Genomic DNA, 230686 nt, shown 5'->3' on the forward strand with positions numbered 1-230686 from the left:
AAAATTGTAAACCATTGTTGACGATCTAAATTAACTTTTGTAGCAAGGGCGGCTGTTTTAACACGATCTAATTTACCAGATCCAACGATTGGCATCATGTTAGCTGGATGAGCAAGCAGCCATGCATACATAACTGTATCGATGCTAGTAACATCTAGTTCAGTAGCAACCTTCTGTAAAGTTTCACGTAAACGTACAGCACGTTCTGATTGACCAGTAAAGATTTCTCCGCCAGCAAGAGGCGACCAAATCATAGGATTGATTCGCTTTTCTTGGCATAAATCAATTGTTCCTTTTTCGAAATGTTCAAGCTGCATCGCAGATACTTCAATTTGATTTGTAATGAGCGGGAAATCTAAATAAGAACTTAACATATTAAACTGTGAAGGTAAAAAGTTAGATACACCGAAGTGACGGACTTTTCCTTCTTGCTTTAAGCGTGAGAACGCTTCTGCTACTTCATTTGGATCCATAAATGGATCAGGGCGATGAATGAGCAGTACATCAATATAATCTGTATGTAAGTTTTGTAGTGAGTCTTCCGCGCTTTTTATTATATGTTCAGCACTCGTATTGTAGTGCGCAACATATCGCTCTGGAAATTTTGGTGATGGGGGAGCGATTCCACATTTTGTGATAATTTGCATGTCTTCGCGTAAGGAAGGTTTGAGTTGTAACGCTTCTCCAAATAATCCTTCACACGTATATCCGCCATAAATATCAGCATGATCGAAAGTAGTAATTCCCATATCCATACAAGCTTCCATAAAAGAAAGTAGCTCTTGCTTTGGCATATTCCATTCTGCTAAACGCCAAAAACCTTGAATAATACGAGAAAATTCTAGTGTTTCGGCCATTTTAACTCGTTCCATTATAAGTACCTCCTTGATGAATGAATCATTTTTTGAAAAGGCTTTCTTGCTACATATTATTATATAGTTACAGTGTCGTACATACAATAAATATGTTTTGCTACAAAAACGATTTTCTCTATATGCTATAATGTAAAAACATATAGCTATAAGGAGATGTACGAAATGATTCCAGTAACAATATTAACTGGTTTTCTTGGATCAGGGAAAACGACATTATTAAATCGCATTTTATCAGAAAATCACGGTCATAAATTAGCAGTGATTGTAAATGAAATAGGACAAATTGGTATTGATAATCAGCTGATTATGAATGTCGAAGAAGAGATTATGGAGATGACGAATGGATGTTTATGTTGTACTGTACGTGAAGATTTACTAGTCGCTTTAAAACAATTACTGGACGTAAAAGCAGAAGGTAAAATGGAATTTGATGGATTAGTAATTGAAACGACTGGTCTTGCAAATCCAGGTCCGATTATTCAAACATTCTTTTTAGATCCTGTGATTCAATCTGCATACCAAATTAACGGCGTTGTAACAGTAGTAGATAGTTATCATATACATAAACATTTTGAAAAAGGACTAGAAGCAAAGGAACAAATTGCATTTGCTGATGTCGTTTTAGTAAATAAATTAGATTTAGTGGATGAAAGTGAAAAGGAAAATCTATTGCAGGAACTGCAAGGTATTAATCCAACTGCAAAGTTAATCGAGGCGACTAACTGTGATGTAGATATTCCATCGTTACTACAAATTCAAACGTTTAAAACGAAAGATACGTTACAAATTTATCCTCATACAGAGCATAATCATTTAGAAGGGGTAAAGTCGTTTGTACTACGCGAGGAGCGACCGTTAGATTTACAAAAATTAAATGAGTGGATGTCAGCTGTCGTTCAAGAGCTAGGGGAGTATTTATATCGTTACAAAGGAATTTTATCGATTGATGGAGTAGATAAACGTATCGTTTTCCAAGGTGTGCATACACTGTTTGCTGCATCATATGATAGAGAGTGGCAAGAGGGCGAAGAACGAGTAAGTGAAGTTGTGTTTATCGGAAAAGATATTAATAAGGAATGGTTCCAAGAACATTTCGGGGAGTGTGTGAAATAAGTCTGCATATATTGCAGGCTTATTTTTTTAACTTAACTAAGTATTTTATAGAAAAATGCTAGATTGCAAAAAACGAAGGATAATAAAAAGCCTGTTTTCACAGGCTTGTATGTTGATCTAATAGTAACTCCATTACAACACCTACAACTGGACCATCGTCATCAATATCACCATTTAAACGGAAACCAAATGACTCGTATAATCCCATTGCGAGTTTGTTGTCTGGATGTAAACTTAAATAAATTATTTTACATTCATATTTATCTTGTAAGAATTGAATGAGTATGCGAAGGAAACGTTTTGCGTATCCTTTTCCTTGATATTGCTCGTCAATCATAAAGCGATCTAACCATACGCTTTTGCGTTTTTCAAAATACCATCCATACATTGCATACCCTACAAGTGTTTCTCCATCATATAAACCTACTGACGTTCCGTTTCCTTCAAATAATGATTCTGCTAGAGAAAACGAATTGCTTTCAATAAATTGCTGCTGGTCTTTTGCGACGTTTAAAGCAGCTAATGAACGCCAATTTTTTTCTGTTACTTCACGAATGTGAAGAGTCATAATTCCAACTCACCTTCTAAATTAATATAGCTTAAAAGCTAATATGGATAATTTTACTTGTTATTTTGGTCAAGTCAAGTAAGAACAAATAAAAAAGAAGCTGAATGACATATTCAGCTTCTTTTAAAAATTTGATTAGTTAGTAGCTTCTTTCAATGTGTTTACGTTTTCTTCCATTAAAGTGAAATAATCTTTATTGCTCTTCGCATCATCTTCAGAAATAGTAGCAAGATGATTTAAGCGTAAAATTTTTGTACCCGTTTCTTTTTGAATTACAGATGCTACTTTTGGAGTAGAAAAAGTTTCAAATAAAATATATTGTAGATTATGTTCTTTTACTGTTTTTGTAATGTCAGCAAGCTGTTTTTGAGATGGTTCATCAGAAGCTGAAATACCAGCGATAGCAATTTGTTTCAGGCCATAGCGTTGTTCCCAGTATCCATAAGCCGCATGAGAAACTAAAATGTCTTTCGTTTTTGCATTCGCAACAGCTGCTTTAAATTGATCATCTAAATCAGTAAATTTTGTTTGAAGTGCTGCGAAGTTTTTTTCGAACTCTTGTTTATGATCAGGTTGTAATTCTACAAGTGCATTTTTAATTTTTTCTGCCTGTTTCATTGCTAAAGTAGGGTCTAACCAAATGTGCGGGTCTTTATCGTGATGATGTTCATCCTCTTTATGGCCGTCTCCGTGATCATGATGCTCTTCTTCAGTAGAAGTACGCAGTTCAATACCTTTTGATGCATTTACAATTTTAACATTTTCCTTTTGCAATGCTTTTTCCATTTTTTCAGCAAATGGTTCTAATTCAGCGCCGTTATAAACGAATAAATCGGCTTTTGCAACTTGTACTGTTTGTTTTTGACTTGGTTCAAATGTATGTGAATCTGCACCAGGTGGGTAGATCGCTTCAACAGTTACATAGTCGCCACCAATTTTTTTTGCAAAATCTGCAAGAGGAAAAATAGTAGTATAAACAGTTAGCTTTCCGTCTTTCTTGGCATTACCTTCTTTTTTATTTGAGCAGCCAGTAAAAATTAAAGTGAAAATAAGTAAAAATGAAAATATAGTCAATCTTTTAGGCATGAAGTTCTCCTCTTTTCTTTTTTTACGGATATATTTTCCCCAATTATAGAAGAAAAATATCATTTTAATACAAAACGGAATAATTACGTTTTAGTTTGCGAACTTAGTATAATACATCTTTTATAAAGTTGCAATAAATAATAATCATTCCGATTTGTTTTTGTTATAAAGTTGTCAAATTTGGATGTATTATTTTTAGGAATGCATGCATATGTGACAACGCTACGTTCATATATTTGAAAGGAGGGTGTAGAGGGGGATGAGTGTTTGGGTTACTTAATGGAAGCTATTTTATTGATATTAGCGGTAGTATTCCCATTAGCCTTAGTCTTAATTTTTTTAAGAAGATTAATAAGTAATTTAGGAGATGCATCAACAGTAACAAAATTGCGAGAGAAAGATGAGAAAAAAGAGTGAGTAAAGCACTATGCGTACGCATAGTGCTTTACTTGTGGTAAAATGAGAGAAGGAAACTCCTAAAAGTTGTATTTTACTGAAGGAGAGAAAAGTAAAATAAGAGGTATATGCATATATGAATAAGCGAACAGCGTTAGTACTTGGTGCAAGTGGTTTAGTTGGACAAGAGATAACGCGTCTATTACTTGAATCAGATTACTACGATTCGGTTACTATTTTTGTAAGGGAACCAATGCAATGGCAACATGAAAAGTTACAGCAAAAGCAAATAGATTTTTCGACGTTAGAGGAATATAAAGAGTTTTTTGCTGTAGATGACGTATTTAGTTGTCTAGGAACGACAATCAAAAAAGCAAAAACAAAGGCAAATTTCAAAAAGGTAGATTATGAATATACGTTACGAGCTGCTTGTTTAGCTGAAAAACAAGGGGTACAAAATTTCCTTGTTGTGTCTTCAATGGGAGCAAATCCTAAATCGTTTTTCTTTTATTCGCAAGTTAAAGGGAGAATGGAAGAGGAATTACAAAAGTTAGTTATTGGTGGTATTCACATTTTTAGGCCATCTTTATTAGTAGGAAATCGACAAGAATTTCGTTTCGGTGAACGAATGGCTGAAAAGTTATCTCGTATCATTCCTTTTATATTTAAAGGGGCTTTCAAAAAGTATAAACCAATTTCAGCGAAAGATGTAGCGAAAGGGATGTATATAACTGCATTGAGAGAAGAAACGGGTATTTATATTTATAACTCAAATGAAATTACAACGATAGAATAAAAATTGTGAAAAATGGCATGTATTAAAAATCAAGTTTGAATCTTGAATGAATAGTAAATACATGTAGTTTAGCAATTATAAGAAAGTAAAAAAGGAGTGGGAAGCCCACTCCTTTTTTACGATAATTTATTATGCAAATCGCATTCTTATCCCGCTATTTGTGGACAGCAAAACCCCCGCGGATTAAAGTTTCACTTTATACGTCTCCAACTCTAGTACGACAAGTGACCTCATTTATTGCAATGCTATTTTTAGAGTCGTATTATACTAACGGATGATTTCGTCTTATAAGAATGTTTCACTTCATTTGAAAATATACTACTATCATATATCCATTGTTTGTAATGCCAATAAATCAAATAGAATATACTTTCTATTTGGAAATAATCTGTTTTTATATCTGTTTGAGTAAAATCTGAAGGGAATTGGGTTCCGAAGATATAAAAGTCCTATATGTACTACTCCGTATTTTTGGGAGATTTGCAAAAGGAGGATATACGAATGAATAAAAAAGAAATGTTGCAAAATGGAATTAAGCAAGTGTTTTACGAAGAAGAATGGTATCCACCTTTATCAGACGCGTTAAAGCATCTTACTGTTGCACAAGCATGTTGGCAACCAGAAGGAGAGGCTAGTAATACGATTTGGGAAAATGTAAACCATATGAAAAAACAATTTCTCACTTAATCTGAGGAATTGTTTTTTTTCGTAATCATGATTGTGGAATTCGATTTTTAACCCTGTCACATATTCAGAAAGGGAGATAAATACATAAAAAAATAGGTGTATCAAGCAAAATGTTGATCCACCTTAAAACGATATTATGAAATAACATACGTTATCTTATAGTATACTTTTTATTCCTCTAGATTCAGTAGTACATATTATTCTCGGTTTTATTTATTTGTATGGATTTTCCCCGGTGCTCGTTTGTATTGATACGGTTCTTCTAACTCAAAGCTAAGTTCATTGGCGGCTATTCTTGGAAAGTAAGGATTGCGAAGTAACTCACGTCCGATAAAAATTAAATCTGCTTCGTTATTATTTAAAATTTGTTCTGCCTGTACTCCAGTCGTAATCAAACCAACAGCCCCAGTTGCAATGTTAGCATGTTCTTTAATATGTTTAGCATATTGCACTTGATACCCGGGATATACATCGATGTGTGCCGGAACAACAGCTCCAGAACTACAATCAATTAAATCTACTCCTTGTTCTTTCATCCAGTTTGTATATGGAACGTAATCTTGAACCGTTAAACCGTCAGGATGATAATCGTTTGCTGAAATGCGAACAAATAACGGTCCGTTCCAAACTTCATTTATTGAGTCAATGATTTCACGTAAGAAACGATAGCGATTTTCAGGTGAACCTCCATATTCATCAGTCCGTTTATTAGAAAGTGGAGAAAGAAATTCATTAATAAGATAACCGTGAGCGCCGTGTATTTCAATAACGTCAAATCCAGCTTGTTTGGATCGTATTGCAGCCTCTTGAAAAGCTAATATGGTCTTTTTTATTTGCTGTATATTCATTTCTACTGGGATTTTCATAGTTTCATTAAACGGAATTGCGGATGGAGCGAGAGCATCCGTTTCTAATTCAGCTTTTCTTCCGGCGTGAGCAAGTTGAATGGCGGCTTTTGCGCCGTTATCATGTATAAAAGTTGTTGTTTTATGTAAGCCTTCAATTAGGCTATCATCCCATATACCTAGGTCTTTATTAGAAATTCTTCCCTCAGGTAACACGGCTGTTGCTTCAATCATAACTAAACCAACTTGACCAGCAGCTCTTGTTCCGTAATGAACGTGATGGAAATTAGTTACTTGGCCATCCTCGTTTTCTGATGAATACATGCACATAGGTGACATAACGATACGGTTTTTTAATGTAACGTCCTTAATTGTATAAGGTGAAAAAAGTTCAGAATTCATCCAATAGCCTCCTAGATTGAATTTTCTTATATTGTATCATTCTTGTTTTTGTTTCCCTAATAAAACGCTTATACGAAAAATTTTGTCTATTCGTGTTACAATAATTAATATGAATTGAATTGGAGGATGACATATGTACCAGGCTTATTATGAAAGTGAATTAGGCTTGCTGGAAATTACAGCGAACGATAAAGGAATTACGTCTGTTATATTTGTTGATGAGAGACAAGAAGAACATAAAAATGAAATGATAGATCAATGTATAAATGAGCTAGATGAATATTTTAAGGGGAAAAGAAGAGAGTTTACGGTCCCGCTGTCTGCTGAGGGAACAGCATTTCAAAAAAATGTATGGGATGCGCTTTATACTATCCCTTATGGCGTAAGTGCTTCATATTTAGATATTGCAGAGAAGGTCGGAAATACGAAAGCTGTACGAGCGATAGGAGGAGCAAATAGTCGTAATCCAATTTCAATTATCGTTCCATGTCATCGTGTAATAGGAAAGAGCGGGAAGCTTGTTGGGTATGCGGGCGGTTTATGGAGGAAAGAGTGGTTATTAAAACACGAAGGTATTTTGAAATGACGTATGGATGGGAAGAGGGATTGTTTTGAAATGTATAAATTGTGGGCGACTTTGCGAGGGAGATCAGTTGAATTGTGAAAGTTGCCAGCGGACTTCGCATACTGAACAAGGTGAAGGATGCTCGTTAATAGACAAGGAATTAGAAGTATATGTAGGTAGACAATATCGGTATTACAAAAGGAAATGGGAACTTGAGGATAAGCGGATTGCTAGATGGAGCTGGAATGGTTGGGCTGCAATTTTCAATGTGGGTTGGCTTGGATATCGTAAGTATTATGTACCTGCAGCATTATTTTTACTGTTATTAGTAGCATGTGATGCGTTTTCTTATTATATGGGTTTTAATGTAGCATTGCCAATCATTAATATGGTGCCTCTTACGTTTTTATTACTCATTTTTATTCTGTTTGGAATGGGGATTTTTGCAAATGGATTATACTATCAATTTGCGGAAAGACGTATATACCGAATAAAAGCAAGAGAAATAAAAGATAAATCAGTTGAAAACTATCTTATCCATGATAGCGGCGGAACGAGCAAAATGGGAGCGACAATTGTTACTATTTTAGCAGTTGCTAGCATATTTTTTAGTCATTTCTTTTTTCCGACTGATCGAGACGTTATACAAAAGGTTCGTACAAGCTCGCTTTATGAATATCCTTTCTTTTCAATAGGTGAATCTTTCGAAAATTATTTTCAAAATTCAGGTTGGATATATTATCGTGGAACGGAAGGGTTAGAATTAGTAGAATTCCAAGGATATAACGCGGGAGCACCAAGACAAAAGGTGACGATTCAATTTGTTGTCGATTATAAATTGGGTGAAGTGGAACCGTATTCGCTTACGGTTAATGGTGAATCTAAAAATGAAGAAGAGTTTTTGAAGATGATGGACGAAATATTTAAGGTTCAAAATCCATTTGATATAGAGGATGGATTACAAGTAAATGCGATTCAACAAAGCGGCTGGAAAGAAACTTCCGACCGCTTTTTTCTATGTTTGTTAAAATAAATATTTAAAATAATCAGAATCTTTTGTATAATGAAATATATTATGCAAGATTTAACTTATACATATAGATTGGGGGAAGGAAGAATGAAGAGAAAGACAACAACAATTGCTGCACTTGCGTTAACGACGAGTGTATTGGTTGCAGGATGTGGGAATGGTGAGAAGGCTTCGACAACGAAGAAAGAATCGAATAAGGAAATGGCAGATAAACAAGTTTTAAATTTGCTAGAAACAGCTGAAATTCCTTCAATGGATACATCTAAATCAACGGATTCTGTATCATTCCGTGCCTTTGTAAATGCAATGGAAGGTTTATATCGTCTAGATAAAGATAATAAACCAACACCAGGCATGGCAAAAGATGTGAAGATTAGTGAAGATAAAAAGACATATACATTTGAATTACGTGATGCGAAATGGTCAAATGGTGATCCAGTTCGAGCACAAGATTTTGTATATGCATGGCAACGTACATTAGATAAAGCAATAGCGGCAGAATATGCATTCATTTTATTTGATGTGAAAAATGCACAGAAAGTAAATAAAGGAGAATTACCATCAGATCAATTGGGTGTTAAAGCGAAGGATGATAAAACGTTGGTAGTAGAATTAGAGCAACCAGCACCTTATTTTCTTGAGCTTACGTCGTTCCCTACATTTTTCCCATTAAATGAAAAATATGTGAAAGAGCAAGGAGATAAATACGGATTAGAAGCAGATAAATTACTATATAATGGACCATTTACAATGAGTCAATGGAAACATGAACAAAATTATCAGTTAAAGAAAAATCCTAATTATTGGGATAAAGATACTGTAAAGTTAGACGAAATTAATGTAAGTATTGTGAAGGAAACAAGCACTGGAGTAAATTTATATGATAGTGATCAAGCAGATCGAGTTATTTTAACTTCTGAATTTGTTGATAAATATAAAAAGAATAAGCCAGATGAATTTAAAACGAAGTTAGATCCACGTATGTATTTCTTGCGTTTTAACCAAAAAAATGCAACATTTAAAAACCAAAAAGTACGTGAAGCGATTGATTTAGCATACGATAAAAAAGGAATTGCTGATGTCATTTTAAATGACGGTTCTTTGCCAGCATATTTCTTAGTACCTGAAAAATTCACGACAGGTCCGGATGGAAAAGACTTCCGCTCTGTAAATAAAAACTTCCGTGATAGTAAAGATAACGCAGCGAAAGCAAAAAAATTATGGGAAGAAGCGAAGAAAGAGCTTGGTCAAGATACAATTACGGTTGAATTACTAAATGATGATAATGGTAGCCGTAAAAAAGTAGGCGACTTTATTAAAGAAGAGTTAGAGAAAAACTTACCTGGTATTAAAGTGAATTTGAAACAGCAACCATACAAGCAAAAGCTAGATTTAGAAAAGAAATTCGAATATGAATTCTCATTATCTGCATGGAGCCCTGACTATCCAGATCCAATGACTTATATTGATATGTTTGTGACTGGAAGCTCATTTAATGAAATGGATTATTCTAATCCGAAGTATGATGATTTAGTAGCAAAATCAAAAGGAGAGCTATTAAAAGATGATAAAGCACGCTGGAATGCCCTTGCGGAAGCTGAAAAAATCTTAATTGGTCAAGATGCAGCAATTTCTCCTACGTATCAACAAAGCACAGCTTATTTAGAGAAGCCGTTTGTAAAAGGTATTGCTAATCATACGTTTGGGGGGGACTTCAGTTATAAATGGGCATATATTACAAAAAAATAGTACAATAAAAGGTGAGTGAATTTTCGCTCATCTTTTTTTGGATAAGGAGGAATTATAGTTGTTAAGGGGAATCAATCATATTTGTTTTTCGGTATCTAATTTAGAAAACTCTATTATGTTTTATGAAAAAGTATTAGGGGGAGAATTATTAGTTAAAGGGAGAAAATTGGCGTATTTTAACATATGTGGAGTATGGATAGCACTTAATGAAGAAACACATATTCCGAGAAATGAGATTCATCAATCTTATACGCATATTGCGTTTTCTGTTGAACAGAAAGACTTTGAACGTCTACTGCAACGATTAGAAGAAAACGATGTTCATATTTTACAAGGAAGAGAACGGGATGTAAGAGATTGTGAGTCTATATATTTTGTTGATCCTGATGGACATAAGTTTGAGTTTCATTCAGGGACATTGCAAGACCGAATTAATTATTATAGGGAAGATAAACCTCATATGACATTTTACTAAGGGGGGAAGAAGTTGCATGCGTTAGTAATTGGTGGAACGGGAATGCTAAAGAGGGTATCTATGTGGCTTTGTGAGCAAGGGTTTCATGTTTCTATTATTGGAAGAGATGAAGCGAAATTAGAAAATGTTAAGCGAGAGAGTGCTATACCAGAAAATATCACATGTCTTCCATTAGATTATCATAATGACGACGATGTAAAGCTAGCTATTAAAAGCACAATTGAGTGGAATGGACCCATAACATTAGTTGTCGCATGGGTACACGCAAGTGCGAAGGATACGTTGTCATTCATTTGTAGAGAAGTGGATTTGTCGTCTGAAACATACAACGTTTTTCATATTTTAGGTAGTAAAGCGTCGCGTATACCCGCACAAAAAATAGGTGGTACGCGATGTAGCTACCATAGAATAATATTAGGTTTTATATTAGAAGATACATACGGGAGATGGCTTACCCATGAAGAAATATCGGATGGAGTAATAAAAGGAATTGAAAGTAAATGTGAAGAATGGATTGTAGGACGAGTAGAACCGTGGGAATTGCGGCCGACATGGTAAGGGGGAATTGAAGTGAAGACAACGGTATATGTAACAAGGCATGGTGAAACGGAATGGAATGTAGAGAAACGAATGCAAGGCAGGAAAAATTCTGCTTTAACTGAAAATGGTATGTTACAAGCTAAGCAATTAGGAGATCGAATGAAAGATTTACCTATCGATGCGATCTATAGTAGTCCGAGTGAAAGAACCCTTCATACTGCAGAGTTAATAAAGGGCGAACGTGATGTACCGATAATCGCGGATGAGCATTTCTATGAAATTAACATGGGTATATGGGAAGGACAGACAGTCGATGATATAGAAAGGCAGTACCCAGACGAAATACAGTTATTTTGGTATGAGCCACATCTTTTTCAGTCAACATCAGGAGAAAATTTTGAGTCTGTTTATAAAAGAGTAATTGAGGGGATACAGATTCTTTTAGAAAAGCATAAAGGAGAAAGTATATTAATTGTTTCTCATGCGGCAGCGGCAAAGCTACTTGTAGGACATTTTGCGGGTATTAAAATAGAAAATGTATGGGGTGATCCATTTATGCATAGTGCTAGTCTAAGTGTAATAGAATTTGAAGAAGGGAAAGGTGAAGTGAAGCAATTTGCAGATATAAGTCATTTTCAATAAAGTGAAACTTTAATCAGTAGGGGTTTTCTTCATTCCCTACTGATTATTAGTTGAACCAATCGGACTTTTATGGGCAGTTGGTCCCCCACCTAACGTCTTTGCTTTCGCTGAATTTTGAGGTGGGGATCTTACTGCCCATTAAAGCGGGATAAACGTAAAAAAGGCCGCAAAACGGCCTTTTTTTGTAGGCATAAAAACTAGCAATTACGTTTTTTATACCAGAAGTGATCGAATTTCTTGTTTTTGCAAGATGGGAATTTATGTCCACCATCTTTGCAATCGTTCCATTTCTTTCCGTCATCACACGAATCGTCGCAAGAGTGACCGTGTCTGTTAGGGAAGAATTCGCATTTTTTACAGAAACTTCGTTTTGTCCAGAAAAATTTCTTTTCAAAGCGTATACATTTTGTAACGAAAGTACAATGTTTTCTGCGAGTACGTTTTGTAACTAAAACGCATTCTTTTCTACGCGTTACTTTCGTAACAAATGTCCATTTTTGAACACGTACACGAGTACATTTCGTAACAAATGTCCATTTTTTTACATGCGTACATTTTGTAATGAAAGTACAATGTTTCACGCGAGTACATCTTGTTCTTGGACATTTACCCCCAGTTGTACATTTACATCCAGTTGTACAATTATGATGAGTGAATTTATCATCATCGCATTCAAAAGTACTTGGATCTTGGTGTAAGAAATCCTCCATCCCAGCACTTTTGATTTCTTCAACCGCTTTTCTAATATCACGTTTCATAGAAATCCTCCTTATCATGTATTAAGTTGAAAAGGTATTCTTTTTCCTTAACATGATATGAGATATGACGTCTTTCTGAACAGGACAAGAGTGTAATTTTATATAAATAGATGATAGCGGATGTATGGACAAGGCAAGGTGCATACATTGAATGAAGAGAACTGAGAAGGGATGGGGAAATATGCTACCTTCATATGATTTTTTTATTCATCCAATGAACTTAGTGGAATTGAAAAAAGAAATTTGGTCAGATAGTCCAGTGCCAGCAAAATTAACTTATGGAAAAAAGAAGTATGACATTGATATCGTATACCGAGGCGCTCATATTCGTGAATTTGAGAAAAAGTCTTATCATGTTATGTTTTATAAACCGAAAAAATTTCAAGGTGCGAAAGAGATTCATTTAAATTCTGAGTTTATGGATCCGTCTCTCATACGAAATAAATTATCTTTAGATTTTTTTCATGATATTGGTGTACTTTCACCAAAATCACAACATGTATTTATAAAAATTAATGGTCAAATTCAAGGTGTATATTTACAGTTAGAATCAGTTGATGAAAACTTTTTGAAAAATAGAGGATTACCGAGTGGTTCTATTTATTATGCGATAGATGATGATGCGAATTTTTCTTTAATGAGTGAGAGAGATAAAGATGTTAAGACTGAGCTCTTTGCGGGTTATGAATTTAAATATTCGAATAAAAATAGTGAAGAACAGCTGAGTGAATTTGTATTTCAAGCGAATGCTTTGTCGAGGGAAGCTTATGAAAAAGAAATTGGAAAGTTTTTGCATGTTGATAAATATTTACGATGGTTAGCTGGCGTTATTTTTACACAAAACTTTGATGGTTTCGTTCATAACTATGCACTATATCATAACGATGAAACAAATTTATTTGAAGTGATACCGTGGGATTATGATGCGACTTGGGGGCGAGATGTACAAGGGAGACCACTTAATCATGAGTATATTCGTATCCAAGGTTATAACACGTTAAGTGCAAGATTGTTAGATATACCTGTATTTAGAAAACAATACCGAAGCATTTTGGAAGAAATATTAGAAGAACAATTTACCGTTTCATTTATGATGCCGAAAGTAGAAGGTTTGTGTGAATCGATTCGCCCATATTTACTACAAGATCCATATATGAAAGAAAAATTAGAAACATTTGATCAAGAAGCTGATATGATTGATGAATATATAAATAAAAGAAGAAAGTATATACAAGACCACTTACATGAATTGGATTAATTTTGAAAGAGATTGGAACATTATCAATCTCTTTTTTTGTATAATAAAGATGTATCAATTGAATTGAAGTAATATTTACTTAATAAAGAATGGAGATGTGGAAACATGACAGTTAAGTGGGTTGATTGGGTAAAACAAATACAATCTATAGCTCAAGCGGGTTTAACGTATTCTAAAGATGTGTATGATATAGAGCGTTTCCAACAATTACGGGATATTTCCATTTCAATGATGTCACATTATACAAAGACAGATTGGGAAATAGTAGAGAAGTTATTTGCAAGTGAGACAGGCTATCAAACACCTAAAGTTGATATAAGGGCAGTCATTTTTCAAAATGAAAAACTATTATTTGTGAAAGAAAAAAGTGATGGGAAATGGGCATTGCCAGGTGGATGGGCTGATATCGGTTATACGCCGACAGAAGTAGCAGCAAAAGAAGTTTTAGAGGAGACGGGTTATGAAGTAGATGATTTTAAGCTACTCGCTATATTTGATAAAGAAAAACATCAACCATCGCCTTCAGCAACACATGTATATAAAATTTTTATTGGCTGTAAGATTGTTGGTGGTGAAAAGAAAATTAGTATTGAAACAGAAGATGTGGAGTTTTTTGGTGAGAATGAATTGCCTAATTTATCGATTGCTAGAAATACAGAAGCGCAAATTAAAGAAATGTTTGCCTACATGAAAGAACCTCAAAAAGAAACATTAATAGATTAATAATGCTTATGCCGATGCTATTGTTGAAATGAAGATATTGGCAAAATGCAACCTTTATGTAATAATGGGATGGTATGTGAAGAAAAAAGGAGATAGAAAATAAAATGTTAGCAAGCATAATAGATCAGTTATTGCAATTTTTTGCAAGCTTAGGTTACTTTGGAGTAGCACTAGCTTTAATGATTGAAATTATCCCGAGTGAAATTGTACTTTCGTATGCTGGATTTTTAGTAGCGGATGGTAAAATTAGTTTTGTCGGTGCAGTTATCGCCGGAACTATTGGTGGTACTTTAGCCCAAATCTTTTTATACTGGCTTGGATATTACGGAGGGCGTCCGGTTGTAGAGAAATATGGGAAATATCTACTTATTAATAAACACCATTTAGACATAGCGGAAGGTTGGTTTAAGCGTTACGGAGCAGGAGTAATCTTTTCTGCACGCTTTATCCCAGTCGTACGTCATGCAATCTCTATTCCAGCAGGATTAGCTAAAATGCCGTTAAAACTATTTACACTATATACAGTAGTTGCGATTATTCCATGGTCAATACTATTTATATACTTAGGTGAAAAGCTTGGTGGAAATTGGCGACACATTAAAGAGTATGCATCTGATTACACACATTACATAATTATAGGAGCTGTTCTCTTTGTTGCTCTATACTTCGGTTTAAAGTATTTAAAAAAGAAAAAAGCAGCGCGTTAAAGTCAATGATTTTTCATTGGCTTTTTTATTTGTTTCGGTTCTAAAAAAAAGGAGTTGTCCATAATGTGTAATAATAAAGCGTAGCGGAGGAATGTGATGAAAGGGTCACCGTTTATACGTGGAACGATATTTTTAACGATGGCAACGATGATATCTAAAATGTTAGGATTTATATATGTTATACCATTTACAGCAATGGTTGGTACGAGTGGTTACGTTTTATACACATATGCATATCGTCCTTATACGATTATGCTCAGCATTGCGACGATGGGACTACCACTTGCTGTTTCAAAAATGGTATCAAAATATGATCAACTGAATGATTATCATACGGTTAAGAGAGTGCTAAAGAGCGGTATCTTTTTTATGTTAATAATGGGAGTAATCTCATGTTTTACGCTATATATATTAGCTCCACATTTAGCTAAACTTGTAATCGATGGAAATGATCAAACAGGGAATAGTGTAGCAGCGGTCACTACTAATATCCAAATTGTAAGTTTTGCGTTAATACTTGTACCGGTAATGAGTTTATTAAGGGGATTCTTTCAAGGGTTTCAATCGATGGGGCCTTCTGCTTTAAGTGTAGTTGTTGAGCAGTTCTTTCGGGTCTTAACCATTTTAATAGGAAGCTTTGTCGTTTTATATATTTTAAAATCTTCTATCTCGCTAGCAGTTGGTATTTCAACGTTCGGTGCCTTTATGGGAGCGATAGGTGGATTAACTGTTTTAAGTGCGTATTACATAAGAAGGAGAAAGCACTTAAAGAAAAAAGAAATGGCGAGTATTCCGCAAACAACGAAATCTTTCTTCTCACTGTATAAGGAGCTCTTTACATATTCAATACCGTTTGTTGTAGTTGGTTTAGCAATCCCGTTGTATCAGACGATTGATACATTTACAATTAATAAACTACTTATACAAATAGGGTATATGCAAGGAGAAGCGGAGAAGATAAATGCAATAATTGGTCTTGTTCAGATGGTTGTACTCATCCCAGTTTCCGTTGCGACTGCTTTTAGTATGTCTCTCGTACCTGAGATGACAAAAGCTTATACAGCAGGGAATATGAAGTTACTGTACAAACATTTTACGAGAACGAATGTATTAGTAGTAGGTATTACGGTACCAGCGGCGATTGGAATGATGTTGTTAGCAAAACCAGTATATACTCTTTTATTTGGTGCCGGAAATGATCCGGAGATGGGGAGAGTTATTTTACAGTATTATGCTCCTGCCTGTATACTATTTTCGCTTTTTACAGTAACAGCTGCGATGTTACAAGGAATTAACCAACAACAGAAAACAGTGCTAGGATTAGTAATTGGCATTATTGTAAAGATAGTTTTAAATATCGTATTGCTTCCGCATTTCGATTATGTAAGTTTTATTATTTCAACATACGCTGGTTATACGATTTCAGTTGGCTTTAACTTGTGGATGCTTTCTAAATATGTTATAAAGGCAACATAAGCTTTTTAAGGCAGAGAGCACTCTGTCTTTTTCTTTTTTTAGAATATTTTTCTTATAAAAACGTTTTCAAAATAATTTTTCTATTGAAATTTAAACGTATGTTTCATATGCTGAGAATGGCGGTTCAAAAACTGTTATGTAAGAGAGGTAGATTCCTACATGTAAAAAGAATCGGGGTGATAGTATGTTAAATATTTATTTAACAGACCGAAACGGAAAACTACAAGAGGTTGAGGAAATGCAAAAGGGTTGCTGGATTAATGTACTTCATCCAACGGAAGAAGAAATTCAATATCTAGTACAAACTTTAAATGTAGACTTAGATTTTATTAAAGACCCTTTAGATGATGAAGAACGCTCTCGTATTGAAAAGGAAGACAATAATACCTTAATAATCGTGGATATTCCAACAGTTAGACATGATGAAGAAGGAAATTCGATTTATGACACGATTCCAATAGGTATGATTGTAATGCCAGATTGCTTTGTGACAATTTGTTTAGAAGAAAACCCAATTTTCGAACGCTTTATTAATCAACGTATTAAAGAATTTTATACGTTTAAAAAGACGCGCTTTGCACTTCAGCTCTTATATACGATTTCTACTTATTATTTAAGATACTTAAAGCAAATTAACAGAAAAACAATCGATTTAGAGCATCAATTAAATAAGTCGATGAAAAATAAAGAGATTTTCACATTGCTAGGCCTTGAAAAAAGTTTAGTTTACTTTACAACATCATTAAAGGCGAATAAAATTGTAATTCAAAAATTAATGCGTAACAGTACATTTTTAAAAATGTATGAAGACGATCAAGATTTATTAGAAGATGTATTAATTGAAAATAAACAGGCTATTGAAATGGCGGAAATATATAGTCACATTTTAAGTGGAATGATGAATACTTTTAGCTCCGTTATATCAAATAATTTAAATAGTGTTATGAAACTGTTAACGTCTATTACAATCATTTTATCGTTACCAACGATGGTTTCTAGTTTCTTTGGAATGAACGTAAAGGTTCCGTTTGAAGGGGAAGCACATGGTTTTGTAATTGTACTCATAATATGTGTAACACTATCTTTCACATTAGCGTTTGTTTTTTGGAAGAAACGTTACTTTTAACGAGAAGAAAGCTGCTCTAGCATAGTTATATAACTGCGCTAGAGCAGCTTTTTTGCTATGAAATCAAAAGTTTTGAATAGAATATAACTTATAAAATGTAATGTATATGAAGGAAGTGAATTCCGTATAAGTCTTGTCCAATTAATAAAATGGGGTTAAAATTACATATTGTTAATGAAAAGTTGGAGGAAATACATCATGGAATTGTTTCAATTACCGAAAGCATTCCTGCAAATGAATACAATCTTTATCTCCATATTGATCGAAGCACTTCCTTTTGTGCTGATAGGTGTATTTATTTCAGGATTCATTCAAATGTTTGTGACAGAAGATATGGTAGCGAAATGGATGCCGAAAAACCGATTTCTGTCTGTTTTAATGGCTACTTTTTTAGGTATGATGTTTCCAGGTTGTGAATGTGGAATCGTTCCGATTGTAAGGCGATTAATCGGAAAAGGGGTTCCGCCATATGCCGGGATTGCATTTATGTTAACTGGGCCAATTATTAATCCGGTCGTATTATTTGCAACATACGTTGCCTTTGGAAGTAGTATGCACATGGTATGGTATCGTTCTATCGTAGCGATTATCGTAGCAATTATCGTTGGAATTATATTATCATTTATGTTTAAAGAACATCAATTAAGAGATGATCACTTTCCAGAAGTGAATCATAAGCGTCCATTACGTAAGAAAATGTGGGATGTTTGTACACATGCTGTTGAGGAATTTTTCTCGATGGGAAAATACTTAGTATTAGGTGCGTTAATTGCAGCGGCAGTTCAAACGTTCGTACAAACTTCAACACTTCTTGCTATAGGACAAGGGCCGTTCTCTTCACCAGCTGTTATGATGGGACTAGCTTACATTTTATCACTTTGTTCAGAAGCGGATGCGTTTATTGCTTCGTCATTCCAAAGTACATTTTCAACAGCGTCACTTGTCGCGTTCCTCGTATATGGACCGATGGTGGATATTAAAAATATGTTTATGATGCTTGCGACGTTTAAAACGAAATTTGTAATTGTCGTTACAGTTACAGTTACACTTGTTGTTTATGCAAGCTCACTACTCATTTATGCGATGGGGTGGTAGGTTATGTTTCGAGCATATATATTATTAGGTTTTACAATCTTAATCGCGCAGCTTCATATTTCCGGTAATATTACGAAGTATATCAATATGAAGTATGCTTATTTATCAACAACAGCAGCTATTATTTTAGGGTTTTTAACGGTCGTTCAAATTATTATCGTATTCCAAAAAGAACATCAGAAAGAACAAGAAAAACAAGATTGTAGTTGTGATCATAGCCATTGCGGGCATGATCATTCAAAAGATGAGAATACATGGTGGAAAAAAGCATTTTCGTACTCATTGTTTTGTTTTCCGATTGTCTCAGGGCTGTTTTTCCCGATTGCAACGTTAGATTCAGATATCGTTAAGGCGAAAGGATTTCATTTTCCTGTTGCACAAGCAGAAAGTACAGATCCATTTATGACAAGGCAATTTCTAAGACCTGATACGAGCATTTATTACGGGAAAGAAGGATACCGTGGTGTAATGGAAAAGGGGAAAAAAGAGTTTGTTACGAAAGATAATATTACTTTAAAAGATGAAGATTTTCTAAAAGGGATGGAAACAATTTATAATTATCCTGGCGAGTTTACTGGGAAAAAATTATCTTTTAAAGGGTTTGTTTTCAAAGATGACTCTTCTCAAAAAGAACAATATTTCTTATTCCGTTTCGGGATTATACATTGTGTAGCGGATTCTGGTGTATATGGTATGTTAGTGAAAAAACCAGAAGGGGTAGAATGGAAAAATGATGATTGGATTCAAGTTGAAGGAGAAATATCAACGGAATTTTATCAGCCATTCCATGCAAATATCCCTGTATTAGAAGTAACGAAATGGAATAAGGTTGAACCGCCAAAAGAACAATATGTATTTAGAGGGGCCGACTGATAACATCGGTTCTTTTTTGTGGACTAAGAGTTCTGAATGTTGTTAATATTAAGCGTGTAGTGATAGTAAGCTCATACCGTTCTAGTGTTAATGGGAAATGGGACTCTTACCGAACTTCTTTGCTCCAGCCAAATTTTGTGGTGGGAGTCTTAATGTCTGCAAATAGCGGGTTAAATAATCAAAGAGGTGATAACAATGACTGAAGTAAAAGGGAAAACAGCTAATGAGTCTAGAGTGTTTAAAACGAGCCGAGTATTTCCAACAGATTTAAACGATCATAATACGCTATTTGGTGGGAAGATATTAGCCGAGATGGATATGGTTGCTTCTATTTCAGCAACGAGGCATGCAAGAAAAGAATGTGTCACAGCATCTATGGATTGGGTAGATTTCTTACATCCTGTTCGCTCTTCAGATTGTGTTAGTTATGAATCTTTTGTAATTTGGACGGGTAGAACTTCTATGGAAGTATTTGTGAAGGTAGTAGCAGAAGATTTAATTTCGGGTGAGAAACGTATAGCAGCAACGTCATTTGTTACTTTTGTTGCACTTAGTAAGGAAAATAATCCGGTTCCTGTGCCGCGAGTTATCCCTGAAACAGAAGAAGAGAAAGAATTACATCGCATTGCAGTGTTACGTGCAGAACAACGCCATATACGTAAGGCGGAGAGTAAGAAAGTAGCTACATTATTAACTTTTTGAGTTGAATATGTAGTCGTTAAAGGTACAATAACAAACGGAAATGTTTTTCATATGAAAAGCGGACACCTAAAAATAGGTGTCCGCTTTTATAGTTTTTTCATCCACATATCATATGACGATAACTACTTAGCAGAAGCAAGCAGCACCGACGATGATTAAGAGGATAAATAATACGACTAATAGCGCGAATCCATTACCATGTGCGAAGCCCATTGTTATTTCCTCCTTTTATTTTAAGATACAACATACAATATGCAAATGAGCTATCGTTTGATATGGACATATATCATGTAATGACATATTTTCTTGAATGATATTGTATTAAAAAAGGGAAGATATAGAAATAACAGTAAGTGGAGGAAGGGAAATATCCATGAAACACTTTTTCGTTGTAATCCTTTGTTTAATAGGTGTATTCATTTGGATGAACATCGATGTGGAAATGGGGAAAAAAATGGCTAGTGAATATGAATTAGGGCAAGTTCGATTAGGTGAATTTCAACTATATACGAACGGTGAAGAGTTATATACGAAATTATTTGAGGATATACGTAATGCAGAAAAGTACATATATATCCATTTTTATATTGTAGGTAAGGATGAAATAAGCAAAGAGTTTTTGCAGTTGCTCGAGAAAAAGGCATCGAGTGGAGCAGAAGTAAAATTGTCAGTTGATCGAATAGGTGGATATAAGCTGAAGAAAAAGATAATTCGTCAACTAAAAAGCAATGGTGTCCAGTTTACGTTTAGTAAAAAACCTAAATTGAAACATTTATTTTATTCGTTGCATCAACGAAACCATAGACGCATTGTTACGATAGATGGAAAAATATCATATATCGGCGGCTTTAACATTGGAAAGGAGTACCTTGGACAAGATCCGAAATTTGGTCCGTGGCGTGATTATCATGTGCGAGTCAACGGGAATGGTGCTAAAGATATGGAAAGAAAATTTGCTGCTGACTGGAAAGAAGATACGGGAGAAAAAATGCCTATACATAAAAGTCTACCTGCAATTGGGCATGTGAAATATCAATATTTATTTTCAGATGGAAAAGGGTTATGGGAAAAATATGGAGCGCTTTTAAAGCAGGCTAAAAAGTCTTTAATTATTGCTACGCCATATTTTGTACCAAGTAAAGAAATGATGAAAGAGTTAAAAGGTGCATTAAACCGAGGTGTCAATGTGAAAATTCTCGTACCATTTAAAAGCGACGCAGTATTGTTAAAACAAGCTGCCTATCCGTATTTGAGAGAGATGAACCATGCTGGAGCGGAGATCTATCAATATCGGAATGGTTTTTTTCATGGGAAAGTAACAATCATTGATGGAGAAATTGTTGATATAGGTACAGCGAATTTTGATAATAGAAGTTTTTATTTAAATTGTGAATCTAACTGTATCATATATGATACAACAGTTGTTGCTGACGTATGGAACCGATTAAAAGAAGACTTTCATAAATCAAAAAGATTTTCAGAAGAAGATTTTGAGAAAATTAGTAAGTGGGATTGGTTTTTAGCAAGAATAGCAAATGTTATAGCATCATATTTATAACATATAGACAAAAGAGAAGGGAGGTATTTTCATGGATTGTATGAAAGAATTAATGAGGTATAGTTATATGCTTATTTATAAGGTTGGGGAGTATACAGGGGAGGTAAGAGACGAAGAATTAAAAGAGCTATTACAGCATCATTTACCATATATGTTGCAAGCGTATAATGAACAAGTGAATTTTCAAGAAGGAGAGAATGTACAGCATATAACTTGTGAACCAATTTCATTTCATTTTCATGAAATGGAAAAGGAAACTGATAGTAAATATACAGGGGATATCCATATTGCAACTTGTTATATTTCGCATTTAAAACGGTTAGCACTAAAGTTCGCTCAAGTGGCAGTTGAAGTTGCGAATCCAGAATTCCGCTCGTTTTTAGAAAATTGCTTCCTGAAAATGAATCGTTATGCCTATAGTGTATGGCAATATGTTGTGAAGAAAGAGTATAAGATTAAACATGTTTATGAAAATGAGAAGTTTGCATAAGAAACTAAGGCGGAAAGATAGGCGCCTTAATTTTTTACTTTTCATGGAGAAAAAAAGACTAGGTGTACATATCTATTATTAGAAAATTTACAAATATTTACCGTTTATTTACTATTTTTCAATCTTTTCTTTAAAAATAGAGAGTAATATGGGGGTTGTACATATTCTATCTAAAGGAGGAAACGCAAATGAACAAATGGGTTAAATCATTAACTGCTATGGCACTTGCAAGTTCTTTATTAATGGTAGGTTGTAGTAAAGGTGAGGACAAGAAGAAAGAAGACGATACAACAACACAACAAGAGGACAAAAAGGATAAAGAAACAAGTGGAACTGAGAAGTCTACAGATTCTAAAGAAAAGAAATAAAGTGAAACTTTAATCAGTGGGGCATCCCCCACTGATTATTAGTTGAACCAATCGGGCTTTTACGGGCAGTTGATCCCCATCTAACTTCTTTGTTTTTACTGAATTTTGAGGTGGGGTCTTACTGCCCGTTAAAGCGGGGTAAAATAATAATAGAGCTTCCTCTTATATAGGAGGAAGCTTTTTTGTTGTAAATTGATTGAGATTATTGAAAAATAGAGGGAGAATGAAATAGGGGGAAAACAAATGAAAGTATGTATATTAGGAGCAACAGGTCGAGTAGGTTCAAATATAATAAAATTAGCATTAAAGGATGCAGCTGAAGTAACTGCATTAGCACGTGATTTAAATAGAATAGAAATACAACATGAAAGGTTACGAGTAATAGAAGGTAATGTACTAAATGAAAATGATATAAAGAAAGCGATAGAAGGAAACGATATAGTAATAAGTGCACTTGGTACGGATCGAAATGGAACGTTAGCGAAGAGTATGCCACAAATTATAAAGCAAATGGAAGAAGAAGGGGTACATAAAATCATTACAATAGGAACAGCAGGTATTTTACAAGCAAGAACAAATCTAAATTTATATCGTTTTCAATCAGCTGAATCAAAAAGGAAAATGACAACAGCAGCAGAAGATCATTTAGCTGCATATAAGATACTTAGTAGTAGTAATTTATGTTGGACGGTCGTTTGTCCGACGCATTTAATAGACGGTGATGTGACAGGAGTGTATCGAACTGAAAAAGATGTATTACCAGAAGGGGGAGTGAAAATAACAGTTGGTGATACAGCGCAATTTACGTGGAATCTGTGTAGTGAAAACAAATATGAGAATAGTCGAGTAGGTATTTCATATTAAAAAAACCATCCCGAAATTGGGATGGTTAAAAGATGATATAACATACAAATATGAGAATCATAATGATTTGGAGAATAGCTTTCGCTACTGTGCTGCTTAAAAAACCAACTACAGTAGCAACTCCTACTAGAAAGGCGTCTTTTGGCGCTTTTTTATGCATTAGTTCTGTAATAAATACCGATAAGAACGGTATGATAATTAAACCGAATGGTGGGAAGAAGAAAGATCCGACAATAATAGAAATCATACCGACACGCTCTCCCCATTTAGAACTCCCATATTTCTTTAAGAAATATCCATTTGCAATAAAATCAGCAATGAAAATAAATAGTGTGAAAATGACTTGAATAATCCAAAAGGAAGTTGTTAGTTCTCCGCCATTTATACCAAAATGGTAAATTAAATACCCAGCCCAGACAGCAAGGATGCCTGGAATGATAGGATAAATAAAGGCGAGAAATGAAACAATGAAACAGGCAATAATACAGATTGTTAATAATACTGTCACTTTATAACTCCTTCTTCGTGTCTAATTTATGTACCGCAATTTTTTTCACTTGATGTCCATCAAGTTCTAGTGTTTTAAATTGAAAACCGGCAAATTCAATGGAATAACCAGCTTCAATATTTAAATCAACTGCTTGAGAGAGGAGCCAGCCTCCAATTGTATCTAAATCGCTATCATCAATATGCAGGCCAAACATATCATTTACTTCAGAAATGAGCACCTTCCCATCTAAAACAGTAAGCTTCGGCGTACGTTTTTCAATCATAGGTGATTCATCCGCATCAAACTCATCTTGAATTTCTCCAATGATTTCTTCAAGAATATCTTCCATTGTTAAAAGTCCAGCAGTACCACCATATTCATCCATAATGATTGCCATCTGAACGCGATTCTTTTGTAGATGTACTAATGTTTTGCGAATTGGAACAGTTTCAAATACAGTTAGTACTGGATGTATGTAAGATTCAAGTGGTTTATGAATGCCTTTCGTTTGATCGTGAAATACTTCTTTCGTATTGATCATACCGATGATATCATCTTTATCTTTTTCGATGATCGGATAGCGTGTATACTTTTCAGTTGCGACGATATCCATATTCTCTTCTAACGTATTTTCAGTAGATAAGCAAATCATTTCTGTACGAGGGACCATAATTTCTTTCGCGACCCGGTCGTCAAATTCAAAAATATTATTTACATATTTATATTCGGTTTGGTTTATTTCGCCGCTTTTGAAACTTTCACCTAAAATGAGTCGTAGTTCCTCTTCAGAATGGGCAAGTTCATTTTCTTTCGCAGGCTCTAAACCGAGTAGTTTTGTGAAAAAGATTGCCGTACTATTAAGTAGCCAAATGAAAGGATACATAATTTTATCAAATAAAATAAGTGGTCGTGCAAACTTAAGTGTGATTGCTTCAGCTTTTTGAATGGCGAAAGACTTTGGAACTAATTCACCTAATACAACATGGAAAAATGTAATAACACTAAAAGCAATAATAAAGGATAAAGTATTCGCCATTGTTCCAGTAATATTAATCTTTTCAAAGAGCGGTCGTAGTAAATGTTCCACAGTCGGTTCACCAAGCCAACCAAGCCCTAAAGAAGTAATCGTAATCCCGAGCTGACAAGCTGATAAATAAACATCTAAATTAGATAGGACACTTCTTGCAGCTAAAGCTTGTTTATTGCCTTCATTTGCAAGTTGGTCAATGCGACTTTTTCGTACTTTTACAACAGCGAATTCTGATGCAACGAAAAAGCCGGAAATAAGGATGAGCACAAAGATGAGAAAAATATTTAATATGTCCAAGTGTGTTCTCTATTCCGTAGTTTGGAATAAAGATGTCACCTCCTGCGATTATGTTATGCTTTTATAATAAATCCAAACGAAAAGAATAGTCAAAGAAAAAGGGTAAATATTGGTATGTTTCTGCAATAGTTTTTGAATTTGCTGTTATTTTGTCCGCTATACAAAAGGAATAACCCCCTACTTTCAGATTATAGAGGGTTATTTCAAATTAAGGTTTTGGAATACTTCTCGTTAAAGCGTATGATTGTTGTGTAACGTGATTTGTCGTCCATAGTGTTTGAAGGAAAGAGAGTATGCAATACGGGATATACAAAAGTAATAAGCTAATTGTAACAATAACAGGTGCATTTCCACCGAATTGAACGACAAATTGCAATAGTCCGCTTGCATGAAAAACGCATTCCATAATAACGAATGAAAGAATAATGGAACCTAGAATAGATTTGTGATTCGAAGTAAGCGCTAAAAACAATGTATCTACAAGGAAAGAAGATTGTTTTATTTCATATTCATTGGTGTTACTTAAGAAAGGAACCCACTTTTTTATTGCTTGCATAACGATAATCATAGAAGTACTACAAACGATGATAAAAGATGAGTAGTAAGGAAGCTTTATCAATTTTGCGATGTATAGGAGTAGTAATAAGACTGAGCATTGTAATAATACAGTACAAAAAGAGTACGGTATCCATTTTAATAAAGAAGTGAACTTCTTAACCGATTGAGGTGCTTTAAAAAATAAATGGCCGATCCCTAAGCTGATAAAGAATCCGATTGCAAGAGTAAAGGTAAAACGAACAATCGATAAAAAATATATTTCCCATATGTAAGGGAATAACGGTGTTGAATGATTAGAAGTGTTAACCATTTGATTTGCTGAGAAAAAGATAGATTCGTGCATCCAATCAATCTTTGGAATTGTCATAGAAGAAAGTTGTGCGAAGTTATGAAAAATGCTTATAAAGCCAGTTATGTATGAGTATTTATGTGTAATGAATAATGCAGGAATAGGACTAATGATAAATATAATGAGAACACCAACGATAAATTTACATATATGTGAGCGCAATAAAGACATGTAATCACCTACTCTTAGAATATTCAGAAAATTCTTATTCTTATTTTAGCTTTTTTCGGCGTAAGTTACAATATATTTTTCTTAAAGAAATTTAGTATTGTAGGGGATATAAGTGAATGAAACGTGAATAAATTATGACAAGAAAATGAATAATTTTCAGAAAAGTAAAATAAATTATTTATTTTTTTTTGAAAATATAATATAGTTATGGCACAGAAAGTATTTTAACATAAGGAGGCTGTTTATGAGGATTAAAGGGAATTATGTGCCGAAAAGGGAAGTTTTATTTTGCTCAAGTTCAATTACGATAGGAGAAGCACTGGAGCATTTAAATAAAACTGGGTATCGTTGTGTACCCGTTTTAGATGAAAAAAAAGAGAAATATTTAGGGAATGTATACAAAGTAGATATTTTAGAATATAAAGGTTCGCTTGAAGAGAGTGTAGTACAATTATTAAACGATAAAGAAGGTTATGTTAGAGAAGATTCTTCGTTCTTTAAAGTATTTTTTACAATAAAAAAATTACCTTATTTATCAGTAGTTGATGAAAATGGAGTCTTTCTTGGAATTTTAACGCATAAAAAGGTTTTCGAGTTATTAGAAGATGCTTGGGGCGTTCATTCTAGTAAATATTCTGTCATGATTGGGACACAAGATTATAATGGGGCCATTCAAAAATTATCGACAGTATTAAAGAAATATACAGGTATCCAAAGTTTAATGACTTTTGATAATGACGCCTTATTAGTTCGGAGAATTATGTTTACATTAGGAGAAGAGTTTAACGACGGTGAATTAGAGACGTTACTGAAAGATTTAGAAGATCACGGATTTAGAGTTGTGTATGTGGAAGAGATGAAAAATCCACGCGAAGTTGAAACGATAGAGTAACATGCAAAAGCCATCTAATTATGTTGGATGGTTTTTGTTATGTTACTTGAATAAAGTTATTTAAAAATAATGATAGGATAAAAGTCGAGATTGTAACAATATTTGTGTAAAAGAATAAAAAATGTAGATAATTTTGATTTTCAAAAAAATCAATTTGAAAATATGTTTTTATTTTTCAACTAAATATGTTACTATATGTGTGATAAAAACAAAGAGGTCTGACAACTATACTCCACGCAATACCACTCTAATGAGTTAAATATTCAAAAAAATCAAAAATCAAAAATTAATAATTAGAGTAAAAATAAGGGGAATGGAGAAATTATGGAGAAAGACACTGCTTTGTAAGGGGCATATTTTATCAGCTTGAGCAGAGAGGAGGATGCATAGCATATTGTGAAAATAGAGATAAACAATGAAAAAGTGCTATGCAAATGAAAAGTATGAAGGGACGTTTAAGGCCAGGTGATACGGTAGCAATCGGTTTAATGTTATTTGCACTATTTTTAGGAGCAGGAAATTTAATTTTCCCACCAGTTTTAGGGCAACAAGCTGGAGAGAATGTTTGGATTGCTACAATTGGATTCCTTGTGACGGGAGTCGGATTACCCCTATTAGCTGTAACAGCTGTCGCGTTTGTAGAGGGGGACTTGAAAGCGCTATCTTCTAGAGTTCACCCAATATTCGCGTTTATTTTCCCATTGATTAGTTATTTAGCAATTGGACCATTTTTCGCGATTCCGCGTACTGGAGCCGTTTCATTTGAAATGGGTATGAAGCCATTTTTATCAGAGGCATTGGTTTCCGAATGGTACATGCTATTTCTTTTCACGATAGTTTTCTTCGGAATAACTTGGTATTTATCATTAAATCCATCTAAATTAGTGGATTGGTTCGGAAAATTTCTTACCCCATTGTTAGTATTGATTGTTGCTGTTATTGTTGGAAAGGCAATTATTGATCCAATTGGAGAACCAGTTGCGCCGCTAGCAGCATACAAAGAAAATGCTTTCTTTGGTGGATTTATACAAGGATATTTAACGATGGATGCAATTAGTGCGCTTGTATTTGGAATTGTCGTTGTACAAGTTATCCGTTCTAAAGGAATAAAAGAAAGTAGTCAAGTTGCAAAAATAACAGTAGTATCAGGTATTATTGCAGTACTTGGTTTAACGTTAATTTATTTATCACTTGCTTATCTTGGTTCAACAAGTACATCACTTGGTGTATCAGAGAATGGTGGACTTATTTTAACGAATGTTGTAAATGAGTTATATGGAACAAGTGGTAAAATTTTATTAGGACTTGTTATTATACTTGCTTGTTTAACAACTTCTGTTGGATTAACATCAGCTTGTGCTGGCTTTTTTACAAACTTATTCCCTAAACTTTCGCATAAAGCGATTGTAACGATGGTATGTGTGTTTAGTTTAATTGTATCTAACCTAGGTTTAACACAATTAATCACAGTTACTTTACCAGTGTTAATGATCATTTATCCAGTTGCAATCGTATTAATCGTACTTTCTTACTTCCATAAATGGATTGGGAAGCGTAATACCATTTATATTGGAGCTATTTTAGGCGCATTGTTAATTAGTTTCTTTAACGGTTTAGAAAGTGCGAACATTAAAATTGACGCGATTTCTAACGTACTACAAATGTTACCATTATATAATGAAGGAATAGGATGGTTAATCCCATCATGTATTGGCGGGATTCTTGGTTTCTTCTTCTATAAATCAAATGAATCAAGTGAACTACAAAAGAAAGGTGCTTAGGCGCCTTTCTTTTTTTAAAGGGGATTTTATTGTTTTGTCTAAGTAATAAATGGGAGGAATGATAAAATGGCTAATTTTGAAGATTTTTTAGCTTTGGATTTACGAATTGGAACTGTAACACATGCAGAGGAATTTAAAGAAGCAAGAGTTCCAGCGATTAAACTAGAAATTGATTTTGGAGAGCTTGGAATTAAGCAGTCAAGTGCTCAAATTACGAAGAGATATACCCCAGAAGATTTAATCGGTCAGCAAATCGTTGCTGTTGTAAATTTTCCGCCAAAACGTGTAGCTGGATTTAAATCAGAAGTGCTTGTTTTAGGGGGAGTACCTGAAGCCGATGATGTCGTATTACTTCAGCCCAATATGGAATTACCAAATGGAACGAAAATTAGTTAGTGTAAAGGCGGGGGAACATGGATATTGGACGAGAATATTTACAATGTGCCATTTCGAATTTTGAAGCAACAAAGAAACAAGGGGAACGGGTGCTTTCTCAATTATCATATGAACAGATTGAATGGTCTTCTCATGAAGCAACAAATAGTATAGCGGTTATTATAAAGCATCTGCAAGGTAATATGCGTTCTAGATGGACGGATTTTTTAACATCTGATGGTGAAAAAATAGATCGTAACCGAGACGCTGAATTTGAAGATGGTTATCATTCTAAGGAAGAGGTTCTCGCAGCATGGAATGAAGGATGGGAATATGTTTTGAAAACGATGCATGTGCTAACGCCAGAAGATTTATTACAGACGGTATATATTCGTGGTGAAGCACATACTGTCATGCAAGCAATTGAAAGACAAATTTCTCATTATGCTTTGCATATTGGACAGATTATTTACATTGGGAAGATGTTAAAAGAAAATGAGTGGGAATGTCTAAGTATTCCTAGAGGACAGTCTGCACGTTATGTAGAGAAAAAACGTTCAACATAATAATAGGAAAGAAACCGATATAAAATGGGAAATAAGAAAATCACCCAAATAATAGATGGTTCTGTAATCATAAGCATGCTGCCAAAAATAAGTCCGTATATAATAAGAAAGAAATTAAAAAGCGTATTTACAGGGATAAATCGTGAGATGAACACTTGCTGTCGTTTAAAGCAATCACTGTGAAATAAATAAAAGCGGAAGTACGATGTGGCAATAATAAGATCTTTCTTTCGCACAATTCTTTTTTTGCATGTATGACAGATGAATGGTGGTTGCATTTTATTACGCTCCATTTTTTATTTTCGTAATAACGTAAGACAAGATTAAGTGCAAGGTATATATCCCTATATATGCTCCTGATATAAGAAAAAATGGATTTAGTAAAATTCCATGAATGCTTGTCATGAAAACTAAATCTTGTATTAAAACATCATATATATTAATAGAAATAATTGTACCGAGTACATAAAGTGCTAAGTACGCTGAAATATGTAAAGCAACACGGATTGTAGGATGCTTAGCAAGCCAATAAAAAATAAATGATAGTACAATGGGTAATGTTCCTATTAGTAGCTTCAATTCATTTCACCTCATTAACAATATAGCCGGAATTTAGACGGTCTATTCTCTAGAGCTTGTACATAACTTGAAATAGAGAGGGTGATAGTATGAATCGAGGCTTTTTTTATGTGAAGTTCACAAGTGTACGTAAGTTAGTTTTATTTATTATTACTACAGTACTAGCGACTTTTTTTCTTATTAGTATGATGGTAACCTCTATGAAAGAGACAAAGTCAACGTATTTATATAATTGGTTAAATGAGTTATCGATGAATGGTTACATGTACGTTCTTGGGAAAGAGAATCATTATTTTACACAGGAGTATCGAAATTTAAATCAAGATTTTTCAATTTCTTCGTTTCTCTTTTCTATGGCTACGAATATTCGTTTTAATGATGTACGCAGTTTTGTCGGAAAAGAGCTACCTGGTTTTGGAAAGTACGATACAGAAATTGTTATTGCGGGTGAAGGGACAAATTACTCTAACTTACCGATAGAGTCGAGTGTTCCGCTTGAAGAAGTGGTAAAAGAACGAACTGGTGAAGGTGGACAGGCTCAAAAGCCGAATACGAACAAAGAGAAAAAGCAACCGGCTCAAACAACAGGAAAAAGACAAGTTGCGCTTATTTATCATTCGCATAGTTGGGAATCTTATTTGCCGTTACTAAATTTAGCAAACGATCCAAATCCGAATAAAGCAACAAGTTCCGTCACTAATATTTCAATAGTGGGCGATCGATTTCGTGAACAATTAGAAAGTGAAGGGATAGGAGCTACTAACGACAAGACTGATGTCGGCCAAAAGTTGATTAGTAAAGGGTTAAATAGTAATAGTTCTTACAAAGTGTCACGGGAAATTGTACAAGAAGCAATGACAGGTAATAAAGAACTGCAGTACTTCTTTGACTTGCATCGTGATAGTGCTCGGAAAAATGTCACGACAAAAGCAATTGGAGATAAATCATATGCAAAGCTTGCTTTCGTAATAGGGAAAGGCAATAAAAATTATGAAAAGAACTTACAATTAGCAACAGCTCTTCATGAGGAAATTAATAAGAAATATCCAGGAGTGAGTCGTGGTGTCATTCAAAAAGGATTCCAAACAGGAAATGGTGTCTACAATCAAGACTTATCAGGACAAGCGATATTAATTGAAGTTGGTGGCGTAGATAATACGGAGGAAGAACTAAATCGATCAATTGATGTACTTGCTAAAGCGTTTGGTGAATATTTCTGGCAGGCGGAAAAGGTGAATGGATAAAATGAAACATAAATTAGTGGGAGAGTCTGAAAAAACGTGAGTGTAAAGCTTGCGTTTTTTCTTTGTAATGATGAGGTGTCACAGAATAGACATAATTTGCCGTTGTTATGATAATATCGAAATTTGTCAAATTATACTGGGAGATTTACAAAGGGATTTTCGGAAAATTAGAGAAAATCTTTTTACAAGGAAAACTTTTTATTATAAAACTGGTAGGGTGATAAAAGTGATTAGGGAGATCAAAATAGAAGATGCAGCACCATTTTTACAATTAAGTAAGCAACTAGATGAAGAAACGAAATTTATGCTATATGAACCAGGAGAAAGAAAATTTACAGCCGAGCAACAAGAACAAATGATTCATCGCTTTATAGAAAATGAATATGCAACAATATTCGTAGCAGTTGAAGAAGAAAGTATAGTAGGGTTTATTTTAGTGAATGGAAATAATATTCAAAGAAAGAGACATGTAGCAAGTATTGTAATTGGTATTTTGCAAGAGTATAGTGGGCGAGGTATTGGGACGAGATTGTTTAAAGAGGCTGAGAAGTGGGCAAGATTACATGATGTATGGCGTTTAGAATTAACGGTAATGGCCCACAATACAAGAGCTCAGGCACTATATAAAAAAGTTGGATTTGAGAAAGAAGGTGTCAAAAGAGCAGCTCTTATTATCGGTGGAGAGAACATCGATGAGTATGAAATGGCCAAATTATTAAAATAAGAGGTCGTTATATGAAAAAAAGATGGATACTACTTGGTATCGTAGCGATGATACTCATTGTTGGAGTAGCAGGAATCAATTATAAAATGTATAAGGATAAGCAGGCGCGCGAGGTAAATGTGAATAACATATTTCCGAAAGCGAAAGAAACGATTGCCAATATGGATGGTGATATTGCGGTAATTAGTAATCCGAATTCGATGCTTGTGCTTGTGAATAAAAGTAGACGTTTACCAGATGGATACAGACCGCCAGATTTAGTTATTCCGAAAGTGCGCTACTCAAGTGAAGGTGATCAAGAAAAGAAAAAAATGAGGAAAGAAGCAGCTGGGGCGCTAGAGGAAATGTTTCAGCAAGCTGATAAGGAGCATATTTTCTTATTTGCAGTATCGGGATTTAGATCTTTTGATCGACAAAAAGCATTAAATACGATGTATAAAAAGCAAGATGGAGAAGTAAAAACAGCGATGTCGAGTGCGGTTCCTGGTACGAGTGAACATCAAACAGGGCTTGCTATGGATATTACATCTCAAGCTGCTAAGTTTCAGTTAGAGACAGTTTTTGGTGAAACGAAAGAAGGGCAGTGGCTTTCTGAAAATGCTCATAAATTTGGGTTTGTCATTCGATATACAAAAGAGAAAGAATCGCTTACGGGCTATCGATATGAACCATGGCACGTAAGGTATGTGGGTAACCCACAAGCTACATATTTATATGAAAATCAACTGACGCTTGAAGAAGTAACGCAGTGAACAATTGAGGGGAGAGAAGGATTATGACGGTGTTATATAAGAAAAAAGTACACGCATATGTGACAAGAGAAAAAGAAGGAGTTATGCAACTGCTTGTTTTTAAACATCGTGATATACCTGAAGCTGGTATACAAGTACCAGGGGGAACAGTTGACGAAGGGGAAACGTTAGAAGCAGCAATTTTACGTGAAGTACAGGAAGAGTCTGGATTACGTCATTTATGCATAGAAAGATTCCTAGCCGATTACATCATACTTGTGAAAGAGAAAAAGGAATATCAAAAGCGGCATTTTTTTCACGTAACTTTACTAACGGATGTAAAAGATGATTGGGAACATATTGTAAGTGCCGGTGAGGAAGATCAAGGATTAGTATTTTGCTACGAATGGATGGATATTGCAAAATGCCCTGCATTAGCTGGGAAACAAGGTGAGTTTTTACATTTGTTAGATGAGGTATATGTAAAGTAATAAAAGAGTCTGAAGCGGAAATTTAATCGTTTCAGACTTTTTTTATTTTTCAGGAAATAAAAGGTTTTTACATTGGTAAGTTGAATTCTTTGAAAGGGATTGTAGTTATATATGCGAGGAGCGGAGAAAATGAAAAAGTAATAGATACACGTTATCAATGAAAGCTTTTAAAGAAGGAGAATGAAGATGAAGATGGAGATTCAGTTCAATGCTCGATTACAAAAAGAATTAACAATTCATGATATACAAGTAGCGATGGAAGCTGGGCAATTAACTTCAAAAGAATTAGTTATGTATTATCTTCATAGAATCGCGAAATATGATCAAGAAGGACCAAAAATCAATTCTATTTTAGAAATCAATCCAGACGCTATTTTTATTGCAGAAGCGTTAGATTATGAAAGAAAGACAAAAGGTGGACGGGGACCATTACATGGTATACCTGTTTTACTTAAGGACAATATTGAAACGAATGACTCTATGCATACAAGTGCAGGTACGATTGCCCTGGAACAAAATATAAGTAGTGAAGATGCATTTCTCGTTACGAAACTTCGAGAAGCAGGAGCAGTAATAATAGGAAAAACAAATATGACAGAATTAGCAAATGCAATGTCTTTTGACATGTGGGCTGGATATAGTGCAAGAGGTGGACAAACAATCAATCCATATGGGACGGGCGAGGCTGATATGTTTGTTGGTGGCTCTAGTACGGGGTCTGCGATTGCAGTTGCTGCTAACTTTACAGTAGTATCTGTTGGAACGGAAACGGATGCTTCTATTTTAAGCCCAGCTGTTCAAAATTCTGTAGTCGGTATTAAACCGACTGTTGGTCTAATTAGTCGTAGAGGCATTATTCCGTTCACGTATTCGCAAGATACAGCTGGTCCATTTGCTAGAACGGTTACAGACGCTACTATTTTGCTAGGGAGTTTAACTGGGGTAGACGAGAAGGATGTAGCTACTCATAAAAGTGAAGGTATAGCAGAACATGATTATACAAAATATCTTGATGTTAATGGCTTACATGGAGCGAAGATTGGTGTATTTAGCAATGCACCAAAAGATTATTATGAAACTGGTGAATATGATGAGAAATTGTTTAAGGAAACGATTGAAGTATTGCGTAGTGAGGGAGCAACAGTAGTAGAAAATATTGATATCCCTTCTTTTCATAGAGAATGGAGCTGGGGAGTTCCGCTTTATGAATTGAAGCATAGCTTAGATAACTATCTTTCTAAATTACCTTCTACTATGCCAGTACATTCTATTTCAGAGTTAATGGCGTTTAATGAAAACATAGCTGAAAGAGCTTTAAAATATGGACAAACTAAGTTAGAAAGAAGAAAAGATTTTCCTAATACGTTAAGAAATCCAGAATATTTAAATGCAAGATTAGAAGATATATATTTTTCGCAAGAACAAGGTATTGATTTTGCACTGAAAAAATATAATCTCGATGCGATTCTATTCCCTTCCTATATCGGCTCGACTATATGTGCGAAAGCAGGTTATCCGTCTATAGCGATACCTGCGGGATATATGGATAACGGGAGACCATTTGGAATCACGTTTGCAAGCAGTGCTTTTTCTGAGGGGACTTTGATTAAACTCGCATACGCTTTTGAACAAGCGACAAAGCATCGGAAAATCCCTAACTTATCATAAATAAAATAAATAGGGCAGGAAATCCTGTCCTATTTATTTTGTTCATTAAAGTGAAATGTTTTTTTGCTTTGTCTTATCATATTTTAATAAGTTAAATGATAAACAAGCAGAGCACAATATAAGGATTGAAGCGAGAATATAAATAGTACGAACACCAAACAAATCGGTAATAATGCCAACACTAAGCATAGAAAGACCAGAAGCTGTTGAAAGAAGTGCGCCGTGTGCTGTATACATTTTGGATAATAAAGAAGGAGCGACGCTGGATTGTAAAACCGTCGTTTGAGAAATATCTCTAATTTGATAACATGGCCCCATTAGAACACATAGAAAAAGCGCAATAAACCCGCTACTTGTCATACCATATAAAAATGTAAGAATACTAAACATAAGAGAGCCTATCGCCATGGAGCGTATTAAATTGTTTTGAATGTATGTACTCATTTTCCAAGCTAATATCCCGCCAATTAACGTCCCCACATAATAACTTGTGTTAATATATCCCCACCATTCTTCTCCTTTATGAAGGACAGTTGTTACATAAGCCATCGTAATAGCACCGATCCATATCGTCCCTGCGAAAGTCTCAATTAAGTCCATACATGTAACGGTACGGAGAGAAGGGTTCTGAAATAAGAGTTTCCAACCTTCTAGTAAAGCAGCGCCTTTTGAAGAAGAAGGTTCAATTACTCGTTCAGTATGTATGGAACGTAATGAAACGTGTAGTGCAACACACCCAAAAATCATCAAAATGTTATTCATCATGAGTGTAGAAGTAGCACCGATAAGAAGAACTATAACACTTGTAAATGAATAAGCAGCGGCTTGCGCAATTTGTGTGGAAAAGGAAAAAATACTATTTACTTTTACTAATTGTTCTTTTCGTGTAAGGCGAGGAAGGATACCGTATAATAACGGTGCGCTCCAGCCGCTACATAAAGAAATGAAAAAAATGAAAATGAATAGTGTTACAACGTTTGAGGAAAGGGCTGGGAATAATATCATTAATAAAAATAATAGAACAGTTTTTGTCCATTGTAGTGTGAAAAGTAAGGAATAAGATGAAAAACGATTCATGATAAGTGGTGCAGATGTATTTGCTATAAGATTAGTTATGACTTGTACTAATGGAAAAAGCGCGGTTAATGTAGCTGATTTCGTTGTGGTATACATATGAGTTGTAATAATCATGATGTATACGATGTCAGCAAGAGTAATGCATATTTTAGAGCCTAAATAGTAAATTAGTGAACGATTTTGCAATAAGTACACAACCTTCCTGAGGAAAAACATTCCAATAGTTAGAATAATTATAATTTGAAAGTTGGATTTGTGAAAGAATTTAATTTTTTGTCATTTTTTGAAAGGAAATGTCATGTATAATGAAGAATATATTAATATAGTATTTTATTAATGCTTTTTATAACAGTGAATATGTACAATAGCTTGTAGTAAATGCCCCGGTATAAGAAAGGGCGGATAAACCATTCTTTTCTTCATATACATATAGAAAATGAGAAAGAAAGCGAGGGTTGCATATGGCTGCTTGGGTAATTTGGTTTATAATAGCTGGTATTTTATTTATTGCGGAACTGTTGTCGATTACGTTTTATATGCTTTGGCTTGGAATTGGAGCTGTTGTCGGAGGTCTAATTGCTTTGTTTGCCCCTGAAGCACTACTGTTACAAGTTGTTGCTGGTGCGATTGTAAGTTTAACATTGACTTTCTTTACGAAAAGAATTTCAAAAAACTTTCGAGAAGCAAAAGGTTTTACTGATACAGTAGATTTGCTTGTCGGTAAAAAAGGCATTGTTATGCAAGCGATTACAAATGAAGCGAATGGTATTGTGAAGGTGGATGGAGATACTTGGACAGCTATTGCAGATGATCCAATTGATGTTGGAGAAAAAGTTATTGTTATAAAGAGGCATAGTACTATATTACAAGTTAAAAAGGAGAGTGAATAAATATGGCAGTAGCATTAACATTAACGATTATTTTAGCACTAATTGTTGTTACATTTATCGCATTAACAATTAAAATTATTCCACAGCAAAAAGTTGGAGTCGTTGAAAGATTTGGTAAGTTTCAGCGTATTATGGAGCCAGGGTTAAATTTATTAATACCAATTGTAGACCGCGTTCGTGTATATCATGACTTACGTATTCAACAAACGAATGTACCACCGCAGAAAGTAATTACGAAAGATAATGTACAAGTAGAAATTGATACAATCATTTTCTATCAAATTGTGGAACCAGAACTTGCGACATATGGTATTTCGAACTATGAATATGGTGTTCGTAACATTACTTCTGCAACGATGCGCCAAATTATCGGTAAAATGGAACTGGATGAAACGTTATCTGGTCGTGAAAAAATTTCAACAGAAATTCGCTTAGCACTTGATGAAGCAACAGAAAAATGGGGCGTTCGCATTGAGCGTGTTGAAGTTGTTGATATTAATCCGCCAAAAGATGTGCAAGCATCGATGGAAAAACAAATGAAAGCAGAACGTAATAAACGTGCGATCATTTTAGAAGCTGAAGCTGCAAAACAAGATAAAGTTCTTCGTGCTGAAGGTGAAAAGCAAAGTAAAATCTTAATGGCTGAAGGTGATAAAGAAGCACGTATTCGAGAAGCTGAAGGTATAAAGGAAGCAAAAGAACTAGAAGCGCAAGGGGAAGCAAGAGCGATTGAGGAAATTGCAAAAGCAGAACAAAATCGAATTGAATTACTTCGTGCAGCAGATTTAGATGAACGCGTACTTGCTTATAAATCATTTGAATCATTGATTGAGGTTGCAAAAGGGCCAGCAAATAAAGTCTTTATTCCGTCTAATGCAATTGAAACACTTGGTACTCTTGGGGCAATTGGAGAAATCTTTAAAGAAAAACAAGCGAAGAAATTGCCTTCTTCAGATACACCAAAAGAACAATAAGAGTGAAAAAGAGAAATGGGATTCCATTTCTCTTTTTATTTTTGAGTAGGATAAAAAATATTAGTCCTTTGCCATTATGGATAGGGCTTTTTTGTTTGTCACTTTTCAAAGAATTATAAGTTTAGAGTGTTTGGAATTGTTAAGTGAAATAACACGTTACTAGACGGTTAAAAAACTGTCAAAGTAATATATTTTTGTTAAATAAAATTTAAAATATGATATAATGGAATTTTGTGGATATTAAACAAAGGAGTGGGAAACAAGTGCAAATATTATTAATACGCCACGGAGAATCAGAAGCTGATATCTTAAACGTACATGAAGGACGAGCTGACTTTGAATTAACAGAAAAAGGAAGACAGCAAGTGCAAAGGCTTGTACAGAAAGTGAAAGCAGATTTTCCACCAGATTTCATTTGGGCAAGTACATTAAAGCGTGCTCGTGAAACTGGTGAAACGTTAGCTGAAGGAATTGGATGCCCAATTCAACTAGAAGAGGAATTAATGGAGTTTAATAATGGAGTGCAAGCAGGCTTATCTTTTGAAGAAGCAAAGAAATATCCAGAGCCAAAGTTTCTTCATGACCGTTTTGAAAATGGGGAATCATTTATTGAATTTAGAATGAGAATAGAAGGAATCTTTTCTAAAATCGTGACAGAGAATACTTATGAACGGATAGCAATCGTTGCACACGGTGGTGTAATAAATAGTCTATTACGTGCGTTTTTCAAAATGCCCATTTCAATGGACTATTATTTTAAAATGGGAGATACGGGAATAAGCTTAATTGAAATTGATGGCGAACAAAAAACGGTGCATTTCATAAATGATACGAATCATTTGGACGGGATGTAAAGAACCGTGTACAAAGTAGTGTTTTTTGATGTTGACGGTACGCTTTTAAGTGAGATTGATAGAGGTATGCACGAAAGTACAAAAGAAGCGATACAAAGATTAATAGATAAAGGAATTCACGTAGTTGTTACAACAGGGAGACCATATAGTTTATGTTCGCAATTTAAAGAGCTGGGCATACATACAATTATTTCTGCAAATGGTGCACATATTAAATGTGGGGAAACAGTTCTACATAAATCGGTACTTTCAAGTGAAATCGTTCATGATATCTCAGAGTTTGCAGAATTACATGGTCACGGCGTTTCTTATTTTACTGAGGGTTTTACAACGAACGGAATAGCCTCAGATAATGAGCGTGTAATGCAAGCGCTTAGCGAGACGTTAAATTTAGGGGAGTACCCTGAAAAAAGCAAGGATTTGTCTGAAGAGATCTATTGTTTATGTTTGTATGCGGATGAAATAGAATCTCAAAAATTTATTGAAAAATACCCAATGCTTACATTCGACCGTTTTCATGGTTATGTCATAAATGTATTGGAAGATAATAAAGTATCGAAGCTCACCGCAATTCAAAAAGTATTGGATCACTTTAACATTTGTAAATCAGAAGCAATTGCTTTTGGTGACGGTGGAAACGATATTGAGATGTTGCAGTATGTAGGATTAGGTATTGCGATGGGGAATGGCGGAGAAGTACTAAAAACAAAAGCTGATTTCGTTACAAAGAAGGCGAGTGAAGGTGGTATTTTATTTGCTTTAGAGAAGTTTCATGTCGTCTAACATACCTTTATTGGAATAAAGGTATGTTAGGATCTTTAATGTGCTCGCACAATAAAATATGAATTTGCCCACGATGATGATAAAAGTGTGCAACAATTTCAAGCAACCATTCAAAACGGGAATAAGAAATACCCCAATAAGCAGTCTTAATTTCCGCTAATTCTTCATTGGAATAGGATAAAAAAGTTTTAGAAAGTACATCGTAGCCCTGTAGCATCGTTTTTTGCATTTGCGTAATTGTTTCGGGTGTTTGTTCTTTATAGAAAGTGTGTAGTTGTTTTTCAGTACTACCATTTAAAATGAGTAAATCCGCATGGCAAATAAGAGAAAGATGTGCACACATTTCAAATAGAGATCGCTTCGAGTGAATTGGTTGTATTTTTAAACTATCTTCATTATATTGGTTAAGCATTTGAATAGAAGTATCAACAGCAACTTGTAGTTGATGCAATGCAGATTGTACAAACATTGTAATTCTCCTCTTCTCCGTATATAATAGTTTCTTAAGAGTATTATATCATGCTCAAAATTCCGAAAATTCTAGTAGTTTGACTAGCATATTGAAAAGTATTATATTGTAAAAGGTCATATGAAACGTGAAATAGAATGGAATGCAATTATTGAGTTAGGAGTTAGACCAATGAGTTTGAAATATGGAAGAGATACAATTATTGAAGTTGACTTAAATGCAGTAAAACATAATGTAAAAGAATTTAAAAAGCGTGTGAATGATGAAAATATTGCAATGATGGCTGCTGTAAAAGCAAATGGGTATGGTCACGGGGCGGTTGAAGTTGCGAAAGCTGCTATTGAAGTAGGAATAGATCAGCTTGCAGTTGCATTTGTAGATGAAGCGATAGAGTTAAGAGAAGCAGGAATTAAAGTGCCGATTTTAATTTTAGGTTATACATCAGTAGCAGCTGCGGAAGAGGCAATTCAATATGACGTTATGATGACTGTTTATAGAAGTGAAGATTTACAAGGTATAAATGAAATCGCAAACCGTCTTCAAAAGAAAGCGCAAATTCAAGTGAAAATTGATACAGGAATGAGTCGTATCGGTTTACAAGAAGAAGAGGTTAAACCATTTTTAGAAGAATTAAACCGTATGGAGTATGTAGAGGTAGTAGGAATGTTTACACATTACTCTACGGCAGATGAAATTGATAAATCATATACGAATATGCAAACAAGTTTATTTGAGAAAGCTGTCAATGCAGCAAAAGAATTAGGAATTCATATTCCATATATTCATAGTTCAAATAGTGCAGGTTCAATGGAGCTTAGCAATACATTTCAAAATATGGTTCGTGTAGGTATTGGAATATATGGAATGTATCCTTCAAAAGAGGTAGATCATGCAGTCGTTTCTTTACAGCCTGCGTTGTCGTTAAAATCAAAAGTAGCTCATATTAAACATGCGAAGAAGAATCGCGGTGTAAGTTATGGGAATACGTATGTAACGACTGGTGAAGAATGGATTGCAACTGTACCGATTGGCTATGCTGATGGATATAATCGTCAGTTATCTAATAAAGGGCATGCATTAATAAATGGAGTTCGAGTACCTGTTATTGGCCGTGTTTGTATGGATCAACTTATGTTAGACGTTTCAAAAGCAATGCCAGTACAAGTTGGGGATGAAGTAGTATTCTACGGTAAACAAGGTGAAGAAGAAATTGCGGTAGAAGAAGTAGCGGATATGTTAGGTACAATTAACTATGAAGTTACATGTATGTTAGACAGAAGAATTCCGCGAGTTTATAAAGAAAATAATGAAACGGCTGCTGTCGTAAATATACTAAGAAAAAACTGAATCGTTATGATTCAGTTTTTTTATTTTTGACAAATGAAAAATGTTCTATTTGTACCGTGTAATTGAATGTTCTTAAAACCTACAGATTCCAATGAAGAAATTATTTCTTCATTGGAATAACAAGCTTCCTCAAAAGAAAAGTCACTTCTTTTCCAATTATTATCTATGTCATGTTGAAATAGTATAAAGTTCATTTCTGCTTTTTTATTTTCGTTATCATATGTAGAATCAATTGTACATACATATTCTTCCGCTGAAATATGAAATGAAGCAATCCAATTTTCAAGAAAACCTTTCTCCATATTCATATCAAATACGAATGTACCTTCGCTATGTAATACGGAGTAAACATTATGAAAAACATTTTTTAATTCATCTAATTTTAAAATATGGTTTAAGCTATCGCCAGTAGAGATAACATAGTGAAATTGCTCATTTATATTGAAATAACGAGCATCATCGACGATAAAGGTTGCGTCTGGCGCGTTTTGACGTGCGTATTCAATCATTTGGGCAGAACCATCTATACCAGTTACTAAAAAAGTATTATCAATTAATTTCTTAGTAAGGTGACCAGTCCCGCAGCAAAGATCTAAAATATGAGAATGTGGTGGTGCATATTTTAGAACGAGTTTTTCCAAAAGTAGATAGGAGTGTTCAGCATAATGCCCCCAATGTTTATTATAAATGGATGCGAAAATATCATAATCAGAATAAATTAGTTTTTTACACATATGTATTCACCTCAAGATTCATTACATTATAATAGTCATGCTTCTTTTTCATTTCAAAACCACATTGTGTATATAGTTTTAAAGCGTGGTTATTTTTCGTTTCGACGTCTAATTCAATTGTTGAAATTCCTTTTGTAATAAGGGTATGTACCATATAACTAAGAATATCTTTTCCGTATCCTTTACCTTGATAAGAAGGATGAACGGCGAATCCTGATAGTGTAGTAGATTGTTCTTGCTCAGAAACTGTAATCGTTCCTATCACTTTTTCGCCGATTAGAGCACAGTAAACTTGATAGGAAGGGGAATTCATCATTTTTTGTAACCATGTAGCGGTATTTTCTGCTGAATCTCCAAAAGCTTTACTGGAAATTTCAATAAGATCAAGAAGTGACCCTGAAGATGCAAGAGTAAGCTGTATAGAATTCTTTGTTGTTTTTTGAACTTCTTTTGCATTGAACTCCATACTATATTCACTATATAAATAAGGTAACTTCATATGTCTTGCAAATTCTTTCCCAGAAGCAGAATCCCCATTCATAATAAGAAGAGCTTCATCTGCCTTTCGTATTCGTATTTCTTTCATTGCGGTTTGTAAAAGAGTAGTGCCTATATGTTGTTTCCTATAGTTCGGATGAACAAACCCTATTAACTCCAGTTTTGTCGGTCTTTCAAAATCATACATACTTAATGCACCGATTAATTGAGTATTATCATAAAATAGGAAATCATTTATCTCTTCATTAGTACGAGCAGTTAAAAAGTTTATATGTAAATCTGATGAGTAATCAATTTGATCGTGTTGCCCACAAATATGAGCCAAATCTTTCATTCGCTGAATTTCGTTCGCTGTTAAAGATTTCTTGTGTTCAATATTCATTTCATAACCCCTCTCATTCGTATTTAAAAATAGGATGGATGACTAAGCCACTTTTTTAACTCCACGCTGCCCTGAACAGATAATAACCGGTACAAATATCGATAGGGAGGTCTACATTCTGCAAGATGAGGAAGGGGCATAATGGTTTCGTAACCTTGTTTAAAAGCATGTGCTTCTTTTTCTGTAAACACATATTCTAAGCCGATAAAATCAAACTCCCGGGGAGCAACGGCATAGGCTTCTGTATCTACTAATCCCGTAATAGTTGTACCATCTGATAAAAACTGAGTAGGGTCCATATCAATTAAAACGAGCGTTGATTCCTTTGGTGCTGGTAAGGAAGAAAGTTGTGATTCAAAAGTAGGAAATGCATTTTGTATGCTTGCATTATCGGAATAAAACATATTCACAAGCTCTTTACTCACATTTAAAATGTGTGATTGGAATTCATCTAGTGTAATTTGGAAGGAACCTGACACATTTCCTATGTAATCGGCTTTAAATGTATGTATTTCTGCAAGCCCTTTTCCTAGACTGAATAAAATAGAATCTGGTTGCCCGATAAAAGATTGAACTGTGTTACCTACTAACTTTTCGGCTACAACGAATTCACGGCCATTTAAAATATGTTTTTCTAATATTGCTGGGATAGGAAGATTAGTATATTCTTGCAGCAATGTATGTACAGCTTTTAAATGATGTACGTTCCTTGGATTAATTCCAAATAGGTTTTTACATCCCCACCAAAAATCATTATTTGCCTCTTCATTCATTTTAGAAGAACGAACGATGACTTCTGCATCTTCTGTTCGGACGAGAAACACATCGCTTGCATGGTCTTCATAACCTGGGTGTAAAGCTTGAATAGATAAAATAGGTGAAGTGAATAGTTGTTGTAGCATGAAGTTGCTCCTTTTTCTGTAAATTCTATAAATTCATTATATAACAGAATATGTTTCAAATGGATAAAGATAAGGACAACATAGAACTTAAATAAATTTATAGTGAGAAATCAGTGTGGAAATTATATTTTTCTAGTTTTGTATGAATTATCAAAATAATGTTTCTGATGATAAATCTGTAAAAATGCCTGAATGTAAATCCCGTATTTTTCAATAAATGAAAGGTTAAGCATACTTTTATAAGAGTTATAATGTAGGTTATGAAAAATATTTCTCAATAATAAAATGAAGTGAAAAATATGAAGAAGTAGAATAGATTCCTTTATAATAGTTTTAAATTAATCAATATAATTAACTATTAATATTGTTAGATAGGAGAGAATATGATGGCAAATGTACTCGTAATAAATTTTCCTGGAGAAGGTCATATAAATCCGACTTTAGCTATTGTAAGTGAGTTAATTCGGCGAGGGGAGACAGTTGTTTCGTATTGTATTGAAGATTATAGAAAGAAGATTGAAGCAACAGGTGCAGAATTCCGAGTGTTTGAGAATTTCCTCTCTCAAATTAATATTATGGAACGAGTAAATGAAGGTGGGAGTCCTTTGACGATGCTATCTCATATGATTGAGGCATCAGAGCGTATTGTGACTCAAATTGTAGAAGAAACAAAAGGGGAAAAGTACGATTACTTAATATACGATAATCATTTTCCCGTAGGACGTATTATAGCCAATGTTTTAAAATTACCTAGCGTTTCTTCTTGTACAACATTTGCTTTTAATCAGTACATTACTTTTAATGATGAACAAGAATCCAGACAAGTAGATGAAACGAATCCATTATATCAATCTTGTTTAGCGGGAATGGAAAAATGGAATAGGCAGTATGGAATGAAATGTAATAGTATGTATGATATTATGAATCATCCTGGTGATATTACTATTGTATATACTTCAAAAGAATACCAGCCGCGTTCAGATGTATTCGATGAATCGTATAAGTTTGTCGGCCCATCAATTGCTACTCGAAAAGAAGTAGACAGCTTTTCTATGGAAGATTTAAAAGATGAAAAATTGATCTTCATTTCTATGGGAACAGTTTTTAATGAACAACCTGAACTATATGAAAAATGTTTTGAAGCGTTTAAAGATGTAGAAGCGACAGTCGTATTAGTTGTTGGTAAGAAAATAAATATAAATCAATTTGAAAACATTCCGAATAATTTTAAGTTGTATAATTATGTGCCGCAATTAGAAGTATTACAGTATGCTGATGTATTCGTGACACATGGTGGTATGAATAGTTCGAGTGAAGCGTTATATTATGGTGTCCCGTTAGTTGTAATTCCGGTAACAGGAGATCAGCCTTTAGTTGCGAAACGAGTGACCGAAGTAGGGGCTGGAATAAGGCTTAATCGTAAAGAATTAACTTCTGAATTGTTACGTGAGACTGTAGAAAAAGTTATAGATGATGTGACGTTTAAGGAAAATAGTCGTAAAGTTGGAGAGTCACTTCGAAATGCTGGTGGGTATAATAGGGCAGTTGATGAAATATTTAAAATGAAGATGAATTCATACTTAAAACTTAAATAAATGTTTGGAGCACACTTACTGTAATATGTAAGTGTGTTTCTATAAATAAATTACATAAAAAATCACTGTAAAGGTGAAACTTTTGTGTATATAAACTCATATCTTTGAATTAGTAGTAAAATTACGTTAAAATAATACTAAGAAAATATATAAGTTTTGGGGGTAATGAATGAAGAAAGTATTTGAATACGTACTATTAACAATTGGCTCAATTATTGTAGCGGGTTCATTAGAACTTATTTTAGCACCTAATGGATTAGTAGATGGCGGGGTAACAGCCATTGCTATTATGGCGAATAAAGTTGCAGGATTGCCGCTTTATGGAGTGTTCTTAGGAATTAATATCCCGATTTTATTATTTACTGCAAAAGTAATGGGAAAGAAGTTCTTTATCCGTACATCCTATGCAAATGTTGTTACAACACTCGGATTGATTTATTTAAAACCGTTTCCAGCAATTACAACTTCTGAATTGTTAATTGTTCTTTATGGAGGAGTTCTATTCGGTGTGGGAGTAGGGATTGTAGTAAAAATGGGCGGAGCAATTGATGGATCAGAAATGTTAGCTGTTTGGATGAATAAACATTTTAAAGTGCCGATTAGTACATTTTTACTTGCTGTAAATGCGGTTATTTTCATTTTTGTTGCCATTTTATTTTCAATTGAACAAGCGATGTTCTCATTAGCAATTTTCTATATTGTTACGAAGATGATTGATTTCATATTAGATGGTATTAACCAAGGAAAGAGCGTTATGATTATTTCTGGTAAAAATAAAGAAATAGGCGATCTACTTATGAAAGAATTGCAATTATCCGTTACGTATCTACATGGAGAAGGTGGTTTTTTAGGAGAACATAAGAGAATCATTTATTGTATTACAAACCGTTTCATTTATCCGAAAATGAAAGATCTCGTTCTCTCTGTAGATCCAACTGCTATCATTGAAGCTTCCTATTCAACAGAAACAACTGGTGTTAAGCGTCCGGGAAGGACTGCGAGATCAGAAAAATAGTGAATGAAAATAGCTCCACGTAAGTATAACTTGCGTGGAGCTATTTTTATTTAGCGAACCAGGCCTTTTTCAGTAATTGGACAACGGTTTCGATACGATCCTCTGGAATACTGCCAAAACCGAGCAATACATACGACTCATCCATTACATTATGAACAGAATCGTATGTGGAGAGAGGGTATAACTTAATACGTTCTTTTGCGGCTGCATGAATAAGTTCTTGTTCATTCATCCCGTTATGAACGTGAAGTACAATATGAAGTCCGGATTGTTCACCGAGTATATGAACGTTATTTCCCATCTCGTTTGTAATAGATTTAATTAAAGAAATATGTTTTCTTTTATATAACGTCCGACTTCGGTTAATATGACGTTCCCAATCACCATTTTGAATAAAGGTGGCAAAGGTAAGTTGTTGCAGCGTAGAAACTGTTTGTTTAAACATACCACCAAGCTCTTCATAGGCTCTTAACAGATGAGGTGGTAAAACAATATATCCCATTCGTAAAGAAGGTAAAAAAGATTTCGAGAAAGTTCCCATATAAATAACGCGTTCATTTGCATCTAGTCCTTGTAAAGAAGGAATAGGTTTTCCTATATAACGGAATTCCCCGTCGTAATCATCTTCAATAATATAGCCCTTACAATCATTCGCCCATTTTAATAACTCGAGTCTTCTAGATAACGGCATAATGATTCCAAGTGGAAATTGGTGAGATGGAGTGACATACGCTACATTGCAACCCGATTCACGTAAAGCGGAAATATGAATTCCTTTATCATCTAAAGGGATGGGGTGAACGGTAAGACCAGAACTTTGAATCATAGCAGGAATACGGTGAAATCCAGGGGTTTCGATTCCGAATTCCTTTTTTGAACCAAGTAGTTGAAGTAGTAGCCAAAGAAGAGGCTGCGTACCTGCTCCAATAATAATTTGATCAGGTGAAGAATGTACCCCGCGAGCATGATATAAATACTTTGAAATATGTTCTCGTAAAACGAGCTCACCTTGTGGATCTTCTTTAGCAAATAATTCATTTTCATACTGAAATAAAGTTTCGTGTATTGCTCTTTTCCAGTTTGTTATCGGAAAAGCTTTTTGATCAATAAGTCCTTGACTACAATCATAATCATATTGTTCGTTTTCTTTATTGTTAGCACTGTTTGACGCAATTTGCTGTTTCTTTTGAATGACATCCATATCAACTTCTGCAACAAAAATCCCACGTTTCGGTTTGCTTTCTACATACCCTTCAGCTAGTAATTGTTGATAAGCGGATTCCACTGTAATACGGCTCACATTAAGTTGCATAGCTAAATTTCTGTGAGAAGGAAGGCGTGTACCGGCACATAGTGACCCATGAGAGATTTCTCGTTTCATATATTCATAAATTTGTAAGTAAAGGGGTGTTTTACTTTGTAATACTAATGGGATAGTCAGATCCATTCGTAGACGCTCCTTTTCATGCTGGCATTATAAAAAAGAATAAAACTGTCACTTAAGCTAAAGGCAGTGGCTTTCTATAATGATGATATAACATTTAGAAAATTTTATAAATAGTAAGGGGAGAATCAAAATGAATATTAGAGAAGTAGTAACAGAAGCGGATTTACATGATGTATTTCCCGTATTACAGCAGTTACGAACGAAACTTTCAAGGGAAGAAGCAAGTTCTTTGTTTCAAAAAATGAAAGAAGAGAATTATAAACTATTTTCGCTACGTAATGAAGAGGATGAAGCAGTTAGTCTAGCTGGTGTAGCGATTTGTACGAATTTTTATAATGAGAAACATGTTTTCGTATATGATCTTGTAACTGCGGAAGCACACAGATCAAAAGGATATGGTAAAGTTCTGCTGTCATATGTAGAAAAATGGGGGGAAGAAAAAGGGTGCAGCTCTATCGTTCTTACATCTGCGTTTCCAAGAATGGATGCACATCGTTTTTATGAAAGAGAGGGCTATGATAAGGTAAGCTATTCTTTTTATAAAGAGCTATAATATTAAGTAGGTTCCATGTTTAAAAATATATGGAACCTATTTTCTTTTCTGGATTTGAGCTAGCAACAGGTCCAGTAATATAATTTGTCGAATATTAGAAAATAACAAGGGAATATTGAATTTGGAGAATGTTAGGAGCGTTTATACTTGGAAAAAATAAAGAAATTATCTATACCAAATGATGGAAGAGTCATCATTATTTCTGATATTCATGGAGAATTAAATCTTTTTAATGAACTACTACATAAAGTTAATTTTAAAGATGAGGATTATTTAATTATTAATGGTGATCTTTGTGAGAAAGGAAGAAATAGCATTGGCGTCGTAAACTATGTGATGGATCTAGTAGTTAGCAAGCCAAACGTTTATGTAATTGAAGGGAATTGTGAAGTTGTAGTTGAAGCACTTGTGAATGAAAATCCCGCGCTAATAAATTATTTATGTACGCGAAAGAATACAATTTTTAATGAGTGGCTAGCGGAATTGAGTGTTACCGTTAATGAAGAAAGTGATATTTGTGAAGTGAAAAACATATTGATGGGGCATTTTTCAAAAGAAATAAAGTGGCTAACAGAATTACCAACAGCGATTGAAACAGAAGATTATATTTTTGTACATGCTGGCCTTGATGATAAAGAAGATTGGAAAGAAACAGTGCGCAAAAATGCGATAGCAATGCCAGAGTTTTTCAATAAATCACATAGAGCAAATAAGTATGTAGTTGTCGGTCATTGGCCTGTTGTAAACTATTCAGACAAGGCACCGTCTAACAATCCAGTTATTGATGAGGAGAAAAAGATTATTGCAATTGACGGTGGAAATGCGATTAAAGAAGCAGGACAATTAAACGCATTTATCATTCAAAGGACAAGAGCAGGTGATACGTTTTCTTATACATATGTAGACTATTTTCCAGAGTTTGAAGTGATAGCGGATTTTAATGCGAACACATCAATGCAGGGCGGGGTGACATATCCGTATTATTACATAGATCCTATAGAGAAGATGAAAGATTATACGGTATGTAAGCAAAGAGAAACGAATAAATTACTCTCTGTGAAAAATGAATATATTAGGCAACTTGATTCAGGTGAATACACAGTGAAAACCGATATTTCTTGTGCACAAATAAGTGTAAGAAAAGGGGACATTGTGTCTCTCATTGATAATAGCTGCTCAGGATATGATTTAATTAAAAGAGATGGAGTAGAAGGCTGGATAGAGAAAGGTATTTTAGTTGAGATAGAAAAGATGAAATAGGAGGTATGGAGCCTCCTATTTTTTTATTACCTTTTTAAATGAGTAGATTGCTTGCTGTCTTTCATAAGTAAGTAAATCGTACTCGGTAAAATGGCAAGCGTCATTCCTAAAATAATTGCGATTATAGCATAACCTCTATACGGAACAGGAACGATAAATGGAAGCCCGGCTAGGAAAATACCTGCTATTATCATTGAAATACTACTAATATTTGAAGCTCTTTTTTCAAGGTGTTTATCATTCCATTCCAATGAAACCGTTGATTTACTCGTATCAATTTTGGAACTGAAATAGCCTATTACTATAAATAAAAGCCCTAATGCTAAAGATATTAAATGATCAAGAGGAAGAGTGAAGCCAAGAGCGATGAGAGCAATGACAATATCGACAAAAAATAAAAATAGTAAAATTGTGTTGCCAATCCAAAGGAGAAATTTCTGGTTACTCGCTGCTTTAGATAAAGCTAAAAATAAAAAGAATAAGAAGGTACATATAATTATATTTACGATAACAAAAGTGCTTTTATCCATTGTTGATGTAGGCGTTCCATTGAAGTCCCATTTCGTAACAATACGTAATGGTAAGAAGAAATAGAGAATAATATTTGTTGTAATAATAGTGAGAAATAAAGTAATACTAAATCGATTATTCATTGAATCACCAGCTTTCCACATGAATAATTGGTATCTTATAACAAAATTATACAATATAATAAACGATATTTGTTTTGATTTTTCTGAAAAAATATTATAATTATATATGAAATAAAGAGGAGTGTAGGAGGAAATTATGCAAAACGTAAGAGTAAAAGGGGATAAAGTTACAATTCGTGCAATTGAAGAATCAGATATAAAAAGATTATGGGATCTCGTATTTAAAGAAGAAAATCCAGAATGGAAAAAATGGGATGCACCGTATTTTCCGTTTTCAATGCAAGAATACCCGTCTTATAAAGAAAAGATGCAAACTCGTTTAAAAGAAGAACCTCTATCTAAATTAATTATAGAAAATAACGGTCAAATTATAGGGACAATCGGGTTTTATTGGGAATATAAACCGACGCGTTGGTTAGAGATGGGGCTTGTTATTTATAATCCAAATTACTGGAATGGTGGTTATGGTACAGAGGCGTTAACATTATATCGAGATTTACTATTTGAAGAGATGGAGATTGGTAGAGTAGGAATCACGACTTGGTCTGGTAATGAACGAATGATGAAAGTAGCTGAGAAAATAGGAATGAGTTTAGAAGGTAGAATGCGCAAATGCCGTTATTATAACGGAACGTACTATGATTCTATTCGAATGGGAATGATTCGTGAAGAATGGGAAGCGTTATATGTAACGAAGGGGTGAGGAAGTATGTACGCTATTATTGCTACATTTGATCGTGTGTTTACTAATAAAATTATAGAATTGCAAAATGAAATAACAAATATCATTGGCACAAATCAATTAGCAGGAGTAGAACCTCATATTACATTAGCTGATTACAATGAGGTAGATGTTAACTTATATACTAAGAAACTAGAGGAGTTTGTAGCTGTTCAAGAAAATATGGCTGCAATAAATTTTCCTTCTGTTGGAGTTTTTCCTACTAATGGAACGATCTTTTTAGCACCGACCATTACAGATGAATTGTTAAAACTTCATCATTCTTATCATGATAATTTTAAAACTTTTCATGATAATTTAAATTCATATTATGTGGCAGGAAAATGGGTTCCGCATTGTACGATTGCAAATAAGTTACATGCAAATCAGTTTTTAATTGCAATGGAATATATTTATGAAAAATTTGATTATGCAACAGCTTCAATTGAGAAATTAAAATTAATTAAGGTGAATTATGAAAAAGGTTTTGCCATTTCTTCTAGTATATTAGCAGAATATAATTTTAAGAGAATGGAGACAACGAGATGACATATGTAATTAGAGAAATGAAACAAGAAGATATCCATGCGGTACAATCAGTAGCGAAAGTTGCTTGGCATGATACATACGAAAGCATTATTCCGAGAGAGATTCAAGACAGATTTTTAGACGAGGCCTATTCTGATGAAAAAATGAAATATCGTCTTGAAAATACACATTTATTCGTTGCGGAAGAAGAGGGAGAAGTAATTGGCTTTGCGAATTTTTCACCTGTTAGATTGCAAAACGAAGCAGAATTAGGAGCGATTTATTTGTTACCAGATCAGCAAGGGAAAGGGGTAGGAAGTGCTTTATTACAAAAAGGGTTAACGGAATTAAAAGGAATTCGGAAACTATACATTCATGTAGAAGCAGCGAATGAAAAAGGAAAACGTTTTTATGAAGCGAAAGGTTTTGCACAATTAGAGGAATTTGAAGAAGATTTTGAAGGACATATGATGCAGACAGTAAGGATGGTTTTATACGTATAGGGAGGATTAGTAATGAAAATTTTTGATTTTAGTGAAAAAGTGGGAAAGAAAATCTCAGCATTTCAATCTAATTTCATAATGTCAAAAATATTAAACTATAAAGGAAATGTACATATCGGTGCTATGCATTTACGAGAGAATGGAATAATTGGATATCATGAAGCAGTTGTATCACAGCTGCTTCTTATTGTGGACGGAGAAGGATATGTATGCGGAGCAGATAAAGAAAAAGTGAAGGTGGAAGCGGGACAAGCTGTGTTTTGGGAGAAGGACGAATCTCATGAAACGAGTACGGAAAAGGGATTGATGGCAATTGTAATTGAGTCGGAGGAACTTGAACGAGCGATAGTAATGCCTATTAAAGAGGAGAGTTGTGAAAAATGATAGAAAAGGCGAATCGAGAAGAAACGAATGAAATCTTACAGTATGCAGCTCAATCACTTTTTGAAGGCACGAGGGGAAATTGTCAGTTAAGTACAGAGAAAGCAATTGAAATTACAATGCCGATTGTAGAAAGGGGAGCATATTATTTAGTCGTTAAAGAAGAAAACAATGTAATGGGGTGGATATTAATAGGGGAAAATACGGACTATTTTTCTCTTGAAAAACTAGGGTTTATATACGAATTGTATGTTTTTCCAGAGTACCGCGGGAAAGGGTTGTCAAGAAAGTTAATGGGGGCTGGTATTAAGGAATTACAAAAGAATTATTCAGAAATTCGTTTGAATGTATTTGCTGGGAATTTTGCGAAAGAGATGTACGAAGAGTTTGGTTTTGTTGAAAGACAGGTAATTATGACTTTGAAGTGAGAAAAATAAAAAGAGAAAGAGAATATGTTGCGTATTTGTAAATGGTGTATCCGGCATTACAAATAGAATCAACTTACATAAATGAGATAGGACAAAATAATGATTTAGTGAACACTTTATTGCTGAAATTAAAAATGGATAAGTCCTTAAAGATATATAGAATAAAAGGTTTTCTTTAAATTTATAGAGTATGCTTAAAAACAAATAAATTAGTATTATATAATATAATGTTATTATAGTAAAAGATAAAATTTGGAAAAATATCATTTTTTTGTTTAGAAATTTTTAAATTATTGATATAATCAATTTGTAGAATTGATTTTTGGTTAATTTTACTATTTTTAAATTTTAAGGGGGATTTATTCATGGCAGGACAAATTCGCATGTCACCAGAGGAGCTTAAATCGAAAGCGACTCGATATGGACAAGGTGCAAATCAAATTGAGGACATTTTACGTCAACTACAAAACTTACAAAATGAATTAAGAGGAGAATGGGAAGGTCGTGCTTTCGAAGGTTTTGATCAACAGTTCAATCAATTAAAGCCAAAAGTACAAAACTTCGCAGAGTTATTACAAGAAATTAATATGCAGCTTAATAAAACTGCAGAAGCTGTTGCAAGACATGACGAAGATCTTTCTCGTAATTTCGGTCTACAATAAGACAGATAAAAAGAACTATATAATTTAGCCATGCAACCATACGTTGTATGGCTAAATTACTTTAAAACTAGAGTAAGATACGAAGTCTTTAACTTAATAGACTCGCAGTCGCAGGAGTGATAGGTAGTGAAAAAGTTCAAGTGGAGCATCTTGTTGTTTATTATTTTAGCTCTTGTGTTATCAACAGGGGTCTCCTATTTAGCGTTAAATCAAAATGTTAAGAAAGCAAATGAGAATACTACGAAAAAAATGACAGTTGCATTGGTAAATGAAGATCAAGGTACTGTATTTGAAGGTAATAAAATAGCGTTTGGAGATCAATTTGTTAAAAATGTAAATAAAAATACGAAACAAGAATGGTACGTAGTAAGTCGTGGTGTAGCAGAAAGTGGTTTGAAAAATAATAATTACAATATGATGATTGTAATACCTAATGATTTTTCTAGAAAGGCTGTTGCAATTGATTCAGAACTTCCAGAGAAATTAACTTTAAATTATAAAGTAAATGCAACTGGGAATAAAGATTTGAAAGCTGAGGCAGAAAATACAGCTTCTGCTATTTTAGAAGATTTTAATAAGCAAATTATCGATGTTTATTTTGCAAGTGTTATCGGTAAGTTGCAAGGTGCACAAGATAATATAGGTAAAATAATTGAAAAAGGGACCAATCAAACGACTATGTATAAAAAAGATGTACATAGCCCGTTGGCAAATTACACAAACCAATTTAAAACGGTACAAGATTACACTGGTATTTCTGTTAATAGTTTTAAAGGATTCCAAGATGTTTTAAAAGGGTTTGGACAAGCTTTAGATGAAGGGAATAAATCTAATAATACGTATTTAGAAGGATTTAATAACTTTCAAAAAATACAAACGGATAATAATCTGTTAGCGAATAATTTTACAAATCAATTTAATCAGTATATGAGTGATATGAATTCAGGCGATGTTTTAAAACAGTTAAGTGCATTAGAATCTGCGAATAAAATTATCGCAAATCAGTTTACGCTTTCAGAGAAAGATCCTAATATTTTAGCTGATGCTTCAACAATTCAAAAGTATTTAACAGATGTAAAAAAACAAGTGTCAGAATATGATACAGAACTTGCAGGAAAGTTAGAAAGTGATATTCAAGAGACGGTAATTAAAAAGTTAAAGCAATCTATGTCGAATGATGGAAAGCAAGAAATCTTTATAAATACATTAATGAAACAACCAGATGTTCGAATAAAGAAACAAATCGAAAATTTAATTGCGAAATTACCGAGTTTAAACATGGAAGAAATCGGTCAAAGTGATTTGCCAGATACAACGAAATTACAACTGCAAAATGTAATTCAATTTACAAAAAAATATAATAAAGAAAATAATTTTTATTATGATTCTGTAAATAAAATATCTTTAGGAAGCGCTATTAAAGAAGTAAAGGATAAACTTTATACAGAGGGAATTACATTTAGTGATACTGCGAAAGTAATTAAAATGGAATCTTCACAAACTTTGAAGATAAATATTCCAGAAGAATTTAAACTAGATGGAAGTACAGAAGCGTTACATATTGATGGTGTGGATCGTACAAGTGACTTTCTTCAAAGCGAAGCAGGAGAAATTACAATAGCTCCTCGTAATGAAGGGGATATAAAGATTAGCTTGCATGTAAAGTTAAAAGATCCAAACATCAATATAGATGTTTTCTCTCCTGTAACGTGGCAGTGGGAATTGAGCGGGACTCATAAAAAAGAAACTAGTTCTGAAAAAGAAGAACCTAATAAAGAGGATAAAGGAACACAAACGGAAAATAGCAAGGTGGAAAATGTGGTTCATAAATCACAGTATGGCATAATGCCGTTAGTACACAGTGCTAAAAACCCTATTATTAAAAAAATGGAAAACACAACAGGGAAAGATAACGGAACCGGAGGAAGCCCAGGAGGCGGAACGGGAACAGACAACGGAACCGGAGGAAGCCCAGGAGGCGGAACGGGAACAGACAACGGAACGGGAACAGATAACGGAACTGGAGGAAACCCAGGAGGCGGAACGGGAACAGATAACGGAACCGGAGGAAACCCAGGAGGCGGAACGGGAACAGACAACGGAACTGGAGGAAACCCAGGAGGCGGAACGGGAACAGACAACGGAACCGGAGGAAACCCAGGAGGCGGAACGGGAACAGATAACGGAACCGGAGGAAATCCAGGAGGCGGAACGGGAACAGACAACGGAACTGGAGGAAACCCAGGAGGCGGAACGGGAACAGATAACGGAACTGGAGGAAATCCAGGAGGCGAAACAGGAACAGATAAAGGTAAAGTTATTGAAAGTACAACGAATCAAGTTGTACATCAAAAAAAAGAAGTATTAACAAAAAATATATCTAATGTATTAATAAAAGAAGCAGTAGATACAGTTGAAAGTTATCAAGGTTTAATGAGCCTTTACGAAATGTATTATGGGATTGATTTAAGAACGAAAGATGTAGGTCCTAAGCTAGAAGAGGGAAGTTTAGATGCAATTGCAACTGAACAATCTTTGTATTACGTATTAAATAAACAAAGCTTAATTGACTTAATTTCAAATCTTGTTTCAGCTAGTATTACTAGTGAAGTAAAGCAAGATATGACAGGTTTAAAACAAAAAATAGACTCTTACCAACAGCTCATTACTAGTGCAGATCAAAATTCAATGCTACTAGCGGAGAAATTAAATGAAACGATGCAGCAAGCAACTAGTATGAATCAAAATTTAGGAGAGTATGTAAAAGGTTTAGCGAAATGGCGTGAGAGTAGCTTAAAGTTAGCTGAAGAACAACAAGTATTAACAACTAATAATGCAGGTGAGCAAACAGCTGTACTATCGTTAGACTCTGGTATTAAATCTTTAACGATGCAAACTCAGTCATTAGTAGAGAGTTCAAAGCATAGTTTAGCGACATCAGATGATGTGTATAAAACATTTGACCAAATTAATGGACAAGCAAAAGAAATTCAAGACAGCGGAACGACAATTGTTTCGAAAGCAGATTCCTTATTAAATGATTTTACGAAGAAAATGGAAGATGATAAAGCATTCTCGAAAAACTTTACGAAGATTTTGGCGAATAGTCGTATTGGAGACCGTCAAAATGAGATGCTATATGAGTTTTTATCTAGTCCAGTTCAGAAACAAAATGATGGGGTAATTGTAGCTGGTAATGCTTTTACACCATACTTAATAGTATTAACTTGTTTCATTGTTGCGTTATTTACAGCATATGCAATTGCGAATCAAGAAAAGAAACGAACGCAATCAGATCATTTTGAAGAGAGATTCTCTTTAATTGATATGAATGTACCAACTACAGTAGTAGCATTTGGAATATCGATTGTGGAAGGAATCAGTATAGGAGTCATCTCAGGCCGTCTTTTAAAATTCGGTCAGGATCAAAGTTTACTATGGATTGCGTTTATCACAATCATTATGATGGCGTTCGTATTAGTTTCAACATACTTACTACGACAAATAAAAATGGTAGGAATGTTTATCTTATTAGTATTTTTAAGTATGTATCTATTTTTAACTGAAGCAGTTGGAAGTAAAGTAGACCAAATGTCTTCTGTAGGCAAATTGCGTCAATTTTCACCGCTTCAATATATAGAGGGTTTTCTAAATGATTTTATTAGCGGTAAAGATACAGGAAAAGTTATTTTTATCGTATTGTTTGTAATTGCCATTATAGGATTAGTTAGTAATCTATTTGTATGGCATAAGAAATGGGAGGAAAAAGAAGTAAATGATCAAACAATGGAGCATAGTGGCTAAGTTATCATTTCTCTCTATCCTTTTACTGTTTGTCGCGCTACCGATAAGGAGCGCGGCTGACAGTTATCTTGGTGATGATGGGAAGATTAAGTTTAAAGTGGATCGACTTGAAGAAAGCGACCAAGAAAAAAATAAAAAGGAACATAAGGAAACAGAATTAGATAAAGCATCAATTGAGTTATTTAACCAAGATATAGAAGAAGAAATTGAGAAAAAGAAAAAGAAAGAACAAAAAGATATGGAAGCTCTGCGAGATTCTCTTTTTATAAAACAAAAAGAGAATAATAGTGTTAAAGATACGAAAAATAGTTTGTTTAGCAGTGAATACATTGTCAGAAAAAGTGCAGATGAAATAGCGAGTAATGAAACAATGAATGAAGAGCCAATTAGTATAACAATAATATTATTATTTGGCGGCGGCATTCTATTTATTTGCATCGGTATTTATACGGTTCTTCGTAAAAGTTGGAGGTAAAGCGATGGCAATACAAACACATATTAATGTAACAGTAGATTTTAATAAATGGAATGGAAATACATACGATTTGCGTATTCCGAATCATCAATCTATTAAATATTTATTGAAAAACTTATTAGATACGCTAAAGATTGATAATCATGAAGGTTCACATTTTGTAATTAAAGTGAAAAATAAGTCAATTGTTTTAACAGATAATGATCGTTTAATTGATCACCAAATAACAGATGGAGATATTTTGCAAGTTTTATAAAGAATATTTTTTACTTTTAGTTATTTGTAAATAAGTTATTAGGGGTTATAAAGAAAAGGAGAAGAGGATAAACATGACGGAAAAAACAATTCAAATTGATGCAATGAACTATCAATTTCAAATAGAAAAAGAAAATTGGAAATTGGAGATGACCAAATCTCAAACACGTATAAAAGACTTCCGTCAATTCGATATAATTACGGGCGTATCATCTGAATTTGTACCATTAACAATAGAAGAAACGGATGATATGTTTACGTTTCTATATCAAGTAGATAAAAAATTATATAAGTGGGACGATCTTAGCCGTTTTGGAAGAAATGAGAAATTAAGACTACTTCGGAATGTTGCGCAGTTTCGTAAATATTTAAATAAACGAATCACGTTCTTTTTACATCCAGACAATATAGTTTTTAATGAGAATTTAATACCAAGCATTATACATAGAGGAATTCGAGATATTGTTCCACCAACCCCGTTATTAGAAGAGCAATTTTTAACGCAATATAAGTGTCTAATTATTGCTTTATTCTCCCAAAAACATAACTTTGATGATTTGTATGCTGGGTTACTAAAAGATGCAAAAGAAACAACATTTGAACAGACAGTTGCTCAAATGGAAAGCTTAGATGCATTACTGCAGTTTCTTGATGACAGCTTTGAGAAGGAACAAACAAAAACAGAAAAAAATATGCAGTTAGTACCTAAAAAAAGCTATAAATCGTTTAAATACTTAGCTTTTTCCTTCATAGCGGCGACAGTTATTTTAGCTGCTCCTTTAATATATTTCACTTTTATAAAATTTCCTTATCAAAATAAATTATTAGAAGCAAATGCGAGTTTCATAGCAACTGATTATGACAAAGTCATTACGCAATTGAATGAAGAGGAGTTTGAATCATTACCGATTGCATCTAAATATGAGTTAGCATTTGCATACATTACAGCTGAAAAACTAGGTGAAGCTCAAAAGAAATCGATTATGAAAAACATTAGTTTGAAAAGTGATGAAAAGTATTTGCTGTATTGGATGTATAACGGAAAAGGTGATTTTGATAAATCATTAGATCTAGCTAAGACACTTGATGATCCTCAGCTTATTATGTACGGCCTTGTTAAACAAATTGAATCACTGAAAAATAATCCGGATTTATCAGGAGAAGAACGTGATAAAAAGTTAAAAACATATGAGCAACAATTAGATGAATATAAAAAGAAATATGGCAATTCATCAAGCGATAAAAATTTGTCGGACACAGAGAAAAAAGAGTAAGCACTTGATGAGACAGTTGAAAAGGAGCAGTGAACACGGATGGAGCAACTATTAGTATTGACTTATGGAGACAAAATATATAAGTGCACATTACATCCAAATGAGCAATCAATAGTGTCGATTGGAAAAGAGTGGACAAATGATATTACGAATCCAAGTTTAGAACAAGAAATAGAGTTAAAGTGGAATAATGAAGTAAATGCTTGGATGGTACAAGATCAATTAATAGAATTCAATAAGGAAATTGAGATTGGGAAAACAAGAGATGTGAGCTTGAAAATCTTTATATCTATTGTTGGCACAACTAAAGTGTTTGATATCGGAACGAAACATTCTCTTACAGTGAGTCAAAACGATTACGATGATATTTCTATTACTGGGACTAGTGTAGATTTAATGCTATCTCGCGAAACGTTGTACGATTCTTTTAAAGTGAACGTGTATGGCGGGGATGTATTTCATAATTATACGAAGTTAAAAGATAGCGTTATGTTGGAATCAGGAGACGTATTATATTTTGATGGTATTTTATTGGAGATTGGTAGTGAAGACATTCAAGTACTTTCTTCAGAAGATAAAATGAAATCTGCGTTACCTATTTTAGTAGAATCAGAAACGAATTATCAAAGTGGTTATCCAGACTATCATCGTTCACCACGTATTATTTACCGTGAACCAGAAGAGAAAATGACAATTGCAAAGCCTTCAAGTATGCCATCAAAACCAACGGAGCATTTAGCAAGAATCATTGCACCTTCACTTGTCATGATTGTCGTAACCGTATTACTTGCTATTTTCATGAAATATGGAATGTTTATTATCGCATCGATTGCGATGACATTAGTAACGATTATTGTTTCTGTCACATCTTATATAAAAAATTTAAAGCAATATAAAATTGACATTGTGGAACGAGATAAAAGTTATAGAGAGTATATAAAACAAAAAACGAAAGATTTACATGCAGAAAGTGAAAAGCAACGTCACGCATTACATTATCACAATCCAAATGTAGAAGTAATACGTAATATGGCAGTTCAAGTAAATCCTAGAATTTATGAAAAAACAATGCTACATCATGATTTCTTAACATTTAGCGTTGGAACAGGACAAGCTAATACGAGTTTTGAAATCCAATTTAATGAAGAAGAATTTAGTCAAACGAAAGATGAATTAATTGATATAGCACGTGAACTAAGACAGCGTTATCTATCATTGGAAGATGTACCAGTTGTAACAGATTTAATGAATGGACCAGTCGGTTATATTGGACAACGCTCTTTAGTGTTAGAGCAATTACAATTATTAGTTGTACAAACCGCATTATTCCATAGTTATTATGACTTGCAGTTTATTACTATTTTTCCTGAAGAAGAAAAAGAAAAATGGGATTGGATGCGCTGGTTACCTCATGGAAGTGTTCGCGATATAAATGTACGTGGATTTGTGTACCATGATCGTAGCCGTGATCAAGTGTTAAATAGTTTGTATCAAATATTGAAAGAACGAAAATTAAAACTAGATGAAAAAAGTTCAACGAATGAAAAAATGTACTTTGCACCGCACTATGTCGTTCTCATTACAGATGAAAAATTAATACTAGACCATGTTGTTATGGAATTCTTTAATGATGATCCGAGTCAATTAGGTGTATCACTTGTATTTGTACAAGATGTTATGCAAAGTTTACCGGAGCACGTGAAAACGGTAATTGATATAAGAGATGCAAAACAAGGGAACATCATCTTAGAACAAGGAGAGCTTGTTAACCGTCAATTTAAACTCAATCACGTACCGAAAGGGTTTAATTTAGAAGATGTTTCACGAGCATTAGCACCGTTAAATCATTTGCAAAACTTAAAAAATAGTATCCCAGAAAGTGTAACATTTTTAGAAATGTACGGTGTTGAGAAAGTAAAAGAACTGAATATCACAAGTCGCTGGGAGAAAAATGCAGCGCATAAATCTTTAGCTGTACCACTTGGATTACGTGGTAAAGAAGATATCGTAAACTTAAACTTACACGAAAAAGCACACGGACCACACGGGTTAATAGCAGGTACAACAGGTTCAGGTAAGTCGGAAATTATACAATCGTATATTTTATCTCTAGCAGTCAATTTCCATCCTTACGAAGTAGCCTTTCTACTAATTGACTATAAAGGCGGCGGTATGGCGAATTTATTCAAAAACTTACCGCATTTATTAGGAACAATTACGAACTTAGATGGAGCACAAAGTATGAGAGCGCTCGCATCAATTAAAGCTGAATTACAAAAAAGACAACGATTATTTGGGGAAAATGATGTAAACCATATTAATCAGTATCAAAAATTGTATAAAGAAGGCTTAGTAAGTGAACCGATGCCACATCTATTTTTAATTAGTGATGAATTCGCAGAACTGAAGTCAGAACAACCAGAATTTATGAAAGAGTTAGTTTCAACGGCGCGTATCGGTCGTTCACTCGGAATCCATTTAATATTAGCTACGCAAAAACCGAGTGGTGTTGTAGATGATCAAATTTGGAGTAACTCGAAATTCAAACTAGCATTAAAAGTTCAAAATACATCAGATAGTAATGAAATTTTAAAAACACCAGATGCTGCTGAAATTACATTACCAGGACGTGCTTACTTACAAGTTGGGAATAATGAAATTTATGAACTATTCCAATCAGCTTGGAGCGGAGCAGACTATGTAGAAAACAAAGAGGATAAAGAACATTTAGACGCAACAATCTATGCAATAAATGATCTAGGACAATATGAAATATTAAGTGAAGACTTAAGTGGACTTGGTAGCAGTAAAGAAGTAATAAGCGTACCATCTGAACTGGATGCTGTTATTGACTACATTCACGATTACGCAGAAGTAAATGAAATTGAAGCGTTAGCTAGACCATGGTTACCACCACTTCCAGAAAGCGTATATTTACAAGACTTACACGCTATTCAGTTCAAAGAAGCATGGACGAAAGAAAAGAAACCATTACAAGCAACAGTTGGTCTACTAGATCAGCCTGAATTACAATCACAAACACCATTAACACTAGATATTAGTAAAGACGGACACGTAGCGGTCTTCTCAAGTCCAGGCTACGGAAAATCAACATTCTTACAATCAGTCATTATGGATGTAGCTCGTCAGCATAGTCCGGAGCATTTGCATGTGTATTTAGTGGACCTTGGAACAAATGGTCTTCTACCTTTGAAAGGATTACCTCATGTAGCGGATACGATTACGATTGATGAATCTGAAAAATGTTTAAAGTTTGTTGAAAGATTAACTCAAGAAATGAAAAATCGTAAACGATTATTAAGTGAATATGACGTTGCAAATATTGAAATGTATGAAAAGGCAAGCGGGAAAGAAATACCACATATTATTATTGCAATCGACAATTATGATGCAGTAAAAGAAGCGAAGTTCTATGAAAGCTTTGAAATGCTAATTATGCAAATTGTCCGAGATGGTGCAAGTTTAGGAATTCATACCTTAATTAGTGCAGGGCGACAAAATGCACTGAGAATTCAATTGTACAATAATATTAAAATCCAAACTTGCCTATATATGATTGATCAAAGTGAAGTAGCTAGTATTGTAGGGAGATCTGATATAAAAGTGGAAGAAACAGCAGGAAGAGCGTTAATAAAACTAGAATCTCCTACATTATTCCAGGTTGCATTATCTACGAAAGCAGAAGATGAATTACAGCAAATTCAATTATTACAACAAGAAGCAAATGATATGGATCGAGAATGGGATGGAGAACGTCCGAAGGTAATTCCAATGATGCCAGAAGTGATTGATATTGCTACTTATCGTAAAAATAAAGACGTTACAAAAGCTCTACAAGCAGCAAGAATTCCAATGGGGCTTGATTTTGCAAACGTAGAAGTTGTAGCTCATGATATTGCGATGAATGATCATTTAATGATTTATAGTGTAGATGATAGTATGAGAAAACAAATTGTATCTAGCATCCTATCTCAATTGAATAAAGATTATTTTGAAAGTGTGACGTTAGTGGATACAGCAGAGTATAGTTTCGTTCAATATAAAGATAATGTGACGCATTATATTGTAGACGAAAATGAAATAAATATGCATGCGAAGTATTGGATGGAAGTAATTCGCGAACGAGCTTTTGAATTAGCACAAGCAAGACAAGAAGGTAGAGAAATTCCTACATTCACAAAACAACTCATTATCATGACAAATGTTGAAGAATTTAGTAAATTTGTTTATTTAGAAATGGAGGATGCAGCGACTTTAATTGATCTATCTCGTACAGTAGGTATTTACTTTGTATTAGCAGGTCACCATGACTACATGGACCGAAATCGTGAAGCTCTACCTATGAAAATGAGAAGTAAACTAACAGCAGCAATTATCGCAATGCCATTAAATGATCAAAGTATCTTTAACATAAAATATATAAGCAACGAAGTGCCATTAGGTAAAGATGAAGTGTATTACTATCAAAAAGGGAACATAATGAAACTAAAAATGCCTAGAGTAACTAACGAGGTGACAGTATGAAATTAAAGAAGAAAGCTAAGGTGATGATAGTCGTGTCAATAGTGGCAAGTTTATTGAGTGGGTGTGGTTTTGGAGAGACAAAGATAGAGTATGAGAGATTTGTTAAGGCATTAGAAGAAGAGGATATGAGTACGGTAATGTCTGCAAGTGATGATGGGTATGCGTATGTGGCTCAACGAGGTATATATAGTACATTTGAACAAAAGGAAGATGGAGAGCATAGTAAAACAATTCGTCAAACTACGGAAGGTGTATATAATACAAAAGATAAAATTTTATATGGTGACACGATACAAACAATTGCTACGGATATAGAAGATAATAAGCAAAAAAGGACAAATGAAAATTATAAAAAGGAAACTATTTATAGTACTAATGTTAAGTATGAAAATGGCCAGGTGAAAAGTCCAAATTCAAACCTGGATGTTTCATATGTGAACGTAATTGTAGATCGTTTAAAAGGGATAGGGAAACTAAATATGAAACCGGGTGATAATATAAAGAAATTTGATCAGCCTAATACTGTTGGGTATAGACTAACTGAATCAGAATTTCAAAGTATTTTAAATGACAAACTAAAAATACAATATGATGAATATGAGGGAGCAACAATTGTAATTCATCTTGATTCAGCAAAAAAACCTAAACAAATATTACAAATAAGTATTGATATAGATTATAAGAAAAAGAATGATGAGGGGCATTTATTAGAAAATATGGTTCAAATAAAAACGTATTTTAACAAAAAAGGAGATAATGAACAAGACGCAAAAAAAGAATATTCGGACTATAAAGTGAGTTACGGAAATATAAAGTGATTAAGAAACAGGGGGAACTGGAATGAAAAACAATGAGGAGCAAGATAAGGATTTAAAGATAGCTTCTGATTGGGGTAAATTAGAACTGTCTGGAACTGATATTTATTCTTTTAGGGAAGGAAGATATCCTTATGATAAATCAGACGAAAAAAATATAAAGAGATTACAAGAAAACTTTAACGCAAAGTATATAGATCATAAAGTGGATGAAAATACTGGATTTGCAGCGTATGCTTTTGAAGATAAAACAACAGGGGAAATTATAATAACGTACGTAGGAACAGAAGATCTAACGGATGCGATAACAGATGGTGAAATTGGGGGACATAATATAACGGGTGCAAATAAAATAGTGTTAGGTAATTGGGAACACGATTTTACAGTCAAACAGTATGATCAAGGAGAAGAATTTTATTTGAAGGTTAAACATGATAACCCTGCTGCCAAAATTAGTGTAACAGGGCATTCGCATGGCATTCTTATGTTTTTTCTAAGAAAGATTATGATAATCATGGCAAGTTAATATGGTTTGATAAATTAACCAGTACTAATGATACTGGAGGGGATATAATTCCAGGTTTTGTAGAGTTTACCCAATCGGCAGGTGCTTTTTATACAGGAATTATAAATAAAAAATTTGGAAGAAAAGTTTCTTTAGCGGAAGAGCAAGTCGCAGGTATAGGAATAAACTTTATCATACAAGGAACACCGATTTCATCGATTTTATGGGCGGTACTTACCTATTCAGATGCTGTACAAGCTGGGAGAGAATATAGAAAAATAAAGGGTCAAGTGACAGAAAGTATTTATAACCTCAATAAAAAGTATGAAGGACTAAAGTCTCAAATTACAGCAGAAGCAATCCAATTTAGTATAATGGCTACAGTTGAAATTAAAGGAGCGGTAGATATCGCTGTAGAATGGATTGAAACAACTTTAGCGAAATGTAAGGAAAAAGTTTTAGAAGTATTAGAGTCTGTATTTAATACTGCTATAAATTTTTTAGCTGGAAGTGTTGTAGTATATTTAGCTACAAGTGAAATTTTAGAAATTGCAAAAGAAGTAGCAGCTTCTTACGTACAAGATTTACTAGATTTGTTTAAAGGAGATTTTGTAGTTGATACAAATGTAGCTGCAATTGTATCTGAACATATATTAAGTCATCGTCACTCATTGTTAAATCTCTTTATGAATGATAACAGCAGGGGGATAAACCGTTCTTTATTAGGTGAAATTGCTAAAGATGTGAAGGAGTTATCAAAAGATTTAAAGCAATTAAACGACGATGTTTCAGAAGCGGTATTTTCTATGTTTGCAAAAGACGAAGAATTAGGAGCAGTTTCATATTATTAAAATTCCAAGTTTATAAATTTAAAAGAGAGGGGTATGAAGGTGGATTTACATACGATAATGTCAAGGGTTCATAGTACATTTCCAGCTAGTGGTGGACGAGAACAAATTATAAACGTTGTAGTGCAATTGGAAAAAGCAGCTGCATCTTTAACAGGGGAAATTAGAAGGTTAGAGAGTAGTATTGATAGTACATTACAAGGAAAAACACGTGAGGCATTTATTGACCGGATTCGTCAATTAGAGAAAAAAAGACAAAAAATAGAAGAGAAAATTAGCGTACTAAAAGGGACAGTGAATTAATATGAAAGACTATATGGATAAAGTATTACCTTTAGGCAGTGTTGTGAGATTGGGTCTTAAAGAAGAAGATGTGGAGTATGTAATCACTACGAGAGGTTTATTACTTGATGAAAATACATTCTATGATTATGGCGGAGTGTTGCATCCAGTGGGTTTAACCGGAGAGACATATAAATTATTTAATCACGCGGATATTGCAGAGGTTAAATTTGAAGGGTATCGAAATAAAATTGAAGGTCAATTTGCAGCTAAATTTAAAATGTGGCGGAATGAGTTTGTTGAAAAAGTAATTGAAAAAAATAAAAAGCAACAACAAGCACAAGAGTTAGAAATAAAGGAAAAAAAATAAACTTAAAAGGAAATAAGCTTTCCTCTTCCAAAATGGAAAGAGGAAAGCTTATTTTGATTGAATAAGGGTGTCAGTATGAAGTTAAAGAAGAAAGCTAAGATGATGATAGTTCTGTCAATAGTAGCAAGTTTATTAAGTGGATGTGGTTTAGGGGAGACGAAGATAGAGTATGAGAGATTAGTAAAGGCATTGGATGAAGGTGATATGAAGACGGTTATGTCTGCGGGTGATGAAGGGTATGCGTATGGGAAAGAAGAGGTGAGGGATAGTACTTTTATTGAGGATAATAATAAGCAAATAGGAGTAGTTTATCAAACAACGCAAGGTATTTATAGCATTAAAGATAATATTCTTTTTGGTGAGACACAAAAGAAAGTCAATACTCCAGTTGAGGATGAAAAACATATTGACAACCCACAATATAAAGAAGAATTTGTATTCAAGTCAGATATAAGATACGAAAATGGACAGCTAGAAGCTTCAAATCGAGGGAAAGATATGTCTAATATAAAATTAATGCTCAATAGAGTGCAAGGAATAAAAGAATTGAAACCAAATGTGAATAAAAAAAGCTTCAGCCAACCAGCTACGATAAGCTATAATTTATCAGAAACTCAATTTAAAGAGATATTTAATGGGAATTTAGGATTAGAGTATGAGAAGTTTAGTTATGCAACACTACTAATTGAATTTAATTCTGCTAAGGATACAAAGGAAAATCCGATGGAAATAACAGATATAACAATTTCGATAGGCTATAAACAAAGAAATAAAGAAAATAATATGATTAGGCATGATCAAGAAATAACAACATATTTACATAAGAAAGAAGAAAATAATCGGAAATCAAAAAAAGATTACTTACAATATGAAAAGAAATTTAAAGAAAGCCATTAATATATATAAGGAGGAGAATATGGTGAACGAGGAAGATTATAAATTAAGTAGTGATTTAGGAAAATTAAGATTATCGGCAAAAGATATTTATGATTATAATGCACAAGAAAAAATATAATAATTCTGATCCAATAATAAATAAACAGAAGTTACAAGACAACTTTAATGCGAATCTTATAGCTTCTAATGATATTCATTCAGAAACTGGATTTGGGGCATATGCTTTGGAGGATAGAAACACGCATGAAATTTTCATTGTATACGTTGGAACCCAACCGAGCCAAATAGGCGATTTAGCAACCGATGGAGCAATTTGGCTGCATAATTTAACTAATTCACCTATATTGGGGTCATTAGCGGAATTTCAGTATAGTCAAGCAGAAAAAATTTATGAAAAAGTCAAGGCGGGTAATAAAGGAAAGAAGATAACTTTATTAGGGCACTTTGAATCTGAATTTAAAAATATTATTAATAATAAATTAAAGATACAATGCGATGAATTTGATGGAGCAACAATCGTATTGCACCTGGGTGTCCAAAAAATCCAAAACAAATTTTGCAAATGAGGATAGATATAGACTTTAAAGAAAAGTTAGTTTAATAATAAATATCAAAAATATTTATTTACTCTCAGTTTATCTACAAAAATAGAGTTATTATATGATTTTAGAAAAGATGGTGTAATTATATGTGGAATATAAAAGAAAAAGATTTAGATGAATTTAAAATAACATGTAGAAATCGCTTAAGCCCAGAATATTCTATGGGGTTTATGTTTGGAGGAATAGTTTATAGTTCATTATTCATGCTTTTTATTTTGGGAGCATTATTTAAATTTGGCTGGGGTTATTATCCAAATCTCTTTGACAAAATAATTGTTAGTATTGAATTAGTGTTATATGGTTTGCAAGTAATCTTTTTCATTCTATATCTAATTCCAAAAGCTCGTTTCAAATATCAAAAGTTGCAAGCATTTGTGATATTATTATTTGCATTTCAGCTAGGAACTATAGGATTCACATTATTTATACTTCCAGCAATTTCGAATTATTCAATTGATCAAATTACATTATTGTATGTGGGTTTATTGTTTCTAGGAGCAGTTGTTGTTCATATTGTGACAACGATTGATACGTTTAAACAAGCAGAGAGTGGAGCATTTAGTATGGATGAAAGAGCAACTTCATTTTTTAGTAAAACAAAAGGCAATGCAATGATTGGTGTTACGATATATGTACTAACCCTTCTTATTTTAATTTATTTTCATAATAATTATGAAACAGGGGTTTTAGTGGGGTATATGGCAGGAACCCTTGTAATGTACGCGGTAGCCATAGGTGCAGCAGAGTTCCAATTATTAGCCTATTGCAGATTTAAATTTCCATCATTTTATATTTCGTGGGAGGAACACGAAATGGAACGTCAGAAAAGACTAAAGCTTTATGAAGAGAAGGAAAAAAAGAAAACTAAAGAAATAAAATAAGTTTTGGTTTCTGAAAATTCGAATAGAATATATGAGCAATTAAGGATTGTATATAAATCGATGCTATTGAAAATTAAAGAATATTCAATTTAATCTGCATAAGTGAATAAATAGCAGTAAGTAAAGGTGAAGTGTATTACTTTCCAAAAGGGAACATAATGAACCTAAAAATGCCTATAGTAACTAACGGGGTGTCAGTATGAAGTTAAAGAAAAAATCTAAGATGATGATAGTTCTGTCAATAGTAGCAAGTTTATTAAGTGGATGTGGTTTTGGGGAGACGAAGATAGAGTATGAGAGATTAGTAAAGGCGTTGGATGAAGGTGATATGAAGACGGTTATGTCTGCGAGTGATGGCGGGTATGCTTATGTAAAAGAAGAGATTAGGGATAGCACGTTTTGGGCGGAAAATGATAATCGCATTAGCGTTGTATATCAAACAACAGGAGGAGTATACAATATTAAAGAAAAAAAGTTCTATGGAACAACTTTGCAAGAAATTGCTAGTTCATTAAATAGTGAGCAAAAAAAAGAAGAGATTGTATATAGAACTAGTATTAAATATGAAGATAATCAATCAAAAAGTCCAGATCAAAATTTGGACGTTTCGAATGTTCGATTTATATTTAATAGATTAAAGGGAATAGATAGTTTAAGACCCAAAAAAGATAAAAAAAGATTTAGTGAGTCATCCAAGGTAACATATTACTTAACTGAATCGCAATTTCAAGAAATAATTAATAATAAGTTAAAGGTGGACTACGATAAATTTGATGAAGCAATATTATTAATGGAATTTAGTTCGGCGAAAGATTCAAAAGAAAATCCAATGGAATTCACTACAATAAGCATCACAATGGGATATGAAAAAAAGAATAAAAAAGGCCGATTAATAAGGCATGATCAAAAAATAGCAATCTATTTAAATAGTAAAGAAGATAACGATAAAGCTTCTAAAACCCGATATGAGAAGTATGAAAAACAATATTCGAATAGCAAGTAATGTATAAAATAAGGGGAAAGGTGTAGTTATGGTATGAGTAAAAGGTTAGTTAAAAAAATAGTTATTGTAATGACTGTAATGTTTTTACTAAGCGCGTGCAGTTTCGGGGAAACAAAAATAGAGTATGAGAGATTAGTAAAGGCATTGGATGAAGGTGATATGAAGACGGTAATGTCTGCGAGTGATGATGGATATGCATATGTGAAAGAAGAGACTAGCGACAGTACTTATGAAGAAAAAGAAGATGGTGAACATAGCAGGATAATATATCAAACAACCCATGGAATATATAATGTGAAAGATAACGACTTATATGGGAAAACAACTCAAAAGATTGCTACTGATATAAAAAATGATAAAAACGTTGGTAGTAATCAAAATTACAAAAAAGAAACGGTCTATAGTACAAATTTAAAAAATGAAAAATCCCGTTCAATAGCCCAGGATCAAGCTATGAATGTTTCATATGTAAAATTAATGTTTAGAGGATTAAATGAACTTAGTAAATTGAAACCGAGTGAAGATACAAAAAGATTTAGTGAACCGAGCATAATAAGCTATGATTTAACTGAATTACAGTTTAAAAGCATAATAAATGACAAGTTAAATTTAAAATATGATAAATTTGATTCTGCAATATTGATGATTGAATTTAATACGCCTAATGATACAAAAGAAAATCAAATGAGAATAATACAAATAACAATATCGGTAAATTATGAAGAAAGAAAAGAAGATAAGCTTATAAAACGCAATCAAGAAATTTTAACATATTATCATACCAGAGAAGAGAATAATCAAAGTTCCAAAAAAGAATATGTAAATTATGAAAAAGAGTATATAAATCAAAAATAACATATTTTGATTGAATTTTGAGAATGATAAATGTTGTGAAGATATGAGTAAAGGGGTAGTAAAAAATAGTTACTGTGATGACAGTTATGTTTTGCTGAGCGCGTATAGTTTTGGGAAATCAAAATAGAGTATGAGAGCCTAATAAAGGCATTGAATGAAGGTGACAAGAAGACGGTTATACTTAATTGAAAGAAGAATATTTGGAACTTTTGAGGAGAAAGGATACTATTTGATTTATCAAAAAGCATTCTGAGTATATGATTATGGTAATTAATGTGGTAATGGTATACTTAAAAGATTTTCTGAATTTAGTTTTACAAAGATCTATGTACTTAAAAATATTAAGAATGTAATAGAATTTTAGTGCAAGAAAATTATTTAAACTGTATAGAAGGTGAAATGTCAGGGTGTGGAATATAAAAGAAGAAGATTTATATAAGTTTCGAATGACATGTAAAGGGCGTTTAAGTCCTGAAGGTGCTGCGGGTTTTATGCTCGGAACGATATTTTATACTTCATTATTTATGGTTATTATTTTTGTGGGAGGAATGGATTATTATACTACCTTGTTTGATAAGGTAATTGTTAGGATTGAATTAGTGTTATATGGTTTGCAAGTAATGTTTTTAATTCTATATTTATTCCCTAAAGCACGTTATAAATTTCAAAAATTACAAACGCTCGTTATATTATTATATGCATTTCAACTTGGAACTATCGGATGCACTTTATTTGTACTTTCTGGGATGATAGAGCATTCAATTGATCTCCATACACGTGTTTATGTAGGTCTATTAGTATTAGGTGGAATTATTGTTCATATTGTGACAACAGTTGATATATTTAAACAAGCAAGCGAAGGTGCATTTAGTAGTGAGGACAAATCAGCTTCGTTTTTTAGTAAAACAAAGGGACATGTTATACAAGGTGCTGTAATTTATGTGATAATTCTTCTTGTTTTAATTTATATAAATAATAATTATTCATTAAACACAATGTTTGGTTATGTTATGTGTAATGTTATTATGTATGCAGTAGCAATAGGAGCGGCAGAGTTCCAGCTCTTAGTGTATTGTAGATTCAAATTCAAGTCATTTCATATGACGTGGGAAGAGAATGAGAGAATGCGTGGGAGAATTCGAAAGCGAGATACAAAATCCAAAACGAAAAGTAAGTAAGAGTGAAATGCAATTTAAGTATATGAGAATTATTTAAACCTTATAGAGGGTGAAGAGTCAGGATGTGGGATATAAAAGAAGAAGATTTAGATAAGTTTAGGATGACATGTAAAGGGCGTTTAAGTCCTGAGGGTGCTACGGGATTTATGCTTGGAACAATATTTTATATTTCGATATTTATGTTTGTTATTTTTGTAGGGGATTTGAATTACTACAACAATTTTTTTGATAGAACTATTGTTAAAACTGAAATTGTGTTATTTAGTATTCAAATTATATTTTTAATTATATATCTATTTCCGAAAGCATGTTATAAATTTCAAAAGTTACAAACGCTAATCGTATTACTATATGCGTTTCAACTTGGAACGATATTATTTGTAGTTTCGATTGTTTCTGAAATGGCTGACAATTCAATTGGTAGGATGTATACCGGGCTACTAGTTGTAGGAGCAGTTATTATCCATATTGTAGCAACGCTAGATACATTTAAACAAGCAAGTGAAGGTGCATTTAGTAGTGATGAAAGATCCACCTCTTTTTTTAGTAAGACAAAAGGAGCTATGATAAAGGGGGGCTATAATATATATATTAATACTACTTATTTTAATGTATTTTCAAAATGATTATTCAATTGATTTTTTTGTTATGTATGGAGTGGGAACTGTATTAATGTATGCGGTTGCAATCGGAGCGGCAGAATTCCAACTATTGGCGTACTGTAGATTCAAATTTAAGTCATTTCATATGACGTGGGAAGAGAATGAGAGAATGCGTGGGAGAGTCGAAAATAAAATAAGAAATTCAAAACGAAAAATAAAGTGAAACTTTAATCAGTGGGGGTTTTCTTCATCCCCCACTGATTATTAGTTGAACCAATCGGACTTTTATGGGCAGTTGATCCCCCACCAAAATTCTTTGCTTTCGCTGAATTTTGAGCTGGGGGTCTTACTGCCCATTAAAGCGGGATAAATAATATATTAATAGAATTTTAGTACTCGAAAAATAATTGAAACGTATAGAAGGTGAAGAGCCAGGATGTGGAATATAAAAGAAGAAGATTTAGATAAGTTTAGGATGACATGTGAATATCGTTTAGACCCTCAAGGTGCTACAGGGTTTATGTTTGGAGGAATACTATTTAGTTCAATAACAATTTTTTCTATTGTTTTATCAGCTGGGTGGGATTACTGCATGCTTCTCTTTAATATAGGAATTGTTAAGTTAGAAGTATTTTTATATATTATACAAATAATTCTTTTCGTTATTTATTCATTTCCGATAGCTCAATTTAAATTTCAAAAACTACAAACCCTTGTCGTATTATTATGTTCATTCCAATTGGCAACAATAGCTCCTATTGCTTTGACTGTTACTAAAATGGCTAATAATTCAATTGACTGGATTACAATAATGTATGTGGGTTTATTACTTTTAGGAGCAGTTGTTGTTCATATTGTGACAACGATTGATACGTTTAAACAAGCGAGTGAAGGTGCGTTTAGTATGGATGAAAGGTCTGCCTCTTTCTTTAGTAAAACAAAAGGGGATATGATGAAGGGTGCTACACTATACGCAGCAACTATTCTTATTTTGCTATATTTTCATAACGATTATGGGTTTGATGATTTATTTATGTATGTAGTAGGGACCTTTTTAATGTATACGATAGCAATCGGTGCAGCTGAATTTCAGCTATTAGCATATTGCAGATTTAAATTTCCATCATTTAATAAAACGTGGGAGCAACATAAAAGAGAGACTCCAAGATATCGAAAGAAAAATAAAAAAGGTAAATCGAAACGTAAGGCATAAAGAAAGTGTGTATTGTAAGTTTTGATGGTGAAAAGAGTAGTGGTTTAAATGAGAGTATTTTAACTACTGAAAAAAATCAAATTATGTAATGTGATTAAAAGATTATCTGGTTGAAAATGTAGAGAGTAGTGTGATGATGAAATGAATAAAAAAAGGGTTTCTAAAATAATTCCGATCATAATAGCAATCAGCCTATTACAAGCATGTAGTTTTTTTGAAGAAAAGATAGAGTATGAGCCATTTGTTAAGGCATTGGATGAAGGTGACATGAAAAAGGTTATGTCTGCGAGTGATGATGGGTATGCTTTTGTGGAACAAAGAGGAATATATAGTACATATGAACAAAAAGAAGATGGAGAGCATAGTAAAACAATCTACCAAACTTCGACAGGCGTATATAATATAAAAGATAAAAGTTTATATGGGAATACAACACAAGAAATTACCTCGGAAGTAGATGATAAAAATTATAAAGAAAAAGTTAATTATAGTACAAATATTATGTATAAAAATGAAAAGGTGCAAAGTCCGGATTCAAATCTAGATGTTTCATACGTGAACTTAATTGTAGATCGTTTAAAAGGGATAGGGAAACTAAAGATGAAGCCCGGGGATGATATAAAAAAGTTTGATCAACCTAGTACCGTTGGGTATAAGCTAACTGAATTAGAGTTTCAGAGTATCATTAATGATAATCTGAAAATACAATATGATGAATATGGTGGTGGATCAATCGCATTGCATATTGATTCTAAAAATGGTTCAAAGCAGATATTGGAAGTAAGTATTGTAGTGGATTATAAGAAGAGAAATGATGAAGGTAAGTTAGTAAAATATATATCACAAATACATACATCTTTTGATAGTCACCAAGGCAATAATCAGGATGCGAGACAGGAATATATTGATTTTAAAGCACAGTATAATAAGAAGCAGTAATATTAAGGAGAGCATTTGCACGTAATGATAATAGCGACATAAGTGGAATAAATGTTTCATAAATATAGTGGGAAGAATTTGAGGGTAAACGCCCCAATTGCTGGAGTAGATGCAACAATTGGGGCGTTTATCTATCTAAATTTAGCTTGAATACATAACATGTTTTAGTTAGAGTATTGCTCCGCAAGTAGCTTCTTTATCTTCATAATAACAGTATGAAATTGTGTATAATCTGCTTTTATTGTTAAGTTATAACTATTTCTGCTTATAAAGTACCCCTTATTATCGATACATCGTCCACATTCCAATGTCTTTAAATCCTAGACGTTTATAAATTCGTCCAGCAGCTGGATTGTTATAAAATAAGCAAAGTGTTCGGCCTTCTTTCGTAAAGTCTTGAATCATTTTTTGTAATATGAGTGAAGCGTAGCCATTTCCGCGATAATTCGGGTGTGTACATACGCCAACAACCATAGCGGATAATGAATTTTCAGCGGAAGTAGAGGCGGATGCGATGATTACGCCGTCTTTTTCAATATAATAAGTACGTCCCGTATTTGTTTCGAGAGCTTGTCTTAATATTTTCTCTGATTCATTAGCAGTCGGGAATTCATCGATGCTACTTCTTAATTGCATAATTCGATCTACATCATCTATTGATGCAAGCTTAATCGTTTCATGAATAGGCGTGTCAGGTAAGCTGTTGCCATTTAGACATTCACAAAAATACATATCACTTTTGGCACCTAGTTGAATAGCAGGAGAAGTTTCAAATTTTTCTACGATAGTTGACTTGCCAGATAGTTTAAGCGGCATATATGAGGAAAGAAGCGTCTCATAATCAGATGTAACAAATGCTTCTTTACTATATGGTATGAATGCATCATGGAAGCGGAGTAAAATCGATTGTAATGTTCTATCCTCCTTAAATACTCCCCATAGTTCTTGGAAATCTGTATCATAACCGAAAGCCTCAATATCCCCAATAATAAACAAGTTAAGGGCTGCCTCTTCTTTTAGAAAGGAAAATACTTGTTTATGATCTTTCTTTGTTAATTTTCGCATCATAACGAATCTACCTCTTTTTTATTTTTCTGAATATTACAACTTAAGTTTTTTGAAATCAATATAAAATTTTATGTTTAGTTCACAAACTTTCGGAAAAACTAGGAAAGATATGACAAAGGAGGTTATGAACGGTGGATCATCCAATTCAAGGGTTAATGAAAGCGGCAATGGAAAATTTAAAAGAAATGGTCGATGTGAATACGATTGTTGGGGAGCCTGTTCAAACGGCTGACGGTGGTGTGGTGTTAACGGTTTCTAAAGTAGCGTTCGGGTTTGGAGCAGGAGGTTCTGATTTCCAAACGAATGATGGACAAAGAGCGAACGGTAACCCTGCATTTGGTGGCGGTAGCGCGGGTGGTGTTTCTATTACACCAGTAGCATTTCTTGTAGTGAATAAAGATGGAGTAAATATTCTGCATCTACAAAATGCGACACATTTAGCAGAAAAAATGATTGAATTAGCTCCACAAACAATTGATAAAATTCAATCGATGTTCCAAAAAGATGAAAAGAAAGAGGGAAATCATCATCCTCAAAACCCAGATGAAATCCTTTAAAAACGCCTGCTCACGAGCAGGTGTTTTTTCTTGTAATCACTATGTAATAAAACACATGAAATTGTAAATAGTTTTTGAATTTTTTTCTATGTTTCTAAAATTTTTCATGTTAAAATATGCTATAGAATTGAAACATATAAAACGAAGGTGGCTAGGTGCTTTGTCTGGAGGATCTGACCAAGTAAAAAATATGATATATATTAATGGTAATCGTCGGGGTCATTGTTTTATTACATCAGGAATTACGTTTAAAGAGTTTGCAAGTAACATCCCTTCACCGCTTCATCAAGTGTTGCTTTTGAAGCATAACTTTGAATGGACAGATTTTCATTATCATACTTTATTTGAATATGTTGAGGAAGAAAATATACATAAGCTAATTCAAGCAGAGATTGATGAATTTGATGAATTTTGTTGGGTAGATTTTGATGATGCAAGCGATTTAGATGAATTAGAGCCAAAAGAAATTGCAGAGCTTTTATATTTGGCTCACAAAAAAGAACCACTTGCAAGAACATTCTTTCCGCTATTGAAAAATAGATTTGTTTATTTTTCACATGATGACGGATGGTACAACAAAGTGTATTATCGTAGAATTGCTGACTTTGTAGGGATGTTAAGTAAAGTCATTCCTTATAAACTCGGTGCTTTCGGTAAGAAACGTTTTTCTTTGTTCCAAAAATCAAAAATTTTCCCAGCAATTTCGAAAGAAGTGATCATGGGGCTTCTTCCATTAATGGAGGACGGTCTTTATATTGATCTAGCAGGGAAAATTGAGTCAAGAAGAGGTCTTGAAATTCCGGTATATGTAGTTGGTTCGTATGAAAGTACGGATGAGGTGCTAGATAATATCGATGAATTGAAAGAAGAAGCAACAGAGACGGGCTGGCTTATTTTTGATAAGAAAGAACAAGAATGGCAATGGGTTGTGGACTAAGAAAACTTGGCGCATGAAGTCAAGTTTTCTTGTCATTTGAAAGGAGTACAAATGAAGAAATATTATACAATTGTGGGTATTGTAAGTATTATTCTCGTAGCGATTTTACTTATTACTTGTCCGAAAGAATCGGATTTTAAAGTATATGTAGAGGATAAGTATGCATTGAAATGTGATGAGAGTAGTTTTGAATGCACACAAAATGTAGATGGTAAAAAAGAAAAATTACAATTTGAAAGTACAGATGCACGAAATGGTGTATTCTTTATGACTGCAAAGCAAACATTTAAAACAGAAGCTGGTGTTACGAAAGAATATAGCGGAGTAGGAATGTTTGGTACATTTCTTTTTGTTTCAGAGAAGACTTTCTAGTAATAGAAGGTCTTTTTCTTATGCTTATGTTCATATAGATGAAGTAAGACAAGCATAGGAGGGATAGTAATGAAGAATACATGTATCGTTTGCGGTGGTGAGGAGTTTTTTTCCTCAACTTTGTATGCACGTACGAAACAAGATTGGGCATATGCGCCAAACATGTACCGTTTTGAAAAGGTGTTTATTGAACATAGGGATGAAGAAAATTATCCAGTGTTTCAAGAAATTACAGCGAAACATTGCTGTGGATGCGGTCATATTATGTTGTATCACGAATGAACACACCAAGTATAACTTGGTGTGTTTTTTTAAAACGCTGACAAAGAAAGCGGATAGAGTAAAGTAAATAAAACAGAAAAACTACCAAAACCAATTGCTGTATATCCAAGTGTTCTCGCTCCGAAATTGACAGCTAATAAGCCGACTAAAATCGCAAGAGAGCCGAGTGTAACTGGATAAAATGCAATTGAGAAAAGCGAAAGAAATAAAGCGACATAGCCTATCATTGCACCGGTGTTTGTACCTTCTATTTCATTTGCAATTTCTTTACGCTTATGTCTAATTGGTATGCCAGCTGGTGATATTTCAGCTGCATACTCTTCGTGTTTTTCACCACTTTTAAAATGATGATTTCTCTTTCTTCGCATGTACATCCCTCTCTTTCAATTGGGTGTACCTATAGTATCTTACACAAAGAGAAGAACATGAGTATGAGTTAAACCCAAGTAAAGCAAAAATTGGAGAATAAAGATTCCATTATTAGCTTGTACATCTCCTAATGAAGATAAACAGGAATTTTGGAAAATGATGTAGAATGAAATGAGTGATAAAACGTGAAGGCAGGGGAATGTATGACGAAATTTAATTGGCATGAATCAGCAGAGAAAAAATGGGATAGTAGTGCAGAATTTTGGAATCAAAATAGTCAAGAGATGTGGGACAGCGGGAGTAGGAGTACAATTATTCCATTTTTTGAACAGTATGTGAAGAAAGAAGCTCAGGTGCTCGATGTTGGTTGTGGGGATGGATATGGTACATATAAATTAAGTCGCGCGGGCTATAAAGCAGTTGGAGTAGATTTATCAGAAGTGATGATTCAAAAAGGGAAGGAGCGTGGAGAAGGACCGAATTTATCTTTTATAAAAGGGGATCTTTCTTCCTTACCATTTGAAAATGAGCAATTCGAATCAATTATGGCAATAAATTCTTTAGAATGGACCGAGGAGCCATTACGAGCATTAAATGAGATAAAGCGCGTTTTAAAAAGAGATGGGTATGCATGTATTGCAATTTTAGGACCGACAGCAAAGCCTCGAGAGAACAGTTATCCTCGTTTATATGGCAAAGACGTTGTTTGTAATACGATGATGCCTTGGGAGTTTGAACAGTTAGCGAAAGAACAAGGTTTTGAAGTTGTAGATGGCATCGGTGTATATAAGCGCGGAGTAAATGAGAAGATGCTAGGTCAACTACCTATTGAGTTACAACAATCGTTAACCTTCTTATGGGTATTTATGTTAAAAAACGCATAAAGAAATGAAAGAATTTTTAGGAGGTAAATAAGTGCAGAAAATACAAAAAACTGATACAATATCATCAGAACCAATTAAAGGGGGACTAGGGTATATGACAACTACTACAACAGTTAAATCCGACATTGAAATCGCACAAGAAGCGAGTATGAAGAAGATTCAAGAAATTGCAGCTGAATTAAATATTTTAGAAGATGAATTAGAGCCATACGGGCATTATAAAGGTAAGTTATCTCTTGACATTTTTAAGCGCTTACAGAACGAGAAAGACGGTAAAGTTGTTTTAGTAACAGCGATTAACCCAACTCCAGCTGGAGAAGGTAAATCAACAGTAACAGTTGGTTTAGGTCAAGCTTTTAATAAAATTGGTAAGAAAACAGTAATTGCACTTCGCGAACCATCTCTTGGACCAACAATGGGACTAAAAGGCGGAGCAGCAGGTGGTGGTTTTTCACAGGTTGTACCTATGGAAGACATTAACCTTCACTTTACTGGAGATATCCATGCGATCACAACTGCTAATAACGCGTTAGCGGCGTTTATTGATAATCATATCCAACAAGGAAACACACTTGGAATTGATACACGTAAAATCGTTTGGAAACGCTGTGTTGACTTAAATGATCGTGCCCTTCGTAACGTAGTAATTGGTCTTGGTGGACCAGTTCAAGGTGTACCACGTGAAGACGGTTTTGATATTACAGTAGCATCTGAAATTATGGCGGTATTCTGCCTTGCAACAGATATTCAAGATTTAAAAGCGCGTCTATCTCGCATCGTAGTTGCTTATAACTTTGCAAATCAACCTGTAACGGTTAAAGATTTAGGTGTAGAAGGTGCGTTAACATTATTATTAAAAGATGCATTAAAACCAAACTTAGTACAAACGTTAGAAAATACACCAGCTATCATTCACGGCGGACCATTTGCGAATATCGCTCACGGTTGTAACAGTGTTATCGCTACAACAATGGCAGCAAAATTAGGTGATTATGTTATTACAGAAGCTGGATTCGGTGCTGATTTAGGTGCAGAGAAGTTTTTAGATATTAAAGCTCGTGCAGCTGGCATTAAACCAGAAGCAGTTGTTATTGTTGCGACTATTCGTGCGCTTAAAATGCATGGTGGCGTAGCAAAAGATCAATTAAAAGAAGAAAATGTAGACGCATTAGCAAAAGGTATGGAAAACTTACAGAAGCATGTTGAAACAATTCAAAGCTTCGGTGTGCCTTTCGTAATTGCAATTAATAAATTTATTACAGATACAGATGCAGAAGTTGCATACTTACAAGAGTGGTGCAATGAGCGTGGCTATGCAGTATCCTTAACGGAAGTTTGGGAGAAAGGTGGCCAAGGCGGAGTTGACCTTGCTGAAAAAGTGTTAAAAGAAATCGAAAAAGGTGAGAACAACTACGCACCACTTTATGAATTAGAATTACCATTAGAAGAAAAAATCCGTACAATTGCTCAAAAAGTGTACGGTGCAAAAGATATTGAATTTGCTCCGAAAGCACGTAAGCAATTAGCTCAATATGAAGGAGAAGGATGGAGTAACCTACCAATTTGTATGGCGAAAACACAATACTCTCTTTCTGACGATGCAACAAAATTAGGTCGTCCATCAGACTTTATCGTTACAATTCGTGAGCTGAAACCATCAATTGGTGCAGGATTTATCGTTGCGTTAACAGGAACAATGTTAACAATGCCAGGCCTTCCAAAACAGCCAGCAGCACTACAAATGGACGTAAATGAAGATGGAAAAGCAGTAGGTTTATTCTAAAAGGTTGTAATTCATCTCGTTTATCTGTAAACTATATATACATCAAGTGGCGCCTTTCCATCGAAAGGCGCCTGTTTTTTGGAGGAAATTATGTTTGATCCAACTGCTTTTGATAATTTAAAAGTAATCGTAGAAGGTGCTGTTTATGATTTTGATTTACATGGAGATATTCTTGTAACAGATCGAAAAGATATGATGGACCTTGCCTCATTAAGTCGTATATACAATATTTCATTTCAATTAACAGAGCCGTTCGAACAGTTAGTAGAAGCAACATTTTCACTATCTGTAGATGCAAAGAACTTATCTGGTGAAATATTGGAAGTCCCACAATTTACACCAGGTTGTGAAATGAAGTTAGCATTTTCATTCCCGATAGAAAAGCCAGAGGTAGTGTGTGAAGAAATTGAAAATTTCATGCATTCTATATGGGGAAAAGAAAGAATGATTACGCAGAAAATTTCATACGAATATAATAAGCAAGCGATTTCATATCATAATAAGGTAGAGGTTATATTTCAAAAAGCGATTACAGAAGACCATGTTGATGATTTAATAGCTGTTATTTCACACATGATAGAAACGGTGCGAACAATACAACATTTTCTTCAAAAATAGAGATAAAGGAGAAAAACAAATGATAAAAGATATGCAACCATTTTTACAACAAGCTTGGGAGAAGGCTGGTTTTAAAGAATTAACTGAAATTCAAAAACAAGCGATTCCAACTATTTTAGAAGGACAAGACGTTATAGCTGAATCTCCAACTGGAACAGGAAAAACATTAGCGTACTTATTACCCCTTTTACATAAAATTAATCCTGAAGTAAAACAACCACAAGTTGTTGTTTTAGCGCCAACACGTGAGCTTGTCATGCAAATTCACGAAGAGGTTCAAAAGTTTACAGCAGGGACTGAAATTTCAGGGGCATCTTTAATTGGTGGTGCAGATATTAAGCGCCAAGTTGAAAAATTAAAGAAACACCCGAGAGTAATTGTCGGTTCACCAGGACGTATTTTAGAATTAATTCGAATGAAAAAGCTAAAGATGCATGAAGTGAAAACGATTGTATTTGATGAGTTTGATCAAATTGTAAAACAAAAGATGATGGGCGCAGTACAAGATGTAATTAAATCTACAATGCGGGATCGTCAATTAGTATTCTTCTCGGCGACAATTACAAAAGTGGCAGAAGATGCTGCACGTGATTTAGCAGTTGAACCACAATTAGTACGTATAACACGTGCAGAGTCAAAAAGCTTAGTTGAGCATACGTATATCATTTGTGAGCGACGCGAAAAAAATGATTACGTAAGAAGAATTATGCATATGGGCGATGTAAAAGCAGTTGCTTTCTTAAATGACCCATTCCGTTTAGATGAAATTACTCAGAAATTGCAATTCCGTAAAATGAAAGCAGCAGCTCTTCATTCAGAGGCAAGTAAGCAAGAGCGTGAAGCAACGATGCGTGCTTTCCGCAGCGGGAAATTAGAAATTTTACTTGCTACTGATATTGCAGCACGTGGAATAGATATCGATGATTTAACACATGTAATCCACTTAGAGTTACCAGACACAGTAGACCAATATATTCACCGCTCAGGACGTACAGGACGTATGGGTAAAGAAGGAACTGTCGTTTCTCTTGTAACACAACAAGAAGAGCGTAAACTACTTCAATTTGCAAAAAAATTAGGTATCGTGTTTACGAAGCAAGAAATGTTCAACGGATCATTTGTAGAAACGAAACCGAAAGCACCAAAGAAAAAGAAACCAGCATTTACTGGGAAGAAAAAACCTAGATAAATAATGGAGAAGGCGTAACTACTTGTAGTTGCGTCTTTTATGTTTGTAATTGAATGAAAAAGGAATAATAATAACATCTGTAGAAACCTACATAGAATATAAAAACCATTAGGGGGAAAAACAATGATTCATAAAGTCGGACAAATTATGTTATATGTAAATAATCAAGATGAGGCAGTAAATTTTTGGACGGAAAAGGTAGGGTTTCATGTAGTTGCAGAGGAAGATAATAAGCAAGGAATGAGATGGATTGAAATCGCTCCGAAAAGCGGTGCAGAAACGAGCATTATATTACATAATAAAGAAGTGATTTCTAAGATGAGCCCAGAATTAAATCTTGGTACACCATCTTTAATGTTCTTCTCAGAAAATCTTGATCAATTATATACAGATTTAAAAAATAAAAATGTTACTGTTGGTGAAATGGTCACTATGCCTTCTGGTAAAGTGTTTAACTTTGCTGATAGTGAAAGCAATTATTTTGCGGTTATGGAAAAGAACCAATAATAATATTGTTATGTGAAAATCCCCCTCAAATATATTGAGGGGGATTAAATCTTTGAAATGAATTTTTCATGAGAGAGTTGTTTAATAAAAAATGCCCCTTTTTCAATAGCTGTTTCAATATAACCAACGATTTGATCGAACGTAAATACTTGCAAGTTTTCATGTAAATGTTGCTCTGGATACAACATATCTTCAAAAAGATACTTTCGAAAAGCTAAAACGTTTTCTTTAGAAACCTCTTCAATATCTATAATGTGAGCCTCTTGATTGAGAAGAGAGAAGAGCCGTTGTTCTTTATCGTAATGATAAAGTAATTTTGCGTTCAATAATTTAAAGTCGTTGTAGTACATAGGCGCGATAGTTTCGTCATTTTCGATTCTATTTTTAAGCCAAGGTAGAAAAAAGCCGCTTAGCCAATTATCATCGGCAATGAGGTGGGTGCAATAGCCTAGGAGAAAAGGGGACTCCATATAATCTTTATATTTATGAATAAATGATCCATAATCAATTCGTCTCGTATAGTCTTTTGTTGAGCCAGCGTAAAAATGTGAGGTGACTTTTTCTATCTTTGAATGCACAGCATCAGGGGCCACACCTCCAAGTATAAAAGAAGTTTTATCTTGAATAGATAATTTCTCGGCAATCCTGTTAGCGATAATAGCATGCATAATTCGTGATCCCATGAATGACACCTCGGTTTCAAGTATTCATTTCAGGAAGAGGACTGGACAGTTAGTATTACTTTCCCTGTACTTTTTCTACTTTCGACCCATTCATGTGCTTTCCCTGCATCTTGAAGTGGAAAAGATTTCGTAGCCTTAATTTGCAAACTTCCGTCACTTAAATAACGGAAAACTTCATTTGCAGTTTCTTGGAGTAGTTCAGGACGTTTTTTTCGTGTAGTACCAAAGCTAAAACCGAGTATAGAGCGGCAACTTGCGTGTAAATCTTTCGTTTGGAAGTTACCAATTTCACCGCTTGCATTTCCGAAATGAACGAGGCGACCATAATAAGCAAGACATTTTAAACTTCTTTCCGAAACCGTTCCAGAAATAGAATCTAAAATTACATCAACGCCTTCACCGTTGGTCAGCTCATTGACTTTCTCTACAAAATCTACATCTTGACGACATATAACATAATCAGCTCCAGCGTCTAAAGCGATTTTACTTTTCGCTTCATTTCCGACAGTACCGATAACAGTTCCAGCCCCTAATAGTTTAGCGATTTGAATTGCTGTCGTACCAATCCCACCAGCCGCTGCATGAATGAGTACAGACTCATCTTGTTGAAGCCTTGCTACATTTGCGAGTAAATTATAGCTTGTAAAAGATACAATCGGACAAGCAGCTGCAGTTTGAAAATCGACTTCATCAGGCAAAGCAAAAGTAAGGTTTTCGTTTGCGACAACGTATTCTGCGTAAGAGCCATCTTGAGGAAAAGCAATGACACGTTGTCCAGGATAAATATTTTTCACATGAGAACCGACTCGTTCTACAACACCAGCGGCATCTATCCCTGGTATAAAAGGTAGAGCTTTATTTCCTTTTTTACCATAACGGGATTTAATATCGGCGAAATTTATACTAGTAGCAACAACGCGAATCAAAACTTGATCTTCTGAAATAGCCGGCATATCCACATCTGTATATTTCATCACTTCAGGACCACCGAACGACGTTACAATGATAGCTTTCATTATATATCCTCCTAAATTTGACTATATAAATCATTTTAAATGTTCATTAGAAATTGGAAAATTATATAATAGTTATGTGTGATTATAAGTGAAGCTTATGAACTGATTGAATCACTATATTAATTTATATAAAAAAACTTTTGAAAAAATCGAACGAAACATCAATTACTTGCCAATATATAGTGTAAGACAAAGGAGGGAAGGTAAATGAAGGATGAAACATTGTATACAAATTTAATCCAATTAACTTTATCAGGCAATAAAGAAGCGTATGGCGAATTGTATGATAAAACGATTCAAGAAGTATATAAAACAGCACATTTTTTAATAGGTGATAAAACGGATGTAGATGATGTCGTTCAAGAAATATACATACAACTATATGAATCGCTTCGTAAGTATGATAGCGAGAAGCCATTTCGCCCTTGGCTAATTGGACTTGCGATTAAACAAATTCACTCTTATAGAAGAAAGAGGTGGATGCGACTACGAATTATAAAAAAAGCAGAAGAGCAAAGAAAACCAGTACAAATTGATTTTTCTAACGATATTGTAAGTAAAATATCAAACAAAAAACTAATCGAACTTATACATAAATTACCGTATAAATTGAAACAAGTTATTATCTTAAGATACTTACACGATTATTCACAAGAAGAAGTAGCACACATATTACATATTCCAATTGGTACTGTGAAATCTAGAATTCACGCGGCATTAAAAAAACTACGTCAAAAAGAGCAAGTAGAAGAAATCTTTTTAGGAGAGGTAGGGAATGTGAAATGAGCTTAGATTGTAGAGTTAGAGAATCTATACAAGAAGAAGCGAAGGGTATTATTGCCCCTCCGGAGTTAAAAGAAAAAGTAATTGTCCAAATAAAAATGAAGAGCGGGGGAAGTAAAAGGAAGAAGCGCCTTATCGCAGGAGTGCTTGCGGCAGCATTTTTACTCCCAACGACTGGTTTTGCGTATCAATCTATTATGGCGGATGGTATATACGGATCGTTTGAGAATTTAAAAAAACATGCTGGAGCAATGACGTTAGAAGCATATATGCGTTTTAATGCAAAATTATCAGAAGCGAAAGATGAAATGGGTGCGAAGGAATATGAAGAATTTACAAAAGAACTAAAAAAATTAACAAATGCAAAGCTTGCGTACGGGGATTCGAACGGTAATATTGATTATGATCAATTATCACCAGAAAAAAGAGAAGAAATGAAAAAAGTAAGTATGGGCCTTCAACCATACTTTGATAAATTAAATGGTCATAAATCTAGTAAAGAAATATTAACGCAAGAAGAGTTTGATCGCTATATGGAAGCTTTAATGACACATGAAATACTACGAGTGAAGACTAAATCAACTGGTGGAATAAAAGTAGAAGATATACCTGAGGCATACAAAGAAAGATTTATGAAAGCAGAGCAGTTTATGGAGTATGTAGATGAAAAGGTGCGATAAATAAAAAAGCTCATAGCCTAAGCTGTGAGCTTTTCTTATTGAAACGTAAATATATTAACCACCTATTCCTTTTGCTAGCAATAAGAAATATACAAATACTAATATTACTGCATTTAATGCTGTACCAACTATTCCGAATAACCAATTTTTTGATGCGATCGCAAAAATAATTCCGAGTAATGAAAGTATACTGAGAATCGCAATAATTAAAGTTAAATTTGCATGAGGTCCTCTTAAAATAAAGAAAGAACATATACTTGCGAGAAACGTTAGAAACGAGAAAGTACCTAATTTCATAATAAGTCTCCCTTGTTTGAAATGTATTTTGACTTAGTGCGCGACTTTCTTAAGTTTAACATAAATTTCCTATTACCGATTGAAAATATGAACAATAAAAAACGATTATAAAATCTATGCGATTTCATACTCGTTTTGTTATTACATAAATTTCCTTACCGCATGTATAGCAACTCTTACAAGGAGTATTGCACTTATAAATAAACTACCATAACCAACGACACTTAAAAATTGAACATTAAGTTCTTTTGCATACAAGTCAGGGCATAATTATCTTGATTTGCTTAATAAAATAAAAGTGGGAAATCACTTAGTTATATTCCTTACTATTCTCCTTATCTTTTTGTATAAAACAATCTAAAATAGAATAGCCAGCTATTAAACTTATTATCGTAACAAAAGTAGTATTTATAAGAATAATATTAGTTAAATAAGGCAGGTATGCACCAACTGGTGAAAAGAGTAGAGCTGGAGAAAAGGAAATGAATAGCGTCGGCACAGTAATAGCGATAAATTTATCCGGTTGAAAGCGCCAGTTTTGTTTACTCGTTTCGCGATTAATGGATTGAAGGAATCGTAATAAAATGCCAACTATAAGAGGGAAGAGTGTAAAGTAGAATAATCTTGGATAAACGTTAAAGTTCACCTGTGCGTCTGTATCTAAATAAAATTGAATTTTCACTCCAACAAATAATAATAAGACGATAAATAAGGTGAAGCAGAGATATAGCATCACTTTTTGCATTACATTCCACCATCCTTTACTCAAAATATATTCAAAAAAAGAAGAGATATACAATAACTACTGTTGTATATCTCTTCTTTTACGGTTATATAATAGTGGAGTTTGCTTTTTCTTGCTTCGTGAAATAATCTATAATGCCCATCGCACTAATTTCTATATCTAAATGTAAAATGTTGTAAACAGAATGATCTGATGGAACGTTTACCTTTGTAAGGTGAGAAGAGATCTTATCCATTAATACAGTTTGTAAAGCTTTAGTCGCTTCATCGAAATCATTATACTGTTCAAAGACCTCTTTTCCAGTATGAACGAAAATAGGTAGCCAATGTTCCAGTTGGTTATATACTTCTGTAACATTAGAGGATGCACCGTAATGACCGAAATAAATAGTATCTACATTCATACTTTGAATGTGATTTTTAGAAGCAATCATCGCATCTGGCTGGAATTGTGAAGGGGACGTTGATGGTAAATATAGTTCGACACCAAGGTCTGCGAGTTCTCTATAATAAATTCCAATTGTATCGCCAGTAAAAATGCCGTTTGTTAAGGAATCGTGAATGCTAATATGGTGTTTAGCATGTCCCGGTGTATCGTAAAATGTAAGTGTACGGTCTGCGGCAATTTTTAACGTATCACCATTTTGTACAATATGAACACGTTCTTCTTCTATAGGAAGAATTGGATCAAATAGTTTATCGAAATCTTCTTTGTATACAGCTTTTGCACCTAAAATGAGTTTTGTTGGATCAATCATATGACGAGCACCGCGAGAATGCACATATAAAGTAGCGTTTGGGCATTTTTCCATCATTAAACCAGCAGCACCGGCGTGATCTAAATGAACATGTGTAACGATAATGTTTTTAACTTCGTTTAAATCAATATGTAATTGTTGTAAGCCGTCTAAAATATACGGAAGAGAAGGGGCTGCACAAGTTTCAATTAAAGTAATATCGTCACCTAATAAAACGTACGTACCAGTTCGTTCATTATGTTGTAAATCAAAATCATCAATAAGATATAGGTGAGAAGATAATTGCTCTACTTTTTTCATCATTACCACTCCTTAGTTACTGTATGTTTCTATTATACGCTAAAATAGAAAAAAGGCAGAAAACGAACGCTCGTCTTCTGCCTTTTTAAAGTGTTATTATTTCGTTTGTTCTTTATTGATAGACATAACGAACAGTCCAACTATGCCACCAACGATTGGAAGCATAATTTCTCCTGCTAAATTAAAGTAGGAGCTTAAAAATAAACCATTTACATCGATTATCCAGCCAATCACATACAATAACATCATATATAGTACGAAATAAAACTCGCGATTTGAAATCGTTTCATGTTGTGCAGTTTTCATAATGAACACCATCCTTTGCTTTTATAATGGAATATAAACTGTCACATTTTGTTCACAATTTAATTGTAAAACTTTCCATCATAAAAGTCTAGTAGTTTGTGTCGAATTTTCGAACAGAAATAAAGCGCTATCATATCGGGGTGTAAGTACGTAATAAGAGCTGTATATTCATGAATGTAGTATAGTATAAACATAGAATGATAGTGAAGAGAGGGGTAAGGAAAATGACAGTTTATGATTTTTCAGCTAAAACGATAACAGGAGAAGATAAATCGTTAAAAGATTACGAAGGAAAAGCACTTCTTATTGTAAATGTAGCTAGCAAATGTGGTTTTACACCACAATATAAAGGATTACAAGAAGTATATGATAAATATAAAGACCAAGGACTAGAAGTACTCGGTTTCCCTTGTAACCAATTCGGAGGACAAGAACCAGGTACAGAAGCAGATATTACTAGTTTTTGTGAATTAAACTATGGTGTGAATTTCCCGATGTTTGCAAAGGTTGATGTGAAAGGTGATAAGGCACATCCGCTTTATACATACATGACAGAACAAGCTCCAGGTTTACTCGGTATGAAAGCAGTGAAATGGAATTTTACGAAGTTTCTAATCGGAAAAGACGGGAAAGTAGTAGGGCGTTTTGCGCCGCAGACGAAGCCGGTGGATTTAGAGGTTGAGATTGAGAAGGTACTTGGAGAATAACTAGAAGTTTCACTTTATTAAAAAAGCCTCAAAGAACAATGTAGTTCTTTGAGGCTTTTTCTATCAACTCACATTATCAAGATTAAATCGCTGAATGGAAGTCATTTGATTTAGGCGGAGAGGCTGCTTTTTTCATAATAATTTCCCATAAGTGTACGGATTTCTTCCATTCTGCTACGGCCTGTCCCTTTTGATACATAGCGTTCTCATAACTGAAAGTAAGTTGTTGCATATCGGCCGAGTTGTAAAGTGTATCGATGTGGAGAGCGTATTCTCGGAATGTTTGACTTTCTCCACGTGGTATACCAATTCTGCCAAATTGTTTTAAAAGTGCACCGTAAGCTTTGCTATAAACAGCATCATCTTTTCGGTATTTGTAGAAAAGAATAATAAAAAATGTAATCCATTTCATTCTAGTAGCGAAGAGAATGTATCCGATGATACTAATTAGTATCGTAGAGAGGAATACGTACCACCAAGAAAGTCCATTTTTAGAATTTGTAAGCTTTTTAGTAGGAGCGTCTTCTGTATCTTCCATTAAACTTTTGAGCTTTGCTTCATTGTTTCTTTTGTGCATTTGCGCATTTTGAGACTTAGTTTCTTCGCTATTTTGTAAAGTAGGAGCAGGAGTATTATTTGTGAAATTATAGGGATTGGTAAATCCTTTTGTTGGTTCGAATGGAATCCATCCGTATCCTGGGAAATATACTTCGACCCAAGAGTGTGCGTTATCGTTCGCAATTTTATATACATCCTCACCTTCTGCACCAACTAGTGTGTTATCAAGAGTTCCTTCTGTATAACCTTTTACCCATCGAGCAGGGATCCCAGCAGAACGAAGTAACACAATCATAGATGTTGAAAAATTATTACAGTAGCCGCTTTTTGTATCAAAAAGGAATTGATCAACATAATCTTGATTTTTGGCAGGGAACAACACATTCATTGTTTCATATACGAAAGAATGGTCGGTGAAGTAATTTTCAATAGCTAATACTTTATCATATCGGTTGTCTTTATCATTTGTTAGATTAACAGCTAAGTCTCTGACTCGCTGCGGTAATGATTCGGGAAGTTGCGTGTACTTTGTTATGAAATAAGGATTTGTTTCTTGACCTTCATTCGTTTTTACAGCTTTTAAGTTTTCTATGGAAAACTCCGGGACCTCATACGTTACTTTATATGAATGTAAAGTAGTAGAGGAATCTCCGTTCATCGTATAGATTTTTTCAGAAAATGGGTCAACGCTGTATGAAACATTAGAAGAAGCTTCAACAGATACTAACCCTGCTGGATAGGTAAGGTGAGGATAACTTTTTTGCATGTTGATTGTTGCCTTTGTTGTCTCCGTTTTTGTATTTTGTTCGTACCAGCTCACGACGTCGTTTTTATTTTTAAAAGAAATCTTATTTTGATTTTCAGAAACTTCCCAGCCTTTTCCGGTATAAAAATCTTTCGTTTCAACTCTCCAATATTGTTTGTTTTGCGTTTGCGCTGTGAAAACAATTGTAGGATCCGCCTTAAAAGGACCGCCTAGTCGCGAGTCATCTAAACCATACCCAATTTTAGAAACCTCTTGTTTTTTACTTGCTTCGGATGTGTTGAATTTTAAAAAATCCATTGGGTTTGGCCATTGAGGGCCAAATTTTGGAGCGAAGTATGCGATAGTTGCTGACAATACAATAAATATTGTAAGAGGTCTAAGTAATTTTGAGATTTCTCTAGCAAAATTTTGTAAGTGTTCCATCTCTTTTATTCGTTCTATGCGAAGAAGACTAAGCATAAAAAAGCCGATGACAACAGTACGAATAATAGCGTAGTTTGCATTGTATAAATGTAAGTTATGAAAAATGGTGATATAAATAATAGTCAATATAAGAAATAACAACCCACGTTTTTTATGAATCATCCAAAAAGAGATGAAAGCACTCAAAAACCAAAAGGATAAAAAAAATAAAAGTGTTGGAAAAACTGGAGAGATATCCAGCAAATTCCCCTGAAATAACAAGGAGGAATTTCGAGAAATATCAGTGAAAAATTTCGTTAGCCAAGATGGATTTATAAAAGCATTTTTATAATATAGGAAATGAATGATGAATAAAATCGTGACGATCTTTATTGGAATCTGCCATTTTATTTGAAAAAAAGAGAGAGTGAAGCAAATCCCTATAAATATTACGAAAACATCTAATCTACCTACGTTTGTAATACCTACGAGGGGCCTTAGCCATTCTAGTAAAAGTAGAAATGCGCATGCATGCATGAAAAATCTAGTCATATCCCATTGTTTTTTTGCCTGTAATGTTATCATTTGCTCACCTCAAAAAACACGTTTGTATACTGGTTTCCATAAACCACATTTACAAATATTTGTCGTTTTTGTAGAGTTTCTAGAATACTGAGTTCTCGGTGTGAGAGTTGATTTGCTTTTTCTTTTACGACAAACACCATTAATTTTCTATTTTTTATAGCAGCAAAGTCAGCCGCCTTTTGAATATCGGGAGAAAGATCGCTTATCACGAGTATAATCGTGACGGGCTCATAAATTTTTCTTAATTCCATTTCTACACTCCGGGAGAGCGGGAATACACTATCTGCTTGTACTTTCGCTAAATGACAAAAGATTTGATGTAACTGACTATCTCCATTGTCTAAAGGGAAAAAAGTTCGTTCTTTTCCGACAGATACGAATGACGCTGGTGAATTTTGCTTCAAGACAGACCTGACAATAGAGGCAGTAAATGTGACGACTGATTCGAATAGAGGGGATGGGGTTCTGTCCATGAATATCATAATATTATGGCTGCGCTGTTGTTCAAACTCTTTCGTCATAATGTTGTTTGTTCGTGCAGTTGCTTTCCAATCAATCCACGAAAAGCGATCACCAGGTTTATATTCCCTGACACCGACAGAAATGGTAGAGTCTTTTACTAAATTTATATTTGCTGAAAGTGCTCCTTGTTCGAAATGATTTTCCATTTGTCGATATGTTATATCTACATACTGAGGGTAGACTAAAAATGTATCTGGAACTGAAAAAGTTACTTCTTTCTCCATCATACCGAATAGATCGCCAGTTTTGACACGTATGCTTGAAAAAGAGTGCTCTCCTCTAGGGATTGTGTCAATTGCATATTGAAACGAAATATTTCGTTTCAATCCTGGAAAGAGTATTACTTTATTCATATTCGTTTGTTTACAATTTTTAAATTGTGATGGCAGTTCATCTTCTATAATCAAATAAAGTAAGGGAAAAGGGAAACTTCTTTTTATTGTAATCGTACTTAAAAATGGTTCTCCTGCTACATATTCGTCTTGATTTGTTATTCGTTTTACCTCGGCGTTCCGTAAAGCAAAGAAGGGAAGCAATAGTGAATAAAGGCCAATAGGAATCGCACTGTAAAACAAAAACCAACTTACAAATCCTCCTTGAAGCATAGCGTATACAAATGTTAAGACTAGGCATAACGGAATGAGTGATAACTTAGTAAAATGATAGAGTGCTCGTAGTATCCGTTTCATCAAAGGTTCATCTTCCTTTGAGTAGGTACGGTAGTTCGCGCAATGATTTTTGCGATAACTTGTTCTCCTGTTATTCCTTCAAATTTTGCCTCCATTTTTAGAATGAGTCTGTGAGCTAAAACGTAGGGAGCTAAAAATTTAACATCGTCAGGAATAACATAATTTCTACCATGGATGAATGCATAAGCTTGTGAAGCTTTCATTAAAGCAATCGAGCCACGTGGACTTGCACCTAGTTGTATAGAACTATAAGAACGAGTCTGACTAACAAGCTTTACAATGTAATGCTTGATTGCTTTGTCCATGCTTACTTCCCGTATGCTTTGTTGTAAATAAAGTAATTCTTCTATTGTTGTAATAGCTTGTAAATGGGAGAGGGGATTGGTTTTTTCCATCCTGTTTAAAATTTCAAATTCTTCTTCTTGTGTAGGATATCCCATTTTTAGTTTCAATAAGAAACGATCGAGCTGTGCTTCTGGTAAAGGATATGTTCCCTCATATTCGACCGGATTTTGTGTAGCCATTACAAAGAACGGTTTTGGTAACGGTCTTGTTATGCCATCTATTGTAATATTGCCTTCTTCCATACTTTCAAGTAAGGCAGATTGTGTTTTTGGAGATGTACGATTAATTTCATCAGCAAGTATAAAATTCCCCATGATTGGTCCAGGCTTGAACTCAAATTGGAGCTCTTTCGGATTATAAATAGAAACACCTGTAACATCTGACGGCAGTAAATCAGGTGTGAATTGAATGCGCTTGTAATCAGCATCAATTGATTTAGAAAGTGCACGTACTAACATTGTTTTCCCAACGCCAGGCACATCTTCTAATAGTACATGACCTTCAGCTAAGAGAGCTGTCAAAGCTAAGATCGTTTCTTTTCGCTTTCCGACCATTAACTTTTCAATATTGTTAATTATTTTTTCTATAATGGGATGTAATGAATCAAGCTGGTGCATCGTAATCCTCCTAATGTTATTATCGTTTTTTAATCTATTTAGTGGAAAATAGAGTGTATCCATCTAATTGCGGGCAGTAAAGATTTTATCTTCAATTCTAAGAATATTCAGATTATTTATTGTGATTACATCTAGTATAATTGTTTCCGCAACTTAGGGCAATATGGTAAATAATGATTTCTCGTTTTATGTGAAAAGAGAAGCGGATAGGAAATTTAGTTATATGGATAGAGAGGGTGGAGAAGTATCAATATTTTTCACACAATGAAAAAGAGGGACATGAGCATTGCTATTCATGTCCTGTGACTTATTTATTCAGCTATTTGCCGGGAGTAAAACTTTCATCTCAAAATTCGGTTGGAGCAAAGAAGTTAAGTGTGGGCTAATAATGAGTGGGATAAACAAAACCGCTCCACTTATTATAGTTTCACTTTATGCTCTCGTAATGGCACGTGGAAATAAAATATTATTTTCTAAATGAATATGCTCAAATAAATCAGACTCTAGCGCTTCAAGACGTTGGTAAACAAGTCGATAAGTACCGCAAGCGTCTTCTGGAGGAGTAAAGTCATTTGTCACTTTACGAATTTCTTTTATAATATTTCCAGCATGATTGTGCTCATTTTCTAGTTCATCTACTACTTTACGTAACTTTACATAATTTTCATCAGTTGGATTTTGTTCAAATTCTAAAATTAATGGAAAATCTTCCGTTTCTTCTTTAATTAAATGCTGTTCTAATTCCATTTTAAGTTCATGAAACAGCTTATGAATTTGAGCTAAATGAGGTTGATTTGCTCCATGAACGCGTAATACTTTCGTCACATATGGACTTAACTGCGGTAACTCTTCATTTAAATAACGATGATGCTTATGAATTACATAATCAATCAATTCACGATAAGAAGCATTTTTCCAATCAATTTCAGATTCATTTAATCGTTTCGTATTATGATAAAGTGTATTTAACTTTGTAATTACTTCAGAAGCCGATAAATTTCTTTCATGAATTGCATCAATAAGCGGCTTATTACCACCACAACAAAAATCTATTCTATAAGATTTAAAAAGATCACTAGATTTCGGAAATTGTGTAACAATCTCACCAACAATTGAAGTTTCAGTAAATGTATGTTCCATATGAATGCCTCCATAAAGTTTAAATGTAATATCTAAATTAAGAATAGCGATAAATGAAAAACAATGTGGTGATTGAAATCACTTATTATGTGTCTGATTTGAGAATAATAAAATGAGTTTTATAAAAGGAAGAGGGAGGGGAGGTAAATAGTTGCAATACTATGTAATAAAAAAAGAAGCTTACTAGAAGCTTCTTTTTTTATTACTATTTTTCACATGCGACTCCATCACCATCACGATCAAGTTTAGAACTATAACCTGGTTGGTCTCTATATAAAGGAGCTTTCCCAGCACTTCTAACTGCGGCACAATTTGCGTAAGTTACATTACTATTGATACTTACAGCAGGTTGTGTTTGAGCTTGCTGTGCTTTTTTCTGTTCCTCTTGTTGTTTACGAGCTTGCTCATCAGCCTGGCGTTTTTGTTCCTCTTGTTGTTTACGAGCTTGCTCATCAGCCTGACGTTTTTGCTCTTCTTGTTGTTTACGAGCTTGCTCATCAGCCTGACGTTTTTGCTCTTCTTGTTGTTTACGAGCTTGTTCATCAGCTAGACGTTTTTGCTCTTCTTGTTGTTTGCGAGCTTGCTCATCAGCTAGACGTTTTTGCTCTTCTTGTTGTTTGCGAGCTTGCTCATCAGCTAGACGTTTTTGCTCTTCTTGTTGTTTGCGAGCTTGTTCATCGGCTAGACGCTTCTCATCTTCTTGCTTTTGAGTTTTCTCGTCCGCTTCTTTCTTTTTATCATCTTTTTTCTCTGCATTATTAGAAGCGACTTGTTTATTTGTTGCTGTCGTCTTTTCAGAAGAAGGAGCTGAAATACTTGATAATGCAACAAAAATGACAAATAAAATAGCAGTGATTATAAATTGTTTTTTTGCTACACCTGTCTTTTTAATTACGGATAAGATTGCTAGAACAAGGAAAAAAATAAATAAAATTAAACTTAAAGTAGCAAAAAAATCGATGACTGGGTGTTCAGATTTTGTAGTGCCCATTCCTGTTAAGAGAATTGAAATCATAAAAAGAATAACAGTAGGACGACCATATTGTTTTGCTTTTCCATTTTTCTTAAAGAATGAAATGATACATAGTATTAAAAGAATAAAAGCAATAAAAAATAAAGCTGCACCAATATTACTCAAAATCGCCATTTTTATACCTCCATTTGTAAGATTTTCACTATTGATTATATAGGAACTTATTGGATATTACACGATTTATATAAATTTAGAAAATTAGTATTTTTAATAGACTTATAAACATTTATTTCGCATATAAGGAAAAAATAGATATATTCCCTATTACATTTTTGAAGAGAATTCATAAAGTATAATATAACGATTGAAAGGAGGGGGGTTTAAATGGAATTTCAATTATTGGTAACTTGTATATTACAAGAAGGTAATGCTTTCTTTTTAGTAACGAAAGTAGACGATGTTATTACGTTAAAAGTACCGATTACTGCGGGAGTAGCAGGTTTATTCTTAGCTTTAGGTGTACCAAGATGTTCTTAATTTAAGTTTCTAGAGTAGAAGGGAAGGGATATACCTTTCTCTTCTACTCTTACATAATATTGTTATGTAAACTGAAATATTGTTTTGTAATAGCACGTTTAAAATGGACATGCATATACTATAATGTTTCATTGGATGTTAGTGATGAAAGGTAGTTTTCACACGTGCATGTAGTGATGTTCATTAAGTTATGAAATTAAAGAGGTGCTATTATATATGAAAAGAAGAACATTGGATATTCCAGTTACATTGCGAAGAGAGTGGTTTTTAATAGAATTAGCCCATTTAACGAAAAAATATGGAATTGAAATTGCAACTAGCAAAATGGAAGCTGCACCGTTTTTAAGAGATCAAGTTACGGAATCAAAAATAGGATCAGGCCTCCAATATGATAAATATGATGATGAGTATATCATTGAAAATTAAAGGATACCAGCAAAAAAATTCTTTATAACAAAATATAAAATAAAGCAGATTCTAAATATGGAATCTGCTTTATTATGAAATACTTCTAGTCAACTATCCTCTTTCTAGTGTTTTTCCTACATATTTTTCTTGTGTTATTCCAAAAGATTCACGAAGAATGCGAGCATAATCTTTTGATTCTATTGGTCGTTTATTTTTTGTGCCTTTAAAGGTTTCTGTATAATTTTTATTTGTTAATGATACGTGACCATAATCAGTTAATTTACAAGTAATAGCCCCTTTATTAAAAGGCGATTCTTTATGCTCTACAATCACTTTTTGAATGTTATTCACTTTTTTCTCATCTATTGGATGTAAAGTGAAAGCATAGCCTATTTTCCATTCGTGTGAAGGTTCAGATTGCAAGAAATTTGTAGATTCCCCGTTAGCTCCTTTTCTCATTTCTAAAATGTGTGTACCTTTTCGGGTAGTTTGTTTGCGAATTCGATATTCTCCCGTTTGAGAAGAAATCACTTCTCCGTTAAAAGGGACGGGATGTAGAGGTAGATGAGATGCAAAACCTGCGTCTATAACATAATCTTTATAATTATGATTTAATATGATAATGACATGACCATCATCGGGTTTCCATTTATTATCGTAAAGATCATAAACAGTACCAGCTACTTTATATACTTGAAACCCACAATCCATTAAAAAGTAATACAATAAGGAGTTTAATTCATAACAAAGACCGCCTCGTTTTTGAATTAGTAACTTTTCTACTAAGTTATTTTTTGAGATGTTTTTAATAGTACCAGCCATAATATCGAGATTTTCATAGGGGAGAATCAAGCCCATTTTCAAGAGAATTTCATCTAAATCATTAAATGTTATTTCTTTTGCAGGAATTTTTAGTCGTTTAAAAAACTCCTTTTGTAAATTGGTCATCATAAAGCATTCTCCTTTCTTTTTACAGAATTTTCTTCTGCTCACCGATAGGTTAGTATTTATAAAAGTTTAATTCAAGTCTGCGAAAATTATCATAATATATGTTTCTCGAAATATTATTTTCTATTCGGAAATTTCAGTTTAAAATTTAATGGTAGGAAAGTCTTACAGTATAAGCCTCTATTCGTTTGTTTTGTATAAAATTAAATAAAAGTACATATCTTCATTAATCTTTTTTATAACTAGGTGGTAATAAAGTGTTTTTTTCCTAAAGTTTTTTCAAGATTTGTATACTTTATATAGACAATAATGATTTAGAGATATTTGGATTTAGTACGGTTAACAATTATTGAGAAACTTTTTTATAGTGTTCTCTCAAAAGGAAGAGATAGAAACAAAGAGAATAACGTGAGTTAAGAAAGAAGGTGTACTAGTAATCTCTTGCAAATAGGGACAAGATTTTGTTTAAGTAAAAAGATTATCTAGTATTAAGAGAGAAGATAAAAAAATATTACAAAGAGCACCTTCTTTCAAAAAAAGTGGGGGGAGTAACATGCGATTGATTAGAAGATGTGTTGCCTTACTGATTGTATTTTTAATTATGGCTCCAATGATTAGCACGAATGTACGGGCAGAAGTTGTAAAAGAGCTTGGAAAGGGATTTCCTGATACAGAAGTATTTACACCTGGAGAATGGTTTTTAGGTCAAAAACCTGCTAATTATGATGAGAATAAGCCTCCAATTCTTTTTGTACAAGGAAGGAATGGGAATGCTGATAGTTGGTATGGAAAGACAGTGTATCACGATATAAATGATATGTATGACTATGCTTTAAAAGCAGGTTATCAAACAGTATTTATACAATTATATGATGCTGCTGGGAAAGGGTCAGCTAGTCAGTGGGATAACGGAAAATTGTTAGCACAAAAATTAGAAGAAATATATAATCATTTCGGTAAAAAAGTTAATATTGTAGCACATAGTAAAGGCGGTATCGATACACAGGCTGCATTAGTAGGATATGGTGCAAATCGATTTGTCGGAAATGTTATTACACTTGCGACGCCACATCATGGATCAAACTTAGCGGATTTATCATATAGTTGGTGGGCAGGATGGCTTGCTTCTATTTTAGGTCAAAAAGATGATGGTACGTATTCATTACAAATGGGGGAAATGGCAAAATTTCGTTCAACGATTGATAATAATCCAGCAGCTAAATTAAATCGTTACTATACGGTTACTGGTACTAGCTGGGGACCAGTATTTTCTGCGTTATCTATGGGCGGGTTCTATTTGTCATCATACGGTTCAAATGATGGACTAGTAAATGAGTGGAGTGCTAAGTTACCGTATGGAATGCATTTATTTACAGATTCCAGATTTGATCATGATAATATAAGAAAAGGATCTGCTGTTTTCTCTCGAATTGAACCATATTTACGTACATCAAATGTAGCTGTACCAGCTTTAGTAGCATCCAGCACTAGTTCAAATGAAAATATAGAACAACTAAATACAACTTCAAATCAAAACATTTTAGGAGGAGAATTGCCACAAAGTCAATGGATAGAGCAAACTGTTACGGTTGATAAAAAAGCTGAAGGAATAGTTTCTATCTTAACAGCGTCTTCTGATGTAGAAGTACAAATGATGTCTCCAAAAGGAAAAATGTATACAAATAAGGATAGCGTTATTACTACTGGTGAAGGTGAATCTTTTTTTGGTGGTGCGACAATTAGAACATTTAAATTTGATAAAATGGATGTAGGAGAATGGAAAGTTAAAATGATGGCGAAGCAGTCGAAAGATGCATTTTTAATTGTAAGCGATTACAAGAGTGGTGCACCATTTGTTCTCCAAATGCCTACAAAAGTTAAAGTGAATAAATCTGAGTATAAACTGACAAAATCACCTGTGGCACCTGAAATGAAAGGGGATCTTTCTATAACAGTAAGAGTAGTTAATAAAGAAGGGAAACTAGTCTCTGAATACAATGAATTACAAAAGGGTAATAACAATACGTTTACTGGTGCTTTGAAGGACATAAAGCAACCAGGAGTATATAACGTTACGATGGATATAAAAGGGACGAATAAAGAAGGACAACCGTATAATCGTACAATTGTTAAGTCGGTTTATGTGGAGAAGTAAGAAAGAATGAGAAGTTTTTAATATAAAAAGTACCGAACTTTTGTAGTAGAAGAGTTCGGTACTTTTTTCATGTTTATTAGATGAACAGAAACGTACAATGGAATTTATGTTTGATTATAGGAATCAAAAGAGCATTATTCAATAAAAAAAGATGCTGAAATAGCATCTGAATGTGAAGAGGATTATTAACTTAGTTTTATAACTGTTAATTCAACTGAATTAATACCATTATCACAAGTTGCAATACTTTGACGATTAAAACCACTATTATTTTTCAGTTGAAGAGTGGAATTAGCTGTCACTGTAACAATCGTTTCGCCAGCTAGTTGAAGACATTCGTTATTTGATGAAGTATTCATTTGGAAAGCGAAATCACCTTGACTATTAGCAAGTGGATTATTATTTAAAAATATAGTCATGACTGGAATATGTGGAAATACAGGATTTGAAGTAGTGTTAATCGTTGAAATGAAAGAAACTCTATAATCACCAGCTTGACTAAATTGTATAGTAGTAGGGTTTAGTAAGGAAACTCCTCCTGCTATAGGGCCAACGTGATTAAATGGAAAAGGATCTCCAAAAGGAACAGTTATAAACTCAGTTTGCCAAAAAGTGCCGTATGCTGGACAACTTTTTTTATGTGAATGGTCGCATGAACATTTTTTATAGGAACTAGAAGAGGAGTTGCATGAACATTTTTTATATGAACTGGAAGAAGCGTTACATGAACATTTTTTATTTGAATTTGAAGAATGATAGTATGAACCCAATATATTACCTCCTATTATGAATGAAGTGTATACTCATAGTATTTTATGCTTGTCTTATATAAAAGGTGATAGATTTGGAGTATAAAGTGCTAATACGATGAAATATAGTAATAGAATAGTATCTGTAACGATTTTGAAGAAGAAAAGGTTGATGTTTTGGTGGAAATATCAGTGGAATATCTTGAAAGATTGAAGTAAAGCGGGCACGCATATTTTACATGTGAAAGTAAAACCATTATCCTCAGTTGTAATGATGTGATCGTTTAAGTGAATGTCTATTTTGTAGCGTTTGCATATTAGAGTTTATGGTTATTATCTTTTATTTACGTAGTGGGGCAGGAAGAAGACGAAAAGTATCGAATGAATGTACATATGTAGCATTGTTTGCTTTTGGTGTGAATAGTAATAAAAGATACGTTGAAATATTTTAAACCGTAACAAAAGAGCGATTAAATAATAGAGGGAGCAACTTACATGGAAAATATATTAAAGGTATCTTCAAAATCAAAACCAAATTCAGTAGCAGGTGCAATAGCTGGTGTACTAAGAACAAGTGGCAATGTGGAAATTCAAGCGATTGGGGCAGGTTCTATAAATCAAGCGATTAAAGCAATTGCAATCGCAAGAGGATTTGTTGCTCCAAGTGGTATTGATTTGGCCTTTGTTCCAGCATTTCAAGAGGTTACTATTAATGATCAAGAAAGAACGGCGATTAAATTAATTGTAGGTCCTAGAAGGAAAAGGTAACTGCAGTAATTCAGTATTGAAATGACATTTAACATAACAAACAAAAAGTGTCACAAATGCTTATGAAATAGGCATTTGTGACACTTTTATAGTTTTGTCAGAATAAAAACCTCTAAAACTGCTCATTCTTCTCCCAAGATTCCACAATATAATGTGCAATCGTCGGGTTGAACCCTTTCCCAACTAAAAACATAATCGCAGCAACTTCTGTTAAAGCGTGTTTGTGTGATGTATGTTTTGCTTCATTTAAACCGTAATCTACCCAAGGTTTTACGAAATCTAGTACAGGTTTCTTTAAAGGTAAAAACTGTGTACCGACGACTTGTTGAATTTGTTGTTGTGTTGGTTCTGTAATTGGTCCAGGCGGTAAGATTTGCGGTTGTGTAATATCAAATGTTGGTCCTGGTGGTAAAATTTGTGGTTGTGTTGGATCAATTGTTGGTGGTTTAGGCGGTGAGACACGCGCGTTGTAGTTTGGTTGGTACATTTGTTGTTGGTATTGTGGTTGTTGCGGCTGAGTTGCGTATGGATTTTGTTGAAATTGTTGCTCTTGATTTTGTGGTGCTACATATGGATTTTGAGGGTATTCATAATTTGGACGTGAGTCGTATGGATTTTGTTGATATTCAGTTTCTTGATTTTGCGTTGTTGCATATGGATTTTGCTGATATTGTTGTTCTTGATTTTGCGGTGCTGCATATGGGTTTTGAGGATATTCATAATTAGGACGTGTGTCGTATGAACTTTGTTGATAATTAGCTTCTTGGTTTTGCGGTGTTTCGTATGGATTTTGTTCATATTGTTGCTCTTGTTCTTCATATTGTTCTGTGTATCTTTGTTCTTGTTGCTGAGGATAAAATGGTTGTTGTGGGTAAGGCGGTTGATTATTATAGAACATGTTTATTCCTCCTTCATGATGATGCCTACCACCCAGTGTATGGGCGGACAAGAAAATATGTGATGAAAAAATGCGGGCGTGTTACAATAAGTAACTGGGTGAAGATAAAATGACAAAACAAGAAAAGATTCAAAAAACAATTACTTTTGTAAAACATATTTTAGAAAAAGATGCGAGTGGGCATGATTGGTATCATATTGAGCGCGTACATAAACTGGCGATTTCTTTATCCGAGCAAGAAGGGGGAAATCGTTTTATAATTGAAATGGCAGCATTACTTCACGATGTGGCAGATGAGAAGTTAAATGAAAGTGAAGAAGCAGGAATGAAAAAAGTTTCTGATTGGTTAGAAGAGTTACATGTTAAAGAAGAGGAAAGCAAACATGTTCTTCATATCATCGCCAATATGTCTTATAAAGGTGGTCATGGCGGTAAAGTGGATTCACTTGAAGGGAAGCTTGTTCAAGATGCGGATCGCTTAGACGCTCTTGGAGCAATTGGAATAGCTCGCACATTTGCGTATGGTGGAGCGAAAGGGAGATTAATGTATGATCCAACTATTCCTCCGCGTGAAGTGATGACGAAAGATGAATATAGAAAAAATAACGATCCATCTTTAAATCATTTTTATGAAAAACTTTTGAAACTAAAAGACTTAATGAACACGAACGCAGCAAAACAAGAGGCTGAAGTTCGTCATCGTTATATGGAACAGTTTATTGAACAATTTATGAAAGAGTGGAATGCACAAATATGAAAATGTTAACTGTGGAAAACTTATCGAAATCATACGGAGAAAAACCGTTATTTGATGGATTATCATGTAGTATTACAGAAGGACAACGTGTCGGAATTATAGGTGTAAACGGTACTGGGAAATCGACATTATTAAAAATTATTGCAGGGTTAGAAACTCCTGATACAGGTGATATGACGCATTCACGTGGTTATACAATTAGTTATTTATCACAGCAACCAGAGTTTGATGAAAAGCTAACTGTATTAGAGCAAGTGTTCCATGGTGATACACCTTTAATTCGTCTTCTTCGTGATTATGAACAATCGTTATTAAATATCGAAAAAGATCCAAGTAATGAAAAAGTACAGGAACAATTATTTGCAGTGCAGCAACGTATGGATGCGATGAGTGCATGGGAAGCAAATGCGAATGCAAAATCGTTATTAACGAAATTAGGAATTACTGATTTTACAGCAACTGTTGGAAACCTATCTGGTGGACAAAAAAAGCGTATTGCAATGGCGCAATGTTTTATTGAAACACCTGATTTATTAATTTTGGATGAGCCTACGAACCATCTTGACCATGAGACAGTTGAATGGTTGGAAGAATATTTAGCAAGATATAATGGTGCGGTATTACTTGTAACCCATGATCGTTATTTCTTAGATCGTGTGACAAACCGTATTTTTGAATTAGACAATGGTAAACTATATAGTTACGAAGGAAACTATAGTACATTTTTAGAAGCGAAAGCACTTCGTGAAGAACAAGAAATTGCACAAGAATCAAAACGTCAAAACTTATATCGCCGCGAACTAGCATGGATCCGCCGCGGTGCAAAAGCTCGTTCGACAAAGCAAAAAGCACGTATTCAACGATTTGATGAGCTGAAAGGTCAAGAAGGACCATCTGCAAAACAGTCAGTTGATATTGCGCTTAGCGGGAGTCGTCTTGGGAAAAAAGTACTTGAGTTAAAAGATGTAACGAAAAAATTCGGTGATAAAACGGTATTACACAACTTTAATCATATTGTGAAACCAGGAGATCGTATCGGAATTATTGGAGCGAATGGAAGTGGGAAATCTTCTTTATTAAATATGCTTGCAGGTAAGCTATCTCCTGATAGTGGTGAAATTGAAGTTGGACAAACCGTAAAAGTTGCTTATTATACACAAGAAAATGAAGAAATGAATTTAAATCAACGTATGATTGAATATATTAAGGAAATTGCAGAAGTTATTCATACGACAGACGGAAAAGTAATTGGTGCATCTCAAATGTTAGAACGTTTCTTATTCCCGACGCATTCACATGGTACACCGCTGGGTAAGCTATCTGGTGGGGAAAGAAGACGTTTATATTTATTACGTATTTTAATGGGAGAACCAAACGTACTATTACTTGATGAACCTACGAATGATCTAGATACACAAACATTAACAGTACTGGAAGATTATTTAGAAGATTTCCCAGGTGTCGTTTTAACTGTATCGCATGACCGTTACTTCTTAGATAAAGTAGTAGATGAATTGTTCATCTTTAGTGGCGGAGGCGAAGTGCGTGAATTCCTAGGTAGTTATACGGACTTTTTAGAAATGGAAAAGACGAAAGAACTTATTGAGAAGGCGGAAGTTCAAAAAGAGAAAAAAGTGGTAGAAGAAGCTCCGAAACAACAACGTAAACGTAAACTTTCATACAATGAGCAGCGTGAATGGGAAACAATTGAAGATACAATTGCCGAACTAGAAGAGAAAATTGAGTCAATTGGAGAAGCACTTGCGAAAGTTGGATCTGACTTCACAAAGGCACAAGAATTATCTGAAGCACAGCAGAAAACAGAAGAAGAGCTAGAAAAAACGATGGAAAGATGGAGTGAACTATCAGACATCGTTGAAGGATTAAAATAAAAACAAGCTGCATATATTGAAAAGTAAAGAGAAAAACTTTACACTATTGGTAGAACCTATTTTAGGAGGGAAAAAATGAGAACATCTAATCCAATGTTGAAAAAAGAGGCATTCCGTAAAGAGGGAGCAAGCGCTTCTGCGATGACGATTGGTGGAACAGTAGGCAAAACGTTTATTATGCTTATCTTGCTACTTGCAACGTCTGTCTATTCATACATACAGATGATGCAGGGGACGATGAAGATGCCAGTACTAATTGGTGCTTTAATCGTTGCGGCAATCATCGCATTTGCGTCTATGTTCTTCCCGCGTATTTCACCTTTTGGTGCACCAATCTATGCAGCGGTAGAAGGGGTTGTATTAGGTAGTATTTCAGCGGTTTATACAATGAAGTTTGGCGATTCTATCGTTTTAAATGCTGTATTACTAACAATCTCAATTCTATTTGCAATGTTAGTGTTATATGCAACACGTGTAGTAAAGGTAACGGATAAATTCCGTACAGGCGTGATGGCAGCAACACTTGGAATTATGGTTATGTATTTAGTCGTATTTCTACTAAACATGTTTGGTGTAACGGTTCCGTATATTCACCAAGGCGGTACGATTGGTATTATTATTAGTGCAGTTGTTATCGTAGTTGCTGCTTTAAACTTATTACTAGATTTCGATCTAATCGAAAATGGTGTACGTAGTCAAGCTCCAAAATATATGGAGTGGTACACTGCGATGGGACTAATGCTTACATTAGTTTGGTTATACTTAGAAATTCTTCGTTTCGTTTCTTACTTTACGAAAAATGACTAATAAAAAATCCTGCATGAAAAATGCAGGATTTTTTTATTTTCAAAGATAGAGTGAAATTTTAATCAGTGAGGCTTATACTGCCTGTTAATGCAGGGTAATTTCGGTAATGGTATAATATGGTTGTTGGTAATTCAAATTGAAGGGGGATGGAGTATGATGAAAGAGAAGAAAGGGATTATGAAAAAACTATTTTCTAAAAGTTTTTTCATAGAACTAGAAGATGCTTTAACGTATCCATCATCAGAAGTTATTATTTCCGCTATTGAAAGGTATGCGGTTGAATGTCAGGAACAATTGAATTTTGAGAGTAAAGTTAAACCGATTACTTTTTACTTAGAAAATGTAATGTATCGTGTTGAGATAAAGATGGCACGCGGTGGATATTACATTTCCTGTAGTGAAGTATAAATTTTGAAACCTTACATGTTTAATATATGTAAGGTTTCTTTTTTTCTTTTACAGCATATAAAATAATATTTTTTATTTTAAAATATATTATTTTACGCTTTTTACCCTTCATACATTTTTCTTTACAATGAAGAAAAATATGTGAGGTGGTATAACATATGATGAATCGAGTTGTATTAATCGGTAGATTGACAAAGGAGCCAGAATTATACTACACAAAGCAAGGTGTCGCTTATGCACGAGTATGTGTTGCGGTGAACAGAGGTTTTCGAAATAGTTTAGGTGAGCAACAAGTAGATTTTATTAATTGTGTCGTTTGGAGAAAATCGGCTGAGAATGTAACTGAATATTGTAAGAAGGGGTCACTTGTTGGAATTACCGGACGTATTCATACGAGGAATTACGAAGATGATCAAGGAAAGAGAATATATATAACGGAAGTTCTGATTGAGAGCATTACATTTTTGGAGAAAAGGCGGGAGGGGGCATCACAATAAGAGGGCTTAGTAGTATAGCCCTCTATCACTTTTGATTGATACCCTCCCAAACAACATCTAATTGTTGATTGAGTATATTTTTCGCGTTTATTTCATTAGCATGTAATAGTGAATGAGACATTAATGTATAAAAATAAGTACTCATAATTGTAGAGGTGATAATATGTATATCCCATTTACTGTTTAATTTTCCTGTCGCTTTTGCTTCTGCAATAATTGAAGACAAACCTTCTTGTAGTTGTTGTATGCTGTTTACTTCATCTTCTACTAAGTAGTTAGACTTAATAATCTCAAAGACGGCATGCTGCATTAAATCACCATGTCCAGTAAAACGGTCTAGTAAGTCTCCTAGAACAAGTTGGATTCTTTCTTTTGGATGTTCCACATTTTCATATGCTTTTAAACTTTCATTCCATAGCTCAATTTGAGAATCACCTAAAAATAATAATATGTTTTCTTTTTTCGGAAAGTAGTTGAAGAAAGTTCCTTTTGCAATCCCGCATGCAGTAGTAATATCTTGAACCGTTACATTTTCGTACCCGCGTTCTTGGAAGAGTTGTACTGCTTTTAGGAATATAAGTTCTTTTAATTCTTTTTTTCTCGTTTCTCTAAGCATTTTATCTACTCCTAACACAAACAATTATATCTGTTTAATAGATAATCTTAAATAAAATCTTACTTCATGATTAAGTTTAATGTAATTGAAAGAAGGGTAGAGAATGCTGTTTCTCATTTTTGTTATAAATGAAAGTTGTATAGTTCATGTGCTTGTCTTTCAGAAATCCATTTCGGAATACGTTTCATTACTTCGTTTCTCACTATAGTTAAAGGTGTACTTTCTATTTGCGCCATTTTTCCAACTTTCCAAGCAGTATTTGAGATTTTTTCAATTCTATCTCGTCTTTTTTGTTCGTATTCTATGAATGCTTGACGATAATGGGCATTATTCTTAATACATTCAGCCAAAATAATCGCATCTTCAATTGCCTGACAAGCTCCTTGACCTAAATTAGGAGTAAGTGCATGAGCTGCATCCCCAATAAATACGATGCGCTTTTCAAAAAACTGTTTCATTGGTGTAATGTCTACAATGTCACGATGAATCATAGTAACGTCCGATGCATTATTTAAAATAGATGGGATGGGATTGTGGTAAGTTTTGAAATGATTATATAAATCTGCTGTTGTGTAAGCTTTGTATTTTGGATCTCTAGCTTTAGCGTTTATGAGCGCATACCAGTATACTTCGTTATTGGGAAGAGGAACGATACCAAATCTACCGTTTGTTCCCCAAGTTTCAATAAAATCGTTTGCTAGGAGTTACGCCGCGCCAACACGTATATCCTGCATAACGATAATTATCGCTTTGTGTTACTTGTTTTCGAATGACAGAATGAATACCATCAGCAGCAATGAGTATATTACCAAGTGCTTCACTACCATCTTGGAATAATATTTTTAAGGCGTTTTCTTCATTTTGTTCTATTTTTGCGCATTCTTTTCCCCATTCGACAGTATCTTCTTTTAGTTCAGAAAGTAGTAATTGATGTAAATTTTTTCTATGAATGGAGTACATTTTTGGATAACATGCTGGAATGGTCAATTTATTGAAAATACTTCCTTTTTCGGATACAAGGTTAAAGCCGTCACTTTCGTTGCCAATTTTTTTTATTCTCTCAGAAATTCCGTATGGTTCAAGTGCTTGCATCGCATTTGGGGCGATGATAATACCTGCACCAGCAACAGTAGGTTCAGTATTTTGGTCATATACCTTTACATCTAATCCTATTTTTTGTAAGGAAATTGCTGTGCAAAGTCCAGCAATACCGCCACCAATAATTATGACATTATTCATTTGATATCCCTCCAACTTAGAGTGACTTTGATCATAAAATGACCATAGTCATTTTATGAGTTAAGGTTAATCCCTTTTTCTGGTATTGTCAATTATACTTTTAACTTTAGTTTTCGAACGATTAGGTGAAAATAGAATGAATGAAACTTCTAAGAAATGTAGAAAAGGAATTAGCAAAATTAAGCATCCGAGTAGGTTTAGAGAGGTGGAACATGTTACAATACACGTAAGAACACGCAATAAAGGAGAGTTTTTTACGTGAAGATTAAAGCAATTGAACCGACGCCAAGTCCAAATACAATGAAAGTTATTTTGAATGAAGTATTACCATCAGGAGCGCGAAATAATTATACAAATGAAAATAAAGAACAAGCACCAATGCAAGTGCAAGAAATTTTGAAAATTGAAGGCATTAAAGGTGTATATCATGTAGCCGACTTTTTAGCAGTGGAGCGAAATGCGAAGTTTGACTGGAAAGTTTTATTACAACAAGTTCGTTCTGTTTTCGGCGAAGAGGTAGTAGAAGAAAGTGAAGAACAACAACTTGCTCATTTTGGGGAAGTGAAAGTGTTTGTTCAAATGTTCTTTACAATTCCAATGCAAGTAAAGTTAACAGATGGAACATCGGAAGAACGTGTTGGCTTACCAGATCGTTTTAAAGAATCAATTATGAAAGTACAAATGTCTGCACCAAACGTTGTAAAAGAACGTAAATGGGTGGAACAAAGTACACGTTACGGTAATTTTGAAGAAATCGGGAAAGAAGTAGTAGAAGAGATTGTTGCTGCTTATTCAGAAGAACGTGTAAATGAAACAGTTAAAGAATTATTAAACCAGGCAGGTGCTGTTGAAGTAACGATTCAAAAGCGTGAGCCATATAAAGTAACTGAAGAGATGATGAAAGATGCTGACTGGAAAAACCGTTTTGCAGCATTAGAACAAATGGATCCTACTGAAGAAGATATTTCAGTGTTGAAGATGGCGTTAGATGATGAAAAAGTTTCAATCCGCCGTTTAGCAACAGCGTATTTAGGTATGGTAAAAGGTGATGGAGTATTGCCGTTATTATATAAAGCGTTATTAGATCGTTCAGTAAGTGTTCGCCGTACAGCGGGCGATTGCTTATCAGATGTAGGTGATCCAGCAGCGATGTTCGTTATGATTAAATCTCTGAAAGATTCAAGTAAATTAGTACGCTGGCGTGCAGCAATGTTCTTATTTGAACTTGGAGATGAAAGTGCGATTCCTGCATTAAAAGCAGCGCAAGATGATCCGGAGTTTGAAGTAGCGATGCAAGCGCGTCTAGCATTAGAGCGTATTGAAGGTGGAGAAGAAGCAAAAGGTTCTGTATGGAAACAAATGACGGAGTCTCGTAAAGGGGAATAATGTATGATTGTTTTCTATGATAGTTGGTGTCCGATGTGTACGGCGGTTGCAGAACGTACGAAAAAACTAGATAAAAAGGGTAAGATGCAATTTGTTTCATTTCGAGATGAAGATGTAGTTGAGAAGTATGAACTTTCTCAAGAACTACAAAGTAAGATGGAACAAAGATTGTATATTTTAAAAAATAATAAGTGGTATACCGGAATTCATAGCATACATGTATTAGCAAAGGCCGTTTCATCTTATTGGTTTGCCGTTCCTTTTATAAAACTATCTATCGTACTCGGATTTGGAAGTAAAGTATACGATTATATCGCTAACAATAGAAAACTTGTCCCAGTTGGACATTGCCGCGGTGGGGTTTGTGAAATCCCTACAAAAAAATGAAATCATCGTTATCTTTCTTTTGCACCTAGTAATAGAGCGTGATATGATGAATTTGGAATGAAAGTTGAAGGAGAGATTACACGATGTCAAATGCTTATGAAGAATACATGCGCCAAATGGTAATCCCAATGCGTCAAGAATTAGTGCGTTCTGGGTTTGAAGAGTTAACTACAGAAGAAGCTGTAACAGAATTTATGGAAAACACGGCAGGTACAACTTTAGTAGTTGTAAACTCAGTTTGTGGTTGTGCAGCTGGTTTAGCACGTCCATCAGCAGGTCAAGCAGTTGTTCGTGCTGAAAAACAACCAGATCATCTTGTAACTGTATTCGCAGGTCAAGATAAAGATGCTACTGCAAAAATGCGTGAATACTTCGGAGAAATTCCTCCATCTTCACCATCTATGGCATTATTAAAAGGAAAAGAAGTTGTTCACTTCATTCACCGTCATGAAATTGAAGGTGCAACTATGGACGAAATTATTACGAACTTAGAACAAGCTTTCGAAAAGAATTGCTAAAGAAGGGGGAGAGTAAATCTCCCTCTTTTCTTTATATAGAGGTGAAAAAATGATCGTAACAACAGCAGGAAGAACGAACAAAGAAATGACAGATTATGCAAACAAGGTAGCAGCAGAATTAAATCTTTCTTTCGTTAAACGTAATGACGTACCAGTACATAAACTGCATGAGCAGTATGAACAAGATGTACTTGTTGTAGGGAAAAACCGATTAGCTATTTATCCGAGAGGAACGGAAGAGTCATTTTTCTTTCATCCAAACTCAGCGATGTTTCGTGTGAAAAGGTTAATGCGCGGAGAACACGATCCGTTTGTACAAGCCGCGCAATTAGAGAGCGGAATGACAGTATTAGATTGTACGCTCGGTATGGCATCAGATAGTATTTTAGCTAGTTATATTGTTGGTGAAAGCGGAAAAGTAACGGGACTTGAAGGTAATGAGTATATGGCTTATATTATGGAAAATGGTTTAAAAACATGGTCTTCAACTGTTTCTGAAATTGATGAGGCAATGCAACGAATCGATGTGAAGCAAACGGAGCATTACGCATTTTTAACACAATGTGAAGACAATAGTTATGATGTTGTGTACCTTGATCCGATGTTTGAAGAAACTGTTATAGAATCAGATGGAATAAAAGGATTAAAACACTTCGCTTTGTATCATGATATTACTGACGAAACAATTGCAGAAGCGAAGCGTGTGGCGAGAAAGCGTGTCGTTCTGAAAGATCATTTCCGTAGTTCTAGATTTGAAAAACATAATTTTCATGTATACAAAAGAAGAAGTGCTAAGTTTCACTTTGGTGTAATTGACCCTTGCTAATTGTTTGAAAAGATGTATAATAAGCAATAATTAATTAAATATACTGTCGGTGATGAAGAGAGTAGTCTTTTTTTGAAGGAAAGCGAGCTAGGGATGGTGTGAGCCTAGTGCGGAAGAAAAAGATGAAGCGCACTTCGGAGATGCTTCTTGAACGGATAGTTAGAGTAAGCCGAGGCCCCCTGTCCTCGTTATAAACGGGAAAGTGGTTCGTAATGAACAACAAGGGTGGTACCACGGGTTTAAACTCGTCTCTTTTTAGAGACGAGTTTTTTGTGTTTTAAAAATGAAGGAGGTTGTAGTATGGATTATAAAAAGCAGTTTGCAAAAAGTTTATCCAATATTTTTACAAATGAATTAACACAAAATCAAATTTTAGATTTAATCGAAACGCCGAAACAAGATGAATTCGGAGATGCGGCATTTCCATGTTTTTCACTTGCGAAACAATATAAAAAATCACCAGCTATTATCGCAAAGGAAGTTGCGGAGAAATTAAGTAATCCATTTTTTACGAAAGTAGAGGCCGTTGGTCCTTACGTAAATGTATTTTTTAATCGTGAAATTGTAAGTGATGCAGTATTAAAAACGGTTTTATCGGAGAAAGAAGAGTACGGTCAAAATCACTTTGGCTGTGAAAAAACGGTAGTTATCGATTATTCCTCTCCGAATATCGCGAAACCTTTTTCAATGGGGCATTTACGTTCTACGATGATAGGTAATTCATTGAAACATATCGCTGAAAAATGTGGTTATGAAGTTGTAGGAATTAATTATATTGGGGATTGGGGAACACAGTTTGGAAAGTTAATTACGGCTTATAAAAAATGGGGAAATGAAGCAGTAGTTAAAGAAGATCCAATCCGTGAGCTATTTAAGTTATATGTTCAATTCCATGAAGAGGTAAAAACCGACGAAGCACTAGAAGAAGATGGACGCGCTTGGTTTAAGAAATTAGAAGAAGGTGATGAAGAAGCGGTTGAGCTTTGGAATTGGTTCCGTCACGAATCCTTAAAAGAATTTTCTCGTATTTATGAACTTCTCGGTGTTGAATTTACTAATTTTCAAGGAGAAGCTTTTTATAATAACTTAATGGAAGATTTTATTGGAATTTTAGAAGAACATGATTTGCTTGAAGAGTCTGACGGCGCGTTAGTTGTTAATTTAGAAGAAGAGGGAATGCCGCCTTGCTTAATTAGAAAATCAGATGGTGCGACGATTTACGCAACACGTGACTTAACGGCAGCTGTATACCGTCAAAACACATATGCATTTGATAAAGCGTTATATGTAGTTGGCCCAGAACAAAGTTTACATTTTAATCAATTTTTCACTGTATTAAAAAAGCTTGGTTACAATTGGGTTGAGGGTATGGAACATGTACCGTTTGGGTTCATTTTAAAAGACGGTAAGAAAATGTCGACACGTAAAGGAAGAGTTATTTTACTTGAAGAAGTACTTGAGGAAGCAATAGAACTTGCGAAACAAAATATTGAAGAGAAAAATCCAAACTTAAAACAGAAAGAAGAAGTAGCGAAGCAAGTCGGTGTTGGCGCAGTTATATTTCACGATTTAAAAAACGAGCGTATGCATAATATCGAATTCTCATTAGAAAACATGCTGAAATTTGAAGGTGAAACAGGACCGTACGTACAGTACACACATGCACGTGCTTGCTCTATTTTAAGAAAAGAAAGTATAGAATTTGAAACGTGTATGTTTGCATTAAAAGATGATCATAGCTGGAGCGTCGTAAAATTACTAAATAAATTCCCGCAAGTAATTGAAGCAGCCTTCAACAAAAATGAGCCATCAATCATTTCGAAATACGTATTAGATGTAGCACAATCGTTCAATAAATACTACGGTAATGTTCGTATATTGGAAGAGAGCGAAGAGAAAGAAAGTAGACTGGCATTAGTTTATGCTGTGACAGTTGTATTAAAAGAGGGATTACGTTTACTTGGGATAGAGGCTCCTGAGGAGATGTGAAACAAATAGGTATACGTATCATAGTAGATATGTATGCCTATTTATTTTTATAGAAAATGTGAAAGCAGAAGTTTTATTTTATTAAATCTAAATTTTTCTAGAATTGTTTCAAGTGTAGGAATGTCCTTATTAAATGGAGAATTGTAATGTCATATATAAAGGAGGCGTGAAATTTGGAAACATACGATTGGAACAGTAAACTAGCATATTTAAAAAACACAAGAGATTTATATTACAACGACGATTATGTAAGCTTTTTAGTAAATATGGTTTGGAAGATTACTAAGCCAGTACATATTATTGATTATGGTTGTGGATATGGTTATTTAGGCTTAGTATTAATGCCTTTACTTCCAGAAGGATCAAAGTATACAGGCATTGATAGTGGAGAAACATTACTTGCTGAAGCAAGAGAGTTGTTTCGTTTACTTCCGTATGAGACAGAATTTCTTGAGGGAGATGCTACAGAAATTGAATTGAAAGATACATACGATATAGCAATTTGTCATGCTTTCTTATTACATATGAGTTCGCCAAAAATGATGCTAAAAAAAATGATACATTCAATTAAAAAGGGCGGAAAAATAATCTGTTTTGAACCACATTGGATATCAAATATGTCTTCATACTTTTTAAATGGAGAGAATCAATCGGAGATTATTAGGCTAGGTACTTTGCAGAAGTTATTTGAAAGTGACACGCAGAGAAACGGAAAAGATGGAAATATTGGTATGAAAATACCGATGTTTTTAAGTGAACTAGGAGTAAAAAATATTCAATGTCGAGTAAGTGATAAAGTGAACTTTTTAGATTCTAATATGTATCATAATGATAAACAAAGTTTGTATCACTCATTAAAAGAAGAGGGGATTGCAGGAGATCCAGGTGATACACAGCAATTTATAGAACGTTTAATGGCTAGAGGATTAACATATGATGATGCGCTAGCTCAATATGAAGCTGAACTCAAATTTTTTAGAGCGTTTCATCTACATGCCTCTTTAGTATATGCTCCGAATATGAAAATTACATTTGGTGACGTAGAATGTTGAAAGATAGCTGTGTGTCGGAGTATGTATTTTTTTGTTGATAAGTCGATATCCACCGTATAATCGTTGATATATTTTGAAAGTCGTCGATATATTTCAAAAATCGCTGATATATTTAAATTATCGCCGATATAATTTTATGTACTGATTTCAGCTTCCGAAAGATAAGATCCTCATGTAATGTTATTACATTTAATCAAACAAAATATGGAGAAAAACAATCATTTTTACTATATTTTGTTATAAATTCGAATAATATTAAATAATACTATCCATTATAGGAGATTTTAGTTGAATACCTACAATATGATGTGTAAAATCTAAGCAAGTAGCAGTGCAAATAAATATTCGAGGTGAATACATGCTAGATTTTAAGCAGTTAGATGCTTGTTTGAAAGACAAGAGATTTATAGATGGATTACAGGAAATAAATAATGAAATTTCATATATAAAAGAAAAGAATGCTTTATCTTATTTGAAGAATTGGCTTGCTAGTGTTCCTTCGCATAAGGAGTTTGACATATTAATACGTCTTACTGATGAAGGGCTTATGCACCAATACAGTTCATTCCTCATTCGCTACGCCTACAAAAAATTCCCAAATATGAGAACGCTCTCTTTATATTGTGATGAGTTAATTGATGAGCGGAAAATACTTGAAGTAGAACAGTTGTTAAAAGACTCATTAGAAGAGGTAAGTAAAGAAGAAATAGAAGCTGATCTTTTAGCGAAAACATATTTTACGTTAGTACGATGTTTGTTGGAAATGAAACGAAATGAAGAAGCCCTAATCTATATGCAAAAGGCAGAGGAGTACAGTTCACGTGCCGTATTTGATAAATGGGGCTACGTCTATATGCATACAGGTGAATGGGAGAAAGCAGAAGAACAATTTATAGCCGGCATGCAGCATAAAGATTGTGAAGAGCTATCTACCTATTTATTATCACAATTATATGCGAATCAAGGAGAACAAAAACGTGCATTACAGCTAATTGATGATGCGATTGTAAAGTTCCCGCAAGTACCATATTTTCATTTTGAAAAGGTAAAATATTTATTAGATTTAAGGAAGTATGAAGAAATGTTAGCGGTAATAGATAACATAAATAATCAGCTTCCTTATCATGCGTATAAAGCTTACTTTGTACATTTACGTGCAGAAGCGCTTTACAAAATGAATAAACTTGTAGATTTACAACAGTTATTAAAAGAAGAAAAAAGTTTAAAAGAGTCTTTATATCATAATTTAGAAAAAAATCCAGATGGAAAAAAGGTGCACTTACCGATAGTTCCTATTGTACAAAAGGATAATTATTGTGTTCCGACAAGTTTAGAAATGATGTTGCAGTTATGGGGAGAAAAACGTACACAAGATGAAATAGCAGAGTTTATTTTTGATATGACAGGCTCAAAGTTTTCAGATACTGTTTCTTATTTAGAAGAATTAGGTTATGAATATCGTTATTTTAAAGGGAATGAGGAAAATTATAAGAGACTGCTGGATGAAGGGATTCCTGTTTTATTAAGTATAGATATTGAGCATGCTTCACATGTACAAGTGCTATCTGGATATGATGATACGTTACAAGCTTTTTATGTTCAAGATCCGAACTTTATAGAACCAGTTATTGTGGAATATAGTAAGTTACAAGAAAAATATCGTTACACAGGTTGTTTAGCGATTACGTTTGTTCCGAAAGAAAAGAAGGAGCAATTAGCATTTTTAAATGAAGAAGAAAATCATTATTTTAAATCTATTTTTTCTCTTACGGATCATTTAGATGAACATGATAAAGAGGGGATTTATAACTTAGTACAATTTTTAAAAGAGTCGAGTGATAATCCGAATACGTGGTTATATACAGTTAAGCATTTAGATGTTGAAGTAGATAATGAGTTTATTATATGTTGTATTGAAAAGTTAATGGAGAAGTTTCCGAACTCAGATTTTGTTAAATTGCATGGTGCGCAGTGCTTTATTCGCCTTCAAGAATTAGAAAAAGCCGGGCAAATGCTGACAAGTGTTGAGAAGAAAAATAATCGTGCTTTATATCATTTAATAAACGGAAGATATGCTTTTGAACAGGAAAGTTATATAGAAGCGATTTCAAGTTTTCGTTCATCATTACAATTAGACGCAGATCAGCCGATTGCTTGGAGTTTTCTCGCTCTATCATACATGTATATCGATCAATCTGAAAAGGCGTTGCAGTTTTCTCAAGTTGCTTTAGAACGTAGTCCAGAAAGATTCACTTTAACGAATCACGGATTAATATTAATAGATTTAGAAAGATATGAAGAAGCGTATGAAATTTTTAATGACTTATTAAGAGAGAATAAAAATGAGGCACATGTATGGTATGAGCGCGCGAGATGTGCGCATCATTTAGGGAAATTACATTTAGCGATAAAAGGGCTTAAAGTAGCGATTTATTTGGATAGTAATGCACCTTACATCTATACGAAACTTTCGGAAATATACGAGTCTGATTTGAAGGATGAGGAAAGTACGAAAGAAATTTTATTAAAAGGTATTGAGAATTGTGACGATAAGGCACCTCTATACGTAAAACTCGGTGACTATCATTTTCAAAATGATAGTCTGGAAGAAGCAGAAACATTGTATAATCGTGCTTTAGAAGAAAATCATGATGATGTTTATTCTCACTTTGGACTTACGCAAGTTTATATGGCGAAAGAACAATACAAGGAAGCGAAACAATATATTCTCGGTATTGAAAAACAAATTGAAAAGAGCCAAGATTTTCTTATGAATGCGGGAATGGTTCTATGGGATGCTGAGGTTGAACTTGGTGGAAATGAAGAAGGGTTTAAAGTAGCTTTGTCTAAGTTAGAGAGTGGTATAAAGCAGAGTGAATATAATGTGGCAAGTGCGTTAGATGAATATGTGAATCGAATTAAAGGAACGGTATTTGTACAAAGAGGTATAGCATTCTTAAGAACGTTACACAAAGAAAGAAATGAAATAAGCGAATACGGTTGTTATACAGGTATTTTATATGAATCTATTGGGCAGTACGGCCAAGCGATGAAAAGGTATAATAAGGCGATAGAACAAAAGGAAACGGCATTACCGTATTACCGAATTGGTGAAACGCTTATGGCATTAGGGCAATTGATAGAAGCAAAACAAGCGTATGAAACATGTTTAGAGCTTGATGAGAATTTCGAAGGTGTACATTTACAGCTTGCAGAAATATACGAAAAAGAAGAAAATCGTTCTAAAGAACAAAGTCATATGGTTCAGGCTATGAAAGAAGAGCCGATGCATATTAATATGGAATATTTGGCACAGCTTTCAGTAGAAATGAGTCTTCAGGAAGAGTTACTGACAGAACTAGAACAATTAGCGGACGAAGCACCTGAAATATGGCGATTAGATGCGATTGCATATGTGTATGGAGCGATGGATGAAATAGATAAAGAACAAGCACAGATTGAAGAGGCACTTCAATTAGATAGTGAGCATATAGAAGTTCTATATCATTATGCCAAAGTGTTAGTGAAAAAAAGGAATGCAAAAGCAATTGAAATTGCAATGAAAGTTATACAAAAAGATGCAAATAATGAACGAATATTTGATGTGTATGTAAAAGCGATAGAACAAAATAAGAAATTGTCTAACATACGAGATTTTCTTCATACACTAAAACTGAAAAAGGCAGAAAGAAGTATGGCATTTATGTATGCAGCATCTGCGGTGATGGAAAGATGGATTGAACGTCAACAAAATGAACAGCCGAAGAAATCCATAATTACAAGAGCTTTTTATCGCATGAAAAACCGTGCGAAAGAAATTTCGATTATTACTACAATTATTGATTTATATGAAATCTCATTAAAGTTAAATCAAAAAAATAGTATGGCAGCGCAGCGATTTTCACTATTTTACGAGAATGTGGCGATGTATAAAGAGGCGATAGATGTATTGCAAACATCGTTAGAAAATAAATGGGATTACGATATAGCGAAGCAACTTGTAAATCTTTTCATGGCGTGTGAGGAAGAAGATATGTTACGGGATGCTTCAGAATTAACGAAGCAAATGGTTCGAGAGTTACCAGATGATTATGATACGCTTCTTTTACAAGCACAAGTATTCTTTAAAATAGGAGAAGAAAGAAAAGCAGAAAAGATTACCTTACAATTAACGGAGCAAACACCGTTTGTAAGTAGAGCGTTTCTTGCTTTAGGAGAAATGTATCAAAGTCAAGAAAGGTTTGAAGAGGCAATTCATGTATTAGAAAATGCGTCTATACATCATCCAAATGAAGCAGCAATTCTTCTTTCTTTAGCATCTTCGTATCATGGTGCCGGGCAAACACTAAAGGCAGAAAAAATAACAAATGATGTATTAACAATAGATGCGAGTGATTTGTTAGCAAGATACGATCGCGCTTGTTATTTAGCACAGTTAAATAGAATTGAAGAGGCGAAGCAAGAGCTTGAAATTGTTCTTCGTGAGGATGAATCAGGATTCTTTGCTGAGCTTATTGAAAAAGATGAAGATTTAGCTGGAATACAAGAATTTAAGAAATAATTGTATAGGAATTGTGAAAAAAGGGTATAATTAAATATATATTTCGAATTGATTGACAATTTATTGCCCAATGGCATAAAATAGCTTTTAATAAAGTATACAAATCTGAAGACGAGAACGAGTAAAATAATGAATTGTTCACCAGAGAGCCGGTGTATAGCTGAAAGCCGGTGTGCAGACGTTATTTGAAAATCATCTCCGAGGAGCCGAGGCTGAAAATAAGTAAGCCCGGACGGATGTCTACCGTTACAAAGAACACGTATGATAGTACGTTGCTAAGTGCTATTAGCGAAGAGCTAATAGAATTAGGGTGGTAACGCGGTTAAACCCGTCCCTACTTCATAGGGACGGGTTTTTTGTGTGCTTTAAAATATTCAAAAGGAGTGATTGTAGATGAAGAAAGTAGATGTAAAAGAGTCAGCTGTAGGGAGAGAAACACGTATTCGTAAGCAGTGGAACGAGCAAAGTATTTTCGAGCAATCAATTCAGAATCGAGAAGGCGCACAGTCTTTCGTATTTTATGAAGGACCACCAACGGCGAACGGTTTACCACACGTTGGACATGCACTTGGACGGACAATTAAAGATGTAGTAGCGAGATATAAAACGATGGCTGGTTATAAAGTGCTACGAAAAGCGGGATGGGATACACACGGTTTACCTGTAGAATTAGGTGTTGAGAAGCAACTCGGTATTTCTGGTAAACATGAAATTGAAGAGTATGGAATTGAGCCATTTATTCAGAAGTGTAAAGAGAGTGTATTCACATATGAGAAGCAGTGGCGTGAATTCACTGAAAGCATCGGTTATTGGGTAGATATGGATGATCCATACGTTACGCTAGAGAATCCATATATCGAAAGTGTATGGCATATTTTAGGGACGATTCATGAAAAAGGATTATTGTACAAAGGGCATAGAGTCTCACCATACTGCCCAAGTTGTCAAACTTCACTAAGTTCACATGAGGTTGCACAAGGGTATAAAACAGTAAAAGACTTAAGTGCAACAGTTAAGTTTCAAGTAAAAGATAGTGAAAATGAATATTTCCTAGGGTGGACAACGACACCTTGGACACTTCCAGCAAATGTTGCGCTCGCTGTACATCCAAATATGGAATACGTGAAAGCGAAACAAGAAGGTCATGTATACATTGTTGCGAAAGAACGTGTACAAGATGTATTAAAAGAAGACTATGAAGTATTATCTGTTCATAAAGGTGAAGAATTAGTAAACACATCTTATATGCCGCCATTTCCAATGAAAGAAGTTACAAATGGCTATCACGTTATCGCAGCAGATTTTGTCACGGCAGATAGTGGTACAGGAATCGTTCATATCGCTCCAGCATATGGGGAGGACGATTATAGAGTCGTTCAAAGTGAAGGATTGTCATTCTTGCATGTTGTAGATGAGAAAGGTGAGTATACAGAAGCAGTACCATTTTTGAAAGGGAAATTTGTAAAAGATTGTGACGTGGATATTGTTCGTCATTTAGCAAAGGAAGGCTTACTATATCATAAAGAAAAGTATGAACATAGCTACCCACATTGCTGGCGTTGTGATTCACCACTTCTTTATTATGCAGGAGAGAGTTGGTTAATCCGAACAACTGCAATTAAAGATACATTTTTGCGAAATAACGATTCTGTTACTTGGTATCCAGACCATATGAAACATGGACGCTTTGGTAAGTTTTTAGAAAATATGGTGGACTGGAATATTAGCCGAAATAGATATTGGGGAACACCATTAAACGTATGGGAATGTGAAAGTTGCGATCATCAATTCGCACCGAAAAGCATTGCTGATTTAAGAAAGCATAGTACAAAAGAAACACCGGAAGATTTGGAATTGCATAAGCCATATGTAGATGAAGTGCAAGTTTGCTGTGAAAAATGCGGAAGTACAATGAATCGTACACCAGAAGTAATTGATGTTTGGTTTGATAGTGGTTCTATGCCATTTGCGCAATATCATTATCCATTTGAAAATAAAGAGTTATTTGAAGAACAGTTTCCAGCGGATGTTATTGCAGAAGGCATTGATCAAACACGTGGATGGTTTTATAGTTTATTAGCAGTATCAGCACTATATACAGGAAAAGTGCCTTATAAACGAGTGTTATCACTAGGACATGTATTAGACGAAGAAGGACAGAAAATGTCTAAAAGTAAGGGGAATGCACTAGATCCAGTTGATTTAGTAAATCAGTTTGGTGCAGATGCTTTAAGATGGGCGCTACTCGTTGACAGTGCACCGTGGAATGCGAAACGTTTTTCTGAAAGAACAGTACTGGAAGCAAAATCTAAGTTTGTAGATACATTAGTCAATGTGTATAGCTTCTATGTTTTATATGCAAATTTAGATGGGTATAATCCAAAAGAAACGTATGATGTAAAGCGGACGAAATTGGATGAATGGGTATTATCAAGATTGCATAGCACAACGAAAAAAGTGAGAATAGCACTTGATGATTATCAATTTACGAATGCAGCTCGTGAAATCGCGGCGCTTGTAGATGAAGTAAGTAACTGGTACGTAAGACGATCACGTAATCGTTTCTGGGAATCTGGTATGAATGCTGAAAAAGCAGCTGCTTATGAGACACTACATGAAGTACTTGTGACAATTAGTAAGTTAATTGCACCATTTACACCGTTTGTCGCTGAAGATATTCATTTGAATTTAACTGGAAGTAGCGTTCATTTAGAGGATTATCCAGTTGTAAATGAATCACTACTTCAGCCGAAACTAGAAGCGGAAATGGATGCTGTTTTACAAGTTGTTGAACTAGGAAGAAGTAACCGTAATCAACATTCTTTAAAAGTAAAACAGCCGTTAGCGGAACTTGTATTACTAGCGCATAATGAAAATGATATGGATTGGGAATCTTATCGTGATATCGTCATGGATGAGCTAAATGTCAAAGCGTTTCATGTTGAACTCGATGAAACGAAATACACGTCCTATCAATTAAAGTTGAACTTTAAAACAGCTGGGCCGAAGTTTGGTAAAAATGTGAATGCAATAAATGGATGGTTAAAACAATTATCAAAAGAAGAAGTACAACACTTTGTATCTACAGAAAGAGCAGTTTACGAAACTGCACCAGGAGAAGAAGTAGTTGTAACGGCTGAAGATGTAGTAGTAGAGAAAGTTGCGAAATCAGGGTTCTCTAATACGACTAACGGACAATATACAGTTATGTTAGATACGAATGTAACAGAAGAGTTGTTACAAGAAGGAGTGGCGCGTGAATTTATTCGAGCGGTTCAAGAATATCGTAAGCAGTTAAATTTACCGGTTAATTTACGAGTAGATGTTATTCTTGATACAGAGGAAGAGCTACAACGAACATTAACGAACCATAAAGATTTATTGGAAGAAAATTTACTCGTTAAGCAATTTACATTTGATCACTTAACGAATGAAGACGATGAACTATCTTTAGGTGAAGCGAAAGTTCGAATTAAATTAAGCGCGGCTCATTAAAGAAAAAAGGAAGTTGGAATCATTCTAACTTCCTTTTTGTATGATGGAAATTTATCCGGCTAACTTTCTCATAATCCGTTCGATAGGTCCTCTAGTAAATGTCTTTCTTCATAGCACACTAAATAAAATACTGTAGAAATATATTTCTACAGTATTTTTCTCATTTTATACATAAATATTGAGAAAATTTCACTCAACCTAAATGGAAAGGTAATAGAATTGTTTATAGAGAATTACTCGTAGATTCAATTTTTATCCCCCCATTTTGTGGGGAATGATTGCCTAGTGGTAATGGGATAAGGTTGAGCTACTTTATTAGGGGGAGTGGTTCTATGTTTAATAAAAAAATGGTGGCAATGGCAATGACTGTACCGTTAGTAATGGGGACGATTTCTACGGTTTCAGCATTGGAAAAACAGCAGCAAGTAAAGCTAGAAGCTTATTCGCCGCAGAAAAAAGCAACTGAATATTTAAAAGAAAATGCTGCGCAGTATGGATTAAAAACAGACCTTTCAGACTTGCAATATATTTCTACAACAGAAACGTCAGTAGCTTCATATGTTAGGTTCCAGCAAGTTGTTAATGGTGCACCTGTATTTTCAAAACAAATTACAGTTACTCTTAACGGAGAGGGAAAGGGCATACTTGCTGTTTCTGATTATCAATCCGTCAAAGGTGTGAAGGAAGTAACGACAAAAATTAGTGAAAAAGATGCAATACAAAAATCAATGGCGTATGTTGGAGAAGCAAGTGAGCAAAACTTATGGGCTCCTACAGAGAAAGAATTCGGATATATTGTGGAAGAGGGAATTGCTCGTCCAGTATATAAAGTGGTAGTCCATTCTAATAATCCATTTGGTGCATGGGAAACATTTATTGATGCGGAAAATGGGAAGTTAATTAAAAAGGTTGATATAAACCGAAAAGCTGAAGGGACAGGAAAAGTATTTTTACCTAACCCAGTCGTATCTAGCGGTAGTAAAGTAGGCTTAAAAGATAATAACGATGCAGATTCAACAGCGTTAACGAATCAATTGAAGACTGTTACGTTAAAAGGTTTAGATGGGACAGGATTTTTAATTGGAGAGTATGTGACGATTTCTTCAAAAGCAAAAACAAAATCTACAAATTTACAATTTAACTATACACGTGCAAATGATAGCTTTGAAGATGTTATGTCGTATTATCATATCGATACATTACAGCGTTACATTCAAGGGTTAGGATTTAAAAATATTAATAATCGCTCTATTAAAGTGAATGTGAATGGAACGACGGCGGATAACTCATTTTATTCTCCGACAACGAAAGCTTTAACTTTTGGTACTGGCGGAGTAGATGATGCAGAAGATGCTGGTATTATTGCACATGAATACGGGCATTCCATTCAAGATAACCAAGTGCCTGGCTTTGGTAGTTCTGCAGAAGGCGGAGCGATGGGAGAAGGATTTGGTGACTTCTTAGGTGCTACGTATGAAGATGCAGTATCGACAACAGGCTACGGAAAAGCATGTGTTGGAGAATGGGATGCGACTGCTTATTCTAGTTCAGATCCGACGTGCTTGCGCCGACTAGATACGAATAAAGTGTATCCGAAAGATGTTACAAATGAGGTACATGATGATGGGGAAATTTGGGCACAAGGTCAATATGAGATGGCACAAGCTTTTGGACGTGATGTAGCAACGAAAATTATTTTACAATCACACTGGTCATTAACACCAAACTCTAAATTCAGTGATGGAGCAAAAGCGATTAAGCAAGCGGATGCTCTTTTATATGGCGGACAACATGCTGCTGATATCGATCGTATTTGGGCAGCAAGAGGAATTAGTACGAATTAATATAAAAAGTCGTGGCGTTTATAAGCCACGACTTTTTAATTTGCTTAAGCACTGGTACTAGTAAAGTAAGCTATAGGAATGCTAATGTAAATTCATCCGTATTCTAGTTGTTTTTATCGTCTTTAAAAACAAAATGCTCTTTAAATTTTCTAGACTCAACTTTTTGACCGTTTCTCATGGAGCGGAAAGGGTGTTCTTGCCAAGTAATGATTACATCAACTTCATCTGCTTTTGTGGCAACTGGAAAATTAGTATGTTCAAATCCAGTTTTTCCACTTGCTAAGCGACTTTCCTTTCGTGAGAAAAGTTCATATTTCGTTTTCGTTTTTGGCTCGTTGCGGAATACTTCGACTTGTACGTTATATACTTCACTGTTACCAACATTTTTTACTGAAAATTGATATGTTTTAAATTCATCCTCTTTAGCTTGAAGCATATTTTTATCTATGTTCTTCGGTTCATCAATATTCACTTTCCATTGATCAGAGTTTTGGGAGATTGGTAAAGATTTTGGTGAATAGGCGTATGTTTCATTCACTGCAATTAGGCATAACAAAAGAAGAAAGAAACTAATCGCTTTTTTCATATAAACACCTCGCTATAAAATTTTTATCCCGCTATTTGCCGGGCAGTAAGACCCTCCACCTCAAAATTCAGGGAAAGCAAAGAAGTTAGGTGGGGGGGCGGGCTTACCGTAAAAGCCCGATTGGTGAGGGCTGATAATCAGTGGGGAGGAACAAAATCCCCACTGATTAAAGTTTCACTTTATCAATATGCGTAAATGAAACGGAAATTATGTAATAAAATGGAAAAAGGTGATAATTTGATTCAAATGAATTTGAAAAAACTTGAAGAGGTAGTAGGCGGTGAAGGGTTACAAGAATCATTTCATCACATAGAGATACATGGTGTCTGCATAGATTCCAAAAGCATTAAAGAAGGAAGTGTATTTGTTCCAATCATTAGGGTGAAAGATGGACATGATTATGTAAAAGAGGCATTCGATAATGGAGCTGTCGCTTCCTTATGGAAAAAGTCTTACAGCACTCCGCCAAAAGGGATGCCAATTATATTTGTAGATGATACTTTATTTGCTTTGCAACAATTGGCACAATTTTATCGGAAAGAGCTAAATGTAAAAGTAATTGGAATTACAGGTAGTAATGGCAAGACAACGGTAAAAGATATAATAAGCACGATTGTAAGTACAACTCATCGTGTGCATAAAACAAAGGGAAACTTTAATAGTCAAATCGGTTTACCATTAACTATTTTAGAAATGAAACGAGATACAGAGTTTTTAATTCTTGAAATGGGGATGAGTGAAAAAGGACAAATTCGAAACTTATCAATAATAGCACAGCCAGATGTAGTGATCATTACAATGATTGGTCATTCTCACTTAGAGACGCTTGGATCAAAAGAAGAAATTGCGAAGGCTAAATTAGAAATTATTGATGGATTAAAAGATGAAGGATTATGTTTGTATAATGGTGATGAGCCATTGCTGTTGAAAAATAAGAATTTATCGAGTATAACTTGTAAGGCATTTGGTGAAAAGTATACAAATGATTTGTTTCCAACAAACGTGCAATTAGATGAATATGGTGTTCATTTTAAATTAAATGATTCAAAAATACAGTACGATGTTCCCTTGCATGGAAAACATAATATTTTAAATGCGATTGTCGGAATCGCCGTAGGTCAATTTTATAATGTCCCCACAGAAAAAATACAGAAAGCATTGCGACAAGTAAATATTACTCATATGCGCTTTCAATTTTTAACTGCTAAAACAGGTTTTACAATTATTAACGATGCATGGAATGCCAGTCCCTCTTCAATGAAGGCCGCAATTGAAACGTTACAGACATTAAATGCCTATAAGAAAAAAATGATAGTAATTGGGGATATGTTGGAGTTAGGGAAGAATGCTGAAACATATCATAGAGAAATTGGTAAAATGTTAAATCAAGAGAGCATTCAATATGTATTCACTTATGGAGAGTTAGCTGAAATTGTAGCGGAAGAAGCGAGAAAGAAATACGATATAGGAAAAGTACAGTCATTTAATAGTAAAGCTAAGATAGCAGAGGAAGTATCAAAAGTTATAACGAAAAAGGATATCATATTATTGAAAGGCTCACGTGGAATGGCTTTAGAGGAGATTGTACAAAATTGGATATGAAAGATCAAAATATATTTAAAAAGGCTTGCATTTTATAAAACAAAGAGATAGAATACTCTGTAAATATAAAAAGTGAGGATCAGGAAAAGTACATGATGCAAAGGTCTACAGAGAGCAATCGGTTGCTGAGAAGATTGCGATACCGCATGATGGAAAGACACCTGTGAGTGTTGCTTTGAACGTGATAATTAGTAAAAGCAAACGGTACCTACCGTTATCTGGGCTAAGATGGTCATTATGACAATTTGGGTGGTACCGCGGAACAATCCGTCCCTATTTATAGGGGCGGATTTTTGTATTCTTTGAAAGGAGGTGAGTGACCGTGGATGATGACGATGACAACAACAATAACGTAAATAAATATAAAATTACTGGAGGGAAATGTAATGAAGCGTTCACTCACAAAAGAATGTACGGAGCAAGGCGGAAAGGTTGTATTACTTCAAGGATGGGTAAAAAAAATTCGTCATCTAGGTAATATTAGTTTTTTATTAATAAGGGATCGATCAGGAGTTATGCAATGTGTACTAGAAAATGAGTTAGCTGGATATAAGGTAGATGTGGAAAGTGTCGTTCAAGTAGTAGGTCAGATAGTAGAGACTTCGAAAACAGAATTAGGAGTTGAAGTGCTCGCTCACGACGTGAAAATATTAAATCGCGCAGAACCACTTCCGTTTGAAATAAATAAAAAGAAATTGCAAGTTGGCTTAGATCAACTACTGAATGAGCGGGTATTATCATTAAGACATGAGAGAACTGCGGCGATATTTAAAGTGAAATCTACACTTGTTCAGAGCTTTAGTGAATTTCTTATAGAGAACGATTTCACACGTATATTTACTCCGAAAATTGTTTCACAAGGGGCAGAAGGAGGAGCGAATGTTTTTAAGCTTCCATACTTTCAAAAAGAAGCTTATTTAGCACAATCGCCACAGTTTTATAAACAGATGATGGTAGCTGGAGGGTTAGAACGTGTTTTTGAAGTTGCACCTGTTTACAGAGCGGAACATCATAATTCTTCCCGTCATTTGAATGAATATATATCGTTAGACGTAGAACTTGGATTTATTCATGATTTTTATGAAGTGATGCAATTAGAAACGGATGTTTTACGATATATGTTTCAACAAGTAGCAAAAAACTGTGAAAAAGAACTACAACTATTACAAATAGAAGTACCTGTTATTACAGAAATACCTAAAATTACATTGTTACAAGCGCAAGAAATTTTGAAAAATAAATACCGGAAAGAATCGCCAATTGGGGATTTAGATACAGAAGGTGAAAAGCTACTAGGGAAATATGTGAAGGAAACATATAGGAGTGAGTTTGTTTTCATTACACATTATCCGAAAGAAGCTAGGCCGATGTATACGATGCCAAATAAAGAGAATCCATCTATTACTGATTCGTTCGACTTACTATATAAAGGATTAGAAATAACTTCAGGGGCGCAGCGAATTCATGATTACGAAATGTTACTAACTTCTTTTGAAGAAAAAGGATTACATCCAGATACGTTTCAATCTTATTTAAATACATTCCGATATGGTTGTCCCTCGCACGGTGGCTTTGGAATTGGATTAGAGAGAGTTGTATACAAACTATTAGAATTAACAAATGTACGAGAGGCGAGTGCTTTTCCAAGGGACTGTACAAGACTTATCCCTTAATAATAGGGGAAGGAAATGTATCCGTTGTGCTATTTTATAGTACAACGGATTTTTTAGTTCATAAAACTCAGCACTTTCTCACCAAATTTTAATGTAAGCTTAATTGTGCTCTCTTTTTTCACCTTTAGTATAAGCCTTAGAAACGAAAGAGATATACAAGGTGAAGGGAGAAATATTACATGCGTATTTTAGTTGTACCATCAGGATTTAAAGAAAGTTTAGGGGCGAAGGAAGCTGCTGATGTAATGAAAGAGGGGATTTTAAAGGTCATGCCACTTGCTACTGTAGAGACTTTACCGATGGTTGATGGTGGGGAAGGTTTTACAGAGGCAATTATAAATATTACTGGTGGAAAAATGTATAACGTACAAGTAACGGGACCTGTTGGAGACGAGATACAATCTTATTTTGGTATTTTTGAAACGAGAAATGGTGAGCGTACAGCTGTTATTGAAATGGCAGCGGCGGCTGGGCTACGCCTTGTACCGAGAGATTTACGGGATCCTAGAAAAACGACGACTCATGGTGTTGGACAGTTAATAGAATTAGCTTTAAATAAAGGTGTAAATCGTATATTAATAGGGTGTGGTGATTCAGGTACGTCTGACGGAGGTGCTGGTATGGCTGAAGCGTTAGGTGTAAAGTTTACAAATGAAGATGGAAAAGAAATACAAATTCAAGGTGGAACCTCTTTATTACAAGTTTCAAAAATAGATACGTCACAAGTAGATGCTAGATTAAGGCATGTTCAAATCGATGTTGCTTGTAATTGGTTTAATCAATTATGCGGTGAACAGGGAGTCGCGCGAGTGTTTGGTCCGCAAAAAGGTGCTAACGAAGCCCAAGTAATAGAACTGGAAAAAGCACTGGAGCGCTATGCTTCTGTTATAAAAAAAGATATAGGTATAGATGTACATCATACGCCAGGAAGTGGTGCATCTGGTGGGCTTGGTGCTGGATTACAAGCTTTAATTGGTGCAACGCTTCATCCGAGATACGATATTATTATGAAGTATATGGATTTAAATAAACTATTGTTAGCGTGTGATCTTGTATTTACTGCGGAAGGAAGTATAGATTTTCAAACACCACGTGGAAAAATTCCAGCTGAGGTGGCTAAATGTGCAAAAAAATATGGATTACCAGTAATCGCATTAGTAGGGACAGTCGGTAAAGGTGCACGTATTAATTACGATTATGGAATTGATGCATATACAAGTATATTACCAATGCCATCTTCATTAGAAAATGCATTTTCTAATGCGGAGAAATGGCTTCGTGATTGTACAGAGAGTACGATGCGTACAGTTTTAGTCGGTTATCAAATCGCTTCTCGGTTGAATAACAGTGGGTACGTATCATGATTGAAAAAAATATAGTGGAATTACATGTGAACAGTACTGATCATCCGAAAACTAAGCCATCTTGGGTTTTGCCCGTAGCACTTATAGTAATGGTAGAAATAGTTCTTTTGCTTCCATCGTCATTAACGATGGAAGCAAAATGGAGTTTTTTTGGATTTTGCTGTGCAATTATATTATGGACAACAACAACGATAAATTCGGCCTATATCGCACTAGGGTCGGTCTTATTTCTAATTATTTCAGGCACAGCAAAGCAAGATCTTTTATTCGATTCGTTAGCTTCAGATGTTATTTGGCTTATGATCGGTTCCTTTATTTTAGGAAGGGCACTTCAAGTTACCGGTTTAGCTGAGAAAATGACGTGCTTTGTTGTAAATCGTGCTCGGAATATAGCCGGTTTGTGCGGGATTTTGACAATGATTATTCAAATACTCGCTTTCTTTATTCCATCAACATCTGGACGCGCAGCGGTTGTATTACCTGTTTTTCAAGCTATATCAAAAGAAATTGGGAGTAGAAGAATTACGAAAGCATTAGCAATTTTAATGCCTACTGTTATTTTAGTTTCAACAAGTTCTACAATTATTGGTGCAGGTTCCCATTTAATTGCCCTAGATATGTTAAAGGAATTTAATAATAAGGATATTACATTTGTAGAGTGGTTAATATGGGGATTTCCATTTGGATTCATAATGAGCTTTATAAGTTGTCGTGTAATATTATTTTTATTTTTAGACAAAGAGGAAGTAAAAACAAAACTGAAACAGAAAAAAGTGGAGTTTGAACTATCGCGAAATGAAAAGTATACAATCAGTATTTTAATAGCGATGGTAGCTTTTTGGTTAACAGAGTCGTTTCACGGTTTGGAAATTGCAACTGTAACGATAATCGGAGTGTTTTTATTAACTTTGCCAAAACTGGGCGTGATGCAGTGGAAAGAAAGTTTAAAAGGTGTCTCATGGAACTTAATTTTATTTGTTGGAGCAGCAATTGCATTAGGGAAATCTTTAATGGAGAGTGGTGCAGCGCAATGGATTATGCAGAAGTTATTTTTAGTAACAGAACTAATTAATAAGCAATCCATTTTCATTGTGTTACTCGTAATTGTTATTCTTTCAGTCACATCACATTTATATATTACATCTCACACAACGAGAGCGGTAATTTTTATTCCGCCATTATTATATTTGGCAAGTAGTTTACAGCTTAATGAAGTAGCTGTACTATTTTTAGGGATTGTTGGCATGAATTATTGTTTAACCTTTCCAGTCAGTTCTAAAGCATTACTTTTATTTCAAGAAAGTGATAGAGAAACTTTTCAGCCACAAGATTTATTAAAGTTAAGTAGCTACTTAAGTGTTATGTATATGTTTGTAATGGTTGTATTTTACTATGCATATTGGCAGTGGGTTGGATTGTCTCTCTAAAAATCAGGAATATAATTCATTCCTGATTTTTTCATTAAGTCGAAAAGAATATTGGGTATTATTTCTTTTGGTGGAAAGTATTACTTGTTATACTGAAATGGTATGAAAAGATTATATAATGTGGGAGGCTTTTATGGGAGAAAGGATTTTAATTGTTGAGGATGAAGAAAAAATTGCGCGTGTCGTGCAGTTAGAATTAGAGTTTGAAGGATATGAAAGTGAGATTGCTAAAACAGGAACAGAGGCAATGGAAAAGTTTCAAGCTAGTAAATGGGATTTAATTTTACTTGATGTAATGCTTCCAAATATAAGTGGGTTAGAAGTACTTCGAAGGATACGTTTAAAAAATGCTGTAATACCTATTATTTTATTAACTGCTCGTGACTCAGTTGTTGATAAAGTAAGTGGCTTAGATCAAGGGGCAAGTGATTATATTACAAAGCCATTTCAAATAGAAGAGCTTTTAGCGAGAATTCGTGCATGTTTAAGAATTTCAAACGTAAGAAAAGAAGAGGAAAATAGTAGTTATCAAATTGCAGATTTATATTTAGACGAGAAAACACGAGAAGTGAAAAGAGGGAATCATTTAGTGGAATTAACACCACGTGAGTTTGATTTATTACTATTTTTAATGAAGCATGAAAATCAAGTGTTAAATCGAGAACAGATCGTAACGAATGTTTGGGGATTTGATTATTATGGTGATACAAATGTTGTCGATGTGTATATTCGATATTTACGTAAAAAAGTAGATTGTAATGTGGACGTACCACTTATTCACACTGTTAGAGGTGTTGGGTATGTCTTAAAGGTGTAGTATATGAAAATTAAAAATAAAATATATTTATTCTCTACAGTATGGTTACTACTTATTTTGTTACTTATTAATAGTTCTATATACTTTTTGTTTTATAAAGTTACAACGAACGGAGAGTTAGAACGATTAAAACGTGAGGCAGTACATATTATAGAAGGAATGAATGCGGAATCAGCAAAAGAAATAGACGCAGTAAATCTACTACAACCATACTTACCTTCAAACGGTATGATTAGAGTTATTAATGAAAATTCAAAGGTAATGATTAGACAAGAAGTGGATAGTACAAAACCAATCCCAGCAGTAAATACGAAATTTGAAAGAAAAGAATCGGCGGGAATTTATGAGAAGAATGGAGGGAAATTCGCTTGCATAAAAATACCAATTATTTGGAATGATGGGAAAATCGTTTCGTTAGAAATGACAGAACGTTTAGATAGTTTGCAAGAGAATTTAAATATGTTAAAAAATGTATTAGTTATTGCATCACTTTTCGTTTTAATTCCGTCTTTTTTTGCGGGGAGAATGTTAAGTAAACTCATTTTAAAACCTGTAAACTCTTTAATACAAACAATGGAGCATATACAAGATAGAGGGATATTCAAAAAAATACCACTTGAGAAAAAATCAAAAGATGAATTGCATAAAATGGGGACAACATTTAATAAAATGATAGATTTATTACATCAGAACTTTGAAAAGCAGCAGCAGTTCGTTTCAGATGCTTCACATGAATTGAGAACACCGTTAACAGTTATTGAAAGTTATGCAAAATTATTAAAAAGATGGGGAATGAAAAAACAAGATGTTTTAGAGGAATCTGTAGAAGCGATATACTCCGAGGCAGTAAGAATGAAAGGCATGACAAATCAAATGTTACTGCTTGCCAACAGTAGTGCAGAGTGGAAGTTGGAAACGAAAGAATTAGATTTAGTTTGGTTATGTAAGATGACTGCGGAACAATTAGAAAAAACATATAATCGGGACTTTCGTGTTATTACAGAGGAAGAAAAGATTGTTGTAAATATTGATGAACAAAAAATAAAACAAGTATTAGTAGTATTATTGGATAACGCAATGAAATACAGTAAAGATTCAATCGATTTGATAGTAGGAATACAAAAGGAAAGAGTCTTTTTTTCTATTCAAGATTACGGTATGGGAATTCCTAAGGAGGATATACAGAAAGTGTTTGATCGCTTTTTTCGAGTTGATAAAGCGAGGAGTAGGGAAACAGGAGGAACAGGTCTAGGATTGTCGATTGCGAAACAAATTATTGATGCTCATGAAGGAAATATACAACTGGAAAGTGAAGAGGGAGAATGGACGAAAGTTACCGTATATTTGCCTCGTTTTTTATAAAGAGATAGGAGCTTGAAAATGAAAAAGAAATGGAAGGTTGCATTGTTACTTTGTTTTGTACTTGTAAGTGTAGCTTTTGTATCACAACGTATTGTTTCTAAGCAAGGAGAAAACATATTATCCGAGAGACAAATTCAGAATATTGCGTCTGAACAATATCCTGGAAAAATAAAAAATATGAAATTAGTAAACAAAGGGGAACAAGATGTATATAAGGTAAATCTTTCAAATGAAAAAGGCACATATGAGATAATAGTAGATGCTCAAAGTGGTAACATAAAACGTGCAAAAGAAATATCATTAAAGAGTAATACAATAACGAAAGAGAAAGCGGAAGAAATGGCACTTCAGAAAGTACAGGGGATCATTAAACAAACTATATTAGAAAAAAGAAAGGGGATAGAAGTATTTTTAATAACGGTAGAAACAAATGCTACTCAAAGTACAATAGTTGAGATCGAAAAAACTACCGGGAAAATTCAATTATTACAGAAACAAACGACAAAAGTTACAGAGCAGCAAGCGAAAGAGATTGCAGTGCAGCAAGTACAAGGGAATGTGAAAGGGATAAGACTAGAGAAGAAGAACGAAAAAAATGTATATGTAATAGAGATAGAGAAAAGTGCAAATGAGAATGTAATGGTAGAAATTGAAGAAGCGACGGGTGCTTTTATTGGTACTTCACAAATACAAAAAGTCGTTACAGAAGAGCAGGCGAAAGAAGTTGCGTTACAAAAAGTACCAGGCGGTTTTATCGAGAAGGTAAGTGTAGTCAATATAAATGGTACGTCTACCTACCAAATTATAATAAAAAAACAAACAGAAACGGTTGATGTAAGAGTACATACAATAACAGGTGAAGTCATGTCTACTACTGCGGTAAATAATGCTATTCAGAACAAGGAGTCATCTCAACAACAAGATGACGATGATCAAGAAGGAAGTACTGATGATCACGGTGATGATGATGACGAAGGATAATGAAAAATAAAAGAGGTTTCTCATCAAATTTTAATATAGCCCTTGACAGTTATAAATATAACCTATATACTTCATATTAATTTCAAAAGAAAATATATTCTAAATATTTAAATGTGTTGAATAGGAGTAGTAAGGTCGTATATTTGTACAGAGAGCTATGGGTTGGTGTGACATAGTCAAATGACATCCTGAACTCGCCTAGGAGCAGTAAGGTGGAACGGAATCGCATTCTTAGTAAATCTTAACGGTTAACCTTCGATATTAGGTTTGTAATCAAACGATTACTACTAAGGTGGATTCATAATGGAATCAATAAGGGTGGTACCGCGTTAAGTAAATGGCTTAGCGTCTCTTTATATAGAGACGCTAGGCCATTTTTTTATTTTATGGAAATAGAAAGGGAGGGTTTATTCAGATTGGTTTATAAAATTAAATTATTTATATAAAAAGATATTATTAGGAGGAAAATAAGATGAAACAGACGGAGCAATGGACTTCGAAATTAGGTTTTATAATGGCTGCAGCAGGATCAGCAATTGGACTAGGCGCAATATGGAAGTTTCCTTATATCGCTGGGAAGAGTGGGGGAGGAGCATTCTTTTTAATCTTTATTTTATTTACTGTATTAATTGGACTACCACTACTTATAGCTGAATTTATGATTGGACGCAGTACGCAGAAACAAGCAGTTGGCGCATTTAAAAGTATCGCACCTAATACAGGATGGCACTGGATTGGACGCCTTGGCGTTGGAACATGTTTTATACTACTTTCGTTTTATAGTGTTGTAGGTGGATGGGTGTTAATTTATTTATTCAGAGGAGTAACGGGACAACTTATTACTCCGGGACAAAATTATGGAGCATTATTTACTGAAACAATTGGAAATCCCGCTTGGGCGATTATGGGACATTTCGCTTTTATGTTTATTACGATTTGGGTTGTATCAAAGGGGGTACAAAATGGAATTGAAAAAGCAAGTAAATATATGTTGCCAGCATTGTTCGTTTTATTTGTTGCTCTTATTATGCGTTCATTAACACTTGACAATGCAATACAAGGTGTGAAATTTTTCTTACAACCAGACTTCTCAAAGATTACTTCAGAAAGTATTTTGTTCGCGATGGGACAATCATTTTTTGCGATTAGTATTGGGATTTCGATTATGGTAACGTATAGTTCCTATTTAAATAAAAAAGAAAGTTTACCAAAATCAGCAATAACAATTGTTGGATTGAATTTATTTGTTTCATTATTTGCGGGTCTTGCTATTTTTCCAGCCGTATTTTCATTAGGAATGGAACCAACAGAAGGGCCTGGATTACTATTTATCGTATTACCATCTGTATTTAGTCAAATTCCATTCGGTGGATTTTTCTTAACAGTATTTCTTGCACTCTTTACATTTGCGACATTAACATCGGCATTTTCTCTACTAGAGACAGTTGTGTCAGCATTAGCAAATGGTGAACAAGAAAAGAGAACGAAATTATCATGGATGATCGGTTTCGGCATTTTCTTAGTAGGTATACCATCAGCGTTATCATTTGGAGTATGGAGTGATATTACGATTTTCGGAAAGAATATTTTTGATGCAGTAGACTTCTTATCTAGTAATATATTAATGCCACTTGGAGCACTATTCATTAGTATTTTCGTTTCATTCAAAATGGAAAAGAAGGTGCTAGAAGCAGAGTTTTTTGTAGGTGGAAATTATGGGAAGAAAGTATTTATTTGTTGGGCTTTCTTACTTCGATTTGTAGCACCGCTCGCAATCATCATCGTCTTTTTAAATGTAATAGGGATTATTTAAGGTGAAATATTATAATATTCAGTAAAAAGGTGGCGGTTTTTATGGCGGATTTAATAGAAGCAGGGAAATACATGAACATTAGAGGGAAAAAGCTATACGTTGAAACGCATGGAAATCCTAAAAATAAACCGGTCTTATACTTGCATGGTGGGCCAGGAGAAAGTTGCTATGATTTTTCATTTCATCAAGCGGAACGTTTAAAAGATTCTTTATATGTAATTATGATAGATCAAAGAGGTGTTTGTCGCTCAGAAGAAATTACTGAGGACGAAGCTTTTGGATTAAATGATTTGATTGAAGACTGTGAGGAACTAAAAAAAGTATTACAAATTGAGAAGTGGTCTGTAATTGGACATTCTTTCGGTGGATATGTAGCATTGTTATATGCGTCGATATATCCAAGTTCAATAGAGAAAATAATATTTGAGGGGCCAACTTTCGATTTTGCATTAACAAGTAGAGCCTTGTTACAAAAGACAGGGAATCTATTAAAAAAATATGGAAAAGAAGAAGTAGCAGAAGAGTCCTTTGCTTATTCATCTAGCAATGCTACTTCAGAAGAGTTGTTAGAAGCGTATATAAGACTAAGTGATGAACTAGAAGAAAAAAGAATGGAGATTTACAATTATAAGGAAGATGTGACAGAAGAGAGTTTATATAGTGATGAAGAGTGGGAAGTATTTTCAAATCGCTCCAAAATTCATTTTGATAGATTAAAATTAGAAGGAGCATTTCATACTTCCTTATTACGAAAAATAAAAGATGTACAAAATCCAATGTTATTAATTGTAGGAAAATACGATGCAGTAACGTGTGAAAAACAAATTGATACGTTTAATAAAGATGCTCAAAATGGAGAGTATATTGTATTCGAAGAGAGTAGTCATACACCATATTATGAGGAAGCAGATCGTTTTGCGGAAATAGTCATCCAGTTTTTGGAATAAAATAGAAAGGGAGCTTCGTATAATGCGAAGCCCCCTTTCTTACATTTTGGGATAGGTGATTGTAATATTAGACCATTTGTTTTGCCAATTCTTTTTAGTAACTCTAGCGTTGTACATATGTAATCGTTCTTTTGTTTCAAGAAAATGATCTGTTGGTCTCACTTGTAAGGAAAGAACATCTTCAATACCGCATGGAGCCGTTAATATGACGTTGTTTAATTCATCAAGTGTAACTCCTAAAGCGGTTGCTGTTTCAGGAAATTTAGAAATAGCATCAACAGAAGAAGAATACGGTGGCATATTATTCACTACATGCATACGAGCTTGATTTTTTACCGACCAAGGGATCGTAGCATCAATATTCTTTAATTTCGTTTCTAATGATTGTTCGTATATCTCATCTTTATGTAGACTATCATAATAAATCACATCAACATCAGGCATAGCTGTTTTAGCTTCATAGTTATGTAAAGTATCCCAAATTTTAGAGCGAACAAATCCGGCGCAAATCCACCAATCTGGTAGCTCTAGTGATTTTGCTAATTGTAATACGTTCATCATCCATTCGTCGTTTTCTATTAAGCGAATTATATCTTGCTCTGTTTGTATAGTCATTTGTTATCCCACCTACTATTTTTATAGAGGACTAATTCATCAGTTTAATAATCCATGTGATCCAGTAAGCACCTGGTATGAATAATAGTTGTGCTAATAATGTACCGAAAAGTCTAGAAATCATTAGCCAACCATACATTTTACTCATTGCTTCAGCACCTTCTTTTGATTGAAGGGCTCGCTCTGTTAAAAGAGCGATACGTGGATCTAGTAGCACTGTTAATAAAATAGTAGCAAAACCATTAATAAGTCCAGAAGCTGTACTAGCCTTTGTCGCATATGTTGGAAGTAAAAAAGAAGCGTATAGGGCTGAAAGAACACCAGCTGTATAAATTGCAGTGGCAAACATATTAATAAGCATAATACGTTTTGGAATACCGCCGATACGCAGTCTATGAATCATTTCTAATTTTGGAAAGCGTACATATTTTTTTGTGTACTTTAATTTTTGAATGTTATTTGTTTTCATCATTCGAATGAAAGAACCATCTGTTTCAAAGTTTTGAATGACATATCCAAATAGTTTGGTTAAAGTTGGATACAGTATAATCGCAAGTAATGTACCAAAAGAAGCCGATAATAATACAAGACGTATGATATGCTCTAAATCAATAGAAGCATCTTGTTTAGCTTCGTCAACAATGCCGCCGAGTAAAAAGGCTTGTAGTAAGTTTGACGTTCTTGAAATGAGTAATACAATTCCTACAACGGATAATGCAACAGCAATTTTCTTTAAACGCACACCAGCTAATCGAATGCTATAAGAGCTTGTTTCAACCGCGTGAATAACAATTGTGAAAGCCATTATAACAATTAACGTAATTGACATTAGATTCACCAGTTTCTATTAAAATAATTGTAACTTTTTTACTTTATCATATGTATTACACTTTGTAACTGAAAGTATATGACATAGAAGAAATAATTTTTCGAAAAGATAAATAATGATAGTATAGTAAAAGATGGGCATGAAAAAGTCTTCCATATAATATGGAAAGTAAAAAGGAGCGGGGGATTAAATTTGTATACAACATTTCTATTTGATCTAGATGGGACATTGACTGATCCGAAAGAAGGAATTATTAATTCAGTACTGTATGCATTAAAAAAGGTTGGAATTGAAGAATTACATAAAAGAGAGTTAGATTCATTTATTGGACCGCCGATTCAGCAATCATTCATAGAGAGATATAATATGGGGGAAGGAGAAGTTGAACGAGCGGTTTTTTATTTTCGTGAGTATTTAAAGCAGAGTGGATTGTTTGAAAACAATGTATATGAAGGTATTCCGGATCTTTTACAACAATTAAAAAGTTCGGGCAATCGTTTATTAATAGCAACTTCAAAACCTACTGTATTTGCAAAACAAGTACTAGATCATTTTCAATTAACGGATTATTTTGAAGGTATCATTGGAAGTAATTTAGATGGTACAAGAATAACGAAAGAAGAGATCATTGCTCATATTTTACAAACAAATGAAGAATTTAGTAAAGAAGACATTGTTATGATTGGAGATAGAAAGCACGATATAATCGGTGCGAATCATAATGAGATTGCTTCAATTGGTGTTTTATACGGTTATGGTAGTAAAACAGAATTGACTGAAGTTGGTGCGACTCATATAGTAAATGATGTAAAAGAACTACATCATTTTTGTGTAGACAGTAGTTTGATAAAGAAGTAAATATAGAGACTGAAAATCCCTTTATAACGTATGACGATGAAATCGTTTATGTTTAAAGGGATTTTTCATATGTAATCGAATACTTATAATTAGACATTTTTAGCATGAAAAATTTGTATGAATAGGAGGAGGGGTGTCAGAATCAAAAGATTAGTAGAAGTTCATCTATAAAAGTTCGAATTTTCAGTCTAAAAGGGGGATATAATTGGAGTTAGTTATTATATTATTAGCACTTAGTTTACTAATGTTTGTAGCATATAGAGGGTTTTCTGTTATTTTATTTGCACCGATATTTGCATTATTTGCGGTATTTTTGACAGAGCCTAGTTTTGTATTACCTTTCTTTTCGAATATCTTTATGGAGAAAATGGTAGGTTTTATTAAACTATATTTCCCTGTATTTTTACTTGGGGCAATATTTGGGAAAGTAGTTGAAATGTCAGGAATTGCAGACTCGATTGCAAAGACAATTATAGAGTTAGTTGGTGAAAAACGTACGATATTAGCGATTGTATTAATGGGTGCTATCTTAACGTATAGCGGTGTTAGTGTGTATGTAGTAGTGTTTGCTGTTTATCCGTTCGCAGCTAAGCTGTTTCGACAAGCGAATATTCCGAAGCGTTTAATCCCTGGAACGATTGTACTTGGAGCAGTCACGTTTACAATGGATGCGCTACCTGGATCACCACAAATTCAAAACGTAATACCTACAACATTTTTTAAAACGGACATTTATGCTGCGCCGATACTTGGTATTGTAGGTGCAATTTTTGTACTTACGTTAGGTTTACTATATTTAGAGAGTAGACGTAAGAAGGCGAAAGCAGCAGGAGAAGGGTATCTTGGTTTTAACGATGGGGATACTGAAATGGCAGCTTCTTTGCAAGTAGAACAAAAAGATATGCCGTTACTTAAAAGTATTGAAATTACAAGAGTTCAGCAAGTGATTGCTTTTATACCACTTATTTTAGTAGGTGTAATGAATAAGGTGTTTACTATTATGATACCGAAGTGGTATCCGAATGGTTTTGATTTTTCTGCAATTGGTATGAAAGCATTTGGCAAAGTAGAATTAAGTGCAGTAGTTGGAATTTGGTCAGTAGAATTGGCACTTATTATAGGTATTGTAACAACGTTATTATTATATTGGAAACGAGTAGTAACAGGATTTCAAGCTGGATTGAATACAAGTATTGGTGGAGCGCTACTTGCAACAATGAATACAGGAGCTGAGTTTGGATTCGGTGGTGTCATCGCAGCACTTCCAGGATTCGCGATTATGAGAGATGGTATTTCTGCCACATTCACAAATCCTTTAGTGAATGGAGCAGTAACGACGAATATTTTAGCCGGTATTACAGGCTCTGCATCAGGAGGAATGGGGATTGTTTTAAGTGCGATGGGAGATAAGTTTATTGCAGCGGCCAATCAATTTGATATTCCATTAGAAGTAATGCACCGTATCGTGTCAATGGCATCGGGAGGAATGGATACATTACCACATAACGGAGCTATTATTACTATTCTTACAGTAACAGGTTTAACACATAAACAGTCATATAAAGATATTTTTGCCATTACAGTTTTGAAAACGGTTGCCGTATTTTTAGTAATTGCATTCTACACTGTAACAGGAATTTATTAAGTCGATATTTTATAAACTAAAACATTAACTAGGGTAAGAAGGGGTGGAGTACTTGCAAGAAGTTGCTGAATTTCGTATGCCGAAGTCCGTATTATATGGAAGAAATTCGCTTGAAAAGCTGGGGGAACAATCTAAGAAGTTGGGGAAAAGAGCGTTTATAGTTACGGATACAATTATGGAGAATTTAGGATATGTTAAGAGGTGTATACAACAATTAAATACGAAAGGTATTACTGTTAGTACATATAATAAAGTAAATGCTGAGCCTACAAATATACACGTGTTAGAAGCGTTAACACTTTGTAAAGAAGGAAAGTGTGATTTTATTATTGGTATTGGTGGTGGAAGTTGTATTGATGCAGCGAAAGCAGTTGCGGTGTTATATACAAATGGTGGAGAAGTGGAAGATTATGTCCAAAAAGATATGGAAATAGACAACGATCCGCTACCACTAATTGCAATCCCAACAACTTCTGGTACTGGATCGGAAGTAACAAGTGTAGCAGTAATTACGAATAAAGGAACCGATGTAAAAATGATGATGAAACATCCGAGTTTTATCCCACAAGTAGCGATTATTGACCCGATTTTAACGCGTTCGGTACCATCTCATATTACAGCAGCAACAGGGATAGATGCATTATGTCATGCAGTTGAAGCATATATTTCTAAAGTTTCACAATCACTTACCGATGTACTTGCACTTTCCGCTATTGAAAGTATTATGAAATATTTACGTATTGCATATGAGGATGGAGAGAATATGGAGGCAAGAGAAGCGATGATGATTGCTTCCTTACAAGCTGGAATCGCATTTTCCAATGCATCTGTTACGTTAGTTCATGGAATGTCAAGGCCGGTAGGAGCGTTATTTCATGTACCACATGGTATATCGAATGCAATACTATTACCTACAGTTTTACAATATACAAAAGTTAGTGCAGTAAAAAGACTAGCGGATATTGGACGTTGTTTAAATAAAGATTTGTATTCCTATTGTGATGAAGAAGTAGCCGACTACACGCTGAGGGAAATAAAAAAACTTTGTTTTGATCTTCGTATTCCAAATTTAAAAGAATACGGAATTGGTGAAGTTGAATTTGAAACAGCTATTTCTAAAATGGCATCAGATGCAATTGAAAGTGGAAGTCCAGCAAATAATCCACGTGTGCCATCATATGATGAAATTAAACAGTTGTATCGAGAATGTTTTCATTATCAATATGAAGATTTTATAAAAACATCAGAAAAATAATTTCAGAATATTCTTATAAAATTTCCTTGGAAATAGTTAAAACAAGACTTTATAGTATAAACGTAAAGTCTTGTTTTATTGTGTATAATATACATAATAAAATGTTGTGATTAGTTTTAAAAAATAGTATAAGGTGGGTGTTGTGTAATGAAAACAATAGGTTTAATTGGTGGTATGAGTTGGGAATCCACTTCTGAATATTATCGAATCATAAATGAAGAAATAAAAGAGAGATTGGGAGGATTACATTCAGCAAAATGTATGATTAATAGTGTGGACTTTGAAGAGATTGAACGATTCCAGTCTAACGGAGATTGGAATGGAGCAGGAAAAATATTAGGAAATGCGGCATATTCGTTACAGATGGGAGGAGCAGATTTTATAATTATTTGCACAAATACAATGCATAAAGTAGTTGAGAAAATAAAGGAGAATATTCATATTCCAGTCTTACATATCGCTGATGCAACTGCGAAAGAAATTAAAAGGAAAGATATTCAAAAGGTTGGTTTACTTGGAACTAAATATACAATGGAGCAAGACTTTTATAAATTACGCATAGAAGAGAATCGTATAAAAGTAATGGTTCCATCAGAAAAGGATAGAGAAAAGATAAACGAAGTAATATATACAGAATTATGTTTAGGAAAGATAACATCTCAATCTAGAGAGTATTATAAAAGAGTTATAGAAGAGCTAGTACAAGAAGGGGCCCAAGGAATTATATTAGGTTGTACAGAAATAGGATTATTAATAAAGCAGGGAGACATATCAGTTCCGATATTCGACACAACTTATATACATGCAGTTGAAGCAGTTAATTTCGCTTTACAAAATAGATTATAATTATATTATGTAACCTAGTCAAGTTTGTGGAAAACATTCAGAAAATATTTTATAATGTAAGTGGTTACAATCGAGGGGGAATGCGTATGTTTTCAGTTCAACCAATCGCATTTGTACATAATGAAAGAAAGGAAATAAAAGATGATGAGTGGGGAGAAGTAAGATCCTGTATTACTTTAACTGAAATGTATACAGAGGAAAGTATACAAGGGATTGAAGATTTTTCTCATATTGAAGTTGTTTTTTATTTTCATAAAGTAACTGATGAACAAATTCAATATTTTGCTAGACATCCTAGAAATAATAATGATTATCCTAAAGTAGGCATTTTTGCACAGCGCGGGAAAAATCGTCCGAATCGCATAGGAGCAACAATTGTAAAAGTGATCAAAAGAGAAGGTAAATCAATTATTGTTGAGGGGTTAGATGCTATTGATGGCACACCTATATTGGATATAAAGCCGATAATGAAAGAGTTTATGCCGAAAGAAGAAATTGTACAGCCTAAATGGGCAACGGATATAATGAGACAGTATTGGAAGGGGAATGGAGTAAAATGAGAATATATGAGGCAACAATTGCAGATTTAGATGGACTAGCATCAGTTTTTAATAACTATCGTATGTTTTATAGACAAGATTCCGATTTAGAAGGAGCAAAAGTATTTTTGCGAAGTCGAATCGAGAGAAAAGAATCCGTTATTTTTGTGGCAGTTGAAGACGGCGAATATATTGGTTTCACACAATTATATCCATCATTTTCTTCCATTTCGATGAAAGAATTATGGATTTTAAATGATTTATTTGTACAAGCCACTAAGCGCGGAGCAGGAACAGGTAAAAAATTACTAGAAGCTGCTAAAGAATTTGCATTAGAAAATGGTGCAAAAGGTGTAAAATTACAAACGGAGATTGATAATTTATCAGCACAGCGATTATATGCTGAAAATGGTTATTTGAGAGATAATCGTTATTTCCATTATGAATTAACGTTTTAAAAAAATATAAGATTAAAAGAGACGTTTTCATTGTGAAAACGTCTCTTTTAATTTGTATTATTGTTGATTTAAAATCCAATTTGTAGCATCTTCAAAGTTTTCTGCAATGTAGTTTGGTTCAATATGTACCCATTTGTCTCGGTAGGTATGTAAAGCATCATATCCAGCGCCTGTTCGAACTAATATCGTTGTCGCATGTACTGTTGCGCCTGCAACGATATCAGTCCAGCGATCACCAATTACAGCGCATTTTTTTAAATCAAGCCCATGTTTTTCAGCTGCTTGCAGCAGCATACCTGTACCAGGTTTACGGCATTCACAACCATCACCGTGTTTATGAGGACATACGTATATATCATCAAAACCGAAGTCTTCTAATTCTTGTGCAAAATCAGCTACAGTTGCTATCCCATCTGCGATACCTGGTTGATTTGTGAAAGAGAAAATTTTTATATTTTGAGCTTTTAGTTTTTGCAGAGCTGCTTTTGTGAAAGGAAATAATGTAAAAGAGCCTGGATAATGTATTGTAGTGTCACCACCAATTGTACCGTCACGATCAATAAAAATAGCTTCCATGTTTGTCATAGTTATAGTCCTTTCCATTTATAAGTAGTTTAAAAGTGTTTCACAAATCGATATCCATTCACTTCATATCCTAATTTTTTGTAAAAAGGATGTGCTTCTAATCTTTTTGTTCCACTGACTAGCCATGTGCCGATACAATTATGTTTCTTTGCTAATTGCTCTGCGTAATCCATTAATACTTGCCCAATGCCTTTCCGTCGTATTGTAGAATCAACGCTAATAATTGAAATTTCCCCGTACCGAGTTACATCTTCTAAATTTTCACGTATACGAAACCCAAGTAATCCAAATATAGTGTCCTCTTCTTCATAAACATATAGAAAATCAAAAGGACTCATTTGTACGAATTGTAATCGGTTGTTCATATCTTCATATGAAATAGAGGAACCTTTTAGTTCTGTTGTTAAAGAGCAAAGTGCATCTATATCGTCTATCGTAGCTTCACGAATTTGAAAAGACATATTATCCACTCCAATTAAATGTAATCAAACATTAAGTATTCTGTTAAAAAATATTTATTCCTGCTATGAAAATAAATATTTTATAATGATATATAGATATTTATATGTTATTCTTTTCCTAGTTTGTATTGGAAATGGAAAGAAGGGGAATGTATGTTAGAAGTAAATATCCGTTCTGCTGGATATGAAATAGGTGAAAAAACAATTCATGATATTGCCTTTTCGATTGAGCAAGGCGAATTAGTTGCTCTTATTGGCGCAAATGGTGCCGGGAAAAGTACAACGATTAAAACGATGCTCGGGTTACTTGTAAATGTGAATGGTGAAATATCATTTGGTGAAAAGAAAAATCCGTATGCATACGTGCCCGAACATCCAACTTATTATGATTATTTGACGCTCTGGGAACATATTGAATTATTAATGGCTGCTCGAGGAAACGAAGTAGGGAGCTGGGAAAGGAAAGCGGACGAGTTATTACATATGTTTCGAATGGATAAGCATAAGCATGAGTATTTATCAAAGTTTTCAAAAGGTATGAAACAAAAATCGATGCTCATTTTGGCATTTTTAACTGAACCAGATTTTTATATCATTGATGAACCTTTTATCGGTTTAGATCCAGTAGCTACGAAAGAATTTTTAAGTTATTTATATAAAGAAAAAGAACGTGGCGCGGGTATATTACTTTGTACGCACGTATTAGACACAGCTGAAAGAATTTGTGAGAGATTTTTACTCATTTCACAAGGTACATTAGTTGCAGATGGACATTTAGAAGCAATCCAAACGTTAGCAGAAATGCCAGGGAGTTCATTATTAGACTGTTTTGATGGAATTGTAAGGCGTGAACAACATGATTAAACAACAATTTTATAAAAGATTGCGCCATGAACTGGGCCGCAAATGGAAGTCCATACGTTCTATAACGGATTGGACAGTTGCGCTATATATTCTTATTCCAGCATTTATATTTATGGGGATTTATTATCGTTCACTATGGACGGAAGAATTATCGATGGGAGAGACTATTTATTTCGGATTAGGTCTACTCGCATTTTATGTGATGACATATGGAAGAGGAGTTCGCTCATTTTTTGAGCAAGCGGATAGTTTATTTTTAATTTCGTATCCCGCTCACATGCAAAAGTTAATCCAGTATGGCATGACATATACGTTTATTCGAATAGCGATAACGAATGTAATAGTAGTAGTTGCTATGTTACCAGTGTTGATGAAAAGTATCGGAGTGACGAAAATACAAGTCGTATTATTTTGGCTGTTTTTTACTGTATTTCGATTTCTGTTGTCGTTATTAACGAGATTTATTCATGTACGTGTGGGGAAACGATGGCTACTATGGATTATAAAAAATGTAATGTTTTCTATAAGTTTAACCTTTTTTGGAGTGAGTCTGCTTCTTATTTATAAAAATCCATTTTATTCTATACTAAGTATCGGTCTAGCAGTTTTACTAATTATCGTATTGATAAAAGAAAAATTGAATTATAAAAATTGCTTTTTTAAAGAAGTTGAGAAAGAGAAAGAAGAAAGTATGCGCTGGACAAGTGGGATTATGCAAGTTGGTGGTCATACAGCTAAACCGAGTAGTTCGAATAAAAAACCGTGGATGTTTCCGCGTTCTAAAAAGTTTTTAGGGAAGAAAAAGGAATCTCGTATTGTTGAATCCTTTTTAAAAGAATTTTTCCGTACAAGTAGTGCACGAATATTCTATATTCAAATTGTATGTATAAGCACTGTCAGTATTATTATGAGTCCGAGGTGGATTGCAGCTATTATTCTTGCATTTACTTTAGTTGCAATTTCTCGTTATGCGCGCGATTATTGGAATGAATTTACGAAAAAAATGTTTCTTCATTTATATTGTGATGAAGGAAAATTACTATTGTTAAGATGGAAGGCAGATCGCTATTTATTACTTCCAGTACTACTTTTGTATGGAATAGTTATCCTTTCTCATTTTTATTTATTACCAGCTGTAATTACCGGGGTTATTTTTATAATATGGATTGGTTGGATTGTATTTTTACCATAGAAAAAGAGCCGCTAAACGGCTCTTTTTCTAATCTGTCACACATTGATAAAGAAAATATACTAAAACGAGTATGCTTGCGGCGGAATACATGACGTCTAAAGTCATCGGATTGCCTCCTCATTGTTGTTGTACTTATATTGTATGAAATCTTACAATTTCATATTCAAGTGAAAAATATGTGAACGTTAACAAAATTGTAAAGTGCAAAAATTACAATCATTTTGTATAATAGAAGGAACAACCGTTATATAAAACATAATGAGTGAAAGGGGAGGGAACATACATGCCAAATTGGTTTAGAAAAACCTTAGTCGCATTAATTACCGTATTTACATTTGGTTTAGTGACGCCTCCTTCCATATTGCTTGATAATGCCAAAGCTGCGGACAAGCCTACGAGCACAGCTGGGCAACAAAATTTGGAGAGTACGTCCTATACATATGAAGAAACGAATGACAGGTTAACCACTGATACTTTTATTACGTACGCAATGCAAGAAGCAGAGAAGCAGTCGATGCAAAAGTTTGGCACTAAAATTGGTCCAGTAATTGAAGATGAGTTTAAAGATGTAATATTACCGAAAATTGAAGAGGCAATTGCTGAGCTTGCAAGTGATGTGCCAGAGGAGTCATTGCAATCATTAGCGATTTCTCAAAGACCAGCTGGCGGAAATAATGAAAAGATTTTTCATGTGTATGACACGAAATCAGGAAATGACTTATTGCGATTTCATGTAAGAAGAGATCATCCACCGCAAGATGGTTATTATTTTAATTTCCACTATCACCGTTTTGATGATGGGTACTCAGGACACCATGAATTAGGGAATATTTATTGGAATACGAATATACCGCCAAAGTGGCTTTCTTAAAAAGAACAAGAGAAAATCTTGTTCTTTTTTATGTATATAGAAGGGTAAGACAACTACGGTGTTGAATAAGATAGGTTTAGAAAAAGAAGCAAAGGGAGTATGGGAATGCAAAAGTATATTGTTTTTGACTTTGATGGCACATTAGTAGATTCACAAAATATATTTGTACCAATTTATAATCAACTTGCTGAAAAGCACGGATATAAAACGGTAAGGGAAGAAGAAATTGAGTATTTACGTAAATTAACGATGCCAGAGCGATGTAAACAACTCGATGTACCACTGTATAAACTACCGATATTAGCACTTGAGTTTTATAAATTGTATCAACCTGCTATAAAAGATCTTATTTTGTTTCATGGGATGAAGGATGTATTAGATGAACTACATAAAAAAGGATACGGAATTGCCGTTATATCTTCTAACTCAGAAGAGCACATTCGGGCATTTTTACACAATAATGATATAGAAAATATACAAGAGGTATATTGTTCTAAAAATTTGTTCGGTAAAGATAAAATGATAAAAAGATTTTTAAGATCGAAAAAAATAACAGAGAAAGATATGTTATACGTCGGTGACGAACAGCGAGACGTAGTAGCGTGTAAAAAGGCAGGGGTGAACGTAATTTGGGTATCTTGGGGGTATGATGTTATTGAAACAGTGAAAAAAGATGCACCAGATTATATGGTCAATACACCAATGGAAATTGTGCAAATAGTACAAGGGGCGTATTCTTAATATGAATACACTTCGAGCAGGTATTCATCATATTGAATTTTGGGTAGCGAGTTTAGATGAATCTATTTCTTTTTACGATATGTTGTTTTCCATAATTGGATGGAGAAAGCTAAATGAAGTATCATATAGTACGGGAGAAAGTGAAATATATTTTAAAGAAGTAGATGAGGAAATCGTAAGGACGTTAGGCCCTAGACATATTTGTTACCAAGCTATTCATAGAGAAGTAGTTGATGAGGTAGCAGAGTTTCTTTCTAGTACGAAAATAAAGATAATACGTGGTCCAATTGAAATGAATCATTATTCGGAAGGGTATTATACAATTGATTTTTACGATCCGAATGGATTTATTATAGAAGTAGCGTATACACAAAATGTAGAAATGTAAGGGGAATATACATGAAAACAATTACAGCATGGCAAAACAATATACAGATAGTAAAAGATGCAGTTAATATTGAAGAAATTTCTAAAGGTTTCTCTCCTGATAAGAAATATATAGTTACGACAATTGATAATGAAAAATATTTGTTACGGATTGGCGATATACAAGAGTATGAAAGAAGGAAAATAGAATTTCAAATTTTAAATGAAATGGTAAAACGTAACGTACAGGCACAAAGGCCGATTGAAATAGGTGTATTGGAAGAAGAAGGTGTATATAGTATTTTCTCATATATAGAAGGGGAAGATGCGAAGAAACTATTGCCTACGTATTCACCAAAAGAACAATATGAAATTGGTATAGAGGCAGGAAAAGATTTAGCAAAAATGCATACATATGAAGCTTCTAAGGATATTCTTCCATGGTATGAAAGAGCAATGAAAAAACACCAAAAATATGTAGAGGCATATAAAACATGTGGAATAAAAATAAAAAATGATGATAAAATCATAAAGTTTATAGATGAAAATGAAAAATATTTAAAGAACCGCCCAAATCGATTTCAACACGATGATTTTCATTTAGAAAATATAATTGTGCGAGATGGGAAATATGTAGGTGTTGTTGATTTTAATGGCTATGACTGGGGCGACCCACTTCATGATTTCGTAAAGATTGCACTATTTGCAAGAGACATTAGTATTCCGTATTCAATCGGACAAATAGAAGGCTACTTTAATGGGAAAATACCAGAGGAGTTCTGGAATTTATATGCGGTATATGTTGGCATGACGGTTTTCTCATCAGTTGTCTGGTCATTACGAGCAGCACCACATATGTTAGATGATACGTTAGAACGCCTTACTATCGTTTTAGAGGATCATAAAAACTTTGAGTTATTAAAGCCAATTTGGTTTCAACCAGAAAAGATTGATATGAAATAGAAAAGGTAGGTGTGATTCACATCTACCTTTATTTTTTACCATTCTTCGTTTTGAAGCAGTTGTAATGCTAACTTTACATCTATATCTTCTTGTATATGTTCCGGAGTCCATGGGATATGTATATGTGGTTGTATACCAATTCCGGACATTCCTTCGCCTTTATCTATAATAGAAAGCCGTGAAGTAGGGTAATAAAGAGCGAATGTATCAGCCCATTTCATTACCGCTAAATTAGAATAATCATTTAAACCAGCAGTAGGACGACCTATTACTTTTACTTTCGATGATTTTTTTGCAACTTCTACAAAAGAATCACCAGAACTTCCGCATGTAACATCTGTTAATATCACTACTCTAGTAGGTGATTTTCTACCGTGTATTGTTAATGATTGAAGTTCTTTTGGTAATTCAGAAGGATCAAATGTAACGAACCCTTTTTTATAATTCTTTTTTAAATCTTGAATAAATATATCTGTGAATATTTTGGAAAGTTCGTCTAAAGAATCATAATCTTCCATTTCGATGTCTTTCATACGTAAATGAAAGTTTCGTTCCGTATGATTTAATTGCATTGTATCTGAAGAATCGAAAAGGGAAATCTCTTTGTCTTTGAATATGTAAGGAAGTAATTTAAAAAATGCATCATCACTTCCACCACGATTCAAACGCACATCAATAATTAAATTGGGAAAAGAATTTAGCTCATTTTTGTGTGAGTCTAATAATTTATTAATAGCTTCAGTGTTTGCGAAATCTGTCAAAGTAATTAAAAGTGTATCTTTATTATGCTGTTTAAATGAATGAATAGGCGTGTATTCATTTTGTTTATACTTTTGTAAAGTAATTGTTTGAGTCAATCCATCTTCATCTATAAGTGTACAATTTGACGATTTTAATAAAACATAATCCCATTTTTCGCGTTCATATGTAGCTTCATTTAAATACTTCTTATATTTTATTAATAGCTCAGGAATTTTCATATTATCTAATGCTAGTATAGACTGTCCTTTTTTCACTCTTACTTCGTGTGAAGTGGATGTAATATATAGGCGATCTTCGTATCTTTTCACTTGGAAGCCAACACTGTTAAGTGGTTGATTGTTAGAGTACATTTTGAAAAACATATGATTATCTTTAAAGTCTAGTAAGTAATCACGTACAATTTCAGTGAAATGAACTGGTGTCAGTTCTCCGTGTTTCTCTAATTTCTCGATTGTCTGTAAATAAGTAGTAGGATCGTCCCATCCTTTTTTATCAATACAACCGGAATAATCGTGATGAGTAATCGAAACAACTTCTTTGAAAATTTCTGTGTACACAGCTTTTCCTCCAGATAATTTAATTAGTTAAATAATAGAATTCTGTACCCTTTACGTATTATCCTTTTTTGCATAGAGAAAAGAGGAATAGAGGGATGTGTTATCATCCCTCTATTAAAATATTTATTTAATTTTCTTAAATGCAAGCGGCTGCGTACTTAACATAGCTGGTACATGTAACTGAAGGGATGGGAATTCACCACTTATATTCATTTCATAAACGAATAATAAACTCATTTTCATTTGGAATAAATCAACTTTTGCAGAGAAGATGTCGAAATGATGATGCGCTAATTGAATATCCATCTCCATAAATTGTACATATAACGAATCATCTCGTTTGTATACTTGTAATGTTCCATATGCAGGATGCTCGAAAGTACCGGTATAATCCTCTAATTTGTGAGAAGGTGTAGTCCCTTCAATTTGTTTAGGAATGGATTCAGTTGCTTCTTTCATCATTTCCTTCATTTTTTCAGTATCTGCTACAGCACGTTTATGCCAATTAATGGATTCTAATTCAAGTAGTTCGTCATAAATTTGATTAGCGAGATAAGTAGGAAGTAGTGTGCCTCCAGCATTCGTTAAAATGACAAGGCCAATGTTTTCTGTTGGTATGAATGAAACAAGTGCTGAAAACCCATCAATATTACCGCCATGATGAATTACCTTATTACCACGATAAGCGCTAATAAACCAACCAAGGCCGTAACTATTTAATGGAGATTCAGGAAGTGATAAAACTGGTTGATCTGGAATGGAATTATGTGGTGTATACATTTGTTGTAATAATTCAGAGGAGATTAATTCATGATCTCCAAATTTCCCTTCGTTTAAGTGAAGAAGGACCCAATTTGCCATATCTTCAATTGTAGAATTAATACACCCAGCAGCGCCAACCGTATCAATATTGCGGAATGGAACTTCTTTTATTTCATCTTCATTTTCAACGTAAGGTAAAGCATAATCATCTGTAGTTTGTGAATCTGTAACAGAGAAATTTGTATGTCTCATATTTAAAGGTTCTAAAATATGTTCTGTAGCGTATTGCTCCCACGTTTGATTCGTAATGTTTTCTACAATGTAGCTAATTGTTGCATACATTAAGTTGTTATAAAGAAATGCTGTGCGGAACGGTGCATCAAGTTGTAAATGTTTTATTTTTTCAACGAGATCTTTTCGAGATAAGGAAGAGCTGTACCAAAGAGCCTCATGACGACTAACCCCAGTGCGATGGGAAGCTAAGTCTCGTCCTGTAACTTGTGAGCTAGCAAGTAGTTCAGATAAAGAGAAGTTAGGTATATAAGTCTGGACAGGAGTATCCCAATTAAACTTTGTTTGCTGTGCCAACAAGCTTAATGAAAGTGTCCCAAAAGCTTTCGTTGAGGAACCAATTGCGAACCGAGTACTCGGTGTAACAGCTTCTTTTGTTTCTATATTTCGATAGCCGAAACCTTCTGAAATAATAACTTCACCGTCTTTTATAACAGCTACAGCAGCGCCAGGAACATTTAAATCCTTCATCATTTTTTCAACCGTTGTTTGCAAAGAAGACATAACAGGAGTTTCAATTTTAGACATACTTCTAACCTCCAAATATAAATTTTGTTCTACCGCACTATACTTTCGGTAATAGAAAATGAAAACCTTTTTAATTATGGAAAGTTAATAATTTTGTAAGAATGAATAAAATTATTATTTATTTAGAATTTTATTTTTATTACAATTAATTTAAATTAATATTTAGAAAAGATGGTGAAGAAGTGTGCTAACAATAAAGAGAGTGCTTTGTGATAATAAAAAAAATCCGATAGGTATAGATTCAAAAGTTGTGAAAATGAGTTGGCAGCTTGAGTCGAGTAACCGAAATGTAAAACAATTTGCTTATCAACTGCAGGTTGCGAAAGATAGAGATTTTGAAATTTTAATGTTTGATTCGCAAAAAGTAGAAACAGATCAAAGTTTACATATACCAATCAATTCATTTTCATACAGAGAAGAGACACGTTATTTTTACCGGGTAAAGGTATGGGATAATTACGGAGAAGAATCATCTTGGTCTAAAGTAGGATTTTGGGAGACGGGGTTACAAGGGCAAGATAATTGGAGCGGAAACTGGATTACTGCGAAAAAAGAACGAACGCAAGTTATGTCTTTTAATAAAAGTTTTTCTATTAAAAAAGCAGTTAAAAAAGCACGCTTATATATCACTAGTTTAGGAATATATGAGGCTTCTATTAATAGAGAGCGTATTGGAGATTGTTATTTTACTCCTGGATGGACAAGTTATGATAAGAGAGTATTGTATCAAACGTATGATATAACACATGTATTAAAGATAGGGCAAAATGATATTTCTACTCTGGTAGGTAACGGCTGGTATAAAGGGCCGATTACCGTGCATCATGTACGTAATTATTACGGGAGAAGACGAGCAATAATTGCTCAATTACATATAACGTATGAAGATGGAACGAAAGAAAAAATTGTAACGGATGAAACATGGAAGGTAACTTCAAGCCCAATTTTGTACTCAGAAATTTATGAAGGTGAAGTATACGATGCTAGACTAGAAGAAAGTGTGCAAGAGCTAGAAAATGTTGAAGTACTTGAGCATTCTAAACAAATAGTTGTTGCGCAAGAAAATAAATCAATTCGTAAAATGAAAATTATAAAACCAATTTCTATTTCAAAACTACCGAATCACGAATGGCTTATTGATATGGGGCAAAATATGGTAGGTTGGGTTCAATTTATAGTCCGTCATGTTTATAGTGGTCAAAAGATAGAATTGCATCACGCTGAAATATTGGATAAAGACGGTAGTTTTTACGCTGGAAATCTCCGAAAGGCAAAACAAAAAATAGTGTATATAGCAAAAGGAGAGGAAGAGGAAACGTTTGAGCCTCATTTTACATATCAAGGCTTTAGGTATGTGAAAATAAGTGGATTAACCCAGCCGCCTCAAATAGCAGATTTTGAAGGGATTGTATTACATACAGATATGGAAAAAACGACTGAATTCGAAACGTCCAATCCATTAATCAATCAACTTCATCATAATGTGGAATGGTCTCAAAGAGGGAATTTTTTTGATGTGCCAACAGATTGTCCGCAGCGAGACGATCGACTCGGATGGACAGGAGATGCACAAATGTTCATTGGGACAGCTACGCAAATTATGAATGTCCAATTGTTCTTTAAAAAATGGCTTCAAGATTTATCGCTTGACCAAAATAAAAACGGAGCTGTGCCTTTAGTTATACCAGATGCGTTTGGAAAAAGAGCGGATTTTAATCTGGATACTTCCGGTGGTTGGGGCGATGCAGCAATTATATGTCCGTGGGTTCATTATTTACATTACGGAGATGTATCGATTTTAAAAGAACAATATGAAAGTATGAAGAAGTATATAGATTACATACGTTCACAAGGTGAGAACGAGTATTTATGGGATACAGGCTATCATTTAGGGGATTGGCTCGCATTAGATACGAAACCAGATGTATATGAAGGCGGAACAGACAAGCATTTTATTGCGACAGCTTATTATGCCTATTCTACATCGCTTTTACGAAGGATTGCTGAGATTTTAGGTGAAAATACAGATGCTAAATTATATGCAGAGTTACATAGGAATATTGTTCAAGCATTTCAAAATGAATTCGTTACACCAAATGGTAGGTTAATTTCAAATACACAAACAGCCCACATATTAGTACTTCTTTTTGAACTAGTGAAAGATGATGTGAATGAGAAAGTATTTAATCGCTTAATTGAGCTACTAAAAGAAAATAAAAATCATTTAACAACAGGTTTTATAGGAACACCGTATTTGAATTTAATATTAAGCAAGTTTAACCGGCATGACCTTGCTTGTAAGCTTCTATTTTATGAAGATTATCCATCATGGTTATACCAAGTGAAAAAAGGTGCCACAACGATTTGGGAACATTGGGATGGCGTGAAAGAGGATGGAACACTTTGGAATGATAGCATGAATTCTTATAATCATTACGCATATGGCTCTATTGTTGAATGGATATACCGATATATTATTGGATTAGAAATGGATGAGACAAAACCTGCATATAAACATTTTTATATTCAGCCTCATTTTAATTCTAATTTAGACGGGGTTTGTATAAAGCGTGAAACAGCATATGGAGAAATTAAAATTGATTGGCGTGTAGAACATGGACAAGCAGTATTAAACGTTGATGTGCCAACAAATACATCAGCCACATTACGAATAGTGGAAGATGATTGGAAGGCAAGTGATATGCCTGAAATGAAATTAGGTTCAGGCGCATATGAATTTAGATTTTGTAAGAACATACAGAAGTAGAATTTTGTTAAGTATAGAAATGTTTTTTTATAAATTTAGTTTGTTCAATCTGTTAGCATTAAATTTATGATAAAATCCATATAGACTAGAGATTTGAAAGAAGGTTTTTCTACATATGAAACATGCTGAAAATGAATACTTAAATTTATGCCGCCATGTAATGGAGCATGGTACGAAGAAAGAAGATCGTACAGGGACAGGCACTGTATCTGTATTTGGATATCAAATGCGTTTTGATCTAAGTAAAGGTTTTCCTTTATTAACGACAAAGAGAGTGCCGTTTCGCCTTGTAGCAAGTGAACTGCTTTGGTTTATGAAAGGTGATACAAATATTCGTTATTTATTGCAGCATAATAATAATATTTGGAATGAATGGGCATTTAAGAGCTGGGTAGAAAGCGATGAGTATACTGGTCCTGACATGACTGATTTTGGTCTTCGTTCACAACAAGATGAGGAATTTAAAGTGCAGTACGATGAGCAAATGGAATTGTTTAAAAAGAACGTTTTAGAAGATGACAATTTCTCGAATAAATATGGTTATTTAGGAGATGTATACGGAAAGCAGTGGCGTGCCTGGAAAACGACAGCTGGTGAGACGCTTGATCAATTAAAAGATGTAATTGAAATGATTAAAAAAACGCCAGACTCCCGTCGCCTTATTGTTTCTGCTTGGAATCCTGAAGATGTACCAAGTATGGCATTACCGCCTTGTCATACGCTATTCCAATTTTATGTAGCAGATGGCAAACTTTCTTGTCAGCTATATCAAAGAAGTGGTGACATATTCCTTGGAATTCCATTTAACATTGCAAGTTATTCACTGCTAACACATTTAATTGCACATGAATGTAGTCTTGAAGTGGGAGAATTTGTTCATACAATTGGAGATGCACACATTTATACGAATCATTTTGAACAAGTAGAAAAGCAATTGGCACGTGAACCACGTCCATTCCCGAAACTTACATTAAATCCAGATGTGAAATCTGTATTCGATTTTGAAATGGAAGATTTAACGATTGAAGGATATGATCCACACCCAGCAATTAAAGCACCGGTTGCAGTATAATTGTAGAGGAGATGAAAAAATGATTGTTTCATTTATGGTCGCAATGGACGAGAATAGAGTAATTGGCAAAGATAATAATTTACCTTGGCGTTTACCAAGTGAATTGCAGTATGTAAAGAAAACAACGATGGGCCATTCACTTATTATGGGCAGAAAGAACTACGAAGCGATTGGTAGACCACTGCCTGGAAGACGTAATATTATTGTAACTCGTAATGAAGGGTATCATGTTGAAGGTTGTGAAGTAGCACATTCTGTAGAAGAAGTGTTTGAACTATGCAAAAATGAAGAGGAGATTTTTATTTTTGGTGGAGCGCAAATTTATGATCTCTTTTTACCTTACGTAGACAAGTTATATATAACAAAAATCCACTACGCATTTGAAGGTGATACATTCTTTCCAGAAATGGATATGACAAATTGGAAAGAAGTTTTTGTTGAAAAAGGTTTAACGGATGAAAAGAATCCGTATACGTACTATTATCATGTATATGAGAAACAACAATAATAATAAGGATTGATGTGAAATTCACATCAATCTTTTTATTTGTATTCATTAATATAAGTTTATAGATGATATTCAATAGTGCTATAATGAAATCTAGCATGTAAAAATGCTAAAATTTTCAAAAGTATTCATATAGAAAGAGGAGGAGAATTGATTGAGAAAGATATGGGGGATTCTTTTTCTTTGCTTAACATTCATGTTAGTTGGATGCGGTAAAGAAGAAAAACCACAAGAAGCGTTTGATACATATACAAAAGCATGGAATAAACAAAAATTTGCAGAAATGTATGATCAATTATCAGAAAAGGCAAAAAAAGATATTTCGAAGAAAGAGTTCACTGAGAAATATGAAAAAATTTATTCTGGCATTGAAGTGAAAAACTTAAAAGTAGAAGCAGGAGAAGTAAAAGAAGATAAAAAAGATGAAGGTCCTGTTCCTTTTAAAGTAAGTATGGATACAGTCGGTGGTAAAATCAATTTTGCCCATGAAGCAAAAATGGTGAAAGAAAAAGATGGAGATAAAGAATCTTGGAAAATAGATTGGACTCCTGATTTTATATTCCCAGGTATGACAAAAGATAGTAAAGTGCGTATGCAAACGACAGAGCCAAAACGTGGTGAAATATACGATCGTAATGGAAAAGGTCTTGCAACGAATGGGAAAGCTTCTGAAATTGGAATAGTTCCAGAAAAATTAGACGATACTGCTCCGCAAACGAAAGAGACAGTAGCGAAGTTGTTAAATATGTCTGTAGAAGAAATTGATCAAAAACTAGCTGCTAAATGGGTAAAACCAGGGTATCTCGTACCAATTGGAATTTTGCCTGAGGGGGCAACGCAAAATACGTACATTGATTTACCAGGTGTTTCAACAAAACCTGTAAATGTTCGTACATATCCGTTAGGGGAAGCGGCAGCTCATCTGACTGGTTATATTGGAAAGGTAAATGCTGAAGATTTAAAAACGCTACAAAAGAAAGGCTATCAAGCTGATGATCCAGTTGGTAAAGCCGGTTTAGAGCAAGTATTAGAGGAAAAGCTACGCGGTAAAAAAGGTGGCCGTGTCTTTGTAGAAGATGCGCAAGGAAAAGAAATTAAAAATTTAGCAAAAACAGATGCTGTTGATGGAGAAAATGTAACTTTAACTATTGATAGTGCTGTTCAAGAAAAAACGTATAATGAAATGAAGGGCGAAGCTGGTTCAAGTGCAGCAATTAATCCGAAAAGTGGAGAAACAATTGCACTAGTAAGTAGTCCAGCATATGATCCTAATATAATTGCACGAGGGACATCGAAGGCACAACGCGAAGCATGGAATAATGATCCGAAAAAACCGATGACGAATCGATTTACACAATTATCAGTTCCAGGATCTGTATTTAAGCCTATTACAGCTGCAATTGGTCTTGAAACGAAAACGATTGATCCAAAAGAAGAGTTGAAAATTGAAGGATTAAAATGGACAAAAGATTCTTCTTGGGGTAATTATTATGTAACACGTGTGAAAGATGCAAATCCGATTGATTTGGATAAGGCGATGAAATACTCGGATAATATTTATTTCGCACAAGAAGCTTTGAAAATCGGAAAAGATAAATTTATGAGTGAAGCGAAAAAATTCGGATTCGATGAGAAATTACCAATTGAATATGGATTCCCAGCTTCTAAAATCGCCAATGATGGTATTAAAAATGATATTCAAATGGCAGACACAGGTTATGGACAAGGACAAGTCTTAATGACACCGCTCCATCTAGCATTAACGTACGCGCCAATTGTTAATGATGGAAACATACCTTCTCCGTATATTATTAAGACAGATAAGCAACCAAAAGTTTGGAAAGAGAATGTCATTTCAAAAGGCAATCAGGATATATTAAGAACTGCCATGACGAAAGTAATTAATGATCCAGATGGTACTGGGAAAATTGCTAAAATTGATGGAATGACTCTTGCTGGAAAAACAGGTACAGCGGAATTAAAAGTATCAAAAGAGGCCGAAGGAAAAGAACTAGGCTGGTTCGCTGCATTTGATTTAAATTCACCAGATATGGTCATTACAATGATGATTGAAGATGTAAAAGGTAGAGGCGGAAGTAATATTCCAGCTGAAAAAGTGAAACATGTGTTTCAAAAATAGAAAATGATGAAGACTATCTCCATGGAATGTGGAGGTAGTTTTTTGTTTCACCAGAAACATATTGAACAGATAGTGTTTATTAACTTACGAAAAAAAAGTAGCTATTTTTTATTGACATTGAACATAACTTTTTGTATTATACTTACATAAGGTAAGTTATTTACTTTCGAATTATAAATCTCAAATTAAAGATAAGATGTGTAAAAGGGAGAGAATACAATGACAAAAGTACTATTTATTACAGCAAATCCAAATTCAGCAGAAGGTTCTTTCGGAATGGCAGTAGGAGAAGCTTTCATCGAAGCTTATAAAAACGAACATCCACAAGACGAAGTTGTAACAATTGATTTATTCAACACTACAGTACCAGCAATCGATGCGGATGTATTTGCTGCTTGGGGTAAATTTGCAGCAGGTGAAGGCTTTGAAACTTTAACTGAAGTTCAACAACAAAAAGTTGCAGCAATGAACACAAACTTAGAAACATTTATGCATGCGGATCGTTATGTATTCGTAACTCCAATGTGGAACTTTAGCTATCCACCAGTAGTAAAAGCATACTTAGATAACTTAGCAATCGCAGGTAAAACATTCAAGTATACTGAAAATGGCCCAGTTGGCTTATTAGAAGGCAAAAAAGCACTTCACATTCAAGCAACAGGTGGCGTTTATTCTGAAGGAGCATACGCAGCTGTAGACTTCGGCCGCAATCACTTAAAAACAGTATTAGGATTCATTGGTGTAAATGAAACTGAATACATTGCAGTTGAAGGTATGAATGCAAACCCTGAAAAAGCACCAGAAATTAAAGAAGCAGCAATTGCTAATGCTCGTGAATTAGCAAAACGTTTCTAATATAGAATACTTAAAAAATGTCCAAGCACTTGCTGTTTGGACATTTTTTCTTCTTTTTCCTTCGTTTGTCTAGTATAATGAAGGTCGGAATGATAATAGGTGGGGGTTCTGTATGATTCAAACGTTTTTTAAAATCTTTTATTTAATTTTAATCGTAATTGCGATTACACCGAGAATGTGGCGTCTGAAAAGACAAGTAAATACGATGTCGCCACAAGAAAAAGATAATGTTGTGTATAAAACGACAAATTGGTTTGGTAAGAAAATGGTGCGTGTAGCTGGTGGGACAGTTGAAGTAAAGGGACTGGAAAATGTTCCAAAAGATAAGCCGGTACTAGTTGTAAGTAATCATCAGAGTAATATGGATATTCCTGTTTTACTAGGTTACTTAAATAAACCAATTGGATTTGTTTCAAAAGCAGAGATTAAGAAGTTTCCAGTTGTACCAACTTGGATGGAACTTATGAATTGTGTATTTATGGTTCGTAATGATCGTCGTCAATCTCTTCAAGCGATTAAAGATGGAATTGAGCTGTTAAAGAACGGGCATTCAATCGTAATCTTCCCAGAAGGGACGAGAAGTAAGGGTGGCGAAATTGGAGAGTTTAAGGCTGGGAGTTTTCACCTTGCAGTAAAATCTGGTGTAGCAATCTTACCTGTAACATTAGATGGGACATATAAAATGTTTGAAGCGAATGGAAACCGTATGAAACCCGCTCATGCAACAGTAACAATTTCTAAGCCGATTACAGCTGAAGAGTATGCGAATATGGATATTAAAGAATTAATGAAGCATACACAGGATGTTATCGCATCACAATTACATAAGTAATAAAAAAAGGTTTCAGCTTAATATAAGCTGAAACCTTTTTTTATGCTGTAGGTAAGACATAAAAGAGTACGCAGAAGAACATCATCGCACTACCACCTAAAACGAAAAGATGCCAAATGGCATGATTGAAAGGTAACTTTTCCCAAAGGAAGAATATAGCCCCTACAGAATATAAAATTCCGCCTGCTAAAAGTAGTGAAAAACCATGTCCAGTTAGATTTTCATAAAGTGGTTTAATAGCAACGATTATGAGCCATCCCATTATGATATAACATAATGTTGATGCCTTAATAAAGCGACGTACAAAGAAAATTTTGAAGATGATACCTCCGAGTGCTAGTGTCCATATAATAGCGAGTAACGTCCAGCCTAATGGTCCGCGAAGCGTAATAAGTAAAAAAGGAGTATATGTGCCAGCGATTAATAAATAAATGGCTGAGTGATCTAGTATAGTAAATAATTTTTCTACTTTTGGATGATGAATGCTATGTAACAAGGTCGAAAACAAGTACAGTAAAAACATGCTTACACCATAAACCGTAAATGCAACTACAGCAGATGCGGTACCATGCTTAGAGGCATGAATAATTAATATAATTAAGGCAGGGATGCTTAAAATGGCACCGATACCATGTGTAATTGCATTTGCAATTTCTTCTTTCACAAAATGTGTCATTCGTGTCATTTTTTCAGTCATAATGCAAATCCTTTCTACTATCATAAAATAATATGTCATTTCCCTTACCATATCATACACAAGGGCAATAGAAAATGAAATTTGTATAATTGATTATATTTTTGAATTTTTTTGACAAAAGGCAATGGATTTGTTGACGTTTTCAAACTTTTTTGACAAAATAAAATTATGCAATAGTAGGACAAGGAATCTACTAATAAAGGGGATGGAGAAATGTTTTCAAATATTGGCTTTCCAGGATTAATTTTAATTTTAGTAGCTGTACTCATTTTGTTTGGGCCGAAAAAATTGCCGGAAATCGGAAAGGCTTTAGGGGAAACGTTAAAAGAATTCAAAAAATCAACGAAAGAATTGACTGATGATGCATTTCAAGAGAAGGAAAAGAAAGAAAAAATGTAATGAATTTTCCTCGAAATGGATAAATAAAGTGTGGTGAACGAGATGGAAGATCGGGAAATGAGCGTAGTAGAACATATTGTTGAGCTTCGCAAACGAGTAATATATACAGTACTATCCTTTGTCCTATTTTTAATTATCGGATTTACTTTTACGAAGGATATTTATTTTTGGCTAGTAAAAGATTTACCAATGAAATTAACTGTTCTCGGTCCAAGTGATGTATTATGGATTTTTTTCTCGATTGCTACAGTATTTGCTATCGTTTGTACAATTCCTTTTGCTGCTATACAAATTTGGTTATTTGTAAAACCGGGTTTACATCCAAATGAACAAAAAATGACAGTAATGTATATACCGGTATTGTCTATATTATTTGTTGCAGGTTTATGTTTTGGATATTTCGTTGTAATGCCGTTTTTATTTCATTTTTTAACTACGATAGGTAATGAAATGTTTAATACGATGTTTACGACAGAAAAGTATTTTCATTTTGTTCTTAATTTAACAGTTCCATTTGCTGTAATTTTTGAATTACCTGTAGTTGTCATGTTTTTAACGAGTATTGGACTGTTAACGGCGGAATTGCTAATAAAAATAAGAAGGTATGCTTATGTAGCATTGATTATCATTGCATCGTGTATATCACCGCCGGATTTTTTATCACATAGTTTAGTAGCGGTACCGCTTATTTGTATTTATGAAATTAGTATCGCTTTATCAAAGATTGTCAGTAAGCGAAAAAAGAAAAGAGAAGAAATACAGTCGAAAAGTGCCTCGTTATAAAGGCACTTTTTTTATTTATTTGTTATACTTTAGACATAAACGTATACAATATATAGAAGAAAAAAATTATAGAATCTCCAAAATTTAGACAAACTTTGCGCTTTGCTAAGTTTATACTAAAATTATTAAGCAATATACGGATAACGGGATTCCTGTCTGATCGGATATTTAGGATGGAGGATGAATAGAGTATAAATCTTCTAACCAAAAGGACTACAGGGATTGACTAAGGATACTTTTGTATTCATAGAAGTCTCCACTTTAAACAACGTGTTACAGCGTAAAGTAGAGGAAGTTCAAAAATCCAATGAAAAAGAGGATTGATATTGTGATTACGAAAAGTTTTTATTTCACTCATTCAACAGGGGATTGTATTAAAATATTCGAAATCCCTGTCCTACAGGCACAGCATCCATTATCGTTTCTAATTCAGTCTCGTCTTCAATTATTTATTGCAAAAATTCAAAAACAAAAGCACCCAAGATTTTCGTATTCTTTCCGTGAATATTTGCAAAATTGTTTGAAGTGGAATGATTATTTAAATGTATATAAAACAAATACCCTTGAAAAAAATGCATGATACAAAGTATGGACAGGGTTAGTAAACTCTGTCTTTTTCATTTTAGGTATAAAAATATAATTAATTTGGTGAAATTTGTTCGAAATTGTTGAAAGCACAGGGAATGCTAGTATAATAACAAGGAGAGCGTATTGGAAAGGGAAGAATATAATATGCAAAAAATTAAAATTGTAACAGATTCAACTGCAGATTTAACGCAGGATGTAATCGAAAAGTATGGCATTCATGTGCTACCATTATCAATCTCTGTAAATGGACAAACATATTTAGATCGCGTTGATTTACAACCTGATGAATTTATTGAAGAAATGATCAAATCAGAGGAATTACCAAAAACATCACAACCGGCAATGGGTACATTTGTAGAAATGTATGACAAGTTAGGTGAAGATGGAAGTGAAGTACTTTCCATTCATATGACAAGTGGAATGAGTGGTACTGTGGCAACTGCCAATAGTGCTGCATCAATGACCGACACAAAAGTAACAGTTGTTGATTCTCAATTTATTACACATGCTTTAGCATATCAAGTAATAGAAGCTGCAAAAATGGCAAATGAAGGACGCTCACTAGAAGAAATTTTAAAACGTGTAGATGAAGTGAGAAAGAATACTCGTTTATATGTAGTAGTAGATACATTAGAAAATTTAGTGAAGGGTGGGCGTATCGGTAAAGGAAAAGCGTTTATCGGTTCGCTACTTAATATAAAGCCAATTGCTAGCCTTGAAGATGGTGTTTATAACCCTGTAACGAAAGTGCGTAGCCAAGGTCAAATTGTAAAAACGTTAGCTAAGTTATTTGAGGAAGATACAGCTGGAAAAGTTGTAAAAGCTGTTGCAATTCCGCATGCTAAAGCAATTCCTTTAGCTGAAAATGTAAAAGCGGCTGTTGAAAAAGTGAGTGGATTTGCTCAATCAGAAATTTTCTTTACAACGCCTATTATTAGTACTCATACAGGTCCGGGTGCAATTGGATTTATGTATTTAGCAGAGTAATAAAAAAGCTACTTGAAATGAATTTTCAAGTAGCTTTTTTTATGTGAATAGAAAGTAAGAAATAAGAAGGGTTATACAGGCACTCCCGCTAATTATATAGCGAGTCTGTAAATATTCATTCATAGAAAACACCCACTGATTAAAGTTTTACTTTATGATTTTCTATAGTATATGTTGGATATAGAAAATAAGTAGTTACGTTATACGTGTAATGTTTCAATTTTTTCATTTACTTGCTTACCGTTTGTTGCGTTATTATAAGTAAAGGTTTGGCCTAAAAAGAGTACATGCAGTTGTTCCCACGGTAACATACGTAAATTCCAATTATTTCGAAGCCTTGTTACTGCCTCGCGGGGTGTTTCATCGGCGAGGGCAAAAGCTCCGTAATGCATCGGTATAAAGTGTGTAGCGTTTAAATCTAAATAAGCTTGCACTGCCTCTTCAGGTGAAACATGAGATGCTTTCATAAACCACTCTGGTTCATAAGCGCCAATGGGCATAAGGGCAATATCAATTGAAAAGCGTCTGCCAATTTCTTTGAAACCTTGGAAATAGCCACTGTCACCACAAAAATAAACGGTTTCTTTCGTTGGTTCATTATTAATAATCCATCCACCCCAATGTGATGTATTCATATCAAATAAGGATCTTCTCGTCCAGTGCTGAGCAGGTACGAAGTGAAAGGAAACATCATTAATGATCGTATTTTCCCACCAATTATACTCTTCTACACGAGTAAATTTTTTGCGAGTAAATAGTTTTTTCAGTCCAATAGGTACAAGGTATAAAACATCATCATTTAGCTGGCGAAGCGATGAAAAATCTAAATGATCATAATGACCGTGTGAAATGAGGACAATATCAATTTTAGGTAGTTCTTGTATAGAAAGACCAGGTTCAGTAAGTCTTGGAACTAATTTTAATTTAGTAGCCCATACTGGATCTGTTAATATATTCAGCCCATTCGTTTGGATAAGGAATGTGGAATGACCAATCCAAGTTACAGACGTCTTTTCAAAGTTGTTTTGTAGGAATTTACTTTGTTTAACAGGTGATTGTTCTACTAAAAAAGAAAAATCCTTTTTATTTTGTTTTCGTTCTTTTCGCCAACGTATAAAGGAACGAATTGATTTTTTTGTACTCACATTATCCATGTTTTCATAACGTTTTGTCATGAACATCACCTCATTTAAAATCGTTGTAATTGTATTGTACCGAAATGTTGTTAAGGAATACAGTGTATAACATGGATGAATGTTTAAGGAATTGTAAAAAAATAGGGGGATGCGTTTACAAAAGTAACAATAAAATTAGTTTTGCAACTTCTATTTAGAGAAATAATAGTAAAAAAATAAATTTTGTCTAGTAATTGGCTTGAAATAAAGAAGTAACATACGTAAATTCGTACGATTTCGTGAACAAATGTAGTAAACAATTTTCTCGTAGTGTTAACTTTTGTTATGATAAACATAACCTATTTAAATTTAGGATAGAGAAAAGAGGTTTATAAATGAAGCGTTATCAAAAAATAATTGGTCTTATGGTTGTATTTTGTCTCTTTGTACTTGCTGGATGTAGTGGATCGGGTTCAAAGCTTCGTAAACCATTGAATTGGGATTTAGAAACTTTCCAATTTACAAATCAAGATGGAAAGTCATTTGGTACAAAAGATTTAAAAGGGAAAGTTTGGGTTGCTGATTTTATGTTCACAAATTGCCAAACAGTTTGTCCGCCAATGACTGCCAATATGGCAAAACTGCAAAAGATGGCCAAAGAAGAGAAATTAGACGTTCAGTTTGTTTCGTTTAGTGTAGATCCAGACCTTGATAAGCCGGAGAATTTGAAGGCTTTCATTCAAAAGTTTACAGAGGATACTAGTAACTGGAATTTATTAACGGGTTATTCATTAGAAGATATTACAAAGTTTTCCAAAGATAATTTCCAATCACTTGTAGATAAACCTGAGGATGGTCAAGTTATACATGGTACATCATTTTATTTAATTGATCAAAACGGAAAAGTAATGAAAAAGTATAGTGGTATTAGTAATACGCCGTACGAAGACATTATACGTGATATGAAGAGATTAGTGGATTAAAAAGAAGGGTGCACAGCACCCTTCTTTTTTTACATTAGTCTATGGATAAAATGTCATGTTGTTGTGGAAGTTTTGGTGCCCGAATTTCTAACACGCCGTTTTGATACGAAGCTTTCGCTGCTTTTTTATTAATTGAGTACGGTAATTTAATCAATCTTGATGCTTCTGAAATGGAACGTTCTCGGCGATAATAGTTATGAGACGTTTCTTCCTCGACCTCTTCAAGTATCTCTTCTTTTACAGAGACTTTTAAGTATTCACTTTGTATTTCAATTTGAATTTGTTCTTTTTGTATACCTGGTAGTTCAGCTGTAACAACGAGTTCTTCACCAACTTCATATAAATCTACGGGGAATGTTAATAAACGATTTCCTTTTTGGAAAAAATGATTTAAATCAGCGATTACATTGCGAAGTGGTGTTTGCTCGAAGAAATCATCAATTTGTTTTAAATAATTGCGAACCGGTGGGCGAGAAGAGTCTTTTTTTTCTTCACTCATGGTATTCCCTCCTAGAAATCAATTTGCAATATCATATGACAAAAGCGGAGAAAGGTGATTGCCTAGTTTTCATGTTTTCATAAAAAATTGTTAAAAATGTGAAATGGAGTGATTTTTTTATAGTTTTTGGTCGCCATATTCAATTGATTATGCTAGTATAAATAGGGTTGATATAGTAGTATATAGACAGAATGAAAACTGAAAGAGGGTAAGAAGTATGTGTGGTTTTGTAGGATGTTTATGTGAAAACCCTAGAGAGTTTTCAGAAACAGAAAAACATCAATTTGAAAATATGAACACGATGATTTTCCACCGCGGTCCAGATGACGAAGGATATTTTCGTGATGAACATGTACAATTTGGCTTCCGCCGTTTAAGCATCATTGACTTAGAGGCAGGACATCAGCCGCTAACTTATGAAAATGATCGATATGTAATTATTTTTAATGGTGAAATTTACAACTATGTAGAATTACGTGAAATGTTACTTGAAAAAGGTGCAACGTTTGCAACACAATCTGATACAGAAGTTATCATTGCATTGTATGCACATATGAAAGAAAAATGTGTAGACTATCTTCGTGGTATGTTTGCATTTATGATTTGGGATCGTGAAGAGAAGAAACTTTTCGGTGCACGTGACCACTTCGGTATTAAACCTTTATACGTCGCACAACAAGGTGATACTACATTCTTTGCATCTGAGAAGAAAAGTATTATGCATGTGATGGAAGATAAAGGCGTTAATCCAACGTCGCTACAACATTACTTTACGTACCAATATGGTCCAGAGCCAGAAACATTAACAATTGATGTTAATAAAATCGAGCCTGGTCATTATTTCGTAAAAGAAATCGGTAAAGAGATGGAAATCTATCGCTACTGGAAACCTTATTTCAATGCTTCAAGCGCAACGAAAGAGGAGCATATCCAAGCAATTCGTGATGTGTTGTATGATTCAGTAAAAGTGCATATGCGCAGTGATGTACCAGTAGGTTCATTCTTATCTGGTGGTATCGATTCATCTATTATCGCTTCTATCGCAAGAGAAATGAATCCAAATCTTTTAACATTCTCAATTGGTTTTGAACAACGTGGTTTCAGTGAAGTTGATGTTGCAAAAGAAACTGCTGAGAAATTAGGCGTTAAAAACCATAACGTATTCATTTCAGCGAAAGAGTTTATGGATGAGTTCCCAAAAATCATTTGGCATATGGATGATCCTTTAGCAGATCCAGCAGCTGTACCATTGTACTTCGTTGCAAAAGAAGCACGTAAGCATGTAACAGTTGTTCTTTCAGGTGAAGGTGCAGACGAGCTATTTGGTGGTTATAACATTTATCGTGAGCCAAACTCACTAAAAATGTTCTCTTACATTCCTAGCCCAGGTAAGAGCGTTCTAAAAGCATTAAGTGGTGCTCTTAAAGAAGGATTTAAAGGAAAGAGCTTCCTAGAACGTGGATGTACGCCAATTGAAGAGCGTTACTATGGAAACGCGAAAATCTTCCGTGAAGAAGAGAAAGTTGAATTAATGAAGTATTACAATGAAAGTGTTAACTATATGGATATCACGAAACCATTGTATAACGAGATTAAAGATTATGATGATGTAAGCAAAATGCAGTACATTGACATGTTCACATGGTTACGCGGTGACATTTTATTAAAAGCTGATAAAATGACAATGGCAAACTCATTAGAACTTCGTGTACCGTTCTTAGATAAAGAAGTATTTGATGTTGCATCTAAAATTCCAACTGAATTTAAGATTGCTAACGGAACTACGAAAGCTATTTTACGTGAAGCGGCACGCGGAATCGTTCCAGATCACGTATTAGATCGTAAAAAACTTGGATTCCCAGTACCAATTCGTCACTGGTTAAAAGACGAAATGCATGATTGGGCTATCAATATTATAAACGAGAGTAAAACAGAGCATTTAATCGACAAACAGTATGTATTAAACTTACTGGAAGCACATTGTGCAGATAAAGGCGATTATAGCCGTAAAATTTGGACTGTACTTGCGTTTATGGTATGGCATCAAATTTATGTTGAGCATAAATACGATACGAATAAGTTCCACGAAGAAACGAAACGTGCGTATAGCTTAGTTTAATTAGAAAAACCTTAAGATCGCATATGGTCTTAAGGTTTTTTTCATAAATAGGACGTATTATTGATACAATAATAGTAAAAGGATGGACAACATATGATTACGTTTGAAAAAGTAACTGTAGATAATGAAAGCGTTGTTAAAGAAATGTTTCGCTCACATAGTTTAACTGAGAATCAAGTACAGTATTGTGTGAAAGTTGATGATACATATATTGGTGTAATAGACTATAGTGTACAAGAGGAGAGTGCAATTTTATCGCAGTTAATTATTCACTTTGATTATCAAAGTTACGGTTATGGGACAAATACGTATTTTACATTTGAAACGATGATGAAAGAAAGAAACGTGAAAGAGATAAAGGTATTACAAACGGAATTAACAGAACAAGCAAAAACTTTCATAGAGAGCTTTGGTTTTAATGAAGAAGATGGAATATATGTGAAGAAAATATAACGATGAGTAGTTGTGCGAGATAAATATAAGGCAGGTGGATATATGACGATGACTTCTGGTCTTGTATTAATTGGAGGGTGTTTTATAGTAGCAGAGCTAATCCATATGTTCATTCGAAAAAGAATGAATAAGAAAAGAAAGCCGTATGAATTACAATATGCCCCTGTGTTTTTCCTTTTATTTTGTATGCTTATTACATTACAAAACATAACGAACTTTCCACCGCTATTAAATATTTTTTTAAAGTTCGGTTTGCTGTATAGTAGCACTGGAATAGCCCTTTTATTTCTTTTATTTTGCATACGTTATATTCACTATCAATCGTATATATTTATTTTAAATTGGTTAAAGCGCAATAATAGAAACCGCCTTACATAAGGCGGTTTTTTTATTTGTAATTGTAATGGTTTTGAAAGTTATATGTATGCTGATTTATTTAATAGTAGTTCTATATATCAAAAAACAACGAGGTGCAATTTTAATTAGTGTCATAGTTGTTTATTTATATACGAAAGTAACAGGGGAATTAAGTGATAGGAAATTTATATTGTTACAACGAATTGTATTGGCAGTTTCACTTACTATGTATTTTATGACTGACCAAATAGATAATTTAAAATTACTTGGAGTTTTGACAGGTTCTACGATTGGTATCATGTTAGAGAATCATTTTATTAAAATAAGCGAAAGTAATAATTTAAAAATACAAGTAGTAAAAACAGTTTTAGGCCTTAGTTTCATGTTAATGATACAGCTCATACTAAAAAAAGTAATACCTGATATGTATTATGTACGTTATGCATTGACTGGAATTACAATTACTTTCTTATGTCCGTTTATGTTTCACATGTTACGGTTAAAAAGTGAATAGCAAATAAGTACAAAAATATTTTGAATAAAAATGAGGTCGAAATTATATGTATTGAAAAAGTTTTCTGATATATCTATTGACAATGCATGAGATATACATTAATCTTTAAATGTTAATGAAAATCATTTTCAACTAGGAGGATTTATGACACGCACTAAAAATATTTTTATACTTTGCATTATGTTATTAATGGTCATAATTGCAGGTTGCGGTAAAGAAGAAGAGAAGAAAGATAAAGATACATCAGTAAAGGCAAAAGATTCATATAGTATAAAGCATGCAATGGGCGAAACGACAGTAAATGGTACACCAAAAAGAGTTGTTGTTTTAACGAATGAGGGTGCTGAGGCACTTTTAACTGTTGGAGTAACGCCAGTTGGAACGACAAAACCACGAGCTGGGGATGAATGGTATCCTCATTTAGCGGATGAGTTAAAAGATACGAAAGTAGTAGGAACTGAGCGTGACATTAATTTAGAGGCAGTAATGAAGCTTCAGCCGGATTTAATTATTGGAAATAAAATGCGTCACGAAAAAATATACGAGCAGTTAAAAGAAATCGCGCCAACAGTATATGCTGAAACATTGCGCGGTGATTGGAAAGAAAACTTTACGCTTTATACAAAAGCTGTAAATAAAGAAAAAGAAGGGCAAAATGCTCTTAATGATTATAAAAAGCGTATTGCAGGAATAAAAGAACAATTAGGTGATAAAATTAACTCTAAAGTTTCAATTATTCGCTTCGTCCCAGGTGATGTTCGTATTTATCAAAAAAATTCATTCTCAGGCGTTGTATTAAATGATATTGGATTTAAACGACCACCACTACAAGATAAAGATGAATTTGCGATAAAAGGAATTACAAAAGAACAAATTCCAAATATGGACGGGGACTACTTATTCTATTTCACATCTGATAAAGATGCGGATAAGAATAATGAAGGAAACACGTTAGCGAAAGAATGGACAGAAGATCCGCTCTTTAAGCAGTTACAGGCTTCTAAAGATAATAAAGTATTCGAAGTAGATGAAGTGATTTGGAATACAGCAGGTGGTATTGTAGCTGCAAACCTTATGTTAGATGATATTGAAAAATATTTTTTAAAGTAAATGAATGGTCGAGTACATCACCTTAAATGGGTGATGTACTTTTTTATTTGTGAAAATACAGAAAATTCCTTCTTTTGAGCGTGGATAAGTTGTACAATTAAACCAATTATGGAATAAAGGAGTGGGAATGAATGAAAGCTACTCATAAAGATTGGATTTTGTTTAACGGAAGAATTGTAAATACGAAGGAAGAACAGCCGATGATTCCATTAGAGGAGAGAGGCTTTCAATTTGGTGATGGTATATACGAGGTATTCAGACTATATGATGGGAAGCCACATTTATTAGATCTACATTTGGAACGATTCTTTAATTCTATGGAAGAAATAAAACTAATTCCATCTTTTACTAAGGAGGAGTTAGTGGAAGAGTTGCATGAAATGATTGAAAAAAATCAATTTCAAGAAGATGGGAATGTATATTTGCAAATATCAAGAGGTGCTCAAGCACGTAATCATGTATATGAGTCAAATATGCAGCCAACATATTTTGCAAATATTGTTTCGTTTCCAAGACCAATTGCTGCTATGGAACTGGGAATAAAAGTTACGGTAGAAGAGGATATACGGTGGAAGTTTTGTCATATAAAATCTTTAAATCTGCTACCTAATATTATGATTAAAAATAAAATAAACGAACAAGGCTATCAAGAAGCGATATTAGTACGAGATGGAATTGTAACTGAAGGGTGTCATTCAAATTTCTTTATGGTGAAGAATAATAAATTGATTACACATCCGGCTGACAACTTCATTCTACATGGCATTACACGTCACTTCGTTATTACATTAGCGAAAGAGTTACATATTGAAGTAGAAGAACGAGAATTTTCACTACAAGAAGTATATGAGGCTGATGAGTGCTTCTTTACAGCGACACCACTTGAAATATTCCCAGTCGTTCAAATAGGTGATGAACAGTTTAGAACCGGCGAAAGAGGACCAATTACAAAGAAACTCCAAGTTGCATATGAAGAAAGTATTCGTTTGTTTAAAGTTACGAACTAATATTGAAGAAAAAAGCTGGTATTCCTCCAGCTTTTTTTCATGATATAATTCAAACATAGGACAAGATTTGAAAACGTTGTAAAAAGGGGATTTAATGTATGAATTATGAAGATTTTAAAGAAGTAATTCACGGTAGACGAAGTGTTAGGAAGTTCACAGAACAAGAAGTATCCATTAGTGACATAAAAGAAATTATTGATTGTGCTCGTTATGCACCGAGTGATACGAACTCACAAACTTGGGAGTTCTTGGTCATTATGAACCGAGAGAAAATTAAAGAAATTGAGCAAATGACTTGGGATGCATTACATAAACTTGCGGCAAAAGCGGCAGAAAACGGAGAAGAGAAAGCAGGGAAACTACTTACCCGTTCATTTGGACCATATGCAACAGCTTTCTCAGAGGCACCTGTATTAATCGTGTGTTTGGCAACACCATATGAATCAAAATTTCGCGAAAAGATATTTGATCCAATTGCTTTTGTTCCAGATTCAGTTTGGGAAGAAGAAGGAATTAAGAGTAGCTGTTTAGCGGCACAAAACTTAATGTTGGCTGCACATGCGAAAGGGCTGGGTACTTGTCCAATGACAGGACCGGTATTGTTAGCTCAAGATGAACTACGACAATATTTACAAATTGAGTCTGAAAAACAAATAAATATGGTTATTTCACTCGGTTTTCCGAAAGATAAGCCGAAGAAACTTCCAAGAAAAGAAGTAGATGAGATTACAACATTTGTTTTTTAAAGCTTAAAATAAAAAGACATTGAATGAACAATGTCTTTTTATTTTGGACAGGTATGTAATTAATTTGTTGGGCTAAAATGATAGATAAGAGGGAATTACTATTTATTTCATAAAAAAAATTAATGTTCTATTAAGGAAAGTATGATACATTAATCGTGGGCAAGATTTTATTTGTTCATGAAAGTGTTGAAAATAGTTTTAAAATTTAAAAGTTATTTTTGTATAATAAATTATAATGAAATGACAGGGGGGATGAATTTTGAAAAAATTCATAATCACTGGATTGTCTGTATTGTTATTAGCCGGTTGCGGTGCTCCACAAGAAAAAGAGGATGCGCAATCAAAGCAGGAAGAACGAGTTGTAAATGCAAGTAATGAGAATATAGTAGTATTCCCTGAAGGTGCAGTACCAGTTGGTGAAGGAAAAGTAAAAGTTATTACACCAGATGGTACTTCTGAAAACGGCAATATACCAACTGTATTCATCAAAAAGGATACTTTAATTCAACATGTTGAATTAGAGCTTTCTAATTTTCAAAATGATAAAGAAACATTTATATTTGTAGATCAAGTATATGCAGATAAACATCAAGTCACTAGTACAACACAGACAACAGTACAATTAAAAGAAAAGACACTTGAGACAGGTAGTCATACGATTACTGCAGTTCAGTATGAAAACAATGATCCAAAAGGAAAGGTTATTAGTTTAAATCAAGCAACATTCGAAACAAAACCAGCGTCATAAGAAGAATAAAAAGTACATTACTCAAAAAGTAGTGTGCTTTTTTGTTTATACTAGAGGATGTAACAGTGAATAACTTGTTTCTACTATGATAGAGAAAGAGGCTGGAGATGTGAATCTGTGTATTCGTATCGTCTTGATTATTTTAACGATGTTAGTCACTTGGTTTATGGTCCAAGAGGTGACTCAAATTACCCTCAATTAACAAATTCATGATTTGTTAATAGGAGCTATTTGTTTTACCATTGTTTATCTATCATATGATAAACTCAGGTTAAGGTAAGTTTTACATGAAAAATGTAGGTATTTCATTTGAAATGTCGAATAGTACATACGATGTCGTAATAACAAATTTTCTATTGTTTACTGTGAAACAGGAGAAGGGGAGATAGTGGTTATGAAACGAGCTCTTATTAATATTGATTATACATATGATTTTGTAGCTGAAAAAGGTGCTTTAACATGCGGGAAACCAGGACAAGAAATTGAGAAGGAAATTGTCCATATAACGAAAGAATATATTGAAAATGGAGATTATGTTGTCTTTGCGATCGATAAACACGATGAAAATGATGTATATCATCCAGAATCAAAGTTATTCCCGCCTCATAATATAGCTGGTACAAATGGAAGAGATTTGTTTGGTGAATTACAAGATGTGTATGAAACATATAAAAATGCAGAGAATGTATATTATATGGACAAAACACGATATAGTGCATTTGCAGGAACAAACTTAGAGATGAAGTTAAGAGAAAGAGGAATAGAAGAAGTTCATCTTGTAGGTGTTTGTACTGATATTTGTGTTCTTCACACAGCAGTAGACGCTTATAATAAAGGATTTAAAATTGTTGTTTTTGAAAAGGCGGTTGCATCTTTTAATGAGCAAGGACATGAATTTGCCCTTGGACATTTTAAGTCATGCTTACATGCAGAAGTGAAGTGAAAAAAAGAGGCCTTTAAAAAAGGTCTCTTTTTTCGTTTAAATGGATACGAGGTTTCGCTCGATTAGTTTTTTTATGAACGGACTAATTTTTTCTGGTAACCCATTTAAGTCAAAAAATTGTACATGTAATGATTCTAATCCATCAGCTTTTAACGTACCACCTGTAATATCTTTGCAAAGATATGCGATTATTATAGGGTAAAATTCATCTCCGTTCGGTAATTTTACAAAAATTCTTTTCCGGAAAATACGCTTATTAACTGTAAAGAGCCTATTTCAATCCCTGTTTCTTCAAGCACTTCCCGTTTTCCGGCTTCTTCCGTTGATTCGCCAAGTTCAACGAATCCACCAGGGACAGCCCAAATACCACTTCGTCTCTGTTGTAGTAATATTTGTCCTTTTTCATTGAGGACAGCTACAGCAACGCCAGATAAATTGAGTGGTCTTGATCCAATAACTTCTCTTAGTTCTTCGATATAGCCCATTGTTAGTTAACCCCCCGCGAGTCAAAATATTTACAAATGAACTATTCGGTATTGTGTTAATATTTTCCTTTTTCGAGATATGTAGCGCAGTCATAAAATAAAGTCGGTTATAAAAAAATTCTAATGTAATCTCCCTTTAGATAATGAAAAAGGGTATATTTATAGAAGAAAGTGTAACAAGTTTTAAGGAAATCAAAAGGTATGACAATAAATTAGTTTTTCATGAAATTTTCATTAGTTAAGGGTGTGGATGGATGAGTTTATTAACGTATACTGAAGAATTTTTTAATTATGTACGTGAGTTTTTACTTTTAAGATTTTTACTATTTGCATTAGTTTTAATCATTATCTCTTTTGTAATCAACCGTATTATTGATTGGTTTTTTAGGAAATCAAGCTTTTTTGATGAAGAGGTAGAGCAAACGATTCAAAGTGTGATTCGATCTATTTTTAGATATATCATTATCATCAGTCTAATCATATATTTAATTAGCCAATTTGTAGATATAAAAAGTATCATTGCAGGTGCAGGGATAGCGGGAGTTGTTATTGGTTTTGCTGCACAACAGATGTTAAAAGATGTTATATTAGGCTTTGCGAGATTAGCGGACAAAGAGTTTCGTGTTGGCGATTTTGTTACTTTTAACGGAACAAATTCAGGAACAATTGAGGAAATTAGTATTCGTTTTATGCAAATTCGTGAATGGTCAGGAAAACTTCTTACGATACCACACGGAGAGATTAGGACGATACAAAATTTTAATAAAGGATGGATGCGCGTAATTGAACGGATTACGGTAAGTTATCAGGAAGATCCTACAAGAGTTAAGGAATTGTTAGAAAAAGTTTGTGTTAATTGTAATGAAAGATTGGCTTCGAGTCTTTATAAAGTAGAGGATGAAGCTGTTGAGCCGTTTAAATATGTTGGTGTCACAGATTTAAACCCGAACCTTAAATATGTTGGATATGAATTTTGTATTACAGGTTTAATAAAGCCAGAAGATTATTTTGAAACTTCTAGACAAGTAAGGTTTGAATTAATGTCTATGTTCCATAAGAATCAAGTGCAAATGCCAGCAGCAAATATGGTCGTTACTACTGAAAGTTTACAGCATAACCATGGTGGACAATCTTTATCGGACAGCTAAAATAGAATAGTTTGTTAACAAAAATCTAGCTTCCAACATTGAATAGAAAAACAATAATAAAATGATTAATTTAAAGAAAGAACTGAAGGAATTCAGTTCTTTCTTATTTGTAGAATTTAGAAATTTCTTAATGTTATAATGGTAGATGGTGATGAAAATGAACTTTGAAGAAAAAGAGATGCATCGTTTAGAAGCATTAAAAGCAATTGCAGAATTATTAAATGAAGCAACAGACTTACAAGTCATGTTAGAAAAAGTGTTACATACATTGTTACAAGTTATGAATTTACAAACAGGGTGGATATTCTTTATCGATGAAAGTGGAAAGCACCGTATGCTTGTAGATGAAAACTTACCACCGGCTCTTACATGGAAAGAGAAGAAGCCGATGTGTGAAGGGGACTGCTGGTGTGTAGAGCGTTTTGTGAATGGCAGATTGGAAAAAGCGACAAATATTATTGAATGTAAGCGAATAGAGGATGCGATTGAGTGTAATTGGGGAGAGACAGAAGATGTTACGCATCATGCGACGATTCCACTTAGGTCTGGATCGGAGAAGTTTGGTCTATTAAATGTAGCCTCACCTCAAAAAAAACACTTTTCAGAGGAAGAATTGGCATTATTAGAATCGATTGCATTTCAAATAGGAACGACAATACAACGTATTCAATTAGTAGAGAAAGAACGTAAATACGTAGTGGTAGCTGAAAGAAATCGACTTGCACGTGATTTACATGATTCAGTAAAACAATTGTTATTTTCTATTATGCTAACAGCAAAAGGTACTTTAAATATGACGCAAGATAGAGACTTGCAAGAGATGTTGAGCTATATTGGAGAATTATCACAGGAAGCATTACAAGAAATGACACTTTTAATTTGGCAATTAAGACCGGAAGGATTAGAGAAAGGTTTAGCAGAAGCAATTAAAAATTACGGAAAGTTGTTAGGGATCCACGTGGAAGTTCGAATTGATGGTATGGTTTCAATTGAAGATGAAATAGAAGAAGTTTTATGGCGTATTAGTCAAGAAGCAATACATAATTGTAAAAAACATGCTTCATGTGAAAAGGTAAATGTTCTTTTAAAAATAGAAAATAACCAGTTGTATTTTTACATAGAGGATAACGGAATAGGATTTATACAAGATCACGTAAGAGAGTCAGCGCTCGGTTTAAAAAGTATGAAGGAACGTATTCAGTTAATGAGGGGATCATTTCAAATAAAAACTGAGCTGAAAAAGGGTACAAAAATTGAAATTCAATTGCCGGTTTAAAGGGGAGAAGAAGATTGAAGATTAAATTACTACTAGTTGAGGATCATCATATCGTTCGAAGAGGACTTGTATTCTTTTTAAAAACGAGAGAAGAATTTGAAATAGTTGGGGAAGCAGAAAATGGTGAAGAGGCATTAACATTCATTCAAAAGGAAAGACCAGATGTAGTATTAATGGATCTATCAATGCCGAAGATGGATGGTATAGAAGCAACAAAACGGATAAAGCAATATGATAAAACAATAAAGATACTTATATTAAGCAGTTTTTCAGAGCAAGATTATGTTTTACCAGCACTGGAAGCTGGAGCAGATGGTTATCAATTAAAAGAAGTACAACCAGAGCAACTTGTTGCTTCTATCATTGCAGTACATGAAGGAAATGCGAATTTTCATCCGAAAGTAACACCAGCACTATTCGGACGATCAGCAGTCAAGAAAGAAAAAGAGAACCCTTTTTCCATGTTAACGAAAAGAGAGCAAGAAGTACTTCGTGAAATTGCGAAAGGGCGAAGTAATAAAGAAATTGCAGCAGAGCTTCATATTACAGAACAGACTGTGAAAACACACGTTTCAAATGTTTTAGCTAAATTGGAAGTAGATGATCGTACGCAAGCTGCATTATATGCGGTGAAACACGGGGGAAATAATAAGTATGAATAAATATGTACCATGTTACGACAGAATACATAGGAGTATTTTAAAATGTATTCCGCTATTTGCGGGCTTATAATTAGTGGTAGATGTACAATACTCTCACTGATTAAAGTTTCAATTTATAGTAGTGCTAAATAAAGGTTTTTCTTCTTTCTATAATTAGGTACAATAAAACTACGATGGAAGGGGAAGATATGCTATGCCAGGTACAAGAAGTGGGATTGGAAAAATTCAAGCTTCGTTAAACGGTTTATCACCGAAATTGCGAAGTATTGCCGAACATATATTGAAACATCCACAAGATGTTGTACATAAATCTATTACAGAATTAGCTGAAGTTACGAATAGTTCTGAAGCTACGATATTCCGCTTATGTAAGCACCTCGGTTTTCAAGGGTTTCAAGATTTAAAGATTACATTAGCTCGTGAAATTGTACATACTCCTATGCAAAATATTCATGAAGAAGTATCGGCAGAAGATAGTATGGTAACTGTTGCTAAAAAAGTTTTTCATTCGCATATTACAGGACTGCAAGATACATTGCATTTGTTAAATGATACAGCGCTAGAGCAAGCTGTAAAGGTATTGCAAGATGCAAGTCGTATTGAGTTTTATGGAAATGGTGGTTCTGGTATTATTGCGATGGATGCATATCATAAATTTATGAGAACGGGTATTTCTTGTATTGCTCATACAGATTCACATTTTCAAATTATGGGTGCGGGTTTACTCACTAAAGAAGCAGTGGTAATTGCAATTTCACATTCTGGTAGCAATAAAGGGTTACTAGAAGCGTTAGAAGTAGCAAAAGCAAGGGGAGCTCACATTATTGCAATTACGAGCTATCAGAAATCAGCATTAAGTCAACTTGCTGATATTACTTTGTATACCTCAACACGTGAGACAGAATTCCGTACAGAAGCAAGTTCATCAAGATTAGCACAGTTAAGTTTGTTAGATACTTTGTACGTTGGGTTATCGTTACAACGCCAAGAAGAAACGTTGCAAAATTTGCAAAGTATACGTGAAACAATTTCGATGAAACGAATATAAAAAGTCCTTCAGTTGAAGGGCTTTTTATATTGTTTAATAGTCTGATGATACATACTCTATGTGTACTCGTTATAATCTAATCTATTGCGAAAATTATAATTTCCTGTGTTAAAAAAACTTTATTAATTGAGCCTTATACTCCGCATATTGAACTCTAATAAACTTATATATGGGTGAAATTTCAGTTTTCCTTCAAATATAGTAAGAAAACATTTGGTTAATAATTCAAATATTGTTCAATATTTAACAATAAGCTTTTAAAATTACATGTTATGATGAACGTGTAATGATGATTGAACATTTAAATTTGGTGCAATAATTGGCCGAAACAGTGCAAGTAGAAGTTGTGAGATGAACTCATTAAAATTCTAAAACACTAAAGGGGAGATCACATATGAAAGCAGTAGTAGTTAATAAAAATAGTAAAGCAAACATTGAAGTTATTGAAAAGGAATTACGTCCGTTACACTCAGGTGAAGCGCTAGTAGATGTAGAGTATTGTGGGGTTTGTCATACTGATTTACACGTTGCAAATCATGATTTTGGAAACACAGATGGCCGTATTCTTGGTCATGAGGGTGTAGGGATTGTTACGAAACTTGCTGATGATGTAACTTCACTAAAAATAGGTGATCGTGTAAGTATTGCATGGATGTTCCAATCTTGTGGACGTTGTGAATATTGCATAACTGGTAGAGAAACATTTTGCCGTGAAGTTAAGAATGCTGGTTATTCAGTAGATGGTGGTATGGCAGAACAATGTATTGTTACAGCTGATTATGCTGTGAAAGTACCAGAAGGATTAGATCCTGCTCAAGCATCATCAATCACATGTGCGGGCGTAACTACATATAAAGCAATAAAAGTATCAGACATTAAACCTGGTCAACCTATCGTCATCTATGGGTGTGGTGGATTAGGTAACCTAGCTATCCAATATGCTAAAAACGTATTTGGTGCAAAGGTAATTGCAGTAGATATTAATGACGATAAATTAGCATTAGCAAAAGAGGTTGGTGCGGATATGACTATCAATCCAATTTCTCAAGGTCCTGCTGATAAGATTGTTCAAGATGAGTTTGGTGGTGCTTATGCTGCTGTAGTAACAGCCGTTTCTAAAGTAGCGTTCAATTCAGCAGTTGATGCAGTACGTGCTTGTGGTAAAGTCGTTGCAGTAGGTTTACCAGTAGAAACTATGGATTTAAACATTCCGCGACTTGTACTAGATGGAATTGAAGTAGTTGGTTCTCTAGTCGGTACTCGTAAAGACTTAGAAGAGGCATTCATGTTCGGTGCAGAAGGAAAAGTAGTGCCGGTTGTTCAAACTTGTTCTCTAGATAAAGTACAAAATGTATTCGAAGAAATGGAACAAGGTAGAATTCAAGGGCGTATGGTAATCGATTTTAAACAGCATAATTGTGTGTGATTGCAAATAATTCATTTTAAATATAAAAAGCATGAGTCTAGCTAAAGACATGTAAAAAAGTTAGACGGCAGAAAGAAGATGATCCCTGCATTCAACAGGAATCATCTTCTTTGCATTCCACTACTATCAATGTCGACTAACGAGAAAGGATTAAAGGTTCACTTTATCTACAAACGAAAAAGAATCTTTACTTTTAACAAATTTTTTATGATTTGGAACGGTTTGAATTGCTACAACTTGCGAATCTCTTGCTTTCAGTGCATCTTGAATCCCGATTGTCATAAGCTTTATAAATAGAATCGTAATAAAGAATGAAACGAGAGTATACAAAATAATCCACCATGAAATATTCATTTCATAACGATTTAATCCAATAAGGCCTGCCCAATCATTAGATAGAGAAACAGGTTTGAGTACTCCGTCATAGAGTTCACGCATTTGTATCCCACCAATTACAATATCAAGCAACGCTAAATGGATAACGAGTATGAGAGTTTGAACGATATGTTCCATAAATAACACAAATAAGCGGTCAAGTAATAAGACTCGTAAGTGTTTTTTGATAATATGAAAACGGCTAGCCCCTAGCAATTGGGAACTTAAAATGTAATCTTGTTTCATAAATTCATCAACCTCTGAGGATATATATAAAGAAAGTGTAGGCAGAGCGACGAAAATAAGTACGAGTACTTGATAAAACGCAAATGAAATATTTGCATCTAATCCATCAGCATTTGATACGATTACAATATTAACGGGTGTGATGAGTATAAATGCGATAAATAAAGTAGGAATGTAATAAAAAACTTCTGAGCATGACTGGAAAAACCTCTTGAATTTTGGAGCATATAAACTTAAGAGGATTCCTATACATGTTCCGAATAAAATTCGAAAGAAGCTAATTGCCACAGCTAATAAGATAGTGAATTTTGCTCCTTCTATAATTTGTAAGAAAACAGACTCTCCAAAACGATCAGATCCAAAAGGAGGTATTAACGATGGTGGAAAGGGGGCCTTTCCAAGTAATTCGTTATTGTCATTGTAAAGTAACTGAGGAGGTTTTGGGATGTTATCTTTAAAGAACCAACTATAAATAAAACTAGCTGAAACAAGTATGAATAAATAAGTAAAGCCGATTAAAAAGCGTTTTGATTTCCAAATAGATTTCATAAAGCTACTCCTTTCAATTGTTTTTTCCATCTATTCATCATGAGAGAGATTATTTGAAAAATGGTATAAAACGGTAAAATAATCATGACAAGTATAATAAATGCAGCGGGAGGTGAAATAAACGCCTTCTTAAATAAAAATTGAATAATACCTTGCATATTAAAAACAAATTCTAAAATGAATAAGTTAGAAAGTAAGAAAACAAAAATCGTTTTTAAATGGTAGAAGAAGTGGATAGATATATTTTTGAATAAATGAATGCGTAGTATATAACTTGATGAAAGACCTTTTCCATATGCAACCTCTACGTAATGTTTTCCATGTTCTTCTTGGATGTATAACACCATCATCCGAAACATTTGTAATGTAGGTAAGACCGCTAAAGATAAAATAGGGAGTAAATAAGCGCGATTTTCATTAAAAGAAATAATGGTGAAAGGAGCTTCCCCAAATTTCTTAAGTACCCAAATGAAAAATATTTGCAAACAAATCATCATCATCATATCAGGGACAGCTTCTAATACGAACACAATTCGGTTTATCCATTTTTTTATATAATCTTTTGCTAAAAAATAAAAAAATGCCATGCTAGATGAGATAAAGAGCGCAAGCAAAAAGGCCACAAATAATACAATAAACGAATATAGGTAAGGTTCTAAAACAGTTGGAAATAATGGTGTTGTTTTTAAATGACCAAACTTTGGGTCTGATCCTATAACTAACAATGATTCAGGTGAGAAAACCTGTTTTAACATAGTAACGATCTGGTTAAAAAAATAAATTGGTTGAAAGGTGAATCCTTGTTGAGTGATAAATAAATAAGGTAAATTTAATAATAGTAACAGTGATAAAAGAATGGATGAAAGCTTAATTGTGAATTGAGATATTTTATGTAACATTAAATCCCTCCGACATCTTTTTACAACATTATACAATAAAGTCTAAAATATTGTTTTATTTTTCTGAAAAATAAAAATTCTATTTAATAAAGTGATAGTAGGATCCGCGCTCTAAGTTTATTAAGGTAATAGGATGAGTCAACCAAAAACAATTAATAGAGCAAAATGTACAGAATTCTTATTTGGAGAGGTAGCGGCTATGTTACGCGACTTCATCGCGATAAAGCTAAGCTTATGCAAAGTTAATTTTAGACGAGATGGTTTCTTCTTTTAGGCTACTTGTAGGAAATTAAAAAAACTCCTAGGGATCAATGAATTCCTAGGAGGGCACCTGTGGTTCAACAAAGAGATAATTCTAACAAGCTCTAGAATTATCTCTTTGTTGAAGTTTAATGTTTAAAACCCCATAAGATTCTTTACATGTTTAGCGTTCTGTTTAGATGTTAATTTTTCAAGTAATAAAAATGCAACATCAAAAGCTGTACCTGGATTTGAAGATGTAATAATATTTCCATCTTGAACAATTAAATCATTTTGTACTTTTGCACCGAAATTCTTTAACTGCTCTTTTCGTTTACTCGTTGGATGACTGTATGTGGTAGCTTTTTTATCTATAAGAATTCCACTTTTACCAAGCGCTAATGATGCAACACAAATACTTGCAATAGGCTTCTGTTTGGTATGAAAATGTTGAATAACATGTAAGAATTCTTTACTGTATGCATCCCGATAAAAGCCAGCTTCTTCAAACCCTCCTGGAATAGCTAGTGCATCAAACTCATTCAATTGAATATTATCAATCGTTTTTTCGGGTATGACAGTAAAATTCCAAGTACAGGTTAATTTATCCCGAAGACCAACTGTTATGACCTCGGTCGATCCATCACCTTCCCACTTATTCCAACCTAGTACGTCAGTAAATACACTAGCTTCTACTGCTTCAAATCCGTCAGCTAATAATAATAAAATCTTTTTCATATCGTAAATCGCCTCCTGATATCCTTATTTTATATAAATATAAAAAGCTGATGAATAAGTTAAATAAGGATTTTTGGTTGTTTGTCTTTATTATATAAAGGATTTAGGTTATTCTATTTTATAAAAAAAGGTTGGTTAGTTTATGGATCAAATTGATAAAAAAATCGTGGGGTTATTACAGTCAAATGCAAAAATTTCAATGAAGGATTTAGCTGAAGCAGTTCATTTATCTTCTCCGTCAGTAATTGAGCGAGTAAGGAAGTTAGAGGAGCAACAAATTATTGAAGGTTACCATGCACATGTTTCTCTAAAAAAAATTAATCGTCCAATTTCGGCACTTATATTGTTTAAATCAACGAATTGTAAATCATTATCTAACTTTTGCTATAATCATCCAGATGTAATTGAGTGTTACAGAGTAGCAGGGGAAATTAGCTATATTGTCAAATTAGCAACGTATTCTGTAGAAAGTTTAGAAAAGTTTATTGATGATTCGATGCAATATGGTACGCCATCAACAAATATCGTGTTATCTTCACATGAAAAAAAGATAATTGATCCCTTTATTAGTGAAGAATAAAAATACTGGCCTAATTAATTAACCATTGCTTACTTAATAAGCTTTTAAAAATAGCCCTTATTTTTCGGACTTGTATAAAAAATAAGGGGCACTAATTGTTTTTCTTAGCTTTATGGTTATGTAAAGTGCCCCTTAAAAATGAATATTGCTTCTCAACTCCTTTTTCATGCAAATGAGTAGAACGTAAGGAAGGACTATGTATGTATGTGTTGTTAATGATAGAAAAAGAGAGTGTGTAGCGTAACGTAACGAATATAACGCAACTTTACCGCGCGGAAAATCTAAATTTAGTATGTAAGTGAAATGGAATGAAGGGGATATATTTTTTGTTATGAAAAAAATTTTCTTTTTAAAACTTGATTAATGAAAAAATATTTTATATACTAATTCATGTAAACGGTTTACTAAATCGTATTTTGCTAGAAACGAAGGGAAGATTCGCATGGAAACAAGGGGGAGAGTAATCGGGATTGATATCGGTACCACAAGTACAAAAACGGTTGTGTTCACAGAAAAAGGAAAAGTCGTTGCATCACATGCAGTTGATTATCCAATTATTCAACCGAACGTCGGATGGGCTGAGCAAGATCCTGATGTAATATGTGCCGCTGTATATAAAACTGTAAGCGTTGCCATAAAGAAAGGTAACGTGTTACCAGAGGATATTTCTTCAATCGGTATTAGTACAGCAATGCACGCATTAATTGCAGTAGATAAAAACGGTGCACCATTAACGCGTTCTATCATTTGGGCAGATAATAGAAGTACGAAACAATCGGAAAAGTTATTACAACATATGAATGGGCATGACATTTATAGACGAACAGGCACACCAATTCATCCGATGTCGCCGCTTTCTAAATTATTGTGGATGAAAGAGGAAGAGCCAGAATTATATGCGAGCGCTTATAAATTTATTTCCATTAAAGAGTATGTTATTTATCAATTGTTTTCACGTTACGTAGTGGATTATTCAATAGCATCTGCTACTGGGTTATTTAATTTAGAAACATTAAACTGGGATGAAGATGTTTTAACGTTGTTACATATGTCACCAGAACAATTATCAAAACCTGTGCCAACTACATATATTTTATCGGGTATGAAACCTGAATTAGCACAAAAGATGGGCATTCGTGAAGATACGCCGGTTGTTATTGGTGCAAGTGATGGTGTTCTTGCGAATGTAGGCGTTGGGGCAATATCGCCTGGCTCAGCTGCAATTACAATTGGTACAAGTGGTGCGGTTCGAACAATTTCATCAAGTGTTAATACAGATGAAAAAGGAAGAACGTTTTGTTATGCATTAACAGACGAGCACTGGGTGATCGGCGGACCAACGAATAACGGCGGAATATTACTGAGATGGTTACGTGATGAATTTGGTAGCCCGGAACAAGAAGTTGCAAGGAAGCTTGGCATTGATCCGTATGATTTATTAATTAAGTATGCGGAAAGTGTACCAGCTGGAGCGGGTGGATTGCTATTTTTACCGTTTCTATCTGGAGAACGTGCACCTTACTGGAATGCAAATGCTCGTGGTACATTCTTTGGAATAAACCTTCAGCATAAACGAGAACATTTTATACGTGCAGTCATGGAAGGTGTTTGTATGAGCGTATATTCTGTTGCACTCGCAATCAGGGATTGTACAGGGCCACTTACTGAAATACGCGTTTCAGGAGGTTTTGCGAAATCTGCATTTTGGAGACAAATGTTATCCGATATGATGGGAAAAGAATTGCTTGTTCCTGAAAGTCATGAAGCATCTGCGCTTGGGGCAGCGGCAGTTGCTTTATATGCTGTAGGAAAAATTGATTCTCTTGAAGAGGTAAAGGATTGGATTGATATTGTTCATCATCATGTACCGAATAAAGAAAATACGGCTATATATTTAGAAATGTTTTATATGTATGAACGACTTTACAATCGCTTGAAAGAAGAATTTGATTGTATAGCTGCTTTCCAACGTAAACAATAGGGGGATTGGGAGAAATGGTAGTTGGAATCGTACTAGCGGCAGTTGTCATACTACTTTTACTTATTACAGTAGTAAAATGGCATCCGTTTGTCGCGTTAATTTTAACAGCAATTGGTGTAGGACTTGCAATGGGAATGCCATTGATTGGAACTTCCCCAAAAGATCCAGGGATTATCGATTCTATTAAACTAGGGCTTGGTAATACGTTAGGGTTTTTAGCGATAGTATTAGCATTAGGAACGATGCTTGGAAAAATGATGGCCGAATCTGGCGGTGCTGAACGAATTGCTAACACATTAATTAATCGTTTTGGGAAGAAACGTGTTCACTGGGCAATGATGTTCGTTGCATTTTTAGTAGGGATTCCAGTGTTTTTCCAAGTTGGATTTGTACTGTTAATTCCATTAGTATTTACAATTGCGTTAGAAACAGGGGTATCACTTATTACAATTGGTATACCACTAGTAGCAGGTTTATCTGTTGTACACGGACTCGTTCCGCCACATCCAGCAGCGATGGCAGCAGTAGGTATTTTTAAAGCAGATGTAGGGAAGACAATTTTATATGCTTTAATCGTCGGACTTCCAACTGCAATCATTTCAGGTCCGCTTTACGGGAAATGGATTGGTGCTCGTATACATAAAGAAGTACCATTAGATATAGCGGAGCAATTTATTGAGAGAGATAAGAAGAAGGAGCTTCCTAGTTTCGGAAATACATTGTTCACAATTTTACTTCCAGTATTTCTAATGCTAGGTGCATCAATTGCGGAAGTAGCACTAAACAAAACAAGTCAACTTGCACAAGTATTGCACTTTATTGGAGATCCAATCGTCGCGTTATTAATTGCAACGATATACTCTTTCTTTAGTCTTGGTTATGCAAAAGGTTTCTCAAAGGATAAAGTATTACAATTTACAAACGATTGCCTTGGGCCTATTGCGAACATACTGTTAGTTATTGGTGCAGGCGGCGCATTTAATAAAGTATTATTAGATTCTGGAATTGGAACGACAATCGCAGAAATGGCGAAAGAATCTCATATTTCACCGATATTATTAGGCTGGGGAATTGCGGCACTTATCCGAATCGCAACTGGATCGGCAACGGTTTCTATGATGACAGCAGCTGGAATTGTTGCGCCGATTGCAGCAAGTATACCAGGTGTAAATGTTGAACTACTAGCACTTGCAACAGGTGCAGGGTCATTAATTTTATCACATGTAAATGATTCTGGATTTTGGATGATTAAAGAATATTTCGGAATGACTGTGAAAGAAACATTATTAACATGGACTGCAATGGAGACAATATTATCTGTTGTAGCACTTGGACTCATTTCGTTATTAAATATATTTGTATAGAATGGGAGATTGATTAATATGAAACTAGGTTTAATTGGATTAGGAAAAATGGGATTCCCATTGGCGGAACATTTATATGAAGACAAACATGAAGTTGTTGTATATGACGTAAATAAAGAGCTTGTTGAAAAGGCTGGGGCTTTAGGAATTACTGCACGTCATACATTAAAAGAAATGATTGCTGAATTAGAAGCCCCTCGTACAATTTGGGTAATGGTACCTGCGGGAGAAGTTGTTGAGTCAGTATTAAAAGATGTATATCCATTATTAGAGGAAGGCGATATCGTTATTGAAGGCGGAAATTCATTCTATAAAGATACGTTACGCCGTGCGGAAGAAGCGAAAAGCTTTGGTTTACATTACGTTGATATCGGTACATCAGGTGGTGTAGAAGGAGCTAGATACGGAGCTTGCTTAATGGTTGGTGGAGAAAAAGAAATTTACGATCAATTAGAACCTTTATTTAAAGATTTAGCAGTAGAGAATGGGTATTCTTATGCAGGCCGCGTCGGAAGTGGTCATTTCTTAAAAATGGTTCATAACGGTATTGAATACGGTATGATGCAAGCAATCGCTGAAGGATTTGAAGTGTTAGATAAAAGTGATTTTGAGTTCAATTATGAAGATGTTGCAAAAGTATGGGCAAACGGATCGGTTATCCGCGGTTGGTTAATGGACTTAACTGAAAAGGCATTTGCAGATGATCCAAAACTGGATGGTATTAAAGGTGTGATGAACTCTTCAGGAGAAGGGAAATGGACTGTGGAAACAGCACTTGAACTGCAAGCAGCAGCACCGGTAATCGCAATGTCATTATTTATGCGCTACCGTTCTCAAGAAGATGATACATTCCACGGAAAAGTAGTTTCAGCTCTTCGTAATCAGTTCGGTGGACATGAAGTTGTGAAAAAATAAGGTTGTTTTTAAAAAGAAACTTGTGCATAGGCGCAAGTTTCTTTTTTATAGTTTAAGAAATTTCTAATTTGAAAATATCAATCAATCATTGTTTATTTGTACTGGATGTATCAAATATAAAGGGAAGCATGAAAGATGTCCCAACATAAAAATAAGAATAAATAAAATGAAGTTTTCATAAATAGTAAAAGGATGATTATGTCATCAGTGTAGCTATGAAATGGTGTTACATATGAAAAGAGCGTGTTAATAAAATATGAGGTGGTTAAATGGGAAATGAGCAAGTGAAGAATGCAGGGGAAGAAAAAAAGTTATGTCTTTGTATGATTGTTAAAAACGAGTCTAGAATTATGGAAAGATGTTTAAATGCTACAAAATCAATTGTAGATTTTGTTTCTATTTGTGATACGGGATCAACTGATGATACCCCTGAAATTATTGAAAATTGGTGCGAAGAAAATGAAATCCCTGGAACAGTTCATCATGAACCATTTCAAAATTTTGGTTATAACAGAAGTTTAGCAGTTTCATTAGCACAAAAAACATATCCAGAAGCAGATTATTTATTAATATTAGATGCAGATATGATATTAGAAGTTGATCCTGATTTTGATAAGACTAGTTTAACGGAAGACCACTATCTTACAATGCAATATGATATTCATATTAAGTATTGGCTTACACGCCTTTTGAAAGCTTCTTTACCATGGAAATCTGTCGGTGTTACTCATGAGTATTGGGATATAGATCGTTCCAAAGTTGGTGCGAATTACAATACGAGGGTAGCTAGGTTAGAGACGCTTGTCGTTAATGATCCTGGGGATGGTGGTAGTAAAGCTGATAAATTTGAGAGAGATGAGCGGTTGTTGTTACAAGGATTGAGTGATCCAGAAACAACGCCAGATTTGCATATAAGATATTTATTTTACTTAGCCCAAACTTATTTTCATTTAAGTCAATTTGAAGATTCGATTAAATGGTATAAAAAACGAGTGGAAGCAGGGGGATGGGTTGAAGAGGTGTTCTATTCGTTATTGCGAATAGGATTTTGTTATGAACAATTAGCAAACCGCTCAGCAAATAAACAATATGAAGTAACAGGAGCGGATGAAAAAGAAAATGCTAAGACGCAGGAAGAGCAATATACAGCATTAGCTATTCTTTATTTTCAAAAAGCGTGGGAATATAGACCAACTCGGGCTGAGCCATTATACCAACTTGCAAGAATGTATCGATTAAAATCTCAAAATAATATTGCTTTGATGTATGCGTTGCAAGGGAAGGAAATTCCTTTTCCGAAAAATGATCTTCTATTTGTAGATTATCATGTGTATGATTACTTATTTGACTATGAGATTTCTATAAGTGCTTTTTATATACCGCATAAAAAACATTTAGGTGCAGTATCACAAAAATATTTGGAATCGAAAAAAGAAGAGCTACCGTTGCATATAGCAAATATGGTAGAAAGTAATGCGAAATTTTATTAAATACATTTTCGGTTAAAGGAGTAGTGGAGTAATCATGGAATTAATACGATGGGCGCTAGAACTAGGGGAATCAGTGCATGGAAATACGTATGAAGAATTGATGCCACTACTAGATTATTATTATGATCGTGATCATTTAAAAGCGTATTGTATCGCAAATCTTCTTATAGACATGGACGTAGCAGAAGAGCATCGGCAAAAAATCGAATTAAGAAGGTGCATCGCTGCTTATTATGCTGGAATGTATAAAGTAGCAAAAAAACATGCAAGTGAGCTTTTAATTAAATATCCGGATGTGGATTTATATAAAAATAATTTAAGACTAATGGAAGCTTATTTGAATAAAGAATATGATTATTGTCTTTTTATATGCCCAAAGACGTATGGTAGTTTCATAGATGTCGCGCGAGCTTTGAAATGGCGATTGGAGCAGGAGGGAAATACAGCAATCATATCAGAAACAATACTAGAAAATGTGAAAAATACAATTGTTTTTGGAGCGCATACATATGCGCATAATCCGAATCTACTCCCGAAAAATGCAATTATTTATAATTTAGAACAGCTATATGAAGGAAGTCCTTATGCGCATCCTCTTTATTTAATGTTATTAAAAGATAAGGAAATTTGGGATTATAGTAAACAAAATATAGAATGGTTAAAACAAAAAGGAGTAGGAAAAGGAATAAAACATGTGGAAATGAACTATGCCCCAACTCTAGAAATAAAAAAAGATGCATTTGATGAAGAGTTAACTGAAGACATTGATATACTGTTTATAGGTGCTCTTAACCCAAGGCGACAAGCTATTTTAGATCAATTAAAAGTAGTTGCCCCGAATTTAAATATTGTTTTTAAAAATAATGCGTGGGGAATAGTTAGAAATGAGTTAATTGCTAGGTCTAAACTTATATTAAATATTCATTTTTACTTATCGGGTATTCTTGAAACTCCTCGAGTTTCTTATGCAGTGGCAAATAAGAAATTTATTATCTCTGAAAATAGTAATCCCGAGGACGAGATAGAGTGGCCGGGAATAGTGTTTACTCCGTATGAAAAAATAATAGAAAACGTTATGAAATATATAGAATTACCAGAAGAACGTATTAAATTAGCAGAAAAAGCGTATAACCATTTTGAAGCAAAAAGAAGCATAGACATACTGAGCGATAAAGGGGAAGAAAAGTAATTGTGAAGAACTCATACTTTCGTATGAGTTTTTTTTTCATCTATCATACTATTTTATCAAGCTAGTTCCCTCTTTATATTGTGTTTTGTATAGAAATTTCTGATAATATATAAGTATAACTGAAAAATAAAGGAGAGAAATAATTATGAAACTAGTCGTTATTAACGGTACGCCAAGAAAATTCGGTAGAACTCGTGTGGTGGCAAAATATATTGCTGATCAATTTGAAGGGGAGTTATACGATTTATCAGTAGAGGAACTGCCTTTATATAACGGGGAAGAATCACAGCGTGAATTAGAAGCGGTAAAAAAATTAAAGGCATTAGTGAAAACTGCAGACGGTGTAGTACTATGTACACCAGAATATCATAATGCGATGAGCGGAGCGCTGAAAAACTCGTTAGATTACTTAAGTAGTGGTGAGTTCATCCATAAACCTGTCGCATTACTGGCTGTTGCAGGGGGCGGTAAAGGAGGAATTAACGCATTAAATAGTATGCGAACTGTTGCTAGAGGGGTATACGCAAATGCCATCCCAAAACAAGTTGTACTTGATGGACTTCATGTACAAGACGGTGAACTGGGAGAAGATGCAAAACCATTAATTCATGATTTAGTTAAAGAATTAAAAGCATATATGAGCGTATATAAAGAGGTGAAAAAACAACTAGGAGTTGAGTGATATGCCATCTCTGTATAAAGATTCACGCTTGTATTTCATTCTAGGGGCCAATAGTTTATCAGCTATTGGTTCCGGTATTGTTATGATAACGATTCCGTGGTTGTTAATTAAAGAGAGTGGAGGAGAGACAACGTTTGGTTATGTCTCCATCATCGCAACTCTTATTATGTTTTTATTAACACCGTTTATCGGGCAGAGTATTGATCGTTTTTCAAGAAAATCTTTATTATTATGTAATGAAGGTATTGGGATAGTTGTTATAGGGATGATGGCTATATGGGGATTTACTGGGCAACCTTATCATTCTATTCACTATATTCTTATATATATAGCAGGGTCATTTTACTATTTATTATTTTATCCTACAATATTTGCGTTTAACCAAGAGATATTTCAAGCAGAACATTATAAAAATTTAAGTGGAACAATGGAAATACAAGGACAGTTAACTCAAGTTATTTCAGGAGCGGCTGCTAGCTTCCTAATTGAAATCATTTCTTTAAAATGGATCTTGTTAGTAGATATGTTAACTTTTGCCGGAGCTTTCATCCTTTTCTTATGTATACCGTACGTAAAGAAAAAGGAAGTGAAAAGGAAAGTAACATTTAAGAAGCAATTATTCGAAGGGATTCACTTTATGCAAAAGCGTCCTAGGTTATTTTGGTTTTTACTTGCGACTTATATGCCGTTTATCGGTGTTATGATGGCAAATTATTTAATCCCGGTATATATTTCAGATATATTAAAAGCCAGTGCCTCTGTATACGCGATAGAAGGTATGATGTATGGTGTGGGAGCGGTTCTTGCGGGAATAAGTATTCCAATTATGATGAAATATATCAAAATAGAAATTTCAATCGTCATGACGATGTTCCTATATGTAATTTCAATTACCGTAATGATTATTGAACCTTCCGTAATGTTGTTATATGGACTTGCAATTTTTCATGCAATTGGAAATGCGGGTACAAGAGTGGCGAGAAATGTATTAATGATGGAGGAAATTCCAAACGAAGTAATGGGACGTGTAGACAGCTTATTTCGATTAATCGGTACAGGAATACGAATTGTATTATTAATGCTGTTTACAGCTGGTGTATCTAAAGCTGGGGTAATGCTCCCGTTTTACGTACTTAGCTGTATATTGATTCTATCATTAGGAATTGCTCTTTATTATGTATATTCACAACGTAAAGTAGGGACGAACGTTTCTAATAAATCAATTGTTTAAAAAAAACTTCTGCCTTCCAAGCTTTTTCTATCATGCCTTTCGAGAGAACTCCCACCTCTAAACGTAAGTGAAGATGGGGGTCCTCTCGAAAGAAATATTTTATTTTCAAGAAAAACCAGAAACATACGTTCTGTTTTTGCTATAATATCCTTAACAAGGAGGTGAATAAAATGACAAAGGAAAATCCATCAAACTATAAAACTCTTCAAATCTGGATTAAAAAAGGGCATCGTATGTATTCTTATTTTCAAGAATGTTGTCATAACGCTAAGAATATGTACAACACCACAAACTTTTATATACGCCAGGTGTACACTGGATTAACACAAGAAAAAGAGTTGCAGCCTTTGCAAAAAGAAGTTCTGGATAATATTCATAAAAATATTGGTAAGATGAATGACACACAACTTCTTGCCTATCAGAAGAAATTGGAAAAAGAGAAATTAAAACCTAAAGAAGAACAGAAAGAGATTACATGTAATTTGTTTTCAGAACCTAATTTTGAAAACCCTTATGTAGATTACAACTTTCTAGATGCACTATTTAAGGCTATGATTCAAAATGATTATCGAGCTTTGCCTACGCAATGTAGCCAGTCAATCATGAAAGGTTTGTTCCAAAATTGGAAATCTTTTTTTGCTAGTTTAAAAGACTATAAAAAGAATCCAAACAAATATGCTGGAATGCCTAGGATTCCAAAGTATATTCGTTCTTCTGAAAAAGAGATTCTGTATACAAACCAAGATTGCATCATTAAAAACAGTAGATTTTTAAAGTTTCCAAAGACGAAATTGCAATTAAATATTGGGAAACTAGGTTTCACTGAAGGTAAACTGAAACAAGTTCGTGTGATTCCAAAATACAATGAATATGTAGTGGAATTGGTGATTGATGTTCCTTCTGAACAACAAATTATTGAAGAGAATGCTCGTTATATGAGTATTGATTTAGGGATTGATAACCTTGCAACCATCGTAACAAACACAGGTATGAAACCTGTCCTTGTTAAGGGCAAACATGTCAAAAGCATAAATCAATATTACAATAAAATGAAGATTCATTTTACAAGCATTCTTAGAAATGGAAAACAAACTAATGAAGGACCTTTTACTTCTAAAAGGATAGAAAAACTTCATCAAAAACGTTACTTGAAAATAAAAGACGTCTTCCATAAAGTTAGTCACCATATCGTGAAACTAGCTCAAGAAGAAGAAGTTTGTAAAATCGTTATTGGTCAAAACAAAAGTTGGAAACAAGAAACGAATATGGGAAAAAGAAATAACCAATCGTTTTGTCATATCCCGCATAATTTACTGATTCAAATGATTACATACAAAGCAAATGCTGTAGGCATTCAAGTTGTTGTAACTGAAGAATCATATACATCGAAGGCAAGTTTTCTGGATAACGACTTCATTCCAACGTTTGGAGAAAATGACCAAAATACAACTTTTTCAGGAAAACGAATAGAGCGCGGCATATATCGTTCAGCAAATAAAACTTTAATTAATGCAGATGTAAATGCTGCGGCTAACATTTTACGAAAAGTAATCCCAAATGCATGGACAAATGGGATAGAGGGGTTAGGCGTGAAACAGCTCGCTAATGTGTTAACTCCCCTGACGTTAATCGTCCGTTAGGTTGAAACGTTAGAAACCCCCACTTCAAGCTTTGCTAAGTGGGGGAGTGTTCATATAATAAAAAGAAAGGGAGTGTAAACGTATATATGAACAAATGGATATTACTTATAATCTTATTATTACCTCTACTATACATCCTTTATATGACGTTTCGAATGAAGAATGTTGCTCGTGAAAAATTGAGTAAGCACTCTCCGTACGTTCTTATATTAGGCGCAAAGTTATTTGGAGATAGACCGTCTTTATCTCTTCAAAACCGTTTGGATGTAGCGTTGGAATATTTATATTCCCATCCTGAAGCGAAAGTAATTGTTTCAGGTGGTCAAGGAGAAGATGAAGATATACCGGAAGCTCATAGTATGAGAAACTATTTAATGGTACATGGTATAGATGAGAATCGTATTTTAATGGAAGATCAATCTACAAATACGTATGAGAATTTAAAGTTTAGTATGGATTTATATGATGTGAAACATGCGGTAGTTGTAAGTAATACGTATCATTTGTATAGGACCAAAATAATTGCAAAGCGTTTAGGCATGAAGATGGAGGCACTAGCTGCTGAAACACCAATGCGCTCTAAGAAAAAAATGTATGTACGTGAATATGTTGCAATAATGAAAACGATATTGTTCGACCGTTAGAGCTCAAATTTGAGCTCTTTTTTAATTATAAAGCGTATCATTTGAAATGAATGCCGTATTCCATCAAAATAAAGGAAACAACATTAAAGGAGTTGTATTTGTGATTCAATTTAATCATGTGTCAAAAGCGTATGAAGATGGCATGAAAGCAGTGGATTCATTGCATTTAGAAATTAAAAAGGGAGAATTTTTTGTTCTCATTGGTCCGAGTGGTTGCGGGAAAACAACGACAATGAAAATGATTAACCGTTTAATTGAAACGACTGAAGGATCTATTTTAATCGATGGAAAAGATATTCAACAATATAATATTAATGAATTGCGTTGGAATATAGGATACGTATTGCAGCAAATCGCTTTGTTTCCGCATATGACAATTGCAGAAAATATTGCAGTTGTTCCTGAAATGAGAAAATGGAGCAAAGAAAAAATAAAAGCTCGTGTCGATGAGTTGCTACAGATGGTCGGGCTAGATCCAGACGTATATCGCGATCGCATGCCTGATGAATTGTCAGGAGGGCAAAAGCAGCGCGTTGGTGTCGTAAGGGCATTAGCCGCAAACCCGAAAATCGTTCTTATGGATGAACCGTTTAGTGCGTTAGATCCATTAAGTAGGGAACAGCTTCAGAAGGATATCGTACAATTGCAAAAAAAGATTCAAAAAACAATTGTATTCGTAACACATGATATGCAAGAAGCATTATCACTTGGAGATCGTATTTGTATTATGAAAGAAGGAAAAGTAGTTCAATTAGATACACCAGAAGGTATTATACATAATCCGAAAAATGAGTTTGTAGAAGAGTTCATTGGAAATCGTGGACAACCTTGGTATGAGGGGAAAAGTATAGAAGATGTATTGCCACTTGATGAAAGTATACGGGTAGAAGGGGATGCATTATCATTGCATTCTTCTTTACAAGAAGCATTAGTTCGTGTACGAGCTGACGAAGTCGTTCCAGTTGAAGAAAATGGTCAATATGTTGGAGCTTTAACAAGTCGTCATATTGTTAATTACATTGTTGAACAAATGAAGGAAAGAGGCTAAACAGTGACTGATTTTATACAAACGTTCCAAGAGCGAAAAATAGAATTACTAACTGCATTAAGTGAGCATTTACAAATATCGCTTATTTCACTATTTTTTGCAGTAATTATTGCGGTGCCACTTGGCATTTTATTAACGAGAAAACAACGAATGGCTGAATTTATAATAGGAACTTCTGCGGTTATGCAGACAGTGCCATCACTTGCATTACTCGGACTTTTAATTCCGTTAGTAGGAATTGGAAAGCTCCCAGCCATTATTGCATTAGTTGTGTATGCACTATTACCTATTTTACGAAACACATATACAGGAATAAGGGAGTTAGATGAATCTTTAATCGAAGCAGCGAGAGCTATGGGGATGAATAGCTGGAGAAGACTGTGGAAGGTAGAGCTTCCTCTTGCATTACCAATTATTATGGCCGGTATTCGTACGGCGATGGTATTAATTGTTGGAACAGCTACATTAGCAGCTCTTATAGGTGCTGGTGGGCTCGGAAAACTCATATTACTTGGTATCGATCGAAATGATCATGCGCTTATCATTTTAGGGGCCGTACCAGCCGCGTTACTCGCTTTATTCTTTGATGTAGTACTTCGAGTGCTTGAGAGTCCAAAACGCTCTTCTAAGCGTATTATATTGACGATATGTATTACTTGTATAATGATTGCTTCTCCCTTTCTTTGGAACACACAAAAGAAAGATATTGTTATTGCCGGAAAACTTGGATCAGAACCTGAAATTTTAATTCAAATGTATAAGCAGCTTATTGAACAGGATACCGATTTACACGTAGAATTAAAACCAGGTCTTGGAAAAACAGCATTTGTATTTGAAGCATTGAAATCAGGAGAAGTAGATATATACCCTGAGTTTTCGGGAACAGCTTTATCTACTTTCGTGAAAGAAGAGCCAAAAAGCACAAATCGGGATGAAGTATATGAGCAAGCTCGCATTGGAATGGAAAAGAAATATAATATGGTTATGTTGAAGCCGATGGAGTATAACAATACATATGCACTAGCTATGCCGAAAAAAATAGCAGATCAAAATAATATAAATACAATTTCTGATTTAGGAAAAATGGCACAGGATGCTAAAGTAGGATTCACATTAGAATTTGCTGATCGTGAAGACGGTTATAAAGGAATGCAAAAATTATATAACTATAAGTTTTTAAATGTGAAAACGATGGAACCGAAACTACGTTATAGTGCAATTCAATCAGGGGATGTTAACGTAATCGATGCATATTCAACTGATAGTGAACTTGAGCAGTATGGACTGAAAGTGCTAAAAGATGATAAAGGGTTATTCCCACCGTACCAAGGTGCACCATTATTAAGAAAAGAGACGTTACAGAAATATCCTGAACTTGAAAAAGTATTAAATACATTATCTGGGAAGATTACAGATGAAGAAATGCGAAAAATGAATTATGAAGTAAATGTGAATGGGAAAAGTAGTGAAGAAGTTGCGAAACAATTTTTACAAAAAGAGAATTTACTTCGTTAATTTTACAAGAAATATACAAATTTATATGTATGAAATGACCGTTCATTACAAAATGAACGGTTTTTTTGTGCATACTTATACATTTTTTCAAAAAAGTATTCCATTTTTCTTCATTTTCTTTTAGAATAAGTAATGTTTTCCTGAAAAAATATAAGAGAAACGTCTATTAGAGAAAAAGGTGACTTTAATAGTTGAACGAACATAACACCTAGAATGACAGATGGGGTGGTACAAATAGAAAAGAAGTTAGGGTTTTTTCCATTAATTGCATTAGTAGTCGGAACGATGGTTGGTGGCGGTGTTTTTAGTTTACCGCATGATTTAGCAGTAGGAGCGAATAGCGGCTCTATAATAATTGGTTGGTGTATTACAGCGATGGGAATGATTCCACTCGCGCTCGTATATCAAACGTTAGCAAGACAAAAACCGGAGCTTGAGGGCGGAATTTATAGTTATGCACGTGCTGGTTTCGGAGAATATATCGGATTTAACAGTGCTTGGGGATATTGGCTAGCAGGAATTTTAGGAAACGTTGCAACAATCATGTTACTGTTTAGTACATTAGGTTATTTCTTCCCCATTTTTAAAGGTGGAAATAATGTTGCGTCTATCGTTGGTGCATCACTTTTATTATGGACACTTCATTTTCTAATTTTATTTGGAATTCGTGAAGCATCTATTATGAATGTTATTGCAACGATAGGGAAATTAGTTCCAATCGTATTATTTATTGTTGTAATGGTAACAGCGTTTCGCTGGGATACATTTACACATGATTTTTGGGGAGAAGGAACTATATCAGTTTCCTCTATACTTGGTCAGGTGAAAAATACAATGCTTGTAACTCTTTGGGTTTTCATTGGGGTTGAAGGAGCGGTTGTATTATCTGGTAGAGCGAAAAATAGCCGAGATGTTGGTAAAGCGACAGTACTTGGACTTATTTTAGTAATGTCTATTTATATTTTAATTTCTGTCTTGTCTATGGGAGCGATGACAAGAGGAGAGCTTTCCGTGTTAGAAACCCCGTCAATGGGACATGTATTAGAACATGTTGTTGGGACATGGGGCGCCGTTGCGATTAACATTGGGTTAGTTGCTTCACTTGTAGGTACATTAATAGGCTGGTTTTTACTTGTTTCTGAAATTTCCCACGTAGCAGGAAAAGATGGCGTGTTTCCGAAAGTCTTTACGAAAACAAATAAAAAACAAACGCCTCATATGGCATTATGGATTTCAAATGGCGTTGCCCAAATTATATTTATAATCGTTCTGTTTTCAGAATCAACATATCAAATTATGTATTTTATTGCTTCAACATCAATTTTAGTACCATATTTATTATCAGCGTTATTCCAATTTAAATTAGTTATTACAAACGAACTAAAAGATGCAAAAGTAAAAAACGGCTCGTTAGCTTTAATTGCTTCTACTTATTCTGTATGGCTTCTATATGCAGCAGGTTTGAAAAATTTATTACTTGTTTCAATCGTGTATGGAATTGGGATTATTGTTTACATGTATGCAAGAAAAGAAAAAGGAAATCGTTGTTTTAAAGGTATTGAGAGATATGTAATGTGGGCAATTGTTATCGCAGCTATCACATCACTTTATATGTTATTAACTGGAAATATAAAAATGTAAAAGTCCTTTTAAATAAAGGGCTTTTTTCTTTGTCTAGAGAATATTTAATACATAAGATATTCAGGAGGGATGAAAATGGAAGAAAAAGAACAGTTAACCAGAATTGTTGATTTAGCGAGTGAAGTAAGGAAAGTATTAGTGCAAGAATCCTTTTTTAATCATCATCCTGAACTACGAGGAGTGATTGAAAATTTAGCGAGTGCTGTAGAGAATTTGGCGGAATTACAGCAAAATACAGATGAAAACGCTGAAGATCGATTACGATATGTACTTGCTAAAATGAAAATTGCTCATAATGCCATTTTACAAGAGAAAAAAGCATTTCCATCTCATTAATATACGTTTTAATTTTGAACCTGGCGGATAACGTCAGGTTTTTTGTTTCTAGTTTTTCATTTCTTTCATACACTAAGAATAGTATGAAAAAAAGAAGGTGACGAAGGTGAGATTACATAAAGCTCTTCAGCCAAGTTTTATAAAAAGAATGTACTATATGAGGTTTATCGGAAAGTTTACAAAAGCAGAGAGAGAGAAGAATGGAGAGAACTTCTTTGTACAATGCCTATCGCCAATACCATTCACGTTACAAGAGCAATTAAAAAATGAACCATCCGTATTTGAAGGTTTATGTAGCAATAAAAAGAATGAAAAAGTCTTTTCGGAATTAAAGAAAAGAAAATTAGAAAAGCAATTGGTTATGTTTCGTCTCTATTATGAAAGAGGACATATATACGTGGAGTTAATTTGTGCAGAAGAACCACGAGAAATGGCCAATGGCTATAAAATGATTCCAGTACCTAAAGTTTCCGAATACAAAAAAGGAGAGTCTTTAGAAAGAAAACTTGGAAATGGCTATTTGTCATTTCTAATACCAAAATATCCGAAAGACTTTGAGCCTCCTGAATTATTGTGGCACGATGGAAGGTTATATGGAAATATATCTTTAAAGTCATCATCAATTAGTTCAATCGCATATTTTGAACAGCAGCGGGAATGTAAGTATATAGACTTAAATGACTGGATGAAGTATGTGGAAATAACGGTAGAAGATCAATTGTATTTTGTAAGCAATCACATGTATGAGCAATTAAAAAAACGAATGACTGAAGAAGGTAAGCATGTAGAAGTAGAGGAAATAAAAGTGCACAAGGATGAATGGGAATGGGATGAGCGTGAATCCGTCTTTTTACAGTATGTAAAAAGTTTTGTACGTAATAAAGGGCTATATTTGGATGAAACGGACATTTATAATTTCCATATAAGTGCGAAAACAAATATGTTGACGATTCTAGGTGGTATACCAGGCGCTGGGAAATCTCGATTTGTGCAAGCTTATGCAGAAGCACTTGGATTACAGTATGGGGAAGAATTGGTTTGGATTCCGATTTCACCATCGTATCAAGAACCACATGATTTACTTGGTTACCTTCACCCAAATGGTACTTTTATTGAAAGTGAAACAAAATTAGTTAGGGCGTTAATGAAGGCAAAAGAAAATCAAAATCAACTATATATAATCGTTTTTGATGAAATGAATATGTCACATATTGAGCATTGGTTTACTCCATTTCTATCTGTTCTTCAACTTGAAAAACAAAACCGTATTCTAAATTTGTATGAAAGTGTACAAGAAAAAGAAAATCCAATTCCATCAACAATTGAAATTGGTGAAAATATTATATTTGTAGGTACAGTAAATTTTGATGAAACAACGAAAGAACTCTCAGATCGATTATTAGATCGGACGAATTTAATAACGTTACAAAAGATTCCGTTTTGTGAGATGTGTATGGAACAAGAGAAAATTGTATTACAACCACCTTTGAAAGTAACTGCAGGAGAATTTCGTATAAGCTGGGTCAGGAATAAAGCGATGATTGAGGTGTTTTCTGAAGAAGAGTTAGAACTATTAGATAAGTTACATGTTGTATTGTCATCACATGATATATCAAAGGGAATTTCATTTCGATGTGCAAACGCAATCGCTACTTACTTGCAAAATATACCGTTCCAAAATAATCATTCCTATATGATCAGTAGAGAAGAGGGATTTGATTTACAAATCAAGCAACGTGTATTGACGAAAATAAGAGGTACTGAAATGATGGTTGGGTCTTTACTTTCAGAAGACGTAAAAAGGGGGGCGACATTACTACCTCTTTTGCAATCGCCACTTGCAAACAGAGTATCTACATTTGAACACTCTTTAGCATATATAAGAGAAAAGCGTAGAGAACTGGAGCTGTATGGCTATGCAAAATGAAGGGCGATATGAAACAGAAATCGTTGATACGAAAGAAACACTCCCTTTTGTACTAAAGTTAATCATTGGAACTGAGGCAAAGGGGGAATATATTTTATTAAATCGTCTTTGTACAACTACTACAGCATTAGTTCAATGTATTTATAAAGTACAAGAATTAAAACCAATTAGATTGCATTACCATTATGAAAGTCCAATGAATATTACTTTTATATGGAATAAAGTATATGAGGGACAGAAAAATATAAAAGAGTCAAAATATGAAATAAATGAAAAAAAACAAAAGGTATTAATATATGAACATGGAAAAACGGAATTCTTTTATCCATGGCGTTGTGGATTATATCATTTTGAAGTGAATATAGAAGATAGAACGTATTATGGTGCATTTCAAATCGTTCCCAAAAATTTTTTTGATGATCAATTTGAAATGATTCAAAACTATGTAAAGTCAATTTTGAATGAGTTGATTTTAGATAGAGGTTATTATAAAAAGACTTTCTCTGCACTTAGTGATATTGAAGATTCTTCTTATTTAGTGTTACTTAGAAAGTTGCCGCAAAAAATGAAAAAGATAAAGCAAATTTTTAAGAAAATAGAATCGAGTTCAAAATTTATACATGAATATAAATGGGAAGAAAAAGAGCGGAAAGCAACGAGAAAAGGAGCCATAGTGGCGGAAAGAAAACCGTATGCAAAATATTATAATCGTAAGCTTATAGAACAAAAAAATAGTAAGGAAAATGCATTTCTTAAATTTAAAGCGATGCAATTTTATTTCTATTTACTTGAAGCTGAAAGTTTTTTGCGTCAAACAATTGAAATATTAGAAAGAGCAAAAAGGAAGAAATCAGAAGAATTTCAAGCTGTAAAAACGATTATACAAACAATTGAGCGTAATGGATCAGTGACCGATAGAGAGAAACAAAAATATAAAAATATTCATTTACTAAAAGAGGCGGATTTGCGAAAAAGCTCTATGAAGATACAAGAATATAAAATATTAGCGCACTTTGTACATGAAAGTGTACAATACTTTCAAACTTTAATGCATTCTCCATTTTGGAGAGAAGTTTCCGAAACAGGTAACATGTACTCACATAATTTACCGATACCACATCAACAACTACTACAGCATTTAGATGTACTTCCACAATATACAGAACAATCTCTATCTTTATTATTTGTTTATAAACCAACATTTTTAGTGTATGAATATTACGCTTTTTTTATCGTTATTTCCATGTTAGAGCAAATTGGTTTTGAGGCTAGAAATTCCATTCGTGAACAAATTCAAGAACATTTTTATGTAGATGGATTACAGGATGGAACGACAGTAGTTTTACACCGAGATGATATTAGAGTACATGTCGCATTTAATGATTTAATTGAAACTCATCCCCTTATTGCATTAAGTAAAGGGAGTAATTTTTATAATGGAGAAGATACGAAGAAGCCAGACATTCGCTTAGACTGTTATGTAAAGGAAGAAGGAAAATACGTATATCAATCTTCTATTATTATTGAAGTGAAGTATAGCCCAATGTACAACATTTTTCAGCACGTTGGAAATACGAAGGCAACTGAGCAAATGTATAAGTACTGGTCTATAAAATATGTAGAAGAACAGAATGGAAAGAGAGTCTATTATCGAAGGGCCATTTATGAAGTTATTTGTGTATATCCAGGAAGTCATATGCATAGTAAAAAAATTGAGTCTGGATGTGGTGTGTTCTTGCAATTATATCCATATAAAACGAAACAAGGGGAAGAGAAATTAGCCGGAAAACATGGAATGGTACAAATTTTTGAGAAGTGGTTAAAAAGCATGAAGAAGTAAAAAAATCCTTTTTTATAAAGGATTTTTTTAGATTAAGAAGAAATATATGCTGTATGGAAGACAGCTTTATACGATTTGAATTTGAAAGTAATATAAATATATTGTTAGAAGAACGGTACATGAGGGATAAAAGACGATTAAGATGGAATTTAATTCGTTTTGCAGAATATAATAAGTCATAAATATTTTTAGTTGCATACGAAGATTTGTTCTTATATGATAGATAGTGAAAGCGTTATCAAAAACAGAGCGGCGATGGGAAAGGCGGGTAAATATGTTCCAGCGTGTTCAAACAAAAGAAGAACATTTTTGGTTCGAGCAACTATGGGGAGATTTTTGTGAAGAAAGAAACTTAATGTTCGTAGAACGTAATTTAAATCCATCACGATTTTTATTAATAGAAGATGAACATCATATTGGTACAGTAGAATGTATTAAGTATACGGAACCAGAGCAATCGAATTCTGAGTTTTTCTATCCGTTTTCTAAAAATGATTTAGTGAAAGATTTGAAAAATGTGTATGAAATAGGCAAGTTGAGTATTGCGAAAACGTCTCGTGGGAGAGGACACTTCAAAAGACTAACAGCTATTTTATTTATGCATGCATTAGAAACGAAAGCAGAATGGTATATTGCAGCAGTGACAAAAAGAATGTATATGTATTTATTAACACTCGGTTTCCCAATTGAACCGGTAGATAAGCCATTTCAGTTTCATGATACTTTACAAGGTGTACCAGTGCGAATTCATGCCCGAAAAGGGGCTACGCATTTGTATTCTTTAAAAGAATTTCGAGATGTGATTCAAGGGAATGCTCATGCACAGGCATTAATCGCAGAATACAGTAAGAATATTATGTTAACAAAATAAAGCGAAATGAATATGTATAATAAAGAGAATACTATTTTAATATGAAGTCATTCTTCATGAAAAAAGACCCTTATTATTTTAATAAGGGTCTAAAAATTATAATCCAAATATACTAAAAATCATTTTGCGGCGCTTCGGCTTCTTTTCTCGTTCATATGTTGGTTTTGAATCGGGAGTAATATATATTGGTTCTTCTTTCTTCAGGGAAGCTTCTAGCTTTTGAATTCGCTCTAACATTTCTTCCATTTCACGGCGATGTTGTAAAAGTTGGTACGTAACAACATCATTTGCCTTATCTTGCATTTGTTCTTCCATTCGATCTAGCCTTCGCGTAATAGTGTTTAATTGAGCTGCTAATTGCTCAAATTCATGTGATGATTTGTCTTGAACAATTGTATTTACTTGAGTTTTTAATTCTTCAACATCATTTGATGATGTTTTTTGAGTAGGGTGAGAGTTTTGAGACTGCTCTATTTGTGAAAGATGGAATTCTAACATTTGATCTAAATCTTCTTGTGTGAAAATAAAGTGACCATATTTATTTTTTTCTATCGTAAGATTTAATTGTTGTGCAATCCGGACAACAGCCTTTGGGCTAACACCTAATTTTTTTGCGATAAATGGTGTTTTATATTCCAAAATAATCCCTCCTATATATATCCTGTTGAATGATTTCGATCTATGAAGGAAGTTCCCTTCTAGTGTGACAAAAGAAGTGTGGAATCGGCAAAGAAAGTGTTTTTTCACGAAATGAACCTGTGAAGAATATATCGTTTATATAAAATATTTTATCTTAAGATTTAGAACTATTTGACTAAGGGAAATGAATTAGATTATCATAATGATAAATATCTTTTTTATGTATGCATATAATATATAAAAAGGTGGTTGCTAATGTAGAATTTTGTTAGAGTATTAGAATGCTTACTTCACTTGAATAAAATTAAGTAGGAGGTGGCTTCCTTGCTTACAATGTAAGTAAGGAGAAGTATTTGGACATATATAGTATAAGTATAGTGATTGTTTTAATTGCCTTAACGGCATTTTTCGTCGCAGCAGAATTTGCAATTGTTAAAGTGCGAAGTTCACGAATTGACTATTTAATTGCAGAAGGAAATAATCGCGCAACATCTGTCAAAACAGTCATTACAAACTTAGACGAATATTTATCTGCTTGTCAGCTAGGAATAACAGTTACAGCTCTGGGGATTGGGTGGTTTGGTAAACCGGCGTTAAAGCAAATGTTTGACACGCTTTTTGTAAATTTGAACATTTCTACTCAACTAGCAGACATTTTTGCTGTAATTTTAGTGTTTTTGTTTATTACATTTTTACATGTTGTAGTAGGGGAATTGGCCCCAAAAACATTCGCGATTCAAAAAGCTGAACAAGTGAGTTTGTTTGTTGCTAAACCGTTAATTTTCTTTTATCGTATGGCGTTTCCATTTATTTGGCTATTAAATGGATCAGCCCGAATTATTACGAAGTTGTTAGGGCTGAAACCACCGAAAGGGCACGATGAGGTTCATTCAGAAGAAGAATTACGGTTGTTAGTTTCAGAAAGTTACAAAAATGGAGAGATTAATCAATCTGAATATAAATATGTAAATAAAATTTTTGAATTTGATGATCGTATAGCGAAAGAAATAATGGTACCCCGAACTGAGATGCATATTATAAGTAAAGAAATGCCTGCTGAAGAAGCTTTGCAAAAAATGTCTCGGGAAAAATATACGAGATATCCAGTTGTAGATGGGGACAAAGATCACGTAATAGGCTTTGTAAATTTTAAAGATATTTTCACAGATTTTGTGCAGCATAATGCAGTAAGTAATAAGAAAGTAGAGCAATATATTAGGCCAATCATTTTAGTTATCGACTCTATCCCAATACACGACTTATTTTTAAAAATGCAAAAAGAAAGAACGCATATTGCTATATTGATAGATGAATATGGTGGTACGTCTGGACTTGTTACAGTTGAAGACATTTTAGAAGAAATAGTGGGAGATATTCAAGATGAGTTTGATACGGATGAACAGCCAGAAATTCAACAAGTTAGTGAAACGAAAACAATACTAGAGGGAAAAGTACTTGTTAGTGAAGTGAATACGTTATTAGGTTTAACAATTGATGATAATGGTGTTGATACAATCGGTGGTTGGATTTTAACGAAGAATATAGAAATTGCTGAAGAGGATTTCATTGAAATTGAAAATTATAAGTTTTGTGTAAAAGAATTAGATGGACACTATATAAAGAGATTAGAAGTTACAAAAACTGTAGAATCAATTGTTATTTTAGAAGATGAAAAACAAATTTCATTTCAAGAACAAATTAGTTCGTAGACTCTGCTATATGGCAGGGTTTTTTTGAGCATAATATTTTTGGCAGAATAAGGGCTATGATACAATAGCATAAGCCAGACCTTTCACTAGGTGAAATGTATTTGTATACATATATTTGGAAGGGGAAGAGTTATGAAAAAGCATTTATATATAAATGGAGATTGGAAGTCTGTAAACACTTATAAACCATTATACGCACCATATTCTGAAGAAACGTTAGCGGAAATTGCACAAGGAACGGAAGAAGATGTACAAGAGGCTGTTACTGCTGCAAAAAATGCAATGAAAAAAATGAATACATTATCTGCATATGATCGTGCGACTATTTTAGAGAAGGTTGCACAAAAAATGGATGAAAGAAGAGAAGAATTTGCAGAGATTATTGCAAAAGAGGCTGCAAAACCAATTCGTGCTGCGAGGGGAGAAGTAGATCGTACCGTTCAGACATACAAATTTGCAGCGGAAGAAGCGAAGCGTATATACGGCGAGACACTGCCACTTGATGCAGCACCTGGTGTAGATGGGCGTATTGCATACACAATACGAAAACCGATAGGGGTTATAGGAGCTATTACACCATTTAATTTCCCATTAAATTTAGTGGCACATAAAGTCGGCCCTGCAATTGCTGCCGGAAATACAGTTGTGTTAAAACCAGCTGATCAAACACCATTATCGTCTTACGCATTAGTTGAATTATTTGAAGAGGCAGGATTGCCAAAAGGAGCTTTAAATATTATTTCTGGTCCCGGTTCAACTGTAGGTGAGGCGATAGTTACAAATGATGATGTTGCTTCCATTACTTTTACGGGAAGTCCGAAAGTTGGAATTGGAATTAAGGCAAAGGCTGGGTTAAAGCGAGTTACGTTGGAACTGGGATCAAATGCTGCTGTTATTATTGATGAAGATGTAGAATTAACAGATGAAGTAATTGAACGTGTAAAATGGGGAGCATATGTAAACAATGGACAAGTTTGTATTTCGGTACAACGTGTTTTTGTACATGAAAAGAGAATGGATGAATTTCTTTCAAAGCTAAAGATAGCGATGGAAACAGTTATTGTTGGTGATCCATTGCTGGAAGAAACGGACGTATCGGCTTTAATTTCGAAAAAAGATGTAGAGCGAATAGAAATGTGGGTGCAAGAAGCTATTAAGGAAGGTGCTACTGTTTTATACGGTGGTAAGAAACGTGATGCAAGGATTTTTGAACCAACTGTATTAACAAATGTTCCAGAGTATGTATCTGTTCAGTGCCAAGAAGTATTTGGTCCACTCATGACAGTAAATACATTTAAAGAATTTGATGAGGCAATTGAGCAAGTAAATCATTCACGTTACGGTCTACAAGCAGGTGTGTTTACAAATAATTTGTTTAAAGCAATGCGTGCAATTGATGAGCTAGAGGTTGGTGGTGTCATGATTAATGATATTCCAACGTTTAGGGTAGATCATATGCCTTACGGTGGTGTTAAGGAAAGTGGTACGGGGCGTGAAGGAATTAAATATGCAATAGAAGAAATGACAGAAATGAAATTAGTGTGTATTAAAAAATAAAGTAGAGCGAGCTTAAATATCCTAATAAAAAACGAGCTGGAAATGTTTACGATTCCATACTCGTTTTTTTATTGTTTGTTTTACGTTTCTCGGAACGATTTAATTTAACCAAGTGTACCTTTTACTTCATTTCTTGTTTGAAAATAGCATCTTCTACATAAATTTGTTCTTTGTCAACAGCAGTGCTATGAGATAATACTAAACCGATTGGTGTTTCTATGCCTTTATTTTGAACAATTGTAAAAGGAACATTTTTTTCATTTGCTAATTTAATGTATTTTGATAAATGTGGGTAAGCAATGCCACCATTTAGGAATATTTGTAATGATTGAGAAGAGCGCATGCTACTAGCTACTTCAGAATATACATTACTTTGCATTACTTGACCGATAGTTAAAGCGATTTCTACACGCTCACGTAACGTAGTTAAATACATATTACGTTCTTCTGGTTTGTTCTGCTTTTGGCCGTAAATGCCTTCTTGGAGATAATCTTCCACATTTTTATTTACCATATTTTTCACACCTTTCATTTTCTATTGTACGAAAGAATGAAGCAGGATGCAAAAAAAAGTCGCATCGAATGTAAAAAACTTTGAATGAAAGGAAGGAAAATGGAATGTATCAATCTAAGCAATTAATAAGGACATTAAAAATTTTATCAACACATATTAACAAAATGTGACAATAATCTATTAACGAATCGCATTTTTTGTGTTAATATTCAAAATATAAAGGGTGTTCGTCGCATGGAAATGGAGGGAATGGGGGTTTTTCCAATCGATAAGGATATTAAAGAAGTATTTTGTTCGCACTTGAAAAACAACAGGCACCAATTCGTTGAGAACTGGAAAAACAAAATGATAATTTCCGATAAAGATCCATTTAAACTAGAAGCAGTTCAAAATGGAGAGGATTTATTAGAGTTAATTATCGAACTTACTATGGAAGAAAAAGATATAGATTATCTTCAGCCATTATGCGAGAAAATTGCTATTGAACGTGCAGGGGCAGATGCGAATATTGGAGACTTTGTTTATAATGCAAATGTGGGAAGAAATGAACTTTTCGAAGCGATGTGTGAATTAGATGTTAGCGCACGTGAATTGAAACCGATTATGGCCCAAATACATACTTGTTTTGATAAATTAATTTATTATACTGTTTTAAAATACTCGGAAATTATATCAAAAAATTTAGAGGAAAAACAGCAATATATTAACGAAACACATAAAGAAAGGCTGACGATTTTAGGGCAAATGTCAGCAAGTTTTGTACATGAATTCCGTAACCCACTCACTTCAATTATGGGATTTGTTAAATTATTAAAGGCAGATCATCCAAGTTTATCTTATTTAGATATTATTTCGCATGAATTAGACCAATTAAATTTTCGTATTTCGCAATTTTTACTCGTATCGAAAAAAGAAATGTGGAATAAATCAGAACAATTTTGGCTTAATGATTTGTTTCAAGATATTATACAGTTCTTATATCCGAGTTTGGTCAATGCAAATGTTTCGATTGAAAAGAATTTACCGTATCCAATTCCACTTGTTGGCTATCGGAGTGAAGTGAGACAAGTATTTTTAAATATATTAATGAACTCAATTGACGCTCTAGAATCAATGAAAGAAGAACGGAAAATTATCATTGATGTATTTGAAGAAGATCAATCGATTCGAATTGTGATAAAAAATAATGGGCCAATGATTCCAGCTGAAAGTGTAGAAATGATTTTCGAACCATTTGTAACTACTAAAAAGTTAGGAACTGGTATTGGATTATTTGTATGTAAACAAATTGTAGAAAAACATAATGGGTCCATCATGTGCCGTTCAGATAACGAATGGACAGAATTTCAAATTGTATTTCAAAAATAAACAGTCTACACCAAATGAATGGTGTAGACTGTTTTAATTCGTAAGTATAACGGCTTCTAATTTAGGATCTTTAGTTGAATAACCTAAAAGTGAAATTGTATATATGATGTTCGGTTCGACTTTGAAATTCGGTATAGTTAGTAAGACGCTGGGATTATCGGCGAGTGAAACTTCAATATCTGCTGTACCAGGACTAACTTCCAAAAAATTTGTTATTTGTTTAAAGAGTACATTTTCAAATAAATGATCTCCACCTTTTAAATCTACATTTACAACAGGGGTATCTGGAGAAAAATGTGCAAAGCGTATTTTTGCTTGACCAGCTGGTAAATGTGTATTATCAAGCATAGGTTGTAATTGTAGATGATTGTCACTATTTATTGCAGCAAAAGTATAAGTGTGATTCCCCATTATTGGTACTAAAGCTGAAAAGATGGGAGTTTCATTTCCAACAGGGACAATATCTATACGGTATTTACCTTGCACTAATGTTAAATAGGGACTAAATTGTTTAAATGAAATATTTTTAATAACCTTTTGCCCGTTTACTAAAATGTCAACCGCAGGTGTATTGGAAGCAGAGTGAAAAAAACGTATGTGTGACGGTAAAGCAGCTTCTTGTGAATCTCTTTTTTCATACGCCTGTACAAGTTTCGTAAGCGCATCGTAATATTTCATATATAGTTCTACATATTTTTTCGGATTTTTAAATTGATAGTAACGAGCGAGCTGTTCGTAACGTGCAGCTTCTTGTCCATATTTTTCGATTTCAGATTGAGACATGAATATTCCTCCTTTGTCATCATTAAAACTATATGCTTAACAAGAAAGAGGTTATGCGAAAAAATTGTTTTTTGAAGGAGAAAAGTTGAAAATTAATAAAGAGTATTGCTTATGGATAATTGTTTTTTAGGCGAAAGAGCCTTATAATTTTCTAGAGTATACAGCAATATATCATCTATGTTGGATGATGATGTACCGATTACAACGTATATTTCGAAATAAAAAACCTTAAGAGCGTATGAAGTAACATATCGAAAACATGTCCAAAAATCCTTAGGAAACTAGGGATTTTTTTAATAATGGGCAAATACACATACAAAGTGATAATTGTCCTACATAAATTATAAAGGAAAGGTAGTTTAAACATAAGGAAAGGAATAAAATATTGGGATGGGGATATCCAAAAAGGAATTGTGAATGGAGTTATGGACGATTTTGTGCTTTACGATGTAGGATGAATTTTGAATTTGTAACATTATTTTTTCTATTTACGTTAGCAAGTGGCAATATTAGCCGATAAAAGAGCGTCGTGCCGAACTGATTAATGTGGTTAATCGGTTCTTTTTTTATTGTATAAAACGGAGGAGAATGTATGTGAAATATAGATTTCTATAAAAATAATTGCTATGCATTTAGTAGGATTAATTGTCGATATTTGTTTGAAAATATGCAATATAAAGTAGGAGAATAGGAAGGAGTTTAAAGGGAGTTTCGTCGAAGTTTACACAATGTCGGCAATTTAGGGAAGCTGATATTATGTTAAGAAAATATGTAGTGAAGCGTTTATTTTATATAAAGGAGGGTTATTGGAGCGTATAGATAAGGGTTGGTCTTCGTTTTAAGTTCTGAATTTTCTGTTTTTGAAATTAATATTTAGCACTCATTTGTATATTTTATAATAGTTTTTTGATAAAATCACTGCTTTCGCAGAGGGTTCTTTTTTATGAAAGAAACGTCAATTTTCTTCATATATATATACAAATTGGAGAAATGGGGGAGCGCTATGCGCGATTACTTAATTAAACCACTTGTTGGTCAGCCGTATCCAATGATTTCACATGGAAAAGGTGTGTATTTGTATGATCAAAACGGAAATAAATATTTTGATGGCTCGTCAGGGGCAATTACGGCAGGTATTGGGCATGGCGTAAAGGAGATTGCAGATGTTATAAAAAAGCAAGCAGAGGAGATTGCTTTCGTTTATAGATCACAGTTTACGAGTGAACCAGCTGAAAAATTAGCGAAGAAATTAAGCGATTTAAGTGTAGGAGATTTGAACTGGAGCTTTTTTGTGAATAGTGGTACGGAAGCAAATGAAACAGCTATGAAAATTGCAATCCAGCATTTTCAAGAGCGAGGTATTCAAGGGAAGCATAAAATTTTGTCACGATGGATGAGTTATCACGGTATTACGATGGGAGCCTTATCAATGTCTGGGCATCCACTGCGCAGACAACGTTTCGTGTCAATTTTAGAAGATTATCCAACTATTCCAGCTCCATATTGTTTTAGATGTCCGGTGCAAAAGGTATATCCAACTTGTCAGCTTGCTTGTGCGACTGAACTAGAAAGATCAATTGAAAGAATTGGTGCAGAACATATCGCAGCTTTTATCGCTGAACCGATTATCGGAGCAGCTGGAGGCGCAGTCGTTCCGCCGAAAGAATATTATAAAGTCATTAAAGATATTTGCAGTCATTACGATATTTTATTTATTGCTGATGAAGTAATGACAGGGCTTGGTCGTACTGGCGCATGGTTTGCGATGGAGCATTGGGGTGTAGAACCGGATATTATGACTCTTGGTAAAGGTTTAGGAGCTGGATATACACCGATGGCAGCGACGATTGTAAGTGACCGTGTTATGGAGCCAATTTTACGTGGATCGCGTTCTGTAATGAGTGGGCATACGTTAAGTGCAAATCCATTATCTGCAGCAACAGCTCTAGCTGTTATTGAATATATGGAGAAACATAATCTACCTGAAAAAACAGCAGAAAAGGGAGAGTATTTAATAAAAGGACTACAGAAAGTTCAGCAACAATCGACAATCATTGCTGATGTGCGCGGAAAAGGGTTGCTGATTGGAGTAGAATTGCAACCGTTTACAAAAGCGTCGGAACTTATTTCGGTTGCAGCTAAAAATGGTCTTCTTTTATACCAAGCTGTTTCAGGGCAAGCAGGAAAAGAAGATAGTGCACTGCTTGTAGCACCGCCGATGACAACTACATATTCCGAGTTAGATGAATTACTTTCAATTTTTGCAAAAAGTGTAGAAGAAATGATGCAAAAAGGAGGGCATAGTATCGCATGACAACTATTACGAATACATTCGATAAATTAAAAGAGATAGAGGAAGTAATTTCTTTGTTCCACGATGATATGACATTAATGTTTGGAGGATTTGGGGGGATTGGATCCCCTCCATCTTTAATACAGGCGATTTTAGAAAAAGGAGTTACAAATTTAAATTTAATAGGAAATGACACGGGATTTCCTGATGTAGGAATCGGTCGTCTTGTTACGAATGAAAGAGTAAAATCATTAATTACTTCACATATTGGTTCAAATCCAAATGCAGGAAGACAGCTAAACGAAGGAAGGTTACAAATCGAGTTTTCTCCTCAAGGAACATTAGCAGAGCGTATTCGCGCTGGTGGTGTAGGACTTGGAGGTGTATTAGTTGATGTAGGTGTTGATACGATTGTAGAAGAGGGAAAACGTACAGTTGAAATGAATGACAAGACATATTTAGTTGAAACAGCATTAACTGCTGAGGTTGCAATTGTATATGCGAAAAAAGCGGATCCGTTTGGTAATCTTGTGTTTGATAAAAGTGCTCGTAATATGAATCCTCACGTAGCTATGGCAGGGGATATAACGATTGTAGAAGCAGAAGAAATAGTTCCACTTGGAAGTTTAGATCCAGAAGAAATTGTTGTCCCAGGAGTATTTGTAAATTATATCGTACCGTCGGAAGGAGTGAATTGGAAATGGGTATGGGCGTAGAAGTGAGAGATAAGATTGCTAGGCGCGCAGCGAAAGAAATACAAAATGGTATGATTGTAAATTTAGGTATTGGTATACCATCGCTTGTACCGAATCATCTTCCTGACGATATAAACGTTATGTTTCATGCGGAAAATGGAATTGTAGGTATGGGACCTACGCCAAGAAAAGGGAATGAAGACGAAAATTTATGTAACGCAGCAGGTTTACCGACTTCTCTAATTACAGGAGCGAGTTATTTTGATAGTTGCACAGCGTTTGGGATGATTCGAAAAGGTTTATTAGACATAACGATTCTTGGTTCATTACAAGTAAGTGAGAATGGTGATTTAGCGAACTGGATTGTACCAGGAAAACGCGTTCCAGGTATTGGGGGAGCGATGGATTTGGCACAAAAAGCGAAGCGGGTCGTTGTTGTGATGAATCATGTCGATAAGTACGGAAATGCAAAGATTGTTTCGGAGTGTACATTACCATTAACTTCAAAGAAATGTGTAGATGTAATTATTACGGATATGGCAGTTATGGAAGTGACGCAGGGTGGACTCGTTTTACAAGAATTAATGAGTCCATACACAGTGGAAGATATAAAACAACATACAGAAGCTGATTTCAAAATTGGCTCTAACTTACTAGTAATCGAATGAGGGGAGATGTAATATATGGAGCAATTAAAAAAGAAAATTTGTGATTATATCGAGAGTCATGAAGAGGAAAGCATAAAATTTTTAAAACGATTAATTCAAGAAAAAAGCGTATCTGGTGATGAAAGTGGTGCGCAGGCAATTGTGATTGAAAAATTACGTGAGCTAGGTTTAGATCTTGATATTTGGGAACCTTCATTTTCTAAAATAAAAGATCATCCTTATTTTGTATCACCGCGTACAAGTTTTTCAGATAGCCCGAACATAGTGGCAACTTTAAAAGGAAGTGGCGACGGGAAATCTATGATATTAAATGGACATATTGATGTCGTACCAGAAGGAGATGTGAATCAGTGGGACCATCACCCTTATAGTGGTGAGCAAATAGGGAATCGTATATATGGTCGTGGAACAACGGATATGAAAGGCGGCAATGTCGCACTGATGCTTGCGATGGAAGCTATTATTGAATCTGGTATTGAATTAAAAGGAGATATTTATTTCCAAAGTGTAATTGAAGAAGAAAGTGGCGGGGCAGGAACATTAGCGACTATATTACGAGGATATAAAGCAGATGGTGTCATTATTCCAGAACCAACAAATATGAAGTTTTTCCCGAAACAACAAGGGTCCATGTGGTTTCGTCTACATGTGAAAGGCAAAGCAGCACACGGTGGAACGCGTTATGAAGGAGTAAGTGCAATTGAAAAAAGTATGTTTGTTGTAGATCATTTGAGAAAATTGGAAGTGAAGAGAAATGACCGAATTACAGACCCGTTATTTAAAGGAATCCCCATTCCAATTCCAATTAATATTGGGAAAATTGAAGGTGGGAGTTGGCCAAGTTCTGTTCCTGATTCATTAAATTTAGAAGGAAGATGTGGTATTGCGCCGAATGAGACTATAGAGGCAGCAAAAGAAGAGTTCGAGAATTGGATCGCTGAATTAAATAATGTGGACAATTGGTTTGTTGAAAATCCTGTAGAAGTAGAATGGTTTGGAGCGAGATGGGTTCCTGGTGAACTAGAAGAAAATCATGAGTTAATTACGACACTAGAGCATAACTTTGTTGAAATCGAAGGGAATGAACCGATTATTGAAGCATCTCCGTGGGGGACTGATGGAGGTTTATTTACACAAATCTCAGGTGTACCAACGATAGTATTTGGTCCAGGAGAGACGAAAGTAGCACATTATCCAAACGAATATATAGAAGTTGATAAAATGATAGCTGCCGCAAAAATTATTGCATGTACATTACTAGATTGGTGTGAGGTGAAAAAATGAAATACTATGAATCTTTTAGAGAACAGACAAATGGCTATACAGTAGAAGGCGTTTTAGACTATTTTAATAAACGTATTCGAGTAGACCACTACACAGGAAATATTGAGAGGATTATCCAAACAATTGACGAATTAGCAGAGAAGCATTCTTTCACTAAATGTATTATTAAAGGAAAGGGAGAGCATGTTTCTACATGGCTCTCTTTCGGTTTTTTATTGGAAGCAACAATACCGCATTATTTTCAAGGTCACGATGCATACTTCTTCGTGAAATTTATTAATGATGAAAGACGAAATAGTATTCATTGGGCTGAGGAAGATACCATTTTAAGCGGTGTTAAAGCAAAAGAAGTAAAGGAAAAAATAGTACCAGAGAAATTTTTATTAAGAAAAGCGATAGAAGAGGATGCGGAAGAATTAGCGGCTGTCTTTGGAAAAGTATTTGAAGTTTATCCGACTCCTTTAAACGAAGCGAGTTATGTAAAACAAACGATGAAGGAAGACGATACAATATACTATGTGTACGAATTCGAGGGGAAAATAATTAGTACAGCATCTGCAGAAATGAATATAAAAGAAGGAAATGCAGAATTAACGAATTGTGCTACTTTACCCGAATATCGTAAGCATGGGTTTATGAAAAGTTTACTAATTAAGTTAGAAGAAGAACTGCAAGAAAAATCGATTTTCTGCTCCTATACAATTGCTCGATCGCTTTCTTTCGGAATGAATGCGGCCTTTCATCAGTTAGGTTATACGTATACAGGAAGACTGGCGAACAATTGCTACATTTTCGATAAGCTGGAAGATATGAATATATGGGTGAAAGATTTGTCTAAATAGTACGGTATAAAAAATGGAACGGAATCGTCATGCTTATAATCGCATATAGGTATGCCGGAAATTCGGCATGTGATTGCTGAATTTTCGGCAAAAGGGGGGATGACATTGCTAGCAGTTTCGACACAAGAAGTCATTGAAGCGATTTTGGGCAGTATTGATGAGGCTATACACGCAGTAGATGAAAATGGTATTACAATTTTCTATAATACTGTAGCTGCAAAACACGATGGGTCAAAAATTGAAAAAGTGTTAGGAAAACATTTGTTAGAAGCGTTTCCTTCTTTATCTAGGGAAACGAGTACGTTAATGAAAGTGTTAGATACAAAAAAATCAATCGTTCATCAAGTTCAGCATTATCAAAATTTAAATGGGGAAGACATTTGTACAGTAAATACGACGTTACCTATTTTTATAGATGGAAATATTGCTGGGGCTGTTGAAATTGCAAAGGATTATTCCACAGTTCAAAAACTTACGGATACAATTGTAGATTTGCAGTCAAAAATAAAGCGGTCATCTAGAAAAAAAGCAATTAAAAAGCATGTTGCATTTGAGACGATTGTGACGGATGATGCTCGATTTAAACAGACGAAAGAATTAGCACAAAAAGTAGCGCCAACTGATGCAAATGTTTTAATATATGGGGAAACAGGAACAGGGAAAGAGTTATTTGTACAAGCGATTCATGAAGCTTCTAAACGGAAGAACAAGCCATTTATTGCACAAAACTGCGCAGCTTTGCCAGAGTCGCTATTAGAAAGTTTATTGTTCGGAACGACGAAAGGTAGCTATACTGGGGCAATTGAACGAGCGGGATTATTTGAACTTGTAGATGGTGGGACATTGTTTTTAGACGAACTGAATTCAATGCCTCTCGATTTACAAGCGAAAATGTTACGTGTATTAGAAGATGGTGTTATTCGTCGAATTGGTGATAATAAGACGAGAAAAGTAGATGTTCGCGTTATTACTGCAATGAATCAGCCACCAGAAATATGTTTAAGAGAGAATAAAATTCGTACTGATTTATATTATCGATTAAATGTCTTTTCATTATATATTCCGCCGCTACGTGAAAGAACTGAGGATGTCTTATTATTAGCGTCTTATTTTTTGAACGAATATAATAAAAGTTATAAAAAAGGTGTACTTCAAATGGATAAGGAAGCGAAAGAAAGACTACAAGCTTATCAATGGCCTGGCAATGTTCGTGAGCTAAAACATACGATTGAACATGCTGTCATTATTGCAGAAGGGGATACACTAACAGCCAATTGTTTACCGCGTACATTTCGGAAAGAGAATCTGCCAAAGAATAAGAGCATATTGCCACTTAGAGAAGCACTTCATCAAACGGAAAAGGAATTAATAGATCAAGCGTTAATTGAAACGGAAGGGAATATATTACAAGCTGCAAAAATGTTAGGTATCCCTCGCCAAACGCTTCAATATAAATTGAGTAAGTACGACAAAACCGCCGAATAATTGGCGGTTTTTGTGTGTTTGCACCAATAAAAGAGCGTTTACATATATAAAAAGTAATGAATATGATAGTATGTATGGATTTTATACAGTGCTTACAAATATTTTTTCGTTTATGTAATAGCGTTCACCGTACATTTACTTATCAATAATGTAAAGTTGGCATAACTATTGCTTATATAAAGGATGAGCGTATAAAAAGGGGGAATAGCAATGTTACATGATGTATACAAACCAAATCGTCACTGGAAGGATATCGAGTTGTGGAAGGATGTTACTGAAGAGCAATGGAATGACTGGGTTTGGCAATTAACGAATACGATCAAAACTTTGGATGACTTAAAGAAAGTGATCAATTTAATACCTGAAGAAGAAGAAGGTGTTAAAATTTCAACAAAAACGATCCCGTTAAATATTACACCGTACTATGCTTGGCTAATGAATCCTGATGACCCACGCTGTCCGATTCGGATGCAATCTGTACCGATCTCGGAAGAGTTATATAAAACAAAATATGATTTAGAAGATCCGCTTCATGAAGATGAAGATTCACCAGTTCCAGGGCTAACACATCGTTATCCAGACCGCGTATTGTTCTTAGTAACGAATCAATGTTCTATGTATTGTCGTTATTGTACACGCCGTCGTTTTAGTGGACAAATTGGAATGGGTGTGCCTAAGAAACAATTAGATGATGCAATTGGTTACATTCGTGATACACCACAAGTACGAGATGTATTAATTTCTGGTGGTGACGGTCTTCTTATTAACGATAAAATTTTAGAATATGTATTAAAAAATTTACGAGAGATTCCGCATGTCGAGATTATTCGTATCGGAACGAGAGCGCCGGTAGTATTCCCGCAGCGTATTACAGAAAACTTATGTAATATTATTAAAAAATACCATCCAGTATGGTTAAATACACATTTCAATACTTCTATTGAAATTACAGAGGAATCGAAAAAAGCATGTGAAATGCTAGCGAATGCTGGTGTTCCAGTTGGAAACCAAGCAGTAATTTTAGCTGGTATTAACGACAGCGTTCCAATTATGAAAAAACTTATGCATGACTTAGTAAAAATCCGTGTACGTCCATACTATATTTATCAATGTGACTTATCTGAAGGTATTGGTCATTTCCGTGCACCAGTATCTAAAGGTCTTGAAATTATTGAAGGTTTACGCGGTCATACATCTGGTTATGCGGTTCCAACATTCGTTGTAGATGCACCAGGAGGCGGCGGGAAAATTGCGCTTCAACCAAACTATTTAATTTCGCAAAGTGCAGATAAAGTTGTGCTTCGTAACTTTGAAGGTGTTATTACAACGTATCCAGAGCCAGAGAGTTATATCCCAGGAAGAGCAGAAGGGTACTTTAAAGAAATCTATCCAAACTACGAAGAAAAACGTTCAGATGTTGGTATCGCAGGTCTTATGAGTGATAAGAAATTTAACCTTGTTCCAGACGACTTACAGCGTATGAGCCGTCGTAAAGACTATGAAGATAATGACACTCATGCATCACTAAAAGATAAACGTGATAAGCGTGATCAACTTAAAGATAAAAAGTATCAATCGCAAATGGCTAAATTAGAAGAAAACGACAAAAAAAATGAGGGTGATGCAGTATGAATTGTATGTGGTGTGACAGTACAGAAGCGAAAGAAAGCTTGAATACTGTATATTGGGAATTACCAGATGGTACGAAAGCCATTGAAATCCAAGAGACACCATGCATTTCTTGTTCCTCATGTGGTATGGACTATCAAGCAGATCAAACAGTGAAAGAAATAGAAGATCAATTGTTTCTAATTTATACGAAAGATTTACCAAAACAACTAACATATGAAGAATTAATGGGAAGACCACGTCTATTAAAAAGAAATTATTTCGACTTTTAACCAGCTTTTATGCTGGTTTTTTTCTTTTTTGCCTTGTATAATGTATCCAAGTTAGAAAGGCAGGGAATATTTTTGAAAAAGACATTTTACCACTATATGATGAAGCATCGTGCAGCTTTATTTAGTAATGAAGTATCGAATTTAGCAGAAGCAATGTATGATGATTTAAGCTTTCCAAAGCAATCTGAAGATTATGATGAAATTAGTTCATACTTAGAGTTAAGTGGATTGCTAGAAAGTATGTCTATATTTGATGAAGCTTGGGATTTATACATACAAGAGAGATAAGAACTATATGAAATTTTTGACGTGAAGCTAGTCTATTTGCTAGCTTTTTTTACGTTGTAAATAATTTTTTTATACGGTGATATTTTTTATTGAAAAAATTTATGAATATACGCTTCTGTGATAAGCGTTTTTATGTAGGTTGCATATACTGTTATCAAAATCACGACGTCAAAAAAAGGAGAGATATAGATGGCGAGAAAAAAGCAACCTAAATATAACGTAGGGGACATAGTCGTGATTACGCTATATGGAACCGTTGGTAAAATCACAAATATGAAGGTTTTAGATGGAGTTTACGTTTACGAAGTCAATAATCACGATGGGTTTTACGTAGAGCAAACGTTGCAGCACGTTTCAGAGCAAGATATGAAAAAAGGTGAAACTGAGTGGATTGAATTAAATTATAATTTCACATTTGGTGATCTCGTGCAAGTAACAGGATACGATAAAGATGTGTTTCGAATTGTTGGTTTTCGTACAGAAGTATGGAGATATAAAAATGACGCATGGGAAGATACTATATACGAATTGTCACGAATTACGGATGGTGAATGGTTAGAAGCGGATGAATCAGATTTAACGTTACTTGCCAATGCTCAAACGGCAAATGCAATTTTGAAGAAAATGAAACAAGATAAAGCTGGTATGAATAAATTAGATTTAGGAAAATTAAAGTCAATTAACAACTCAAAAAAAGTGAGTGTTAAGACAAATCGTCAAGAAATCATTGATGGATTACTTGATATTTATAACGATTATCAATTGTTATTCGATACATTTAAAGATGAAGAATATAAAATTGTTATGGATGTTGTTCATAATTATTTAGTTAAATTGACAGAGAAAAAATAGTTAACTAGAAAGAGAGAATGAATTGAACAACAACATATGCAGTATAAGGTATGCCTACAATTATTAAAAAAATAAAAAGCCATTTAATAAGAGAGTCTGCCCATTGATCTTCATGCATGAACTCTTCTTTTGTTTGCCCTACTTCTTGTTCTACCTCATATTGGTATTCCATAATTAAATCCCCCTTTTTGATAGCTTGTACTACCATCGTATGCATCTCGTCCAAAGGATATGACCTATAAAAAAAGAAAAACTATTTTTCTAATCTCATATACATAATTTTGAGATTTTTTCATAAAACAGAAATAAAGGAGTGATGCTCATGAAGGAAATTGAGGTCGTAATTGATACGGAAGAGATTGCGGAGTTTTTTTATGAGCAACTAATTGAAAGAGGGTACGTCCCAAAACGAGAAGAAATTGAAGATCTCGCAGATATTACATTTGAGTATTTATTAGAAAAATGTATGATTGATGAAGTTTTTGATGAAGAGGATGAGTGAAAGTAACGGCGGGCTTAACTCGTCGTTTTTTACTCTTTACAAACTTGTCACAAATATAGTCGGAAATTATTGGTATAATTAAAAGAAAATTTTACTCAAGAGGTGAAGGGATGTTCAAAAAAATTATTGATTCTTTATTAGGTAGGAAAAAAAATCGTTCGTATTCTAGTAGTGATTATCGCCATAGAGGTCGCTCTTATTCAAGTAGCGATTATAAACGACGTTCATCTGGTTATGGGCATCAGCATTATAAAAGAAAACGTAAAAGTCGTAGCTTCTTTTCAAGTAGCTGATGAAATGGCGTCGTATACTAGCTTTATTTGATAGACCACTGCGAAAAAATACAATCGTTGCAGAACGTTATAAAATTGAATCAATAATTGGAATGGGCAGTTATGGGGTTACATATGTCGTTAATGATTTACAAATAAATAGAAATAAAGTCTTAAAACAATTAAGACAGAGTAAACAAAGATATGAGTCTGGTAGAAAATCATTTGAACAAGAGAAAATGATTTTACAAACATTAAATCATCACGCAATTCCTAGTTTATATGATCATTTCGTATGGGAGAAAAAAAGCTTTTTCGTGATGGAATATATGCCTGGTAAAAATTTCGAAGATTATATTTTCTTAGATGGGCATGTATATACAGAACGTGAAGTTTTAAAAATTTTATATGAAATATTAGAAATTGTATCGGTGTTTCATAATAAAGGTATAATTCACCGAGATTTACGCATTCCAAACATATTAATGAAAGAAAACCAAATTAGTATTATTGATTTTGGATTAGCTAAATTGAAGGGTGAGGGTGATGAACGAGCTACAGCTTATGAAGGTGAACAAGCTTTGATGCGAGAAGTTCACTTTCGTAGCGATTTTTATGCGCTTGGTCATTTCTCGTTATTTTTATTATATGCAGGCTATGAATCTAATGAAAAACATGAAAAACCATGGTATGACGAATTAACTTTGGAAAATTATAACCGTGAAATGCTTATGCGAATGTTACAAATAAAAACGCCGTACTATGAGAATGTACAAGATTTAAAAAAAGATATAGCTTTTGCTTTAGAAAGGATGGAGGTTCCGTGTTTCAAAAGTTTTTAGCAAGTGTTGGTATTGGTAATGCAAAAGTAGATACAGTTCTTGAAAAAGATGAGTATATTGTTGGAGAAGAGATACTAGGGAAGGTTCATATAACTGGTGGTTCAGTTAGCCAACAAATTGAAAGCATTTACTTAACATTATCGACGTCGTATGTACGAGAAGTGGATGATAAAAAAGTAACAGCAACATATGATTTAGAGCGAGTTCGTTTAACAGAACCTTTTTCTGTTGAGCCGAATGAAAAAAAAGAAATTCCATTTTCATTTATAATGCCAGTTGAAACCCCGCTTACACTTGGAATGAAAACAGTTTGGGTGCATACAGGTCTTGATATTAAACGAAGTATAGATCCAAGTGATCGTGATTACATTCAAGTGTTGCCCAATGCACTATTAAATAGTGTGTTAGAGAGTGTAAATCAATTAGGTTTTAAAGCGCGTCATATAGAATGTGAAGAATTACCATATCGATTACGTAAGCAAGTTCCGTTTGCACAAGAATTTGAGTTTGTTCCTGTTTCCGGAGAGTATTATGGGAAATTAGATGAACTAGAATTATTAATCTTACCAAGCGTTTACGATCGCCTAGAGATTATTATGGAAGTAGACAGAAAATCTCGCGGATTAGCAGGTTTATTTGCAGAAGCGCTTGATCTTGACGAGAAAGTGATTCGCTTTACAGTAACGAATGAAGATATTCCAACAATGCAAGAAAAAATTAACAATTATATTTTTAAATAAACTATGCATAAAAAAGAAATGGAGAGGAAAACTAAAACAACCGCTCCATTTTTTTGTATAGTGAGGTTATGTATGTGAAACGATATCGACATTTATACTTGTTAAGTTTTACGCTACTCATTTGTTTTGTCGTATTATCACTTTCGTATCATACCGCTTGTATTGAGAAATTTGACAATATAGTCGCGCATTTTATTCAAAGCTTTCGAAACGATTACTTGACAGCTTACTTTACTTGGGTGTCTTTTATCGGTTCCAAAAGAATATATTTTCCGTTACTCATCATTCTTGTAATGTATTTTCTCGTTAGAAAAAAGTTGCTTAGTGCATTACTTCTAACAATTAATTATTATGGATCTCGTTATTTAAACAGTATGCTTAAACTATGGTACGAACGAGCAAGACCTGATGTAACGCAGCTTGTTACTGCAACTGGATATAGTTTTCCGAGCGGTCATACGATGAATGCTACTGCTTTTTTAGGATTTATTGCATACGTCACAATTACTGAAGAACGTATTACATTGCATAAAAAATTGTTGATTATTTTTATAGCGAGCTTTGTTGTATTATCTATTTCAGTTAGCCGAATATATCTTGGCGTTCACTATCCATCTGACATATTAGCAGGATGGGCAGCTGGCGGTAGCTGGCTCGTTTTATGTGTTATATTTCATAAAGCGTTCATTAAAAAAGAACCTATGTCATAATAGGTTCTTTTTCCATTGGTTCAACATGAATGTGTGCATGGTAAATGCCAAACTTTTTCCGAAGCATTGCCTCGATGTTGTCAGTAATACAATGACTTTCACCAACCTCCATACGAGCATCTACCTCGATTGTAATATCAACGTACGTTTGATTCCCGTACATACGCGCGCGAATGTCTACGATGTTTTCCACGCCACCAATATGTTCAATAGCACCAGCGTACTCTTCCATCTTATCTGGATCGATTCCATCCGTTAACATATGAGAAGCTTCTACGAAAATCTCCCATGCAGTTTTACAAATAATAAGGCCGACAATTAAAGCGGCAATAGGATCTAAAATAGGCATTTGGAACTGCGAACCGACAATACCTACTACTGTACCGATACTTACGAGAGCATCTGATAAATTATCCTTTGCAGCGGCTTCTAATGATTTACTTTTTGTTCGTGCTGCAATCTTTTTCGTATACAAATATACAAAGTACATAACGACAGCAGAAAATAAGGCTACCCATGCAGCAAGTACATTAGGCGCTGCTTGTTTCGGATTAAAAAAAGATTGAATGGCGCTAATAACAACTTCTAAACCGACCGTTGCCATAATAAAAGAAGCAACAAGTGATGCAATTTGTTCTGCTCGTGAATGCCCATAAGGATGATCTGGGTCACGAGGTTTACGAGAGATTTTTAGACCAATTAATATCGCTAAAGAAGCACCGATATCCGTTAAGTTATTTAAACCGTCAGCACGTAATGCGCTAGAGAGGGTAATATAACTGATGATAATTTTCATAGAGGATAAAAATATGTAGGCCATAATGCTGACAATAGCACCTTTATCAGCTTCTTTATGAGAAAGAGTATCCATTTTGATCACTCACCTTTCTACAAGGAATTTCTTTCTATAAATAGAGTACCAAACGAAACTCGTGTGGGTCTATACAAACATTGTTGACGTTTTTTAGGTTTTTAAGAAGGGGATAACAAAGTTTCGTTAAGGAAAAATATGTTGTAAAGTGCAAAGTTAGGGTGTGAACGCGATTTGGATCGAGGGGATAGGGAAAAGGATAGATGTATTATGATGAATCCGTATACTACACCGCTCAAAGGTGATTGGGCAAAATAAAAACCCTCTAGAAAATATATTTTAGAGGGTCTTCATCTTAGTATGCTTCTAAAAACTCAGTAACTTGCTCTTCAGTTTTTGCGTTAGCACTATGTAAGTGGCCTAGTTTCTCACCATTTTGATATACAAGTAAACTTGGAATACCCATTACTTGATACTCTTCAGCGATACTTGGGAATTCATCTTTGTTAATAGAATACCATTCAAACTTATTGAACTCTTCCATTACATCTCCGATAAAGTTGTCCATACGCACACAATCTGGGCACCATGTAGTAAAGAACTTAACAACTACTGGCTCCTCACTTGCGATGATGTCTTTGAATTCCTGTTCAGATTTGATTTCTTTCATGTTTTTGTCTCCTCTCAATGTCACACGGATAAGCTAGTATTTTTATGCAAAATCCGCGATTGCAAACATTAGTGTTTTTGAAATAGGTTGTTTGCAAAATCTTCGACTGCTTTTTCTTGTAGGCCTGGTACGACGTGTGAGTAGGTGTCCAATGTGATACCTACTTTTTTATGTCCTAATCGTTCACTTACGATTTTCGGGTGAATACCCTGTTTCAACATTAATGTCGCATGGGTATGCCGTAGATCGTGGAAACGAATATCAGGAACCCCACATTTCTTTATAAGCTTTTTCCAGAGCTGTGTCAAACTTCTGAAATTGCAGGGGTTACCATTATATGTTGGACAAACTAAATCATAATTATTATATCCATCTCCATACCGTGCTTTTTCTTCATTTATCTTCAGTAGGTGTTCTTGAAGAGCCTGCAAAGTAATTTCAGGCAGAACAATTAATCTTTTTCCTGAAGATGTCTTAGGTTCATGAAATTCTTTGGTGATATGAGAGAGGGACCGATTAACCGATAAAGTTCTTCTCTCAAAATCAATATCCTTCCATTGGAGCCCTAAGATTTCACCTTTACGCATTCCGCATGTAATTGCAAGAAGGTATGCAATATAATAACGACTTTCTTTTGCATTCTCTAAAAAAAGAAGAACTTCTTCTTCAGTCCAAGTATTTACCGTTCTCGTATCGGCACCAGCAGTAGGAGGGCTAATGACATCAGCAACATTCTTTTTTACAATTTCATGGCGTACAGCGTAAGATAATGCAGTTCGTACGATTTGATGAATGCTACGAACTGTGACAGGTTTCATAGTTTCGGATAAATCACCATAGAACTTTTCAAGATCCACACCTTTTAATTTTTGCATTGGAATGTTTCCGAGTTTTGGTATAATATGATTGTTAATATGTTTTCGATAGTTATAGTACGTGGTTTCTCGAAGGTTTATCTTTCTAGCTTCAAGATATTGAAGGAAAAATTCGCGTACTCTCATTTTTGTCGGCTTGTGCTTCTTTTTTTGTTTTATACCCAGAAAACCATCTCTGTCTTCTTCCACCTGGCTCTGGATCTGGGCCGATATCTAAAACGAAACTGTACTTACTTCCTCTTTTTATAATATGCCCTTTCACTGTATACACTCCTTCATCTCATCTTGATTCATGTTGTGTAAGTCTAGTTGTAATTTTGCTGCTATGAAAATTACATAGTTGGACATATCAGCGATGGATACATTTTACCATATATGAACAAATTCAGTTATAGGATTTGATTGTCAGTAATTTCTTATTTTGTTCGAAGATTATTGTGATTCATATGTGAAAAACAAAGGGAGGAACGTAATTTGTTTGAGATAAAATAAAGGTTTGATAGAATTTCATTTAAATGTATATTATAATATAATAATTAAAATAGAGTGTAGTGAGTTTATGAATTTTGAATGGATATCTATAGACACAAATTGGCTCGGATTCTGGGGAGGAGTCTTAGGTGGTTTCATTAGCGGTGGGCTTACTTATTTAGGAGTAAGAAAAACAATTAAAAACGAAAGAAAAAGTTTTTTCACTAATAGAATTTGGGAAGAAAAAAAGGACGTTTTAAAAAAATTGATGGAACATTGGATTTGGCTCGTAACTGGTGATAAGACTGGTGAAAACTACCTGGAATTTATGAAAGCACTGAATTCATTATTGATAGTTTTTAGTGATAGTCCAGGTGTTTTAGTAAAATTGGTAGTTTTTCATGATTATGTTAATGTTAAATGTAATGGGAATGCCAATGAATTATTAATAGAATTATTTAAGGCGATGTATGAAGATCTTGATTTGGAGTTTGATGAAAAACTTAAAGACGTTCTCTTAATTACATTTAAATAACTGTATAATTGAAAAAGAGCCAAATGGCTCTTTTTTGTTGTACTCATGTAAACAGAATTGAAATCGTTTTACAGGCAACTACCAAAGTACACACCGTCGCAATCACACTAGCTAACTGTTCTGGGGCATGGATTTTTAACAGTATTTTGTAAACTATTCCAAAAGTAACGCCCATGGCAAGAAACATAACAGCTGCTTGCAAAGCTAATTGGTTGACAGGTGATTGTATAGAACTAAAGTCAATTTGATTCATTCAATATGCCGCTTATAACTATTTATATGTATATTAATATATTTCATTTGAAAATGAAAGTGTATAATCCTACAAAATACCAAAATAGTTAATTTACAGGTGTAGAACATATAAGCTAAAATAATTGTAGATTCCAATTGAGAAGGAGGAAAGGAGCCATGAAAAATACATATGTTAAAGATCCAGGTGGATGGAATTACACTCAAAAGAATAGTGAAGTAGGACCAGGTGGTGGCGCAGGATATACCGGTAAAGGTAGTGAAGCTGCAGTATCATTATATAGATTTGCCCTTACTTACATTGTTTAAAGGCGGTGATTAAAAATATGAGAACATTTTATGTGTACGACAAACAAACAGGAAGATATTTAGAAAATGTGATTATATTCCCTTCATATGACACTAAAACAGATAATGACGGGAATATGATTGAATGGATTCCTGTTTACAAAAACATTCCAGAAAACGCCACAG

At 34.1% G+C, this 230686-nt stretch carries 229 protein-coding genes, 13 pseudogenes and 4 other annotated features (2 of these 246 running past the window's edge); of the genes and pseudogenes, 182 read left to right on the forward strand and 60 right to left on the reverse strand.

Translation table 11 applies throughout. From position 1 onward, the window contains the following. Nucleotides 1–872, reverse strand: the 5' portion of a protein-coding gene (locus ACLBWW_RS16080; protein ID WP_048543149.1) for an aldo/keto reductase. The gene continues 31 nt to the left of window position 1, outside the view; only the first 872 of its 903 coding nucleotides appear in the window; it begins with the start codon at nucleotides 870–872; its stop codon lies off the left edge, out of view. Nucleotides 873–1037: 165 nt separating this feature from the next. Between ACLBWW_RS16080 and ACLBWW_RS16085 the strand changes: the two genes are divergently transcribed. Next, entirely contained in the window at nucleotides 1038–1988 is a 951-nt protein-coding gene (locus ACLBWW_RS16085; protein WP_048543148.1) for a CobW family GTP-binding protein, read from the forward strand. A gap of 97 nt (nucleotides 1989–2085) precedes the next feature. Here ACLBWW_RS16085 and ACLBWW_RS16090 read toward each other — a convergent pair whose 3' ends face one another. Together ACLBWW_RS16090 and ACLBWW_RS16095 are read right to left on the reverse strand one after the other, a co-directional pair. Further along, nucleotides 2086–2556 (reverse strand): GNAT family N-acetyltransferase, encoded by a 471-nt coding sequence (locus tag ACLBWW_RS16090; protein ID WP_447614129.1) that lies wholly within the window; start codon nucleotides 2554–2556, stop codon nucleotides 2086–2088. Nucleotides 2557–2691: 135 nt separating this feature from the next. After that, nucleotides 2692–3642 (reverse strand): metal ABC transporter substrate-binding protein, encoded by a 951-nt coding sequence (locus ACLBWW_RS16095; RefSeq protein ID WP_001126161.1) that lies wholly within the window; start codon nucleotides 3640–3642, stop codon nucleotides 2692–2694. Nucleotides 3643–3909: 267 nt separating this feature from the next. On the opposite strand from ACLBWW_RS16095, the gene ACLBWW_RS16100 reads away from it, so the two are divergent. The 3 genes and pseudogenes from ACLBWW_RS16100 to ACLBWW_RS16110 form a co-directional block, all read left to right on the forward strand. Next, nucleotides 3910–4059, forward strand: a complete 150-nt coding sequence (locus ACLBWW_RS16100) for a hypothetical protein (RefSeq protein ID WP_000540924.1) — start codon at nucleotides 3910–3912, stop codon at nucleotides 4057–4059. 115 nt (nucleotides 4060–4174) lie between these two features. Further along, nucleotides 4175–4834 (forward strand): oxidoreductase, encoded by a 660-nt coding sequence (locus ACLBWW_RS16105; protein WP_048543146.1) that lies wholly within the window; start codon nucleotides 4175–4177, stop codon nucleotides 4832–4834. A gap of 501 nt (nucleotides 4835–5335) precedes the next feature. Further along, a pseudogene (locus ACLBWW_RS16110) lies at nucleotides 5336–5500 on the forward strand (DinB family protein); the annotation flags it as partial. A gap of 230 nt (nucleotides 5501–5730) precedes the next feature. Here ACLBWW_RS16110 and namA read toward each other — a convergent pair. Further along, nucleotides 5731–6768 carry an NADPH dehydrogenase NamA gene (namA, locus tag ACLBWW_RS16115; protein WP_048543144.1) on the reverse strand — a complete coding sequence of 346 codons (1038 nt, stop codon included), beginning with the start codon at nucleotides 6766–6768 and terminating at the stop codon, nucleotides 5731–5733. 133 nt (nucleotides 6769–6901) lie between these two features. On the opposite strand from namA, the gene ACLBWW_RS16120 reads away from it, so the two are divergent. From ACLBWW_RS16120 to ACLBWW_RS16145, 6 genes are all read left to right on the forward strand, one after another. Next, nucleotides 6902–7354 carry a methylated-DNA--[protein]-cysteine S-methyltransferase gene (locus ACLBWW_RS16120; RefSeq protein WP_048543142.1) on the forward strand — a complete coding sequence of 151 codons (453 nt, stop codon included), beginning with the start codon at nucleotides 6902–6904 and terminating at the stop codon, nucleotides 7352–7354. A 7-nt stretch (nucleotides 7355–7361) separates the two neighbouring features. After that, entirely contained in the window at nucleotides 7362–8366 is a 1005-nt protein-coding gene (locus ACLBWW_RS16125) for a DUF2628 domain-containing protein (protein ID WP_088110210.1), read from the forward strand. 84 nt (nucleotides 8367–8450) lie between these two features. Then, entirely contained in the window at nucleotides 8451–10112 is a 1662-nt protein-coding gene (locus ACLBWW_RS16130; RefSeq protein WP_098048545.1) for a peptide ABC transporter substrate-binding protein, read from the forward strand. A 58-nt stretch (nucleotides 10113–10170) separates the two neighbouring features. Then, the gene (fosB, locus tag ACLBWW_RS16135; protein ID WP_000943776.1) at nucleotides 10171–10587 is read left to right on the forward strand and encodes a FosBx1 family fosfomycin resistance bacillithiol transferase; all 417 of its coding nucleotides are present in this window, start codon (nucleotides 10171–10173) and stop codon (nucleotides 10585–10587) included. A gap of 12 nt (nucleotides 10588–10599) precedes the next feature. Continuing rightward, entirely contained in the window at nucleotides 10600–11145 is a 546-nt protein-coding gene (locus ACLBWW_RS16140; protein WP_098077143.1) for a short-chain dehydrogenase, read from the forward strand. A gap of 12 nt (nucleotides 11146–11157) precedes the next feature. Beyond that, nucleotides 11158–11769: a phosphoserine phosphatase 1 gene (locus ACLBWW_RS16145; protein WP_098048543.1), complete on the forward strand. Its 612-nt coding sequence runs from the start codon at nucleotides 11158–11160 to the stop codon at nucleotides 11767–11769. A gap of 197 nt (nucleotides 11770–11966) precedes the next feature. Here the strand turns inward: ACLBWW_RS16145 and exsB are convergent, their stop codons facing one another. After that, nucleotides 11967–12527 carry an exosporium protein ExsB gene (exsB, locus tag ACLBWW_RS16150; protein ID WP_447614130.1) on the reverse strand — a complete coding sequence of 187 codons (561 nt, stop codon included), beginning with the start codon at nucleotides 12525–12527 and terminating at the stop codon, nucleotides 11967–11969. Nucleotides 12528–12708: 181 nt separating this feature from the next. On the opposite strand from exsB, the gene cotH reads away from it, so the two are divergent. The 8 genes from cotH to ACLBWW_RS16190 all read left to right on the forward strand — a co-directional run bounded on the left by cotH (nucleotide 12709) and on the right by ACLBWW_RS16190 (nucleotide 20487). Then, nucleotides 12709–13785: a spore coat protein CotH gene (cotH, locus tag ACLBWW_RS16155; RefSeq protein ID WP_048543582.1), complete on the forward strand. Its 1077-nt coding sequence runs from the start codon at nucleotides 12709–12711 to the stop codon at nucleotides 13783–13785. A gap of 105 nt (nucleotides 13786–13890) precedes the next feature. Further along, the gene (locus ACLBWW_RS16160) at nucleotides 13891–14508 is read left to right on the forward strand and encodes an NUDIX hydrolase N-terminal domain-containing protein (protein WP_048543128.1); all 618 of its coding nucleotides are present in this window, start codon (nucleotides 13891–13893) and stop codon (nucleotides 14506–14508) included. Nucleotides 14509–14612: 104 nt separating this feature from the next. Then, the gene (locus tag ACLBWW_RS16165) at nucleotides 14613–15215 is read left to right on the forward strand and encodes a DedA family protein (protein WP_000881203.1); all 603 of its coding nucleotides are present in this window, start codon (nucleotides 14613–14615) and stop codon (nucleotides 15213–15215) included. 96 nt (nucleotides 15216–15311) lie between these two features. After that, entirely contained in the window at nucleotides 15312–16691 is a 1380-nt protein-coding gene (locus ACLBWW_RS16170) for a putative polysaccharide biosynthesis protein (protein ID WP_048543127.1), read from the forward strand. A gap of 184 nt (nucleotides 16692–16875) precedes the next feature. Then, nucleotides 16876–17817, forward strand: a complete 942-nt coding sequence (locus ACLBWW_RS16175) for a magnesium transporter CorA family protein (protein ID WP_000932392.1) — start codon at nucleotides 16876–16878, stop codon at nucleotides 17815–17817. A 198-nt stretch (nucleotides 17818–18015) separates the two neighbouring features. After that, nucleotides 18016–18912: a permease gene (locus ACLBWW_RS16180; RefSeq protein ID WP_000418724.1), complete on the forward strand. Its 897-nt coding sequence runs from the start codon at nucleotides 18016–18018 to the stop codon at nucleotides 18910–18912. Nucleotides 18913–18915: 3 nt separating this feature from the next. Then, nucleotides 18916–19785 (forward strand): TIGR03943 family putative permease subunit, encoded by an 870-nt coding sequence (locus ACLBWW_RS16185; RefSeq protein WP_048543124.1) that lies wholly within the window; start codon nucleotides 18916–18918, stop codon nucleotides 19783–19785. Nucleotides 19786–19980: 195 nt separating this feature from the next. Continuing rightward, on the forward strand, nucleotides 19981–20487 hold the full coding sequence (locus ACLBWW_RS16190; protein WP_000141167.1) for an acyl-CoA thioesterase: 507 nt from the start codon (nucleotides 19981–19983) through the stop codon (nucleotides 20485–20487). A 126-nt stretch (nucleotides 20488–20613) separates the two neighbouring features. Here the strand turns inward: ACLBWW_RS16190 and ACLBWW_RS16195 are convergent, their stop codons facing one another. Beyond that, nucleotides 20614–20700, reverse strand: coding sequence for a YjcZ family sporulation protein (locus ACLBWW_RS16195; protein ID WP_000505094.1), 87 nt, complete (start codon nucleotides 20698–20700; stop codon nucleotides 20614–20616). A gap of 160 nt (nucleotides 20701–20860) precedes the next feature. Here ACLBWW_RS16195 and cls point away from each other — a divergent pair, with 160 nt between their 5' ends. The 4 genes from cls (at nucleotide 20861) to ACLBWW_RS16215 (ending at nucleotide 23767) form a co-directional block, all read left to right on the forward strand. Beyond that, nucleotides 20861–22045: a cardiolipin synthase gene (gene cls, locus ACLBWW_RS16200; protein ID WP_141497543.1), complete on the forward strand. Its 1185-nt coding sequence runs from the start codon at nucleotides 20861–20863 to the stop codon at nucleotides 22043–22045. Between the two features lie 31 nt (nucleotides 22046–22076). Next, nucleotides 22077–22535: a spore coat protein gene (locus ACLBWW_RS16205; RefSeq protein ID WP_048543118.1), complete on the forward strand. Its 459-nt coding sequence runs from the start codon at nucleotides 22077–22079 to the stop codon at nucleotides 22533–22535. Nucleotides 22536–22723: 188 nt separating this feature from the next. After that, entirely contained in the window at nucleotides 22724–22903 is a 180-nt protein-coding gene (locus tag ACLBWW_RS16210) for a hypothetical protein (RefSeq protein ID WP_001045960.1), read from the forward strand. A gap of 243 nt (nucleotides 22904–23146) precedes the next feature. Then, nucleotides 23147–23767 carry an NAD(P)-dependent oxidoreductase gene (locus ACLBWW_RS16215; RefSeq protein WP_048543116.1) on the forward strand — a complete coding sequence of 207 codons (621 nt, stop codon included), beginning with the start codon at nucleotides 23147–23149 and terminating at the stop codon, nucleotides 23765–23767. Nucleotides 23768–23792: 25 nt separating this feature from the next. Here the strand turns inward: ACLBWW_RS16215 and ACLBWW_RS16220 are convergent, their stop codons facing one another. The 3 genes from ACLBWW_RS16220 to ACLBWW_RS16230 all read right to left on the reverse strand — a co-directional run bounded on the left by ACLBWW_RS16220 (nucleotide 23793) and on the right by ACLBWW_RS16230 (nucleotide 26662). Beyond that, nucleotides 23793–24275, reverse strand: coding sequence for a DUF456 domain-containing protein (locus ACLBWW_RS16220; protein ID WP_000217333.1), 483 nt, complete (start codon nucleotides 24273–24275; stop codon nucleotides 23793–23795). 1 nt (nucleotide 24276) lies between these two features. Further along, complete coding sequence (locus ACLBWW_RS16225) at nucleotides 24277–25584, reverse strand: hemolysin family protein (protein WP_048543114.1); 1308 nt, start codon at nucleotides 25582–25584, stop codon at nucleotides 24277–24279. Nucleotides 25585–25792: 208 nt separating this feature from the next. Continuing rightward, the gene (locus ACLBWW_RS16230) at nucleotides 25793–26662 is read right to left on the reverse strand and encodes a hypothetical protein (protein ID WP_048543110.1); all 870 of its coding nucleotides are present in this window, start codon (nucleotides 26660–26662) and stop codon (nucleotides 25793–25795) included. Nucleotides 26663–26906: 244 nt separating this feature from the next. On the opposite strand from ACLBWW_RS16230, the gene cbpA reads away from it, so the two are divergent. The 4 genes from cbpA to ACLBWW_RS16250 all read left to right on the forward strand — a co-directional run bounded on the left by cbpA (nucleotide 26907) and on the right by ACLBWW_RS16250 (nucleotide 30276). After that, complete coding sequence (gene cbpA / locus ACLBWW_RS16235; RefSeq protein ID WP_001220512.1) at nucleotides 26907–27554, forward strand: cyclic di-AMP binding protein CbpA; 648 nt, start codon at nucleotides 26907–26909, stop codon at nucleotides 27552–27554. 443 nt (nucleotides 27555–27997) lie between these two features. Then, nucleotides 27998–29335 carry a branched-chain amino acid transport system II carrier protein BrnQ4 gene (brnQ4, locus tag ACLBWW_RS16240; RefSeq protein WP_395940533.1) on the forward strand — a complete coding sequence of 446 codons (1338 nt, stop codon included), beginning with the start codon at nucleotides 27998–28000 and terminating at the stop codon, nucleotides 29333–29335. A gap of 66 nt (nucleotides 29336–29401) precedes the next feature. Further along, nucleotides 29402–29731, forward strand: a complete 330-nt coding sequence (gene csaA, locus ACLBWW_RS16245) for a chaperone CsaA (RefSeq protein ID WP_048543106.1) — start codon at nucleotides 29402–29404, stop codon at nucleotides 29729–29731. Between the two features lie 17 nt (nucleotides 29732–29748). Next, the gene (locus ACLBWW_RS16250) at nucleotides 29749–30276 is read left to right on the forward strand and encodes a DUF1572 domain-containing protein (protein WP_000351092.1); all 528 of its coding nucleotides are present in this window, start codon (nucleotides 29749–29751) and stop codon (nucleotides 30274–30276) included. On the opposite strand, the gene ACLBWW_RS16255 is transcribed toward ACLBWW_RS16250, so the two are convergent. Both ACLBWW_RS16255 and ACLBWW_RS16260 read right to left on the reverse strand, forming a co-directional pair. Beyond that, on the reverse strand, nucleotides 30249–30554 hold the full coding sequence (locus ACLBWW_RS16255) for a hypothetical protein (protein ID WP_048543104.1): 306 nt from the start codon (nucleotides 30552–30554) through the stop codon (nucleotides 30249–30251). The two genes, ACLBWW_RS16250 and ACLBWW_RS16255, sit on opposite strands and share 28 nt — an antisense overlap. A 4-nt stretch (nucleotides 30555–30558) precedes the next feature. Further along, a complete protein-coding gene (locus ACLBWW_RS16260) occupies nucleotides 30559–30855 on the reverse strand; it encodes a hypothetical protein (RefSeq protein ID WP_048543102.1) in 297 nt (98 codons plus the stop codon). A gap of 89 nt (nucleotides 30856–30944) precedes the next feature. On the opposite strand from ACLBWW_RS16260, the gene spoIIP reads away from it, so the two are divergent. The 5 genes from spoIIP to ACLBWW_RS16285 all read left to right on the forward strand — a co-directional run bounded on the left by spoIIP (nucleotide 30945) and on the right by ACLBWW_RS16285 (nucleotide 35713). Continuing rightward, nucleotides 30945–32099: a stage II sporulation protein SpoIIP gene (spoIIP, locus tag ACLBWW_RS16265; protein WP_048543100.1), complete on the forward strand. Its 1155-nt coding sequence runs from the start codon at nucleotides 30945–30947 to the stop codon at nucleotides 32097–32099. A 226-nt stretch (nucleotides 32100–32325) separates the two neighbouring features. Next, complete coding sequence (locus ACLBWW_RS16270; RefSeq protein WP_048543098.1) at nucleotides 32326–32823, forward strand: GNAT family N-acetyltransferase; 498 nt, start codon at nucleotides 32326–32328, stop codon at nucleotides 32821–32823. Between the two features lie 11 nt (nucleotides 32824–32834). After that, a complete protein-coding gene (locus tag ACLBWW_RS16275; RefSeq protein WP_048543096.1) occupies nucleotides 32835–33575 on the forward strand; it encodes a M15 family metallopeptidase in 741 nt (246 codons plus the stop codon). 23 nt (nucleotides 33576–33598) lie between these two features. Beyond that, entirely contained in the window at nucleotides 33599–34045 is a 447-nt protein-coding gene (locus tag ACLBWW_RS16280; RefSeq protein WP_048543093.1) for an NUDIX hydrolase, read from the forward strand. A 192-nt stretch (nucleotides 34046–34237) separates the two neighbouring features. After that, nucleotides 34238–35713 carry an amidase family protein gene (locus ACLBWW_RS16285; RefSeq protein ID WP_048543580.1) on the forward strand — a complete coding sequence of 492 codons (1476 nt, stop codon included), beginning with the start codon at nucleotides 34238–34240 and terminating at the stop codon, nucleotides 35711–35713. A gap of 45 nt (nucleotides 35714–35758) precedes the next feature. Here the strand turns inward: ACLBWW_RS16285 and ACLBWW_RS16290 are convergent, their stop codons facing one another. Further along, nucleotides 35759–36976, reverse strand: a complete 1218-nt coding sequence (locus ACLBWW_RS16290; protein WP_048543091.1) for an MFS transporter — start codon at nucleotides 36974–36976, stop codon at nucleotides 35759–35761. A 275-nt stretch (nucleotides 36977–37251) separates the two neighbouring features. Here ACLBWW_RS16290 and ACLBWW_RS16295 point away from each other — a divergent pair, with 275 nt between their 5' ends. From ACLBWW_RS16295 to ACLBWW_RS16310, 4 genes are all read left to right on the forward strand, one after another. Then, nucleotides 37252–37680 (forward strand): NfeD family protein, encoded by a 429-nt coding sequence (locus ACLBWW_RS16295; protein WP_048543089.1) that lies wholly within the window; start codon nucleotides 37252–37254, stop codon nucleotides 37678–37680. 2 nt (nucleotides 37681–37682) lie between these two features. Further along, entirely contained in the window at nucleotides 37683–38654 is a 972-nt protein-coding gene (locus tag ACLBWW_RS16300) for an SPFH domain-containing protein (protein ID WP_046959225.1), read from the forward strand. Nucleotides 38655–38917: 263 nt separating this feature from the next. Beyond that, nucleotides 38918–39508, forward strand: a complete 591-nt coding sequence (locus ACLBWW_RS16305; RefSeq protein ID WP_033656322.1) for a histidine phosphatase family protein — start codon at nucleotides 38918–38920, stop codon at nucleotides 39506–39508. 6 nt (nucleotides 39509–39514) lie between these two features. Next, nucleotides 39515–40291, forward strand: a complete 777-nt coding sequence (locus tag ACLBWW_RS16310) for a Cof-type HAD-IIB family hydrolase (protein WP_098721427.1) — start codon at nucleotides 39515–39517, stop codon at nucleotides 40289–40291. Between the two features lie 7 nt (nucleotides 40292–40298). Here the strand turns inward: ACLBWW_RS16310 and ACLBWW_RS16315 are convergent, their stop codons facing one another. Beyond that, nucleotides 40299–40760: a DinB family protein gene (locus ACLBWW_RS16315; protein ID WP_048543083.1), complete on the reverse strand. Its 462-nt coding sequence runs from the start codon at nucleotides 40758–40760 to the stop codon at nucleotides 40299–40301. Between the two features lie 171 nt (nucleotides 40761–40931). Here ACLBWW_RS16315 and alr point away from each other — a divergent pair, with 171 nt between their 5' ends. Then, the gene (alr, locus tag ACLBWW_RS16320; RefSeq protein ID WP_098721429.1) at nucleotides 40932–42107 is read left to right on the forward strand and encodes an alanine racemase; all 1176 of its coding nucleotides are present in this window, start codon (nucleotides 40932–40934) and stop codon (nucleotides 42105–42107) included. A 20-nt stretch (nucleotides 42108–42127) separates the two neighbouring features. Here the strand turns inward: alr and ACLBWW_RS16325 are convergent, their stop codons facing one another. The 3 genes from ACLBWW_RS16325 to ACLBWW_RS16335 are packed head-to-tail and all read right to left on the reverse strand — an operon-like array spanning nucleotide 42128 to nucleotide 44623. Continuing rightward, nucleotides 42128–42841 (reverse strand): class I SAM-dependent methyltransferase, encoded by a 714-nt coding sequence (locus tag ACLBWW_RS16325; RefSeq protein WP_048543080.1) that lies wholly within the window; start codon nucleotides 42839–42841, stop codon nucleotides 42128–42130. After that, nucleotides 42834–43721 carry a GNAT family N-acetyltransferase gene (locus tag ACLBWW_RS16330; protein WP_098048532.1) on the reverse strand — a complete coding sequence of 296 codons (888 nt, stop codon included), beginning with the start codon at nucleotides 43719–43721 and terminating at the stop codon, nucleotides 42834–42836. The genes ACLBWW_RS16325 and ACLBWW_RS16330 overlap by 8 nt, the downstream gene beginning before the upstream one ends. Nucleotides 43722–43744: 23 nt before the next feature. Beyond that, entirely contained in the window at nucleotides 43745–44623 is an 879-nt protein-coding gene (locus ACLBWW_RS16335; RefSeq protein ID WP_098131857.1) for a nitrate reductase, read from the reverse strand. Between the two features lie 386 nt (nucleotides 44624–45009). Here ACLBWW_RS16335 and ACLBWW_RS16340 point away from each other — a divergent pair, with 386 nt between their 5' ends. Both ACLBWW_RS16340 and ACLBWW_RS16345 read left to right on the forward strand, forming a co-directional pair. After that, nucleotides 45010–46218 carry a macrolide family glycosyltransferase gene (locus ACLBWW_RS16340; protein WP_000024481.1) on the forward strand — a complete coding sequence of 403 codons (1209 nt, stop codon included), beginning with the start codon at nucleotides 45010–45012 and terminating at the stop codon, nucleotides 46216–46218. 169 nt (nucleotides 46219–46387) lie between these two features. After that, on the forward strand, nucleotides 46388–47233 hold the full coding sequence (locus ACLBWW_RS16345; protein ID WP_000755133.1) for a YitT family protein: 846 nt from the start codon (nucleotides 46388–46390) through the stop codon (nucleotides 47231–47233). Between the two features lie 46 nt (nucleotides 47234–47279). On the opposite strand, the gene pdxR is transcribed toward ACLBWW_RS16345, so the two are convergent. After that, on the reverse strand, nucleotides 47280–48680 hold the full coding sequence (gene pdxR, locus ACLBWW_RS16350) for a MocR-like pyridoxine biosynthesis transcription factor PdxR (protein WP_262721135.1): 1401 nt from the start codon (nucleotides 48678–48680) through the stop codon (nucleotides 47280–47282). Nucleotides 48681–48810: 130 nt separating this feature from the next. Between pdxR and ACLBWW_RS16355 the strand changes: the two genes are divergently transcribed. Together ACLBWW_RS16355 and ACLBWW_RS16360 are read left to right on the forward strand one after the other, a co-directional pair. Beyond that, nucleotides 48811–49233, forward strand: coding sequence for a GNAT family N-acetyltransferase (locus ACLBWW_RS16355; RefSeq protein ID WP_048543069.1), 423 nt, complete (start codon nucleotides 48811–48813; stop codon nucleotides 49231–49233). A gap of 147 nt (nucleotides 49234–49380) precedes the next feature. Then, nucleotides 49381–50493 (forward strand): metallophosphoesterase, encoded by a 1113-nt coding sequence (locus ACLBWW_RS16360; protein ID WP_048543067.1) that lies wholly within the window; start codon nucleotides 49381–49383, stop codon nucleotides 50491–50493. Between the two features lie 26 nt (nucleotides 50494–50519). Here the strand turns inward: ACLBWW_RS16360 and ACLBWW_RS16365 are convergent, their stop codons facing one another. Beyond that, nucleotides 50520–51146: a DUF1648 domain-containing protein gene (locus tag ACLBWW_RS16365; protein ID WP_098124317.1), complete on the reverse strand. Its 627-nt coding sequence runs from the start codon at nucleotides 51144–51146 to the stop codon at nucleotides 50520–50522. A gap of 136 nt (nucleotides 51147–51282) precedes the next feature. Between ACLBWW_RS16365 and ACLBWW_RS16370 the strand changes: the two genes are divergently transcribed. The 27 genes and pseudogenes from ACLBWW_RS16370 (at nucleotide 51283) to ACLBWW_RS16500 (ending at nucleotide 75712) form a co-directional block, all read left to right on the forward strand. After that, a complete protein-coding gene (locus ACLBWW_RS16370; RefSeq protein ID WP_098048529.1) occupies nucleotides 51283–51849 on the forward strand; it encodes a GNAT family N-acetyltransferase in 567 nt (188 codons plus the stop codon). A 6-nt stretch (nucleotides 51850–51855) separates the two neighbouring features. Next, nucleotides 51856–52416 carry a 2'-5' RNA ligase family protein gene (locus ACLBWW_RS16375; protein WP_098048528.1) on the forward strand — a complete coding sequence of 187 codons (561 nt, stop codon included), beginning with the start codon at nucleotides 51856–51858 and terminating at the stop codon, nucleotides 52414–52416. After that, the gene (locus ACLBWW_RS16380) at nucleotides 52413–52898 is read left to right on the forward strand and encodes a GNAT family N-acetyltransferase (RefSeq protein ID WP_000222830.1); all 486 of its coding nucleotides are present in this window, start codon (nucleotides 52413–52415) and stop codon (nucleotides 52896–52898) included. The genes ACLBWW_RS16375 and ACLBWW_RS16380 overlap by 4 nt, the downstream gene beginning before the upstream one ends. A gap of 12 nt (nucleotides 52899–52910) precedes the next feature. Next, the gene (locus tag ACLBWW_RS16385) at nucleotides 52911–53282 is read left to right on the forward strand and encodes a cupin (protein ID WP_000688085.1); all 372 of its coding nucleotides are present in this window, start codon (nucleotides 52911–52913) and stop codon (nucleotides 53280–53282) included. Then, a complete protein-coding gene (locus tag ACLBWW_RS16390) occupies nucleotides 53279–53707 on the forward strand; it encodes a GNAT family N-acetyltransferase (protein ID WP_262721212.1) in 429 nt (142 codons plus the stop codon). The genes ACLBWW_RS16385 and ACLBWW_RS16390 overlap by 4 nt, the downstream gene beginning before the upstream one ends. 365 nt (nucleotides 53708–54072) lie before the next feature. Next, on the forward strand, nucleotides 54073–54369 hold the full coding sequence (locus tag ACLBWW_RS16395) for a WXG100 family type VII secretion target (RefSeq protein WP_000918598.1): 297 nt from the start codon (nucleotides 54073–54075) through the stop codon (nucleotides 54367–54369). A gap of 126 nt (nucleotides 54370–54495) precedes the next feature. Next, the gene (esaA, locus tag ACLBWW_RS16400) at nucleotides 54496–58173 is read left to right on the forward strand and encodes a type VII secretion protein EsaA (RefSeq protein WP_447614131.1); all 3678 of its coding nucleotides are present in this window, start codon (nucleotides 54496–54498) and stop codon (nucleotides 58171–58173) included. After that, nucleotides 58145–58648, forward strand: coding sequence for a type VII secretion protein EssA (gene essA / locus ACLBWW_RS16405; protein ID WP_048541007.1), 504 nt, complete (start codon nucleotides 58145–58147; stop codon nucleotides 58646–58648). The genes esaA and essA overlap by 29 nt, the downstream gene beginning before the upstream one ends. 4 nt (nucleotides 58649–58652) lie before the next feature. Continuing rightward, the gene (locus tag ACLBWW_RS16410; protein WP_001007566.1) at nucleotides 58653–58904 is read left to right on the forward strand and encodes an EsaB/YukD family protein; all 252 of its coding nucleotides are present in this window, start codon (nucleotides 58653–58655) and stop codon (nucleotides 58902–58904) included. Between the two features lie 73 nt (nucleotides 58905–58977). After that, nucleotides 58978–60177 carry a type VII secretion protein EssB gene (gene essB / locus ACLBWW_RS16415; RefSeq protein ID WP_098681851.1) on the forward strand — a complete coding sequence of 400 codons (1200 nt, stop codon included), beginning with the start codon at nucleotides 58978–58980 and terminating at the stop codon, nucleotides 60175–60177. Nucleotides 60178–60216: 39 nt separating this feature from the next. Next, a pseudogene (locus ACLBWW_RS16420) lies at nucleotides 60217–60498 on the forward strand (FtsK/SpoIIIE N-terminal domain-containing protein); the annotation flags it as partial. Beyond that, nucleotides 60493–64722 (forward strand): annotated as a pseudogene (essC, locus tag ACLBWW_RS16425) (type VII secretion protein EssC); the annotation flags it as partial. The pseudogenes ACLBWW_RS16420 and essC, both read left to right, overlap by 6 nt. Next, nucleotides 64719–65540 (forward strand): DUF3952 domain-containing protein, encoded by an 822-nt coding sequence (locus tag ACLBWW_RS16430; protein WP_048541001.1) that lies wholly within the window; start codon nucleotides 64719–64721, stop codon nucleotides 65538–65540. The pseudogene essC and the gene ACLBWW_RS16430, both read left to right, overlap by 4 nt. A 22-nt stretch (nucleotides 65541–65562) precedes the next feature. After that, nucleotides 65563–66893 (forward strand): annotated as a pseudogene (locus ACLBWW_RS16435) (lipase). Nucleotides 66894–66932: 39 nt separating this feature from the next. Continuing rightward, a complete protein-coding gene (locus ACLBWW_RS16440; RefSeq protein ID WP_016077813.1) occupies nucleotides 66933–67193 on the forward strand; it encodes a hypothetical protein in 261 nt (86 codons plus the stop codon). Between the two features lies 1 nt (nucleotide 67194). After that, nucleotides 67195–67542 carry a DUF4176 domain-containing protein gene (locus ACLBWW_RS16445; protein WP_098144262.1) on the forward strand — a complete coding sequence of 116 codons (348 nt, stop codon included), beginning with the start codon at nucleotides 67195–67197 and terminating at the stop codon, nucleotides 67540–67542. Between the two features lie 75 nt (nucleotides 67543–67617). Then, the gene (locus ACLBWW_RS16450) at nucleotides 67618–68439 is read left to right on the forward strand and encodes a DUF3952 domain-containing protein (RefSeq protein WP_048540995.1); all 822 of its coding nucleotides are present in this window, start codon (nucleotides 67618–67620) and stop codon (nucleotides 68437–68439) included. A gap of 19 nt (nucleotides 68440–68458) precedes the next feature. Next, nucleotides 68459–68882, forward strand: a pseudogene (locus ACLBWW_RS16455) (lipase); the annotation flags it as partial. A gap of 3 nt (nucleotides 68883–68885) precedes the next feature. Then, nucleotides 68886–69031, forward strand: a pseudogene (locus tag ACLBWW_RS16460) (DUF3952 domain-containing protein); the annotation flags it as partial. Between the two features lie 96 nt (nucleotides 69032–69127). Beyond that, nucleotides 69128–69922, forward strand: a complete 795-nt coding sequence (locus ACLBWW_RS16465) for a hypothetical protein (protein WP_048540994.1) — start codon at nucleotides 69128–69130, stop codon at nucleotides 69920–69922. 199 nt (nucleotides 69923–70121) lie between these two features. After that, entirely contained in the window at nucleotides 70122–70925 is an 804-nt protein-coding gene (locus ACLBWW_RS16470) for a DUF3952 domain-containing protein (RefSeq protein WP_048540991.1), read from the forward strand. 33 nt (nucleotides 70926–70958) lie between these two features. Then, nucleotides 70959–71780 (forward strand): DUF3952 domain-containing protein, encoded by an 822-nt coding sequence (locus ACLBWW_RS16475; protein ID WP_447614132.1) that lies wholly within the window; start codon nucleotides 70959–70961, stop codon nucleotides 71778–71780. 141 nt (nucleotides 71781–71921) lie between these two features. Then, entirely contained in the window at nucleotides 71922–71969 is a 48-nt protein-coding gene (locus ACLBWW_RS16480) for a hypothetical protein (RefSeq protein WP_257141962.1), read from the forward strand. Nucleotides 71970–72187: 218 nt separating this feature from the next. Next, a complete protein-coding gene (locus ACLBWW_RS16485) occupies nucleotides 72188–72958 on the forward strand; it encodes a hypothetical protein (protein WP_098144265.1) in 771 nt (256 codons plus the stop codon). A gap of 62 nt (nucleotides 72959–73020) precedes the next feature. Next, nucleotides 73021–73783: pseudogene (locus ACLBWW_RS16490) on the forward strand (hypothetical protein). Nucleotides 73784–73996: 213 nt separating this feature from the next. Continuing rightward, nucleotides 73997–74773, forward strand: a complete 777-nt coding sequence (locus ACLBWW_RS16495; protein WP_048540986.1) for a hypothetical protein — start codon at nucleotides 73997–73999, stop codon at nucleotides 74771–74773. A gap of 165 nt (nucleotides 74774–74938) precedes the next feature. Then, complete coding sequence (locus ACLBWW_RS16500; RefSeq protein ID WP_048541013.1) at nucleotides 74939–75712, forward strand: DUF3952 domain-containing protein; 774 nt, start codon at nucleotides 74939–74941, stop codon at nucleotides 75710–75712. Nucleotides 75713–75994: 282 nt separating this feature from the next. On the opposite strand, the gene ACLBWW_RS16505 is transcribed toward ACLBWW_RS16500, so the two are convergent. After that, nucleotides 75995–76780, reverse strand: a complete 786-nt coding sequence (locus tag ACLBWW_RS16505; protein ID WP_048540984.1) for a GNAT family N-acetyltransferase — start codon at nucleotides 76778–76780, stop codon at nucleotides 75995–75997. Nucleotides 76781–76911: 131 nt separating this feature from the next. Between ACLBWW_RS16505 and ytfJ the strand changes: the two genes are divergently transcribed. The 4 genes from ytfJ to ACLBWW_RS16525 all read left to right on the forward strand — a co-directional run bounded on the left by ytfJ (nucleotide 76912) and on the right by ACLBWW_RS16525 (nucleotide 78928). Continuing rightward, nucleotides 76912–77337 carry a GerW family sporulation protein gene (gene ytfJ, locus ACLBWW_RS16510; RefSeq protein ID WP_000349987.1) on the forward strand — a complete coding sequence of 142 codons (426 nt, stop codon included), beginning with the start codon at nucleotides 76912–76914 and terminating at the stop codon, nucleotides 77335–77337. 160 nt (nucleotides 77338–77497) lie between these two features. Further along, complete coding sequence (locus ACLBWW_RS16515) at nucleotides 77498–78274, forward strand: oxalate:formate antiporter (RefSeq protein ID WP_000014094.1); 777 nt, start codon at nucleotides 77498–77500, stop codon at nucleotides 78272–78274. A gap of 51 nt (nucleotides 78275–78325) precedes the next feature. Further along, complete coding sequence (locus tag ACLBWW_RS16520; RefSeq protein ID WP_048540982.1) at nucleotides 78326–78646, forward strand: hypothetical protein; 321 nt, start codon at nucleotides 78326–78328, stop codon at nucleotides 78644–78646. 69 nt (nucleotides 78647–78715) lie between these two features. Further along, entirely contained in the window at nucleotides 78716–78928 is a 213-nt protein-coding gene (locus tag ACLBWW_RS16525) for a hypothetical protein (RefSeq protein WP_000798747.1), read from the forward strand. Nucleotides 78929–78957: 29 nt separating this feature from the next. Here ACLBWW_RS16525 and ACLBWW_RS16530 read toward each other — a convergent pair whose 3' ends face one another. After that, entirely contained in the window at nucleotides 78958–79296 is a 339-nt protein-coding gene (locus tag ACLBWW_RS16530) for a hypothetical protein (protein ID WP_048540980.1), read from the reverse strand. Between the two features lie 204 nt (nucleotides 79297–79500). Here ACLBWW_RS16530 and ACLBWW_RS16535 point away from each other — a divergent pair, with 204 nt between their 5' ends. The 5 genes from ACLBWW_RS16535 to ACLBWW_RS16555 all read left to right on the forward strand — a co-directional run bounded on the left by ACLBWW_RS16535 (nucleotide 79501) and on the right by ACLBWW_RS16555 (nucleotide 84278). Beyond that, on the forward strand, nucleotides 79501–80181 hold the full coding sequence (locus ACLBWW_RS16535; protein ID WP_060488566.1) for a class I SAM-dependent methyltransferase: 681 nt from the start codon (nucleotides 79501–79503) through the stop codon (nucleotides 80179–80181). A gap of 94 nt (nucleotides 80182–80275) precedes the next feature. Beyond that, nucleotides 80276–81964 (forward strand): formate--tetrahydrofolate ligase, encoded by a 1689-nt coding sequence (locus ACLBWW_RS16540; RefSeq protein ID WP_012644371.1) that lies wholly within the window; start codon nucleotides 80276–80278, stop codon nucleotides 81962–81964. A 90-nt stretch (nucleotides 81965–82054) separates the two neighbouring features. Continuing rightward, nucleotides 82055–82582, forward strand: a complete 528-nt coding sequence (locus ACLBWW_RS16545) for a hypothetical protein (protein ID WP_116443145.1) — start codon at nucleotides 82055–82057, stop codon at nucleotides 82580–82582. A gap of 19 nt (nucleotides 82583–82601) precedes the next feature. Next, a complete protein-coding gene (locus ACLBWW_RS16550) occupies nucleotides 82602–83771 on the forward strand; it encodes a DEAD/DEAH box helicase (protein WP_048540973.1) in 1170 nt (389 codons plus the stop codon). A 123-nt stretch (nucleotides 83772–83894) separates the two neighbouring features. Then, entirely contained in the window at nucleotides 83895–84278 is a 384-nt protein-coding gene (locus ACLBWW_RS16555; protein ID WP_048540971.1) for a VOC family protein, read from the forward strand. A gap of 44 nt (nucleotides 84279–84322) precedes the next feature. On the opposite strand, the gene ACLBWW_RS16560 is transcribed toward ACLBWW_RS16555, so the two are convergent. Together ACLBWW_RS16560 and ACLBWW_RS16565 are read right to left on the reverse strand one after the other, a co-directional pair. Then, nucleotides 84323–84961 carry a zinc dependent phospholipase C family protein gene (locus ACLBWW_RS16560; protein ID WP_048540969.1) on the reverse strand — a complete coding sequence of 213 codons (639 nt, stop codon included), beginning with the start codon at nucleotides 84959–84961 and terminating at the stop codon, nucleotides 84323–84325. Between the two features lie 29 nt (nucleotides 84962–84990). Continuing rightward, complete coding sequence (locus tag ACLBWW_RS16565) at nucleotides 84991–85977, reverse strand: quinone oxidoreductase family protein (RefSeq protein WP_048540966.1); 987 nt, start codon at nucleotides 85975–85977, stop codon at nucleotides 84991–84993. A gap of 207 nt (nucleotides 85978–86184) precedes the next feature. Between ACLBWW_RS16565 and ACLBWW_RS16570 the strand changes: the two genes are divergently transcribed. Then, entirely contained in the window at nucleotides 86185–86763 is a 579-nt protein-coding gene (locus ACLBWW_RS16570) for a sigma-70 family RNA polymerase sigma factor (protein ID WP_048540965.1), read from the forward strand. Beyond that, nucleotides 86760–87440, forward strand: a complete 681-nt coding sequence (locus tag ACLBWW_RS16575; protein ID WP_048540963.1) for a DUF3600 domain-containing protein — start codon at nucleotides 86760–86762, stop codon at nucleotides 87438–87440. The genes ACLBWW_RS16570 and ACLBWW_RS16575 overlap by 4 nt, the downstream gene beginning before the upstream one ends. Nucleotides 87441–87494: 54 nt before the next feature. On the opposite strand, the gene ACLBWW_RS16580 is transcribed toward ACLBWW_RS16575, so the two are convergent. From ACLBWW_RS16580 to ACLBWW_RS16595, 4 genes are all read right to left on the reverse strand, one after another. Next, on the reverse strand, nucleotides 87495–87737 hold the full coding sequence (locus ACLBWW_RS16580; protein ID WP_000766029.1) for a hypothetical protein: 243 nt from the start codon (nucleotides 87735–87737) through the stop codon (nucleotides 87495–87497). Between the two features lie 310 nt (nucleotides 87738–88047). Beyond that, nucleotides 88048–88482, reverse strand: a complete 435-nt coding sequence (locus ACLBWW_RS16585; RefSeq protein ID WP_048540960.1) for a hypothetical protein — start codon at nucleotides 88480–88482, stop codon at nucleotides 88048–88050. Between the two features lie 85 nt (nucleotides 88483–88567). Further along, nucleotides 88568–89539, reverse strand: coding sequence for an MBL fold metallo-hydrolase (locus tag ACLBWW_RS16590; protein ID WP_048540958.1), 972 nt, complete (start codon nucleotides 89537–89539; stop codon nucleotides 88568–88570). Nucleotides 89540–89635: 96 nt separating this feature from the next. After that, the gene (locus ACLBWW_RS16595; RefSeq protein WP_048540955.1) at nucleotides 89636–89845 is read right to left on the reverse strand and encodes a DUF3925 family protein; all 210 of its coding nucleotides are present in this window, start codon (nucleotides 89843–89845) and stop codon (nucleotides 89636–89638) included. A gap of 224 nt (nucleotides 89846–90069) precedes the next feature. Between ACLBWW_RS16595 and bsaA the strand changes: the two genes are divergently transcribed. Next, nucleotides 90070–90552, forward strand: a complete 483-nt coding sequence (gene bsaA / locus ACLBWW_RS16600; RefSeq protein ID WP_048540953.1) for a glutathione peroxidase — start codon at nucleotides 90070–90072, stop codon at nucleotides 90550–90552. A gap of 82 nt (nucleotides 90553–90634) precedes the next feature. Here the strand turns inward: bsaA and ACLBWW_RS16605 are convergent, their stop codons facing one another. The 5 genes from ACLBWW_RS16605 to ACLBWW_RS16625 form a co-directional block, all read right to left on the reverse strand. Continuing rightward, the gene (locus ACLBWW_RS16605) at nucleotides 90635–92863 is read right to left on the reverse strand and encodes a transglutaminase TgpA family protein (RefSeq protein ID WP_107134653.1); all 2229 of its coding nucleotides are present in this window, start codon (nucleotides 92861–92863) and stop codon (nucleotides 90635–90637) included. After that, nucleotides 92860–94074 carry a DUF58 domain-containing protein gene (locus ACLBWW_RS16610; RefSeq protein WP_098048505.1) on the reverse strand — a complete coding sequence of 405 codons (1215 nt, stop codon included), beginning with the start codon at nucleotides 94072–94074 and terminating at the stop codon, nucleotides 92860–92862. Before ACLBWW_RS16610 ends, ACLBWW_RS16605 begins: the two co-directional genes overlap by 4 nt. Then, nucleotides 94074–95036, reverse strand: coding sequence for an AAA family ATPase (locus ACLBWW_RS16615; RefSeq protein WP_048540947.1), 963 nt, complete (start codon nucleotides 95034–95036; stop codon nucleotides 94074–94076). Before ACLBWW_RS16615 ends, ACLBWW_RS16610 begins: the two co-directional genes overlap by 1 nt. Nucleotides 95037–95468: 432 nt before the next feature. Then, nucleotides 95469–96176 carry an iron-sulfur cluster repair di-iron protein gene (ric, locus tag ACLBWW_RS16620; RefSeq protein ID WP_048540945.1) on the reverse strand — a complete coding sequence of 236 codons (708 nt, stop codon included), beginning with the start codon at nucleotides 96174–96176 and terminating at the stop codon, nucleotides 95469–95471. A gap of 205 nt (nucleotides 96177–96381) precedes the next feature. Next, on the reverse strand, nucleotides 96382–97323 hold the full coding sequence (locus ACLBWW_RS16625; RefSeq protein WP_447614133.1) for an excalibur calcium-binding domain-containing protein: 942 nt from the start codon (nucleotides 97321–97323) through the stop codon (nucleotides 96382–96384). A gap of 210 nt (nucleotides 97324–97533) precedes the next feature. Between ACLBWW_RS16625 and exsG the strand changes: the two genes are divergently transcribed. Then, complete coding sequence (exsG, locus tag ACLBWW_RS16630) at nucleotides 97534–97686, forward strand: exosporium protein ExsG (RefSeq protein ID WP_000395678.1); 153 nt, start codon at nucleotides 97534–97536, stop codon at nucleotides 97684–97686. Nucleotides 97687–97902: 216 nt separating this feature from the next. After that, the gene (locus ACLBWW_RS16635) at nucleotides 97903–98112 is read left to right on the forward strand and encodes a hypothetical protein (RefSeq protein ID WP_000830261.1); all 210 of its coding nucleotides are present in this window, start codon (nucleotides 97903–97905) and stop codon (nucleotides 98110–98112) included. A gap of 93 nt (nucleotides 98113–98205) precedes the next feature. On the opposite strand, the gene ACLBWW_RS16640 is transcribed toward ACLBWW_RS16635, so the two are convergent. Further along, nucleotides 98206–99045 carry an arylamine N-acetyltransferase family protein gene (locus ACLBWW_RS16640; RefSeq protein WP_048540941.1) on the reverse strand — a complete coding sequence of 280 codons (840 nt, stop codon included), beginning with the start codon at nucleotides 99043–99045 and terminating at the stop codon, nucleotides 98206–98208. 550 nt (nucleotides 99046–99595) lie between these two features. On the opposite strand from ACLBWW_RS16640, the gene ACLBWW_RS16645 reads away from it, so the two are divergent. Then, nucleotides 99596–101197 (forward strand): esterase/lipase family protein, encoded by a 1602-nt coding sequence (locus ACLBWW_RS16645; protein WP_098641894.1) that lies wholly within the window; start codon nucleotides 99596–99598, stop codon nucleotides 101195–101197. A 185-nt stretch (nucleotides 101198–101382) separates the two neighbouring features. Here the strand turns inward: ACLBWW_RS16645 and ACLBWW_RS16650 are convergent, their stop codons facing one another. Continuing rightward, entirely contained in the window at nucleotides 101383–101967 is a 585-nt protein-coding gene (locus ACLBWW_RS16650; RefSeq protein ID WP_048540938.1) for a hypothetical protein, read from the reverse strand. A 474-nt stretch (nucleotides 101968–102441) separates the two neighbouring features. On the opposite strand from ACLBWW_RS16650, the gene spoVS reads away from it, so the two are divergent. Next, nucleotides 102442–102714 (forward strand): stage V sporulation protein SpoVS, encoded by a 273-nt coding sequence (spoVS, locus tag ACLBWW_RS16655; protein WP_000427790.1) that lies wholly within the window; start codon nucleotides 102442–102444, stop codon nucleotides 102712–102714. A 112-nt stretch (nucleotides 102715–102826) separates the two neighbouring features. On the opposite strand, the gene ACLBWW_RS16660 is transcribed toward spoVS, so the two are convergent. Then, the gene (locus tag ACLBWW_RS16660; RefSeq protein WP_098069429.1) at nucleotides 102827–103612 is read right to left on the reverse strand and encodes a hypothetical protein; all 786 of its coding nucleotides are present in this window, start codon (nucleotides 103610–103612) and stop codon (nucleotides 102827–102829) included. Between the two features lie 109 nt (nucleotides 103613–103721). Here ACLBWW_RS16660 and ACLBWW_RS16665 point away from each other — a divergent pair, with 109 nt between their 5' ends. From ACLBWW_RS16665 to ACLBWW_RS16685, 5 genes are all read left to right on the forward strand, one after another. Beyond that, a complete protein-coding gene (locus tag ACLBWW_RS16665; RefSeq protein ID WP_048540935.1) occupies nucleotides 103722–104369 on the forward strand; it encodes an HD domain-containing protein in 648 nt (215 codons plus the stop codon). Further along, nucleotides 104366–106261, forward strand: coding sequence for an ABC-F family ATP-binding cassette domain-containing protein (locus tag ACLBWW_RS16670; protein ID WP_048540932.1), 1896 nt, complete (start codon nucleotides 104366–104368; stop codon nucleotides 106259–106261). The genes ACLBWW_RS16665 and ACLBWW_RS16670 overlap by 4 nt, the downstream gene beginning before the upstream one ends. A 75-nt stretch (nucleotides 106262–106336) precedes the next feature. Then, nucleotides 106337–107068, forward strand: coding sequence for a Bax inhibitor-1/YccA family protein (locus ACLBWW_RS16675; RefSeq protein WP_001260655.1), 732 nt, complete (start codon nucleotides 106337–106339; stop codon nucleotides 107066–107068). Between the two features lie 153 nt (nucleotides 107069–107221). Next, nucleotides 107222–107476 (forward strand): DUF4318 domain-containing protein, encoded by a 255-nt coding sequence (locus ACLBWW_RS16680; RefSeq protein WP_000975142.1) that lies wholly within the window; start codon nucleotides 107222–107224, stop codon nucleotides 107474–107476. Between the two features lie 158 nt (nucleotides 107477–107634). Beyond that, entirely contained in the window at nucleotides 107635–107973 is a 339-nt protein-coding gene (locus ACLBWW_RS16685) for a single-stranded DNA-binding protein (protein WP_048540931.1), read from the forward strand. A 25-nt stretch (nucleotides 107974–107998) separates the two neighbouring features. On the opposite strand, the gene ACLBWW_RS16690 is transcribed toward ACLBWW_RS16685, so the two are convergent. After that, entirely contained in the window at nucleotides 107999–108589 is a 591-nt protein-coding gene (locus ACLBWW_RS16690; RefSeq protein WP_098069428.1) for a TetR/AcrR family transcriptional regulator, read from the reverse strand. Nucleotides 108590–108711: 122 nt separating this feature from the next. Next, nucleotides 108712–109828 (reverse strand): annotated as a pseudogene (locus tag ACLBWW_RS16695) (FAD-dependent oxidoreductase). 258 nt (nucleotides 109829–110086) lie between these two features. On the opposite strand from ACLBWW_RS16695, the gene ACLBWW_RS16700 reads away from it, so the two are divergent. From ACLBWW_RS16700 to ACLBWW_RS16740, 9 genes are all read left to right on the forward strand, one after another. Next, nucleotides 110087–111214: a conserved virulence factor C family protein gene (locus tag ACLBWW_RS16700; protein ID WP_048540927.1), complete on the forward strand. Its 1128-nt coding sequence runs from the start codon at nucleotides 110087–110089 to the stop codon at nucleotides 111212–111214. Between the two features lie 3 nt (nucleotides 111215–111217). Further along, nucleotides 111218–111601 (forward strand): thiol-disulfide oxidoreductase DCC family protein, encoded by a 384-nt coding sequence (locus ACLBWW_RS16705; protein WP_048540926.1) that lies wholly within the window; start codon nucleotides 111218–111220, stop codon nucleotides 111599–111601. Between the two features lie 83 nt (nucleotides 111602–111684). Then, nucleotides 111685–112119: a BrxA/BrxB family bacilliredoxin gene (locus ACLBWW_RS16710; protein ID WP_000063705.1), complete on the forward strand. Its 435-nt coding sequence runs from the start codon at nucleotides 111685–111687 to the stop codon at nucleotides 112117–112119. A 49-nt stretch (nucleotides 112120–112168) separates the two neighbouring features. Next, entirely contained in the window at nucleotides 112169–112945 is a 777-nt protein-coding gene (locus ACLBWW_RS16715) for a class I SAM-dependent methyltransferase (RefSeq protein WP_098706739.1), read from the forward strand. A gap of 40 nt (nucleotides 112946–112985) precedes the next feature. After that, nucleotides 112986–113201: a binding site (T-box leader), on the forward strand. A gap of 44 nt (nucleotides 113202–113245) precedes the next feature. Continuing rightward, nucleotides 113246–114934: an arginine--tRNA ligase gene (gene argS / locus ACLBWW_RS16720; RefSeq protein ID WP_098069426.1), complete on the forward strand. Its 1689-nt coding sequence runs from the start codon at nucleotides 113246–113248 to the stop codon at nucleotides 114932–114934. 173 nt (nucleotides 114935–115107) lie between these two features. After that, nucleotides 115108–115986: a class I SAM-dependent methyltransferase gene (locus tag ACLBWW_RS16725; RefSeq protein ID WP_098069425.1), complete on the forward strand. Its 879-nt coding sequence runs from the start codon at nucleotides 115108–115110 to the stop codon at nucleotides 115984–115986. 358 nt (nucleotides 115987–116344) lie between these two features. After that, nucleotides 116345–120547, forward strand: coding sequence for a bacteriocin-processing peptidase family protein (locus ACLBWW_RS16730; RefSeq protein ID WP_098131837.1), 4203 nt, complete (start codon nucleotides 116345–116347; stop codon nucleotides 120545–120547). A gap of 99 nt (nucleotides 120548–120646) precedes the next feature. Then, nucleotides 120647–120886, forward strand: a binding site (T-box leader). A gap of 54 nt (nucleotides 120887–120940) precedes the next feature. Further along, entirely contained in the window at nucleotides 120941–124042 is a 3102-nt protein-coding gene (gene ileS, locus ACLBWW_RS16735; protein ID WP_098069423.1) for an isoleucine--tRNA ligase, read from the forward strand. Between the two features lie 332 nt (nucleotides 124043–124374). Then, entirely contained in the window at nucleotides 124375–125886 is a 1512-nt protein-coding gene (locus tag ACLBWW_RS16740; RefSeq protein WP_098048490.1) for a M36 family metallopeptidase, read from the forward strand. A 103-nt stretch (nucleotides 125887–125989) separates the two neighbouring features. On the opposite strand, the gene ACLBWW_RS16745 is transcribed toward ACLBWW_RS16740, so the two are convergent. Next, a complete protein-coding gene (locus tag ACLBWW_RS16745) occupies nucleotides 125990–126472 on the reverse strand; it encodes a hypothetical protein (protein WP_048540912.1) in 483 nt (160 codons plus the stop codon). Between the two features lie 219 nt (nucleotides 126473–126691). Between ACLBWW_RS16745 and ACLBWW_RS16750 the strand changes: the two genes are divergently transcribed. From ACLBWW_RS16750 to ACLBWW_RS16790, 9 genes are all read left to right on the forward strand, one after another. Beyond that, nucleotides 126692–128074 carry a UDP-N-acetylmuramoyl-tripeptide--D-alanyl-D-alanine ligase gene (locus tag ACLBWW_RS16750; protein ID WP_116443125.1) on the forward strand — a complete coding sequence of 461 codons (1383 nt, stop codon included), beginning with the start codon at nucleotides 126692–126694 and terminating at the stop codon, nucleotides 128072–128074. Nucleotides 128075–128140: 66 nt separating this feature from the next. Next, nucleotides 128141–128352: a binding site (T-box leader), on the forward strand. A gap of 108 nt (nucleotides 128353–128460) precedes the next feature. Continuing rightward, entirely contained in the window at nucleotides 128461–129747 is a 1287-nt protein-coding gene (aspS, locus tag ACLBWW_RS16755) for an aspartate--tRNA(Asn) ligase (protein WP_098076990.1), read from the forward strand. Between the two features lie 179 nt (nucleotides 129748–129926). Beyond that, nucleotides 129927–131111 (forward strand): glycerate kinase family protein, encoded by a 1185-nt coding sequence (locus ACLBWW_RS16760; protein ID WP_048540906.1) that lies wholly within the window; start codon nucleotides 129927–129929, stop codon nucleotides 131109–131111. Beyond that, nucleotides 131108–132538: an SLC13 family permease gene (locus ACLBWW_RS16765; RefSeq protein WP_098131835.1), complete on the forward strand. Its 1431-nt coding sequence runs from the start codon at nucleotides 131108–131110 to the stop codon at nucleotides 132536–132538. The genes ACLBWW_RS16760 and ACLBWW_RS16765 overlap by 4 nt, the downstream gene beginning before the upstream one ends. A 133-nt stretch (nucleotides 132539–132671) precedes the next feature. Continuing rightward, a complete protein-coding gene (locus ACLBWW_RS16770; protein ID WP_048540903.1) occupies nucleotides 132672–133355 on the forward strand; it encodes a response regulator transcription factor in 684 nt (227 codons plus the stop codon). 3 nt (nucleotides 133356–133358) lie between these two features. Further along, nucleotides 133359–134717 (forward strand): sensor histidine kinase, encoded by a 1359-nt coding sequence (locus ACLBWW_RS16775; RefSeq protein ID WP_048540901.1) that lies wholly within the window; start codon nucleotides 133359–133361, stop codon nucleotides 134715–134717. Between the two features lie 18 nt (nucleotides 134718–134735). Further along, entirely contained in the window at nucleotides 134736–135698 is a 963-nt protein-coding gene (locus tag ACLBWW_RS16780; RefSeq protein ID WP_098124208.1) for a PepSY domain-containing protein, read from the forward strand. A 107-nt stretch (nucleotides 135699–135805) separates the two neighbouring features. Further along, nucleotides 135806–136054, forward strand: a binding site (T-box leader). Nucleotides 136055–136170: 116 nt separating this feature from the next. After that, nucleotides 136171–137511: a sodium-dependent transporter gene (locus ACLBWW_RS16785; RefSeq protein ID WP_098068631.1), complete on the forward strand. Its 1341-nt coding sequence runs from the start codon at nucleotides 136171–136173 to the stop codon at nucleotides 137509–137511. 41 nt (nucleotides 137512–137552) lie between these two features. Next, complete coding sequence (locus ACLBWW_RS16790; RefSeq protein ID WP_447614134.1) at nucleotides 137553–138458, forward strand: alpha/beta fold hydrolase; 906 nt, start codon at nucleotides 137553–137555, stop codon at nucleotides 138456–138458. 39 nt (nucleotides 138459–138497) lie between these two features. Here the strand turns inward: ACLBWW_RS16790 and ACLBWW_RS16795 are convergent, their stop codons facing one another. Beyond that, nucleotides 138498–139073, reverse strand: coding sequence for a nucleotidyltransferase family protein (locus ACLBWW_RS16795; RefSeq protein ID WP_098131833.1), 576 nt, complete (start codon nucleotides 139071–139073; stop codon nucleotides 138498–138500). Between the two features lie 31 nt (nucleotides 139074–139104). After that, nucleotides 139105–139902, reverse strand: a complete 798-nt coding sequence (locus ACLBWW_RS16800) for a lipid II flippase Amj family protein (protein WP_098131832.1) — start codon at nucleotides 139900–139902, stop codon at nucleotides 139105–139107. A gap of 192 nt (nucleotides 139903–140094) precedes the next feature. Here ACLBWW_RS16800 and ACLBWW_RS16805 point away from each other — a divergent pair, with 192 nt between their 5' ends. The 6 genes from ACLBWW_RS16805 to ACLBWW_RS16830 all read left to right on the forward strand — a co-directional run bounded on the left by ACLBWW_RS16805 (nucleotide 140095) and on the right by ACLBWW_RS16830 (nucleotide 145503). Further along, a complete protein-coding gene (locus tag ACLBWW_RS16805; protein ID WP_098131831.1) occupies nucleotides 140095–140760 on the forward strand; it encodes an HAD family hydrolase in 666 nt (221 codons plus the stop codon). A 205-nt stretch (nucleotides 140761–140965) separates the two neighbouring features. Further along, nucleotides 140966–142405, forward strand: coding sequence for a GntP family permease (locus tag ACLBWW_RS16810; protein WP_048540890.1), 1440 nt, complete (start codon nucleotides 140966–140968; stop codon nucleotides 142403–142405). A 52-nt stretch (nucleotides 142406–142457) separates the two neighbouring features. Further along, nucleotides 142458–143660, forward strand: a complete 1203-nt coding sequence (gene eutG / locus ACLBWW_RS16815; protein WP_142313678.1) for an alcohol dehydrogenase EutG — start codon at nucleotides 142458–142460, stop codon at nucleotides 143658–143660. A 147-nt stretch (nucleotides 143661–143807) separates the two neighbouring features. After that, nucleotides 143808–144506: an aspartate/glutamate racemase family protein gene (locus ACLBWW_RS16820; protein WP_048540887.1), complete on the forward strand. Its 699-nt coding sequence runs from the start codon at nucleotides 143808–143810 to the stop codon at nucleotides 144504–144506. Nucleotides 144507–144592: 86 nt separating this feature from the next. Then, nucleotides 144593–145066 carry an SAM-dependent methyltransferase gene (locus tag ACLBWW_RS16825; RefSeq protein WP_048540885.1) on the forward strand — a complete coding sequence of 158 codons (474 nt, stop codon included), beginning with the start codon at nucleotides 144593–144595 and terminating at the stop codon, nucleotides 145064–145066. Then, complete coding sequence (locus ACLBWW_RS16830; RefSeq protein WP_048540883.1) at nucleotides 145063–145503, forward strand: GNAT family N-acetyltransferase; 441 nt, start codon at nucleotides 145063–145065, stop codon at nucleotides 145501–145503. The genes ACLBWW_RS16825 and ACLBWW_RS16830 overlap by 4 nt, the downstream gene beginning before the upstream one ends. 57 nt (nucleotides 145504–145560) lie before the next feature. Here the strand turns inward: ACLBWW_RS16830 and ACLBWW_RS16835 are convergent, their stop codons facing one another. Together ACLBWW_RS16835 and ACLBWW_RS16840 are read right to left on the reverse strand one after the other, a co-directional pair. Further along, nucleotides 145561–146088, reverse strand: a complete 528-nt coding sequence (locus ACLBWW_RS16835) for an HAD-IIIA family hydrolase (protein WP_048540881.1) — start codon at nucleotides 146086–146088, stop codon at nucleotides 145561–145563. Nucleotides 146089–146117: 29 nt separating this feature from the next. Then, nucleotides 146118–146549, reverse strand: a complete 432-nt coding sequence (locus ACLBWW_RS16840; protein ID WP_048540878.1) for a GNAT family N-acetyltransferase — start codon at nucleotides 146547–146549, stop codon at nucleotides 146118–146120. Between the two features lie 153 nt (nucleotides 146550–146702). Here ACLBWW_RS16840 and ACLBWW_RS16845 point away from each other — a divergent pair, with 153 nt between their 5' ends. The 6 genes from ACLBWW_RS16845 (at nucleotide 146703) to ACLBWW_RS16870 (ending at nucleotide 151546) form a co-directional block, all read left to right on the forward strand. Further along, nucleotides 146703–147413 carry an ABC transporter ATP-binding protein gene (locus ACLBWW_RS16845; RefSeq protein WP_048540876.1) on the forward strand — a complete coding sequence of 237 codons (711 nt, stop codon included), beginning with the start codon at nucleotides 146703–146705 and terminating at the stop codon, nucleotides 147411–147413. Then, entirely contained in the window at nucleotides 147406–148605 is a 1200-nt protein-coding gene (locus ACLBWW_RS16850; protein WP_048540874.1) for an ABC transporter permease, read from the forward strand. Before ACLBWW_RS16845 ends, ACLBWW_RS16850 begins: the two co-directional genes overlap by 8 nt. A gap of 283 nt (nucleotides 148606–148888) precedes the next feature. Further along, nucleotides 148889–149476: a YpjP family protein gene (locus ACLBWW_RS16855; protein ID WP_001134418.1), complete on the forward strand. Its 588-nt coding sequence runs from the start codon at nucleotides 148889–148891 to the stop codon at nucleotides 149474–149476. Between the two features lie 105 nt (nucleotides 149477–149581). Next, nucleotides 149582–150217, forward strand: a complete 636-nt coding sequence (locus ACLBWW_RS16860; protein WP_048541177.1) for an HAD family hydrolase — start codon at nucleotides 149582–149584, stop codon at nucleotides 150215–150217. A gap of 1 nt (nucleotide 150218) precedes the next feature. Next, nucleotides 150219–150605: a VOC family protein gene (locus tag ACLBWW_RS16865; protein ID WP_048541179.1), complete on the forward strand. Its 387-nt coding sequence runs from the start codon at nucleotides 150219–150221 to the stop codon at nucleotides 150603–150605. Between the two features lie 11 nt (nucleotides 150606–150616). After that, nucleotides 150617–151546, forward strand: a complete 930-nt coding sequence (locus ACLBWW_RS16870; protein ID WP_048541181.1) for an aminoglycoside phosphotransferase family protein — start codon at nucleotides 150617–150619, stop codon at nucleotides 151544–151546. Nucleotides 151547–151581: 35 nt separating this feature from the next. Here the strand turns inward: ACLBWW_RS16870 and ACLBWW_RS16875 are convergent, their stop codons facing one another. Both ACLBWW_RS16875 and ACLBWW_RS16880 read right to left on the reverse strand, forming a co-directional pair. Further along, complete coding sequence (locus tag ACLBWW_RS16875) at nucleotides 151582–152865, reverse strand: S41 family peptidase (RefSeq protein WP_048541183.1); 1284 nt, start codon at nucleotides 152863–152865, stop codon at nucleotides 151582–151584. Between the two features lie 123 nt (nucleotides 152866–152988). Then, nucleotides 152989–154446: a serine hydrolase gene (locus ACLBWW_RS16880; protein WP_098122430.1), complete on the reverse strand. Its 1458-nt coding sequence runs from the start codon at nucleotides 154444–154446 to the stop codon at nucleotides 152989–152991. Between the two features lie 184 nt (nucleotides 154447–154630). Between ACLBWW_RS16880 and ACLBWW_RS16885 the strand changes: the two genes are divergently transcribed. The 6 genes from ACLBWW_RS16885 (at nucleotide 154631) to ACLBWW_RS16910 (ending at nucleotide 162620) form a co-directional block, all read left to right on the forward strand. Then, entirely contained in the window at nucleotides 154631–157213 is a 2583-nt protein-coding gene (locus tag ACLBWW_RS16885) for a family 78 glycoside hydrolase catalytic domain (protein WP_447614135.1), read from the forward strand. 115 nt (nucleotides 157214–157328) lie between these two features. Beyond that, nucleotides 157329–158285: a thymidylate synthase gene (locus tag ACLBWW_RS16890; RefSeq protein ID WP_048541197.1), complete on the forward strand. Its 957-nt coding sequence runs from the start codon at nucleotides 157329–157331 to the stop codon at nucleotides 158283–158285. Between the two features lie 19 nt (nucleotides 158286–158304). Further along, nucleotides 158305–158793 (forward strand): dihydrofolate reductase, encoded by a 489-nt coding sequence (locus ACLBWW_RS16895; RefSeq protein ID WP_000637215.1) that lies wholly within the window; start codon nucleotides 158305–158307, stop codon nucleotides 158791–158793. A 154-nt stretch (nucleotides 158794–158947) separates the two neighbouring features. Further along, nucleotides 158948–160933, forward strand: coding sequence for a penicillin-binding protein 3 (gene pbpC / locus ACLBWW_RS16900; RefSeq protein ID WP_048541199.1), 1986 nt, complete (start codon nucleotides 158948–158950; stop codon nucleotides 160931–160933). A gap of 219 nt (nucleotides 160934–161152) precedes the next feature. Next, nucleotides 161153–161788, forward strand: a complete 636-nt coding sequence (locus ACLBWW_RS16905) for an FMN-dependent NADH-azoreductase (RefSeq protein ID WP_048541201.1) — start codon at nucleotides 161153–161155, stop codon at nucleotides 161786–161788. A gap of 112 nt (nucleotides 161789–161900) precedes the next feature. After that, on the forward strand, nucleotides 161901–162620 hold the full coding sequence (locus ACLBWW_RS16910; protein WP_262720976.1) for a lysophospholipid acyltransferase family protein: 720 nt from the start codon (nucleotides 161901–161903) through the stop codon (nucleotides 162618–162620). A gap of 40 nt (nucleotides 162621–162660) precedes the next feature. Here the strand turns inward: ACLBWW_RS16910 and trhA are convergent, their stop codons facing one another. Then, nucleotides 162661–163317: a PAQR family membrane homeostasis protein TrhA gene (trhA, locus tag ACLBWW_RS16915; protein WP_000136880.1), complete on the reverse strand. Its 657-nt coding sequence runs from the start codon at nucleotides 163315–163317 to the stop codon at nucleotides 162661–162663. 213 nt (nucleotides 163318–163530) lie between these two features. Between trhA and ACLBWW_RS16920 the strand changes: the two genes are divergently transcribed. The 4 genes from ACLBWW_RS16920 (at nucleotide 163531) to ACLBWW_RS16935 (ending at nucleotide 166074) form a co-directional block, all read left to right on the forward strand. After that, nucleotides 163531–163716 (forward strand): twin-arginine translocase TatA/TatE family subunit, encoded by a 186-nt coding sequence (locus tag ACLBWW_RS16920; RefSeq protein ID WP_000492443.1) that lies wholly within the window; start codon nucleotides 163531–163533, stop codon nucleotides 163714–163716. Between the two features lie 42 nt (nucleotides 163717–163758). Further along, nucleotides 163759–164499: a twin-arginine translocase subunit TatC gene (gene tatC / locus ACLBWW_RS16925; RefSeq protein WP_048541204.1), complete on the forward strand. Its 741-nt coding sequence runs from the start codon at nucleotides 163759–163761 to the stop codon at nucleotides 164497–164499. Between the two features lie 328 nt (nucleotides 164500–164827). Then, the gene (locus ACLBWW_RS16930; RefSeq protein WP_000629012.1) at nucleotides 164828–165079 is read left to right on the forward strand and encodes a DUF2535 family protein; all 252 of its coding nucleotides are present in this window, start codon (nucleotides 164828–164830) and stop codon (nucleotides 165077–165079) included. Nucleotides 165080–165231: 152 nt separating this feature from the next. Continuing rightward, on the forward strand, nucleotides 165232–166074 hold the full coding sequence (locus tag ACLBWW_RS16935; RefSeq protein ID WP_033657798.1) for a DegV family protein: 843 nt from the start codon (nucleotides 165232–165234) through the stop codon (nucleotides 166072–166074). Between the two features lie 200 nt (nucleotides 166075–166274). Here the strand turns inward: ACLBWW_RS16935 and ACLBWW_RS16940 are convergent, their stop codons facing one another. Next, nucleotides 166275–167249, reverse strand: a complete 975-nt coding sequence (locus tag ACLBWW_RS16940) for an MBL fold metallo-hydrolase (RefSeq protein WP_000167208.1) — start codon at nucleotides 167247–167249, stop codon at nucleotides 166275–166277. 335 nt (nucleotides 167250–167584) lie between these two features. Between ACLBWW_RS16940 and ACLBWW_RS16945 the strand changes: the two genes are divergently transcribed. Next, nucleotides 167585–168172 (forward strand): SCO family protein, encoded by a 588-nt coding sequence (locus ACLBWW_RS16945; protein ID WP_046959312.1) that lies wholly within the window; start codon nucleotides 167585–167587, stop codon nucleotides 168170–168172. A 34-nt stretch (nucleotides 168173–168206) separates the two neighbouring features. On the opposite strand, the gene ACLBWW_RS16950 is transcribed toward ACLBWW_RS16945, so the two are convergent. Beyond that, nucleotides 168207–168671: an Hsp20/alpha crystallin family protein gene (locus ACLBWW_RS16950; protein WP_001288088.1), complete on the reverse strand. Its 465-nt coding sequence runs from the start codon at nucleotides 168669–168671 to the stop codon at nucleotides 168207–168209. A gap of 217 nt (nucleotides 168672–168888) precedes the next feature. Between ACLBWW_RS16950 and asnB the strand changes: the two genes are divergently transcribed. From asnB to ACLBWW_RS17000, 10 genes and pseudogenes are all read left to right on the forward strand, one after another. Beyond that, on the forward strand, nucleotides 168889–170790 hold the full coding sequence (gene asnB, locus ACLBWW_RS16955) for an asparagine synthase (glutamine-hydrolyzing) (RefSeq protein WP_048541206.1): 1902 nt from the start codon (nucleotides 168889–168891) through the stop codon (nucleotides 170788–170790). A 93-nt stretch (nucleotides 170791–170883) separates the two neighbouring features. Further along, nucleotides 170884–171243: a GNAT family N-acetyltransferase gene (locus ACLBWW_RS16960; protein WP_048541207.1), complete on the forward strand. Its 360-nt coding sequence runs from the start codon at nucleotides 170884–170886 to the stop codon at nucleotides 171241–171243. Between the two features lie 48 nt (nucleotides 171244–171291). Further along, a complete protein-coding gene (locus tag ACLBWW_RS16965; RefSeq protein WP_048541209.1) occupies nucleotides 171292–171621 on the forward strand; it encodes a hypothetical protein in 330 nt (109 codons plus the stop codon). A 91-nt stretch (nucleotides 171622–171712) separates the two neighbouring features. Then, a pseudogene (locus tag ACLBWW_RS16970) lies at nucleotides 171713–172114 on the forward strand (phosphatase PAP2 family protein); the annotation flags it as partial. Between the two features lie 144 nt (nucleotides 172115–172258). Next, a complete protein-coding gene (locus tag ACLBWW_RS16975; RefSeq protein ID WP_048541210.1) occupies nucleotides 172259–173224 on the forward strand; it encodes an ABC transporter substrate-binding protein in 966 nt (321 codons plus the stop codon). Nucleotides 173225–173355: 131 nt separating this feature from the next. Then, on the forward strand, nucleotides 173356–174231 hold the full coding sequence (dat, locus tag ACLBWW_RS16980; RefSeq protein ID WP_048541211.1) for a D-amino-acid transaminase: 876 nt from the start codon (nucleotides 173356–173358) through the stop codon (nucleotides 174229–174231). Nucleotides 174232–174329: 98 nt separating this feature from the next. Then, nucleotides 174330–174977, forward strand: a complete 648-nt coding sequence (locus ACLBWW_RS16985; protein ID WP_046955687.1) for a nitroreductase family protein — start codon at nucleotides 174330–174332, stop codon at nucleotides 174975–174977. 259 nt (nucleotides 174978–175236) lie between these two features. Then, complete coding sequence (locus ACLBWW_RS16990; RefSeq protein ID WP_048541213.1) at nucleotides 175237–175725, forward strand: hypothetical protein; 489 nt, start codon at nucleotides 175237–175239, stop codon at nucleotides 175723–175725. Between the two features lie 85 nt (nucleotides 175726–175810). After that, a pseudogene (locus ACLBWW_RS16995) lies at nucleotides 175811–176005 on the forward strand (hypothetical protein). 114 nt (nucleotides 176006–176119) lie between these two features. Next, nucleotides 176120–176668, forward strand: coding sequence for a cysteine hydrolase family protein (locus ACLBWW_RS17000; protein WP_048541253.1), 549 nt, complete (start codon nucleotides 176120–176122; stop codon nucleotides 176666–176668). A gap of 36 nt (nucleotides 176669–176704) precedes the next feature. Here ACLBWW_RS17000 and ACLBWW_RS17005 read toward each other — a convergent pair. Further along, nucleotides 176705–177153, reverse strand: a pseudogene (locus ACLBWW_RS17005) (NUDIX hydrolase). A gap of 254 nt (nucleotides 177154–177407) precedes the next feature. Here ACLBWW_RS17005 and ACLBWW_RS17010 point away from each other — a divergent pair. The 5 genes from ACLBWW_RS17010 (at nucleotide 177408) to adhP (ending at nucleotide 182713) form a co-directional block, all read left to right on the forward strand. Continuing rightward, complete coding sequence (locus ACLBWW_RS17010; protein WP_098048468.1) at nucleotides 177408–178301, forward strand: mechanosensitive ion channel family protein; 894 nt, start codon at nucleotides 177408–177410, stop codon at nucleotides 178299–178301. Nucleotides 178302–178479: 178 nt separating this feature from the next. Beyond that, complete coding sequence (locus ACLBWW_RS17015; RefSeq protein WP_170956988.1) at nucleotides 178480–179577, forward strand: sensor histidine kinase; 1098 nt, start codon at nucleotides 178480–178482, stop codon at nucleotides 179575–179577. 14 nt (nucleotides 179578–179591) lie between these two features. Next, nucleotides 179592–180239 carry a two-component system response regulator CasR gene (gene casR / locus ACLBWW_RS17020; protein ID WP_262721023.1) on the forward strand — a complete coding sequence of 216 codons (648 nt, stop codon included), beginning with the start codon at nucleotides 179592–179594 and terminating at the stop codon, nucleotides 180237–180239. Nucleotides 180240–180432: 193 nt separating this feature from the next. Next, complete coding sequence (locus ACLBWW_RS17025) at nucleotides 180433–181287, forward strand: MurR/RpiR family transcriptional regulator (RefSeq protein WP_001119633.1); 855 nt, start codon at nucleotides 180433–180435, stop codon at nucleotides 181285–181287. Between the two features lie 394 nt (nucleotides 181288–181681). Then, entirely contained in the window at nucleotides 181682–182713 is a 1032-nt protein-coding gene (gene adhP / locus ACLBWW_RS17030; protein WP_098048466.1) for an alcohol dehydrogenase AdhP, read from the forward strand. A 150-nt stretch (nucleotides 182714–182863) separates the two neighbouring features. Here the strand turns inward: adhP and ACLBWW_RS17035 are convergent, their stop codons facing one another. The 3 genes from ACLBWW_RS17035 to ACLBWW_RS17045 all read right to left on the reverse strand — a co-directional run bounded on the left by ACLBWW_RS17035 (nucleotide 182864) and on the right by ACLBWW_RS17045 (nucleotide 185760). After that, entirely contained in the window at nucleotides 182864–183883 is a 1020-nt protein-coding gene (locus tag ACLBWW_RS17035) for an ABC transporter permease (protein ID WP_048541223.1), read from the reverse strand. Then, the gene (locus tag ACLBWW_RS17040; protein ID WP_048541224.1) at nucleotides 183880–184782 is read right to left on the reverse strand and encodes an ABC transporter permease subunit; all 903 of its coding nucleotides are present in this window, start codon (nucleotides 184780–184782) and stop codon (nucleotides 183880–183882) included. The genes ACLBWW_RS17035 and ACLBWW_RS17040 overlap by 4 nt, the downstream gene beginning before the upstream one ends. Nucleotides 184783–185178: 396 nt before the next feature. Beyond that, entirely contained in the window at nucleotides 185179–185760 is a 582-nt protein-coding gene (locus ACLBWW_RS17045; protein WP_048541225.1) for a DJ-1/PfpI family protein, read from the reverse strand. 142 nt (nucleotides 185761–185902) lie between these two features. On the opposite strand from ACLBWW_RS17045, the gene ACLBWW_RS17050 reads away from it, so the two are divergent. The 17 genes from ACLBWW_RS17050 to ACLBWW_RS17130 all read left to right on the forward strand — a co-directional run bounded on the left by ACLBWW_RS17050 (nucleotide 185903) and on the right by ACLBWW_RS17130 (nucleotide 206654). Then, nucleotides 185903–186340 (forward strand): Lrp/AsnC family transcriptional regulator, encoded by a 438-nt coding sequence (locus tag ACLBWW_RS17050; protein WP_000372087.1) that lies wholly within the window; start codon nucleotides 185903–185905, stop codon nucleotides 186338–186340. A 442-nt stretch (nucleotides 186341–186782) separates the two neighbouring features. Next, nucleotides 186783–188321: a gluconokinase gene (gntK, locus tag ACLBWW_RS17055; RefSeq protein WP_048541227.1), complete on the forward strand. Its 1539-nt coding sequence runs from the start codon at nucleotides 186783–186785 to the stop codon at nucleotides 188319–188321. Between the two features lie 14 nt (nucleotides 188322–188335). Next, complete coding sequence (locus ACLBWW_RS17060) at nucleotides 188336–189685, forward strand: GntP family permease (RefSeq protein ID WP_048541230.1); 1350 nt, start codon at nucleotides 188336–188338, stop codon at nucleotides 189683–189685. An 18-nt stretch (nucleotides 189686–189703) separates the two neighbouring features. Then, on the forward strand, nucleotides 189704–190600 hold the full coding sequence (gene gnd, locus ACLBWW_RS17065) for a phosphogluconate dehydrogenase (NAD(+)-dependent, decarboxylating) (RefSeq protein WP_048541232.1): 897 nt from the start codon (nucleotides 189704–189706) through the stop codon (nucleotides 190598–190600). A 269-nt stretch (nucleotides 190601–190869) separates the two neighbouring features. Next, the gene (locus ACLBWW_RS17070) at nucleotides 190870–192090 is read left to right on the forward strand and encodes a tetratricopeptide repeat-containing glycosyltransferase (RefSeq protein WP_048541234.1); all 1221 of its coding nucleotides are present in this window, start codon (nucleotides 190870–190872) and stop codon (nucleotides 192088–192090) included. A 34-nt stretch (nucleotides 192091–192124) separates the two neighbouring features. Continuing rightward, nucleotides 192125–193279, forward strand: a complete 1155-nt coding sequence (locus ACLBWW_RS17075) for a hypothetical protein (protein WP_048541237.1) — start codon at nucleotides 192125–192127, stop codon at nucleotides 193277–193279. Between the two features lie 145 nt (nucleotides 193280–193424). Next, nucleotides 193425–193961, forward strand: a complete 537-nt coding sequence (locus ACLBWW_RS17080) for an NADPH-dependent FMN reductase (protein ID WP_048541240.1) — start codon at nucleotides 193425–193427, stop codon at nucleotides 193959–193961. A gap of 1 nt (nucleotide 193962) precedes the next feature. Beyond that, the gene (locus tag ACLBWW_RS17085) at nucleotides 193963–195192 is read left to right on the forward strand and encodes an MFS transporter (protein WP_048541242.1); all 1230 of its coding nucleotides are present in this window, start codon (nucleotides 193963–193965) and stop codon (nucleotides 195190–195192) included. A 170-nt stretch (nucleotides 195193–195362) separates the two neighbouring features. After that, on the forward strand, nucleotides 195363–196832 hold the full coding sequence (locus tag ACLBWW_RS17090) for an RNA-guided endonuclease InsQ/TnpB family protein (RefSeq protein ID WP_098977512.1): 1470 nt from the start codon (nucleotides 195363–195365) through the stop codon (nucleotides 196830–196832). Nucleotides 196833–196918: 86 nt separating this feature from the next. After that, complete coding sequence (locus tag ACLBWW_RS17095) at nucleotides 196919–197476, forward strand: YdcF family protein (RefSeq protein WP_048546580.1); 558 nt, start codon at nucleotides 196919–196921, stop codon at nucleotides 197474–197476. A gap of 100 nt (nucleotides 197477–197576) precedes the next feature. Then, nucleotides 197577–198524, forward strand: a complete 948-nt coding sequence (locus ACLBWW_RS17100; protein WP_048546583.1) for an ABC transporter ATP-binding protein — start codon at nucleotides 197577–197579, stop codon at nucleotides 198522–198524. A 3-nt stretch (nucleotides 198525–198527) separates the two neighbouring features. Then, entirely contained in the window at nucleotides 198528–200039 is a 1512-nt protein-coding gene (locus ACLBWW_RS17105) for an ABC transporter permease/substrate-binding protein (protein ID WP_000129146.1), read from the forward strand. A gap of 213 nt (nucleotides 200040–200252) precedes the next feature. Next, nucleotides 200253–201680 carry a basic amino acid/polyamine antiporter gene (locus ACLBWW_RS17110; RefSeq protein ID WP_000129474.1) on the forward strand — a complete coding sequence of 476 codons (1428 nt, stop codon included), beginning with the start codon at nucleotides 200253–200255 and terminating at the stop codon, nucleotides 201678–201680. 75 nt (nucleotides 201681–201755) lie between these two features. Next, nucleotides 201756–202016: a hypothetical protein gene (locus tag ACLBWW_RS17115; protein WP_000391452.1), complete on the forward strand. Its 261-nt coding sequence runs from the start codon at nucleotides 201756–201758 to the stop codon at nucleotides 202014–202016. A gap of 106 nt (nucleotides 202017–202122) precedes the next feature. Continuing rightward, complete coding sequence (locus ACLBWW_RS17120) at nucleotides 202123–203943, forward strand: AAA family ATPase (RefSeq protein ID WP_141545776.1); 1821 nt, start codon at nucleotides 202123–202125, stop codon at nucleotides 203941–203943. Continuing rightward, nucleotides 203933–205783 carry a hypothetical protein gene (locus tag ACLBWW_RS17125; protein ID WP_262721124.1) on the forward strand — a complete coding sequence of 617 codons (1851 nt, stop codon included), beginning with the start codon at nucleotides 203933–203935 and terminating at the stop codon, nucleotides 205781–205783. Before ACLBWW_RS17120 ends, ACLBWW_RS17125 begins: the two co-directional genes overlap by 11 nt. 274 nt (nucleotides 205784–206057) lie before the next feature. Further along, complete coding sequence (locus ACLBWW_RS17130) at nucleotides 206058–206654, forward strand: hypothetical protein (protein ID WP_000487799.1); 597 nt, start codon at nucleotides 206058–206060, stop codon at nucleotides 206652–206654. A 96-nt stretch (nucleotides 206655–206750) separates the two neighbouring features. Here the strand turns inward: ACLBWW_RS17130 and racA are convergent, their stop codons facing one another. Further along, entirely contained in the window at nucleotides 206751–207293 is a 543-nt protein-coding gene (gene racA / locus ACLBWW_RS17135) for a chromosome-anchoring protein RacA (RefSeq protein ID WP_000456016.1), read from the reverse strand. Between the two features lie 353 nt (nucleotides 207294–207646). Here racA and ACLBWW_RS17140 point away from each other — a divergent pair, with 353 nt between their 5' ends. Together ACLBWW_RS17140 and ACLBWW_RS17145 are read left to right on the forward strand one after the other, a co-directional pair. Next, nucleotides 207647–209002, forward strand: coding sequence for a hemolysin family protein (locus ACLBWW_RS17140; RefSeq protein ID WP_098049325.1), 1356 nt, complete (start codon nucleotides 207647–207649; stop codon nucleotides 209000–209002). 132 nt (nucleotides 209003–209134) lie between these two features. Next, nucleotides 209135–210559, forward strand: a complete 1425-nt coding sequence (locus tag ACLBWW_RS17145) for an aldehyde dehydrogenase family protein (protein WP_098222442.1) — start codon at nucleotides 209135–209137, stop codon at nucleotides 210557–210559. A gap of 121 nt (nucleotides 210560–210680) precedes the next feature. Here ACLBWW_RS17145 and ACLBWW_RS17150 read toward each other — a convergent pair whose 3' ends face one another. Beyond that, entirely contained in the window at nucleotides 210681–211073 is a 393-nt protein-coding gene (locus tag ACLBWW_RS17150; RefSeq protein ID WP_000247570.1) for a YueI family protein, read from the reverse strand. A 234-nt stretch (nucleotides 211074–211307) separates the two neighbouring features. Between ACLBWW_RS17150 and ACLBWW_RS17155 the strand changes: the two genes are divergently transcribed. Then, on the forward strand, nucleotides 211308–212441 hold the full coding sequence (locus ACLBWW_RS17155) for a BA2291 family sporulation histidine kinase (RefSeq protein ID WP_000425101.1): 1134 nt from the start codon (nucleotides 211308–211310) through the stop codon (nucleotides 212439–212441). A gap of 33 nt (nucleotides 212442–212474) precedes the next feature. On the opposite strand, the gene ACLBWW_RS17160 is transcribed toward ACLBWW_RS17155, so the two are convergent. After that, the gene (locus ACLBWW_RS17160; RefSeq protein WP_098222445.1) at nucleotides 212475–213224 is read right to left on the reverse strand and encodes a DUF4397 domain-containing protein; all 750 of its coding nucleotides are present in this window, start codon (nucleotides 213222–213224) and stop codon (nucleotides 212475–212477) included. Nucleotides 213225–214227: 1003 nt separating this feature from the next. On the opposite strand from ACLBWW_RS17160, the gene ACLBWW_RS17165 reads away from it, so the two are divergent. The 10 genes from ACLBWW_RS17165 (at nucleotide 214228) to ACLBWW_RS17210 (ending at nucleotide 223532) form a co-directional block, all read left to right on the forward strand. Continuing rightward, nucleotides 214228–215538: an aspartate aminotransferase family protein gene (locus tag ACLBWW_RS17165; RefSeq protein ID WP_001205889.1), complete on the forward strand. Its 1311-nt coding sequence runs from the start codon at nucleotides 214228–214230 to the stop codon at nucleotides 215536–215538. Beyond that, nucleotides 215535–216233, forward strand: a complete 699-nt coding sequence (gene atoD / locus ACLBWW_RS17170; protein WP_046959335.1) for an acetate CoA-transferase subunit alpha — start codon at nucleotides 215535–215537, stop codon at nucleotides 216231–216233. The genes ACLBWW_RS17165 and atoD overlap by 4 nt, the downstream gene beginning before the upstream one ends. Beyond that, entirely contained in the window at nucleotides 216218–216880 is a 663-nt protein-coding gene (locus ACLBWW_RS17175) for a CoA transferase subunit B (RefSeq protein ID WP_048546596.1), read from the forward strand. Before atoD ends, ACLBWW_RS17175 begins: the two co-directional genes overlap by 16 nt. Before the next feature lie 15 nt (nucleotides 216881–216895). Beyond that, nucleotides 216896–218164 carry a peptidase gene (locus ACLBWW_RS17180; protein WP_098222447.1) on the forward strand — a complete coding sequence of 423 codons (1269 nt, stop codon included), beginning with the start codon at nucleotides 216896–216898 and terminating at the stop codon, nucleotides 218162–218164. Beyond that, on the forward strand, nucleotides 218161–219006 hold the full coding sequence (gene ablB / locus ACLBWW_RS17185) for a putative beta-lysine N-acetyltransferase (protein ID WP_098222449.1): 846 nt from the start codon (nucleotides 218161–218163) through the stop codon (nucleotides 219004–219006). Before ACLBWW_RS17180 ends, ablB begins: the two co-directional genes overlap by 4 nt. 99 nt (nucleotides 219007–219105) lie before the next feature. Then, nucleotides 219106–220491 carry an arginine utilization transcriptional regulator RocR gene (gene rocR, locus ACLBWW_RS17190; protein WP_088110223.1) on the forward strand — a complete coding sequence of 462 codons (1386 nt, stop codon included), beginning with the start codon at nucleotides 219106–219108 and terminating at the stop codon, nucleotides 220489–220491. A 210-nt stretch (nucleotides 220492–220701) separates the two neighbouring features. Continuing rightward, nucleotides 220702–222123, forward strand: coding sequence for a lysine 2,3-aminomutase (gene kamA, locus ACLBWW_RS17195; RefSeq protein ID WP_000902134.1), 1422 nt, complete (start codon nucleotides 220702–220704; stop codon nucleotides 222121–222123). After that, a complete protein-coding gene (locus ACLBWW_RS17200; RefSeq protein ID WP_000995761.1) occupies nucleotides 222120–222392 on the forward strand; it encodes a YokU family protein in 273 nt (90 codons plus the stop codon). The genes kamA and ACLBWW_RS17200 overlap by 4 nt, the downstream gene beginning before the upstream one ends. Nucleotides 222393–222464: 72 nt before the next feature. Further along, the gene (locus ACLBWW_RS17205; RefSeq protein WP_000750728.1) at nucleotides 222465–222680 is read left to right on the forward strand and encodes a YozE family protein; all 216 of its coding nucleotides are present in this window, start codon (nucleotides 222465–222467) and stop codon (nucleotides 222678–222680) included. A 189-nt stretch (nucleotides 222681–222869) separates the two neighbouring features. Further along, nucleotides 222870–223532, forward strand: a complete 663-nt coding sequence (locus ACLBWW_RS17210) for a hypothetical protein (protein WP_000101496.1) — start codon at nucleotides 222870–222872, stop codon at nucleotides 223530–223532. Between the two features lie 4 nt (nucleotides 223533–223536). Here ACLBWW_RS17210 and ACLBWW_RS17215 read toward each other — a convergent pair whose 3' ends face one another. Beyond that, complete coding sequence (locus tag ACLBWW_RS17215) at nucleotides 223537–223704, reverse strand: DUF3930 family protein (protein WP_000456535.1); 168 nt, start codon at nucleotides 223702–223704, stop codon at nucleotides 223537–223539. Nucleotides 223705–223854: 150 nt separating this feature from the next. On the opposite strand from ACLBWW_RS17215, the gene ACLBWW_RS17220 reads away from it, so the two are divergent. From ACLBWW_RS17220 to ACLBWW_RS17240, 5 genes are all read left to right on the forward strand, one after another. Further along, nucleotides 223855–224034 (forward strand): YozD family protein, encoded by a 180-nt coding sequence (locus tag ACLBWW_RS17220; RefSeq protein ID WP_000658451.1) that lies wholly within the window; start codon nucleotides 223855–223857, stop codon nucleotides 224032–224034. 110 nt (nucleotides 224035–224144) lie between these two features. Beyond that, nucleotides 224145–224327, forward strand: a complete 183-nt coding sequence (locus ACLBWW_RS17225; RefSeq protein ID WP_000473373.1) for a hypothetical protein — start codon at nucleotides 224145–224147, stop codon at nucleotides 224325–224327. Then, nucleotides 224327–225148, forward strand: coding sequence for a serine/threonine protein kinase (locus tag ACLBWW_RS17230; protein WP_048546604.1), 822 nt, complete (start codon nucleotides 224327–224329; stop codon nucleotides 225146–225148). Before ACLBWW_RS17225 ends, ACLBWW_RS17230 begins: the two co-directional genes overlap by 1 nt. After that, nucleotides 225130–225888, forward strand: coding sequence for a sporulation protein (locus ACLBWW_RS17235; protein WP_048546606.1), 759 nt, complete (start codon nucleotides 225130–225132; stop codon nucleotides 225886–225888). The genes ACLBWW_RS17230 and ACLBWW_RS17235 overlap by 19 nt, the downstream gene beginning before the upstream one ends. A gap of 74 nt (nucleotides 225889–225962) precedes the next feature. Then, nucleotides 225963–226598 carry a phosphatase PAP2 family protein gene (locus tag ACLBWW_RS17240; protein ID WP_000833364.1) on the forward strand — a complete coding sequence of 212 codons (636 nt, stop codon included), beginning with the start codon at nucleotides 225963–225965 and terminating at the stop codon, nucleotides 226596–226598. Here ACLBWW_RS17240 and ACLBWW_RS17245 read toward each other — a convergent pair. The 5 genes and pseudogenes from ACLBWW_RS17245 to ACLBWW_RS17265 form a co-directional block, all read right to left on the reverse strand. Then, complete coding sequence (locus ACLBWW_RS17245; RefSeq protein WP_048546607.1) at nucleotides 226588–227469, reverse strand: cation diffusion facilitator family transporter; 882 nt, start codon at nucleotides 227467–227469, stop codon at nucleotides 226588–226590. The genes ACLBWW_RS17240 and ACLBWW_RS17245 overlap by 11 nt on opposite strands. A gap of 295 nt (nucleotides 227470–227764) precedes the next feature. Next, on the reverse strand, nucleotides 227765–228079 hold the full coding sequence (locus ACLBWW_RS17250) for a thioredoxin family protein (RefSeq protein ID WP_000658777.1): 315 nt from the start codon (nucleotides 228077–228079) through the stop codon (nucleotides 227765–227767). 68 nt (nucleotides 228080–228147) lie between these two features. Next, nucleotides 228148–228696, reverse strand: coding sequence for a site-specific integrase (locus tag ACLBWW_RS17255; RefSeq protein WP_306472332.1), 549 nt, complete (start codon nucleotides 228694–228696; stop codon nucleotides 228148–228150). Between the two features lie 171 nt (nucleotides 228697–228867). Beyond that, nucleotides 228868–229080: pseudogene (locus ACLBWW_RS17260) on the reverse strand (N-terminal phage integrase SAM-like domain-containing protein); the annotation flags it as partial. Then, nucleotides 229046–229216 (reverse strand): Arm DNA-binding domain-containing protein, encoded by a 171-nt coding sequence (locus ACLBWW_RS17265; RefSeq protein WP_157858499.1) that lies wholly within the window; start codon nucleotides 229214–229216, stop codon nucleotides 229046–229048. The gene ACLBWW_RS17265 and the pseudogene ACLBWW_RS17260, both read right to left, overlap by 35 nt. A gap of 297 nt (nucleotides 229217–229513) precedes the next feature. On the opposite strand from ACLBWW_RS17265, the gene ACLBWW_RS17270 reads away from it, so the two are divergent. Then, nucleotides 229514–229960 carry a hypothetical protein gene (locus ACLBWW_RS17270; RefSeq protein ID WP_141538752.1) on the forward strand — a complete coding sequence of 149 codons (447 nt, stop codon included), beginning with the start codon at nucleotides 229514–229516 and terminating at the stop codon, nucleotides 229958–229960. A gap of 43 nt (nucleotides 229961–230003) precedes the next feature. Here the strand turns inward: ACLBWW_RS17270 and ACLBWW_RS17275 are convergent, their stop codons facing one another. Beyond that, nucleotides 230004–230213: a hypothetical protein gene (locus tag ACLBWW_RS17275; protein WP_048546611.1), complete on the reverse strand. Its 210-nt coding sequence runs from the start codon at nucleotides 230211–230213 to the stop codon at nucleotides 230004–230006. Nucleotides 230214–230371: 158 nt separating this feature from the next. Between ACLBWW_RS17275 and ACLBWW_RS17280 the strand changes: the two genes are divergently transcribed. Both ACLBWW_RS17280 and ACLBWW_RS17285 read left to right on the forward strand, forming a co-directional pair. Then, nucleotides 230372–230521: a hypothetical protein gene (locus tag ACLBWW_RS17280; protein WP_165775592.1), complete on the forward strand. Its 150-nt coding sequence runs from the start codon at nucleotides 230372–230374 to the stop codon at nucleotides 230519–230521. A gap of 17 nt (nucleotides 230522–230538) precedes the next feature. Further along, a pseudogene (locus tag ACLBWW_RS17285) lies at nucleotides 230539–230686 on the forward strand (hypothetical protein) (its annotated part continues 110 nt past the right edge of the window); the annotation flags it as partial.

The organism is Bacillus sp. M5A3_1b (assembly GCF_053345335.1).

Bases quoted from the DNA above. Each gene is read 5' to 3' on its own strand.
- ACLBWW_RS16085 (WP_048543148.1), top strand. From the start codon at position 1,038: ATGATTCCAGTAACAATATTAACTGGTTTTCTTGGATCAGGGAAAACG.
- ACLBWW_RS16090 (WP_447614129.1), bottom strand. From the start codon at position 2,556: ATGACTCTTCACATTCGTGAAGTAACAGAAAAAAATTGGCGTTCATTA.
- ACLBWW_RS16095 (WP_001126161.1), bottom strand. From the start codon at position 3,642: ATGCCTAAAAGATTGACTATATTTTCATTTTTACTTATTTTCACTTTA.
- ACLBWW_RS16105 (WP_048543146.1), top strand. From the start codon at position 4,175: ATGAATAAGCGAACAGCGTTAGTACTTGGTGCAAGTGGTTTAGTTGGA.
- namA (WP_048543144.1), bottom strand. From the start codon at position 6,768: ATGAATTCTGAACTTTTTTCACCTTATACAATTAAGGACGTTACATTA.
- ACLBWW_RS16120 (WP_048543142.1), top strand. From the start codon at position 6,902: ATGTACCAGGCTTATTATGAAAGTGAATTAGGCTTGCTGGAAATTACA.
- ACLBWW_RS16125 (WP_088110210.1), top strand. From the start codon at position 7,362: ATGGGAAGAGGGATTGTTTTGAAATGTATAAATTGTGGGCGACTTTGC.
- ACLBWW_RS16130 (WP_098048545.1), top strand. From the start codon at position 8,451: ATGAAGAGAAAGACAACAACAATTGCTGCACTTGCGTTAACGACGAGT.
- exsB (WP_447614130.1), bottom strand. From the start codon at position 12,527: ATGAAACGTGATATTAGAAAAGCGGTTGAAGAAATCAAAAGTGCTGGG.
- cotH (WP_048543582.1), top strand. From the start codon at position 12,709: ATGCTACCTTCATATGATTTTTTTATTCATCCAATGAACTTAGTGGAA.
- ACLBWW_RS16160 (WP_048543128.1), top strand. From the start codon at position 13,891: ATGACAGTTAAGTGGGTTGATTGGGTAAAACAAATACAATCTATAGCT.
- ACLBWW_RS16165 (WP_000881203.1), top strand. From the start codon at position 14,613: ATGTTAGCAAGCATAATAGATCAGTTATTGCAATTTTTTGCAAGCTTA.
- ACLBWW_RS16170 (WP_048543127.1), top strand. From the start codon at position 15,312: ATGAAAGGGTCACCGTTTATACGTGGAACGATATTTTTAACGATGGCA.
- ACLBWW_RS16175 (WP_000932392.1), top strand. From the start codon at position 16,876: ATGTTAAATATTTATTTAACAGACCGAAACGGAAAACTACAAGAGGTT.
- ACLBWW_RS16180 (WP_000418724.1), top strand. From the start codon at position 18,016: ATGGAATTGTTTCAATTACCGAAAGCATTCCTGCAAATGAATACAATC.
- ACLBWW_RS16185 (WP_048543124.1), top strand. From the start codon at position 18,916: ATGTTTCGAGCATATATATTATTAGGTTTTACAATCTTAATCGCGCAG.
- ACLBWW_RS16190 (WP_000141167.1), top strand. From the start codon at position 19,981: ATGACTGAAGTAAAAGGGAAAACAGCTAATGAGTCTAGAGTGTTTAAA.
- ACLBWW_RS16195 (WP_000505094.1), bottom strand. From the start codon at position 20,700: ATGGGCTTCGCACATGGTAATGGATTCGCGCTATTAGTCGTATTATTT.
- cls (WP_141497543.1), top strand. From the start codon at position 20,861: ATGAAACACTTTTTCGTTGTAATCCTTTGTTTAATAGGTGTATTCATT.
- ACLBWW_RS16205 (WP_048543118.1), top strand. From the start codon at position 22,077: ATGGATTGTATGAAAGAATTAATGAGGTATAGTTATATGCTTATTTAT.
- ACLBWW_RS16210 (WP_001045960.1), top strand. From the start codon at position 22,724: ATGAACAAATGGGTTAAATCATTAACTGCTATGGCACTTGCAAGTTCT.
- ACLBWW_RS16215 (WP_048543116.1), top strand. From the start codon at position 23,147: ATGAAAGTATGTATATTAGGAGCAACAGGTCGAGTAGGTTCAAATATA.
- ACLBWW_RS16230 (WP_048543110.1), bottom strand. From the start codon at position 26,662: ATGTCTTTATTGCGCTCACATATATGTAAATTTATCGTTGGTGTTCTC.
- cbpA (WP_001220512.1), top strand. From the start codon at position 26,907: ATGAGGATTAAAGGGAATTATGTGCCGAAAAGGGAAGTTTTATTTTGC.
- brnQ4 (WP_395940533.1), top strand. From the start codon at position 27,998: ATGAAGGGACGTTTAAGGCCAGGTGATACGGTAGCAATCGGTTTAATG.
- csaA (WP_048543106.1), top strand. From the start codon at position 29,402: ATGGCTAATTTTGAAGATTTTTTAGCTTTGGATTTACGAATTGGAACT.
- ACLBWW_RS16250 (WP_000351092.1), top strand. From the start codon at position 29,749: ATGGATATTGGACGAGAATATTTACAATGTGCCATTTCGAATTTTGAA.
- ACLBWW_RS16255 (WP_048543104.1), bottom strand. From the start codon at position 30,554: ATGCAACCACCATTCATCTGTCATACATGCAAAAAAAGAATTGTGCGA.
- spoIIP (WP_048543100.1), top strand. From the start codon at position 30,945: ATGAATCGAGGCTTTTTTTATGTGAAGTTCACAAGTGTACGTAAGTTA.
- ACLBWW_RS16275 (WP_048543096.1), top strand. From the start codon at position 32,835: ATGAAAAAAAGATGGATACTACTTGGTATCGTAGCGATGATACTCATT.
- ACLBWW_RS16280 (WP_048543093.1), top strand. From the start codon at position 33,599: ATGACGGTGTTATATAAGAAAAAAGTACACGCATATGTGACAAGAGAA.
- ACLBWW_RS16285 (WP_048543580.1), top strand. From the start codon at position 34,238: ATGGAGATTCAGTTCAATGCTCGATTACAAAAAGAATTAACAATTCAT.
- ACLBWW_RS16295 (WP_048543089.1), top strand. From the start codon at position 37,252: ATGGCTGCTTGGGTAATTTGGTTTATAATAGCTGGTATTTTATTTATT.
- ACLBWW_RS16300 (WP_046959225.1), top strand. From the start codon at position 37,683: ATGGCAGTAGCATTAACATTAACGATTATTTTAGCACTAATTGTTGTT.
- ACLBWW_RS16315 (WP_048543083.1), bottom strand. From the start codon at position 40,760: ATGTTTGTACAATCTGCATTGCATCAACTACAAGTTGCTGTTGATACT.
- alr (WP_098721429.1), top strand. From the start codon at position 40,932: ATGAGTTTGAAATATGGAAGAGATACAATTATTGAAGTTGACTTAAAT.
- ACLBWW_RS16325 (WP_048543080.1), bottom strand. From the start codon at position 42,841: ATGTGTAAAAAACTAATTTATTCTGATTATGATATTTTCGCATCCATT.
- ACLBWW_RS16330 (WP_098048532.1), bottom strand. From the start codon at position 43,721: ATGAATATTGAACACAAGAAATCTTTAACAGCGAACGAAATTCAGCGA.
- ACLBWW_RS16335 (WP_098131857.1), bottom strand. From the start codon at position 44,623: ATGCTACAACAACTATTCACTTCACCTATTTTATCTATTCAAGCTTTA.
- ACLBWW_RS16340 (WP_000024481.1), top strand. From the start codon at position 45,010: ATGGCAAATGTACTCGTAATAAATTTTCCTGGAGAAGGTCATATAAAT.
- ACLBWW_RS16345 (WP_000755133.1), top strand. From the start codon at position 46,388: ATGAAGAAAGTATTTGAATACGTACTATTAACAATTGGCTCAATTATT.
- pdxR (WP_262721135.1), bottom strand. From the start codon at position 48,680: ATGGATCTGACTATCCCATTAGTATTACAAAGTAAAACACCCCTTTAC.
- ACLBWW_RS16355 (WP_048543069.1), top strand. From the start codon at position 48,811: ATGAATATTAGAGAAGTAGTAACAGAAGCGGATTTACATGATGTATTT.
- ACLBWW_RS16365 (WP_098124317.1), bottom strand. From the start codon at position 51,146: ATGAATAATCGATTTAGTATTACTTTATTTCTCACTATTATTACAACA.
- ACLBWW_RS16370 (WP_098048529.1), top strand. From the start codon at position 51,283: ATGCAAAACGTAAGAGTAAAAGGGGATAAAGTTACAATTCGTGCAATT.
- ACLBWW_RS16375 (WP_098048528.1), top strand. From the start codon at position 51,856: ATGTACGCTATTATTGCTACATTTGATCGTGTGTTTACTAATAAAATT.
- ACLBWW_RS16380 (WP_000222830.1), top strand. From the start codon at position 52,413: ATGACATATGTAATTAGAGAAATGAAACAAGAAGATATCCATGCGGTA.
- ACLBWW_RS16385 (WP_000688085.1), top strand. From the start codon at position 52,911: ATGAAAATTTTTGATTTTAGTGAAAAAGTGGGAAAGAAAATCTCAGCA.
- ACLBWW_RS16390 (WP_262721212.1), top strand. From the start codon at position 53,279: ATGATAGAAAAGGCGAATCGAGAAGAAACGAATGAAATCTTACAGTAT.
- ACLBWW_RS16395 (WP_000918598.1), top strand. From the start codon at position 54,073: ATGGCAGGACAAATTCGCATGTCACCAGAGGAGCTTAAATCGAAAGCG.
- essA (WP_048541007.1), top strand. From the start codon at position 58,145: ATGATCAAACAATGGAGCATAGTGGCTAAGTTATCATTTCTCTCTATC.
- ACLBWW_RS16410 (WP_001007566.1), top strand. From the start codon at position 58,653: ATGGCAATACAAACACATATTAATGTAACAGTAGATTTTAATAAATGG.
- essB (WP_098681851.1), top strand. From the start codon at position 58,978: ATGACGGAAAAAACAATTCAAATTGATGCAATGAACTATCAATTTCAA.
- ACLBWW_RS16430 (WP_048541001.1), top strand. From the start codon at position 64,719: ATGAAATTAAAGAAGAAAGCTAAGGTGATGATAGTCGTGTCAATAGTG.
- ACLBWW_RS16445 (WP_098144262.1), top strand. From the start codon at position 67,195: ATGAAAGACTATATGGATAAAGTATTACCTTTAGGCAGTGTTGTGAGA.
- ACLBWW_RS16450 (WP_048540995.1), top strand. From the start codon at position 67,618: ATGAAGTTAAAGAAGAAAGCTAAGATGATGATAGTTCTGTCAATAGTA.
- ACLBWW_RS16465 (WP_048540994.1), top strand. From the start codon at position 69,128: ATGTGGAATATAAAAGAAAAAGATTTAGATGAATTTAAAATAACATGT.
- ACLBWW_RS16470 (WP_048540991.1), top strand. From the start codon at position 70,122: ATGAAGTTAAAGAAAAAATCTAAGATGATGATAGTTCTGTCAATAGTA.
- ACLBWW_RS16475 (WP_447614132.1), top strand. From the start codon at position 70,959: ATGAGTAAAAGGTTAGTTAAAAAAATAGTTATTGTAATGACTGTAATG.
- ACLBWW_RS16495 (WP_048540986.1), top strand. From the start codon at position 73,997: ATGTGGAATATAAAAGAAGAAGATTTAGATAAGTTTAGGATGACATGT.
- ACLBWW_RS16505 (WP_048540984.1), bottom strand. From the start codon at position 76,780: ATGATGCGAAAATTAACAAAGAAAGATCATAAACAAGTATTTTCCTTT.
- ACLBWW_RS16520 (WP_048540982.1), top strand. From the start codon at position 78,326: ATGAAGAAATATTATACAATTGTGGGTATTGTAAGTATTATTCTCGTA.
- ACLBWW_RS16525 (WP_000798747.1), top strand. From the start codon at position 78,716: ATGAAGAATACATGTATCGTTTGCGGTGGTGAGGAGTTTTTTTCCTCA.
- ACLBWW_RS16530 (WP_048540980.1), bottom strand. From the start codon at position 79,296: ATGCGAAGAAAGAGAAATCATCATTTTAAAAGTGGTGAAAAACACGAA.
- ACLBWW_RS16535 (WP_060488566.1), top strand. From the start codon at position 79,501: ATGACGAAATTTAATTGGCATGAATCAGCAGAGAAAAAATGGGATAGT.
- ACLBWW_RS16540 (WP_012644371.1), top strand. From the start codon at position 80,276: ATGACAACTACTACAACAGTTAAATCCGACATTGAAATCGCACAAGAA.
- ACLBWW_RS16545 (WP_116443145.1), top strand. From the start codon at position 82,055: ATGTTTGATCCAACTGCTTTTGATAATTTAAAAGTAATCGTAGAAGGT.
- ACLBWW_RS16550 (WP_048540973.1), top strand. From the start codon at position 82,602: ATGATAAAAGATATGCAACCATTTTTACAACAAGCTTGGGAGAAGGCT.
- ACLBWW_RS16555 (WP_048540971.1), top strand. From the start codon at position 83,895: ATGATTCATAAAGTCGGACAAATTATGTTATATGTAAATAATCAAGAT.
- ACLBWW_RS16560 (WP_048540969.1), bottom strand. From the start codon at position 84,961: ATGGGATCACGAATTATGCATGCTATTATCGCTAACAGGATTGCCGAG.
- ACLBWW_RS16565 (WP_048540966.1), bottom strand. From the start codon at position 85,977: ATGAAAGCTATCATTGTAACGTCGTTCGGTGGTCCTGAAGTGATGAAA.
- ACLBWW_RS16570 (WP_048540965.1), top strand. From the start codon at position 86,185: ATGAAGGATGAAACATTGTATACAAATTTAATCCAATTAACTTTATCA.
- ACLBWW_RS16575 (WP_048540963.1), top strand. From the start codon at position 86,760: ATGAGCTTAGATTGTAGAGTTAGAGAATCTATACAAGAAGAAGCGAAG.
- ACLBWW_RS16580 (WP_000766029.1), bottom strand. From the start codon at position 87,737: ATGAAATTAGGTACTTTCTCGTTTCTAACGTTTCTCGCAAGTATATGT.
- ACLBWW_RS16585 (WP_048540960.1), bottom strand. From the start codon at position 88,482: ATGCAAAAAGTGATGCTATATCTCTGCTTCACCTTATTTATCGTCTTA.
- ACLBWW_RS16590 (WP_048540958.1), bottom strand. From the start codon at position 89,539: ATGAAAAAAGTAGAGCAATTATCTTCTCACCTATATCTTATTGATGAT.
- ACLBWW_RS16595 (WP_048540955.1), bottom strand. From the start codon at position 89,845: ATGAAAACTGCACAACATGAAACGATTTCAAATCGCGAGTTTTATTTC.
- bsaA (WP_048540953.1), top strand. From the start codon at position 90,070: ATGACAGTTTATGATTTTTCAGCTAAAACGATAACAGGAGAAGATAAA.
- ACLBWW_RS16605 (WP_107134653.1), bottom strand. From the start codon at position 92,863: ATGATAACATTACAGGCAAAAAAACAATGGGATATGACTAGATTTTTC.
- ACLBWW_RS16610 (WP_098048505.1), bottom strand. From the start codon at position 94,074: ATGAAACGGATACTACGAGCACTCTATCATTTTACTAAGTTATCACTC.
- ACLBWW_RS16615 (WP_048540947.1), bottom strand. From the start codon at position 95,036: ATGCACCAGCTTGATTCATTACATCCCATTATAGAAAAAATAATTAAC.
- ric (WP_048540945.1), bottom strand. From the start codon at position 96,176: ATGGAACATACATTTACTGAAACTTCAATTGTTGGTGAGATTGTTACA.
- ACLBWW_RS16625 (WP_447614133.1), bottom strand. From the start codon at position 97,323: ATGGCGATTTTGAGTAATATTGGTGCAGCTTTATTTTTTATTGCTTTT.
- exsG (WP_000395678.1), top strand. From the start codon at position 97,534: ATGGAATTTCAATTATTGGTAACTTGTATATTACAAGAAGGTAATGCT.
- ACLBWW_RS16635 (WP_000830261.1), top strand. From the start codon at position 97,903: ATGAAAAGAAGAACATTGGATATTCCAGTTACATTGCGAAGAGAGTGG.
- ACLBWW_RS16640 (WP_048540941.1), bottom strand. From the start codon at position 99,045: ATGATGACCAATTTACAAAAGGAGTTTTTTAAACGACTAAAAATTCCT.
- ACLBWW_RS16645 (WP_098641894.1), top strand. From the start codon at position 99,596: ATGCGATTGATTAGAAGATGTGTTGCCTTACTGATTGTATTTTTAATT.
- spoVS (WP_000427790.1), top strand. From the start codon at position 102,442: ATGGAAAATATATTAAAGGTATCTTCAAAATCAAAACCAAATTCAGTA.
- ACLBWW_RS16660 (WP_098069429.1), bottom strand. From the start codon at position 103,612: ATGTTCTATAATAATCAACCGCCTTACCCACAACAACCATTTTATCCT.
- ACLBWW_RS16665 (WP_048540935.1), top strand. From the start codon at position 103,722: ATGACAAAACAAGAAAAGATTCAAAAAACAATTACTTTTGTAAAACAT.
- ACLBWW_RS16670 (WP_048540932.1), top strand. From the start codon at position 104,366: ATGAAAATGTTAACTGTGGAAAACTTATCGAAATCATACGGAGAAAAA.
- ACLBWW_RS16675 (WP_001260655.1), top strand. From the start codon at position 106,337: ATGAGAACATCTAATCCAATGTTGAAAAAAGAGGCATTCCGTAAAGAG.
- ACLBWW_RS16680 (WP_000975142.1), top strand. From the start codon at position 107,222: ATGATGAAAGAGAAGAAAGGGATTATGAAAAAACTATTTTCTAAAAGT.
- ACLBWW_RS16685 (WP_048540931.1), top strand. From the start codon at position 107,635: ATGATGAATCGAGTTGTATTAATCGGTAGATTGACAAAGGAGCCAGAA.
- ACLBWW_RS16690 (WP_098069428.1), bottom strand. From the start codon at position 108,589: ATGCTTAGAGAAACGAGAAAAAAAGAATTAAAAGAACTTATATTCCTA.
- ACLBWW_RS16705 (WP_048540926.1), top strand. From the start codon at position 111,218: ATGATTGTTTTCTATGATAGTTGGTGTCCGATGTGTACGGCGGTTGCA.
- ACLBWW_RS16710 (WP_000063705.1), top strand. From the start codon at position 111,685: ATGTCAAATGCTTATGAAGAATACATGCGCCAAATGGTAATCCCAATG.
- ACLBWW_RS16715 (WP_098706739.1), top strand. From the start codon at position 112,169: ATGATCGTAACAACAGCAGGAAGAACGAACAAAGAAATGACAGATTAT.
- argS (WP_098069426.1), top strand. From the start codon at position 113,246: ATGGATTATAAAAAGCAGTTTGCAAAAAGTTTATCCAATATTTTTACA.
- ACLBWW_RS16730 (WP_098131837.1), top strand. From the start codon at position 116,345: ATGCTAGATTTTAAGCAGTTAGATGCTTGTTTGAAAGACAAGAGATTT.
- ileS (WP_098069423.1), top strand. From the start codon at position 120,941: ATGAAGAAAGTAGATGTAAAAGAGTCAGCTGTAGGGAGAGAAACACGT.
- ACLBWW_RS16740 (WP_098048490.1), top strand. From the start codon at position 124,375: ATGTTTAATAAAAAAATGGTGGCAATGGCAATGACTGTACCGTTAGTA.
- ACLBWW_RS16745 (WP_048540912.1), bottom strand. From the start codon at position 126,472: ATGAAAAAAGCGATTAGTTTCTTTCTTCTTTTGTTATGCCTAATTGCA.
- ACLBWW_RS16750 (WP_116443125.1), top strand. From the start codon at position 126,692: ATGGAAAAAGGTGATAATTTGATTCAAATGAATTTGAAAAAACTTGAA.
- aspS (WP_098076990.1), top strand. From the start codon at position 128,461: ATGAAGCGTTCACTCACAAAAGAATGTACGGAGCAAGGCGGAAAGGTT.
- ACLBWW_RS16760 (WP_048540906.1), top strand. From the start codon at position 129,927: ATGCGTATTTTAGTTGTACCATCAGGATTTAAAGAAAGTTTAGGGGCG.
- ACLBWW_RS16765 (WP_098131835.1), top strand. From the start codon at position 131,108: ATGATTGAAAAAAATATAGTGGAATTACATGTGAACAGTACTGATCAT.
- ACLBWW_RS16770 (WP_048540903.1), top strand. From the start codon at position 132,672: ATGGGAGAAAGGATTTTAATTGTTGAGGATGAAGAAAAAATTGCGCGT.
- ACLBWW_RS16775 (WP_048540901.1), top strand. From the start codon at position 133,359: ATGAAAATTAAAAATAAAATATATTTATTCTCTACAGTATGGTTACTA.
- ACLBWW_RS16780 (WP_098124208.1), top strand. From the start codon at position 134,736: ATGAAAAAGAAATGGAAGGTTGCATTGTTACTTTGTTTTGTACTTGTA.
- ACLBWW_RS16785 (WP_098068631.1), top strand. From the start codon at position 136,171: ATGAAACAGACGGAGCAATGGACTTCGAAATTAGGTTTTATAATGGCT.
- ACLBWW_RS16790 (WP_447614134.1), top strand. From the start codon at position 137,553: ATGGCGGATTTAATAGAAGCAGGGAAATACATGAACATTAGAGGGAAA.
- ACLBWW_RS16795 (WP_098131833.1), bottom strand. From the start codon at position 139,073: ATGACTATACAAACAGAGCAAGATATAATTCGCTTAATAGAAAACGAC.
- ACLBWW_RS16800 (WP_098131832.1), bottom strand. From the start codon at position 139,902: ATGTCAATTACGTTAATTGTTATAATGGCTTTCACAATTGTTATTCAC.
- ACLBWW_RS16820 (WP_048540887.1), top strand. From the start codon at position 143,808: ATGAAAACAATAGGTTTAATTGGTGGTATGAGTTGGGAATCCACTTCT.
- ACLBWW_RS16825 (WP_048540885.1), top strand. From the start codon at position 144,593: ATGTTTTCAGTTCAACCAATCGCATTTGTACATAATGAAAGAAAGGAA.
- ACLBWW_RS16830 (WP_048540883.1), top strand. From the start codon at position 145,063: ATGAGAATATATGAGGCAACAATTGCAGATTTAGATGGACTAGCATCA.
- ACLBWW_RS16835 (WP_048540881.1), bottom strand. From the start codon at position 146,088: ATGACAAACATGGAAGCTATTTTTATTGATCGTGACGGTACAATTGGT.
- ACLBWW_RS16840 (WP_048540878.1), bottom strand. From the start codon at position 146,549: ATGTCTTTTCAAATTCGTGAAGCTACGATAGACGATATAGATGCACTT.
- ACLBWW_RS16845 (WP_048540876.1), top strand. From the start codon at position 146,703: ATGTTAGAAGTAAATATCCGTTCTGCTGGATATGAAATAGGTGAAAAA.
- ACLBWW_RS16850 (WP_048540874.1), top strand. From the start codon at position 147,406: ATGATTAAACAACAATTTTATAAAAGATTGCGCCATGAACTGGGCCGC.
- ACLBWW_RS16855 (WP_001134418.1), top strand. From the start codon at position 148,889: ATGCCAAATTGGTTTAGAAAAACCTTAGTCGCATTAATTACCGTATTT.
- ACLBWW_RS16860 (WP_048541177.1), top strand. From the start codon at position 149,582: ATGCAAAAGTATATTGTTTTTGACTTTGATGGCACATTAGTAGATTCA.
- ACLBWW_RS16865 (WP_048541179.1), top strand. From the start codon at position 150,219: ATGAATACACTTCGAGCAGGTATTCATCATATTGAATTTTGGGTAGCG.
- ACLBWW_RS16870 (WP_048541181.1), top strand. From the start codon at position 150,617: ATGAAAACAATTACAGCATGGCAAAACAATATACAGATAGTAAAAGAT.
- ACLBWW_RS16880 (WP_098122430.1), bottom strand. From the start codon at position 154,446: ATGTCTAAAATTGAAACTCCTGTTATGTCTTCTTTGCAAACAACGGTT.
- ACLBWW_RS16890 (WP_048541197.1), top strand. From the start codon at position 157,329: ATGAAACATGCTGAAAATGAATACTTAAATTTATGCCGCCATGTAATG.
- ACLBWW_RS16895 (WP_000637215.1), top strand. From the start codon at position 158,305: ATGATTGTTTCATTTATGGTCGCAATGGACGAGAATAGAGTAATTGGC.
- ACLBWW_RS16905 (WP_048541201.1), top strand. From the start codon at position 161,153: ATGACAAAAGTACTATTTATTACAGCAAATCCAAATTCAGCAGAAGGT.
- ACLBWW_RS16910 (WP_262720976.1), top strand. From the start codon at position 161,901: ATGATTCAAACGTTTTTTAAAATCTTTTATTTAATTTTAATCGTAATT.
- trhA (WP_000136880.1), bottom strand. From the start codon at position 163,317: ATGACTGAAAAAATGACACGAATGACACATTTTGTGAAAGAAGAAATT.
- ACLBWW_RS16920 (WP_000492443.1), top strand. From the start codon at position 163,531: ATGTTTTCAAATATTGGCTTTCCAGGATTAATTTTAATTTTAGTAGCT.
- tatC (WP_048541204.1), top strand. From the start codon at position 163,759: ATGGAAGATCGGGAAATGAGCGTAGTAGAACATATTGTTGAGCTTCGC.
- ACLBWW_RS16935 (WP_033657798.1), top strand. From the start codon at position 165,232: ATGCAAAAAATTAAAATTGTAACAGATTCAACTGCAGATTTAACGCAG.
- ACLBWW_RS16940 (WP_000167208.1), bottom strand. From the start codon at position 167,249: ATGACAAAACGTTATGAAAACATGGATAATGTGAGTACAAAAAAATCA.
- ACLBWW_RS16945 (WP_046959312.1), top strand. From the start codon at position 167,585: ATGAAGCGTTATCAAAAAATAATTGGTCTTATGGTTGTATTTTGTCTC.
- ACLBWW_RS16950 (WP_001288088.1), bottom strand. From the start codon at position 168,671: ATGAGTGAAGAAAAAAAAGACTCTTCTCGCCCACCGGTTCGCAATTAT.
- asnB (WP_048541206.1), top strand. From the start codon at position 168,889: ATGTGTGGTTTTGTAGGATGTTTATGTGAAAACCCTAGAGAGTTTTCA.
- ACLBWW_RS16960 (WP_048541207.1), top strand. From the start codon at position 170,884: ATGATTACGTTTGAAAAAGTAACTGTAGATAATGAAAGCGTTGTTAAA.
- ACLBWW_RS16965 (WP_048541209.1), top strand. From the start codon at position 171,292: ATGACTTCTGGTCTTGTATTAATTGGAGGGTGTTTTATAGTAGCAGAG.
- ACLBWW_RS16975 (WP_048541210.1), top strand. From the start codon at position 172,259: ATGACACGCACTAAAAATATTTTTATACTTTGCATTATGTTATTAATG.
- dat (WP_048541211.1), top strand. From the start codon at position 173,356: ATGAAAGCTACTCATAAAGATTGGATTTTGTTTAACGGAAGAATTGTA.
- ACLBWW_RS16985 (WP_046955687.1), top strand. From the start codon at position 174,330: ATGAATTATGAAGATTTTAAAGAAGTAATTCACGGTAGACGAAGTGTT.
- ACLBWW_RS17000 (WP_048541253.1), top strand. From the start codon at position 176,120: ATGAAACGAGCTCTTATTAATATTGATTATACATATGATTTTGTAGCT.
- ACLBWW_RS17010 (WP_098048468.1), top strand. From the start codon at position 177,408: ATGAGTTTATTAACGTATACTGAAGAATTTTTTAATTATGTACGTGAG.
- ACLBWW_RS17015 (WP_170956988.1), top strand. From the start codon at position 178,480: ATGCATCGTTTAGAAGCATTAAAAGCAATTGCAGAATTATTAAATGAA.
- ACLBWW_RS17025 (WP_001119633.1), top strand. From the start codon at position 180,433: ATGCCAGGTACAAGAAGTGGGATTGGAAAAATTCAAGCTTCGTTAAAC.
- adhP (WP_098048466.1), top strand. From the start codon at position 181,682: ATGAAAGCAGTAGTAGTTAATAAAAATAGTAAAGCAAACATTGAAGTT.
- ACLBWW_RS17035 (WP_048541223.1), bottom strand. From the start codon at position 183,883: ATGAAATCTATTTGGAAATCAAAACGCTTTTTAATCGGCTTTACTTAT.
- ACLBWW_RS17040 (WP_048541224.1), bottom strand. From the start codon at position 184,782: ATGTTACATAAAATATCTCAATTCACAATTAAGCTTTCATCCATTCTT.
- ACLBWW_RS17045 (WP_048541225.1), bottom strand. From the start codon at position 185,760: ATGAAAAAGATTTTATTATTATTAGCTGACGGATTTGAAGCAGTAGAA.
- ACLBWW_RS17050 (WP_000372087.1), top strand. From the start codon at position 185,903: ATGGATCAAATTGATAAAAAAATCGTGGGGTTATTACAGTCAAATGCA.
- gntK (WP_048541227.1), top strand. From the start codon at position 186,783: ATGGAAACAAGGGGGAGAGTAATCGGGATTGATATCGGTACCACAAGT.
- ACLBWW_RS17060 (WP_048541230.1), top strand. From the start codon at position 188,336: ATGGTAGTTGGAATCGTACTAGCGGCAGTTGTCATACTACTTTTACTT.
- gnd (WP_048541232.1), top strand. From the start codon at position 189,704: ATGAAACTAGGTTTAATTGGATTAGGAAAAATGGGATTCCCATTGGCG.
- ACLBWW_RS17070 (WP_048541234.1), top strand. From the start codon at position 190,870: ATGGGAAATGAGCAAGTGAAGAATGCAGGGGAAGAAAAAAAGTTATGT.
- ACLBWW_RS17075 (WP_048541237.1), top strand. From the start codon at position 192,125: ATGGAATTAATACGATGGGCGCTAGAACTAGGGGAATCAGTGCATGGA.
- ACLBWW_RS17080 (WP_048541240.1), top strand. From the start codon at position 193,425: ATGAAACTAGTCGTTATTAACGGTACGCCAAGAAAATTCGGTAGAACT.
- ACLBWW_RS17085 (WP_048541242.1), top strand. From the start codon at position 193,963: ATGCCATCTCTGTATAAAGATTCACGCTTGTATTTCATTCTAGGGGCC.
- ACLBWW_RS17090 (WP_098977512.1), top strand. From the start codon at position 195,363: ATGACAAAGGAAAATCCATCAAACTATAAAACTCTTCAAATCTGGATT.
- ACLBWW_RS17095 (WP_048546580.1), top strand. From the start codon at position 196,919: ATGAACAAATGGATATTACTTATAATCTTATTATTACCTCTACTATAC.
- ACLBWW_RS17110 (WP_000129474.1), top strand. From the start codon at position 200,253: ATGACAGATGGGGTGGTACAAATAGAAAAGAAGTTAGGGTTTTTTCCA.
- ACLBWW_RS17115 (WP_000391452.1), top strand. From the start codon at position 201,756: ATGGAAGAAAAAGAACAGTTAACCAGAATTGTTGATTTAGCGAGTGAA.
- ACLBWW_RS17125 (WP_262721124.1), top strand. From the start codon at position 203,933: ATGCAAAATGAAGGGCGATATGAAACAGAAATCGTTGATACGAAAGAA.
- ACLBWW_RS17130 (WP_000487799.1), top strand. From the start codon at position 206,058: ATGTTCCAGCGTGTTCAAACAAAAGAAGAACATTTTTGGTTCGAGCAA.
- ACLBWW_RS17145 (WP_098222442.1), top strand. From the start codon at position 209,135: ATGAAAAAGCATTTATATATAAATGGAGATTGGAAGTCTGTAAACACT.
- ACLBWW_RS17150 (WP_000247570.1), bottom strand. From the start codon at position 211,073: ATGGTAAATAAAAATGTGGAAGATTATCTCCAAGAAGGCATTTACGGC.
- ACLBWW_RS17155 (WP_000425101.1), top strand. From the start codon at position 211,308: ATGGAAATGGAGGGAATGGGGGTTTTTCCAATCGATAAGGATATTAAA.
- ACLBWW_RS17160 (WP_098222445.1), bottom strand. From the start codon at position 213,224: ATGTCTCAATCTGAAATCGAAAAATATGGACAAGAAGCTGCACGTTAC.
- ACLBWW_RS17165 (WP_001205889.1), top strand. From the start codon at position 214,228: ATGCGCGATTACTTAATTAAACCACTTGTTGGTCAGCCGTATCCAATG.
- atoD (WP_046959335.1), top strand. From the start codon at position 215,535: ATGACAACTATTACGAATACATTCGATAAATTAAAAGAGATAGAGGAA.
- ACLBWW_RS17175 (WP_048546596.1), top strand. From the start codon at position 216,218: ATGGGTATGGGCGTAGAAGTGAGAGATAAGATTGCTAGGCGCGCAGCG.
- ACLBWW_RS17180 (WP_098222447.1), top strand. From the start codon at position 216,896: ATGGAGCAATTAAAAAAGAAAATTTGTGATTATATCGAGAGTCATGAA.
- ablB (WP_098222449.1), top strand. From the start codon at position 218,161: ATGAAATACTATGAATCTTTTAGAGAACAGACAAATGGCTATACAGTA.
- rocR (WP_088110223.1), top strand. From the start codon at position 219,106: ATGACATTGCTAGCAGTTTCGACACAAGAAGTCATTGAAGCGATTTTG.
- kamA (WP_000902134.1), top strand. From the start codon at position 220,702: ATGTTACATGATGTATACAAACCAAATCGTCACTGGAAGGATATCGAG.
- ACLBWW_RS17200 (WP_000995761.1), top strand. From the start codon at position 222,120: ATGAATTGTATGTGGTGTGACAGTACAGAAGCGAAAGAAAGCTTGAAT.
- ACLBWW_RS17210 (WP_000101496.1), top strand. From the start codon at position 222,870: ATGGCGAGAAAAAAGCAACCTAAATATAACGTAGGGGACATAGTCGTG.
- ACLBWW_RS17215 (WP_000456535.1), bottom strand. From the start codon at position 223,704: ATGGAATACCAATATGAGGTAGAACAAGAAGTAGGGCAAACAAAAGAA.
- ACLBWW_RS17220 (WP_000658451.1), top strand. From the start codon at position 223,855: ATGAAGGAAATTGAGGTCGTAATTGATACGGAAGAGATTGCGGAGTTT.
- ACLBWW_RS17225 (WP_000473373.1), top strand. From the start codon at position 224,145: ATGTTCAAAAAAATTATTGATTCTTTATTAGGTAGGAAAAAAAATCGT.
- ACLBWW_RS17230 (WP_048546604.1), top strand. From the start codon at position 224,327: ATGAAATGGCGTCGTATACTAGCTTTATTTGATAGACCACTGCGAAAA.
- ACLBWW_RS17245 (WP_048546607.1), bottom strand. From the start codon at position 227,469: ATGGATACTCTTTCTCATAAAGAAGCTGATAAAGGTGCTATTGTCAGC.
- ACLBWW_RS17250 (WP_000658777.1), bottom strand. From the start codon at position 228,079: ATGAAAGAAATCAAATCTGAACAGGAATTCAAAGACATCATCGCAAGT.
- ACLBWW_RS17270 (WP_141538752.1), top strand. From the start codon at position 229,514: ATGAATTTTGAATGGATATCTATAGACACAAATTGGCTCGGATTCTGG.
- ACLBWW_RS17275 (WP_048546611.1), bottom strand. From the start codon at position 230,213: ATGAATCAAATTGACTTTAGTTCTATACAATCACCTGTCAACCAATTA.
- ACLBWW_RS17280 (WP_165775592.1), top strand. From the start codon at position 230,372: ATGAAAAATACATATGTTAAAGATCCAGGTGGATGGAATTACACTCAA.